Source organism: Pseudoclavibacter sp. RFBI5, assembly GCF_002931395.1.
In the GTDB taxonomy this organism is placed as follows: Bacteria; Actinomycetota; Actinomycetes; order Actinomycetales; family Microbacteriaceae; genus Pseudoclavibacter.
In genome coordinates, this window is record NZ_PSYA01000010.1 from 791,661 (window position 1) to 1,021,024 (window position 229,364).

The 229,364-nt window shown below is 68.2% G+C and carries 201 protein-coding genes, 5 tRNA genes, 1 other RNA gene and 1 pseudogene (2 of these 208 cut by a window edge); 57 read left to right on the forward strand and 151 right to left on the reverse strand.

Going from position 1 to position 229,364, the window contains the following annotated elements; translation table 11 throughout:
- The 6 genes from aceE to C5E06_RS10655 all read left to right on the forward strand — a co-directional run.
- Positions 1–1,900 carry the 3' portion of a pyruvate dehydrogenase (acetyl-transferring), homodimeric type gene (aceE, locus tag C5E06_RS10630; protein WP_104307273.1) on the forward strand. The gene continues 845 nt to the left of window position 1, outside the view, so the window shows 1,900 of its 2,745 coding nt (coding positions 846–2,745); its start codon lies off the left edge, out of view; the stop codon is at positions 1,898–1,900.
- A gap of 40 nt (positions 1,901–1,940) precedes the next feature.
- On the forward strand, positions 1,941–3,185 hold the full coding sequence (locus tag C5E06_RS10635; RefSeq protein WP_104241405.1) for a CdaR family transcriptional regulator: 1,245 nt from the start codon (positions 1,941–1,943) through the stop codon (positions 3,183–3,185).
- 78 nt (positions 3,186–3,263) lie between these two features.
- Positions 3,264–4,187, forward strand: a complete 924-nt coding sequence (locus C5E06_RS10640) for an ACP S-malonyltransferase (protein WP_104306855.1) — start codon at positions 3,264–3,266, stop codon at positions 4,185–4,187.
- A 39-nt stretch (positions 4,188–4,226) separates the two neighbouring features.
- Entirely contained in the window at positions 4,227–5,237 is a 1,011-nt protein-coding gene (locus tag C5E06_RS10645; protein WP_104241407.1) for a beta-ketoacyl-ACP synthase III, read from the forward strand.
- 89 nt (positions 5,238–5,326) lie between these two features.
- Positions 5,327–5,572, forward strand: a complete 246-nt coding sequence (locus C5E06_RS10650; RefSeq protein ID WP_068479114.1) for an acyl carrier protein — start codon at positions 5,327–5,329, stop codon at positions 5,570–5,572.
- Positions 5,573–5,662: 90 nt separating this feature from the next.
- Complete coding sequence (locus C5E06_RS10655) at positions 5,663–6,904, forward strand: beta-ketoacyl synthase (protein WP_104241408.1); 1,242 nt, start codon at positions 5,663–5,665, stop codon at positions 6,902–6,904.
- 139 nt (positions 6,905–7,043) lie between these two features.
- Here the strand turns inward: C5E06_RS10655 and C5E06_RS10660 are convergent, their stop codons facing one another.
- The 7 genes from C5E06_RS10660 to C5E06_RS10690 form a co-directional block, all read right to left on the reverse strand.
- Entirely contained in the window at positions 7,044–7,550 is a 507-nt protein-coding gene (locus C5E06_RS10660) for a DUF3145 domain-containing protein (protein WP_104306856.1), read from the reverse strand.
- A 177-nt stretch (positions 7,551–7,727) separates the two neighbouring features.
- Positions 7,728–10,277 (reverse strand): alpha-glucan family phosphorylase, encoded by a 2,550-nt coding sequence (gene glgP, locus C5E06_RS10665; RefSeq protein ID WP_104306857.1) that lies wholly within the window; start codon positions 10,275–10,277, stop codon positions 7,728–7,730.
- Positions 10,278–10,329: 52 nt separating this feature from the next.
- The gene (locus C5E06_RS10670; protein WP_104241411.1) at positions 10,330–10,800 is read right to left on the reverse strand and encodes a hypothetical protein; all 471 of its coding nucleotides are present in this window, start codon (positions 10,798–10,800) and stop codon (positions 10,330–10,332) included.
- 94 nt (positions 10,801–10,894) lie between these two features.
- A complete protein-coding gene (locus C5E06_RS10675; protein WP_104306858.1) occupies positions 10,895–12,214 on the reverse strand; it encodes a glutamate-5-semialdehyde dehydrogenase in 1,320 nt (439 codons plus the stop codon).
- Positions 12,215–12,246: 32 nt separating this feature from the next.
- Positions 12,247–13,392 carry a glutamate 5-kinase gene (gene proB, locus C5E06_RS10680; protein ID WP_104241413.1) on the reverse strand — a complete coding sequence of 382 codons (1,146 nt, stop codon included), beginning with the start codon at positions 13,390–13,392 and terminating at the stop codon, positions 12,247–12,249.
- A gap of 103 nt (positions 13,393–13,495) precedes the next feature.
- Positions 13,496–17,221, reverse strand: coding sequence for an efflux RND transporter permease subunit (locus C5E06_RS10685; protein ID WP_258067575.1), 3,726 nt, complete (start codon positions 17,219–17,221; stop codon positions 13,496–13,498).
- Between the two features lie 188 nt (positions 17,222–17,409).
- On the reverse strand, positions 17,410–18,021 hold the full coding sequence (locus C5E06_RS10690; protein WP_181059305.1) for a ScbR family autoregulator-binding transcription factor: 612 nt from the start codon (positions 18,019–18,021) through the stop codon (positions 17,410–17,412).
- Positions 18,022–18,151: 130 nt separating this feature from the next.
- Between C5E06_RS10690 and C5E06_RS10695 the strand changes: the two genes are divergently transcribed.
- A tRNA-Ile gene (locus C5E06_RS10695) sits at positions 18,152–18,226 on the forward strand.
- Positions 18,227–18,280: 54 nt separating this feature from the next.
- A complete protein-coding gene (locus tag C5E06_RS10700; protein ID WP_104298809.1) occupies positions 18,281–18,625 on the forward strand; it encodes a thiamine-binding protein in 345 nt (114 codons plus the stop codon).
- A 6-nt stretch (positions 18,626–18,631) separates the two neighbouring features.
- On the opposite strand, the gene C5E06_RS10705 is transcribed toward C5E06_RS10700, so the two are convergent.
- Complete coding sequence (locus C5E06_RS10705) at positions 18,632–18,928, reverse strand: helix-turn-helix domain-containing protein (protein WP_104306860.1); 297 nt, start codon at positions 18,926–18,928, stop codon at positions 18,632–18,634.
- A 76-nt stretch (positions 18,929–19,004) separates the two neighbouring features.
- On the opposite strand from C5E06_RS10705, the gene map reads away from it, so the two are divergent.
- Complete coding sequence (map, locus tag C5E06_RS10710) at positions 19,005–19,805, forward strand: type I methionyl aminopeptidase (RefSeq protein ID WP_104306861.1); 801 nt, start codon at positions 19,005–19,007, stop codon at positions 19,803–19,805.
- 36 nt (positions 19,806–19,841) lie between these two features.
- Here map and C5E06_RS10715 read toward each other — a convergent pair whose 3' ends face one another.
- Positions 19,842–21,095: a glycosyltransferase gene (locus tag C5E06_RS10715; protein WP_258067576.1), complete on the reverse strand. Its 1,254-nt coding sequence runs from the start codon at positions 21,093–21,095 to the stop codon at positions 19,842–19,844.
- Positions 21,096–21,214: 119 nt separating this feature from the next.
- Positions 21,215–22,318 carry a DMT family transporter gene (locus C5E06_RS10720; RefSeq protein WP_104298678.1) on the reverse strand — a complete coding sequence of 368 codons (1,104 nt, stop codon included), beginning with the start codon at positions 22,316–22,318 and terminating at the stop codon, positions 21,215–21,217.
- A 65-nt stretch (positions 22,319–22,383) separates the two neighbouring features.
- On the opposite strand from C5E06_RS10720, the gene def reads away from it, so the two are divergent.
- Both def and C5E06_RS10730 read left to right on the forward strand, forming a co-directional pair.
- A complete protein-coding gene (def, locus tag C5E06_RS10725) occupies positions 22,384–22,959 on the forward strand; it encodes a peptide deformylase (RefSeq protein ID WP_104306862.1) in 576 nt (191 codons plus the stop codon).
- Between the two features lie 41 nt (positions 22,960–23,000).
- Positions 23,001–23,279, forward strand: a complete 279-nt coding sequence (locus tag C5E06_RS10730; RefSeq protein WP_104306863.1) for a hypothetical protein — start codon at positions 23,001–23,003, stop codon at positions 23,277–23,279.
- A gap of 32 nt (positions 23,280–23,311) precedes the next feature.
- Here C5E06_RS10730 and hutI read toward each other — a convergent pair whose 3' ends face one another.
- The 18 genes and pseudogenes from hutI to C5E06_RS10815 form a co-directional block, all read right to left on the reverse strand.
- Entirely contained in the window at positions 23,312–24,469 is a 1,158-nt protein-coding gene (gene hutI / locus C5E06_RS10735; protein WP_104306864.1) for an imidazolonepropionase, read from the reverse strand.
- Positions 24,466–25,824, reverse strand: a complete 1,359-nt coding sequence (locus C5E06_RS10740) for a formimidoylglutamate deiminase (RefSeq protein ID WP_104306865.1) — start codon at positions 25,822–25,824, stop codon at positions 24,466–24,468. The genes hutI and C5E06_RS10740 overlap by 4 nt, the downstream gene beginning before the upstream one ends.
- Positions 25,825–25,891: 67 nt before the next feature.
- Positions 25,892–27,550: a urocanate hydratase gene (gene hutU, locus C5E06_RS10745; protein WP_104241428.1), complete on the reverse strand. Its 1,659-nt coding sequence runs from the start codon at positions 27,548–27,550 to the stop codon at positions 25,892–25,894.
- Between the two features lie 63 nt (positions 27,551–27,613).
- Positions 27,614–28,288 (reverse strand): IclR family transcriptional regulator, encoded by a 675-nt coding sequence (locus C5E06_RS10750; RefSeq protein ID WP_104306866.1) that lies wholly within the window; start codon positions 28,286–28,288, stop codon positions 27,614–27,616.
- Positions 28,289–28,395: 107 nt separating this feature from the next.
- Complete coding sequence (locus C5E06_RS10755) at positions 28,396–28,929, reverse strand: HutD family protein (RefSeq protein ID WP_104306867.1); 534 nt, start codon at positions 28,927–28,929, stop codon at positions 28,396–28,398.
- A gap of 38 nt (positions 28,930–28,967) precedes the next feature.
- A complete protein-coding gene (locus C5E06_RS10760; protein WP_104306868.1) occupies positions 28,968–29,570 on the reverse strand; it encodes a hypothetical protein in 603 nt (200 codons plus the stop codon).
- Positions 29,567–30,772 carry a glutathionylspermidine synthase family protein gene (locus C5E06_RS10765; protein WP_104306869.1) on the reverse strand — a complete coding sequence of 402 codons (1,206 nt, stop codon included), beginning with the start codon at positions 30,770–30,772 and terminating at the stop codon, positions 29,567–29,569. Before C5E06_RS10765 ends, C5E06_RS10760 begins: the two co-directional genes overlap by 4 nt.
- A 155-nt stretch (positions 30,773–30,927) precedes the next feature.
- Positions 30,928–32,028, reverse strand: a complete 1,101-nt coding sequence (locus C5E06_RS10770; protein ID WP_104241432.1) for a M23 family metallopeptidase — start codon at positions 32,026–32,028, stop codon at positions 30,928–30,930.
- Between the two features lie 152 nt (positions 32,029–32,180).
- The gene (locus C5E06_RS19620) at positions 32,181–32,912 is read right to left on the reverse strand and encodes a D-arabinono-1,4-lactone oxidase (protein ID WP_258064734.1); all 732 of its coding nucleotides are present in this window, start codon (positions 32,910–32,912) and stop codon (positions 32,181–32,183) included.
- Between the two features lie 84 nt (positions 32,913–32,996).
- Positions 32,997–33,437, reverse strand: a pseudogene (locus C5E06_RS19805) (FAD-binding protein); the annotation flags it as partial.
- Between the two features lie 103 nt (positions 33,438–33,540).
- Positions 33,541–33,613, reverse strand: a tRNA-Asn gene (locus tag C5E06_RS10780).
- 98 nt (positions 33,614–33,711) lie between these two features.
- Positions 33,712–34,719 carry an NAD(P)-dependent oxidoreductase gene (locus C5E06_RS10785; protein WP_181062951.1) on the reverse strand — a complete coding sequence of 336 codons (1,008 nt, stop codon included), beginning with the start codon at positions 34,717–34,719 and terminating at the stop codon, positions 33,712–33,714.
- A gap of 6 nt (positions 34,720–34,725) precedes the next feature.
- A complete protein-coding gene (locus tag C5E06_RS10790) occupies positions 34,726–35,733 on the reverse strand; it encodes an ATP-binding cassette domain-containing protein (protein WP_104298661.1) in 1,008 nt (335 codons plus the stop codon).
- A gap of 80 nt (positions 35,734–35,813) precedes the next feature.
- Positions 35,814–37,796: a DNA primase gene (gene dnaG / locus C5E06_RS10795; protein WP_104306871.1), complete on the reverse strand. Its 1,983-nt coding sequence runs from the start codon at positions 37,794–37,796 to the stop codon at positions 35,814–35,816.
- The gene (locus C5E06_RS10800; protein ID WP_258067577.1) at positions 37,787–39,085 is read right to left on the reverse strand and encodes a deoxyguanosinetriphosphate triphosphohydrolase; all 1,299 of its coding nucleotides are present in this window, start codon (positions 39,083–39,085) and stop codon (positions 37,787–37,789) included. Before C5E06_RS10800 ends, dnaG begins: the two co-directional genes overlap by 10 nt.
- Positions 39,086–39,087: 2 nt before the next feature.
- The gene (gene dusB / locus C5E06_RS10805; RefSeq protein ID WP_104241436.1) at positions 39,088–40,242 is read right to left on the reverse strand and encodes a tRNA dihydrouridine synthase DusB; all 1,155 of its coding nucleotides are present in this window, start codon (positions 40,240–40,242) and stop codon (positions 39,088–39,090) included.
- Between the two features lie 77 nt (positions 40,243–40,319).
- Entirely contained in the window at positions 40,320–40,910 is a 591-nt protein-coding gene (locus tag C5E06_RS10810) for a DUF4352 domain-containing protein (RefSeq protein ID WP_181059289.1), read from the reverse strand.
- A 28-nt stretch (positions 40,911–40,938) separates the two neighbouring features.
- Positions 40,939–42,318 carry a glycine--tRNA ligase gene (locus C5E06_RS10815; RefSeq protein ID WP_104306873.1) on the reverse strand — a complete coding sequence of 460 codons (1,380 nt, stop codon included), beginning with the start codon at positions 42,316–42,318 and terminating at the stop codon, positions 40,939–40,941.
- A 244-nt stretch (positions 42,319–42,562) separates the two neighbouring features.
- Here C5E06_RS10815 and C5E06_RS10820 point away from each other — a divergent pair, with 244 nt between their 5' ends.
- Positions 42,563–44,977, forward strand: coding sequence for a hypothetical protein (locus C5E06_RS10820; protein ID WP_104306874.1), 2,415 nt, complete (start codon positions 42,563–42,565; stop codon positions 44,975–44,977).
- Between the two features lie 27 nt (positions 44,978–45,004).
- Here C5E06_RS10820 and C5E06_RS10825 read toward each other — a convergent pair whose 3' ends face one another.
- The gene (locus tag C5E06_RS10825; protein ID WP_104241440.1) at positions 45,005–45,826 is read right to left on the reverse strand and encodes an isoprenyl transferase; all 822 of its coding nucleotides are present in this window, start codon (positions 45,824–45,826) and stop codon (positions 45,005–45,007) included.
- Entirely contained in the window at positions 45,823–46,662 is an 840-nt protein-coding gene (gene recO / locus C5E06_RS10830; protein ID WP_104241441.1) for a DNA repair protein RecO, read from the reverse strand. Before recO ends, C5E06_RS10825 begins: the two co-directional genes overlap by 4 nt.
- A gap of 84 nt (positions 46,663–46,746) precedes the next feature.
- Between recO and C5E06_RS10835 the strand changes: the two genes are divergently transcribed.
- Entirely contained in the window at positions 46,747–47,538 is a 792-nt protein-coding gene (locus tag C5E06_RS10835; RefSeq protein WP_104241442.1) for a trimeric intracellular cation channel family protein, read from the forward strand.
- A 41-nt stretch (positions 47,539–47,579) separates the two neighbouring features.
- Here C5E06_RS10835 and leuA read toward each other — a convergent pair whose 3' ends face one another.
- From leuA to hrcA, 11 genes are all read right to left on the reverse strand, one after another.
- The gene (gene leuA, locus C5E06_RS10840) at positions 47,580–49,352 is read right to left on the reverse strand and encodes a 2-isopropylmalate synthase (protein ID WP_104298654.1); all 1,773 of its coding nucleotides are present in this window, start codon (positions 49,350–49,352) and stop codon (positions 47,580–47,582) included.
- A 156-nt stretch (positions 49,353–49,508) separates the two neighbouring features.
- Entirely contained in the window at positions 49,509–50,165 is a 657-nt protein-coding gene (locus tag C5E06_RS10845) for a response regulator transcription factor (RefSeq protein ID WP_104241444.1), read from the reverse strand.
- Complete coding sequence (locus C5E06_RS10850; protein ID WP_104241445.1) at positions 50,162–51,547, reverse strand: sensor histidine kinase; 1,386 nt, start codon at positions 51,545–51,547, stop codon at positions 50,162–50,164. Before C5E06_RS10850 ends, C5E06_RS10845 begins: the two co-directional genes overlap by 4 nt.
- Entirely contained in the window at positions 51,513–52,403 is an 891-nt protein-coding gene (gene era, locus C5E06_RS10855) for a GTPase Era (RefSeq protein ID WP_104241446.1), read from the reverse strand. The genes C5E06_RS10850 and era overlap by 35 nt, the downstream gene beginning before the upstream one ends.
- Positions 52,400–53,674 (reverse strand): hemolysin family protein, encoded by a 1,275-nt coding sequence (locus tag C5E06_RS10860; RefSeq protein ID WP_104241447.1) that lies wholly within the window; start codon positions 53,672–53,674, stop codon positions 52,400–52,402. Before C5E06_RS10860 ends, era begins: the two co-directional genes overlap by 4 nt.
- Positions 53,671–54,138 carry an rRNA maturation RNase YbeY gene (gene ybeY / locus C5E06_RS10865; protein ID WP_104241448.1) on the reverse strand — a complete coding sequence of 156 codons (468 nt, stop codon included), beginning with the start codon at positions 54,136–54,138 and terminating at the stop codon, positions 53,671–53,673. Before ybeY ends, C5E06_RS10860 begins: the two co-directional genes overlap by 4 nt.
- Positions 54,135–55,088: a PhoH family protein gene (locus C5E06_RS10870; protein WP_104242093.1), complete on the reverse strand. Its 954-nt coding sequence runs from the start codon at positions 55,086–55,088 to the stop codon at positions 54,135–54,137. Before C5E06_RS10870 ends, ybeY begins: the two co-directional genes overlap by 4 nt.
- An 88-nt stretch (positions 55,089–55,176) precedes the next feature.
- Complete coding sequence (locus C5E06_RS10875; protein WP_104241449.1) at positions 55,177–55,527, reverse strand: histidine triad nucleotide-binding protein; 351 nt, start codon at positions 55,525–55,527, stop codon at positions 55,177–55,179.
- Positions 55,528–55,536: 9 nt separating this feature from the next.
- On the reverse strand, positions 55,537–56,307 hold the full coding sequence (locus C5E06_RS10880) for a 16S rRNA (uracil(1498)-N(3))-methyltransferase (RefSeq protein ID WP_104241450.1): 771 nt from the start codon (positions 56,305–56,307) through the stop codon (positions 55,537–55,539).
- Position 56,308: 1 nt separating this feature from the next.
- The gene (dnaJ, locus tag C5E06_RS10885) at positions 56,309–57,394 is read right to left on the reverse strand and encodes a molecular chaperone DnaJ (protein ID WP_104241451.1); all 1,086 of its coding nucleotides are present in this window, start codon (positions 57,392–57,394) and stop codon (positions 56,309–56,311) included.
- Between the two features lie 88 nt (positions 57,395–57,482).
- Positions 57,483–58,514: a heat-inducible transcriptional repressor HrcA gene (gene hrcA / locus C5E06_RS10890; protein ID WP_104241452.1), complete on the reverse strand. Its 1,032-nt coding sequence runs from the start codon at positions 58,512–58,514 to the stop codon at positions 57,483–57,485.
- A gap of 153 nt (positions 58,515–58,667) precedes the next feature.
- Here hrcA and C5E06_RS10895 point away from each other — a divergent pair, with 153 nt between their 5' ends.
- Positions 58,668–59,231 carry a DUF4870 domain-containing protein gene (locus C5E06_RS10895; protein WP_146081369.1) on the forward strand — a complete coding sequence of 188 codons (564 nt, stop codon included), beginning with the start codon at positions 58,668–58,670 and terminating at the stop codon, positions 59,229–59,231.
- A 6-nt stretch (positions 59,232–59,237) separates the two neighbouring features.
- Here the strand turns inward: C5E06_RS10895 and hemW are convergent, their stop codons facing one another.
- A complete protein-coding gene (hemW, locus tag C5E06_RS10900; RefSeq protein ID WP_104306876.1) occupies positions 59,238–60,449 on the reverse strand; it encodes a radical SAM family heme chaperone HemW in 1,212 nt (403 codons plus the stop codon).
- Between the two features lie 140 nt (positions 60,450–60,589).
- Between hemW and C5E06_RS10905 the strand changes: the two genes are divergently transcribed.
- Entirely contained in the window at positions 60,590–61,543 is a 954-nt protein-coding gene (locus tag C5E06_RS10905; protein WP_104298648.1) for a TIGR01777 family oxidoreductase, read from the forward strand.
- Between the two features lie 18 nt (positions 61,544–61,561).
- Here the strand turns inward: C5E06_RS10905 and C5E06_RS10910 are convergent, their stop codons facing one another.
- The 10 genes from C5E06_RS10910 to C5E06_RS10955 all read right to left on the reverse strand — a co-directional run bounded on the left by C5E06_RS10910 (position 61,562) and on the right by C5E06_RS10955 (position 71,821).
- Positions 61,562–62,023, reverse strand: a complete 462-nt coding sequence (locus C5E06_RS10910) for a hypothetical protein (RefSeq protein ID WP_258063132.1) — start codon at positions 62,021–62,023, stop codon at positions 61,562–61,564.
- Positions 62,020–62,757, reverse strand: coding sequence for a 4-hydroxy-tetrahydrodipicolinate reductase (dapB, locus tag C5E06_RS10915; RefSeq protein WP_104306877.1), 738 nt, complete (start codon positions 62,755–62,757; stop codon positions 62,020–62,022). Before dapB ends, C5E06_RS10910 begins: the two co-directional genes overlap by 4 nt.
- Positions 62,758–62,829: 72 nt before the next feature.
- Complete coding sequence (locus C5E06_RS10920) at positions 62,830–63,429, reverse strand: histidine phosphatase family protein (protein WP_104306878.1); 600 nt, start codon at positions 63,427–63,429, stop codon at positions 62,830–62,832.
- On the reverse strand, positions 63,429–64,778 hold the full coding sequence (locus tag C5E06_RS10925) for a pitrilysin family protein (RefSeq protein WP_104241458.1): 1,350 nt from the start codon (positions 64,776–64,778) through the stop codon (positions 63,429–63,431). Before C5E06_RS10925 ends, C5E06_RS10920 begins: the two co-directional genes overlap by 1 nt.
- A gap of 136 nt (positions 64,779–64,914) precedes the next feature.
- Positions 64,915–67,173, reverse strand: a complete 2,259-nt coding sequence (locus C5E06_RS10930; protein WP_104241459.1) for a polyribonucleotide nucleotidyltransferase — start codon at positions 67,171–67,173, stop codon at positions 64,915–64,917.
- Positions 67,174–67,409: 236 nt separating this feature from the next.
- Positions 67,410–68,492, reverse strand: a complete 1,083-nt coding sequence (gene ppk2, locus C5E06_RS10935) for a polyphosphate kinase 2 (RefSeq protein ID WP_104306879.1) — start codon at positions 68,490–68,492, stop codon at positions 67,410–67,412.
- Positions 68,493–68,604: 112 nt separating this feature from the next.
- On the reverse strand, positions 68,605–68,874 hold the full coding sequence (gene rpsO / locus C5E06_RS10940) for a 30S ribosomal protein S15 (RefSeq protein ID WP_104241461.1): 270 nt from the start codon (positions 68,872–68,874) through the stop codon (positions 68,605–68,607).
- Between the two features lie 110 nt (positions 68,875–68,984).
- Positions 68,985–69,359: an FKBP-type peptidyl-prolyl cis-trans isomerase gene (locus tag C5E06_RS10945; protein ID WP_068480291.1), complete on the reverse strand. Its 375-nt coding sequence runs from the start codon at positions 69,357–69,359 to the stop codon at positions 68,985–68,987.
- Positions 69,360–69,362: 3 nt separating this feature from the next.
- Complete coding sequence (locus C5E06_RS10950; protein WP_181062952.1) at positions 69,363–70,643, reverse strand: PrsW family intramembrane metalloprotease; 1,281 nt, start codon at positions 70,641–70,643, stop codon at positions 69,363–69,365.
- A complete protein-coding gene (locus C5E06_RS10955) occupies positions 70,640–71,821 on the reverse strand; it encodes a PrsW family intramembrane metalloprotease (protein ID WP_181059287.1) in 1,182 nt (393 codons plus the stop codon). Before C5E06_RS10955 ends, C5E06_RS10950 begins: the two co-directional genes overlap by 4 nt.
- 168 nt (positions 71,822–71,989) lie before the next feature.
- Here C5E06_RS10955 and C5E06_RS10960 point away from each other — a divergent pair, with 168 nt between their 5' ends.
- Entirely contained in the window at positions 71,990–72,454 is a 465-nt protein-coding gene (locus tag C5E06_RS10960) for a hypothetical protein (protein ID WP_104241464.1), read from the forward strand.
- Positions 72,455–72,589: 135 nt separating this feature from the next.
- On the opposite strand, the gene C5E06_RS10965 is transcribed toward C5E06_RS10960, so the two are convergent.
- Both C5E06_RS10965 and C5E06_RS10970 read right to left on the reverse strand, forming a co-directional pair.
- Positions 72,590–74,086 (reverse strand): aspartate ammonia-lyase, encoded by a 1,497-nt coding sequence (locus C5E06_RS10965; protein ID WP_104241465.1) that lies wholly within the window; start codon positions 74,084–74,086, stop codon positions 72,590–72,592.
- Between the two features lie 51 nt (positions 74,087–74,137).
- Positions 74,138–76,294, reverse strand: coding sequence for a DEAD/DEAH box helicase (locus tag C5E06_RS10970; RefSeq protein WP_104306882.1), 2,157 nt, complete (start codon positions 76,292–76,294; stop codon positions 74,138–74,140).
- A gap of 265 nt (positions 76,295–76,559) precedes the next feature.
- Here C5E06_RS10970 and C5E06_RS10975 point away from each other — a divergent pair, with 265 nt between their 5' ends.
- The gene (locus C5E06_RS10975; protein WP_104298641.1) at positions 76,560–77,234 is read left to right on the forward strand and encodes a maleylpyruvate isomerase family mycothiol-dependent enzyme; all 675 of its coding nucleotides are present in this window, start codon (positions 76,560–76,562) and stop codon (positions 77,232–77,234) included.
- Here the strand turns inward: C5E06_RS10975 and C5E06_RS10980 are convergent.
- The 4 genes from C5E06_RS10980 to truB are packed head-to-tail and all read right to left on the reverse strand — an operon-like array spanning position 77,222 to position 79,920.
- Complete coding sequence (locus C5E06_RS10980; protein ID WP_104306883.1) at positions 77,222–78,181, reverse strand: bifunctional riboflavin kinase/FAD synthetase; 960 nt, start codon at positions 78,179–78,181, stop codon at positions 77,222–77,224. The two genes, C5E06_RS10975 and C5E06_RS10980, sit on opposite strands and share 13 nt — an antisense overlap.
- Positions 78,165–78,614 (reverse strand): hypothetical protein, encoded by a 450-nt coding sequence (locus tag C5E06_RS10985; protein ID WP_104306884.1) that lies wholly within the window; start codon positions 78,612–78,614, stop codon positions 78,165–78,167. The genes C5E06_RS10980 and C5E06_RS10985 overlap by 17 nt, the downstream gene beginning before the upstream one ends.
- Positions 78,614–79,000 carry a hypothetical protein gene (locus tag C5E06_RS10990; protein ID WP_104241470.1) on the reverse strand — a complete coding sequence of 129 codons (387 nt, stop codon included), beginning with the start codon at positions 78,998–79,000 and terminating at the stop codon, positions 78,614–78,616. The genes C5E06_RS10985 and C5E06_RS10990 overlap by 1 nt, the downstream gene beginning before the upstream one ends.
- Complete coding sequence (gene truB / locus C5E06_RS10995; protein ID WP_104306885.1) at positions 78,997–79,920, reverse strand: tRNA pseudouridine(55) synthase TruB; 924 nt, start codon at positions 79,918–79,920, stop codon at positions 78,997–78,999. Before truB ends, C5E06_RS10990 begins: the two co-directional genes overlap by 4 nt.
- 51 nt (positions 79,921–79,971) lie before the next feature.
- Between truB and C5E06_RS11000 the strand changes: the two genes are divergently transcribed.
- Positions 79,972–81,939, forward strand: a complete 1,968-nt coding sequence (locus C5E06_RS11000) for a 2-dehydropantoate 2-reductase (RefSeq protein ID WP_104306886.1) — start codon at positions 79,972–79,974, stop codon at positions 81,937–81,939.
- 42 nt (positions 81,940–81,981) lie between these two features.
- On the opposite strand, the gene rbfA is transcribed toward C5E06_RS11000, so the two are convergent.
- The 12 genes from rbfA to C5E06_RS11060 form a co-directional block, all read right to left on the reverse strand.
- The gene (gene rbfA / locus C5E06_RS11005; RefSeq protein ID WP_104241473.1) at positions 81,982–82,416 is read right to left on the reverse strand and encodes a 30S ribosome-binding factor RbfA; all 435 of its coding nucleotides are present in this window, start codon (positions 82,414–82,416) and stop codon (positions 81,982–81,984) included.
- A 155-nt stretch (positions 82,417–82,571) separates the two neighbouring features.
- A complete protein-coding gene (gene infB, locus C5E06_RS11010; protein WP_104306887.1) occupies positions 82,572–85,445 on the reverse strand; it encodes a translation initiation factor IF-2 in 2,874 nt (957 codons plus the stop codon).
- A gap of 96 nt (positions 85,446–85,541) precedes the next feature.
- Positions 85,542–85,922: a YlxR family protein gene (locus C5E06_RS11015; protein WP_308471422.1), complete on the reverse strand. Its 381-nt coding sequence runs from the start codon at positions 85,920–85,922 to the stop codon at positions 85,542–85,544.
- Complete coding sequence (gene nusA / locus C5E06_RS11020; protein ID WP_104241476.1) at positions 85,828–86,847, reverse strand: transcription termination factor NusA; 1,020 nt, start codon at positions 86,845–86,847, stop codon at positions 85,828–85,830. The genes C5E06_RS11015 and nusA overlap by 95 nt, the downstream gene beginning before the upstream one ends.
- A gap of 109 nt (positions 86,848–86,956) precedes the next feature.
- Positions 86,957–88,735: a proline--tRNA ligase gene (locus C5E06_RS11025; protein WP_181062953.1), complete on the reverse strand. Its 1,779-nt coding sequence runs from the start codon at positions 88,733–88,735 to the stop codon at positions 86,957–86,959.
- Positions 88,736–88,819: 84 nt separating this feature from the next.
- Entirely contained in the window at positions 88,820–89,542 is a 723-nt protein-coding gene (locus C5E06_RS11030) for a tetratricopeptide repeat protein (RefSeq protein WP_146080509.1), read from the reverse strand.
- On the reverse strand, positions 89,539–90,525 hold the full coding sequence (locus C5E06_RS11035; protein ID WP_104241479.1) for a VWA domain-containing protein: 987 nt from the start codon (positions 90,523–90,525) through the stop codon (positions 89,539–89,541). Before C5E06_RS11035 ends, C5E06_RS11030 begins: the two co-directional genes overlap by 4 nt.
- The gene (locus tag C5E06_RS11040) at positions 90,522–91,517 is read right to left on the reverse strand and encodes a VWA domain-containing protein (protein ID WP_146080508.1); all 996 of its coding nucleotides are present in this window, start codon (positions 91,515–91,517) and stop codon (positions 90,522–90,524) included. The genes C5E06_RS11035 and C5E06_RS11040 overlap by 4 nt, the downstream gene beginning before the upstream one ends.
- Complete coding sequence (locus C5E06_RS11045) at positions 91,508–91,996, reverse strand: hypothetical protein (protein WP_104241481.1); 489 nt, start codon at positions 91,994–91,996, stop codon at positions 91,508–91,510. The genes C5E06_RS11040 and C5E06_RS11045 overlap by 10 nt, the downstream gene beginning before the upstream one ends.
- On the reverse strand, positions 91,983–92,879 hold the full coding sequence (locus tag C5E06_RS11050) for a DUF58 domain-containing protein (RefSeq protein ID WP_104306889.1): 897 nt from the start codon (positions 92,877–92,879) through the stop codon (positions 91,983–91,985). Before C5E06_RS11050 ends, C5E06_RS11045 begins: the two co-directional genes overlap by 14 nt.
- A gap of 2 nt (positions 92,880–92,881) precedes the next feature.
- Positions 92,882–93,886: an AAA family ATPase gene (locus C5E06_RS11055; protein ID WP_374953233.1), complete on the reverse strand. Its 1,005-nt coding sequence runs from the start codon at positions 93,884–93,886 to the stop codon at positions 92,882–92,884.
- Positions 93,887–94,009: 123 nt separating this feature from the next.
- Positions 94,010–95,347 carry an RIP metalloprotease gene (locus C5E06_RS11060; RefSeq protein WP_104241483.1) on the reverse strand — a complete coding sequence of 446 codons (1,338 nt, stop codon included), beginning with the start codon at positions 95,345–95,347 and terminating at the stop codon, positions 94,010–94,012.
- Positions 95,348–95,458: 111 nt separating this feature from the next.
- Between C5E06_RS11060 and C5E06_RS11065 the strand changes: the two genes are divergently transcribed.
- Positions 95,459–96,472, forward strand: coding sequence for an asparaginase (locus C5E06_RS11065; protein WP_104306890.1), 1,014 nt, complete (start codon positions 95,459–95,461; stop codon positions 96,470–96,472).
- Here the strand turns inward: C5E06_RS11065 and C5E06_RS11070 are convergent.
- The 16 genes from C5E06_RS11070 to prmC all read right to left on the reverse strand — a co-directional run bounded on the left by C5E06_RS11070 (position 96,438) and on the right by prmC (position 112,786).
- Positions 96,438–99,281: an FtsK/SpoIIIE domain-containing protein gene (locus C5E06_RS11070; protein WP_181062954.1), complete on the reverse strand. Its 2,844-nt coding sequence runs from the start codon at positions 99,279–99,281 to the stop codon at positions 96,438–96,440. The genes C5E06_RS11065 and C5E06_RS11070 overlap by 35 nt on opposite strands.
- A 124-nt stretch (positions 99,282–99,405) precedes the next feature.
- Complete coding sequence (locus C5E06_RS11075; RefSeq protein WP_104306892.1) at positions 99,406–100,521, reverse strand: DUF4192 family protein; 1,116 nt, start codon at positions 100,519–100,521, stop codon at positions 99,406–99,408.
- 156 nt (positions 100,522–100,677) lie between these two features.
- Positions 100,678–101,403 (reverse strand): DUF5684 domain-containing protein, encoded by a 726-nt coding sequence (locus C5E06_RS19320; protein WP_181062955.1) that lies wholly within the window; start codon positions 101,401–101,403, stop codon positions 100,678–100,680.
- A 171-nt stretch (positions 101,404–101,574) separates the two neighbouring features.
- Positions 101,575–102,390: a YaaA family protein gene (locus tag C5E06_RS11085; RefSeq protein ID WP_104306893.1), complete on the reverse strand. Its 816-nt coding sequence runs from the start codon at positions 102,388–102,390 to the stop codon at positions 101,575–101,577.
- A complete protein-coding gene (locus tag C5E06_RS11090) occupies positions 102,387–102,665 on the reverse strand; it encodes a F0F1 ATP synthase subunit epsilon (protein ID WP_104241488.1) in 279 nt (92 codons plus the stop codon). The genes C5E06_RS11085 and C5E06_RS11090 overlap by 4 nt, the downstream gene beginning before the upstream one ends.
- Before the next feature lie 2 nt (positions 102,666–102,667).
- Entirely contained in the window at positions 102,668–104,134 is a 1,467-nt protein-coding gene (gene atpD, locus C5E06_RS11095; protein WP_104241489.1) for a F0F1 ATP synthase subunit beta, read from the reverse strand.
- Between the two features lie 30 nt (positions 104,135–104,164).
- Positions 104,165–105,067 (reverse strand): F0F1 ATP synthase subunit gamma, encoded by a 903-nt coding sequence (locus C5E06_RS11100; protein WP_104241490.1) that lies wholly within the window; start codon positions 105,065–105,067, stop codon positions 104,165–104,167.
- A 38-nt stretch (positions 105,068–105,105) separates the two neighbouring features.
- Positions 105,106–106,731 carry a F0F1 ATP synthase subunit alpha gene (gene atpA / locus C5E06_RS11105; RefSeq protein ID WP_104241491.1) on the reverse strand — a complete coding sequence of 542 codons (1,626 nt, stop codon included), beginning with the start codon at positions 106,729–106,731 and terminating at the stop codon, positions 105,106–105,108.
- 52 nt (positions 106,732–106,783) lie between these two features.
- Positions 106,784–107,575, reverse strand: a complete 792-nt coding sequence (locus tag C5E06_RS11110) for a F0F1 ATP synthase subunit delta (protein WP_104306894.1) — start codon at positions 107,573–107,575, stop codon at positions 106,784–106,786.
- Positions 107,575–108,141: a F0F1 ATP synthase subunit B gene (locus C5E06_RS11115; RefSeq protein WP_104241493.1), complete on the reverse strand. Its 567-nt coding sequence runs from the start codon at positions 108,139–108,141 to the stop codon at positions 107,575–107,577. The genes C5E06_RS11110 and C5E06_RS11115 overlap by 1 nt, the downstream gene beginning before the upstream one ends.
- 12 nt (positions 108,142–108,153) lie before the next feature.
- A complete protein-coding gene (atpE, locus tag C5E06_RS11120; protein ID WP_104241494.1) occupies positions 108,154–108,384 on the reverse strand; it encodes an ATP synthase F0 subunit C in 231 nt (76 codons plus the stop codon).
- Positions 108,385–108,442: 58 nt separating this feature from the next.
- Positions 108,443–109,270 carry a F0F1 ATP synthase subunit A gene (atpB, locus tag C5E06_RS11125; protein WP_104242099.1) on the reverse strand — a complete coding sequence of 276 codons (828 nt, stop codon included), beginning with the start codon at positions 109,268–109,270 and terminating at the stop codon, positions 108,443–108,445.
- Positions 109,271–109,444: 174 nt separating this feature from the next.
- On the reverse strand, positions 109,445–109,885 hold the full coding sequence (locus tag C5E06_RS11130) for a hypothetical protein (protein ID WP_104241495.1): 441 nt from the start codon (positions 109,883–109,885) through the stop codon (positions 109,445–109,447).
- Positions 109,882–111,093 carry an MraY family glycosyltransferase gene (locus C5E06_RS11135; protein ID WP_104298628.1) on the reverse strand — a complete coding sequence of 404 codons (1,212 nt, stop codon included), beginning with the start codon at positions 111,091–111,093 and terminating at the stop codon, positions 109,882–109,884. The genes C5E06_RS11130 and C5E06_RS11135 overlap by 4 nt, the downstream gene beginning before the upstream one ends.
- Position 111,094: 1 nt before the next feature.
- Complete coding sequence (locus tag C5E06_RS11140; RefSeq protein WP_104306895.1) at positions 111,095–111,868, reverse strand: L-threonylcarbamoyladenylate synthase; 774 nt, start codon at positions 111,866–111,868, stop codon at positions 111,095–111,097.
- Positions 111,869–111,874: 6 nt separating this feature from the next.
- Entirely contained in the window at positions 111,875–112,786 is a 912-nt protein-coding gene (gene prmC, locus C5E06_RS11145) for a peptide chain release factor N(5)-glutamine methyltransferase (protein WP_181062956.1), read from the reverse strand.
- 134 nt (positions 112,787–112,920) lie between these two features.
- Here prmC and cysK point away from each other — a divergent pair, with 134 nt between their 5' ends.
- Together cysK and cysE are read left to right on the forward strand one after the other, a co-directional pair.
- Entirely contained in the window at positions 112,921–113,856 is a 936-nt protein-coding gene (cysK, locus tag C5E06_RS11150; RefSeq protein ID WP_258063133.1) for a cysteine synthase A, read from the forward strand.
- 3 nt (positions 113,857–113,859) lie between these two features.
- Positions 113,860–114,462, forward strand: a complete 603-nt coding sequence (gene cysE / locus C5E06_RS11155; RefSeq protein ID WP_104241500.1) for a serine O-acetyltransferase — start codon at positions 113,860–113,862, stop codon at positions 114,460–114,462.
- A 140-nt stretch (positions 114,463–114,602) separates the two neighbouring features.
- On the opposite strand, the gene prfA is transcribed toward cysE, so the two are convergent.
- The 9 genes from prfA to C5E06_RS11200 all read right to left on the reverse strand — a co-directional run bounded on the left by prfA (position 114,603) and on the right by C5E06_RS11200 (position 126,264).
- Positions 114,603–115,685 (reverse strand): peptide chain release factor 1, encoded by a 1,083-nt coding sequence (gene prfA, locus C5E06_RS11160; protein WP_104241501.1) that lies wholly within the window; start codon positions 115,683–115,685, stop codon positions 114,603–114,605.
- Between the two features lie 17 nt (positions 115,686–115,702).
- Positions 115,703–117,652, reverse strand: a complete 1,950-nt coding sequence (gene rho / locus C5E06_RS11165) for a transcription termination factor Rho (protein WP_104241502.1) — start codon at positions 117,650–117,652, stop codon at positions 115,703–115,705.
- 143 nt (positions 117,653–117,795) lie between these two features.
- Positions 117,796–118,746 (reverse strand): homoserine kinase, encoded by a 951-nt coding sequence (thrB, locus tag C5E06_RS11170; protein WP_104306897.1) that lies wholly within the window; start codon positions 118,744–118,746, stop codon positions 117,796–117,798.
- Positions 118,747–118,842: 96 nt separating this feature from the next.
- Positions 118,843–120,195 (reverse strand): homoserine dehydrogenase, encoded by a 1,353-nt coding sequence (locus tag C5E06_RS11175; RefSeq protein ID WP_104241504.1) that lies wholly within the window; start codon positions 120,193–120,195, stop codon positions 118,843–118,845.
- Positions 120,196–120,208: 13 nt separating this feature from the next.
- On the reverse strand, positions 120,209–121,669 hold the full coding sequence (gene lysA, locus C5E06_RS11180) for a diaminopimelate decarboxylase (RefSeq protein ID WP_104306898.1): 1,461 nt from the start codon (positions 121,667–121,669) through the stop codon (positions 120,209–120,211).
- A gap of 66 nt (positions 121,670–121,735) precedes the next feature.
- The gene (locus C5E06_RS19015; RefSeq protein ID WP_146081370.1) at positions 121,736–122,851 is read right to left on the reverse strand and encodes an LmeA family phospholipid-binding protein; all 1,116 of its coding nucleotides are present in this window, start codon (positions 122,849–122,851) and stop codon (positions 121,736–121,738) included.
- Between the two features lie 107 nt (positions 122,852–122,958).
- On the reverse strand, positions 122,959–123,744 hold the full coding sequence (locus tag C5E06_RS11190) for a DUF2993 domain-containing protein (protein WP_104306899.1): 786 nt from the start codon (positions 123,742–123,744) through the stop codon (positions 122,959–122,961).
- Positions 123,745–123,750: 6 nt separating this feature from the next.
- On the reverse strand, positions 123,751–125,415 hold the full coding sequence (gene argS, locus C5E06_RS11195; RefSeq protein ID WP_104306900.1) for an arginine--tRNA ligase: 1,665 nt from the start codon (positions 125,413–125,415) through the stop codon (positions 123,751–123,753).
- A gap of 57 nt (positions 125,416–125,472) precedes the next feature.
- Complete coding sequence (locus C5E06_RS11200; protein WP_181057844.1) at positions 125,473–126,264, reverse strand: transglutaminase family protein; 792 nt, start codon at positions 126,262–126,264, stop codon at positions 125,473–125,475.
- Positions 126,265–126,394: 130 nt separating this feature from the next.
- Between C5E06_RS11200 and C5E06_RS11205 the strand changes: the two genes are divergently transcribed.
- The 4 genes from C5E06_RS11205 (at position 126,395) to C5E06_RS11220 (ending at position 129,878) form a co-directional block, all read left to right on the forward strand.
- Positions 126,395–126,467: transfer RNA gene (locus C5E06_RS11205), tRNA-Arg, on the forward strand.
- Positions 126,468–126,666: 199 nt separating this feature from the next.
- Positions 126,667–126,954 (forward strand): zinc ribbon domain-containing protein, encoded by a 288-nt coding sequence (locus C5E06_RS19810; RefSeq protein ID WP_181057795.1) that lies wholly within the window; start codon positions 126,667–126,669, stop codon positions 126,952–126,954.
- Positions 126,955–127,032: 78 nt separating this feature from the next.
- Complete coding sequence (gene fmdA / locus C5E06_RS11215; protein ID WP_104298620.1) at positions 127,033–128,286, forward strand: formamidase; 1,254 nt, start codon at positions 127,033–127,035, stop codon at positions 128,284–128,286.
- A gap of 152 nt (positions 128,287–128,438) precedes the next feature.
- Positions 128,439–129,878, forward strand: coding sequence for an SDR family NAD(P)-dependent oxidoreductase (locus C5E06_RS11220; protein ID WP_104298803.1), 1,440 nt, complete (start codon positions 128,439–128,441; stop codon positions 129,876–129,878).
- Positions 129,879–129,899: 21 nt separating this feature from the next.
- Here C5E06_RS11220 and C5E06_RS11225 read toward each other — a convergent pair whose 3' ends face one another.
- Together C5E06_RS11225 and C5E06_RS11230 are read right to left on the reverse strand one after the other, a co-directional pair.
- Positions 129,900–130,730: a siderophore-interacting protein gene (locus C5E06_RS11225; RefSeq protein ID WP_104306901.1), complete on the reverse strand. Its 831-nt coding sequence runs from the start codon at positions 130,728–130,730 to the stop codon at positions 129,900–129,902.
- Between the two features lie 68 nt (positions 130,731–130,798).
- Complete coding sequence (locus C5E06_RS11230; RefSeq protein ID WP_181062988.1) at positions 130,799–131,101, reverse strand: DivIVA domain-containing protein; 303 nt, start codon at positions 131,099–131,101, stop codon at positions 130,799–130,801.
- Between the two features lie 222 nt (positions 131,102–131,323).
- Here C5E06_RS11230 and C5E06_RS11235 point away from each other — a divergent pair, with 222 nt between their 5' ends.
- The 3 genes from C5E06_RS11235 to C5E06_RS11245 all read left to right on the forward strand — a co-directional run bounded on the left by C5E06_RS11235 (position 131,324) and on the right by C5E06_RS11245 (position 134,816).
- A complete protein-coding gene (locus tag C5E06_RS11235; RefSeq protein WP_181062957.1) occupies positions 131,324–133,468 on the forward strand; it encodes a TPM domain-containing protein in 2,145 nt (714 codons plus the stop codon).
- Between the two features lie 89 nt (positions 133,469–133,557).
- Complete coding sequence (locus C5E06_RS11240) at positions 133,558–134,313, forward strand: PspA/IM30 family protein (protein ID WP_104298616.1); 756 nt, start codon at positions 133,558–133,560, stop codon at positions 134,311–134,313.
- A gap of 107 nt (positions 134,314–134,420) precedes the next feature.
- Positions 134,421–134,816, forward strand: coding sequence for a Fe-S oxidoreductase (locus tag C5E06_RS11245; protein ID WP_104306903.1), 396 nt, complete (start codon positions 134,421–134,423; stop codon positions 134,814–134,816).
- A 6-nt stretch (positions 134,817–134,822) separates the two neighbouring features.
- Here C5E06_RS11245 and C5E06_RS11250 read toward each other — a convergent pair whose 3' ends face one another.
- The 4 genes from C5E06_RS11250 to C5E06_RS11265 are packed head-to-tail and all read right to left on the reverse strand — an operon-like array spanning position 134,823 to position 138,608.
- A complete protein-coding gene (locus C5E06_RS11250; protein WP_104306904.1) occupies positions 134,823–136,292 on the reverse strand; it encodes an amidase in 1,470 nt (489 codons plus the stop codon).
- A gap of 47 nt (positions 136,293–136,339) precedes the next feature.
- The gene (locus C5E06_RS11255; protein ID WP_104298613.1) at positions 136,340–137,062 is read right to left on the reverse strand and encodes a uracil-DNA glycosylase; all 723 of its coding nucleotides are present in this window, start codon (positions 137,060–137,062) and stop codon (positions 136,340–136,342) included.
- Entirely contained in the window at positions 137,059–137,790 is a 732-nt protein-coding gene (locus tag C5E06_RS11260; protein WP_104306905.1) for a Type 1 glutamine amidotransferase-like domain-containing protein, read from the reverse strand. The genes C5E06_RS11255 and C5E06_RS11260 overlap by 4 nt, the downstream gene beginning before the upstream one ends.
- Positions 137,787–138,608 carry an SDR family oxidoreductase gene (locus tag C5E06_RS11265; protein ID WP_104298611.1) on the reverse strand — a complete coding sequence of 274 codons (822 nt, stop codon included), beginning with the start codon at positions 138,606–138,608 and terminating at the stop codon, positions 137,787–137,789. The genes C5E06_RS11260 and C5E06_RS11265 overlap by 4 nt, the downstream gene beginning before the upstream one ends.
- A gap of 144 nt (positions 138,609–138,752) precedes the next feature.
- Here C5E06_RS11265 and C5E06_RS11270 point away from each other — a divergent pair, with 144 nt between their 5' ends.
- Positions 138,753–140,042: a bifunctional o-acetylhomoserine/o-acetylserine sulfhydrylase gene (locus tag C5E06_RS11270; RefSeq protein ID WP_104241521.1), complete on the forward strand. Its 1,290-nt coding sequence runs from the start codon at positions 138,753–138,755 to the stop codon at positions 140,040–140,042.
- Between the two features lie 28 nt (positions 140,043–140,070).
- The gene (locus C5E06_RS11275) at positions 140,071–141,279 is read left to right on the forward strand and encodes a homoserine O-acetyltransferase (protein WP_104241522.1); all 1,209 of its coding nucleotides are present in this window, start codon (positions 140,071–140,073) and stop codon (positions 141,277–141,279) included.
- Here the strand turns inward: C5E06_RS11275 and C5E06_RS11280 are convergent.
- The 5 genes from C5E06_RS11280 to C5E06_RS11300 form a co-directional block, all read right to left on the reverse strand.
- Positions 141,172–142,557 carry a glycosyltransferase 87 family protein gene (locus tag C5E06_RS11280; protein ID WP_104241523.1) on the reverse strand — a complete coding sequence of 462 codons (1,386 nt, stop codon included), beginning with the start codon at positions 142,555–142,557 and terminating at the stop codon, positions 141,172–141,174. The two genes, C5E06_RS11275 and C5E06_RS11280, sit on opposite strands and share 108 nt — an antisense overlap.
- Before the next feature lie 20 nt (positions 142,558–142,577).
- Positions 142,578–143,513, reverse strand: a complete 936-nt coding sequence (locus C5E06_RS11285) for an ADP/ATP-dependent (S)-NAD(P)H-hydrate dehydratase (protein WP_181059277.1) — start codon at positions 143,511–143,513, stop codon at positions 142,578–142,580.
- Positions 143,514–143,581: 68 nt separating this feature from the next.
- Positions 143,582–144,625, reverse strand: coding sequence for a hemolysin family protein (locus tag C5E06_RS11290; RefSeq protein WP_104306907.1), 1,044 nt, complete (start codon positions 144,623–144,625; stop codon positions 143,582–143,584).
- Positions 144,618–145,976, reverse strand: a complete 1,359-nt coding sequence (locus C5E06_RS11295; protein ID WP_104307278.1) for a hemolysin family protein — start codon at positions 145,974–145,976, stop codon at positions 144,618–144,620. Before C5E06_RS11295 ends, C5E06_RS11290 begins: the two co-directional genes overlap by 8 nt.
- A gap of 181 nt (positions 145,977–146,157) precedes the next feature.
- A complete protein-coding gene (locus tag C5E06_RS11300) occupies positions 146,158–147,597 on the reverse strand; it encodes a GuaB1 family IMP dehydrogenase-related protein (protein WP_104306908.1) in 1,440 nt (479 codons plus the stop codon).
- A gap of 145 nt (positions 147,598–147,742) precedes the next feature.
- Between C5E06_RS11300 and C5E06_RS11305 the strand changes: the two genes are divergently transcribed.
- A complete protein-coding gene (locus C5E06_RS11305) occupies positions 147,743–151,450 on the forward strand; it encodes a multifunctional oxoglutarate decarboxylase/oxoglutarate dehydrogenase thiamine pyrophosphate-binding subunit/dihydrolipoyllysine-residue succinyltransferase subunit (protein ID WP_104241527.1) in 3,708 nt (1,235 codons plus the stop codon).
- 83 nt (positions 151,451–151,533) lie between these two features.
- Here the strand turns inward: C5E06_RS11305 and C5E06_RS11310 are convergent, their stop codons facing one another.
- From C5E06_RS11310 to C5E06_RS11320, 3 genes are read right to left on the reverse strand one after another with little or no spacing between them, the layout of a single operon-like run.
- A complete protein-coding gene (locus tag C5E06_RS11310; RefSeq protein WP_104306909.1) occupies positions 151,534–152,076 on the reverse strand; it encodes a hypothetical protein in 543 nt (180 codons plus the stop codon).
- Positions 152,077–152,107: 31 nt separating this feature from the next.
- Complete coding sequence (locus tag C5E06_RS11315) at positions 152,108–152,368, reverse strand: zf-HC2 domain-containing protein (RefSeq protein WP_104241529.1); 261 nt, start codon at positions 152,366–152,368, stop codon at positions 152,108–152,110.
- Positions 152,365–153,000, reverse strand: a complete 636-nt coding sequence (locus C5E06_RS11320; RefSeq protein ID WP_104241530.1) for a sigma-70 family RNA polymerase sigma factor — start codon at positions 152,998–153,000, stop codon at positions 152,365–152,367. The genes C5E06_RS11315 and C5E06_RS11320 overlap by 4 nt, the downstream gene beginning before the upstream one ends.
- 149 nt (positions 153,001–153,149) lie before the next feature.
- Here C5E06_RS11320 and aroA point away from each other — a divergent pair, with 149 nt between their 5' ends.
- The 3 genes from aroA to C5E06_RS11335 are packed head-to-tail and all read left to right on the forward strand — an operon-like array spanning position 153,150 to position 156,501.
- Positions 153,150–154,595 carry a 3-phosphoshikimate 1-carboxyvinyltransferase gene (gene aroA, locus C5E06_RS11325; protein ID WP_104306910.1) on the forward strand — a complete coding sequence of 482 codons (1,446 nt, stop codon included), beginning with the start codon at positions 153,150–153,152 and terminating at the stop codon, positions 154,593–154,595.
- A 2-nt stretch (positions 154,596–154,597) separates the two neighbouring features.
- Positions 154,598–155,659 carry a ribosome small subunit-dependent GTPase A gene (gene rsgA, locus C5E06_RS11330; RefSeq protein WP_104306911.1) on the forward strand — a complete coding sequence of 354 codons (1,062 nt, stop codon included), beginning with the start codon at positions 154,598–154,600 and terminating at the stop codon, positions 155,657–155,659.
- A 26-nt stretch (positions 155,660–155,685) separates the two neighbouring features.
- A complete protein-coding gene (locus tag C5E06_RS11335) occupies positions 155,686–156,501 on the forward strand; it encodes an inositol monophosphatase family protein (protein ID WP_104306912.1) in 816 nt (271 codons plus the stop codon).
- A gap of 28 nt (positions 156,502–156,529) precedes the next feature.
- On the opposite strand, the gene C5E06_RS11340 is transcribed toward C5E06_RS11335, so the two are convergent.
- Positions 156,530–158,083 carry an MFS transporter gene (locus C5E06_RS11340; RefSeq protein ID WP_104306913.1) on the reverse strand — a complete coding sequence of 518 codons (1,554 nt, stop codon included), beginning with the start codon at positions 158,081–158,083 and terminating at the stop codon, positions 156,530–156,532.
- A 159-nt stretch (positions 158,084–158,242) separates the two neighbouring features.
- Here C5E06_RS11340 and C5E06_RS11345 point away from each other — a divergent pair, with 159 nt between their 5' ends.
- From C5E06_RS11345 to C5E06_RS11355, 3 genes are all read left to right on the forward strand, one after another.
- Complete coding sequence (locus C5E06_RS11345; protein ID WP_104306914.1) at positions 158,243–158,818, forward strand: septum formation family protein; 576 nt, start codon at positions 158,243–158,245, stop codon at positions 158,816–158,818.
- A 9-nt stretch (positions 158,819–158,827) separates the two neighbouring features.
- Positions 158,828–159,271 carry a septum formation family protein gene (locus tag C5E06_RS11350; RefSeq protein WP_146081371.1) on the forward strand — a complete coding sequence of 148 codons (444 nt, stop codon included), beginning with the start codon at positions 158,828–158,830 and terminating at the stop codon, positions 159,269–159,271.
- A 150-nt stretch (positions 159,272–159,421) separates the two neighbouring features.
- Positions 159,422–160,066, forward strand: coding sequence for a DNA-3-methyladenine glycosylase I (locus C5E06_RS11355; protein ID WP_104306916.1), 645 nt, complete (start codon positions 159,422–159,424; stop codon positions 160,064–160,066).
- 82 nt (positions 160,067–160,148) lie between these two features.
- Here the strand turns inward: C5E06_RS11355 and ssrA are convergent.
- Positions 160,149–160,517, reverse strand: a transfer-messenger RNA (tmRNA) gene (ssrA, locus tag C5E06_RS11360).
- Positions 160,518–160,688: 171 nt separating this feature from the next.
- On the opposite strand from ssrA, the gene C5E06_RS11370 reads away from it, so the two are divergent.
- On the forward strand, positions 160,689–162,743 hold the full coding sequence (locus C5E06_RS11370; protein ID WP_146081372.1) for a hypothetical protein: 2,055 nt from the start codon (positions 160,689–160,691) through the stop codon (positions 162,741–162,743).
- Positions 162,744–162,835: 92 nt separating this feature from the next.
- Here C5E06_RS11370 and smpB read toward each other — a convergent pair whose 3' ends face one another.
- The 11 genes from smpB to C5E06_RS11420 all read right to left on the reverse strand — a co-directional run bounded on the left by smpB (position 162,836) and on the right by C5E06_RS11420 (position 170,927).
- A complete protein-coding gene (gene smpB, locus C5E06_RS11375; RefSeq protein WP_104241539.1) occupies positions 162,836–163,312 on the reverse strand; it encodes an SsrA-binding protein SmpB in 477 nt (158 codons plus the stop codon).
- 91 nt (positions 163,313–163,403) lie between these two features.
- Positions 163,404–164,315, reverse strand: coding sequence for a permease-like cell division protein FtsX (gene ftsX, locus C5E06_RS11380; protein WP_104241540.1), 912 nt, complete (start codon positions 164,313–164,315; stop codon positions 163,404–163,406).
- Positions 164,312–165,154, reverse strand: coding sequence for a cell division ATP-binding protein FtsE (ftsE, locus tag C5E06_RS11385; RefSeq protein WP_104241541.1), 843 nt, complete (start codon positions 165,152–165,154; stop codon positions 164,312–164,314). Before ftsE ends, ftsX begins: the two co-directional genes overlap by 4 nt.
- An 83-nt stretch (positions 165,155–165,237) precedes the next feature.
- A complete protein-coding gene (gene prfB / locus C5E06_RS11390) occupies positions 165,238–166,353 on the reverse strand; it encodes a peptide chain release factor 2 (RefSeq protein ID WP_104241542.1) in 1,116 nt (371 codons plus the stop codon).
- Positions 166,354–166,407: 54 nt separating this feature from the next.
- The gene (locus C5E06_RS11395) at positions 166,408–166,866 is read right to left on the reverse strand and encodes a hypothetical protein (protein WP_104306919.1); all 459 of its coding nucleotides are present in this window, start codon (positions 166,864–166,866) and stop codon (positions 166,408–166,410) included.
- A 5-nt stretch (positions 166,867–166,871) separates the two neighbouring features.
- A complete protein-coding gene (locus tag C5E06_RS11400; protein WP_104306920.1) occupies positions 166,872–167,330 on the reverse strand; it encodes a hypothetical protein in 459 nt (152 codons plus the stop codon).
- The gene (locus C5E06_RS11405; RefSeq protein ID WP_104306921.1) at positions 167,299–167,682 is read right to left on the reverse strand and encodes a TadE/TadG family type IV pilus assembly protein; all 384 of its coding nucleotides are present in this window, start codon (positions 167,680–167,682) and stop codon (positions 167,299–167,301) included. Before C5E06_RS11405 ends, C5E06_RS11400 begins: the two co-directional genes overlap by 32 nt.
- 22 nt (positions 167,683–167,704) lie before the next feature.
- Positions 167,705–167,881, reverse strand: a complete 177-nt coding sequence (locus C5E06_RS19330; RefSeq protein ID WP_181062958.1) for a hypothetical protein — start codon at positions 167,879–167,881, stop codon at positions 167,705–167,707.
- 21 nt (positions 167,882–167,902) lie between these two features.
- Positions 167,903–168,841, reverse strand: coding sequence for a type II secretion system F family protein (locus C5E06_RS11410; protein ID WP_104241546.1), 939 nt, complete (start codon positions 168,839–168,841; stop codon positions 167,903–167,905).
- On the reverse strand, positions 168,838–169,701 hold the full coding sequence (locus C5E06_RS11415; protein ID WP_104306922.1) for a type II secretion system F family protein: 864 nt from the start codon (positions 169,699–169,701) through the stop codon (positions 168,838–168,840). The genes C5E06_RS11410 and C5E06_RS11415 overlap by 4 nt, the downstream gene beginning before the upstream one ends.
- The gene (locus C5E06_RS11420; RefSeq protein ID WP_104306923.1) at positions 169,698–170,927 is read right to left on the reverse strand and encodes a CpaF family protein; all 1,230 of its coding nucleotides are present in this window, start codon (positions 170,925–170,927) and stop codon (positions 169,698–169,700) included. The genes C5E06_RS11415 and C5E06_RS11420 overlap by 4 nt, the downstream gene beginning before the upstream one ends.
- A gap of 123 nt (positions 170,928–171,050) precedes the next feature.
- On the opposite strand from C5E06_RS11420, the gene C5E06_RS11425 reads away from it, so the two are divergent.
- A tRNA-Leu gene (locus tag C5E06_RS11425) sits at positions 171,051–171,132 on the forward strand.
- A gap of 155 nt (positions 171,133–171,287) precedes the next feature.
- Positions 171,288–172,664 carry an aspartate aminotransferase family protein gene (locus C5E06_RS11430; RefSeq protein ID WP_104306924.1) on the forward strand — a complete coding sequence of 459 codons (1,377 nt, stop codon included), beginning with the start codon at positions 171,288–171,290 and terminating at the stop codon, positions 172,662–172,664.
- 494 nt (positions 172,665–173,158) lie between these two features.
- On the opposite strand, the gene rdgB is transcribed toward C5E06_RS11430, so the two are convergent.
- Genes rdgB through murI form a run of 3 tightly spaced genes read right to left on the reverse strand, consistent with a single transcriptional unit; the run spans position 173,159 to position 175,394 of the window.
- On the reverse strand, positions 173,159–173,782 hold the full coding sequence (gene rdgB, locus C5E06_RS11435) for an RdgB/HAM1 family non-canonical purine NTP pyrophosphatase (protein WP_104298586.1): 624 nt from the start codon (positions 173,780–173,782) through the stop codon (positions 173,159–173,161).
- Positions 173,779–174,510: a ribonuclease PH gene (gene rph, locus C5E06_RS11440; protein WP_104241552.1), complete on the reverse strand. Its 732-nt coding sequence runs from the start codon at positions 174,508–174,510 to the stop codon at positions 173,779–173,781. Before rph ends, rdgB begins: the two co-directional genes overlap by 4 nt.
- Positions 174,511–174,560: 50 nt before the next feature.
- A complete protein-coding gene (murI, locus tag C5E06_RS11445; protein WP_104306925.1) occupies positions 174,561–175,394 on the reverse strand; it encodes a glutamate racemase in 834 nt (277 codons plus the stop codon).
- Between the two features lie 91 nt (positions 175,395–175,485).
- Here murI and C5E06_RS11450 point away from each other — a divergent pair, with 91 nt between their 5' ends.
- Positions 175,486–176,826 carry a nicotinate phosphoribosyltransferase gene (locus C5E06_RS11450; RefSeq protein WP_104241554.1) on the forward strand — a complete coding sequence of 447 codons (1,341 nt, stop codon included), beginning with the start codon at positions 175,486–175,488 and terminating at the stop codon, positions 176,824–176,826.
- A 110-nt stretch (positions 176,827–176,936) separates the two neighbouring features.
- On the opposite strand, the gene C5E06_RS11455 is transcribed toward C5E06_RS11450, so the two are convergent.
- The 3 genes from C5E06_RS11455 to C5E06_RS11465 are packed head-to-tail and all read right to left on the reverse strand — an operon-like array spanning position 176,937 to position 179,872.
- Positions 176,937–177,227: a DUF3039 domain-containing protein gene (locus C5E06_RS11455; protein ID WP_104242105.1), complete on the reverse strand. Its 291-nt coding sequence runs from the start codon at positions 177,225–177,227 to the stop codon at positions 176,937–176,939.
- A 42-nt stretch (positions 177,228–177,269) separates the two neighbouring features.
- Positions 177,270–178,841: a hypothetical protein gene (locus C5E06_RS11460; RefSeq protein WP_104306926.1), complete on the reverse strand. Its 1,572-nt coding sequence runs from the start codon at positions 178,839–178,841 to the stop codon at positions 177,270–177,272.
- Positions 178,817–179,872, reverse strand: coding sequence for an ABC transporter ATP-binding protein (locus C5E06_RS11465; protein ID WP_308471423.1), 1,056 nt, complete (start codon positions 179,870–179,872; stop codon positions 178,817–178,819). Before C5E06_RS11465 ends, C5E06_RS11460 begins: the two co-directional genes overlap by 25 nt.
- A 131-nt stretch (positions 179,873–180,003) precedes the next feature.
- Here C5E06_RS11465 and C5E06_RS11470 point away from each other — a divergent pair, with 131 nt between their 5' ends.
- On the forward strand, positions 180,004–180,900 hold the full coding sequence (locus C5E06_RS11470) for a hypothetical protein (protein ID WP_104306927.1): 897 nt from the start codon (positions 180,004–180,006) through the stop codon (positions 180,898–180,900).
- A 9-nt stretch (positions 180,901–180,909) separates the two neighbouring features.
- Here C5E06_RS11470 and C5E06_RS11475 read toward each other — a convergent pair whose 3' ends face one another.
- Positions 180,910–182,226: a S1C family serine protease gene (locus tag C5E06_RS11475; RefSeq protein WP_181062959.1), complete on the reverse strand. Its 1,317-nt coding sequence runs from the start codon at positions 182,224–182,226 to the stop codon at positions 180,910–180,912.
- Between the two features lie 139 nt (positions 182,227–182,365).
- On the opposite strand from C5E06_RS11475, the gene C5E06_RS11480 reads away from it, so the two are divergent.
- Positions 182,366–183,571, forward strand: coding sequence for an aminotransferase class I/II-fold pyridoxal phosphate-dependent enzyme (locus C5E06_RS11480; RefSeq protein WP_104306929.1), 1,206 nt, complete (start codon positions 182,366–182,368; stop codon positions 183,569–183,571).
- 4 nt (positions 183,572–183,575) lie between these two features.
- Here the strand turns inward: C5E06_RS11480 and C5E06_RS11485 are convergent, their stop codons facing one another.
- The gene (locus C5E06_RS11485) at positions 183,576–184,460 is read right to left on the reverse strand and encodes a carbon-nitrogen hydrolase family protein (RefSeq protein WP_104306930.1); all 885 of its coding nucleotides are present in this window, start codon (positions 184,458–184,460) and stop codon (positions 183,576–183,578) included.
- 147 nt (positions 184,461–184,607) lie between these two features.
- On the opposite strand from C5E06_RS11485, the gene C5E06_RS11490 reads away from it, so the two are divergent.
- On the forward strand, positions 184,608–184,982 hold the full coding sequence (locus tag C5E06_RS11490) for a hypothetical protein (protein WP_104306931.1): 375 nt from the start codon (positions 184,608–184,610) through the stop codon (positions 184,980–184,982).
- Positions 184,983–185,153: 171 nt separating this feature from the next.
- On the opposite strand, the gene C5E06_RS11495 is transcribed toward C5E06_RS11490, so the two are convergent.
- Entirely contained in the window at positions 185,154–186,443 is a 1,290-nt protein-coding gene (locus C5E06_RS11495; RefSeq protein ID WP_104298578.1) for an ATP-binding protein, read from the reverse strand.
- A complete protein-coding gene (gene hisC, locus C5E06_RS11500; RefSeq protein ID WP_104306932.1) occupies positions 186,440–187,507 on the reverse strand; it encodes a histidinol-phosphate transaminase in 1,068 nt (355 codons plus the stop codon). The genes C5E06_RS11495 and hisC overlap by 4 nt, the downstream gene beginning before the upstream one ends.
- A 69-nt stretch (positions 187,508–187,576) precedes the next feature.
- On the opposite strand from hisC, the gene C5E06_RS11505 reads away from it, so the two are divergent.
- Positions 187,577–188,317: an SOS response-associated peptidase gene (locus C5E06_RS11505; protein WP_104241563.1), complete on the forward strand. Its 741-nt coding sequence runs from the start codon at positions 187,577–187,579 to the stop codon at positions 188,315–188,317.
- Positions 188,318–188,328: 11 nt separating this feature from the next.
- Here the strand turns inward: C5E06_RS11505 and C5E06_RS11510 are convergent, their stop codons facing one another.
- From C5E06_RS11510 to C5E06_RS11525, 4 genes are all read right to left on the reverse strand, one after another.
- Complete coding sequence (locus tag C5E06_RS11510) at positions 188,329–189,015, reverse strand: FadR/GntR family transcriptional regulator (RefSeq protein ID WP_104241564.1); 687 nt, start codon at positions 189,013–189,015, stop codon at positions 188,329–188,331.
- A 106-nt stretch (positions 189,016–189,121) separates the two neighbouring features.
- Positions 189,122–191,632: a glycosyl hydrolase gene (locus C5E06_RS11515; RefSeq protein WP_104306933.1), complete on the reverse strand. Its 2,511-nt coding sequence runs from the start codon at positions 191,630–191,632 to the stop codon at positions 189,122–189,124.
- A complete protein-coding gene (locus C5E06_RS11520; protein ID WP_181062960.1) occupies positions 191,629–192,945 on the reverse strand; it encodes an MFS transporter in 1,317 nt (438 codons plus the stop codon). Before C5E06_RS11520 ends, C5E06_RS11515 begins: the two co-directional genes overlap by 4 nt.
- Before the next feature lie 162 nt (positions 192,946–193,107).
- Positions 193,108–194,256 carry a mandelate racemase/muconate lactonizing enzyme family protein gene (locus C5E06_RS11525; RefSeq protein ID WP_104306935.1) on the reverse strand — a complete coding sequence of 383 codons (1,149 nt, stop codon included), beginning with the start codon at positions 194,254–194,256 and terminating at the stop codon, positions 193,108–193,110.
- A gap of 180 nt (positions 194,257–194,436) precedes the next feature.
- Here C5E06_RS11525 and C5E06_RS11530 point away from each other — a divergent pair, with 180 nt between their 5' ends.
- Positions 194,437–194,721: a hypothetical protein gene (locus tag C5E06_RS11530; RefSeq protein ID WP_104298572.1), complete on the forward strand. Its 285-nt coding sequence runs from the start codon at positions 194,437–194,439 to the stop codon at positions 194,719–194,721.
- A 7-nt stretch (positions 194,722–194,728) separates the two neighbouring features.
- Positions 194,729–198,082, forward strand: a complete 3,354-nt coding sequence (gene dnaE / locus C5E06_RS11535; RefSeq protein WP_104306936.1) for a DNA polymerase III subunit alpha — start codon at positions 194,729–194,731, stop codon at positions 198,080–198,082.
- On the opposite strand, the gene C5E06_RS11540 is transcribed toward dnaE, so the two are convergent.
- Positions 198,001–198,630, reverse strand: coding sequence for a GNAT family N-acetyltransferase (locus C5E06_RS11540; RefSeq protein ID WP_181062961.1), 630 nt, complete (start codon positions 198,628–198,630; stop codon positions 198,001–198,003). The two genes, dnaE and C5E06_RS11540, sit on opposite strands and share 82 nt — an antisense overlap.
- Before the next feature lie 111 nt (positions 198,631–198,741).
- On the opposite strand from C5E06_RS11540, the gene C5E06_RS11545 reads away from it, so the two are divergent.
- Entirely contained in the window at positions 198,742–199,521 is a 780-nt protein-coding gene (locus tag C5E06_RS11545; RefSeq protein WP_104298569.1) for a response regulator transcription factor, read from the forward strand.
- Complete coding sequence (locus tag C5E06_RS11550) at positions 199,518–201,047, forward strand: cell wall metabolism sensor histidine kinase WalK (protein ID WP_104241572.1); 1,530 nt, start codon at positions 199,518–199,520, stop codon at positions 201,045–201,047. Before C5E06_RS11545 ends, C5E06_RS11550 begins: the two co-directional genes overlap by 4 nt.
- On the opposite strand, the gene C5E06_RS11555 is transcribed toward C5E06_RS11550, so the two are convergent.
- The 6 genes from C5E06_RS11555 to C5E06_RS19020 form a co-directional block, all read right to left on the reverse strand.
- Positions 201,044–201,934 (reverse strand): DUF817 domain-containing protein, encoded by an 891-nt coding sequence (locus C5E06_RS11555; RefSeq protein WP_104241573.1) that lies wholly within the window; start codon positions 201,932–201,934, stop codon positions 201,044–201,046. The two genes, C5E06_RS11550 and C5E06_RS11555, sit on opposite strands and share 4 nt — an antisense overlap.
- A gap of 437 nt (positions 201,935–202,371) precedes the next feature.
- Positions 202,372–202,797, reverse strand: coding sequence for a hypothetical protein (locus tag C5E06_RS11560; RefSeq protein ID WP_146081373.1), 426 nt, complete (start codon positions 202,795–202,797; stop codon positions 202,372–202,374).
- Positions 202,798–203,047: 250 nt separating this feature from the next.
- On the reverse strand, positions 203,048–203,311 hold the full coding sequence (locus C5E06_RS11565; RefSeq protein WP_104241574.1) for a hypothetical protein: 264 nt from the start codon (positions 203,309–203,311) through the stop codon (positions 203,048–203,050).
- Positions 203,312–203,772: 461 nt separating this feature from the next.
- Positions 203,773–204,369, reverse strand: a complete 597-nt coding sequence (locus C5E06_RS11570) for a hypothetical protein (RefSeq protein WP_104306939.1) — start codon at positions 204,367–204,369, stop codon at positions 203,773–203,775.
- Positions 204,370–204,371: 2 nt separating this feature from the next.
- Positions 204,372–204,569 (reverse strand): hypothetical protein, encoded by a 198-nt coding sequence (locus C5E06_RS11575; protein WP_104241576.1) that lies wholly within the window; start codon positions 204,567–204,569, stop codon positions 204,372–204,374.
- A gap of 234 nt (positions 204,570–204,803) precedes the next feature.
- Entirely contained in the window at positions 204,804–205,022 is a 219-nt protein-coding gene (locus tag C5E06_RS19020; RefSeq protein WP_146081374.1) for a hypothetical protein, read from the reverse strand.
- A 560-nt stretch (positions 205,023–205,582) separates the two neighbouring features.
- Here C5E06_RS19020 and C5E06_RS19025 point away from each other — a divergent pair.
- The 3 genes from C5E06_RS19025 (at position 205,583) to C5E06_RS19815 (ending at position 208,837) form a co-directional block, all read left to right on the forward strand.
- Entirely contained in the window at positions 205,583–206,029 is a 447-nt protein-coding gene (locus C5E06_RS19025; protein ID WP_146081375.1) for a hypothetical protein, read from the forward strand.
- 246 nt (positions 206,030–206,275) lie between these two features.
- Positions 206,276–207,481, forward strand: coding sequence for a hypothetical protein (locus C5E06_RS11585; RefSeq protein WP_104306941.1), 1,206 nt, complete (start codon positions 206,276–206,278; stop codon positions 207,479–207,481).
- A gap of 219 nt (positions 207,482–207,700) precedes the next feature.
- Entirely contained in the window at positions 207,701–208,837 is a 1,137-nt protein-coding gene (locus C5E06_RS19815) for an IS1249 family transposase (RefSeq protein WP_374953241.1), read from the forward strand.
- On the opposite strand, the gene C5E06_RS11600 is transcribed toward C5E06_RS19815, so the two are convergent.
- The 3 genes from C5E06_RS11600 to C5E06_RS11610 all read right to left on the reverse strand — a co-directional run bounded on the left by C5E06_RS11600 (position 208,794) and on the right by C5E06_RS11610 (position 213,751).
- Positions 208,794–208,870, reverse strand: a tRNA-Met gene (locus C5E06_RS11600). The two genes, C5E06_RS19815 and C5E06_RS11600, sit on opposite strands and share 44 nt — an antisense overlap.
- Before the next feature lie 565 nt (positions 208,871–209,435).
- Complete coding sequence (locus C5E06_RS11605; protein ID WP_181057785.1) at positions 209,436–212,375, reverse strand: UPF0182 family protein; 2,940 nt, start codon at positions 212,373–212,375, stop codon at positions 209,436–209,438.
- Between the two features lie 158 nt (positions 212,376–212,533).
- Positions 212,534–213,751, reverse strand: a complete 1,218-nt coding sequence (locus C5E06_RS11610) for a PDZ domain-containing protein (protein ID WP_104306944.1) — start codon at positions 213,749–213,751, stop codon at positions 212,534–212,536.
- Between the two features lie 130 nt (positions 213,752–213,881).
- Between C5E06_RS11610 and C5E06_RS11615 the strand changes: the two genes are divergently transcribed.
- Entirely contained in the window at positions 213,882–215,249 is a 1,368-nt protein-coding gene (locus C5E06_RS11615; RefSeq protein ID WP_104241583.1) for a zinc-dependent metalloprotease, read from the forward strand.
- Between the two features lie 902 nt (positions 215,250–216,151).
- On the opposite strand, the gene C5E06_RS11620 is transcribed toward C5E06_RS11615, so the two are convergent.
- A complete protein-coding gene (locus C5E06_RS11620; protein WP_258063136.1) occupies positions 216,152–217,924 on the reverse strand; it encodes an ATP-dependent helicase in 1,773 nt (590 codons plus the stop codon).
- Positions 217,908–218,846, reverse strand: coding sequence for an NAD(+) diphosphatase (nudC, locus tag C5E06_RS11625; protein ID WP_258063137.1), 939 nt, complete (start codon positions 218,844–218,846; stop codon positions 217,908–217,910). Before nudC ends, C5E06_RS11620 begins: the two co-directional genes overlap by 17 nt.
- 94 nt (positions 218,847–218,940) lie before the next feature.
- On the opposite strand from nudC, the gene C5E06_RS11630 reads away from it, so the two are divergent.
- Positions 218,941–220,131, forward strand: a complete 1,191-nt coding sequence (locus C5E06_RS11630) for a phosphotransferase (protein ID WP_104298563.1) — start codon at positions 218,941–218,943, stop codon at positions 220,129–220,131.
- Here C5E06_RS11630 and C5E06_RS11635 read toward each other — a convergent pair.
- A complete protein-coding gene (locus C5E06_RS11635) occupies positions 220,106–223,408 on the reverse strand; it encodes an ATP-dependent DNA helicase (protein WP_104306945.1) in 3,303 nt (1,100 codons plus the stop codon). The two genes, C5E06_RS11630 and C5E06_RS11635, sit on opposite strands and share 26 nt — an antisense overlap.
- Positions 223,405–226,761 carry a UrvD/REP family ATP-dependent DNA helicase gene (locus C5E06_RS11640; protein WP_104306946.1) on the reverse strand — a complete coding sequence of 1,119 codons (3,357 nt, stop codon included), beginning with the start codon at positions 226,759–226,761 and terminating at the stop codon, positions 223,405–223,407. Before C5E06_RS11640 ends, C5E06_RS11635 begins: the two co-directional genes overlap by 4 nt.
- 165 nt (positions 226,762–226,926) lie before the next feature.
- Between C5E06_RS11640 and C5E06_RS11645 the strand changes: the two genes are divergently transcribed.
- Positions 226,927–227,151 carry a DUF3107 domain-containing protein gene (locus C5E06_RS11645; protein ID WP_104241588.1) on the forward strand — a complete coding sequence of 75 codons (225 nt, stop codon included), beginning with the start codon at positions 226,927–226,929 and terminating at the stop codon, positions 227,149–227,151.
- 8 nt (positions 227,152–227,159) lie between these two features.
- Positions 227,160–227,483: a hypothetical protein gene (locus C5E06_RS11650; RefSeq protein ID WP_146080979.1), complete on the forward strand. Its 324-nt coding sequence runs from the start codon at positions 227,160–227,162 to the stop codon at positions 227,481–227,483.
- A 138-nt stretch (positions 227,484–227,621) separates the two neighbouring features.
- Here the strand turns inward: C5E06_RS11650 and C5E06_RS11655 are convergent, their stop codons facing one another.
- Entirely contained in the window at positions 227,622–228,353 is a 732-nt protein-coding gene (locus C5E06_RS11655) for a ferritin-like fold-containing protein (protein ID WP_104241590.1), read from the reverse strand.
- 199 nt (positions 228,354–228,552) lie between these two features.
- Here C5E06_RS11655 and C5E06_RS11660 point away from each other — a divergent pair, with 199 nt between their 5' ends.
- Positions 228,553–229,364 carry the 5' portion of a DEAD/DEAH box helicase gene (locus tag C5E06_RS11660; RefSeq protein WP_104306948.1) on the forward strand. Its footprint extends 700 nt past the window's final position, so the window shows 812 of its 1,512 coding nt (coding positions 1–812); the start codon lies at positions 228,553–228,555; its stop codon lies beyond the right edge, outside the window.

A 229,364-nucleotide genomic window follows, 5' to 3' on the forward strand; every position in this document is an offset into this window, starting at 1 on the left:
GATCATCCAGGAGCTCGAGAGCTTCTTCCGCGGCGCCGGCTGGCACGTCATCAAGGTCGTCTGGGGTCGCGAGTGGGACTCGCTCCTCGAGCGCGACGACAAGGGCGCGCTGCGGACCCTGATGAACGAGACGCCCGATGGCGACTTCCAGACGTACAAGACCGAGTCGGGCGGATTCGTTCGCGAGAACTTCTTCGGACGCGACCCCGAGGCGCTCAAGCTCGTCGAGAACTACAGCGACGACGAGATCTGGGGCCTGAAGCGAGGCGGCCACGACTACCGCAAGGTCTACGCGGCGTACAAGGCGGCGATCGAGCACAAGGGACAGCCGACCGTCATCCTCGCGCACACCATCAAGGGCTACGGTCTCGGACCGCACTTCGAGGGCCGCAACGCGACGCACCAGATGAAGAAGCTCACGCTTCCCGACCTGAAGGCGTTCCGCGACCAGCTGCACATCCCGATCTCGGATGCAGCGCTCGAGGCCGACGTCTACCAGCCCCCGTACTACAACCCGGGTCCCGACAACGAGGCGATCCAGTACATGCAGGAGCGTCGCCGCGAGCTCGGCGGGTTCGTGCCGGAGCGTCGCTCGAAGTTCACGCAGATCGCCGTGCCGGACGACAAGACCTACGCGTCCATCAAGAAGGGCTCCGGCACGCAGGAGATCGCTTCGACGATGGCGTTCGTCCGCCTCCTCAAGGACCTCATGCGGTCCAAGGACTTCGGGTCGCGCATCGTCCCGATCATCCCGGACGAGGCCCGCACCTTCGGCGTCGACGCGTTCTTCCCGACCGCGAAGATCTACAACCCGAACGGCCAGCACTACATGTCGGTCGACCGCGAGCTGCTCCTCGCCTACCGCGAGAGCGAGCAGGGGCAGATCAACCACGTCGGCATCAACGAGGCCGGCGCCATGGGCGCGTTCACGGCAGCCGGTTCGTCGTACTCGACGCACGGCGAGGCGATGATCCCGATCTACATGTACTACTCCATGTTCGGGTTCCAGCGCACCGCCGACGCCATGTGGGCGGCGGCAGACCAGCTCACGCGCGGCTTCCTCATCGGAGCCACGGCCGGGCGCACGACGCTCGCCGGCGAAGGCCTGCAGCACATGGACGGCCACTCGCCGATCATCGCAGCCACCAACCCGGCAGTCGTCACCTACGACCCCGCCTTCGCCTACGAGCTCGCACACATCATGCAAGCGGGTATCGAGCGGATGTACGGCCCGGATTCCCAGTCGGAGAACCCGAAGCAGGACCCGAACGTCATGTACTACCTCACGGTGTACAACGAGCCGATGGCTCAGCCAGCTGAGCCGGAGAACGTGGACGTCGAGGGCATCCTCAAGGGCATCTACTACCTCAAGGGAACCGAAGCGCAGGGACCGCGCGTCCAGCTGCTCGCCTCGGGTGTCGGTGTGCCGTGGATCCTCGAAGCGCAGGAGCTCCTGGAGAAGGACTGGGGTGTTGCGGCTGAAGTCTGGTCGGTCACGTCCTGGAACGAACTCCGTCGCGACGGCCTCCGTGCCGAGGAGTACAACTGGACGCACCCGAACGAGGAGCCCAAGGTTCCCTTCGTCACGGACAAGCTCCAGGCGTCGGAAGGCCCCGTCATCGCCGTGAGCGACTTCTCGCACGCGGTTCAGGACCAGATCCGTCCGTTCGTGAAGAACGACTTCACGACGCTCGGTGCCGACGACTTCGGCATCTCCGACACGCGTCCCGCCGCACGTCGGTACTACCTGATCGACAGCCACTCCGTAGTCGTTCGTGCTCTCGAGCGCCTCGCGACGCAGGGCAAGATCGACCGTTCGGTCGTGCAGGAGGCCATCGACAAGTACGACCTCCACAACCCGAAGGCTGGCACGAGCGGCAGCGCGGGCGGAGACGCCTAACAGCGCTCCTCCCCTGCTCGCCTCCTCACAGTTCGGAATCATGCCCGCTCCACGCACGAAGGAACAGACGCTCAACTGGCTGCGATCGATCTCGGGAGAGCTCTCGACCGCAACGGTGAAGCGCTTGGAAGACACCCTTCCCTGGTTCGGTGATATGCCCCCTGGGCGACGTAGTGCCGTAGGCCTCGTCGCCCAGTCGGGCATCTCATCCTTCATCGCCTGGTTCGAAGACCCGACTGCCACCCCCTGGGTGGCGGCCGACGTGTTCGACTCGGCACCTCGAGAGCTCCTCCGCTCGGTGAGCCTGCAGCAGACGCTGCAGCTCATCCGGGTTGTCGTGGAGGTCGTTGAGGAGCGCACGAAGCTGACCGACGGCGACGTGCGTGAAGCGGTGCTGAAGTACTCGCGAGATATCGCGTTCGCCGCTGCCGACGTGTACGCACGTGCGGCCGAGGCCAGAGGCCTGTGGGATGCGCGCCTCGAGGCGCTCGTCGTCGACTCGATCCTCACCGGCGAGCACGACGACGAGCTCCCGAGCCGTATCGCCGCGCTCGGCTGGCACGGGCACGGCGAGGTCAGCGTGCTCGTCGGGACGACCCCGAGGATCCTCGAGGTCGACCAGATCCGCAGGACGGCGCGCCACAACAAGGTCGACCTCCTCGTCGGCGTGCAGGGAGGTCGGCTGGTGCTCGTCATCGGTCGAGCCCACCCCACCGGTGAAGGCGACGAAGGCGAGCAGGTGCCCTTCATGGAGATCGCCGAGCGGCTGGAGCCCAGCTTCGGCGACGGCCGCCTCGTCCTCGGCCCGCCCGTGCCGAGCGTGGTCGAGGCCTCTCGCAGCGCCCGCGCCGCGCTCGCCGGCTTCGCAGTGGCGGGTGCGTGGAGGAAGGCGCAGCGCCCCATGCTGGCCGACGAGCTCCTCCCAGAACGTGCCCTCGCGGGCGACCCGCTCGCACGGCAGACGCTCGTGGCGAGGGTCTTCAGGCCACTCGCCGATCACCAGAGCGACCTGCTGACGACGCTCTGGTGCTACCTCGACAACGGACGTTCGCTCGAGGCGACGGCCCGCGAGCTCTTCGTGCACCCCAACACGGTCCGCTACCGCCTCAAGCGCGTCAGCGAGGTCATCGGCTGGGACGCCACCGGACCGCGAGAGGCGCTCATCCTCCAGTGCGCGCTGATCCTCGGGAACATCGCCGAGCCGAAGCAGCCAGAACCCCGCCGCCAGTCGGGCGGAACCCCCGCAAGCAACGTGGCTCGACGCAGCCGCCGCACTTCGCACTAGAAAACCTCTAATGATCTTTCGAGTTCTTGGGACTGTTGCTACAGGGCTGAACGCTCAGGTGCTGTCATGATGGAATCCATGATTGTCGTCACCTGCCCAGGCCAGGGTTCCCAGACTCCAGGCTTCCTGCTCCCCTGGATCGAAGACACCAGGAACCGAGACACCCTCGAGCAGCTGTCCGCCTCGTCCGGCATCGACCTCGTGAAGCACGGCACGGAGTCTGACGCCGACACGATCCGCGACACCGCAGTCGCACAGCCCCTCATCGTCGCCGCCGGCATCCTCGCCTGGAACTCCCTCATGGAGATCCCCGGCGCGGCAGCGGCGATCGGTGGGGTCGCCGGCCACTCCGTCGGCGAGATCACGGCCGCCTACGCGGCGGGAATCTTCGACGCCGACACTGCGATGCGGTTCGTCGCGCGCCGTTCGCAGCTGATGGCACAGGACGCCGCCGCCACTCCCACCAGCATGAGCGCGGTTCTCGGCGGTGACGAGGACGTGGTTCTCGCACGCCTCGCGGAGCTCGACCTCACCCCCGCCAACTTCAACGGCGGCGGACAGATCGTCGCGGCCGGCGCACCCGAGGCACTCGCGGCGCTCCGCAGCGAGCCCGCACCAGGAACACGCGTGATCCCGCTCAAGGTCGCAGGCGCCTTCCACACCCGCTACATGGAGCAGGCGCGCACGACGCTGGCCGCGGATGCTGAGCACTTCGAGGTCCGAGACCCCGTCCGCACGATCTGGTCGAACGAGACCGGCTCGGTCGTGACCGACGGAGTGGAGTTCCGTGCGGCCCTCATCCGGCAGCTCGCGCAGCCAGTGCGCTGGGACGCCTGCATGCGCTCCTTCGCCGACGCCGGAGTCACCTCGCTCATCGAGCTCGCCCCGGCCGGCACCCTGAGCGGACTCGCGAAGCGAGCACTCAAGGGAACCCCGACCCTCGCACTCTCCACTCCCGCAGACCTCGACGTGGCACGCGAACGCATCGCGGCCGACGCCTGAGCACACCGAACTGCCAAGAGCATCCTCGAGAGGACTCGCATGACCACAGCAACACCGACCCTTGTGCAGTCGACGGGCGCGCAGTACACGCGCATCCTCGCCATGGGTGCCGCCCGCGGCGAGCGCGTCGTCCCGAACTCGGAGATCATCGAGCCGATCAACTCGTCTGACGAGTGGATCCGCCAGCGCACGGGAGTCATCACCCGCGTCCGAGCGAACGAGGAGACGAGCGCGCTCGATCTCGCCGTCGATGCCTCACGCGAGGCCATCGAACGCTCGGGCATCGACCCGAGCCGCATCGGCGCCGTCATCGTCGCGACCATCAGCAACGAGATGCAGACCCCGTCGCTCGCTGCGCGCCTCGCCGACCTCGTCGGTGCGACGCCGGCTGCTGCCTACGACCTCAACGCCGCGTGCGCCGGCTACTGCTACGCCGTCGCGCAGGCGGATGCGCTGGTTCGCACTGGAGTCGCCGAGCACGTCCTGGTCGTCGGCACCGAGAAGCTGTCGGACCTCATCGACCCCACGGACCGCACGATCTCCTTCCTGCTCGGCGACGGCGCGGGGGCTGCGATCATCGGCCCAAGCGACGCTCCCGGCATCTCCAAGTCGATCCTCGGCTCCGACGGGTCCCGCTGGGAAGCCGTCTCCATGAACGCGAGCCTGCAGGACTACCGCCAGGGCGGCTCCGAGTGGCCGACACTGCGCCAAGACGGGCCGAGCGTCTTCCGCTGGGCCGTCTGGGACATGGCGAAGGTCGCGCGCCGTGCGCTGGAAGAGGCAGGCGTCACCGCCGATCAGCTCTCCGCGTTCATCCCACACCAGGCGAACATGCGCATCGTCGACGAGTTCGCCAAGCAGCTCGCGCTGCCCGACCACGTCATCATCGCCCGCGACATCGCAACGACCGGCAACACATCGGCCGCTTCCGTGCCCCTCGCGACGCATCGCCTGCTCGAGGAGAACCCCGAGCTGTCGGGCGGACTCGCCCTCCAGATCGGCTTCGGCGCGGGCCTCGTGTACGGCGCCCAGGTCGTCGTCCTGCCCTAACGGGCCCCAGAAGTCACCGCACGCCTCCCCCACGCACCCCCGCCGACCAATACACTTGGCTCGGTCATTGACAATCAAGGAGAAACACCATGGCACTTACCAACGACGAAGTTCTCGCGGGACTCGCTGAGCTCGTAAACGACGAGACCGGAATCGCGGCTGACACGGTCACCGTTGAGAAGTCTTTCACCGACGACCTCGACATCGACTCGATCTCCATGATGACGATCGTCGTCAACGCTGAAGAGAAGTTCGACGTCAAGATCCCGGACGACGAGGTCGCAAACCTCAAGACCGTGGGCGACGCCGTCAACTTCATCGTCGCAGCGTCCTAAGGACGATCCCTCACTTCGAGTGGGCGGCTTCTGCCGCCCACTCTTAGTGACTGTCTCACCTTCGCCCCAGTTCATTCAGGAGCAGTTGTCATGACCAAGAAAATCGTCGTCACCGGCATCGGTGCGACTTCCCCGCTGGGCGGCACCGCCCGCAGCACCTGGGAAGCGCTCCTCGCCGGTGAATCAGGAGCTCGCACACTCGAGGCCGAATGGGTCGCGAAGTACGAGATCCCCATCGAATTCGCCGCGACCGCAAAGGTCCCGGCAAGCGAGGTACTCCCCCGCCATGAGGCCAAGCGCCTCGACCCCTCAAGCCAGTTCGCGCTCATCGCGGGCCGTGAGGCCTTCGCCGATGCAGGCCTCACCGTCGGCGATATCCCCGCCGAACGCCTCCTCGTCGACTGGGCAACCGGCATCGGCGGAGTCTGGACGCTCCTCGACGCCTGGGACACGCTCCGCGAGAAGGGCCCGCGCCGGGTCATGCCGCTCACCGTTCCCATGCTCATGCCGAACGGCCCAGGAGCAGCGATCGGCATGGACATCAAGGCCCGCGCCGGTGTTCGCACGGTCGTCTCAGCATGCGCATCCAGCACGGAAGCCATTGCAGACGCCTACGAGCACCTCCAGCAGGGCCTCGCCGATGTCGTCGTCGCCGGTGGCTCCGAGGCGGCAATCCACCCGCTCCCTGTCGCCTCCTTCGCGGCGATGCAGGCCCTGTCGAAGCGCAACGACGACCCATCGCACGCGTCACGTCCCTACGACGTGAGCCGAGACGGCTTCGTCCTGGGCGAGGGTGCTGCGGCGCTCGTGCTCGAGACCGAGGAGCACGCGCTCGCGCGCGGTGCGCGCATCTACGCTGAGCTCATCGGCGGGGGCGTCACGGCGGATGCACACCACATCACGGCACCGGACCCAGAGGGCACCGGGGCGGCACGAGCGATCACCGCCGCACTGGGCCAGGCCGGTGTGTCCGTCGAGGACGTCACGCACATCAACGCACACGCCACCTCGACGCCCGTCGGCGACATCGCTGAGTTCACGGCGCTGAAGTCGGTCTTCGGCGAGCACCTCGCCTCCATTCCCGTCTCCGCGACCAAGGCGTCCACAGGCCACCTGCTCGGCGGCGCGGGAGCCCTCGAGGCCATGTTCACCGTGCTTGCCCTCTCGGAGGGGACACTGCCCCCGACGATCAACCTCAACGAGCAGGACCCCGCGATCCACCTCGACGTCGTCACCGAGCCGCGTCCCTTCGACGCACCGGGCAAGGTCGCCATCTCGACCTCGTTCGGCTTCGGCGGGCACAACGCCGTCGTCGCGTTCCGCGGAGTGTAGATCCTCCCCCTCTGCCGGCCGCCTCGACGTCCGGCAGCAAGAACTGTGGCCCCTCAGGTGAGAACCTGAGGGGCCACAGTCTTGGAGTGTCGAGAACAGCTTCCGGTCCGCCTCTCAGCGGACCATCCGCTTGGCGGGCCTAGCCGACTCGGTGGTGCATCCACACGACGGGACTCTCGTCGCCGGCGATGCGGAAAGGCTCCAACTCGTCGTCCCAAGCCTGCCCAAGCGCGAGGCGCAGCTCGCGGTGGAGCTCGGAGGCGTTGCCGCCAGCGATCTCCATCGCGTACCGAACGCGATCTTCCGGAACCACGACGCCGCCAGAGGCATCCGTCTGGGCGTAGTAGATACCAAGCTCAGGCGTGTGCATCCAACGACCGCCATCGACGCCAGGACGCGCGTCCTCGGTGACTTCGAAGCGAAGGTGGGCCCAGCCGCGCAGGTGCGACGCGATGGCCGCCCCAGCGCCAGGCTCGCCTTCCCAGGCGAACTCCGCACGCAACTGCCCTGGAATGACCGGTTGGTCGATCCAGGGAAGGTTGACGGCGTGCCCGAGGGCGCGACCGACACCCCACTCGACGTGCTGGCAAAGCGCCTTAGGAGAGGAGTGCACGTAGAGCACCCCTCCTGCGTTCGGTGCAACCATGAGTTCTCCTCCATTCGTTTGGTGATTCGTCTTCCCCAACGATCACGTGATGAATGGATGCGAACTGCATCGTTTACCAGACGTCGACATTTCTGTCGTCACTTGAATTATGCCCGACGACGACGCCGAATGACAAGCCTGTCATTACTTTCGGCGCCGCCGCCCAGGAGCGATCTCCTACGCGGGGAGACGGACCAGTCCCAGCTCGGCCGAAGCCTGCAGGAACGCGTGTCTCGGCTGCACCCGGACGGTGTAGCCGAGCAGTCCAGGCTCGTCGATCGGGACGTCGACGACAAACGTCGATCCCCCCTCGTGGGCAGGCCGCATCTCGACGATCCGAGTGCTCTGCAGCTCACCCTCGGCGTCGGGAGCACCCACGACGGCTTCGACGAGGACGTCGTCAGTGCTCAGCCCGCCGAGTTCGACTCTTGCCGAGAGACGGACGCTCTCCCCCGCCTTCGGCTCGCGGTTCTCCGCGACCACGGACTCGACGCGGACGCCCGGCCAGGCCGCCCGCACGTCGCCGAGCCAAGTCGCGAACGAGCGTGTAGCGACGAGGTCGGAGGCAACGCGTGCCGAACGGCCCGCGGGCAGGTAGAGGTCGGTGACGTAGTCCCGCACCATGCGCTCGGCGGCGACCTTCGGGCCGACAACCGACACGGAACGGCGGACCTTCTCTACCCACTCGACAGGAAGGCCCCGCTCATCGCGCGCGTAGAACAGCGGCGCGATCTCGTGCTCGAGGATGTCGTAGAGCGCACCGGCCTCAAGAGCGTCACGCGTGCGCTCATCGACTCCGCTGGTGTCAGGAATCGTCCACCCGACAGCGTCGTCCGCCATCTCGTCCCACCAGCCATCTGAGATCGAGAACGTCAGGCACCCGTTCATGACGGCCTTCATGCCCGAGGTGCCGGATGCCTCCTGTGGGCGCACGGGGTTGTTCAGCCACACATCGCTGCCGGCCACGAGGTGCTTCGCGATCGTGACGTTGTAGTCGGGGAGGAACACGATGCGGTCGCGAACCCCCGCCTCATCGGCGAAGTTCACCAGCTCCTGCAAGAGCTGCTTGCCGCCCATATCGGCGGGATGCGCCTTGCCGGCGATGACGAACTGGACGGGACGATCGGGATTGTTGAGGATGCGGGCGAGCCGATCTCGGTCCTGCAGCATGAGGGTGAGGCGCTTGTAGGTCGAGACTCGACGAGCGAAGCCGATCGTGAGCCGCTCGGGATCCAGCACGTCTCGGATCCAGCCGAGTTCCGCGTCCTGTGCGCCTCGCGCCTGCCACGAGGCGCGAACCGATTCGCGGGCCCGTCTGACGAGCTCGGCCCGCAGCTCACCGCGGATGCGCCAGAGCTCCTCAGCGCCGACCGCCTCCGGGTGGTTCCACGTGCCGGACGTCGCGAGCTCGCGTCCACCGTTCATGGCTTCGATGACCCGGAGCATCGACGGGCGGGTCCAGCTCGGGATGTGGACGCCGTTGGTGATCGAGCCGATCGGGACTTCCTCTGCGGCCACACCCGGGTACAGCTTGGCGAACATGCCTCGGGACACGACTCCATGCAGCTTCGCGACGCCGTTGGCGTACTGCGCGAGGCGGAGACCGAGGTGCGCCATGTTGAAGCGGCCAGGGTCGTCTTCCGCCCCGAGCTCCATGATGCGTGCCAGCGGAACGTCAGGCACCAGGGTCAGACCGCCGGACGAGCCGAGGTAGCGCTGCACGAGATGTGCGTCGAAGCGGTCGATGCCGGCGGGAACCGGCGTGTGCGTCGTGAAGACGGTGCTCGACCGCACTGCGGCGAGCGCGGTTTCGAACGTCTCGCCGCCAGCCATCAGTTGACCGATGCGCTCGACGCCCGAGAAGCCCGCGTGCCCCTCGTTGAGGTGGAAGACGGTCGGCTGCCGGCGTCCGTTGAGTTCCGCGTACGCCTGCACGGCCCGTACTCCGCCGACGCCGAGCACCAGCTCCTGCCGGATGCGGTGCTCGGCGTCTCCACCGTAGAGCCGATCCGTGATCGCGCGGAGATCCTCAGGGTTCTCCGGCAGGTTCGTGTCGAGGAGCAGTAGCGGCACAGTGCCGACCTGGGCCTCCCAGAGTGCGATCTCGAGCGTCCGCCCGTCCGGGAAGGCAAGAGAGACGCGGGACTGGGCACCCGACGCGTCCAACACGGGATCGACGGCGAGGTCCTTCGGCGGATGCTCCGCGTAAGCCTCCTGCTGCCATCCCTCGCGAGACAAGGTCTGCGAGAAGTACCCGTAGGTGTAGAGGAGGCCGACGCCGATGATCGGCGCCCCGAGGTCGCTTGCGCTCTTGAGATGGTCGCCCGCGAGCACACCGAGACCGCCGGAGTAGACGGGGAGCGACTCCGTGATCCCGAACTCCATCGAGAAGTAGGCAACGCTCGTCGCCTCGTCCGCGGTACCCCGCGTGTGCTTGTGGAACCAGCGGTCGCTGTCGAGGTAGGCCGAGAGATCCTCGGCTTCGTGACCGAGCCGCGCGACGAACTCGGGATCTGCCGCGAGCTCGGCGACGCGGGATGCCGGAAGTGAGCGAAGCATCACGATGGGATTGCGGCCGCACGCTCGCCACAGCTGCTCGTCGATGCCGGCGAAGAGCCGTTCGGCGCTCGAGCGCCAGGACCAGCGCAGATTCTTGGCGAGAGTGCGCAGCGGCGCGAGCTCAGGAGGGAGAACAGTGGATACGGACAGCGAGTCGTAGGCCTTCACGCGCTCCAGCGTAGCGCCGAAACACGGCGCCACCGCGTCGCCGAGATGAACGTCAGCGAACGGTGGAAGTTACCGACGCGATGAGCTCCCGCGCGGCGGCCGCACGGCCCTGGAGGTCCTGCCAGATCCAGGCGGCGGAGCGCGCATCAACCGGCACGAAGCTCGTGAGCGTTCCCGTCGGATTCGAAATGCGGACCTCGTATCCGCCGACGACGCGATCCTCCTTCACCAGCAGGAACAGGAGGCTGAAGATCGTCAGGACGAAGAACCCGGCGATCGCGACGATGATCGCCCACGTCGGGATGGCACGCTCGACGCGCGACATGTTCGTGACGAACACGGTCGAGCCCTCCGTCGGGAGGGAGCCGTACGGACCCGAGATGCGATCTCGGGACACCTCGAGCTCACCGAGGAAGACTCGGTCGAGGCCCTGGGGGCGTTCCGTGCTCGGCGCCTGGGCGAAGGCGTCGTGCTGGTCGAAGTTCGACGGCTGGTTCTCGATGGGCAGTGGGGTGCTGGTCATGATCGTCCCTTCAACGTCTCCGATCAGGCTACGCGGCGAGCCTGACGGAACGCGTCATCACCTGGACTGATCTTCGCGCGGGAGGTGCCGCAGCTCAGGCGCGAATCTGGCCGTCGCCCGTGACAACCCACTTCGTCGTCGTGAGCTCTTCGAGCCCCATCGGCCCGCGAGCGTGCAGCTTCTGGGTCGAGATGCCCAGCTCGGCGCCGAGCCCGAACTGGCCGCCATCCGTGAAGCGCGTCGACGCGTTCACGATGACGGCCGCGGCGTCGACCTCAGCGGTGAAGCGCTCTGCGGCCTGCAGCGAGCTCGTGACGATCGCCTCGGTGTGGCCAGTGCTGAACTCGCGGATGTGCACAAGCGCCTGATCGAAGTCATCGACGACTCGCACTGCGATCTCGTAGTCGAGGTACTCCGTCGCCCAGTCATCGTGTGTCGCCTCGAGCACCTCGACACCCTGAGGCGCCACGGCCCTCGTGCGGCCGTCGCCATGGATGCGGACCCCGCGCTCAGCAAGCGCCGCGAGGGCGCCGGGGAGGAACGCCTCCACCGCATCCGAGTGCACCAGCAGGGTCTCTGCCGCGTTGCAGACGCCGACTCGGTGCGTCTTCGAGTTGATGAGGATCTCGAGCGCCATGTCGAGCTCGGCGGTGCTGTCGACGAAGACGTGGCAGTTGCCGACTCCCGTCTCGATGACGGGAACTCGAGACTCGCGGACGACGGTCTGGATGAGACCGGCACCGCCACGAGGGACGACGAGGTCGACGTGCCCGCGGGCTCGCATGAGTGCGCGGGCTCCGGGGCGGCCGTACTCGTCGATCGACTGCACGAGATCGGCGGGCAGCCCGTACGCATCCAGTGCCGACCGAAGCGTGCCGATGATGGCCGAATTGGAGTGCTCCGCGGCGGATCCGCCGCGGAGGAGCACAGCGTTGCCGCTCTTCAGCGCGAGCCCGGCGACGTCGACGGTGACGTTGGGACGTGCCTCGTAGATGACACCGATGACCCCCATCGGAACACGCAGCTGGCGGAGTCGGAGCCCGTTGGCCAGGGTCGATCCTCGGACGACTGCACCGACGGGGTCGGGCAGCGCCGCGACCTCGAGCAGGGAGTCGGCGATCGCTCGAATGCGGGACTCGTCCAGCGCGAGACGGTCGAGGAGACCTTCGGACATGCCCGAGACGCGCCCGCGCTCGAGGTCCTGCGCATTGCCGGCGAGGATCTCGGGCGTCGCACGCACGAGGGCCTCCGCGAGGGCGACGAGCGCCCCGTCCTTCTGCGCACGCGTCGATCGAGCCAGCACGCGCGATGCCGCCCGTGCCCGTCCGGCGAGCTCGATGATGGCGGTGCTCGCCAGCTCGTCCGCGTCGCCCTGGTCCGCCGTGTCCGCGCGCTCACCCTGCAAGATCGTCATGACAGAGCATTCTACGCCGCGAGCGGTCGCCCTCAGCCGACGCGGATCCCCTTCGGGCGCACGAGCACCAGGTCGTCGCGATGGATGACCTCGCGGTCGTACCCGGTCCCAAGCGACTCGCGCAGCGAACTCGACGACTGCCCGAGCATGTCGGGGATCTCGACGGCATCGAAGCCGCTGAGGCCTCGTGCGATGACGACGCCCTCCTTCGAGACCAGCTCGACCGGGTCGCCGGCGACGAACTCGCCCTCGACGCCCACGATTCCGGCAGCCAGCAGCGAGGCTCGCCCACCGAGCACGGCGTCGACGGCGCCGTCGTCGAGCACGATCTTGCCCTGCACCCGCGCGGCGTGGGCGATCCAGAGGCGCTTGCGCGACGATCGCTTCCCGGTCGGGGCGAACCACGTGCCGACACGCTCCCCGTCAATGGCCGCGCGCGCGTTCTCCGCCTTCGTCAACACGACGGGCATGCCCGATCCCGTGGCGATGGAGACCGACTCGAGCTTGGTGAGCATGCCACCCGTTCCGACGTCGCTGCCCCTGCCGGAGACCTCGATGCCTTCAAGATCGCTCGGGCCGAGCACCTCGGAGATGCGCCGTGTGCCCTCGCGGCTGGGCGGGCCGTCGTACAGGCCGTCGACGTCCGTGAGCAGGACAAGCGCGTCGGCCCCGACGAGCTGGGCGACCAGCGCGGCGAGCCGGTCGTTGTCGCCGAAGCGGAGCTCATCGGTCACGACCGCGTCGTTCTCGTTCACGATCGGCACGACCGCGAGCCTGAACAGGCGCTCGAGCGATCGCTGCGCGTTCTTGTAGCGGGTGCGCCGCACGGTGTCCTCTGCCGTGAGCAGGATCTGCCCGACCGTGATGGCTCGATCCGCGAACGCCTCTGCGTACCGGGCCACGAGCATCCCCTGCCCGACGGAGGCGGCAGCCTGGGCAGTCGCCACGTCGCGCGGCCTCGATGGGAGACCGAGGGGCCCGATGCCGGCGGCGACCGCGCCCGAGGTGACGAGGAGGGTCTGGAGTCCCTTGTCATGGCGATCCGCGATGACCTGCACGAGCGAGCGCAGGGCTTCGAGGTTCAGGTGCCCGTCGGCGCCCGTGAGCGATGAGGAGCCGATCTTGACCACGATGCGGTGGGCGGTCGCGAGCTGGGCACGGGCGGCTATCGGATGCATCCGTCTATTCTCTCCCGATCGTCGGAGCTTGCCGAATTCTGCCGCCGACTCGCGTCACATCGGCTCAGGGTGGCGCCGCGCTGCTGCGCGGCACCACCCTGCGTCAGCTTCCGGCGGGAGCCGCGGCGATTGCCGTCTTCTCGGCGGCCGCCTCGGCCTTGCGCTCCCTGCGAGCCGCGCGCTTGGCAGCCCGTCGATCGTTCCGGCGCTCGACGCTGGAGTAGAGGACGGGGACCAGCACCAGCGTGAGCAGCGTCGAGCTGATCAGGCCGCCGATCACGACGATGGCGAGCGGCTTGGAGATGAACACGCCACCCCCGGTCAGGCCGAGCGACATCGGCACGAGCGCGAAGATCGTCGCCGCAGCGGTCATGAGGATCGGCCGGAGGCGCAGCCTCGTCCCGTGCACGATCGCGTCGTGCACGCTCGAACCACGTTCCCTGATGTGGTTGATGAGGTCGATGAGCACGATGGCGTTCGTGACCACGATCCCGATCAGCATGAGGAGTCCGATGAGCGACGGCAGGCCGAGCGGCGTATCCGTCAGCAGGAGCAGTGCCACCGCTCCCGTGGCGGCGAACGGCACCGAGACGAGCAGGATGAGCGGCTGCATCAGGCTGCGGAAGGTCGCGACCATGATGAGGAAGACGAGCACGATGGCGAGGAGCATCGCCATGCCGAGCTGCTGGAACGACTCGTCCTGGTCGGCGGACGCACCTCCGACGACGAACGTGACACCGGCGGGAAGCTCGAGACCGTCGGTCGCCGCGTAGACGGCCTGCGTGACGGTTCCCAACTGCCCCTCGGCCGGAGTGACCGAGACCGTGACCTGGCGCGCGCCGTCGTTGCGGGTGATCGCGCCAGGGGTGGCCTCCTCGCGGACCTCTGCGATGTCTCCGAGCCGGATGGGCGTCGCCTTCGTGTCGGCGAGCCCTTCCTGCCTGGCCTGCAGCTCCTTGGCTTCGAGCGACTGAGCCGCCATGTCCTCCTGAGCCTTGACGGCCGCGTCGACACCGGCGTTGGCCTGCTCGATGCCCGATTCCGCTTGAGCGATCGCTTCGGTCAGGGCGGCGATCTGCGCGTCCCGTTCCGCCTGCGCCGCCTGCTCCGGGGTCATGCTGGAGCCGGCGTCGGGAACCGCTGGGGTCAGCGGCGCCGTCTGCAACGTCGCGAGCTGCGTCTGCAGCTCGCCGAGCTGCGCGGACACCGTGTCCCGAGCCTCGACGGCGTCGTCGACGGTCTCCTGCATCTGCTCGACCGCCTCAGCCTCCTGCTCCTCGGCCTTCGTCTCCTGTTCCTCCGTGAACGCGTCCGTCGCGTCCGTGATGGCGCGCTGCTGCTGCACCGCCGTCACGGGAAGCTGCATGAGGGCGAGCTGATCGAGGGCGACTGGCCCCTGCGTCGGCGCGATCACGATGTCGCGGTCGACGCCCTCGAGGCGCACCGTGCCCAGCGGGGTCCCGGTCAGCGCGGCGGAGACCGCCTGGCCGACGGTCGCCTGCGTGTAGCCGTAGCCTGCCGCCTTGCTGCGGTCGACGTCGACCATGACCACGTTGCCGCCCGTGCTGAGGTCGTTCGAGACCGCCGTCACGCCGGGGAGGTCCTTGACGGCATCGCCGAGCTGCGTGGCCGCCTGGCTCAGCGAGTCCGCGTCGTTGCCCTGGATGGCGAGTTGAACGTCCGATGCCAGAGCTGAGGAAGCCGCAGTGGTCACGGTCACCTCGCCGACATCGCTGAGACCGCCGAAGTCCGAGCGCAGACTGTTGGCGACCGTCTCCGCATCCTGCCCCTCTGCGGGGATCACGGTGATCGAGGTGCTCTGTCCGCCACCGCCGCCGAAGCCGCCCGCGCCTCCGGTCCCGATGGAGCTCACGAACGTCTCGACGCTCCCCTTCGTGGCGAGGACGGCCTCGAGCTTCTCGGCGCCCGCCAAGCTCTCGTCGATGGTCGTGCCCTGCGGGAGCTTCTGCTCGACGAGGACCGTCTCATCGCCCATGCTGCCGAGGAAGTCGCTGCGGAGCGCGGTTGCGCCGATGCCGGTGAGCAGCAGCAGGGCGAGCGCGGCCGCGATCGTGCGGCGTGGGTGCCGCAGGGTCGCGTCGAGGATGGGCACGAAGGCTCGCTGCAGTCCGTCGTACGGCGATCCCTCCTCACCATCGCCCCGTGCCGCGACGACACCGGGGGCGGCGGTGGGGACCGGCAGCGCTGACTTCCCGCGCTGCTCCCGCTTCTCGTTCTTCGCCTCGAGCTTCGCCGACTGACGAGCCCAACGTCCCTCGGCTGCTTCCTCCTGGCGTGCGGTCCAAGCGGCCTGGGCTGCACGCGCACGGACGAACCGCTCGCGCTTCATGGGCTTCGAGGGGCGACGCAGCATCCAGTACGCGAACACCGGGACGATCGTCAGCGCGACGACGAGGGACGCGACCAGCGCGATGGAGACCGTCACCGCGAACGGTCGGAAGAGCTGGCCGACGATGTCCCCGACGAACGCGATCGGGAGGAAGACCGCGACCGTCGTGAGCGTCGAGGCGGTGATGGCGCCAGCCACCTGACCGACGGAGCCCACGATCCCTTCGATCGTCAGGGCCCCGTCCCCCTGCCGACGCTTGATGTTCTCGATCACGACGATCGAGTCGTCCACGACTCGTCCGACCGCGATGGTGAGCGCTCCGAGGGTCAGGATGTTGAGCGAGTACTCCCCCACGTTCAGGCCCACCATCGTGATGAGCAGGGACATCGGGATCGAGATCGCCGCGACGATCGTCGACCGGAACGAGGCGAGGAACAGGAAGATGACGAGGACGGCGAAGATGAGGCCGAGCCCACCCTCGACCGAGAGGTCGTGGATCGACTGCTCGATGTACGGTGCCTGGTTCTCGATCTCCGTGAAGACGACGTTCGACGGGAGTCCAGGTGTGACCTCTGCGAGCTTCTCCGTGACGCCGTGCGCGACGGAGACCGTGCTCGCGTCGGACGCCTTCGTGACACTCAGCGTCAGGGTCTCCGCGCCGTTGACCCTGGAGATGGAGGTCGCGGGGATCTCCTTGATGTCGACATCCGCGAACTGCGAGAGCAGCACGGTCGAGTCCTCCGTCGTGAACGGGAGGGCGCGGATGGCATCCAGGGAGCTGAGCTGCGACCCGACCTGCACGGAGATCTCCCCGGTGCCGCTCGTGACGTCTCCAGCGGGGAGCACGATGCCAGCGGCAGTGAGCGTCGGCTCGATCGACGCGGTGTCGATCTTGAGCGCTTCGACGTCCGCCTGGCGGAGGCTGATCTCCACTCGCTCTTCGCGGGTGCCGGAGACTTCGACGTTCTGCACTCCATCGACCTGCGAGAGAGCGGGCAGCACGGAGTCGGTGAGCGTCTTCGAGAGCGTCGCAGTGTCTGTGTCGGAGGATGCGCCGAGCGTCAGCACGGGGAGCGCGTCGAGCGAGAACGTGTTGAGCTCTGCCGTGGAGGACTCGGGGCGGAGCGACTTCGTCGACTCGACGGCGGATCGGAGCTCGGCCTCGACCTGCGTCTTGTCAGCGTCGAAGCTCCAGGAGACGACGATCTGGGCGAACCCCTCCGACGTCGTCGACGTCACGGACTGCACTTCCGAGACTCCTCGGAGTGCGTTCTCGATGGGCTCGGTGACCTCGGTCACCATGACGTCGGGCGAGGCCCCGGTCAGTGTCGCCGTCACGAATCCCTGCGGGACCTCCACCGACGGCATGAGCTCCTGCTTGAGCTGCGCCGTCGAGATGATTCCGGCCGCCGCGATTGCAGCGGTCAGGAGTCCGATCAGAATTCGATACTTGAGACTCAGACGAGTGAGCACAGACACAGAGGGACCTTTCGACGCGACAGGGCGCCGGGTGACAACCCGACGCCCTCCCATACTGTCGACCGTGAAGATCCTCGGAATCACCCGAAAGGACTGGTTCCGGGAGTTTCATGCCCTACTAGAGACTGATCTTTGCGGGCATCGCTGTCTCCTCGCGACGAGGTCGGCGCCCCGTCTCGATCACATGTTCACGACGACGCGACGTCAGCCGTTCGGCCCGGGTTCGCGAGTGTCACGCGGTGGACCGCCCACATCTCTCGAACGCGTTCGACGATGCTCCTGCCGTCGTTCAGGTCCTGCATGAGCATCTGGATGCCGACCAGGTTCGCGAGCACCTGCCAGGCGGCCGCATCGACGTCGATGTCGTCGCGGAGCACCCCCGATTCCCGTGACGCCTGCAGCGCTTCCTTGGTCACTTCAAGCCAGGCGTCGAAGGGCCTCGGAAGCTCTTCCTCGATGAGCTCGCGCTCGCGCACCAGACGGATCGTGGCCCGCATGAGCGAATCGGACTGGAACCGCTCTGCGATCCGGATCATCAGCGACTCGAGCTCGTCGAGCGAGAGCCCGCGGTCGCGGGAGCGAGCGATCTCCGCATCCCACATCTCAGTCCAGGTCGCCGAGACGGCCTTGGCGAGGAGCGCCTTCGTCGGGAAGTGGAAGTAGACCGTTCCCTTGGTCATGCCGAGTCGGTCCGAGATATCACTGAGGACTGTGGCGGCATAGCCATTGGCCTCGAACTCGAGCGAAGCCGCTTCGAGCAGCGCCTGTCTCGTCTGCGCTCGCTGTTCAGCTCGCTTCATCATCCCCTGCTTTTCATGCATCCGAGGTCGGCTCCGACCCCGCTTCTGGGGCATCAGTCTAGACCTGCGCCCGTCGAGCCCGTCGCCCACCGCACGTGTGCGCGAATTCTGGATACAATCGACAGCGCTTGGGGCGGTAGCCAAGCTGGTTAAGGCATCCGGCTCATAACTGGACGATGCGTGGGTTCGAGTCCCACCCGCCCTACTCAGGTCTCGATTGCAGGCCACCTCGAGGCCCCCTCGTGGCACGATGGTCAGCATGATCGTTGCCTTCTCCGTCGCACCAAGCGGTACCCCGAGTCCAGACGCCCCTTCCCCGGGAGAGGGCGACGCGTCACTGCACAACGCGGTCGCAGCGGCGGTCGCCGTCGTGCGCGCCTCCGGCCTCCCGAACCGCACCGATTCGATGTTCACGACCATCGAGGGCGAGTGGGACGAGGTGTTCGCCGTCGTCAAGGCCGCAACCGAGGCCGTCGGGCAGTTCGGGAGCCGCGTCTCATTGGTCCTGAAGGCCGACATCCGCCCGGGCCACAGCGGCGAGCTCGACGGCAAGGTCGAGCGTCTGGAATCCGCGCTCGAAGCGCGTTCCGCACAGTCGAGCTAGGAGCCGTCAGCCGGCCGCGCGGATCTGCACCCCGGCGTCCGGTGCGTCGCCCTCGGCATCCGGCGCGTTGATCTGAGCCCAGACGTCGTCCAGCGAGACGCCGAGCACACCGGCTATCGCGGCGATCGTGGAGAACGCAGGCGTCGCGACTCGCCCTGACTCGATCTTCCTCAGCGTCTCGGGCGATACACCCGCGTCGAGCGCCACGCGCAGCATGGCGCGGTCGCCTCGTGATCGTCGGAGGAACCGGCCAAGGCGTTCCCCTCGTTCGATCTCCTCGGGGCTGAGCGGGAGTCTGACCATGACCCGATACTAATCCGGTATATCTTTACCGGGATACTTATTGGCGTAGTCAGCACCTCCGGAAGGACGTCCCCCGATGATCGAGATCCTCAACGAGGCTGAAGTCGAGCGCGCCGCACGAACGGGCCGACTCGTCGGCACGATCCTGCAGGACCTGAAGGCTCGCGTCCGAGTCGGCACCGACCTGCTCGAGATCGACAGCTGGGCCAAGGCGATGATCCTCGACGCAGGCGCCACCTCCTGCTACGTCGACTATGAGCCGTCCTTCGGGCGTGGCCCGTTCGGGCACTACATCTGCACCGCGGTGAACGATGCGGTCCTCCACGGCAAGCCGTACCACTACCGCCTCGCAGACGGCGACCTCCTGACGCTCGACCTCGCGATCATCACCGAGGGTATCGCCGCGGATGCCGCGATCAGCTTCATCGTCGGGCCCACCCGCGACCCTCGCGATGAAGCCCTCATCGAGACGACCGAGCGCGCACTCGAGGCCGCCATCGCCGTCGCGAGACCTGATGCCCGCATGGGCGACATCTCGCACGCGATCGGCTCGGTGCTCACGAGCGCGGGCTACGCGATCAACATGGAGTTCGGCGGGCACGGAATCGGCTCGACGATGCACCAGGACCCGCACGTCGCGAACGACGGCCGCCCCGGCCGCGGCGTTCGCCTCCGCGCAGGAATGCTGCTCGCGATCGAACCCTGGGTCATGGCCGACACTCGCACGCTCGTCACCGACGACGATGGCTGGACGCTTCGCAGCGCGACAGGATGCCGCACCGCGCACACCGAGCACACCATCGCGATCACGGCGAACGGGGCGCGCATCCTGACCCTGCCCGCGCAGCAAGAGGCCTCGGCGCCGGGAACGGCGTGAGGCAGGCGGGCGTCGAGGGAGAGCCTTCGCCCCGGGTCAGTCGAGCGAGTGGTCCTGCTCGTTGACGGAGTCGCGGGCGACGTCCTTGACCGAAGCTCCCCGGTAGAGGCGCTCGAAGAGTTCGAGCGTGCGGTCGATGTCGTGCATGCGCACGAGGTCGAGTCCGGCGCGACCCAGCTCTTCCCACTCGGAGGAGGAGAGGGAGAGCACCTTCGAGAGCTTCTCCGCGAGGTCCCGCTTGTTGTTGGGCTCGAACAGGAAGCCGTTCTCGCCGTCGTGCACCAGGTGGGGCAGCGCCATCGCGTCGGCCGCGACGACCGGCAGCCCGGAGGCCATCGCCTCCATCGTCGCGATCGACTGCAGCTCGGCGATCGACGGCATCGCGAACACGGAGGCGCGCGTGTACATGCGGCGAAGCTCCTTGTCGCTCAAGTAGCCGTGGAATCTCACCCGGTCGGCGAGCCCGAGCTGCTTCGCGAGCGACTGCAGGTTCTTCTTCTGGTCGCCGCCTCCCACGATGTCGAGGTGCACGTCGCCAGGGAGCAACGTGAGGGCACGCAGCAGCACATCGATCTTCTTCTCGCCGGTCACGCGACCGACGAAGAGGATGCGCTTCGCCTCACGCGGTGAGAAGTCGAAGGTGTAGTCGGAGGTTCGGATGCCGCACGAGATCGCGAGCACATCGGAGATGCCGCCGTTGGCCTCGAGGAAGTCCGCGGCGCGACGTGTTGGCGTCGTGATGGCCGTCGCACGTCCGAGCGTGGAACGCGCATCCTTCCACCAGATGCTCGCGGCAAGCCCGCGCAGAGCCTGCGGCAGGAGCGAATGATCGACGAGGTTCTCGATCATGAGGTGATTCGTGCCGATGATCCGGATGCCGCGCTTCTCAGCCTCGATCGCGACACCGCGGCCGATGATCACAGCCGACTGGAAGTGCACGACGTCGGGGCGCACCTCGTCGACAACACGCTGCGACTCTGCGCGGATGTGCCACGGCGGCGCGTAACGCAGCCAGTCGTGTGCCCACCAGCGGTGCGAACGGAGACGGTGGGCGGTGATGTTCTGACCGTCGTACTGCTCGGTCCACGTTCCGTGACGCCTGCTGGCGGCAGGGACCATGACGTGCACGTCGTGCCCTCGCGCGGCCATCCCGGAGGCGAGGTGCTCCGTGAACTTGGCGGCACCGTTGACGTTGGGCGTGAAGGTGTCCCCCGCGATCAGGATCTTGAGCGGCCGCTCGCCATCTGCTGCGACGGCGGTGCTGCTTGGTGAACGACCTTCATTCGGCACGGGGTGGTGACCTCGATCTCATCTGGGCTCGCGACAGGTGGTGGTTGTCGCTCGCGGAATCTCACGTCATGGTACTGGCCGAGCGCTGAGGCGGAGCCGCAGCACACGCTGAAGCTCTGCTATTGGTCGATGGTGCGGGCGGGCCCGTGCTTCGAGGCGGCGCTGCGGCCCGGCGCCTCGATTCGCTGCTCGACTCGGTCCCCATCGTCGGACGGCGTGCCCGCAGCTCGGCCCTCGGCGTCGTGGCGGCGACCCTCGAGATCGAGTGCACCGCGCCCCTCCACTGCGCTCCGGCGCACCGCCTCGACCTCATCCTCGGTCTGCCCCCGCTCGAGCACGAAGACGCCCGTCACGGCGATGGCACCAGAGACGATGAACATCACGAAGGCGTACCACGGTGCAGCGCTCGCCTCGCCAAGCACGGCGATGGCGATGGCCACGGCGATGATCGGGTCGATGACCGTGAGTCCGGCGATGACCATGTCCGGCGGTCCCGAGGCGTAGGCGTTCTGGACGAAGTAGCCGCCGACGCCCGTCGCGACGAGCAGCGCGACGAGGCAGATGAGGGTGAGCCACTCGAAGTTGTCGTGCTGGATGCGGTTGATCGTGATCTTGGCCAGCGTCGCGACGAAGCCGTAGATGATGCCGGCGCCAAGCACGTAGATGAGGGCCTTGAAGCGCTTGCGGAGCAGGAAGAACGCCGTGCCGAAGACGACCACGACGATCGCGAGGAGGACGAGCACCGTCGAGACCTGCTCATCGGAGATCGCCCCCTCCTTCGCGAAGAGCGCCGCCACGGTGACAAACGCGCCGACGCCGATGATGCACAGCGCCACCGCGAAGATCTTCACGTTCGGGAGCCGCTGGCGGATCGCACGGGCGGTCAGGAGCGTCGTCAGCAGCAGGGAGACGACCCCGAGCGGCTGCACCACGATGATCGGCGAGAAGACGAACGAAGCGAGTTGCATGACCACTGCGAGACCGAGCATCACGGTGCCGATGACCCAGGAGGGTCGGCTCAGCAGCGCCAGGAGGTGCTGCAGGTTGAGCCCGGCAGCACCGCTCGTGCCGCTCGCGGCCTCGACCTTGCTGACACCGCGGTGCTGGTACATGGCGCCCAGCGACATGAAGACCGCGCCGACGAGCGCGAGGGGAATGCCGATCATCTGGACCGGGGAGAGCCCCGGAAGCACTGCCAGATCACTGAGGGGTGCGATGGTCATGATGGGCAATCCTATTGTGCGGCGCGCGTCGTGAAGGGATGTTGCCGCGAAGATACGCTGATGGGATGACAACTCTCCCAATTCGCATCTACGGCGAGCCAGTCCTCCACGAAGCTGCCGCCCCGGTCGACGAGATCACCGATGAGATCCGCCAGCTCGTCGCGGACATGTTCGAGACCATGGATGCGGCCCCCGGTGTCGGCCTCGCGGGCCCCCAGGTCGGCGTCGGCAAGCGCCTCTTCGTCTACTCCTACGAGGAGGCGGATGGCACGATGCGCCGTGGCGTGGCCATCAACCCCGAGTTGTACGTGACGCCGGCCGAGCCCGAGTCCCTGCTCGAGCTGGACGACGAGCTCGAATCGGAGGGGTGCCTCTCGTTCCCGGGCGAGCGCTACCCCCTCCGCAGGTCCGAGCGCGCGCTGCTGCGCGCCTCCGACCTGGACGGCGAGCAGTACGAGATCGAGGCAGAGGGCTGGTTCGCGCGCATCCTGCAGCACGAGTACGACCACCTCAACGGCATCATCTACGCCGACCGCCTCGAGCATCCCTGGTACAAGGATGCGTTCAAGGTCATGCGCAAGCGCAGCTGGGGCGGACCAGGAAAGAGCTGGCTGCCAGGCGTGGACGACCTCGAGGGCTGAACCGCCCGGTCATTGTCGGTGGCTCCTGCGAGGGTTCCGACATGACCACAGCGCTTGACGACCCCATCGAGGTCGAACTCGTCGACGAGCTCCCATCCATCTTCTGGTGGGAGCGCTTCGCCTACATCGTGCATGGCCTCCCGCAGTCGTTCTACCGGCGGGTCCAGCAGCGTTGGTGGGCCGGCGAGGGCGACCCGTCGCGCCTCGACACCGAGTTCTGGCGGGTCAGCGCGAGTCGCGACGGGCACGACGCAGACGCGTGCCTCTACGACCTGCGCAGAGACCCGGACGGCTGGCGGCTGGTGCTCCGATGGGAGTGAGCCCTGTGCCCCATCGCGCGGAGCCGCGCAGCTCAGGCGAGACGGACCCCCGCCTGCCAGACCGCCTGCGTCAGCTGCATCCCCGGTCTGTAGGCCAGGTGCGTGACCGAGGGGGCGTCGAGCACCTGGAGGTCTGCACGGAAGCCAGGCATGAGCCCTCCGATCGGCAGCTCACCCTCGCGCCGACGCAGCGCGACGGCACCGCCCATCGTGGCCGACCAGACCGCCTCTTCGACGCTCAGATGCATCTGCAGCACCGCCGTGGCGACGCAGAAGGCCATGGACGTCGTGTACGAGGTTCCCGGGTTGCAGTTGCTCGCCAGCGCAACCGTCGCCCCGGCATCGATGAGGCTCCGAGCCGGCGGGAACGGCTGGCGAGTCGACAGGTCGCAGGCGGGAAGCAGCGTGGCCACGGTGCTCGACGCGGCGAGCCGGTCGATGTCCTCGTCGTCCAGGAAATTGCAGTGGTCGACGCTCGCCGCCCCCAGCTCCACCGCCAGCCTCGCCCCGGGGCCGGGACCGAGCTGATTGCCGTGGACCCGCAGTCCGAGACCGGAGTCGAGGCCGGCCTGCAGTACCGCCCTCGACTGCGCCTCGTCGAAAGCACCGCGCTCGCAGAACACATCCATCCAGGCCACGTACGGACGAACCGCCTGCAGCATGGGGCCCGTCACGAGGGCCACGTAGTCGTCTGCGTCCCAGCCGTCCGGCACGACGTGCGCACCGAGGAACGTCACATCCTGACCGAACTCCGCCGCGAGGCGCGCGGAGCGCTCCTCGGTCTCGACATCGAGGCCGTATCCCGTCTTGGTCTCGAGCCACGTGGTGCCGTTGACGTTGGCGGTGCGGATGCGCTCAGCCATGAGCGAGCGCAGCTCGTCACCGCTCGCTGCGCGCGTGCGTTCGACGGAGACCTTGATGCCGCCCGCCGTGTACGTCTCCCCCGCCATCCGCGCCGCGAACTCCGTCGACCGGTCCCCCGCGAAGGCGAGGTGGGTGTGGGAATCGACCCACCCAGGCAGCACGGCTCGGCCGCCCACGTCGAAGCTGCTGTCGGCCGCTGGCGCATCCACGTCCGCGCCGACCCACACCACCCGCTGGCCGTCGAGCACAAGCGCCGCGTCGTGCAGCACCCCGAGGTCTCCGTTGGTCGTGAGCTCGCCGATGTTCCTGAAGACCGTCGCGCTCATGTGCTGCTCCCTGCTGAGATTCCGTCGGCGCTGGATGATGGGTCCGCCGAGAGCACGGCGAGCTCGGCGGCCGCCCGCGCCATTCGCGCCGAGTCACTCTCGCGGTCATAGACGACCCGGCCCGCGACCACCGTGCGGAGCACGTCGCTCGACGTTCCCGTGAGCACGAGCTGTGCGGGGTGCGAGCCCGCGGTCCGCACGGAGGCGGCGTCGACCTCGACGAGGTCGAACGGCCCGCCAAGCGTCGCAGGCGGGGCGAAGCCGAGCGACGCGTACCCGGCCGTCGTGCCGATCTCGGTGAGCTCACCGGGCGAGAACCGTCCCCTCGTCTGCGAGCGGAGCCGTTCGCCGGTCTCGAGGCCGCGCAGTTCGAGGAGGGGGTCGACAACCGCGTTCTGGTCCGAGCCGACCGCCAGCCGGGCGCCGGCGGCGGCGAGCTCCGTGCCCGGGCCGATGCCGTCGCCGAGATCGGCTTCCGTGGTCGGGCAGAAGACCGCGTGCACGCCAGCTGCGCCGAGGAGCGCGATGTCGTGCTCGCTGAGGTGCGTCGCGTGGACGACGCTCAGGCGGCGGGTGAGCGCTCCGGCGTCGGCGAGCAGCTCGGTGGGCGTGCGCCCGTGGGCTGCCAGGCTCTGCTCGTTCTCCGCGACCTGCTCTGACAGGTGGACGTGCAGGGGAACGTCGTCCGAGAGAGCGCGGGTGATCTCTGCGATCGCGGCCGTCGGCACAGCCCGCACGGAGTGGAGGGCAGCGCCGAGCACAACCTGGGGATGATCGGCCCTGAGCCGTTCCCGGAGTGAGAACCACCGCGCGATCCACCGCGCTGCGTGGCCATCTCCGAACCGACGCTGCTGCGCTGAGAGCCCCGTTCCTATCGAGCCGGCGAGGTAGCACGTGTCGAGCAGGGTCAAGCGGATGCCAGCGGTCTCGGCGGCACGCGCGAGAGCCAGCTCCATGTCGTGGTCGGGGTAGGGCGTGCCGTCGGGCTGATGGTGGACGTAGTGGAACTCGCCAACGGCTCCCCATCCGCTCGCCACCATCTCGGTGTAGCAGGCCGTGGCGACCCGCTCCAGCGATTCGGGCGTGAGCCGGCCCGCGATGGCGTACATCTTGTCCCGCCAGGACCAGAAGTTCCCGCCGTCTGCGTGCGTTCGCCCGCGGAGCAGGCGGTGGAAGACGTGCGAGTGCGCGTTGCCGAAGGCGGGGAAGACGGTGCCGAGGACCAGGTCGCCTTCCGCGGCGGGCACCCCGAGCTGCTCTTCGACGACCTCCCCCGATTCGCAGCGGAGCCTGATAGCGCGCAGGACCTCATCGCCGCGGACGAGGGTCTCGATCCAGACCCACTCCACGCTCATGGGCGGACCTCGCTGCCGGAGGACTTCTCGGTGATGGCGACCTCGCGGAGCGCGGTGCGCCGCTCGGTCATTGGCCCTCCCACATGGGCACCCGCAGTCCGCGTTCCCTCGCGATATCGGCGGCGTGCTCGTAGCCAGCGTCCACGTGCCGCATGACGCCCGTGCCGGGGTCGTTGGTGAGCACGCGCTCGATCTTCTGCGCGGCGAGGTCGGTGCCGTCGGCCACGATGACCTGACCGGAGTGGATCGACCTACCGATCCCGACGCCGCCGCCGTGGTGGAGGGAGACCCAGGTGGCTCCCGAGGCGGTGTTGAGGAGCGCGTTCAGGAGAGGCCAGTCCGCGATCGCGTCCGAACCGTCCTTCATCGACTCGGTCTCGCGGTACGGCGAGGCGACCGAGCCGGAATCGAGGTGGTCCCGGCCGATGACGATGGGCGCGGAGAGCTCGCCGGTGGCGACCATCTCGTTGAACTTGAGCCCGGCGAGGTGCCGCTCCTGGTAGCCGAGCCAGCAGATCCTGGCCGGAAGGCCCTCGAAGTGCACCTTGTCGCTCGCGGCCGTGACCCAGCGGTGCAGTCGCTCGTCGTCGGGGAACAGCTCGAGAATCGCTCGGTCGGTCGCGGCGATGTCAGCGGGGTCGCCGGAGAGCGCCACCCATCGGAAGGGTCCGCGCCCCTCCTCGAACTGCGGGCGGATGTGCGCTGGCACGAATCCCGGGAACTCGAAGGCTCGCTCGTTCCCGCCGAGCTTCGCCTCGGCCCGGATGGAGTTGCCGTAGTCGAAGACCTCGGCACCGGCATCCTGGAACCCGACCATGGCCTCGACCTGCTTGGCCATGGAGGCGCGGGCGCGCTCCGTGAAGCCGACCGGGTCGCGCTCTGCCTCGGCCTTCCACTCCTCGACGCTCACGCCCTCTGGGAGGTAGGCGAGTGGGTCGTGCGCGCTCGTCTGGTCGGTGACCATGTCGATGGCGACGCCACGCTCGAGGAGGAGCGGGAAGATCGTCGCCGCGTTGCCGACCACGCCGACGGAGCGAGGCTCGCGGGCCTGCTTCGCGGCAAGCACGCGCTCGATCGCGTCGTCGAGGTCGTGTGTCATCTCGTCGAGGTAGCCGTGCTCCACGCGGCGCTCGAGCCGGCTCGCGTCCACGTCGACGATGAGGACCACACCCTCGTTCATCGTGACGGCCAGCGGCTGCGCACCGCCCATGCCACCCGCGCCACCCGTGAGCGTCAGGGTGCCCGCCAGCGTGCCGCCGAAGCGCTTCTCAGCGGCGGCCGCGAACGTCTCGTAGGTGCCCTGGAGGATGCCCTGCGTGCCGATGTAGATCCAGGAACCCGCCGTCATCTGGCCATACATCGTGAGGCCGGCAGCCTCGAGTCGTCGGAACTCGGGCCAGTTGGCCCAGTCCCCGACGAGGTTCGAGTTCGCGATGAGGACCCGAGGCGCCCACTCGTGGGTGCGGAAGACGCCGACCGGCTTCCCCGATTGGACGAGCAGCGTCTCGTCATCCTCCAGAGTCGTGAGGGTGCGGACAATCGCGTCGTACGCCTCCCAGTTGCGCGCCGCCTTGCCCGTGCCGCCGTAGACGACCAGGCTCTCCGGGTGCTCGGCCACTTCCGGGTCGAGGTTGTTCATGAGCATGCGCAGCGGCGCCTCGGTCTGCCAGCTCTTCGCAGTGAGCTGCGACCCGCGTGGGGCCCTGATGTTCTCGTGTGCGTTCATGTGCGTGATCCCTTGGTGACCGGAAAGAGTTGAGGACTGGGGACGAGTGCTGCCCGGGCCGGCTCAGGCAGGGCCGGGGCGCGCTGACGTGGTCGCGCTGAGTGAGCGCTCGATGCTGGCGGCCGCGCCGCTGAGGAGGGCGCCGTAGCGCTCGACTTTGCTCGGCGTGATGCGGTAGCTCGGAACCAGCACGCTGAGCGAGCCGATGACGCGCTCGTGGAGCACGATGGGGGCGGCAACCGCGGTGACGTCCTTCTCGACGCCGCTCTCGAGCGTGACGTAGCCGACGGCGGGCGTCTCACCACGAAGCACCCGTCCGGAAGCCGAGCCCTCGAGCGGAATAGTGCGTCCGACCCAGTTGGTGTGCCGCACCGACTGGGTGCCCTCATGGATGGCGATGTAGAGCGCCTGGTCCGCGTGACCGGGCACGCTGAGGTAGACCGACTCGGCGGTCGACTCGGCGATGTCGCGCATAGCCGGCGAGCAGAGCAGCACGAGGTTTTCGTTCGAGAGCGCTCGCGCCCCGAGCTGCACGATCCGGCTCCCGGCGTGGAAATCACCCGCTTCATCGCGGCTCACGAACCCCGAGGATTCGAGCGTGCGCAGCAGCCGGAGCGACGTACTGGGTGAGAGTTCCGCGAGGCGCGAGCTCTCGGCCAGGCTCAGGCTGCCGTGCTCGCAGACGATCGCGAGCAGGGAGAGCGCCCGTTCGACTGTTCGGGTCGAGGGTTCGGCCATCGTGCCTCCTTCATTGCAGGCAACCGTAGACGTGGATCGTTACGCGGATCGACCGCGCTTGTTTCCACCTAGTAAAACGGTTCTGCCATCAAATGGCAATGCAGCCGTCAGTTCCGCGCGGCTGCTCGAACGACCGCGAACAGCCCGCGCACGCCGGAGATCGACGGTCTGACGCTTCCCTCGAGCACCACCGTGTCGAAGCGGGCGAGGACAAGCGGCCCGCAGATCAGCTCGCCGTCGAGAACGACGACTGCCACGGAATCGAGTGGCAGCTCACGAGCATCTCGGACCACGGCGACATCGAGAGCGGGAATCGCATCGGAGTACATGAGATTCAGCACCTGCGAGCTGCCAGCGACGGATGCCCCGACGACGTGCTGCGTGCCGGCGAACCGCGTCTGCTCCCCCGGGCCGAGCACCACCTCTCGGCCGTCGATCTCGAGACGCACCGCGTCGATCGCGAGCTGCACACGCTGAGTTTCCGGGATGAGCGAGAACTCGGCTCGCTGCTCGATCGTCGCGATACTCAGCGACCAGCCGCCCCCGGCCGGCATGGCTCTGATGGTGCGAGTCACCCCCAGACCGTTCTGCCAGGGCGCGGGCTGGAGGTCGTCGTAGCGGATCACGTCGGCGGAGGTCATGCCCTCATTCTCCAGCCCCGCGACCGGGCCGAGAGAGGTCAGCCGCCCGTCGAGCTGCCGCTGCCGCCGCCGCCCTTCACCGTCGAGCCGAACCCGGACTTGCCCGTCGCCCCGAAACCGCTCTTCAATGGTGCCCTCGAGCCGACGGTCGCTCCCGCTGGGGCCTTCTGGGCGACGTCGGAGTGAGCGGAGGAGCCGGGGGCCGCAAACCCGCCGGAGGTGACGGGTGCCCACGAGCTCACGCGAGTGCTGTTCCAGCGGGAGGACGCGAAGAGCACCGGCCCCAGCCAGAGTGCGGAGCTGTAGTGGGTTCCGTAGCTGCTGGACGACTCGCACAGCGACTCGGCGTCCCCCTCGAGCTGCTCACCCTGCTGCTCGACGAGCTGGATCTGCTCGTTCACATCGGCGAGGCAGTCCTCCTTCGACGTGTAGGTCGGGCGTTCCGCACCATCGGGCAGCACGTAGTTCTCGCCGTCGGCGCCTTCGACGACGACCCCATCATCTGGGACGGTGCTGCAGCCCGCGAGGAACATCATGGCGGCCGCGACTCCCATCGCTCCGACGGTCTTCGGCGTCGACGGGCGGGCGATTCCGGACAGGGTCACGCCACGGCTGCGGCGCAGCTTCGGTTCGTACGTCATGGTCGCTCCTCATGGTCGGTGATGTAGTGGGGCACGAACTCGGCGAGGTCGCCCGTGATGGGCCCACTGGTCTCCCGAACGTCGATACCGGCAGGCGTCTCACCCACGATCCAGGAACCCACGATGACCGTCTTTCCGTCGATGTTCGCGAGCGTGGCCCGCTCCTGGTACACGAAGCCCTCGGCGCCGTAGTCGCCGCCGTTCTCGGCCGTCTTTCGCCCCACGAGGTCGTACATCGTGACGTTGGCGCCCTCGCGTCCGAGCCTCGGCTTCTCGACGTACGCCCTGCCACGAAGTCGATCGGGAGTCGGGTAGGCCGCGAGCAGCAGCGGATGATCCGGGAAGAGCTCCCAGAGCACGACCAGGAGCTGCTTGTTGGAGAGCATCATCTTCCAGATCGGCTCGACCCAGGCGGTTGTCGCTCGCGTGGTCGGGAAGTACTGCGCGAACTCCTCACGCACCATCCACTCCCAGGGGTACAGCTTGAAGATGCGCTCGATGCGCTCCCCGTCACCGTCGATGAAGCCGTGGGCGTCCTCATCGAACTGCACATCCTCCATGAAGATCTGCTTCACCTCGAAACCGGCGAGACGCGCGGTCTCCGCCATGTAGCCAACGGTGTCGGCGTCCTCGACGATGAGCTGCCCGTCGCCGCTATCGTGCAGCGACGCGAGATGGAGGCGCGCGCCCTGCGGGAGGAACCAGCGCTGCACTCGGAGATGCACCCACTGCTCCACGAGCAGCTCGTGCAGGAGGTTGAACTGGTCGGCGCCGTCACCCCGTGTCTCGACGAGCCACTGCCATTGCGCGGCGGCGGACTCCACGAGCGACGTGGGCGTGTCCGCGTTGAATTCGAGGAGCTTGATCGTGCCTGCAGCGTCGTACGCGAGGTCGAATCGTCCGTACACGGTGGGATCGTCCTCGTCCCAGGACTTCTCGACGAGGTCCCAGAGCTCGACCGGGATGCCGAACTCCGCGAAGCGACGATCGCGCACGATGCGCTCGCAGGCCTCCATGCAGAGCCGGAACAGCTCAGCCGTCGCCTCCTCGAACGCATCGATCTCGGTCCCTGAGAAGCCGTAGGCCGCTTCCTCCTGCCAGTACGGCCGCCCGCCCTCGGACTCCATGTCGTAGAAGGTGAAGCCGATCGAGTCGAACCTCGCTCGCCAATCGGCGCGCGGAGCACTGTACGTGCGAATCACAGCTCGTCCATCCTCGGATCTCTCCACTCACCGGCTGAACTGCCGACGAGCATCCCCCAGCAACAGTAGGGCCAGGGGGTCGAGAATACCCGGAGAAATGGCGCTGAGAGGAGCCCGCGGCCTGGCCCTTCCAGAGCCGTGGCAGAGTTCCGTGCCTACGAACCCGTCGACGGGCCAGGTGCGGCCGACTCTGACTCCGCCGGCGGCGTCGGGGCCGCCGGCTCCTGCGACTGCGACGGAGCTGGGCTCGGAGACTCGGGCTCCTGGCTCGGCGACGTGGACGGCGGCGGCGTGGACGACTCGGTCTCCGTAGGAGACGGCGCCGGCGACGTCGTGTCCTTCGGGGGCGTCGAAGGCTGGGCGGGCTGCGCGGGCGTGTCAGGGACCTGGTCAGCCGGCGGCTTCGGCGTGTCCTCGCCCGGTTCCCAGTAGTCCTTCTCTGACGGATCGTTCGTCGGCGGGTTCCACGTCGGCGCCTCGCCGAAGATGTCCACGGCAGCCCCATCCGCGTACTTGTTGAGGAACTTCTGCGGGTCGACGTGGGTTCCGTCGACGATGGTCTCGAGGTGCAGGTGCGGCCCGGTCGAGGCGCCGGTGTTGCCGAGCAGGCCCACGAGCTGTCCGGTCCTGACCTCGTCGCCGACCTTGACCGCTGGCGAACCTGCGACAAGGTGGGCGTACACGGAACGCACCTGCAGGCCGTCGATGCGGTGCTCGACGACGACGTGGGCTCCGAGGCCGCCGCTGTCGGTCGGAACGGACTCGATCACGATGCCGTTGGCGATGGTCCCGACCCGTGTGCCCTGGGGGCCGGCCATATCGAGGCCGCGGTGGTTCGAGGAGCATCCCGAGCACGGTGAGTTGCGTGGTCCGAAGCCGTCGCTGATTCGCACGAGGCTCATGTCGACGGGCCACTGGACGCCCGGTGCCACCGTGCCACCGGCGGATCCGGCACCGGTTCCCTGCACGACAGGAATGTCGCGGGTGCCGATGAGCTGCCCCGGAACGCTGCCGGAGACGGTGTAGGTGACTCCGTCGTGCTCCTTGGAGCTCACGACCGGCACCGTCGACTGGCCGTCGTCGACCGCACCCGTGACGGCAGCTGCGCCGATCGACGCGGCAGCGATGAGGCCGAGCGTCGCGGCGACGACGGGAACGGCGAGAAGCCTGGCGCGGCGGCGTTCTTTTGCTCTGCGCGCGCGCCGGCCCGGGACGTCGAGGTGGGTGTCTGACGTGGCGGTGGATGACTTCGGCAAGGAGTCTCCTGCAATTCTGCAATTGGTGCTTCACGGGCAACGTGTCCGAGTCTAAAGACCCTCGCGCGAATGCGGAAGTACTGATTCAGAGACTGGTGGCGTATCGCGCGCATTCCGGCACACTTTCGCCACAGTGCACGTTGCGATTCCCCTCAGATATCCAGAAGGCGCTCGCTGAACGGGGACACGAATTTCCGATCTGCATCCGCCTCGGAGACAAGGCGACGGAATGAGGGCAGGCGCGGATACAGTTCGTTGAATTCGTCGCGGCCGAGCGAGGTGAGCTTGCCCCAGTGGGGCCTCGCCTCGAACGGGCTGAGGCTGCGCTCGATGACGGACAGGAGCTCCAGGACGGGCGCCGCGAGCTTCTTCCACGTGAACGCCACGCAGAGCACGTCCTCACCCTGAGTCGGGCTGAGCCAGAGCTCATCCCCCGCCATCGTCCTGAGCTCGCAGACGTGCAGCAGCGGTTGCAGGCGAGCGGAATGCGCCCGGACCGCCTCGAGCGCGGCCGCCGCGTGCCGGAGCGGCACGAAGTGCTCACTCTGCAGCTCCGAGCCGACGCTCGGTGTGGAGGCGATCGGAAAGTGGGGAAGCCGATCCCACCAAGGTCCCACCGAGCCGTCCCGAGCGGTCACGCTTTCGGAGTCTGCCTCGCCCGGAAGGCGGGGCGATCCGAACAGATCATCCTCGACGTCGATGTCGTCCTCGTATTCTGGAATTCGGGACTTCACGAGCACCTCGCTGACGGCACCGTCGAAGGTCGTGAATGCGCTGACCGAATAGCCAGCCCGATGGACCTGATCAAGGTTCTCGAGATAGGTGCGCCAAGGCATTGGCCCGTAAGCGTCCTGTCGCATGCTGTAGCGCGGCTGGATATCCAAGGTGACCCGCGTGACTACCCCAAGCAGGCCGAGGTGGAGAACTGCGCCGAAGAATCCTTCGGAGCCCCGCTCGATGGTCCGGAGCGAACCGTCTGGACCGAGGATCTCGAGGGCGCGGACCGCCGTGCTGAGCGAGCCAAGGGCAGTCCCGGATCCGTGCGTCCCGGTGGCGACGGCTCCGCCGACGGAGATATGCGGAAGAGAACCGGCGTTGTGGAGCGCAGAGCCTGCCTCATCGAGCTGCGGCGCTACTCGTCCGTACGGGACTGCTGCGCTCATGACCGCCGTCCCCGCGAGCCCGTCGATGACAAGATCCGTGGGCACTTGCCGCAGGCTCACCAGCACACCACTGGTGTCCGCGACGTCGCTGAAGGAGTGTCTCGTACCGAGAGCATGCACACGACTGGCGCTCGCGATGATGCCCGCGGCCTCGCCGAACGAGGTCGGCTCCACGATCTCCCGAGCAGAGAAGCTCAGCGAGCGCGCCCAGTTCATCCGGTCCTGACTCGACCCGCCTCTGCTCATTCGCTGCACGCCCTCGTGTCGGGATGGTCTGACCCCACTAGAGGATCACGAGTTGCCCGGAAACGAAAGAACCCCAGCGCATGAAGCGCTGGGGTTCCGATTGCTCCCTGAGATGGACTCGAACCATCAACCTGCCGGTTAACAGCCGGCTGCTCTGCCAATTGAGCTATCAGGGATTGGCAACTCGAAGAGAATAGCAACACCTTCGCCCGAATGCGAAATCGAGCCGCTGGCGTGTCGCGCGCACCCCGAGTCCGCCGTCTTCGAGCCCTCCTCAGTAGCCCCGAACCGGATCCGCGATGCCCACGAACCGGCCAGTGGACACGAACGCCTCCACGTTGCGGCGCACACGCTCCTGGAGCAGCGGCTGCACCATCTCGGGCGTATCCGCCGCGTGCGGCGTGACGATGAGACGCGGCGTGGTCCACAGCGGGTGCCCGTCCGGCAGCGGCTCGGGCGAGGTGACGTCGAGACCGGCCCCAGCGATCCAGGACTCCTCGAGCGCCACCTGGAGCGCGTCAGGGTCGACCAGAGGCCCCCTGGCGATGTTCACGAGCACCGCGGTCTCCTTCATGGCACGCAGGCGCTGCTCGTTGATGAGGCCGCGCGTCTCATCGGTCGCAGCCGCGGCCACGATGACGACGTCAGCATCAGGCAGCACCTCATCGAGCCTGTCTGCGGTCACCGTGCGAGTGGAACCCTCAACCGGCAGGTCGCGAGCCCGGACGATCGTCGTCGTCACGCGGAAGGGCGTGAGCAGGTCGAGGAGCTCGAGCGCGATGCCGCCAGCACCGATGATGACGACGTGCCTGCCGTACAGCGAGGTGCCCGTCTTCTTCTCCCACGTGCGTGCGGAAAGGCGCCGAGGGAACTCGCGCAGCAGGCCGAGCGTCAGCGCAAGCGCATGCTCCGCGACGGGCTCGGCGTACGCACCCTTCGCCGAGGTGAAGAGCACCCCACGCTCGGCGTGCGGCTTCAGCTTGGCCGCGAAGTTGTCGATGCCAGCGAAGGGCAGCTGCACCCAGGTGACCTGCGGGTTCGCCTCGAGAGCGTCGATCAGCCCCTGCACCTTGGATGCGGACAGGTAGACGATCCCTCGCGTCTCCGGGCCGAGGTCCACGAGTCGTCCGCCGTTCGCGACGACCGCGTCAGCGAACGGGGCAGCATCGCCCTCGGGGAGCAGCGTCACTGCCCCGGATTCGGGGCGAGCATCCCCCTCGAGCAGGGTCGCCTCCTCAGCCAACCTCGCCGTGTGCTGAACCTGCGTGCTGCTCGCGCTCATCCGCTGCTACTCCTTCTCGGTGCCGTCTTCGTCAGTCTGAAAGCGGGCGAACTCCGCGCGCTGGGACACAAGCTGCTCGCGGGCGGTGCGCTGGGCATCCGCGCTCTGCTGCTCCACGTCGGGGTCGCCGAACAGGCCATCCGCAACGAGATCCATCGCGGCGAGCGTCTCGCGTTCGACGAGCCCTGGCAGGGGCGTCAGGGCGTACTCGCGCGCCTCCCGCATGCGCTTCAGGTAGGCGTGATGCGGGTCGGCGAGGACCTCGTCGATGGTGCCGCGCGCAAGCACGAAGCCGCGGTCGAGCACCAGCACGTTCTTCGTCAGACGCTCGATCGCGCGGAGATCATGGCTGAGCAGGATCATCGTGCAGTTACGGGCCACGTTGATGCGCTCGAGCAAGCTGAAGAGCGCCGGCCTCGCGATGATGTCGACGCCCTGCGCAGGCTCGTCGACGACAAGCACGCTCGGCTCCACGATGAGGGCCTGGGCGAACGCAACGCGCTGACGCTGGCCTCGCGACAGCTCGAACGGGAACTTGCCCAGCATGCCGAGCTCGAGGTCGACCGCGTCGATGAGCATGGCCGCAGCTCGCCCGAGACGCTTCCGGTCGAACGAGCGATCGCGCGAGAGGATGGGCTCCGCGATGTTCTCGGCCACCGTCAGGTCGTTGCGCAGCTGGTCGCCGGAGTCCTGCGCGAGGTAGCCGATGTCCAGATCGATGCGCCGGCGGTCGAGCCGCGACGGGTGGCGCAGGTCCATGCCGACGACCTCGAGCGTGCCGCCCGTGATGAACGGCCACTCCCCCTTGCCGGGGCGGCGACGGCCGGACAGGATGCGCCCCAGGGCCGACTTGCCGGACCCGGCCGTGCCCACGACGCCCAGGATCTCACCGGGCTCGAGCTCGAACGAGATGCCGCTGACGGCTTCATGCTTTCGATTCGACCCGTGCTCGATGTAGGAGATCGACAGGTCGTCGGCGACGACGGCCCGTTGATGATCTGCGCTCGTTGCCATGCCTGGTCTCCCCTTTTGTTCTCCGAACCCGCCGGAACACCCGTCGCTCGGCCTTCGAGCAACGAGCCCACCGTGCGAGCCTAGCCTTCGCGCAGCTCGCGCTTCTGATTCTCGATCGACATGAGCTGCTCGTTCAGCGACCGGAAGCGCTCCGGCTCCGCACGCCCATCCGTTCGCTGCAGCGCCCCCAGCAGCTCCGCCTTCCTCCGCAGGAGGTCGCGCTCTACCAGCGATGCGCTCAGCGACCGGACATACAGGTCGATCTGCTCGTCCTTGCTCCCCGCGGGAATCGACGCCATGGCAAGCTCAGTCACGAGCGTCGTGAACGCCTGCGGCACTTCCTCCCCGATCCGCGTGATCCACTCCATCGAGCCCAGGGAGTCTCGGGTCGCGACGATGCCATCGCGCACCGTCGAGAGCGACGCGTTCGTGAAGCCCGCCGCCATGACCTGCTGGAAGCGCTCGTCGGAGAGCCGCCTCGGATGCTGCAGCACCGCCATCAGCGTGTCGCGCTCGAGGCGAGTGACGGGATCGTTCGGCAGGTCGCTCATGCGCACCGCGCGCACTGCGCCGCCGCCGAAGTCGCTCGTGTCCGGCGGGAAGTCGTACCCCTCGCCGTCGGGGAACGGCGGCTCCTCCTCGAAGTGACCGGAGGACGGACCGCGTTGCCCGCCCGGTCGAGCGCGCTGGTCCGGCACACGAGCCGGAGCCCGAGTCGCCGCCTGCCCGCGCGGCGCGTTCTTGCTGGCGCCCCTCGCCGCGCGCACGGCCTGCTCCACCTGCACGAGGTCGATCCCGAGCATTCCCGCAAGGCGCCTCGAGTAGCCGGGCCTCATCGCAGGGTCGCGGATGCCGGCGACCACGGGAGCCGCCTGCCGGAGGGCAGCGACCCTCCCCTCGACGGTGTCGAGATCGTGCCCGAGCAGCTGCTGCGAGATGACGAACTCGTACATCGGCATGGGATGGTCGATGAGCTCGCGCACGGCAGCATCACCCCGCGCGAGACGGAGATCGCAGGGGTCGAGCCCGTCGCGCGCCACGGCGACGAAGGTCTGTGCCACGAAGCGCTGCTCCTCCGCGAACGCCCGCATCGCGGCCTTCTTGCCGGCCTCGTCTGGGTCGAAGGTGAAGATCACCTGTCCGCCGGCGGATTCATCGTCCATGATCCTGCGCAGCACTTTGATGTGGTCGACGCCGAACGAGGTTCCGCACGTGGCGACCGCCGTCTGGACACCCGCGAGATGAGCGGCCATGACGTCGGTGTACCCCTCGACCACGACAACCCGGCGCTGCTTGGCGATCTCGCGCTTCGCGACGTCGAGCCCGTAGAGGACCTGCGCCTTGTGGTAGATCGGGGACTCGGGGGTGTTGAGGTACTTGGGCCCCTTGTCGTCGTCATAGAGCCTTCGCGCCCCGAACCCCACGGTCTGACCAGAGGTGTCGCGGATGGGCCACATGACCCGGCCGCGGAAGCGGTCGTAGCTCGAGCCGCGTTCGTTGGTCGAGAGCAGCCCCGACTCCTTCAGCTCCGGCGTCGTGAAGCCGAGGCCCGCGAGGTGCTTCGACAGGGAGTCCCACCCCTGCGGCGCGTACCCGACACCGAACATGGCCGCGGCACTCGGATCGAACCCCCGCCCGCCCAGGAACTCACGAGCCGCTTCCGCCCCGGGCGCCTGCAGCTGCTCGCGGTAGTAGGTCTCGGCGGCCGTGTGCGCCTGCAGCAGCCGGAGACGCTTCGAGTGGTCGGGTGCATGGCCGCCGTCCTCGTACGTGAGGGCGTACCCGAGGCGCCCCGCGAGGCGCTCGACGGCCTCGGAGAACGTGACGTGGTCCATCTTCTGCAGGAAGGTGAAGACGTCACCGGACTCCCCGCACCCGAAGCAGTGGTAGTAGCCGAGCTGCGGCCGCACGTGGAAGCTCGGCGTGCGCTCGTCGTGGAACGGGCAGAGCCCCTTCTTCGACCCGATCCCCGCGTTCTTGAGGGTGACATGGTCGCCGACGATCTCGGAGATGTCCGTGCGAGAGCGAACCTCCTCGATATCGCTCTTGCGGATCAGTGCCATGAAGCCACCCTAGACGGCACCTCCGACGCCGCAGTGAGCCGGTCGTGCCAGACGAGAGCGCCCTTGTCGGTGAGGTTCGCGACCTGGTCGACGACGACCCGCTTGCGTTCGGTGTCGTCACCGGCCGCCCGGAAATCGGCGGCGAACGCCGCGTCGAGGTGCTGGTCGCCGGTCTGCCAGAACATGTCCGACAGCTCGACCAGGATCTTCCGCTGGTGCTCGTAGATGGGCCGACGCGCATCCAGCGACATGACGAAGCCCGCGACGATGCCCTTGAGCAGCGCGATCTCGGCGCGGATCTCGCGTGGCACGACCAGCGAGGCGCGGTACCGGATGAGCGACTCCCCCGGCTGCGCGGCCCACGTGGCTGCCGTCGCGGCCTTCGCGAAGCGGCCGATGAGCTGCGACGTCAGGTTCTTGAGCCCCGCCTGCGCGACCCTCGACCCGTCGTACTCGCGCATCCAGTAGGGCTGGGCCTGCAGGCGAGTGAACGCCTCGTCGAGTTCCTCCTCGGAGAACTTCGACCCCGACCAGTCGGCGGCCGCGTACAGGATCGCCGGGCGGTTGGCGAGGTCGTCGAGTTCGGGGAGCGAGACGAACGACTCAACGATGGCGTCTTCGAGGTCGTGCACCGAGTAGGCGATGTCGTCGCTCAGGTCCATGACCTGGGCCTCGATGCTGGTTCGCCCCTCAGGCGCGCCCTGCCGCACCCAGTCGAAGACCGGGCGGTCGTCGGCGTACACGCCGAACTTTCCCGTGCCGCGCTCCGCCCCCGCCTCCCGAGTCCACGGGTACTTGCAGCTCGCATCGAGGCTCGCCCGAGTGAGGTTGAGTCCGTAGTGCTGACCGTCGGGGCCGAACACCTTCGGCTCGAGGCGGGCGACGATGCGGAGGGTCTGGGCGTTGCCCTCGAACCCGCCGATGTCCTGCGCCCACTCGTTGAGCGCCTTCTCGCCGTTGTGCCCGAACGGCGGATGCCCGAGGTCGTGGGCCAGGCACGCCGTGTCCACGATGTCGGGATCGAGTTCGAGCGTGCCGGCGATCTCGCGTCCCACCTGCGCGACCTCCAGGGAGTGCGTCAGCCGGTTGCGTGCAGCGTCGATACCGGCCGTCGGCGAGAGCACCTGCGTCTTGGCCGCCAGCCTGCGCAGCGCGCTCGAGTGGACGAGCCGCGCCCGGTCCCTGGCGAACGTCGAACGTCGACGGTTCTCGTGGTGCTCGGGGAGGAAGCGCTCTCGATCGTGGTCGCCGTAAGGACTCCGGTCGATCGGCTCAGGGGGAAGCGTCACCCTCAGCCTCCCGAGTGGGACAGCTCGGCGGCGGAGATATTCGCCTTCTGGTCCTCGTTGAGCTCGCGAGACTCGAGCCAGCGGTCCGGCAGCGACGGCCGCTTGGGCGTTCCCGCTCGCCCGCGAGGGCCCTCGGCGTCCTGCCCAGGGTAGGCCTGGTCGCGATCGAGCTGAGCCAGAAGGCCGTCGAGCTCCTCGAGCGTCGACATGAGCGCGAGACCGGAGCGAACATCGGAGCCCACCGGGTAGCCCTTCAAGTACCACGACATGTGCTTGCGCATCTCACGGCAGGCGCGGGCCTCTTCCTGGTGGAACTCCGCGAGGAGCTCGGTGTGTCGACGGATCGCGTCGCCCACCGCCCCGAGCGTCGGCTGGATGCGCGTCGAGTCGCCGCGGAAGGCAGCAGTGAGGTCGCCGAAGAGCCAGGGGCGTCCGAGGCAGCCGCGCCCGACCACGACGCCGTCGCATCCGGTCTGCTCCATCATCCGCAACGCGTCCTCGCCCGCCCAGATATCGCCGTTGCCCAGCACCGGGATGCTCGTGACGGTCTCCTTGAGCTTGCCGATGGCATCCCAGTCAGCCTGCCCCGAGTAGAACTGCGAGGCCGTGCGCCCGTGGAGTGCGACGGCTGCGACGCCAGCACCCTCCGCGATACGGCCGGCTTCCAGGTAGGTCAGGTGATCGTCGTCGATGCCCTTGCGCATCTTGATGGTGAGCGGGATGTCACCGGAGGCCTCCGCTGCCCCCTCGACGATGGCTCGGAAGAGGGAGGTCTTCCACGGCAGCGCGGCCCCGCCTCCACGCTTCGTGACCTTGGGAACCGGGCATCCGAAGTTGAGATCGATGTGGTCCGCTCGGTCCTCGGCCACGAGCATCGTGACGGCCTCGCGGACGGTCTTGGGGTCGACCCCGTAGAGCTGGATGCTCCTGACCTCTTCCGACTCGTGGTGCTCGATGAGGCGCATGGTCACCGGCGTCCGCTCGACGAGCGCGCGCGAGGTGATCATCTCCGAGACGTAGAGGCCCGCGCCGTACTCGCGGCAGAGGCGCCGGAAGGCGGAATTCGTGATGCCCGCCATGGGCGCGAGCACAACTGGGACGTCGAGAACCAGGGGGCCGATGCGCAGCGGCTTCGAGTCGAGTGCAGTCAAGGTCATAACCGATCAATTCTCGCAGGTCGAGGCGACTTTCGCACGCCAGCCCCGACACGTTCGAACAGGAGCCCCTCGTCGCCTCAGAAGACGATCCTCAGCTCGGGAGCAGGCTCGAACTTCAGCTCCATCGGACCCGCCGCCGAGGTCGAGACATCGAAGACCAGATGGACGCGGGTGGAGGCGGATGGGAGGAGCTGCTTCTCCTCCGCGGGACCGGCAGGCAGGTCGGTGCCGTAGGCGGTGGTCTCGTGGTCTGCGATCGACGTCTGCCCCGCAGCGTCTTCGAGTTCGAAGACGTCCGGCGCGAGGGAGATCGACTCGCCGCTCCCATTGCGGAGATCGACGTCGACGACGCAGAACTGGCCGGCGGCGCTCGCGCTGCCGCCCCGCCAATCGTGCCGCGGCAGGCCGCACTGGATCTCGGTTGCCGACAGCTGCACACCACCGACGCTCACCGTGTCGCGTGGGAGCAGCTCCGAGGCCTCGCCCCGCCACTCGGCGATCGCCGCCGGTGCATCCAGGGTGGCAGCTCCCCGGTCGGTAGCTCGGGCCGAGATGAACACGTAGCTGAGCACGGCGAGCAGGACAAGCGCAGCCGCGATGGTCAGGAGCGCTGGCCGCAGCGAGCGACCCGCCCGCGTTCTCGCGGACGGGCGCTCGCTGGTTCCCACGACGTCCTGGTTCACTCGGGAGGCGCGATCAGGCTCCGAGCAGACGACCCGCGAGGTACGCCTCGAGCTGGTCCAGGGCGACTCGCTCCTGGGCCATCGAGTCGCGTTCGCGGACGGTCACGGCGTTGTCCTCGAGCGTGTCGAAGTCGACCGTCACGCAGAACGGCGTGCCGATCTCATCCTGGCGCCGGTACCGGCGGCCGATCTGGCCGGCGTCGTCGACGTCGATGTTCCAGTGCTTGCGGAGCTTGTCGCCCAGCTCACGTGCGACGGGGCTGAGGCGTTCGTCACGGCTCAGTGGCAGCACCGCGACCTTGACGGGCGCGAGGCGAGGGTCGAGCCGCAGAACGGTGCGGATGTCGACGCCGCCCTTGGCGTTCGGCGCCTCCTCCTCGACGTAGGAGTCGACGAGGAACGCCATCATGGATCGCGTCAGGCCGAAGCTCGGCTCGATCACGAATGGCGTGTAGCGCTCTCCCGAGGCCTGATCGAAGTAGTTGAGGCCGGTGCCGGACGCGGTCGAGTGCGAGGTGAGGTCGTAGTCCGTGCGGTTCGCGACCCCCATGAGCTCACCCCAGCCGGTTCCCTTGAAGCCGAACTGGTACTCGAAGTCGATCGTTCCGGCCGAGTAGTGCGCGCGCTCCTCCTTGGGAACGTCGAAGCGCCGCATGTTGTCGGGGTTCAGCCCGAGGTCCGTGAACCAGTTCCAGCAGGCCTCGACCCAGTCCTCGAACCACTTCTGCGCCTCATCCGGGTGCACGAAGAACTCGATCTCCATCTGCTCGAACTCACGCGTGCGGAAGATGAAGTTCCCTGGCGTGATCTCGTTGCGGAACGCCTTTCCGACCTGGCCGATGCCGAAGGGAGGCTTCTTCCTCGACGTGGTGAGCACGTTGTTGAAGTTCACGAAGATGCCCTGGGCGGTCTCGGGACGCATGTAGTGCAGTCCCGCCTCGTTGTCGACGGGACCGAGGTAGGTCTTCACGAGGCCGGAGAACAGCTGGGGTTCGGTCCACTGCCCCTTGGTCCCGCAGTCAGGGCAGACGATGTCGGACATGCCTTCCGGCGCGCGGTTCTTCTTCGCCTCGAACGCCTCGATGAGGTGGTCCTGGCGGTGGCGCTTGTGACAGCTCAGGCACTCGACCAGCGGGTCGGTGAAGGTCGCGACGTGGCCGGATGCCTCCCAGACCGCCTTGGGCAGGATGATCGAGGAGTCGAGTCCCACCATGTCAGCGCGGCCGCGGACGAACGTCTGCCACCACTGCTTCTTGATGTTCTCCTTGAGTTCGACGCCAAGGGGGCCGTAGTCCCAAGAGGCGCGAGTGCCTCCGTAGATCTCGCCCGCTTGGAAGACGAAGCCCCGCCGCTTCGCGAGAGCGATGACCTTGTCGAGCGTGGTTTGCGCCATTGAGAGAAACTCCTGCTGAGGTGTCGAAGGCGAACCCAGGGTCGTGTCCGCCGCAAGTCGTCAGTCTAGTCAAGCGCCAGGCTCGTGAGCGGCTCCATGCCGGAAGGCCGTCCGCGAGGGGTTCTCCACAGATCCGCTTCTGCGGCACTGCGCCTGCTCGGAGGTCTGCAACGATGTCGCGAAACATCTGAACATTCGAATGGCGTTGTCCCCCAGGACGTCGCGCATCCGAAGGGCACCCTCTGTGACTCCCACATCAACGCTGACCAGCGCTGTCGACAAGAATCTGATCACCACGAGTGCTCTGCACGCCGGAGCCTGCGCCGTCGCCGCGCTCTTCAGCGGAGCCGGTCTGAGCTCCGCGTTGGCCCTCCTTCTCAGCGACCTCGCGCCGGGGAGTCAGCCGAGCCCCTCGAACGCGGCGTCGGGATTCGAGCTGCTCTGGCAAGTCGTCCTCCTGCTCACGGCGCTCCCCTTCTCAGGCCAGCTCAGACTGGGCGTTGAGTCAGTCGGCGGCTTCTCCCTGACCGGCGACAGCGGCCTGACGCTCGGACTGTGGCCCCTCGCGTCGCTGGCGTTCGTCCTGGCAGTGAGCCTCGCGACTGCCTATGGCCTCGAGCGGCGCGGGGCGGATCGAGGCAGGCGCGGCAGACTCGGAGCAGCCGCAGTCTCAAGCGGCACGTTCGCGGTCCTCCTCCTCTGCGTCGCAGCACCCGGCCTGCGTCTCGACACGCCGGGCGCGGCTGCCACCGTCACCGCGCTGAGCCCGGCACTCGCGCCTGTGGCGTTCACGTCGATCTTCCTGAGCGGATGGCTCGGTCGTTCTCTTGCCGCACGAGGCCGTCCTGGTCGAGCACCTCAGACGCCGCTGCCCGGCTCGCGGTCACGAGAGCTGCGGCTCCTCGTGGCGGAGCTCGGCATCTACACCGCGACGCTCGCAGTGGCCGGCTCGCTCCTCGGCATCATCGCGATGATCCTCGGCGTCGCACAGTCGGAGAGCCCGTTGACGTCGGTGCCGGTGCTCCTGGCCGCGGCACCGCACCTCGCCCTCACCACCCTGATCCTCGGGCACCTGGGTGCCATCGCCGTGAGCTTCCCCTTCGGGCCGAGCACAGTCGCGTCGGTCTTCTCGCCTGAGCTCCCCTATGCGTGGCTCGCCCTCCTTCCGGTTGTCGCCGCGACGGTCGCGAGTGCCGTGCTCATCGGGGTCGGTCGGCCCGAGACACGCTTCCCGCAATGGTCGAGCCTCTGGCGCCTGCCTGCCGCAGCCCTGCTGGTCTGGACGATCCTCACGTCCATGCTCCTGCCGGTGGTGCTCACCGGATCGGCATCGGCACTCGGCTTCTCGCTCGGCGACCTCACGATCAGCGTCAGGCCCTCGTTCTGGACCCCCGCGCTCTTCGCGATCTGGGCGCTGGCAGTCGAGCTGCTCGCCTGGGCGCTGCCGCCTCGACTCAGGATCATCGCGCCGCGGCTCCATTCCCGTGCGGTCAGCCTGCTCGCGCGTCTCGACCGTGGGCGCGCGCCTGCTGCCGACGGATCGGAGACACGTCCGCCACTCATCGCCCAGCCCGCCGCATCCACCCCACCTGCGTGGACTGCTCGGCAGCTCGGGGCACCCGCGCGCCGGAGGCTGCGTCGCGCTGGCGCCGCCCTCGCCATCGCGGCGATCATCATCGCGGCAACCGCCACTGCGGTCACCGCACTCAACGGCCACCGCGGCGCGATCGCGGAAGCCCGCCGCTACGTGCAGGCCATCGCCGACGGCAACGCGAGCCTGGCCGGCGAACTCGTCGACCCCAACATCGAGAGCGCTCAGCGACAGTATGTGAGCGACGAGATGCTCGCTGCCGCGACCGAGCGGATCACCGTCCTCGACATCGTCGAGCTCGAAGCCGCCACGACACCCGCCGCGGATGGCTGGCTGACTCCGTCGACGCCCGCAGCGGTGGGTTCAGGCCGCGAGACCAAGAACGTGCAGGTCACTTACAGGCTCGGAGGGACGACGGAGACGGCCGTGCTCGTCGCTGAACGCGTTGACAATGAGTTCCTGGTGCTCGAGCACTGGCGGATCCTCACACCCCTGGTCTTCGCCTCGGCCGTCGGCACGAGTCATGCCATGGACCTCACGATCGGCGCCGTCACGGTGACCCCCGACCCCGTCGACTCTCGAACCTGGGAAGGCAGTCAGCCGGTGAGCTGGGTGCAGTTCGACGCTTACCCGGCGATCTACCCCGTCACGGGAACGATCTCCGAGTTCTACTCCACCTCGAACCAGCCGGTGCGTGTCGGCACCATCGCCGACGACCACGTCGCAACCCGCAACGTCGTCTACACGCCGACCGAGGCGTTGCAGTCCGCGGTGCAATCCGCGGTCACCGCCAAGATCGACGAGTGTGCCTCCTCGACGGCCGCGGCTCCCGTCGGATGCCCGTTCAGCACCTACGCCTCCGGCGCGAATCGAAGCGTGAACTGGAGCATCGCCACCTATCCGACCGTGACCGTCAGCGATACCTCCGACTCCTTCGAGATCGAGGGAGGTCTCGCCACGTACATCTCGGCAGGTGAGAGCGGGCGAACCACGAAAGGATCGGACACGATCTGGGAACAGGGCACCTTCACCATCGACGGGGAGAAGGTCACCGTCGAATTCCGCTGATCTCGCGGCGCGCCCGCCCCCGCCGTCTCAGCTGGCGTCGGTCGGGGCGGGGGCGTCGACGCGAGTCGGCGCATCCACGGCGCCACCGAACCTGCGCTCCCGGCCCGCGTAGCGCTCGATCGCCTCCCAGAGGTCGGTGCGAGAGAAATCCGGCCAGAGCGTGTTGAGGAAGCACATCTCCGCATAGGCAGCCTGCCAGAGCAGGAAGTTGCTCGTCCGCTGCTCACCGCTCGATCGCACGAAGAGGTCGACATCCGGCATCTCCGGGTCGTAGAGGTACTTGGCGATGGTCTGCTCCGTGACGCGCTCTGGTCGCAGCCTCCCCTCGCGAACCTCTTCGGCGATGCGCTTCACGGCGTCGGCGATCTCGAGGCGCCCTCCGTAGTTCACGCACATCGTGAGCGTCATCCGAGTGTTGTCCTTCGTCAGGCGCTCGGCAAGCTGCAGGTCCTTGATGACCGACTTCCACAGGCGCGGCTCCCGCCCAGCCCAGCGGATGCGCACCCCCCACTCGTTCAGCTGGTCGCGCTGCCGATGAAGGACATCGCGGTTGAAGCCCATGAGGAAGCGCACCTCCTCGGGTGAGCGCTTCCAGTTCTCCGTGGAGAACGCGTAGGCGCTGAGGTGCTTCACCCCGACCTGGAGGGCGCCCGCGACGACGTCGAGGAGGGCAGCTTCCCCGGCTCGGTGGCCCTCGATCCGCGGCAGACCGCGCTGGTTGGCCCAGCGGCCGTTGCCGTCCATGACAACCGCCACGTGCGAGGGGACCTCGGACGCCTCGAACGCCGGCGGATAGACACCCGTCCAGTCAACCGGCTTGAACGTCTGCGCCTGCCTGCTCCGGCTCATGCCGTCTCCTCCGTGCCGGGCTCCGCGCCCGGGTCGTTGTCTCCGTTGATTGCCCCGCCGCCCGCGCTGCTCAGAGCGACCGCGGTCGCCGGCTCCAGGCGTCCGAGCAGGCGGTCGTGTTCGAGGACCTGCATCGATCTGAGCTTCTTGTCGAGATAGTGCTGCGAGTAGGCCGAGACGATTCCACTGGCACGTGCCCTGGCCGAGACCTCGATGCCGTCGAGCATCGCCCAATCGCCGGACAGCAGCGCGCGCACCGCCTGCACCGTCGCCTCGTCCACTCGCACGATCCCCGCTGGAGTGCATCGTTGGCACACGACTCCCCCGAGCTGCACGCTGAATCGCTCGTGCGGCCCCGGGGCCCCGCACCTCGCGCAGTCATCGAGCGCGGGGGCCCAGCCGGCGAGCGAGAGCGAGCGGAGCAGGTACGAGTCGAGGATGTCCTGGGACGCCCTCGCGCCGAGGGTGAGCGCCCGCAGGGCCCCGATGACCAGCGTGTACTGCTGGGGCGACGGCTCAGCCTCCGCCACTCGCTCGGCGGCCTCCACGATGACGGACGCGGCCGAATACCTGGAGTAGTCCTCGACCAGGTCCCGCCCGTACGCGGCGAGCGTCACAGCCTGCGTGACGGTGTCCAGGTTGCGACCCGCGTAGCACTGCACGTCCACGACCATGAACGGCTCGAGCCGAGCGCCGAACTTCGACGACGTCCGACGAACCCCGCGGGCCACAGCCCGCACCTTTCCGCGTTCCTTGCCGAGCAGTGTGACGATGCGGTCGGCTTCGCCGAGGCGCTGAGTTCGAAGGACAACCGCCTCGTCACGATAGGTGGGCATCAACCCAGTATGGCCCTCCGAGCAGCGAGAGCCGGGAACCACGCGTGACTCGGCTCATCGCGGCGCTGTGGGAGCATTGAGACCATGGATTCGCCCGCCACGACGCTCCCCCTCTGGCTGGACCTCACGGCCATCGCCATCGGCGCGATCACCGCGGCCATGGTCGCGGAGCAGTTCCGCGACAAGAAGCTCGACTGGCTCGGCGTCGTCATCATCGGCATCACCGTGGGTCTCGGCGGCGGCATCATCCGCGATCTCCTCCTCGGCATCCGTCCGGTGAGCATGGAGACGGAGTGGTTCCTCTTCACAGCTGGGGCGGCGGCACTCGGCGGGATGCTCCTGCAGCGACTGCTCAGACGCATGGACGGCCTGGTCTCGGTCCTCGACGCGGCGGCGCTCGGCTTCTTCTGCGCGGTCGGCACGCTCAAGGCCATGAACTTCGACCTCCCGATCCTGCCGACGCTGCTCGTGGGAACCGTGACCGCGGCCGGCGGAGGCGTGGTCCGCGACATGCTGCTCGGGATGCCGGTCGGCATCCTCTTCGTCGGCTCCCTCTACGCCGTGGCCGCGACGGCAGGCAGCGCAGCGTTCGTGCTGGCAGACGCGTTCGGCGTCTCCCAGATCATCGGCATCGTGATCTGCGTCGCGGTGACCTTCGCCGTGCGCATGGCCAGCGTCTGGTTCGGGCTCAGTCTGCCCGAGCAGATCGCGCTGAAGATGCCGCGAATCCGGAGGTCGCCTCGGACGGGCAGGCCCGAGCGGGAGCTGCCCTTCACCGACCAGGAGATTCTCGAGGCGTCGGGCCTGCACGCCCCCGACACCCGACCGATCGACATCATCGAACAGAAACGGGCGAGCAACCCGAGCTCGGAGTGACCTCCGGCCGGGTGCCCGCCCGTTGAACGTGCCGGTTGCGCCTACGCGACCGTCGTCAGCTGAGCATCGAGCTCGGCTTCGGTCTCGCCGCGCAGCGCCCTGTTCACGCCGGACACGATGGCCTTGAGCGACGCCGTCGAGATGTCGCTGTCGATACCGACTCCCCAGAGGCGCACGCCCGCGACGTCCAGCTCGATGTAGGCCGCGGCGCGCGCGTCGCCACCCACGGACAGCGAGTGCTCGACGTAGTCGAGCAGCTCGACCTGCAGGCCCTGCTGCCCGAGCAGCTTCATGAAGGCGTCGAGCGGCCCGTTGCCCTGCGAGGCGTGCTCGGCCACTCCCGACCCGTCGCGCAGCGAGACGCTCAGGTCGACGGCTCCGTCGAGCGCTGAGCTCGTCGCCGTGCGGAACAGCTCGAAACGACCCCACTTGTGCTGCTCGCTCTCCGCGGGCAGGTACTCGTCGTTGAAGATTCGCCAGATGGCGTCGGTCGAGACCTCGCCGCCCTCTGAGTCGGTCTTGTTCTGCACGACCCCGGAGAACTCGATCTGCAGACGTCGCGGCAGGTCGAGGTTGTGGTGCTCCTTGAGCAGGTAGGCGACTCCGCCCTTGCCGGACTGGGAGTTCACGCGGATGACGGCTTCGTAGCTCCGGCCGAGGTCGCGAGGGTCGACGGGCAGGTACGGGACCTCCCACGTGAGCTCGTCGACGGACACGCCGAGCGCGTCGGCCTTCGCGGCCATGGCCTCGAAGCCCTTCTTGATCGCGTCCTGGTGCGAGCCCGAGAAGGCCGTGTAGACAAGGTCGCCACCCCAGGGGGCGCGCTCCCCGACGGGCAGCTGCGTGCAGTACTCGACCGTGCGGCGGATGCCGTCGATGTCGGAGAAGTCGATCTGCGGGTCGATGCCCTGGGTGAACATGTTCACGCCGAGCGTGACCAGGTCGACGTTGCCCGTGCGCTCGCCGTTTCCGAAGAGGCAGCCCTCGATGCGGTCGGCGCCGGCGAGGTAGCCGAGTTCGGCGGCGGCCACACCCGTGCCGCGGTCGTTGTGGGGATGCAGGGAGAGCACGACGCTCTCTCGCCGCGTCAGGTTGCGATGCATCCACTCGATCGAGTCCGCGTAGATGTTCGGTGTGGACATCTCGACGGTCGCCGGCAGGTTGATGATGACGGGACGTTCGGGGCTCGCGTCGAAGCCCTCGATGACCTGGTTGCAGATGTCGACCGCGAAGTCGAGCTCCGTGCCCGTGTAGCTCTCTGGCGAGTACTCGTAGTAGATCTTCGTGTCGGGAACGATCGCCTCGGCTTCACGGCACAGACGGACACCCTCGAGGGCGATGTCGATGATGCCCTGGCGGTCCTTGCGGAACACGACCTCGCGCTGCAGGACGCTCGTCGAGTTGTACAGGTGCACGATCGCCTGCTTCGCGCCCTTCAGCGACTCGAAGGTGCGGGTGATCAGGTGGCCACGCGCCTGCGTGAGCACCTGGATCGTCACGTCGTCCGGGATGACGTTCTCTTCGATCAGCGAGCGGACGAAGTCGAAGTCGGTCTGGCTGGCCGAGGGGAACCCGACCTCGATCTCCTTGTACCCCATGCGGACCAGGAGGTCGAAGAGCGCGCGCTTGCGCTCCGGGGACATCGGGTCGATGAGCGCCTGGTTCCCATCGCGCAGGTCGACGGCACACCAGCGCGGTGCGCGCTCGATGCGCTTGGAGGGCCAGGTACGGTCGGGCAGGTCGACGGCGATCTGCTCGTGGTGCGGGACGTAGCGGTGCGCTGGCATCGATGACGGCTGCTGCATGTTCTTCATTTTTAGCTCCGGATCACATCTTCTTGTCGTGCTAAGCCGACAGCAGACTCCGCGGCGAGGGGGCTTAGAGCGAAGCCTCGCCGCGGCAACGAAGAAGGAGGGTGCCGAACAGCATTGGCCCAGCGTAGCACCGAGGCGCGGAGTTCACCCGCGCGGTCAGTTGAGGCCGTGCTCGTAGGCGAAGACGACCAGCTGCACCCGGTCGCGCAGCCCGAGCTTCGCGAGCACCCGCGAGATGTGCGTCTTCACGGTGGCCTCGCTCAGGAACTCCTGTCGGGCGATCTCCCCGTTCGAGAGGCCGCGAGAGGCGAGCGCGAACATCTCTCGCTCGCGCTCGGTGAGCGTCGTGAACTGCTGCGGCACGGCGCGCGAAGCCGGAACGGCGGCCGAATAGCGCCTGATCAGGTCGGCGGTGGCCTGAGCGGCGAAGACCTCGGCACCTGTCGCCACGGTCCGGACCGCCGCGAGCAGGAACTCCGGATCGGCGTCCTTCAGCAGGAACCCGCTGGCGCCCGCCCCGACTGCCTTCGCGACCGCCTCGTCGAGGTCGAAGGTCGTGAGCACCAGGATGCGTGTTGACGACCCGCTCGCGACGATCTGCTTCGTCGACTCGAGGCCGTCCTGTCCCGGCATGCGCACATCCATGAGCATCACATCGGGCTTGAGCGCCTTCGCCAGCGAGACCGCCGCGACTCCGTCGCTCGCCTCCCCGATGAAGCGCATGTCCTCCTGGCTGTCGATGAGCATCCGGATTCCGCTGCGGAAGAGAGGCTGATCGTCGACGAGCGCGACGGTGATCTGGGAACTGGTCAAAATGTGTGCCTCTCGGTTGTGGAGCGAGTGCCGTCGCTGTCGAGCTCGGCCCCAGCGGCCCCCTGCGGCGAGGCTATGGGCAGCCAGGCGTGCACGCGAAACTGCGCACCAAGCCGTTCAGCCTGCACGTTACCGCCTGCGATGCCGACGCGCTCCGCCATGCCGACGAGTCCGTGCCCGCCCTCGCCTCTCGGGTGCGGGGGCTCCGCGACGGAGTTGAGGATCGTCGCCTCGAAGACCTGCCCCCAGCTCAGTCGCACGACGACGGGCCTCGCGGCATCGCCGTGCTTGAGCACGTTGGTCAACGACTCCTGCACCAAGCGGAACACAGCGCCCTGCGCCTGCGTCGTGAGGGTCCGAGGCTCGCCTCTCGTCTCCAGCTGCAGGTCGAGGCCGGCCGCGCGCATCCTGGAATACAGTGCGGGCAGTTCGTCGAGGCCAGGTTCCGGACCGGCCTCCTGGCTGTGCCGAAGCTGCCCGAGAAGGCCACGGACGTCGACGAGCGCGCTTCTGGCCGTCGAGGAGATCGTCCCGAGCGCCGCCTCCGCCGAGTCGGGGTTGCTCTTCATCGCGTACCGCGCGCCGTCGGCCTGGGCGACGACCACGGCCAGGGAGTGCGCGACCACGTCGTGCATGTCTCTCGCGATCTGCGTTCGCTCCTGTTCAGCGGCCAGCTGCTCCTGCGCTCGGATGCGCTCGAGCTCCACGATCGCCGCCCGGTTCTTGACCTCCTGGGCCCGCAGATGCGCGCGGCGGAGGAGCCCTGCCAGCCAGGCCACGACTCCAGCCCCGACGAAGAGCAGCCAGATCAACGCCGCAGCGAACAGGAACGCGTCGCGGCTGCCCTCGACGTTCGTGGCGATGGACTCCCAGGTGAAGCTCGTCGGATTCCAGTGCGGGATGAGCGCCACGATGATCGTCGGTGCCACGACGCCGTAGACGGCGGAGCTGATGACAAGGGCACGGCTGCCGTAGGCGACCGCGGCGTAGATGCTGAGGTAGATCGCGACATCCTGCGGATGCGGGCCGAACGCGAAGACCGACTTCAGCAGTGCCGCGAGCACGACGATCAGGAAGCTCGGCCATGGCGCGTAGCGCCGGATGATCATCGCGACCGTGAAGAGCACCCAGGACGGCAGGAGCAGCCAGGTCAGCGTCGTGCCGTCCCCGGCGTCGTAGTCGAGGGGCAGGCCGAACGTGAGCGCGAAGAGGAGGCCGAGGATGATGTCGGTCACCCACTGAAGCCACGTCAGGCGGTAGGTGTGCGCCTTCCACAGCCCGCCGACTGCCGCGAAGAAGGACTCCCGCGGCTGTCCACCAGCCGCGAGAGCATCGACGGACCGCGGCTCAGAAGCCGAGGCGTCCGAGCTGCTTCGGGTCACGCTGCCACTCCTTCGCCACCTTCACGCGGATGGAGACGATGACACGCCCCTCGGTGATCTGCGAGATCTCACGCTGCGCCTGCTCGCGGATGCGCTTCAGCCGCTCGCCGCCGCGCCCGATGATGATGCCCTTCTGGCTGTCGCGCTCGACGACGATGTTGACGTACAGCTCGCGCGTGACGCCGTCGTCCCGCGTCACGATCTCCTCGACCGTGACCGCGATCGAGTGCGGGAGCTCGTCGTGCACACCCTCGAGCGCCGCCTCGCGAACGAGTTCCGCCGCACGCTGCTCGAACGACTCCTCGGTCTTCATGTCGCTCGGGTACAGGGGCTCGGACTCGGGGAGCAGCCCGAGGATGATGCCCGTGAGCGTGTCCAGCTGGATGTCCTCAGCTGCTGAGACGGGGATGATGTCATCCCATTCGCGGAGCCCCTGGACGTCGACGAGGCGAGAGGCCAGGACGTCCCGGCTCACGGTCTCCGCCTTCGTCACGATGGCGATCTTGCGAGCCTTGGGGGCCTCATCCAGCTGCTCGTTGATGAAGCGATCGCCCGGGCCGACGGGCTCGTTGGCCGGCACGCAGAACCCGATGACATCCACTTCCGCGACCGTCGCGTGCACGACATCGTTGAGGCGCTCCCCCAGGAGCGTCCGCGGACGGTGCATGCCGGGGGTGTCGACGATGATGATCTGTCCGTCTTCGCGGTGGACGATGCCTCGCACGGCACGGCGAGTGGTCTGCGGCTTGTCGGAGATGATGGCGATCTTCTCGCCGACCAGCGCGTTCGTCAGAGTGGACTTGCCCACGTTCGGGCGACCGACGAAGGTCACGAATCCTGCTCGGTAGTTCGTCATGCTTCGATTCCTGACTCTTGAAGTGGTTCCAGGCGGCGCGCCAGGACAGTGAGAATGCGCTTGCGGGGTCCGACTCGCTCGGCGACGAGCTCGATGCCGTCGACCACCGCCCTGTCCCCTCGTTCGGGGATCTTGGACAGCGACTTCGCGAGCAGCCCGCCCACGGAGTCGACGTCGTCGAACTCGAGCTCGATGTCGAAGAGATCGCCGAGCTCCCCCGTCGCGAGGCGAGACGACACCCGGTATCGCCCATCGAGCAGCTTCCGCGGCTCGTCATTCGGTCGATCGTACTCGTCGCTGATCTCTCCCACGAGCTCCTCGATGAGATCCTCGAGGGTCACGAGGCCCGCTATGCCGCCGTATTCGTCGACAACCATGGCGAGGTGGGTCGCGGACGCCTGCATGCGGCGCAGCAGCAGATCGGCGCGCAGCGACTCCGGGACGAAGTCGGCGGGCCGGGCGAGCTCGACCGCGGGGCTCGCCTCCGCCTCGTCCTGCAGCGAATGCCGCACCAGGTCCTTGAGGTAGAGGATCCCGAGGATGTCGTCGCTGTCCCGGCCGATGACCGGAGCACGGGAGATGCCGGTCTCGAGGAACTGCTCGAGCGCTTCCCGCACCCCGGCGTCGCCGTCGACCGTGACCATGTCCGTTCGAGCGACCATGACTTCCCGGACGAGCCGGTCGGAGAACTCGAAGACGGAGTGGATGAGCTCCCGGTCGCCGTGCTCGAGCACCTTGAGGTCTGCTGCCTCATCGACCATGTTGAGGAGCTCCTCCTCGCTCGAGACGGAGCCGAGGCGCTGCGGACGCCCAGGGGTCACGCGATCGCCGAGCACGACGAGCAGATCTGCGACCGGCCCGATCACGAGCCGGACTCCGCGCGCGATGGGGGCCGCGAAGGCCATCACCTGCTGGGGATGCGCCCGCGCGACGCTTCGCGGACTCGTGCCGGCGATGATGAACGAGACCAGGATCATGATGGCAACGGAGACGAGGAACGCCTGCCACCTGACGTCGAAGAGATCGGTCAGGATGAGCGTCACCAGGACGGCCGACATGCTCTCGAAGAGCACGCGTGCGAACGTCAGCGCGTTGCTATGGGCACCGGGATCGGCGGCGATCGCCTCGATCGAGCGCTTCGCGCGGCTCCCCGCGGCGAGGTGCTCGAGCTCCGGCTTCGAGAGACGCGCGATGACCGCTTCCGTCGCGGCGAGCAACCCGCTCATCGCTACCATCAGCACGATGGCGGCGACGAGCAGAGCCGCGGTCATCTGGCGCGCTTCCTCTCCTGAAGGTGGAAGCCGACGAGGAGATCGCGCTGGAGCCCGAACATCTGCTTCTCCTCCTCGGGCTCGGCGTGGTCGAAGCCCAGCAGGTGCAGGACTCCGTGGGTCGTGAGCAGCAGGAGCTCGTCCATCATGCTGTGCCCGGCGGCCTTCGCCTGGTCGGTCGCGACCTGCGGGCAGAGCACGATGTCTCCGAGCAGTCCAGGAGGCGTCTGCCGATCGACGTTGCCTGGCCGAAGCTCGTCCATCGGGAAGCTGAGCACGTCGGTGGGGCCGGGTTCACCCATCCACTGCACGTGCAGCTCCTCCATGGGGCCGACCTCGACGAGCACGATCGCGAGCTCCGACTCGGCGTGCACGTGCAGCTGGTCGAGCGCGTACGCGGCGACGCGCTGCAGGGCGCCTTCGTCGACCTCGTAGCTGGCCTCGTTGTTGACCTCGATGCTCATCGGCTTGCGTTCCTGTCCTGGCGTCGGTGATCGTCCGCCTGCTTCTTCTGGTCGTACTCGGTGTAGGCGTCGACGATGCGGGCCACGAGGGTGTGCCTGACGACGTCGTCGCTCGTGAGGTGCGAGAAGTGCACCTCGTCGATGCCGCCGAGCACGTGGGTCACGAGCTTCAGTCCCGAGGCCCCCATGGGCAGGTCGAGCTGCGTGATGTCCCCCGTGACGACCATCTTCGATCCGAACCCGAGCCTCGTCAGGAACATCTTCATCTGCTCCGGCGTCGTGTTCTGCGCCTCGTCGAGCACCACGAAGGCGTCGTTGAGCGTGCGCCCGCGCATGTAGGCGAGCGGCGCGACCTCGATCGTCCCGCTCGCCATGAGCTTGACCACGACCTCCGGGTCGAGCATCTCGTTGAGCGCGTCGAAGAGCGGCCGCAGGTACGGGTCGATCTTGTCGTTGAGGGTCCCCGGCAGGTAGCCGAGGCGCTCGCCGGCTTCGACGGCCGGGCGAGTCAGGATGATCCGCGTGACCTCCTTGCGCTGCAGGGCCTGCACCGCCTTCGCCATCGCAAGGTAGGTCTTGCCCGTTCCGGCGGGCCCGATGCCGAAGACGATCGTGTTGTCGTCGATCGCATCCACGTACTGCTTCTGGCCGAGTGTCTTCGGGCGGATGACCTTGCCACGGGACTGCACGATGGACTGGCCGAGCACGTCCGTTGGGGTCTCCTCGCCACGGTCGATGAGCCGCTGGGAGCGCTCGACCTGAGCTGGCTCGAGGTCGACGCCGCTGCGCGCCATCGCAGTGATCTCGCGCAGGAGCGCCTCGGCTGCGACGACGTCGTCTCGCTCGCCGCTGAAGGTGATCTCGTTCCCGCGCGCGAGCACGCGCACGCGGGGGTGCTCGCGCTCGACGGACTTGAGCAGCCGGTCGCCGGGCCCGAGGAGCCGCACCATGGCGACGCCTTCGACCGTGGTGGTCTGCTCCACGAAATCAGTCCAGGTGCCGGGCTCCCCGGGACCTTGGGACGGTGAACTGTCTTGACTAGGCAAGGGATCCTTCCGAGAGTCCTCCGCCGAGGACGTGGGCGTGTACGTGGAAGACGGTCTGACCTGCTGCCGCCCCCGAGTTGAAGATGAGCCGGAATTCGCTGTCGGTGTGCTGATCGGCGAGCCCCTGGGCGACCGCGATGACCTCGGCGAGCAGTGCCGGGTCGCCTGCCGCGAGCTGGGCGACGTTCGCGTACTCCTGGGTCTTGGGCACCACAAGAAGGTGCACGGGCGCCTTCGGGCTGATGTCCTTGAAGGCGATGACCCGCTCGGACTCGAACACGATGTCGGCTGGGATCTCGCGGTTGATGATGCGCGTGAAGATGGACGGCTCTGAACTCGACATGAGACCAGCCTACGACTCGGCACTCGCGCGGGACCGAGAGTCCCACGTGCCGCTCAGCGCCAGGATCGCCGCGATCGCGGCGGGAGCCGCACTCGAGGTTCGAAGAACGCCAGCGCCGAGGTGCACGCGCCTGGCGCCGGCAGCCTCGAAGGCCTCGAATTCGCTCTCGTCGATGCCGCCCTCTGGCCCGACGACGAGCGTCAGCCCGGAAGCGCCTGCCGGGACCTGCTCGACGAGGGCCTGGCGCAGCGAGGTGTCGCCGAGCGGGTCGAGGACCAGCATCGGCGCGTGACCGGCGAGCGTTGCGACCTCACCCGTCGAGTGCAGCGGGGCCACATCCGGGACCCACGCGGCGAGGCTCTGCTTGCTGGCCTCCCTGGCGATGGATGCCCACCGCTCACGGCCCTTCTCGGCCTTCTGGTCCCAGCGGCTCACGCTGCGCTTCGCCTGCCATGGCACGAACGCCGCGGCTCCGAGCTCCGTCGCGACCTGCACGGCGAGGTCGTCTCGCCCGCCCTTCGCGAGTGCCTGGACAACCGTGACACGCGGAGCCGACTGCGCCACTCGCCGCGCGGCGAGGACCGTGACGAGTGCGCGGTCGCGCTCAGTCAGAGCGAGCTCGCCGTCGACGACGAAGCCGCGCCCGTCGCCGAGCTGCACACGTTCGCCCACTCGCATCCGAGCGACCGCCATGTGCTTGGCTTCCGCGCCGCGCACCTCGACGACGCCGCCGACGCGCAGCGCCTCGTCGAGGTCCTCGACGAGGTAGAGCCACGCCACGTCAGCGACCGAAACGGTCGCGGAGCTTCGAGAACATCCCCTGCTTCTCCCGCGCGAGGCGAGGGGCCTCGTGGCGATGACGGGCAGCGAACTCCTCGATCAGCTTGCGCGACCTGCCGTCGAGCTTCGCCGGGGTCACGACCTGGACGGCGATGTCGAGGTCGCCGCGATGCGTCGAGCGAAGCCGCGTGATGCCCCGACCTCGAACGGTCAGCACCTCACCCGACTGCACGCCCGCGGGGATCTGCAGGTCGACGTCGCCGTCGAGCGCACCGACCGTGGTCGAGGTACCCAGGATCGCGTCGGCCATCGACACCTCGACGACGCACTGGAGGTCATCGCCGTCTCGCGAGAAGACCTCGTGCGGGCGCACGCGGATCTCGAGGTAGAGGTCACCGTTCGCTCCCCCTGCTGGTCCGGCTTCGCCCCGACCGGGAAGGTGGATGCGCAGCCCGGAGTCCACACCGGACGGGATGTCGACCGGGATGCTCACGTTCGATCGGACGCGCCCCTGGCCGTGGCACGTGTCGCACGGGTGCTCGATGACCGTGCCGTAGCCGCGGCACTGCGCGCACGGCTGGTTCGTGACGACCATGCCGAGGATGGAGCGCACCTGTCGCTGCACGGACCCGGCCCCACCGCATGCCGAGCACGTCGTCGGCGAGGTCCCTGGCGCGCAGCAGGTGCCCTGGCAGTTCTCGCAGGCGATCGCCGTCGTGACCTCGAGGTCCCGGTGCGTGCCGAACATGACCTCGTCGAGGTCGAGTTCGACGCGCACGAGCGCGTCCTGGCCGCGTTCCGCGCGCGAGCGGGGTCCGCGGGAGCCCTGCTGGCCGAAGAAGGTCTCGAAGATGTCGCCGAAGCCACCGAAGGACTGCCCATCTGGGCCGCCCTGGTCGTACTGCCGGCGCCGCTCGGGGTCGATGAGCGTGTCGTAGGCGTGCGTGACGGACTTGAAGCGCTCCGCGGCATCTTCGGACGGGTTGACGTCCGGGTGCAGCTGGCGTGCCAGCTTGCGGTAGGCCTTCTTGATCTCGTCCTGGGACGCCTCACGGCTCACGCCGAGCACGTCGTAGTGGTCTGCCAAGAGTGGCGACTCCTTCTTTGCATCTGTGTGTGTCACGCCTGCGTTGTCAGGCGCCGGGTGCATCCGCCGAGTGATCTGGCGGTGTGGGTCAGTCGTCCGAGTGCTGCTCGTCGAGCACCCGTGACAGGTAACTCGCAACCACTCGAACGGCCTGGATATTCCTCGGGTAGTCCATTCTCGTCGGCCCGACGACGCCGAGACGCGCGTCGCTCCCGGAGCTGCGGTAGCCGCTCGTCAAGATAGCCGTCTCGCCGAGGCCCAGGTCGACGTTCTCCTGGCCGATGCTGACCGAGTAGGCCTCGGGGCTGGAGTGGAGCTCGTCGAGCAGCCGCAGGAGGACCACCTGCTCCTCGATGGCCTCGAGGACAGGCAGGATGCTCGAGGGGAAGTCACGTTCGGTCCGGGCGAGGTTCGCGGTGCCCGCCATGACGAGGCGCTCCTGGCGGTGCGCCAGGACGAGCTCGAGCAGGTTGGCGATGACGGGAGCGAAGAGCTCCGCGTCTCGCTCCCCCATGATGCCGCTGACATCCCTGAGCTCCGTGGAAGCGCGCGCGACCGTCTTCCCGACGAGGCGGCCGGCCAGCCGGTCCCGGAGCACATGCAGCTGCTCGACGCTCACCTCGGCACGCAGATGCCCGATGCGCTGCTCGACGCGGCCCGAGTCGGTGATGAGGACCGTGAGGACGCGCATGCTCGACAGCAGGACGAACTCGACGTGCTGGATGGCGGCGTTCGCGAGCGAGGGGTACTGCGCGATCGCGACGGAGTTGGTGAGCTGCGCCAGCAGTCGCACCGACCGTCCGAGCACCTCGTCGACGTCGTCGCTGCCCTCGATGAACGTCTCGATCGCCCGACGCTGCGCCCCGGAGAGCGGCCTGAACTCGGCGAGCCGGTCGACGAAGAGTCGGTAGCCCTTGTCGGTCGGGATGCGCCCGGAGGACGTGTGCGGGGCCACGATGAGCTCGGCGTCTTCGAGCTGTGCCATGTCGTTGCGGATGGTGGCCGCGGAGACGCCGAAATCGTGACGGTCTGCGATCGACTTGGAGCCCACCGGCTCACGACTCGTGACGTAGTCGGTGACGATGACGCGGAGCACCTGCATGCTTCTGTCTGAAACCACGATGCTCCTCCCTCGACGAGCTGCTGCGAGTCGGACTGGCACTCCGAACCTGAGACTGCCAATCCTACCGCTTTCCGCTCACGCCACCAGCAGGATGCCAGGCCCTCGGAGGGCACGCGCAGTAGCGTGGGCGAAACCGACGAGAGGAACCCCGTGTCAGATCAGAACGCACCGACCCCGCCGCCAGGACACCAGGATCAGCCTCGGCAGCCGCCATACGACCGGCCGGGACCCTACGGGCAGCAGCCACCGTACGGGCAGCAGGCTCCCCACGGTCAGCAGGTCCCGTACGGACAGCAGGCTCCCTACGGGCACCCGCAGGGCGGGCAGTACCAGCAGTCGGGCCCGCAGAATGGGACAGAACCGCCCCTGACCCGAGACGGCGACCGCCTCGTCGGAACCTTCGATCACCTGCTCAACATCGTCGCCCCGGCCGTCGGGCCGCTCATCCTCTGGCTCGTCACGCGGCGGAGGGGGCCTCTCGCCGACAGCGAGGGCCGCGAGGCGCTCAACTTCGGCATCACCGTTGCGATCGTCTACCTCGGCATCGGCGTCATCTCGCTGCTCTCGCTGATCGGCGGCCCGCTGGCGCTGATCGTCCCGCTCCTCTACCCGATGCTCTGGGTTGCCGTCGTCGTCTACGCCATTCTCGGCGCGGTCCAGGCGAACAAGGGTCTCCCCTACCGGTACCCGGTCACCTTCCGGTTCGTGAGCTGAGCCGGCTCAGGCGGCGATTCGGCGCACGATCGCGTCTGCCATGAGCCGCCCGCGGAGCGTCGGGACGAGCCTGCCCTTCAGCGCGGCCCTCCCGTCGACGAGCGACTCGGCGATGAGCTCGGCGACGACGCTGGAGTCGTCCAGCTCGGAGATCGCGAGGCCCTCCCGCAGACGCGAGCCGAGCATGATCCGCTCGAAGCGCTTCGTCTCCTCGTCGAGCACTTCGCGCCCCATGGCCGGGGTGATGCCCTCAGCAAGCCTCGATGCGTAGGCGCTCGGATGCTTGGCGTTCCACCAGCGCACGCCACCCACGTGGCTGTGCGCGCCTGGCCCGAATCCCCACCAGTCCGCATCTCGCCAGTAGGAGAGGTTGTGGCGAGACGCATGCTTGCCGTCGAGCGACCAGTTGCTGACCTCGTACCACTCGAACCCGGCCGCTGAGAGTCGCTCCTCTGCGAGCTCGTACATGTCGGCCTGCAGGTCGTCGTCCACAGCGGGCACCTCGCCGCGGCGGATCTGCCTGGCCAGCTTCGTGCCCTCCTCGATGATGAGCGCATACGCGCTCACGTGCAGCGGCTCCTGCGCCAGCGCCATGTCGAGCGATCGGCGCCAGTCGTCGATGGACTCGCCGGGAGTGCCGTAGATCAGGTCGAGGCTCGGCTCGAGCCCGACTCGCTTCGCTGCGGCGACCACGATAGGGATGCGTGCCGGATCGTGGGTGCGCTCGAGGACGCTGAGGACGTGCGGGACGGCGGACTGCATCCCGAAGCTGACTCGGGTCACGCCAGCAGCCCGGAGCTCGGCGAGCTCACGCTCGCCGACCGAGTCGGGGTTCGCCTCGACGGTGACCTCCGCGTCTGGGGCGAGGCCCCAGCGACTGCGCACTCCCTCGAGCATCGCCGCAAGGTCGCTGACGGGCAGGAGAGTCGGCGTTCCGCCACCGAAGAAGACGGTGGATACCTCGCGAGGGGCACCGCTCAGCACCCGCTCGGCGATCACCATCTCCTTCTCCACCTCGCCGGCATAGCTGGAACGCGAGACGCCTCCGAGTTCCTCCGCCGTGTAGGTGTTGAAGTCGCAGTAGCCGCACCGCACGCGGCAGAAGGGCACGTGGATGTAGACGCCGAAGTCTCGTGACTCGGCGCCGACCAGTGCCTGGCCGGGGAGCTCTCCGCCCGGCGGCACCGGCTCGCCGAGCGGCAGCGCGCTAGGCGCCAAGATGGCCGTTCGGCTGGGCCGTGTTCGGGGCGAGGTTCACGTGATGCACCCGCACAGCCTAGGCGCAATCAGGCGCGCGATCAGCCGAGCACGGCCCCGCGTTGCGCTCGCGCCCAACTGACACGACTACCTTCGAGGTCATGAGCACTCAGGCGACCTCCCCAAAGCACGTTCTCGTCTCCGGCGCATCCGGAATGATCGGCCACCGTCTCATCGAGGAACTGCACGCGCACGGCCACCGCGTCACGCGGCTCGTCAGGCGCGACCCGAAGGACGCCAGCGAGTTCCGGTGGAACCCCGCCCAGCGAACCCTGGACGCGAGGGTCCTCGACGGCGTGGATGCAGTCGTGAACCTCTCCGGGTCACCGCTCAGCAAGCTGCCGTGGACCTACAACGTGAAGAAGGAGATCCTTCGCTCCCGCGTCAACGCGACGCTCACGATCACCGGTGCCATGGCGGCCTCCTCCACGCCCCCGGCGCTCCTCATCAACGGTTCCGCGTCGGGCGCGTACGGCGACCGGCCGGGGCAGGTACTCGACGAGGACTCGGCACTGCCCGAGACCGACGAGTTCCTCCCGCGTGTCGTCGACCGCTGGGAGCGCGCGGCTCAGACAGCCCCGGACGGCACCAGGGTCGTCCTCGCCCGCACCGGTCTCGTCCTGGGGCGCGGCGGTGTCCTGACCGTCCTGAAGACCCTGGCGAGCGTCGGGTTGCTCTCGCAGCTGGGTGACGGCACGCAGCACTGGCCGTGGGTGAGCCTGCGCGACGAAGTGCGCGCGCTCCGCTTCCTGCTCGAGTCCGACGACGCGCAGGGGCCCTACAACCTGGTCGGCCCCACACCCGCGACCGCCGACGAGATCCAGCAGCAGCTGGCCGACGAGCTCGGGCGCCCCTACAAGCTCAAGGCGCCATCGACGCTCATCGACCTCACCCTCCAGAAGGCGGGCCGTGAGCTGTTCCTCGCCGACCAGCAGATCCGCCCGAAGCGCCTGCTCGACGCGGGCTTCACCTTCAAGGATCGCACCGCGGGTCAGGCCGTCGAGCTGGCCCTCAAGTCGCCGGAGTTCGAGCCAGAGCCTGGCGCCGGAGTCTGACGCTTCGAGCCGGGCCGCTCACGCCCTGGCGCGAGCGGCCTTCTCGAGGCGGATGCCCTCGCGCAGAGAAGCCCTGGCTCGCTTTCGGTCCCCCGAGGCCGAGTACGCAAGACCGAGGCGCATCCACGTCCTCCAGTCTTCAGGAGCGGCCTCGACCTCGGACTTCCACCTCGGAAAGTCCTCGTCGGCCGCCTCACGGACGACGCGTCCGCTCGGTCGCTTGGGCAGGTCGTCCTCCGGCAGCTCGCCGGCGTCCGCCATACGTCCGAGCAGTCGTTCCGTCTGCATCCCGAAGAGCAGCTCACGGGCCACGAAGACGACCGCGAGGACCGGGAACACGATGAGTGCGGCACCCATCACCTTGGCGACGATATCGCCCGCGAACAGTGAGACCGCCATTCCCGAGACGAAGACGATGTAGAGCAGCAGGAGCAGGGTCACGGCGGCGACGCCGAGCTTCGTGGCCAGGTTGCTCTTCACGAGCGACCCGACAGTCCGTCGAGGCCGAGCACGCCGTCGAGCCCGACTGTCGTGCCCCGCGTCTCGACCGCATGCGTGATGGCGAGCTTGATGCCATGCACGTAGGCCTCCTGCGAGATCGTCTCGTGGCGAATCGTCAGCACTTCACCCTCTCCCCCGAAGATCACCTGCTGATCCGCCACGACTCCGCGCAACCGCAGACTGTGGATGGGCACGCCCGAGACGAGTTGCCCCCGAGCGTCCTGCTCGCTGTTCGGAGCGGAGAGTGGCCGTTCCCTCGAGGTCGCGATGCGCTCCGCGGTCCGTACAGCAGTCCCTGACGGCGAATCCACCTTCTTGTCATGGTGCGCTTCGACGATCTCGATCGATTCGAAGAAGCGCCCCGCGACGCTCGCAAGCGCGGTGCCGAGCACCGAGCCCAGAGAGAAGTTCGGGACGAAGACGACCGCACGCTCCGGAGGCACGAGGCCAGAGACGCCGGCGATCCGCTGCTCGTCCCAGCCGCTCGTGCCGACGACGACGTCGATGCCATGCTCGAGGGCGAAGGGCACCGCCGCCTCCGATGCCTCGAGCCGCGAGACGTCGATGAGCACGTCGGCGCCGAGCATCTCATCGAGTGAAGAAGAACTCGTCAGCCCCGCATGGAGACGGAGCCCATCGGTCGTCTCGAGGATCCGTGCGATCAGTGTTCCCATGCGGCCAGAAGCGCCCAGCACGGCGACCTTTGTTTCCATGCCCACAAGCGTACGGCCATCGGCAGGCCGAGCAGACGACGCGGGAGGCTCTCGGCGGCAGGCCCGACGACCTCAGACGGCGATCGAGGTGCTGACTCCCGTGCGCAGTTCCGGCGTCAGGTGCGACAGGTCGTTGAAGAGCAGCAGCTCAGCCGGCTTCCTGGTCCGCACCCGGACCACCGTGAGACCGGTGTTCACCGAGTTGAGGCCGAGCCAGCGCCAGTCTGGGGCGTCGAGCACCCGGCGCACGAATTCGCCGATCACGAAGTTGTGGGTCACGAGCAGGGTGTGGCGGTCGTCGCGGCTCTTGCTGAAGAACGTGTCGTACGCGTCGTTCATCTGCGCCATGCCGGCGTCGACGACCTCGTCACCGATGCCGCCGAAGAAGCTGTCGTACGTCGACGGCGCACCGTCCTGCCCCGTGGGGATGCAGTCGAACAGCAGCGTCGACTCGAGCGCGGCGGGACCGCTCGTGTACTGGTCGATCACCGCGCTCGTCTCGACAGCGCGATCCAGCGGCGACGTGTAGGACTCGCTGAGCGGGACGCCCGCGAGTCTGCGGCCGATCAGATGAGCCTGGGCCCGACCACGCTCCGACAGCGGGCCGTCGGTGATTCCGTGCTCGGCGTTCTCCTGCTCGCCATGCCTGACGAGGTAGAGGTAGTGCGACATCAGCGGCGCTCCAGTTCGGTCCTTGCTTCCGAGGAGAGCTTACCGACCGCAGACGCGACGAGCTCCCCACTGAACATGTCGGCCGCGACGGACTGCACCTCGTCGAGCGACACGGCTTCGACCCGCGAGAGCGCCGCCTCGAGGTCGTAGAAGCGACCCGTGTGGATCTCCGCGCGCCCGAGGCGAGACATGCGAGTGTCGGCGTCCTCGATCGCGAGAGCGGAGCCGCCGGCACTCGCGCTCTTCGCGTCGGCCAGCTCCGTCGCGGTGACCCCGTCCTGGACGAGCTTCTCCGCCTCCTGGCGCAGCACCCTGACCGTCTCCAGCACGTTGTCGGGAGCGCATCCCGCGTACATGCCCGTCACCCCCACATCGGAGTGGCTGCCGCCGAACGAGTACACGGAGTAGGCGAGCCCGCGCTTCTCGCGGATCTCCTGGAAGAGGCGGGACGACATGCCACCACCGAAGATCCGATGCATGAGGCCGAATGCCTCCCTGCGCGGGTCGAGCTGCGTGATTCCCTGGCCACCGATGACCAGGGCCAGCTGCTCGAGCGGGCGCTCGATGGCCGAGAGCGGTCCTGTCGGCACCGCGGAGCCCGGCTCGAGCGTCGTGGCCCTGCGGGAGACGGGGACGGCGCGTGCGTCGAGGTCCCACCCGCCGGCCCGGAGGTTGCGCTCGAGCTGCTCGCGGACGACGTCGTGGTTGACGGCCCCCGCGATGGTCACGACGAGCTCCTCCGGACGGTAGTGCTGGCGGTACGAGCTCCACACGGCGTCGCGGTCAGCGGCCCTGATCGAGGCAGGCGTGCCGCCGATGGGCCTCGCGAGCGGATGCGCACCGAGGAGCGTCTCGTAGAACCGCTCCCAGACCACGTCGTTCGGGTCGTCGTCCGCCATCGCGAGCTCCTCGATGATGACGCCGCGCTCGATCTCGAACTCCGCGGCGTCGATCACACTCGAGGTGATCATGTCGCTCAGGACTTCGACGGCCATGGGGAGGTCGGCATCGCGGACCTTCGCGTGGTAGAGCGTGTGCTCCTTCGCGGTCTGCGCGTTCACCTCTCCACCGACGCGCTCGAAGGCCGCAGATACCTCGAAGGCGGACCGTGTCGGCGTGCCCTTGAAGAGCAGATGCTCGAGGAAGTGCGTGGAACCGTACTCATGCGGGAGCTCGTCCCGGGAGCCGACCGGCACCCACAGGCCGATGCTGGTGCTCGCCGCGCCGACGACTTCCTCGGTCAGGAGGCGCACCCCGCTCGGCAGCACCGAACGTCGGAAGAGACCGCCGTTCGACACTCGTGCTTCGATCTCGGGAAGGTCAAGTGGCAGTTCAATGGCATCGCGCATAACCAGTCAAGCCTAGAGCGTGTAGACCGTCCCGGCGTCAGCCGCGAGACAACTCCCAGCGGCTCGAGACCTCGCGAGACGCCAAAGGGCCCCGCGCACGGATGCGCGGGGCCCTTCAGAGGAGAGGTGGGCTGAGCTACTCAGCGCCTGCCTCGAGAGCGACGCCCTCTTCAGCAGCTGCCTCCTCGAGCACGGGTGCGAGCGACAGCTTGCCGCGGTCGTCGACCTTCGTGATCTCGACGAGGATCTTCTGGCCGACGCCGAGCACGTCTTCGACGTTCTCGACGCGCTTGCCACCGGCGAGCTTGCGCACCTCGGAGATGTGCAGCAGGCCGTCCTTGCCCGGGAGCAGGGAGACGAAGGCACCGAAGGATGCGATCTTGACGACCGTTCCCAGGTACTGCTCGCCGACCTCAGGGTTCGTCGGGTTCGCGATGGCGTTGACTGCTGCACGAGCGGCCTCGGCGGACGGACCGTCGACAGCGCCGATGTACACGGTGCCGTCGTCCTCGATGGAGATGTCGGCTCCGGTGTCGTCCTGGATCTGGTTGATGACCTTGCCCTTTGGCCCGATCACCTCGCCGATCTTGTCGATCGGAACGCGGACCGAGATGATGCGCGGTGCCGTGGCAGCGAGCTCGTCCGGCGTGTCGATGACGGCGTTGATGGCCTTGTCGAGGATCTGGATGCGAGCATCGCGAGCCTGCGTCAGGGCGCCATCGAGAACCGACGTCGGGATTCCGTCGAGCTTCGTGTCCAGCTGGATGGCCGTGACGAACTCCGCGGTACCGGCGACCTTGAAGTCCATGTCGCCGAGCGCGTCTTCTGCGCCGAGGATGTCGGTGAGCGCCGCGTAGCGCGTCTCGCCGTCGACCTCGTCGGACACGAGACCCATGGCGATGCCCGCGACGGGAGCGCGCAGCGGCACACCGGCGTTGAGCAGCGACAGGGTGGAGGCGCAGACGGAGCCCATCGACGTGGAGCCGTTGGAGCTGAGCGCTTCCGAGACCTGACGGATCGCGTAGGGGAACTCCTCGCGGCTCGGGAGAACCGGGACGATGGCGCGCTCGGCGAGGAAGCCGTGCCCGATCTCGCGACGCTTCGGCGAGCCGACGCGTCCGGTCTCACCCGTCGAGTAAGGCGGGAAGTTGTAGTGGTGCAGGTAGCGCTTCGACGTGATCGGCGAGAGCGAGTCGATCTGCTGCTCGAGCTTGAGCATGTTCAGCGTAGTGACGCCGAGGATCTGCGTCTCGCCGCGCTGGAAGATCGCCGATCCGTGCACGCGTGGCACGACGTCGACCTCTGCATCGAGCTGACGGATGTCGGCGACGCCGCGACCGTCCATGCGCTTGCCCTCACGGAGGATGCGTCCGCGGACGACGTCCTTCGTGACGGTCTTGTAGGCGGCCGACACCTGACCAGCGACGGAGGCGTCGAGCTCTCCGCTTTCGATCTTCGCGGCGATCTGCTCCTTGACGCTGGCCTTGAGCGCGTCGTCAGCATCCTGGCGCTCGATCTTGCCGGCGATCTGGTACACGTCGACGAGTCCGTCGTGCGCGATGGCAGTGACCGCGTCGAGGGCCTCCTGCGTGTACGGGAGGAAGACCGGGTACTCGACGACGGGCTTCGCGGCCTGGTCTGCGAGCTCCTGCTGTGCCTTCACGAGCTGCGTGAGGAACGGCTTGGAAGCCTCGAGGCCCTGTGCGACGACAGCCTCGTCGGGCTTCTGCGCGCCGGCCTGGATGAGGCCCCACGCGTGCTCGGTGGCTTCGGCCTCGACCATCATGATGGCGATGTCCTCGGTGCCGTCGGCCTTCGTGACGAGACGGCCGGCGACCGTCAGGTCGAAGACGGCGTCGGCGAGCTGCTCGAACTTGGGGAACGCGACCCACTGGCCGTCGATGAGCGCGAGGCGGACACCGGCGATGGGGCCGGAGAACGGCACACCGCTGAGCTGCGAGGACAGCGAAGCTGCGTTGATCGCGAGGGCGTCGTAGAACTCACCAGGAGCGATCGAGAGCACCGTCACGACGACCTGGACCTCGTTGCGGAGGCCCTTGACGAACGAGGGGCGCAGCGGCCGGTCGATGAGGCGGCAGACCAGGATGGCCTCCGTCGACGGGCGTCCCTCACGACGGAAGAATGATCCGGGGATCTTGCCGGCGGCGTAGCTGCGCTCTTCGACATCGATCGTGAGCGGGAAGAAGTCGAAGTTCTCCTTCGGGTTCTTCGAGATGCTCGTTGCCGACAGCAGCATCGTCTCGTCGTCGAGGTAGGCGACGGCAGAGCCCTGCGCCTGCTGGGCGAGACGCCCTGCCTCGAAGCGAATCTTGCGCTGGCCGTGCTTGCCGTTGTCGAGAACGACTTCAGAGAACTTGATTTCGGGACCTTCCAAGAGGTCTCCTCCTTCTGCGTGTGTGCACGCGAAGGGCAAGCGCGACCGGGTCTTCCCGGGCTGATCGTCAGTAGAAGACCACTGCCGAATGAGCGCCTCTAGCGCATCGACAGGAACCCACCACCGAGGACCAGCTACTCGCCGCCCCGCGTGTCTTGAATGATTGCGCTGCTGACTCTACCAGCGGAGGGCGACGAGCAGCTGGAACCCGTGCGGCGAGTGCCGCACGGGCGCCCCTACTTCTTGCGAGACGGGCGAGGGAGCTCCTTCACGAGAGGGAACTCCCCCGTCGGCTTCTCCCCCTCGTCGTAGAGCTTGCTCGGCGACCCGACGATCTTCTTGTCAGCAGCGTGCGCGATGCTCTCGTCCTTCGAGGGGTAGTCGAACTGGGAGAGGACGTAGCGCATGGCCTCGAGCCTCGCCCGCTTCTTGTCGTTCGACTTGACCACCGTCCACGGCGATTCGGCGGTGTCCGTGTAGAAGAACATCGCCTCCTTGGCTTCGCTGTACTCGTCCCACTTGTCGAGAGACGCGAGATCGGTCGGGCTCAGCTTCCACTGGCGCACCGGATCGTCGCGACGGGCCGCGAAGCGCGCGAGCTGCTCCGCCCGACCGACCGAGAACCAGAATTTGATGATGGTCGTGCCGGAGTTGACGAGCATGCGCTCGAACTCGGGAGCGGAACGCGTGAACTCGAGGTACTCGGTCGGGGTGCAGTACCCCATGACGCGCTCGACGCCCGCACGGTTGTACCAGGAGCGATCCAGCAGGACGATCTCGCCTCCAGAGGGCAGATGCTCGACGTATCGCTGGAAGTACCATTGCGTCTGCTCCTTCTCCGTCGGCTTCTCGAGCGCGACGGTGCGAGCACCGCGGGGGTTCAGGTGCTCCATGAAGCGCTTGATCGCGCCACCCTTGCCTGCCGCGTCCCGGCCCTCGAAGATGATGACGACCTTCTGCCCCGTCTCCTTGATCCAGGTCTGGAGCTTCAGGAGCTCGATCTGCAGCGCGCGCTTCTGCTTCTCGTACTCCTTGCGCGGCAGCTTGGCGTCGTAGGGGTAGCCGTGGCGCCAGGCCTCGCCAAGTGGGTCCTCGTCGCGCAGCTCGGCGAGTTCGTCCACCTCCGGGGTCATGTCCGGGATGCCCGCCCGGTTGAGGCGGTACGCGGCCTGAGAGCCTGCGCCCTGCTTCCGAGCGCGACTCGTCGAGGTGGAGTCCGATGCGCCGGCCTCCACGCGGGCGTCATTGCCCGATTCCGAGGCCTTCGTCTGACCCTTGGCGTCTGCGTGCGGCTTTGCTGGAGTTCGAGGGGCTGCCATGTCGCTCAGCCTAGCGCCGGGGCTTCCACGCCTGGGCCCCATGTGGACGACCAGGCGCCGCTGCACGCGAAAAGAGCCCCTGCCGATGGCAGGGGCTCTTCGCAGAAAGTGCTTAGCGGCGAAGGCCGAGTCGCTCGATGAGCGAACGGTAACGCGAGATGTCGACGTCGGCGAGGTAGCCGAGCAGACGACGCCGCTGACCCACAAGCAGGAGGAGACCACGACGCGAGTGGTGGTCGTGCTTGTGCTCCTTGAGGTGCTCGGTGAGCTCCTTGATTCGCGTGGTGAGGATGGCAACCTGAACTTCAGGGGAACCAGTGTCACCCGGGTGCGTTGCGTACTCTTCGATGATGGCCTTCTTGCCCTCAGCGCTTAGTGCCATTGACAGACCCCCTTCTCTTTCGTTGCGCGGCGCTCGGCACACAATGTGCGAGCTCTCTTCATCCGCGGCCGTTTCACGGCAACCGAAAGAGCATAGCAGATCGGGAGGGGTCAGCTCACGCCCAGCAGGTCGATGATGAAGACCAGCGTCTTGCCGGAGAGCGGGTGCCCTCCGCCAGCGGCGCCGTAGGCGAGGTGCGGCGGGAGGACGAGCTTGCGGCGGCCGCCGACCTGCATGCCCGGGATGCCTTCCTGCCAGCCGCGCACAAGCGCCTTCAGCGGGAAGTTGACCGACTCGCCCCGGTTCCACGAGGAGTCGAACTCCTCGCCGGACTCGAACTCGACGCCGAGGTAGTGCACGTCGACCGTCGAGGACGGCTCCGCGACTGCCCCGTCGCCCACGATGATGTCCTCGATGACCAGCTCTGCTGGTGCCTCTCCACCCGGGAAGTCGACTTCTGGCTTGGTGCGATCAGTGTTTGTCATGCTCTACATCCAAGCGCCGGAGCCTGGACGAGTCCCGGATGACGCGCCGTGCGGCTGTGTCTGCGGCTGCATCTGCGGCTGTGCGTGTACCTGTGCCTGTGCCTGGATCAGCTCGCCTCGGAGCTCCCCGAGATGCCGGAGCAGGAGCCGTTCGTCGAGCAGCTTGCTCGTGCGATTCGGGTCGAGGATGACCTGGTGCCGGACGCTCGCGAGACGCGTGGACTCGGTGATGAAGTCGCGCATGGCCTTGTCCGCGCGTTTCCCGGACCGGCGCGCCCAGGACCTCGCGCTTGATCGGCCGCGCATCGTGGAGAGCATCCTGATCTCGGCCTGCGAGTACCAGCCGACAGCGGCGTACTCGGACAGGCGCTCCACGATGATGCGGGCATCCTTCCGTCGCAGGAGGAGGATCGTCACGATCCAGGCGAGGAAGATCGGCACCATGACCAGCGCGAAGAACGCGATGAGCCCCAGGATGCCAGCAGACTGCTGCACGAGACCCGAGCCGACGTTCCAGAGCGCGTGAAGGGCCATCGCGGGGATGAGACCCAGTGCGAAGCCGCCGAGCGCCGAGCCCCAGCCACCGCGACGGGCGCCGATGCCCATTCCGATGCCGGTCAGCGAGACGCACATCGGGTGCAGCAGCGGCAGGGCAATGCCCCGGATGAAGTACTGGGCGACGAAGCCCCCGACCCCTGCTTCCTGCCACATCGAGGAGAAGTAGAGGATGTTCTCCGTGAACGCGAAGCCCGCGCCGAGCAGAGCTCCGTAGACGAGGCCGTCCGTCGGTCCGTTGAAGTGACGACGCGCGACTGCGTAGATGACGACGAGACCGAGGCCCTTCCAGATCTCCTCGCCGACGGGCGCCTCGACGGATGGGCCCCACCAGGCGGGCAGGGCTCCCGGAAGGAGGACCTCGCGGACCAGGCCCGTGAGCAGCGCGCCACCGACCGCGATGCCGCCTCCCCAGAACACGGCGCCGATGAGCAGGATGCGCGGCTCGGGCTCCCACCGGTCGATGAGCCACACGACCATCCACACGACGAAGAGCGGGACGAGCGCGGCGAGCACGCTGCCGAGGAGCACGACGTCGCTGCTGCCGAGATACGCGAGGAACAGGACGACGGCGATGATGAGCGCGGCCAGGCACATGACGACGATCGTCGTGATGCGCATCGCCAGCTCACCCTTCGTGGGGGCCTGCGGGAGGACGAACTGGGGGTCGACCTGGCGCTGACCGGCTGGTGCGCCCCAACGCCCGTCCGCGTGCATGGGTCCGGTCACGAGGTGGCCACCCTGGGTCCTGCCGCGCCAAAGGCTGCGAGCTGCGAACGGTGCTCCTTGACGCGGTCGAGCATGCGCTTCTCCACGACTCTCCGATTCGGGTCTCGCTTGTTGACCCTGGCGTGCTCGCGGGCGAAGGCGAGCCTCGACGCGTCCTGGACGAAGCCGCGCATCGCGCGGTCGGCCTCGGGGCTCACGGACTTCGCCCACGCGAACGCCTGCTCGCGCGCGCTCCAGTCCCCGATCATCGCGACCTCCGATGTCGTGAACCATCCGGCATCCGCGTACTCGCCCAGACGGTCGACGATGATGAGGCGGTCACGGTCGTGCAGCTTGACGAGGAACCAGGCCAGCAGCAGGAAGATGGGCAGCTGCACGACGAGGTAGAAGATGAGCCAGCCGAACTGATTGCTCGGGTCGACTCCGAGCAGCGGGAGGATGAGCAGGCTTCCGCCGTTCCAGAAGGCATGAGCGAGGATCGCGATGACGAGCCCGCCGAGGCCCATGAGGATCGGCCGCCGCCAGCCGCCTCTGCGGGCTCCCCAGCCGATGGCCATGCCGGTGATGCCGGTGAAGAGTGCGTGCGCGAACGGCGAGAGGATGCCGCGCACGATGAACGTCGACGCGAAGCCCGAAGCCGATTCCGCGGCCTGGGAGAAGTAGATGATGTTCTCCGTGAAGGCGAAGCCTGCGCCGATGACGGCCGCGTAGCTGAAGCCGTCGAGCGGGCTGTCGAAGTGCCTCCGCGCGAAGATCAGGATGAGGAACAGGCCGACGGCCTTGATGGACTCCTCGGAGATCGGCGACTGGATCAGCACGGAGAACTTGCTCACGGCACCCTCGGTTGCCAGGTACGAGCGGGCGACATCGAGCATCATGCCGCCGGTGACGAGAGTCCCGACGACCGAGGCCCCTGCACCCCAGAACAGTCCGAAGGCGAGCAGGATCCGCGGCTCTGGCTCCCAGCGGTCGAGCCACCAGACAGCCGTGAGGACGAGCCCGAGGGGCACGAGAGCCGGTATCGCCATCGTGAGCGCGGCGAAGCGCAGCTCGCTGAAGAGCCAGGCGACGACCCCAACGGAGAGCAGCACCGCGAAGCCCAGCAGAAGCAGCCAGGTGAGCCTGCCCCGAGTCAGCCTTCTGCGCCGCTTCGGCGCGACTGACGTGGCACTGCTCATCGATGGTCCTCCGTGCATTGGGGTGGCTGCCCGAAGCAGAGACATTCGGGCCTCGCGGCGCGCACGGGTCTCCCCGCCTCGTCGGCTCGCTGCGGTCAGCATAGCCAAGCGGACGCGGGTCAGGCGAACGACCAGTCGTCCGGGCTCAGCGCACGGTAGATTAGGAGCATGATGCGTCTCGGATTTCTTCTCGGTGCCACTGTCGGCTTCATCGCTGGGATCAGCACGAGTCGAGTGCACGCGGAAGAGGTCGCGAAAGACATCGGCGGCAGGTCGAAGGCCTTCGCGGAGCGGATGACGGTGTCCGCTGAAGACCTGCGCCGCCGCAGCGATACCCAGCTGGAGGACATGCGTCGGCGCGTCGACGAGCAGCTCGACGAGATGCGCAAGCGCGTCGACGATGGTTTCGACGACGTCAAGCGTCGGGTCGAGGAAGAAGTCGAGAAGAGCATCGAGTCACAGGTGCAGACGCTGGTGCGAGCCGGTCAGGCCCGCGAAGATGTCCTCGAGACGTTCGAGGACGACGACGCAGACGCCATGTTCTCCCCCGGTGACACGAGCTCGCCACGCCATGCTGCCGTCGAGGGCGAGTCGACGCCGGAGCAGGACCCCGAAGGCAAGCGCCCCGAGTAGCTCGCTCTCGGTCGTGCGCTGCGGCTCACGCGGCCCCGACCGACAACGCAGGGAACGAAACGGCCCCTCCGGTGCACTGCACCGGAGGGGCCGTTCTGCTGTGGTGACGCCCGCTACAGGCGGACACCGGCAGCGTTAGGAGAAGTCACGCAGATCGGCTCGGTCGAGGCTGTCCTCGAGAGCCGTGGCCTGCGCCTGCGTGATGATCGGGATGGCGCTCGTGACGGCCTGGATTCCGGAGAGCCGCTCGGGCGAGAGGATGCTCGTGACTTCCTCCCGGCTCAGGAGCCCGCGTTCGACGACCAGGTCGGCGATGGTCGACTTGGTGGTGAGGGCCTCCTTGGCGAGCTTCGACGCCTCCGAGTAGCCGATGTAGGGCGTGAGGGCCGTGACCACGCCGACGGAGCTGGAGACGCGGGACGCGAGCAGCTCCTCGTTGGCGGTGATGCCGTCGATGCAGTTCACGCGCAGGGTACGCGCGGCGCGGCGGAGCCAGGCGGAGTTCTGCATGAGCGTGTGGAGCATGACGGGCTCGAACGCGTTGAGCTGCAGCTGCCCAGCCTCGGATGCCATGGAGACCGTGACATCCGCCCCCGCGATGACGAACGCGACCTGATTGACCGCCTCGGGGATGACCGGGTTGACCTTGCCGGGCATGATCGAGGAGCCAGCCTGCCGCGCCGGAAGGTTGATCTCGCCGAGGCCAGCCTGTGGGCCGGAGGACAGCAGCCGGAGGTCGTTGCAGATCTTCGACAGCTTCATCGCGGTGCGCTTGATGACGCTCGAGAGCGACATGAACACGCCGGTGTCGCTCGTGGCCTCGATGAGGTCGTGCGCCGTCTGCAGGTCGTTGTAGCCCGTGATCTTGCGGAGCTGGCGCATGACGGCGGACGCGTAGCTCGCCTCAGCCGTGATGCCGGTCCCGATCGCCGTCGCACCGAGGTTGAGCTCGAGCAGCAGCGGCAGCACGTCGCGGAGGCGCTGGATGTCCTCGCCGATGGTCGTGGAGAAGCCGCTGAACTCCTGTCCCAGCGTCATCGGCACGGCATCCTGGAGCTGCGTGCGGCCGATCTTCAGGATGTGCTTGAACTCGCTGCCCTTCACGCGGAACGCGTTCTGCAGCAGCGTGAACTCGTCGATGAGACGCTCGGTCGCGTGGACGAGCGCGACCTTGACCGCACTCGGGTACGTGTCGTTCGTGGACTGCGATCGGTTCACGTGGTCGTTCGGGGAGAGGAACTCGTAATCTCCGAACTCGCGACCGGCGAGCTCGAGCGCGCGGTTCGCGATGACCTCGTTGACATTCATGTTGGTGCTCGTCCCGGCACCGCCCTGGATGACGCCGACCACGAATTCCTCGTGCAGCTTGCCGTCGATGATGTCCTGGCACGCGCGATCGATGAGCCACGAGCGCTCCTGGTCGAGCACGCCGATCTCGAGGTTGGCGCGCGCTGCGGCCTGCTTGACCTGCGCGTAGGCGACGATGAAGTCCGGGTACACGCTGATCTGACGTCGACTGATCGAGAAGTTCTCCAGCGCGCGGGCGGTGTTCACACCCCAGTAGGCACCTGCGGGGATCCGCATCTCGCCGAGCGAGTCGCGTTCGACACGGAATTCCTGCGTTTCTGACATGACCTGATGGTCCTCCAACTTCGTCGTCTGAGTTTCCGCGCTGACCTCAGCCTACTGCCGACGCGCTCCTCGGATCGCCGCCTCGAGAAGACTCGCGAGCGCATCGACCTGGATGCTGTCAGCCGACAGCTCGCCAGCATCGATTCCCTCGAGGGCACGCAGGGCGAGGCCCTGCTTGTTGTCGATGAGCTCGGCGATGCGCGCGTCGATGGTCTGCGCCGCGACGATGCGCCACGCGGTGACCGGCTCTTCCTGGCCGATGCGGTGCACGCGGTCGATGGCCTGGGTCTGCTCCGCGGCAGTCCAGCTGAGCTCGGCGAGCACCACGTCGGACGCCGCCTGCAGGTTCAACCCGACTCCAGCGGCCAGGAGCGAGCAGACGACGACCTGCACGCTCGGGTCGTTCTGGAAGGCGTCGATCGCGGCCTGTCGCGCTGCCGGGGTCTGGTCGCCTCGGATGGAGACCGAGGAGATCTCGTTCTCCGCGAACGTCCGCTCCGCCGCATCCATGACCTCGATGTGCTTGGCGAAGAACACGACCTTGCCCGCAGAGCGAGCGATCTGGCCGGCGTACTCAGCCGCGAGCCGGGCCTTCGCCGCGCCGATGGTGCGGAGCATCGTGAAGATGCTGGCTCCCGTCGACGAGGCCTTCGACTCCTCGACCTCCTGGCGGGCGATCATGCGAACGCGATCCAGGTCGACGGCGCCGGGCTCGAGCCCGGCAGCGGCCGCCATCCGGCGGTACCGCTCGAGCAGACGCGAGACGAGCGCCGCCTCCGCTGCGCGAATGCTCCTGCCCTCATCCGAGTCGAGCTCGACGGGCATGTCCACGACGCGCTTCGCCGGAAGATCCGCGGCCACGTCGATCTTGCGCCTGCGGACGATCCCGAGATCGATGACCGCCTGCCGTGCCGCCGCCAGGAAGCCGGGATCGCTGGGCACGAGGCCCGTCTCGTCGAGACGGTCGAGCAGCAGCTGCGAGGGCCTGTCGCCTTCGAGCCAGCCGAGGAACTGCCAGATCGCCTTGAAGTCATCGACGTCGTTGATGAGCGGCGTTCCGGTGAGCGCCATGAGCAGCGGGTCGGCGCCGGGCACGCGAGCCCTGATGCTGTTCGCGAGCTGCATGACGAGCCGCGACCGCTGCGACTGCAGGTTCTTGATGAAGTGCGCCTCGTCGAGCACCATGCCCTTGAAGCCGAGCGACGTGAGCCAGCCGAGGTGGCGGTCGAGGATCTCGTAGTTGACCACGAAGACATCGGCGAAGGCGTCGATGCCCTGACCGTCTCCGGAGATGACCGTGACCCGACGGTTCGGGGTCCAGCGCTGGACCTCTCGCGCCCAGTTCGTCTTCACGACGTTCGGGACGACGCAGAGCAGCGGGTACGCCTCGGCGACCGACGCGGAGAGCAGCGCCTGCGCCGTCTTGCCGAGCCCGGGCTCGTCCGCGAGCAGGTAGGCCCGGTGCCCGTCGGCGACGCTCGCGAGCAGCCTCGCCTGGTGATCCATGAGCTCCTGGCCTGGAGGCGAGATGCGGTCCCAGCGGGGAGCAGGAGGCAGCTCCATCGAGGCCGCGTTCCCGCCTGCGCCCGTCTCGAACGCGCGGAGGAGCGGGCCGAGGAGCTCCCAGTTGGACAGTCTCGAGTAGTGCGGAGCTGTGGAGTTGACGCTCGTGAGCACTGGCGCCAGGAACGGGTTCGATCGGGTGCGCGCCTTGACGGAGCCGGGAAGGACCTGTCGCTGCGCGATCTCCGGCGGCAGCTTCTCGGCCTGGGCCTCGGGCTCTGGCTGCTCGTCGACCACCATCTCGATGCCACCGGCGAAGAGCATCTGCTTGCGCAGCGCCTTCGCTGCTTCGCTGACCGGAGCGCCGGGCTCGAGGAGACTGATGAGCGAGGTGTCGCGCGCAGCGGTCTTGGCGAGGATCGAGGCGAGGCCGTCGAGGCGCTTGAGCGCCTCTGCACGGTCATGCTCGCTGAGCTCGCTGGTCTCCTTGGCCTTCGCGCGCTCCTCGCGCATCAGCAGCGCGATGACCTGGAACTTGGTGCGATTCGACGGCGAGACCTTGCCGCGCTGCGCCGAGGCCTCGACCTCCCGTGCCGCCTTCGCGAGCTGTGGGATGACGCCGGTGTTATCGACCGGCTTGCGGTTCCGCGGCGGCGTGTGAACGCCGGCGCGACCGCCGGCTTGGGCGCGTGTCCTACGAGACATGCCCCTCCTTATGCAACGTGGCAGGGATCGGGAAGTTGAGCCGGGCGGAGGTCGCAGCATCGGCGCCGAACGCGGCGACCGGCAGTGAGGCGGGCCTCGGCCCACTCGAGTGACGAGCTCCCGGATGTCATGCAGGTGACGAGGAGAGTTCAGATTCCCTCAGGCACCGGCGATCACAGTGTACGCCAGGCGACCCGCAGGTTTCGACTCGGGAACGACGTGTCGTTGCCCCGCACAGACTCCGCTCTGGTGCGATAATCGTCAGGTGCCTCAACGCCCCTTCCCAGATCCCGACCGGCCGTACTTCACGCCGTCGAAGCGGGTCGCAGGCGACTGGAGCGCTCACATCGCGACGACGCTCGACCGCACTGCAGCTCTCCTCGCCGGCCTGACCCCTGAGCAGTGGGACTCGCCGAGCAAGTGCGAGGGGTGGAGCGTCCGTGACGTCGCGGGGCACCTCACCTGGCGACTCGGCTCCCCCACCTCGACGCTCCTCCGCGACGCCTCCCGAGGCGTGCTGCGCAACGGGCTGCGCGTGGACTCCTACCTCGACGACGTCGCCAAGCGCGAGGGCGCGGCCCCGACCGACGAGCTCGTCGCTCGCATCCGTGCGATCGCCGCCGAGAAGGTGGTCTCGCCGAACCGCGCGGGAATCTCCGAGCTCACGGAAGCCGTCGTCCACACCTACGACATGACCGAGGCGCTTGGCCTGCGCATCCGTCTCAGCCCGCGGTCGACGAGCGCGGTCGCACTCGTCCGAACACGGGTTCCGCTGACCTCGGCGGCGTCGCTCGCCAAGCGCAACCGCCTCCGCGCCACGGACGCCCGCTGGCAGATCGGCGACAAGGGACCCGTGCTCGAGGCCACCGCCGCGCGCATCGTGCTGAGGCTCTTCGGTCGCGAGGTCACGCTCGACGAGCAGCCGAGTCAGACGACGTAGCTCCCGCCGAGCGTCTCGGCAGCTTCTTCGACGTCGAGGGCCATGCGGTCCTTCAGCGCTTCGATGCTGTCGAACTTCTCCATGCCTCGGATGCGTTCGACGAACTCGAGCTCTGCGACGAGTCCGTAGAGGTCGACGGTCTCGCCGATGAGGTGCGCCTCGACCTGCTTGCGAGGCACGCCGTCGAACGTGGGGTTGTTGCCGATGGAGATCGCGGCAGGGGCCTCGACGTCACCGCCGCGGAACCATCCCGCGTACACGCCGTCTGCGGGGATGAGCCCTTCGAGCTCCGGGGACAGGTTCGCCGTCGGGAACCCGAGCTCGCGGCCCCGTTTGGCACCGTGCACGACCTCGCCGACAAGCGAGTGATGGTGGCCGAGCACCTCGGCGGCCCCACGGACGTCACCGAGGGCGAGCAGTTCCCGAACCCAGGTCGATGAGGCACGTCGCTCGAGGTGCGAGCGCTCGTCCTCGGCCATCTCGTCGTCGGCGATGACGATCTCGAATCCGCTCGTCGCGGCCAGCTCACGCAGGAGATCGACGTCTCCTGCACCCTTGGCGCCGAAGCGGAAGTCCTTGCCCACGACGATGAGGCGCATCTGCAGGGCGCCGACGAGCAGCTCCCGCACGAACGCCTCGGGGCTCATCCCGGCGAGCTCGTCGTCGAACGGCAGCACGAGGGTCGCGCTGAGGCCCGTCTTCTCGAGGAGCTCGATCTTCTGCGAGAGCGACGTGATCGGCTCGGGCTCGACGCCGGGCTTGATGAGCGAGAGCGGATGCCGGTCGAAGGTGACCGCGACCGGCTCGATTCCGCGCGCGGAGGCCTCTTCGACGAGCCGCGAGAGCAGCCATCTGTGGCCCCGGTGGACGCCGTCGAACTTGCCGACCGTCACAGCGCTCGGCGTCGGCTCCGCTGGCAGCTCGGCCAGGTCAGTGAACAGCCGCACGTTCCCTCTTTCGTCTCGATCGTCCCGTCTCGAGCCATGCGATGCCGAGGATCGGGAGCACAAGAGGAATATACGCGTAGCCGACCCCGAAGGCCGACCAGACGGTATCGGAGGGGAACAGTTCCGGGTGGAACTCGGTGAGCGAGCCGACCACGAGCACGCCGACGAGCTCGAACACGATCGTGCACCACGCGACGAGGTTCCACGCCCGCCCGTGCCGCACGAGTGCGATGGTCGCGAGCAGGTAGACGAGGGCAGCCGCGGCTGACAGCGAGTAGGCGAGGGGCGCCTCGTCGAGCTTCGACAGCAGCTGGTAGGAGCTGCGTCCCATCGATGCGAGCGCCAGCACCGCGTAGACCACGACGAGCACACGACCGGCACCGTGGGCGCCGCGATAGGCGTTCCCCTCAGCGTTCGATCCACGCCCGCGCATCACGACGCGACTCCGATGAACGGGCTGGCGCCGATCCAGATCTGGTGCATGCGGAACACCATGACGCCGATCGTGAGCGCCGCGACGCCCAGGATGATGGTCGACCACTTCGTGCGCTCCACTAGCCCCCAGAAGACGGCGGCCGGGGGGATGATCACGGCCACGACCCAGTACATCCAGAATTCGAGCGCGTCGCCGACTGGCTCGTTGCCGGCCGCAGGCGCGATGAGCGCCATCACGAACTGCACCACGAGCAGCAGCTCCACGAGTGCGACGGCGCCGACCGTGACGTCTCCCGGCTTGCGACCGCTCGCACCGGCGATGAGGCACAGGATGCCGGCCCCCGCGCTCACGAGGCAGAGGACCCACGTGAACCACTCGATCACGAGCCGGTTCCCGTCGGCATGTTGAACTCCGTCTTGAGCACGCCGGCGGATGCCCTGGCGATGCCGATGAGGCTGCCCTCCGGGTCGATGGCCGCCAGCAGGCCGTCTCCGGTGCCGTCTGCCACCCGGAGCTTCTTGCCGTTGCGGAGGTCCGCGGCCTGCTGACCGGTCGCCTCGAGGGCCGGGAAGCGCCGGAGTGCGGCCGCCGCAGGGCTCAGCAGTCGGAGCTCGAGGTCCTGGGCGTCCGGCGCGACCGCGTCGGAGATGCTGAAGTCCCCCACGCGAGAGCGCCTGAGCGCGGTGAGATGCGCCCCCGTGCCGAGTGCGTCGCCGAGGTCCCGTGCGAGGGCGCGGATGTAGGTGCCCGATGAGCAGGCGACCCGGACGTCGAGGTCGAGCACCGGCGTCTCTCCGGCAAGCCCACTCCGCGAGGCCAGCAGCTCGAGCTCGGAGATCGTCACTGCCCGCGCGGCCAGCTTGACCTCCTCGCCGTCGCGCACCCGCTTGTACGCGCGGACCCCGTCGACCTTGATGGCACTGACGGATGACGGGATCTGACTGATCGGGCCTCGCAGGGCGGCCATGGCCGCCTCGATGCGCTCCGGCGTCACCGCGGCAACCGCACCTCCCGGTGCCGTCGTGGTGAGCTCGCCTTCGGCATCCTCGGTATTCGTCGACACGCCGAGACGAACCGTGGCGAAGTACTCTTTGTCGTCGCCGACGAAGTAGGTGAGCAGGCGTGTCGCTCCCCCGACGCCGAGGATCATGAGTCCGGATGCCATGGGATCGAGCGTGCCCGCGTGGCCGACCTTCCGCGTGCCGAGCGCCCGCCTGGTCATCGCGACGAGCGTGTGGCTGGTCGGGCCCTGCGGCTTGTCGAGGAGGAGGATGCCGTTCGGGCCAGGAGGTGGAGTCGTCATGTCCCCAACATTCTATGGTGCCCGTAGGCTCGTTCCCGGTCGTCGAGCGCGGTGACGACCGCAGGAAGCGACTGGTTCGGGACGGGCGAAGGAGAGAACGGGATGCGAGTGGCGGTCATCGGTGTCGGTGCTGTGGGCGGCACTCTGGCCCTCCTCCTGGACAGGGCGGGCCACGAGGTCGTCCTCACCTCGCGGCGGTCTCCGGTCGAGCCCGAGTCTGCCGAGCAGGCGCAGGCACGCCGTCTCGTGCTCCGGGGCGCCTTCGGGGAGCACAGCGCGACCTTCGAACAGGTCTCCGTTCTCCGCGGGGCATTCGACCTGGTGCTCGTCGCGGTCAAGGCGCAGGACACCAAGCACGCCGTCCAGCCCCACCTGTCGATGGTTGCGGCGACCACCACCGTGATCGTGCAGAACGGCCTCGACGGAGTGTCGACCCTCGAGCAGATGCTCTCCGTCGTGCCCGACGAACAGCGGTCGGGAATCGTCGTCGGGGGCCTCGCCACCTTCGCCGTCAACAGGCCGGCACCCGACGAGATCGAAGCCACCGCGACCGGAATGCTCATGCTCGGAGCGGCATCCCCCGAAGACACGCGAGAGCTGGCAGCGACCGCGCGATCGCTCGAGACCGCGGTCCACTGCGTCGTCACCGGAGACCTGCGCTCGGCGCAGTGGAGCAAGCTGCTCATCAACCAGGTCAACGCGGTCCCGGCCGTGACCGGCGCCAGCGTGCAGGAGACCGGCCTGGACGGCGATCTGTCGGCGGTCCTCGCCGCGAGCATCGGCGAGCTGCTCGCCGTGGCCGCAGCCGAGGGTGCGCACCTCGAGGCCCTCGGGCCGCTCGACGAGACGCTGGCGACGCTCGCTGCTTCAGTGCCGAAGGATGCCGAGGCCACCATCGCGCGCAACACCCGGCTCGCCGTGGAGCTCACCGCTGCGTTCGGCGCGACCCCCAACTACGCGTCGACGCTGCAGAGCATCCGACGCGGCGAGGCCACGGAGATCGACGCGCTCAACGGTGCCGTCGTCGTCCACGGGGTCGCGCAGGGCGTCCCCACCCCGGTGAACGCAGCGCTCACCTCGCTGGTCCACGGGAGAGAGCAGGGCCAACCTAGCCTCTCCCCCGCCGAGCTGCGGAGGACTGTCCTGACGTCGACGGTCAACGACTGGTTCGCCCGAGAGCAGCGCGCCCTCGCGTGGCGGGCGCCGACGACCACCCCATGGGGGGTGCTCGTGAGTGAGACCATGCTGCAGCAGACGCAGGCCGCGCGCGTCGAACCCAAATGGCTCGACTTCATGGAGCGGTGGCCGACGCCGGGCGCGATGGCAGAGGCATCCGAGGCTGAAGTGCTGCGGTTCTGGGACCGGCTCGGCTACCCTCGGCGCGCGCTCTGGCTGCTCGCCTGCGCACGTGCCATCACGGCCGAGTACGCCGGCGTGGTGCCGAGCACACGGGACGCGCTCCTCGCCCTGCCGGGGGTTGGCCCGTACACGGCTTCCGCCGTCATGTCCTTCGCCCACGGCGTTCCAGAACCGGTCGTCGACACGAACGTCCGACGAGTGCTGTCCCGCGCCTTCCTCGGCGAAGAGACCCCGTGGGGTCCGTCGGCCGTCCGAGACGCGGCGGAGATGTTGGCCGTCTCCCCGAGCGAGACGCAGGCCGCGAACCTCTGGAACGCCGCATCGATGGAACTCGGCGCCCTCGTCTGCACGGCCAAGCGCCCCAACTGCGAGGTGTGCCCGATCGTCGCCAGCTGCGCTTGGTTCGCGGCCGGGCGGCCACGCTCCAGCGCAGTCAAGAAGCGGCAGGCGAAGTTCGCTGGCTCGGACCGCGAGATGCGCGGCCTCGTCCTCAGAGAACTCAGGGCCATCCCCGGCGGCGTGGAGATCGAGTTCCTCCGCAGCCACCTCGCCCCGGGAGGGCTCGATGAAGCCCGCTTCGAACGCGCCATCTCCTCACTGCAGAACGACGGTCTGATTGTGCGCAGAGCCGAGGCGCAGATAGCGCTCGCCGGCGACTGATCGTCCAGTCGCCGGCGAGCGCCCAAGCTGCGGAGCCGGGGCTCAGGACTCCTCTGGCTCGTCCTTCTTCTCGTAGGGGTCGGCGTCGCCGGCGTAGCTCGCTGTCTTCGCCTGCTGCGCCGACGCCACATCACGCTCGTGTGCCTCGCGGAGCAACGCGGCGATGGCGTCCGCGTTCTCGGGGATCGCGTCTGGAACGAACTCCAGGCTCGGCGTCAGGCGAGAGGTGATGTTCTTGCCCACCTCCGTGCGCAGCATGCCCGTCGCGCTCCGGAGCGCCGCCGCGGTGTCGCGGCGTTCCTTCAGGTCGCCGTAGACGGTGTAGAAGATTGTTGCGTGCTGGAGGTCCCCAGTGACGCGGACGTCGGTGATCGTGACGAACCCGAGTCTCGGGTCCTTCACGCCGCGCTCGAGCGTCTTCGCGACGATGACCTTGATGCGGTCTGCGAGTCGCAGTGCCCGTGAATGATCGACCATGATGGCTACTTTCTCGTGTGCTGGTGCAGAGCGTCAAATGCGTCTGCGGTGTCGATACTGCTCAGCAGCTGAAGACGGGGCCCCGGCCAGTTGGCCAGGACCCCGCCCGCGAGTCCACGCTGAGACCAGCTCAGCGCAGCGACTCGGTCAAACAGCTAGACGCGAGGCTTCTCGACGAGCTCGGTCGTCTCGATCTCGTCACCGATCTGGATGTCGTTGTACTTGCCGAGGCCGATACCGCACTCGAAGTCCGTGCGGACCTCGGTGACGTCATCCTTGAATCGACGGAGCGAGTCGATCGCCAGGTTGTCCGCGATGACGATGCCGTCGCGGATGACGCGAGCCGTCGCGTTCCTGGTGATGGTTCCGCTGCGCACGATACATCCGGCGATGTTTCCGAACTTGGAGGAGCGGAACACCTCGCGGATCTCCGCGACACCCGACTGGACCTCTTCGAACTCGGGCTTGAGCATGCCCTTGAGCGAGTTCTCGATGTCCTCGAGTGCCCCGTAGATGACCGAGTAGAAGCGGACATCCACACCTTCACGAGCGGCGCGCTCGCGCGCCTTCGTGTCGGGGCGCACGTTGAAGCCGATGATGATGGCGTTGTCGACCGTGGCGAGGTTGACGTCGGACTCCGTGATGGCGCCGACACCGCGGTGGATGATGCGCAGCTGCACCGAGTCGTCCACATCGATCTTGAGCAGCGACTCCTCGAGTGCCTCGACGGCACCGGAGACGTCACCCTTGATGATGAGGTTGAGCGACTCGACCTTGCCCTCTTCGAGTGCACGGGTGAAGTCCTCGAGGCTGATGCGCTTGCGGGACTTCGCCAGGCTGGCGTTGCGCTCCACGGCTTCACGCTTCTCGGCGATCTGACGCGCGGTGCGGTCCTCTTCCGTGACGATGAAGGTATCGCCTGCACGAGGAACGCTCGAGAGGCCCTGCACCTGGACTGGGCGCGACGGCTCAGCTTCGGTGACGACCTGACCGTTCTCGTCGAGCATCGCCCGGACGCGACCGTAGGCCGTACCGGCCACGATCGGGTCTCCGACTCGGAGCGTTCCCGACTGGATGAGCACGGTCGCAACCGCACCGCGTCCCTTGTCGAGCTTCGCCTCGATCGCGATACCGCGCGCTTCCTTGTTGGGGTTGGCGCGCAGGTCGAGACCAGCATCTGCCGTCAGCAGGACGGCCTCGATGAGGCTGTCGATGTTGACGTTGTTGCGGGCCGAGACGTCGACGAACATCGTGTCGCCACCGAACTCCTCGGCGACGAGTCCGTACTCGGTCAGCTGTGCGCGGACCTTCGACGGGTTCGCGTCTTCCTTGTCGACCTTGTTCACTGCGACGACGATCGGCACGTTCGCGGCCTGGGCGTGGTTGAGCGCCTCGACCGTCTGCGGCATGATGCCGTCGTCAGCCGCGACCACGAGGATCGCGATGTCGGTGACCTGGGCACCACGGGCACGCATGGCCGTGAAGGCCTCGTGACCTGGCGTGTCGATGAACGTGATGGCGCGTTCGATGCCCTCATGCTCGTGCCAGACCTGGTAGGCACCGATGTGCTGCGTGATGCCGCCCGCTTCTCCGTCGACGACGTTCGCGTTGCGGATCGCGTCGAGGAGGCGCGTCTTTCCGTGGTCGACGTGACCCATGACGGTGACAACCGGCGGCCGGATCTCGAGGACGTCGTCGCCTTCGTCCTCGGCTTCCTGGTCGAGGTCGATCGAGAAGCCCTCGAGGAGCTCACGGTCTTCGTCTTCCGGGCTGACGATCTGGATGCGGTAGCCGAGTTCCTCACCGAGGACCTCGAACGTCGCCTCGTCGAGCGACTCCGTCGCCGTGGCCATCTCACCGAGGTGGAACAGCACGGTCACGAGGTCGCCGGGGCTGGCGTCGATCTTCTCAGCGAAGTCCGAGATGGAGGCGCCACGACGCAGACGGATCGGCGTGCTGCCGTCTCCGCGACGGACCTTGACGCCGCCGACGCTCGGGGCTTCCCGCATCTCGAATTCTGCGCGCTTCGTCCGCTTGGACTTGCGTGCCTTCGACTTTCCGCCACCGCGACCGAACGCACCAGCGGTCGAGCCGCGACCGCGGCCGCCACCTGGGCGACCGCCACCGCCACCTGGGCGTGGGGCGAAGCCGCCACCTGCACCGGGGGCGCCGCCTGGACGTCCACCGCCGGCGCCGCCGGCACCCGGACGGCCGCCTGGCCGACCTGCACCTGCTGGACGAGCTCCGGGGAGCACGCGGGGCTGGCCTGGGCGCGGAGCTGCCGGGCGGGGTCCGCCTGGGCTCGCCGGACGCGGTCCGCCTGCGCCACCGGGACGGGGTCCGCCGCCTGCTCCGCCACCTGGGCGCATGCCCTGGTTGGAAGCGAACGGGTTGTTGCCCGGACGCGATCGACCCATGCCCTGGCTCGACGCGAAGGGGTTGTTGCCCGGACGCGGTCCGGGACGGGGACCACGGGGACGCGGGATCGAGGGGCTTGCGCCACCATCTGCCTGCGCCGGCTTCGCATCGCCGGGGGCAGCGGGACGCTGCGCGCTCGGCTTCGCCTCACCAGCGTCAGCCGCGGGTGCGGCCGGAGCCGCAGGAGCAGGAGCAGCGGCCGGCGCGGCGGGAGCCGCCGGTGCCGGTGCGGGAGCTGGCTCAGGCTTGCGCTTGGGCCCGGGGGTCGGTGCCGACGAGCCTGCGGGAGCGGCCTTCTTGGCCGGCTCGGCGGGGGCTGCCGGTGCCGAGGGAGCGGACGGTCCTGGCTTGCTGCCCGGACGAACGCTTGACGGGGTCGCTCCGCCGGGACGCGGAGCGCCCGGCTTCGAAGCCGAGGGAGCAGCAGCCTGAGGCTGCGCGCCGCCGGCGGCGTTGGACTTCAGTGCCTCGCGAAGGCGACGGGCCACGGGGGGCTCGACGCTCGACGAAGCGCTCTTAACGAACTCGCCCATGTCCTGAAGAGTCTTGAGGGCGGTCTTGGAATCGACGCCCATCTCGCTGGCGATTTCGTGTACGCGTGGTTTTGCCACTTTTCTCCTGTCTGGGGCCCGCCCAGATAGGAGCGGACCATTAAAAAAGTCGGATGTGCCTCATCGTGAGTCACTCATGAGTTGTCCATGGTCCGATCAGCCTTTTCTCGTGGTCGGAGCAGTGCGTTCGCCCTGCTCCAATGTGCTCGCGTGCCTGCTGAGCGCCTCGGTGTCCACCTTGCCTGTCTTGAAGGCCCGCAGGAATGCGCGCCGCTCAATCGCCAGCTTGGTGCACTCCGCGGTCGGATGGATCCAGGCTCCGCGCCCGGGGAGACTCGCCGAGATATCGACTTCGAGACTTCCCTGACGAAGCACAACCCTGAGGAGCTGACTTCGTTCTGAGCGCGAACGGCATCCAACGCACGTTCGTACAGACGACATACTACCCCTCTGCGCGCGCTTCGTCTCCGTCTTCGAGGATCGAGTCGGGCTGGATATCGATTCTCGCCCCCGTGAGCTTGGCAGCGAGGCGCGCATTCTGCCCCTCCTTGCCGATCGCGAGCGACAGCTGGAAGTCGGGAACGAGGGCACGAACTGCCTTCGTGGCGCGGTCGATCACGAACGCGCTCGACACCTTGGCCGGGCTGAGGGCACTCGCCACGAACGTCGGCAGGTCCTCGGAGTAGTCGACGATGTCGATCTTCTCCTCGCCGAGCTCGTTGGTCACGGCACGGACGCGGGCACCGAGCTCGCCGATGCAGGCCCCCTTGGGGTTGATCCCCTCCTGGGTGGCGCGCACGGCGATCTTCGTGCGGTGTCCGGCCTCGCGCGCCAGCGAGACGATCTCGACGACGCCGCTCGCGATCTCGGGCACCTCGAGCGCGAACAGCTTGCGCACGAGTGACGGGTGGGTTCGAGAAACCGTGATCTGCGGCCCCTTGCTGCCGCGCTCGACCTTGGTCACGAAGACGCGGAGGCGACGCCCGTGGGAGTAGTCCTCACCGGGCACCTGCTCCTCAGGCGGCAGGATGGCCTCGACCGTTCCCAGGTCGACGTGGATCATGCGGGGGTTCGGACCCTGCTGGATCACGCCAGCGACGATGTCGCCCTCACGCCCCCGGAACTCGCCGAGGACCTTGTCGTCGCCGATGTCGCGGATGCGCTGGTTGATGACCTGCTTGGCAGCGAACGCGGCCACTCGACCGAAATCGTCGGCCGGAAGCTGCGCTTCTCCGATGATCTCGCCGTCGTCGTCCATCTCCGGCACGAAGACGTTGACCTCACCGCTCTTGCGGTCGAGGTGCACGCGGGTCGAGGCCGGCGGCACGTCCTGGCCGAGTTCCTGCGACACGTGCTTCTCGTACGCGGTCAGGATCGCCTGCTCGAGAATGCTGGCAAGCTCCTCGAATGGAATCTCACGCTCTCGCTCGAGAATCCTCAGGACAGCAAGGTCGATCTTCATGGCGCTCCCTCTATTCAGATGAAAGAACGAGTTTACCGCATGCTGGCGCACGGAGCTCCCCGTCGGGCACGCGGGATGGGGCGAGCGGAGGCCCCATCCCGCAGTGAGCTCAGTTGCCGCGCTTGGACAGCAGCAGTTCGAGCACGTCGTCCTTGGAGACCGCGTCGCGCTCGTTCGTCCGGCGGTTCCAGAGCTCGACCTGCCCGTCGACTGCGCCCTTGCCCGCGATGACGATCCACGGCACGCCGAGCAGCTCGGCGTCACCGAACTTCACGCCGGGCGAGACCTTCTTGCGATCGTCGTAGAGCACGTCGAGACCAGCGGCATCGAACGCGGCCGAGAGCTCCTCCGCCACGGCGAAGGGCTCCTCGTTGCGTCCCGTCGCGACGATCTGCACATCGAACGGGGCCACCTGCTCCGGCCAGATCAGGCCACGGTCGTCGTGGTTCGCCTCTGCGATGAGCGCGAGGTTGCGGGTCACTCCGATGCCGTATGAGCCCATCGTCACGGTCGTGAGCTTGCCTTGCTCGTTGAGCACCTTGAGCCCGAGCGCCTCCGCGTACTTGCGGCCGAGCTGGAAGACGTGCCCGATCTCGGTGCCGCGTGCCGTCGTGATGGGGCCGCTGCCGTCGGGAGCCTGGTCGCCATCGCGCACCTCGGCTGCTCCGACCCGCGCATCTGCCGTGAAGTCGCGCCCGACGACCAGCGAGTGCACGTGCTTGCCCGCGATGTTCGCGCCGGTGATCCAGGTCGATCCCTCGGCGACCGTCTCGTCGAGGAAGTAGGCGAGGCCCGTGCTCGACTCCTCGCCGAGCACCGGCCCCTGGGCAGCCCATGGGCCGATGTAGCCGCGAACGAGACCGGGGTGCTTCGCGAAGTCCTCGGCTGTCGCGGCTTCCACCTCGGCCGGCTGCAGTGCGGTCTCGAGGCGCTTGAGGTCGAGCTCTCGATCACCGGGGATGCCGACGACGACGACGTCTCGGGTGCCATCCGTGTTCAGGCGCGCGATGACGACGTTCTTGAGCGTGTCCGCGGCGGTCCAGTCGCGGCCGTCGACCTTCGGCACGGTCTCGTTCGCATGCGCGACGAGCGTCGCGATGGTCGGCGTATCCGGCGAGTCGAAGACCGTGGCAGGGCCGGCGGAGCCCGCATTGATCGGCGCAGGGGTCGGCGCCGCGTAGGCCTCGACGTTGGCCGCGTACCCGCCAGGCGAGCGCACGAAGGTGTCCTCCCCGACGGGTGTCGGGTGCAGGAACTCCTCGCTGCGCGAGCCGCCCATGGCTCCAGCGTTGGCCGCGACGATGACGTACTCGAGGCCGAGGCGGTCGAAGATGCGCTCGTAGGCATCCCGCTGCGCCTGGTAGCTCACGTCCAGCCCGGCATCATCGATGTCGAACGAGTAGGCGTCCTTCATCGTGAACTCGCGGCCGCGCAGCAGGCCGGCGCGGGGCCGTGCCTCGTCGCGGTACTTGTCCTGGATCTGGTAGATCGCGAGGGGCAGATCCTTGTAGGACGAGTAGAGATCCTTGACCGCGAGGGTGAAGGCCTCCTCGTGGGTGGGCGCCAGCACGAGCGGTGCGCCCTTCCGGTCCTCGAGACGGAAGATGCCGTCGCCGAAGTCGTCGAGGCGCCCGGTGGCCTCGTAGAAGTCCGCGGGCAGAATCCCCGGGAAGTGGACCTCCTGGGCGCCGGCGGCTTCCATCTCCTCGCGGACGATCTGCTCGATGCGCCGCTTCACCTTCAGGCCGAGCGGCAGCCACGCGAAGACGCCAGGCGCCTGACGACGGATGTAGCCGGCGCGGACGAGGAGCCTGTGGCTTGCGACCTCGGCGTCGACGGGGTCTTCGCGGAGGGTGCGGACAAAGAGCTTGGAGAGGCGAGTAGTCACCCGGCCAATGCTAGTCGTGCGCGAGGCAGTGCGCTGTCTCGTGGATCGAGGCCATGGCCACGCCGAAAGCGGCGCGGCCATGCCTCACCACGGCTTGTCGTACGACGAGTCGCCTTCGGTCTCGCCACGCTCCTGGTCGAGCTCATCCTGCCGATCCTGCTGGTTCTGCTCCAGCTTCTCCTCGAGCTCGGTCATCTCGGGCGACTGCGTCGACTCCGGGGGCTCCTCCCCCTCGTTCGGCTCCTGCGCCTCGGACTGCTCCTGCAGCTTCTGCTGGATGCGCTCGGTCGACTCGGTCGTCGGAGGCTCGAACTCGGTGGAGGCGCAGCTCGGGTCACGCGCATCCACGACGGCAAGCGCCTCCTGCCAGAGGGCGACGGCGCCGGCCTTGTCGTCTGCCGCAAGCCGCGCGTCGCCCAGGCGTTCGATCGTGATCGCGAGGTTGGCGCGGATCGGGCACTGCTGAGGCGGCTCGGCCATCGGGAGCGCTGTCTCGAGCTCGCTCCGAGCCTCATCGAGCAGCCCCAGTTGCAGCATCGAGGTGCCCGTGTTGTATGGGGCCTTCCAGCCCTCGAGGATGTTGACGAACTTCTGCTGCTGCGCCGAGTTCATGCTGCCCTCGTAGTCGCCCTCCGAGTAGAGGGATACCGTCCGATCAGCGATCACCGACATGCTGATGAGCTTCGTCGCGAACGCGGCCGCGAGGAGCGCGAACGGGATGCTGAACACGATGAAGCGTCGACGGCGCTTCACGGCTCTGGCCGCGTCCGGAACCGCAGATCGCGGTGTCCTGGTGCGTCGACTCATGCGGAACCTCCCCTTGCCCTGCTCAGTTCGATGAAGTGGCGAATGGACTCCCAGACGTCCCGAAGCAGCAGGAGGAACGCCGCTGCCGCGAGCATCCAGTAGACCTCGAACGCCGTCTCCGCGCTCCCGCCCGTCTGCGTCACCCGGCTGCTGTCGATATCGGCGGCCACGACCTCGGTACCCGGTTCGCGGATCTCGAGCGGCACCACGAGATCGTCGGCGATGGTCTGCAGAGCTGCCGGGTCGATGACCGAGAGCGCCTGCTGGCCCTGCGCATCCACGATGTAGCTCGGCTCGCCGGTGTCCAGCGTGCCTGCGGTCTCCTTCATCGGACCACCCGCCTCCGTCCCGTAGCCGAGGACCGCACCCCCGGCGAGATACCCGGCAAGCCCTCGGAAGGACTCCGGCTCGGTGTCGGCGGTCTGCTCGCCGTCGCCCAGGTAGTAGACGATGCGTGCCCGCTCGGGTTCAGCCTCAGCCGCGGCCTTGAGGACGTCCTCGACCAGCGGCTCCGCGATGGAGATGGAGCTGCCACGCGAGTACTGCGTCACCTCAGGACGAAGCGTCTGCACAAGCGAGTCGAGCGCCGTCGTATCCGCGGTGAACGGCAGTCGCTGCACGGCGGCAGCATCGAAGGTGACCACCCCGAAGCGCGCGCCCTCGTGAGCTGCCGCGAGTGCCGAGATGTCCGCCTTCGCCCCGTCGAGCCTCGGCGCGCCGTCCCAGTCCTCAGCGACCATGCTCGCCGTCGTGTCGACGACGAACAGCACGTCCACGTCGCTCTCGAGGTTCGGCGCCGAGGCGCTCCCGATGCCCGGACGGAACGCCGCGAGCACGACGAGCGCGCACGCAGCGAGCCGGAGCGCCCAGTTGATTCGCCGACGTCGGTCTGCCGCCCGGACGAGCGCGAAGACGCAGAAGCCGAGCAGCGCCATGCCGAGCAGGACCAGGACAAACGCGGGGAGGATCGGATTCCAGGTCATAGTCGGAGCCTCCAGGCGAGCACGACGTAGATGGACGCGAATACCAGCATGAGCATGAGCCACACATTCGGCCGGTCGGTGATGAGCAGCTGGGGCTGACCGACCATGAGCGAGGTCTGCTCGCTCGTGATCTGGTCGACGATGCCGGACACGCTCGCAGGATCGGTGAGCTTGAAATAGCTCCCGTCCGCCTGCAGGACCGTCGTCCGGAACTGGTCAGCGAACGCGTCCTCGAACTGGTTCGCGTCGAGCGCGTAGATCGTGATGCCACGCGCCTCGGTGTACTCCGCCGCCTCTGGGAACGAGACGAGCGGATCCCCGTTGACGGCGTTGTCCGTCGCGAAGATGATCGACCGCGACCTGCCGTCATCGGCCGCCGGATCGAACTCGCCGAAGGTCATGGCACAGGACGCGAGTCCGTCTCCCACGAGCGACGCGCCGGCCGCACTCTGCGTGCCCTGGGCAAACGAGTACTCGGCGTTGGACCCGCCCGAGGCGGACTCCATCTCATCGCGGACCTGCTGCAGCTGCGTCTCGACGAAGGCATAGTCATCGGTCAGGGGGAAGAGCTGAACCGCGGTTGCATCCCACAGCATGAGCGACATCCGCTCCCCGTCGAAGCCGGGGAGCATCTCGAGGTACCGGTCGAGGACCTCGACGTCGTACTCCACCATCGAGCCCGAGATGTCGAGGCAGAGCACGATGTCCCTGTTGAACTTCTCCGGGGACTCGACGCGCTGGTAGACCCAGCGGCCCGCTGCGACGCTCGTGACCGCCAGGAGGATCGCGAGCACGACACCGACCGCGGTCATGAGGCTCGAGTACCGAGCCACCGCGCGACGATAGGCGGGGAGCCTCGTGAGACGCCGGGAGTTCGCGACCGGGATCGCGTTGGCCTGCCCTTTCCTCCGCATCCTCCACCAGGCGAGACCCGCGACGATCGCCGCGGCGGCGATCAGGGAGAGACTCAGCCACCACATCGCTACCGCCATGTCGCGATCACCTCCCGTGCCGCCGCCACGCCGGCCTCAGCACCGCTCGGATCGTGCGCCCCGAAGACCATCGGGTAATACTGGCCGACGGTGTGGGAGACACCGCGCAGCTCCGTGCGCCTGAGGTCGGTGAGCGTCATCTTGTCTGCCGGCACGGTCGAGACAGCTGCGACGAAGCCGCGGACCAGCACGCTCAGCTCGGCGTGGGCTCGGCGGGGCGTGAGTTCCCCCGCTGCCGCCCTCGAAGCCACCTCGTCCACACGCTCCAGGTACTCCTGCTGCAGCGCGCGCACGGGAGGCCTGGCCGGCGGGAGCACTGGCGCGGCCTTGGGCGGCCGAGGACGCGTCAGGTACACGACGAGGAAGTAGTAGGCGACGATGGCCGCGAGGATCAGGAACCCGAGCACCAGCCAGAACTGGGCGTAGTCGATGACGGGGATGACGGTCCCCTCTGGCGGTTGCACATCAGCGGCGAACATTCGCCCTCGCTTTCAGGAGAGCCAGGAGAACCGGAGCGACCTGCTGCTCGCTCGCGACCTCGGCGTAGGAGACCGCGTTCGCCTCGAACGTCTGCTCCATCTCGATGGTGCGCTTCTGCTCCGCGTACTCGAATTCTCGCTCGAGCAGCCGGTCGCCGCCGAAGAGGCTCGGCATGGCCCAGTTGCCCTCGACGTCGAAGGCCAGCTCTCCGCGCCTCCCTCGGAGGTGCGGCTCGGCATCCGTGATCTGCAGCCAGACGATCTCGTGCTGCGCAGCAAGGCGACGGACGAGGGCCGCTCGCTCGTCGTCCCAGTCGAACTCGTCGGCGATGACGACGAGGAGCGCCCGATGACGAACCGTGAGGCGGACCCGCTCGAGGATGGCGTTCATATCGCTCGTGGCCGCCCCGAGGCCCACGCCGTCGTAGACCGCGTGCAGCATCCGCTCGAGGGCCGACGACGTGCTGCGGAACGGCAGCTGCCTGATGCCGTCAGAGCTGCCCGTGACGAGCCCCACCTCGTCGCCGTGCCGGATGGCGAGGTAGCCGAGGATGCCGAGGGCGGAGACGAGCACCTCGCGCTTCGGCTCGCCGCTCGCAGAGAGCGCGGCCATGTTGCGCCCGCCATCGACCGCGAAGAGCACCCGGTGCCGCCGCTCGGCGACGTAGCGCTTCACGAGCGGCTGACCGGTCCTCGCGCTCGCCTTCCAGTCGATGTCCTTGATCTCGTCACCCGGGACGTACTCCCGAAGGTCATCGAAGTCCATGCTCCGCCCACGCAGGTGCGACGAGTACTGACCATCGAGCATGTGCAGCACGCGCCGTCGCGCGTGCAGGAACATCTTCGACTTGACCTTCGAGAGGAGGGGTCGCTCGCTTGCCATGGTCACGGAGTGCGGACAGCCCCGAGCACGGCGTCGATGATCTGCTCGACGCGCACACCCGTGGCATCCGCCTCGAAGCCCAGGATGATGCGGTGGCGGAGGATGCGGTGCGCGAGCCTGCGCACGTCCTCGGGGACCACATGGTCGCGCCCCTGCAGCAGCGCGACGGCTCGCGCGCCCTTGGCGAAGTTGATCGAGGCGCGTGGCGAGGCGCCGACTTCGACGAGGCGTGCGAGCTCCGGTGCGATGTACTCGCCCGCGTGGCGCGTGACGTAGACGAGGCCGACGATGTACTCGGTGATCGCCTTGTCCACGTAGACGCGGGAGGTGAGATCCTGCAGGCGAGTGACGTCCTGCAGATCGACAGCGGCGGGCTCGCCGTGATCGAACACCCCCTCGTCGATGCGCCTCAGGATCTCGGACTCCTCTGCCGGATTCGGGTACTCGAGCACGTCCTTGAGCATGAACCGGTCGAGCTGCGCCTCTGGCAGGACGTAGGTTCCCTCTTGCTCGATCGGGTTCTGCGTCGCGATCACCAGGAACGGGTCTGGCAGCGGGTAGAGCGTGCCGCCGATGGTCGTCTGTCGCTCCTGCATGGCCTCGAGCATGGCCGACTGGGTCTTGGCGCTCGAGCGATTGATCTCGTCGAGGAGCACGAAGTTCGCGTGGACGGGCCCGAGCTGCGTCGAGAAGCGGTGCTCCGCCGCGTCGTAGATCTGGGTGCCGACGATGTCGGACGGGAGCAGATCGGGGGTGCACTGGATGCGGCTGAAGGAACCGCGCACCGACTGCGCGAGCGTCTGCGCCGCCGTCGTCTTCGCGAGGCCGGGGACGGATTCCAGCAGGACGTGTCCGCCCGACATGAGCCCGACCAGCAGCGTCTCGCGGAGCTGCGTCTGCCCGACGACCTTGTGGGCGAAGGCCCGCGAGACGGCGCCGATGGACCTGCCCGCCTCCTGGAGCTCCTGCTGGCTGAGCTTGAGCTGCTGACCGCCGACAATCGTCACGGATCCTTCTTCCTGCGGCGGGGTCTGCCTGCCGACTCTTGTGATCTCGCCTCGTGCACTTCAGTGTTTTCCAAGGGAAAGCGTAATGATCTCGCCCGGCCCCCGCGTTCAGCTCTCCGGAGGCTACTCGAACAGCCGGATCGGATTGACGATGTCAACGTAGATGAACAGCGCGCTCATCGCCATGAGGCACCCCGCGATGACCAAGGTCACAGGCAGGAGCTTGGCGGTGTCGAATGGGCCGGGGTCTGGGCGTCCGAAGAGCTTCGCGAGGCGACGACGGATCCCGTCGATGAGCGCTGCGAGCACGTGGCCGCCGTCGAGCGGCGGCAACGGAACCAGGTTGATGACGCCGAGCGCGATGTTGACGGATGCGACCAGCTGCACGATCGTCGCGACCCTGTCCACGACCGGGATGCTCGTCTCGGCGGCCACCTCGCCCGTGATGCGGCCGACTCCGACGACGCTCATGGGCCCGTTCGGGTCTCGTTCGGCGCCGCCGAATCCGGCGTTCCACATCTCGACGATGCGCTCCGGCATGGTGATGAGGAAGTTCCCGACGGCGCGCACGTTCGCCTCTGCCATCGTGAACGCGTAGAGCGGCGACTGACGAGTGCGCTCCTGCGTTGGAGTGATGCCGACGAACCCGACCTCCTCGGTCACGTAGGAGCCGTCCGCGGCTTCGACGCGCGCGCCCGTCAGCTCGTCGAGCTCGTAGACGGTGTTCACTCGGGGGGTGAGCTCGAGCTGCAGCTGCTCGCCGGCCCGCTCGACGCCCAGCGAGATCGACGCACCCGGACTCACTCGGATCGCGTCCTGCAGCACGTCCCAGCTGTCGGCAGGCACACCGTCGACGCTCGTGATCGTGTCCCCGGGCATGAGCCCGGCCTCGAACGCTGGCGCGGGCGTCTCGCAGGGCTCGCCCTCGGCCGGCGCCACCGCACCGGCGGCGACGACGCACTCGTAGACCGAGCCGACCGTGGTCGACGGCTGGTAGAGACCGAACCCCGAGCACACGATCATGAACCCGAGGATCGCGATGACGAAGTTCATGGCGGGCCCGCCGACCATGATGACGATGCGCTTCCAGACGGGCAGAGACGCGTACGTGCGCCCCTCCTCCCCGGGTTCGACTCCCTCGGCGGAAGCCAGCCTGGCGTCGTCGATCATGCTCGACATGAACCCGGTGCCACCCGTGCGCGCGGCCTCGCCGGCCCTCGCTGGCGGGTACATGCCGATCATCGCGACGTAGCCGCCGAGCGGGATCGCCTTGACTCCATACTCCGTCTCGCCGCGTCGACGGGAGAACAGCGTCGGCCCGAAGCCGATCATGTACTGCGTGACCCGCACGCCGAAGCGCTTGGCTGGCACGAGATGGCCCACTTCGTGCAACGCGATCGACGCCGCGAGGCCGATGACTGCGGCCAGCACGCCGACGATGAAGAGCAAGACAGATTCCACGGAGGTCAAGCGTAGACCTGCTGAGCCGTCCTCTTGCTGTCGATCCGCCTTGGTCGCCGGGCCGGGGGCTGCCCTCGATGCGGGCCACGCACCCCGTAGGCTTGCCCGATCATGAGCCAAGCATCAACCCTGCCGGCTGAAGCCGCCGTCGAACTCGCCATCGTCACTCGATCAGGCTTCGTGGAATCCAGGCACATCGGAGCCGCGGTGGTCACGAATGCGGATGCGACGCTCCGGGCCGAGCTCGGCGACGGGCACCAGCCTGTGTTCCCTCGATCGACCCTCAAGCTGTTCCAGGCGCAGACTGCCCTGGCGCTCGGCGCACAGCTGACGGATGAGCAGACGGCGATCGCATGCGGGAGCCACTCGGGCTCCCCGGCTCACGTCGCGCACGTGCGCGAGATCCTCCACGCCTCGGGCCTCGACGACCGCGCGCTCGCATGTCCGGCTTCCTGGCCGAGAGACCGCGCCTCGAGGGACGCCCTCGTTCGAGCGGGCGAGGCATCGGCGGCCGTGTACATGGAGTGCAGCGGCAAGCACGCCGCCATGCTGGCTGCCTGCGTGGCGCAGGGCTGGCCGGTCGAGGGCTACCTCGCCGCCGAGCATCCTCTGCAGCTCGCCATCAAGGACACGATCGAGCGGATGACCCGGGAACGCCCGAGCGCGGTGGGGATCGATGGCTGCGGCGCGCCGGTCTTCGCCGTGACCCTCGTCGGGTTGGCGTCCGCCGCGAGCCGCCTCGCCACGTCGAGCGCAGCTTCTCCGTTCCCGCTGTTCAAGGCAGCCGCGTCCGTCTGGCGTTCGGTCCTCGCGAACGGCTGGCTCATCGAGGGCCACGAACGGCCGAACTCGATCGTCGTGTCGGAGTTGGGCGTCCTGGCGAAGTCCGGCGCCGAGGGTGTGCTCCTCATGGCCGCCCCCGACGGCACGGCAGTCGCCATGAAGATGCTCGACGGCTCAAACCGCGCCAGCACGCTCGTCGGCCTGCAGCTGCTCGTGGCGGCTGGGGCGGCCGATGTGACCCGTGTGCAGCAGCTGCTGCCGCGCCTCGGCCTCGAGGTCCTGGGTGGGGGCGTGCTCGTCGGCGAGATCATGGTGGGGTCGGCGGTCCCGACGAGTCTCTAGCCGGAGGGGCACTGGGCCCGTCCAGGCGTGCCTCTTCGTCAGTCCAGCGAATGCGGGTCATGTCACCGCTGCGACCTCGGAGGACGGCGCCCCGCCGGGCATCGAGGACCGGTGGCGGCAGCGGATCACCCCGCAGCAGCGTGCGATGCTCCCCCGTGCTCAGACCTGAGAGCAGGACCGGATGCTCCGCGGCCAGTCGCGACAGCAGCCCGAACTGCGCCTGCCACTCGTCGACGACGCCGAGCACGGCCCGCCTGTTCGCGGCATCCGCGTTCGGCGCCTGCATCGGTCCGGCGCCAGGTGCGCGGTCACCCAGCCAGGCGTCGAGAGTCGTGCAGGCGAAGCCCCGTGCCTCGAGGATGCGGCGAAGGGGCTCAATACGGCGCGCAGCAACCAGCAGGTTCTCCGTGTCGGACAGCGCAAGGGCATCTCGAGGGTCTCCTGCGTGGTCGGAGTGCCCTCGAAGTGCGCGGAGGGGTCGAGTCGAACGCGCGACCTGGCAGGGAAGACCGTGCCAGTTCGCTCGCCCCGGTCCGGCATGGCTGCGGTGATCTGAGGGCTCTCCCCCTGCCATGACGTAGGCGGCGCGATCGCCGCCGACCAGACGCAGCGTCTGAGCTGCGGCAGCCACCAGCACCGAAGCATGACCCGTTGCTCTGCTCGCGGTGAACACGACGGCGGGGAACCCGGTGGCTGAGCGGCGAAGGAGCAGCGTCAATCGCTCGGCGAAGGCGGAGCGATACGGCTCGTCGACCTGCGACAGGAACAGGTCGACGTCATCGGCGAGGAGCAGCCCGTGGCGAGACGTGAGCTCGGGGCTCCAGAGCTGGTCCCAAGCCGTCTCGGGATCAACGCTGAGCACGACGACAGCCGGGGATCCGGCGCCGAGCTCGGTCCGTGCTGTCTCGGCGAGCATCGCAAGGCATCCGGTCTTGCCCGTGCGCGGCCCGCCGATGACCAGCATCGCCCCGAGCTCCGGAGAGAAGACGGCGGTCGGCTGACGTCGGAGCTCCGTGTCGTCCGCGATACCGAAAGCGAGACCCCGTCCGCTGGGTTCATCGAAGGTGCCGGACGCATCGAGGGTGCTCGGCTCCTCAAGTGCGCTGGCGGCGATCTCCGCCGGCAGGGCCGGGAGCCAGGGAGGCCGCGGGAGCGTCCCGCCGAGATGCGCCTCGCGCTCTGCGCAGGCTCGGATGCAGGCCGCGATCGTGTCCGGTGAGGATCGCTGCACCTGCACCCGTGCCACCCCGTCTCCCGCCACGAAGATCGCAACTCCAGGCGTCGATGCGGGGAGGTCGGCGGCGGCCCCGCTGCCGATGACGGCCGTGCTGTCGGCCTCGGCGATGACGCGCAGGCTGATGCGGATGCTGCAGTTCGCGAGCGTCGCGCCCCTGACCGCGGACGCTGGCTGCTGCGCGCAGAGGATGAGGTGGACGCCGAGGCTTCTCCCGCGCGCGGAGATGTCGGAGAACACCGCTTGGAGCTCGGCATCCGAGTCGACGAGCGCCTGGTACTCGTCGACGACGACGACGAGCCTGGCAAGGCTCGGCAGCTCGCCCACATGCTTCGCACCGGCAGCACGGAGAGCCCGCTCACGGAAGCGGATCTCGGCGCTCAGACTCGTTGCCGCCCGCCGCGCCTCGTGGTCGTCGAGGTCCGTGACCACGCCCACACAGTGCGGGAGGGCGGCGATCGGGTCGAAGGTCGCACCGCCCTTGAAGTCGAAGCAGAGCACCTGCACGTCACGAGTGGACCTCGTGGCCGTCATCGCGAGGACCCAGGTGACCAGCAGCTCGCTCTTGCCGGACCCGGTCGTCCCGCCGACAACGGCGTGGGGACCGGCCGCGACGAGGTCGACCTGGAACGCCACACCGTTCCGGGTGCCGATCTGCGCTGCCAGCGATGCGTGATGGGGCACCCTCCGGAGGCGAAGCGTCGAGGCTGCGGCGGCGGCATCACCGTCGGGGCCCTCGATCAGCTGGCCGGACTCGCACGGCGCTCTTCGCTGGGCGAAGGCGCGCAGCTCCTCGACGGTGACCAGCTCCGGTCGAACCGTCAGAGACTGACCGTCAGCGAGCTCCACGCTCGCCCGAGTCGGGCTCAGCATCCGGATGCGGACCTCGCGGCGCGGTGTGCGCGGACGCGGTGAGGGGCCAGAGGCACTGGCACGGGGGTCGAAGTCGGTGCCGAAGTCGAGGAGCATCCCGGGGCCGTGATCCGCCGCGAGGACAGGGCGCCAGCCCCCTCGGAGCCCTCGGATCTCGCCGTTCAATGCCTCCCCAACCTCGCCGGCGCCGATGGCGACGCGGCCGGCGGCACGCTGGAGCAGCAGCGCGCGACTGACCGCGAGCATCAGGTGCGGGTTGCCGGTGAGCCTGACCCTCTCGCTGTCGGCCAGGATGGGAGCGTCCTCGAGGACGAGGAACGGCTCGAGGCGCGCGTGCGCCTCGTCGGGCAGCTCGCGGAGCTCTCCCTGGATCTTGAACCGGGCCCGCACACACCCGAAGCCCAGGTTCAGCTGGGACTCCCGGGCAGCTGATCCACCCGAGATGAGCGCCCGAGCCCCAGGCGCGGAACGATGGAGTTCTCGGAGGTCGTGCCGAGCGAGCACCCGGGCCTCCCGCACGCAGACATCGAGTTCGCTCTCGAAGACCGCCTGAGCTCGCCCGTGCTCTGCTCGCGACTGACGTCTCGACTCCGCATAGCTGGCCACCGCCATCACTGGCCCGAGAAAAGCGAAGGCCAGCATCACGGGCGAGGACAGCAGCGCCCAGAGGACAAGCGCGACGACAACCGGTGCAAGAGCCATGAGCGCTGGAAAGACAACCGTGCGTTCACCGGGGACGATGGTCGGCAGGTGGACGACTCCGTCTGCCGGGGCGGATCGGTCGGCTGGTGCAAATCGGTCGGCTGGCGTGGTGCCGACCAGTCCGCTAGCCCTCACGCCAGGCCGCAGACCCGCCTTCGGTCTCGGTCTCGGTCTCGGTCTCGGTCTCGGTCTCGGTGAGCCAATCATGGACATCCGAGAGCCATGGTGGCAGCACGCAGCGCTCGACAAGCCAGACGACGCTCGCGCCCACCCGGTCATCAGGGCATCGACCAAGAGCACGCCGAGCAAAGGCCGCCCCGGCGCTCGCACGGCCCGAAGCCCATTCGAGCCAGGCGATCCCAGCGAGCAGACCCGGTTCATCGTCGAGGTCCACGAGTGCGCCGAGCTCGCGGAGGCAGGCGACAGCGGTGCGAACTCGTTCTCGCGAGAACGAAGGCAGCTGTGGCCCTGTGCTCTCCCCCGGCAGCAGGCTCGCCCAGATCGGCGCCAGCGACAGGAGCTCGTCTCGATCACCGAAGGCGACCGTCGTCAGCAGGAGCTCCGACGTCCGACGCCCGCGCAGCATGCAGAGCAGCCCTGCGAGCTGGGCGTCGCTCAGTCCGGAACGGCCGACCGCGGGCGTGAGCGCCGCGAGCCACCCCTTGCGCATCCCGGAGAAGTCGTCCTCGCCCTCGTGCACCTGGGCGTGCCGTTCGTCGGCCTCAGCGAACGCCCTCCTCCGTGCGGCGGGGGCTGATGCGATATCGGCGTGGATCGCCGGCTCTGCCGCCTCACGCCACGCATCCTGAGCGCCGAGCGCCCTCGGCCCGACATCACAGCAATCAGGATCATCGCAGCCGTACACGCCCCAGGCGTCCAACGCTCTGCAGAGGCAGAGGACGACCTCGATGCCAGCCCGGTCCCCGAACTCGACAAGCGCCTCTGCCAGCTCCGAGTGCGGCGGCGTCGGACCGCTGCCGAACGGGAGGTTCGGGCTGAAGACGAAGACCACGCGCTCGATGTTGCTGAGATACGCCAGGTGCCCGATCACGGCACTCGCGTACGGTGCTGCGTTGACCGCACGCGAGTTCGACAGACTGGGCAGGTCGAATCGCAGAACCACACCCCCTCGTCGGCCGCTGAGCGGGATGGCGACGAGCGATCCGATGGGCGAGTATCCCAGGAGCTTGGGGACCGCGTCGAGGATCTGCTTGGGCGTGCTGAGTCGAATCCGTTCCATAGGCAGAAGCTAGGCCCACGCCAGTCTGCCGCGATCTCCGAGACATCAGGCTGTGGAGAACGTCCCGAGTCGAGGCGCGGGGACACCGGAGTGACAAGAGCACGCCACGTGGAACCGAATCCACGTGGCGTGCTCGCTCAGACGACTGCGTGCGTATCAGTGCTGGGGCGGGTTCTGCTGTCCGTACGGCTGCTGGTTGCCCGGGTTCTGGCCGAGGGGCGGCTGCTGGGTCGGGGCCTGACCGTAGGGCTGCTGCGCGGGCGGCTGACCGTACCCCTGCTGGGTCGGAGCCTGACCATACGGCTGCTGGGCGGGCGGCTGACCGTACCCCTGCTGGGTCGGAGCCTGACCATACGGCTGCTGGGCAGGAGCCTGACCGTACCCCTGCTGAGCAGGAGCCTGACCGTATGGCTGCTGGACGGGAGCGCCCTGCTGCGGGTAGCCGACGGCACCCTGAGGCTGGCCGTAGGCCTGCGAGCCGAGGTTCATGAGTGCGGGGTTCCAGCGGGAGCTGTCGAACCCGACGATGGCGAACCAGACGATGGGCAGGAAGATGTAGAGGACGACCCACGCGCCGCCCTTGCCGAAGCCCTGTCCGATTCGGTACGCCGCGATGGCGAGCAGCACCACCAGGGCGATGTTCACACCGGGAATGAAACCGACGAGCACCCACCATCCGGGGAAGCCCGCTGCTTCGACGAAGGTCCACTGGTTGTAGAGGGGGACCCAGGCCTTCCAAGCCTCGATGCCCATCTTGGTGAACACCTTCGACATCAGCCACGAGGAGAGGGCGTAGGCGCCGAGGAGAATGACGAAGTAGAGCAGGATTCCTAGCGCGCCGATTCCTGCTGCGGTCTGATCGCCGTAGGAGAAGATTTCCATTGAGGAGTCACTTTCTGATATTCAGTCGACGTCTGCGTCGCGTGCTCGATGTGCACGCGAGTCAGCGTAGGCAGACTTGGTACAAAGTAGCGGCGTTTCGAGCCCCTTGTCGATGGGGAGACCTCCCCGGGGCCCGCAACCGCTCGCCTTTGCGAGCGAGGCGTGTCACCGTCAGAGGCCCTCGGGCACGATCAGGCGAGCGCATCCGGGCTCGGTGGGTTCAAGATCCCAACCGGCATCACGACAGAAGTCAGCCAGTTCGTGGGCATCCCGAATCGCGTCGGCTCGTTTCGCCTGCTCGGCGGCGAGGATGATGAGACCGCGCGTGAAGAGGCCCTTGCCGCGTTTGTTGAAATGGTTCAGCGAGCGAACCTCGCCGTCCGGAGTCCGGGAGACGACGTCGATGGTGACGTGTCGCTCGGCAGACTCCACCGGACCGAGCGCGGAGTAGGCCTTCGAGCGCAGATCGATCACGAGCCCCTTGTGCTCGGCGAGCGCCCGAGCTGTCGCCTGAGCCCAGCGATTCGCTGGGGCGACACCTCCGAGGCGCGACCCTGCGGACAGACGGTAGGCGGGGATGCCCTCTCCCCCGCCGACGAGCCCGAAGAGGGCCGAGTGAACGGCGACGTGGTGCGCGGCCCAGCCGAGCTGATGGTCACTCAGCGAGGAGGCGTCGAGGGCGTCGTACAGGACGCCGGTGTAGCGCAGCAGCGCCGTCATCCGGGGGCTGGAGCGCAGGCTGCGGTTGCGTTCCAGCTCCAGCGCGGCCTGCTTCTCCGAGATCTTCAACACCTTGCGGGCGGCATCCGCGTCGTGGGAGAGCTGCTGCAGCTCGCTGGCGGCGGCCTCTCGCACGTCCGAGAAGGTCGCGGCCCAGCTCAGTCCGCCTGCTTCCGGTGTCTGCACCAGATCGTCGCCGAACGCAGCGTTGCCGCCGTCCCGTTTGGTTTCGGACGGCGGCAACAGCAGCAGGAGACGTTCGGTCACTCCCCGGAGACGAGTTCAGCCTCGCCGGCGACGACCGTGACGACGTCGCTGTTCACCGAGAGGAACCCGCCCTCAGCGTTGGCGACGATCTTCGATCCGTCGGTGGTCGTGATGCGAACCTGGCCGGACCCCAGGGACGCGAGCATGGGCTCGTGGCCGGAGAGGATTCCGATCTCGCCTTCGGAGGTGCGAGCGACGACCATGGTCGCGCCGCCTTCCCAGACGAGCTTGGTTGCTTCGACGACCTTGACGGTCAGTTCGCCTTTGCCTGCCATGACTATGCGTTGTCCTTCTGCATCTGCGCCCACTTCTCCTCGACGTCGTTGATACCACCGACGTTGAAGAAGGCCTGCTCGGCGACGTGGTCGAAGTCACCCTTGGCGATGGCGTCGAACGACTCGATGGTCTCCTTGAGGGGAACCGTGGAGCCCTCGACACCGGTGAACTTCTTCGCCATGTAGGTGTTCTGCGAGAGGAACTGCTGGATGCGACGGGCGCGGGAGACGGTGATCTTGTCTTCCTCGGAGAGCTCGTCGACACCGAGGATCGCGATGATCTCCTGCAGTTCCTTGTTCTTCTGGAGGATCTGCTTGACCTCGGTCGCGACCCGGTAGTGGTCGGCGCCCAGGTAGCGCGGGTCGAGGATGCGGCTCGTCGAGGTGAGCGGGTCGATGGCCGGGTAGAGGCCCTTCGACGCGATCTCTCGCGAGAGCTCCGTCGTCGCGTCGAGGTGGGCGAACGTCGTCGCGGGAGCCGGGTCGGTGTAGTCGTCGGCAGGCACGTAGATCGCCTGCAGGGACGTGATCGAGTGGCCACGCGTCGACGTGATGCGCTCCTGGAGCACACCCATCTCGTCGGCGAGGTTCGGCTGGTAGCCGACGGCGGACGGCATGCGGCCGAGCAGCGTCGAGACCTCGGAACCCGCCTGCGTGAAGCGGAAGATGTTGTCGATGAAGAGGAGCACGTCCTGCTTCTGCACGTCACGGAAGTACTCAGCCATGGTGAGGGCCGAGAGGGCGACGCGGAGTCGCGTTCCCGGCGGCTCGTCCATCTGGCCGAACACAAGCGCGGTCTTGTCGAAGACGCCTGCTTCTTCCATCTCGTAGATGAGGTCGTTGCCCTCACGGGTGCGCTCGCCGACACCGGCGAAGACCGAGACGCCGCCGTGGTCCTGCGCGACTCGCTGGATCATCTCCTGGATGAGGACGGTCTTGCCGACGCCGGCTCCACCGAAGAGGCCGATCTTTCCACCCTGGACGTACGGGGTGAGGAGGTCGATGCTCTTGATGCCGGTCTCGAAAAGCTCGGTCTTGGACTCGAGCTGGTCGAAGGCCGGGGGCTCGCGGTGGATGGGCCAGCGCTCGGTGATCTCGTAGGGCTCTGAGAGCATCGTCTCGTTGAGCACTTCACCGGTTACGCTGAAGACCTTGCCCTTGGTGACGTCGCCGACGGGCACCGAGATCGGAGCTCCGGTGTCGCGAACTTCCTGGCCGCGGACGAGTCCGTCGGTGGGCTTGAGCGCGATGGCGCGGACGAGGTCGTCGCCCAGGTGCTGTGCGACCTCGAGCGTGAGCTTGAGCGACTGGTCGCCAAGGCTCACCTCGGTCTCGAGGGCGTGGTAGATGCCGGGGATGGCGTCATGCGGGAACTCGATGTCGACAACGGGACCCGTGACACGGGCGATCCGGCCGACACCGGCCGGAGCCGTCGTGTCTTCCCTGTCGGAGACGATGTGCGTCGTCATGTCTTGTCCTTTTCTTGCGTGTTCGCGCGGTTATGCGGTTGCGAGCGCGTCCGCGCCGCCCACGATCTCGGAAATCTGCTGCGTGATCTCTGCCTGGCGCGCGTTGTTCGCGAGCCTGGTGTAGTCGCGCACCAGGGTGTCTGCGTTGTCGGAAGCCGCGCTCATGGCGCGCTGGCGGGCAGCGTGCTCGGATGCGGCGGAGTGCAGCATGGCGTTGAAGAGGCGCGCCTGGATGTAGTCCGGAAGCAGTGCGTGAAGCACGGTCTCCGCATCCGGCTCGAACTCGTACAGCGGGAGCAGCGGGGCCTCGTCAGCTTCGGCGACGTCTTCGCTGTCGACGACCTCGAGCGGCAGGAGCCGGACGACGGTCGGCGTCTGCGTGACCATCGACTGGAACCGGTTGTAGACGTAGTGGATCTCCTCCACGCCACCCTCTTCGAACGGAATCGTGAACCGTTCGACGAGGGCTTCGCCCAGTTCCTTCGCGGTCTGGAAGACCGGAAGGTCGGTGGCACCCGTCCACTGCTTCTCGCTTGCACGCTTGCGGAAGGCGAAGTAGCCGACCGCCTTGCGCCCGACGAGGTAGTGGACAACTTCCTTGCCCTCGGCCTCGAGCGTGTTGGTGAGGCCCTCGGCCTCGCGCAGAACGCTCGAGGAGAAGGCTCCGTTGAGGCCTCGGTCGCTCGTGAAGACGACAACCGCGACGCGGCGGACCTCTTCGCGCTCGGTGACGAGGATGTGATCGATGTCCGTGTAGCTGGCGACTGCCGAGACTGCCTCGGTGATCGCCTGCGCGTACGGATTCGACTCGGCCATGCGTTTCCGCGCCTTGGTGATGCGCGAAGTGGCGATCAGCTCCATGGCGCGGGTGACCTTCTTCATCGTCTGGGCAGACTTGATCTTCTGCCGGTAGACCCGAAGTTGTGCTCCCATGCTTCTCCTGTGCTCGTCGTCGAAGTCGTCGAGGGCGCCTAGCGGCGCTTCTTGACGATCTTCTCCTGCTCGATCTCGTCAGCGGCGACCTGTTCGGCGCTAGCGACGAGCGGAGTTCCGTCGTTCTTGAGGTACGTCTTCGAGAAGCCGTCGACGCCTTCGGCCATGGCCTTCAGCGTGTCGTCCTCGAGCTTTCCGCTGTCGCGGAGGCGGGCGAGGACGTCGGTGTTGCGCTCGAGGTACTCGAGGAGCTCGTTCTCGAAGCGCAGGATCTCGTCGACCGGCACGAGATCGAGCTTGCCGTTCGTTCCAGCCCAGATCGCGACGACCTGCTGCTCGACGGGGTACGGCGAGTACTGCGGCTGCTTGAGGAGCTCAGTGAGGCGCGCTCCACGTTCGAGCTGACGGCGCGTCGTCGCGTCGAGGTCCGACGCGAACATCGCGAAGGCCTGCTGCGAGCGGTACTGCGCGAGCTCGAGCTTGAGCGTTCCCGAGACCTTCTTGATGTGCTTCTGCTGGGCGTCGCCACCGACTCGCGAGACCGAGATTCCGACGTCGACCGCTGGACGCTGGTTGGCGTTGAAGAGGTCGGACTGGAGGAAGATCTGGCCGTCCGTGATCGAGATCACGTTGGTCGGGATGTACGCCGAGACGTCGTTCGCCTTGGTCTCGATGATCGGAAGCCCGGTCATGGAGCCGGCACCCATCGCATCGGAGAGCTTGGCGCAACGCTCGAGGAGGCGGGAGTGCAGGTAGAACACGTCACCTGGGTAGGCCTCGCGTCCCGGCGGGCGACGCAGGAGGAGCGACACGGCGCGGTAGGCCTCAGCCTGCTTCGACAGGTCATCGAAGACGATCAGGACGTGCTTGCCCTCGTACATCCAGTGCTGGCCGATGGCCGAGCCCGTGTACGGGGCGAGGTACTTGAAGCCGGCGGGGTCCGAGGCGGGGGACGCCACGATCGTCGTGTACTCCATCGCGCCGGCGTCTTCCAGCGCGCCCTTGACGGAGGCGATGGTCGAGCCCTTCTGGCCGACGGCGACGTAGATGCAGCGAACCTGCTTGTTGACGTCTCCGGACTCCCAGTTGGCCTTCTGGTTGATGATCGCGTCGATCGCGATCGCCGTCTTGCCGGTCTGGCGGTCGCCGATGATGAGCTGACGCTGGCCACGGCCAACGGGGATCATCGCGTCGATGGCCTTGATGCCGGTCTCGAGCGGCTCGTGAACCGACTTGCGGTCCATGACGCCAGGCGCCTGGAGCTCCAGGGCGCGACGTCCGGACGTGGCGATCTCGCCGAGTCCGTCGATCGCGTTGCCGAGTGGGTCGACCACGCGGCCGAGGTAGCCCTCGCCGACGGGGACGGAGAGGACTTCGCCGGTGCGGCGGACTTCCATGCCTTCGACGATGCCCTGGAACTCGCCGAGGACGATGACGCCGATGCTGCTCTCGTCGAGGTTCTGTGCGAGACCGAGCGTTCCGTCTGCGAAGGTGATGAGCTCGTTGGCCATGACGCCAGGAAGACCCTCGACGTGCGCGATGCCGTCCGAGGCGTCAACCACGGTGCCGACCTCGGTCGCCGTGGCGCCTTCCGGACGGTATGAGGAAGCGAACTGCTGGAGAGCGTCGCGGATCTCATCCGGATTGATTGTGAGTTCTGACATGTTCTTCCCTTGTCGTCCGGGGCCTCGCCCCGAGAGTTTCAGTGCGTGAGGCTCAGGCGAGCTGCAGGCGGAGGTTGTTGAGTCGAGCGGCGACGCTGTCGTCGATCACGTCATCGCCAAGCTGCACGCGCAGGCCGCCGATGATCTTCGGGTCGATGATCGTCGTGACGGAGACGCGTCGGTTGAATCGACGTGTCAGACCGGCCTCGAGCTTCGCGAGCTGCTCGGGGGCGAGCGGACTTGCGACGGTGACCGTTGCGACGGAGCGACCTGCCTGGTCGGCGACCACTTCGCCTGCCCAGGTGAGGAGGCGACGAGTGCGGCGGCCGAGCGGGTTTCCCACGAGCTCTCGGAGGATCAGCAGGCTTGGCGCGCTGATCTTGCCCGCGAAGAGACGCTCGATGAGCTTCGCCTTCACGGCCGAGTCGCCGAGACGAGAGCCGAGGGTGAGCTCGAGCTCCGGGTTGGCGCTGATCGCGTCGGCGACCGTGGTGAGCTCGGCGGCGATAGCCGACTGCTCCCCTGCGGTCTGCGCCGTCGCACGGACTGCGAGTTCCTGCAGGCCGAGCGCGAACTCATGGTTGCTCGACCAGGTCTGGCTGACAGCATCCTGAAGGAGCTGCAGCGCGCGCGGGCCCAGGTGAGAGCCGAAGACCCCCACCGCGAGCTCGCGCCTGGCGCTGACGTCGGCGGCCGGGTTCGACAGTGCAACGAGGAGGTGCTGGTTGGCACCCGCAGCGTTGACCGCGGCGAACACCTGCTCAGCATCCTGCAGCTCTGCCTGGCCCCAGCCGTCGACGCTGTTCTTGAGGGCTGCCAGTGCGTGTCTGGTCGCGCTTCCCATCAGCTGTGCGTTCCTGCCTTCTGGTCGTTGTCGAGCTCGCTCAGGAACCGGTCGACGTAGGCCGTCGAGCGGTTGTCTTCGCGCAGGCTCTCCCCGACGACGCCGGAGGCGAGGTCGAGTGCAAGCGTGCCGACCTCGGCGCGGAGCGAGACGATCGCCGTCTGGCGCTCCGCCTCGATCTGAGCCTTGGCGGAGGCGGTCATGCGGTCGAGCTCAGCCTGCGTCTCGGCCTTCTTCTGGACCTTGATCTGATCTGCGTCGACTCGAGCCTGCTCGCGGATCTCCGCAGCTTCGGTTCGTGCCGCAGCGAGAAGCTTCTCGTTCTCGTCGCGCTTGGCAGCAGCCTCGGCCTGAGCGATCTCCGCCTTGCGGATGCCGCCCTCGATCTGCGCTTCGCGCTCGTCGAGCACCTTGCGGAGCGCCGGGATGGCGAACTTCCAGAAGAAGAATCCGAGCACAACGAAGACGACCGCCGACCAGACGATGTCATACGTAGCGGGAAGGAGGACGTTGCCCTCTTCCGCTGCGAGAGTCGACGTAACCGCCGACAGTGCGAAAGTGCTCATGTGCGGACCCGCTTACTGGAAGATGAAGAACGTTGCGACGCCGATGAAGGCGAGCAGCTCGGTGAAGGCGATACCGAGGAACATGGTGACCTGGAGGCGGCCAGCCATCTCGGGCTGACGTGCCATGGCCTCGACGGTCTTGCCGGCGACGATACCGATGCCGATGCCGGGGCCGATTGCAGAGAGGCCGTAGCCGACGGTAGCGATGTTGCCGGAGATCTCGGCGAGCGTGGTGGTTTCCACAGGGGTTTCCTTCCGTATGGGTGGTGAAGCAGGATGCTTCGCGTGAGTCAGGTGGGTCTTAGTGGCTCTTGGCAGCGGCCTGCTGGATGAAGACCGCGGTGAGGAGCGTGAACACGAAGGCCTGGAGGACCGCCGCGAGGATCTCGACGAGCGTCATCACGAAGCCGCCGAGGAGCGTGGGGATGCCGAACAGCATGTCGAGCGGGCCGCCTGGGCCCTGCATCGAGTAGGTGATGACGAAGAAGTTCGTCGCGCTGAACGTGAGGACGAGCAGCAGGTGGCCGACCATCATGTTGAGGAAGAGTCGCAGAGCGAGCGAGACCGGGCGCACGATGAAGATGTTGATGAACTCGATCGGCGTCAGCAGGATGTACATGGGCCACGGCACACCGCTCGGGAAGAGGGCGTTCTTGAAGAACGTGCCGGGGCCGGCTTCGCGGAAGCCCGCGTAGATGAAGGCGATGTACGAGACGACCGCCAGCACGAGCGGCATGCCGATGAGCGCGGTTCCGGCGATGTTCAGTCCGGGGATGATGCCCGTGATGTTCATCGCGAAGATGCCGAAGAACATCGCCGACAGCAGCGGCAGGTACTTGTGGCCGAGCTTCTCGCCGAGGATGCCGTCGGCGATCTGCGACTTCACGAAGCCGATGGCCATCTCGGCGAGGGACTGGCCCTTGCCCGGGATGACCTTCGGGCTGCGGAGGGCAAGCCAGAAGAGCAGCAGCAGGACGGCGATCGCGAGGAGTCGGACCAGGATGATGCGGTTCAGTTCGAACGGCGTGCCGGCGAACGCCACTGCCTCGAGGAAGAACTCGTGGTCAAGCGACGGCGGGTGGAAGATGCTGTTGTCCTCCGCGGCAGCGATGAAAACTGGCAGATTCAGGGCTGAGGCGAACAGAGCACTCTCCTGTCTCGGGGCGCAGCTGTCGTTGCTGCGCTTCGATGAGTTCGGGCGGGTGCACACACGGGAAGGACCCCTTCTCGGCGCACCTGGATCAGCCTATCAAGAAATCCCCAGGCAGGAGTGCAGTTCTGGCCTCCAGGCGGAACTTTTCTACTATTTGTCGTCGCCGGGCAGTCGAACGTCGCTGACGTTCCCCATGCGGCCGCGCACGACGCAGACGACATCGACGACCACGGTCGCGATCACGGCGACGACCAGGCACAGCCAGAGGGTGAAGAGGTGCACGATCGGCAGGTCCCTGATGAGGAACAGCGCGCCGAGGAAAACGATGAACTTGAGGATCCAGGCGCCGAGGATCGTCGCCATGAAGAAGATCTGATCGAGGTGCGAGGCGAGGATCACGGAGACGACCGTGATGCCGGTGAAGAGGAGCGTGATGGCAGCGGCGAAGAGCGCGCTCCAGAGTCCGTTGATGCCGACCGCGAGGAAGCCGATGGCGCCGCCGAGGACCGCGACGGCGATCGCGACGACGACGGACCACTTCAGGATGCTCTTGAAGATCGGCACAGAGGTGGGGGTCGTGGAGGAGTTCATGCGTCCATTCCGGATTCGGGTGCTGCTTTGAGCAGCGAGGCGTTTGCTTCAGCCAGCTCGTCGTGGGGGCTCTCTCCCGGCGCTTTCTGCGCCCGACGCTCGAGAGCCTTCCGTCGGCTGATCGGTGCCATGGTGGCGAGTGTGCAGGCGACGAAGCCGACGACGACGAAGCCGATGACGACGCCGATGGGGATCGAGATGAGATCGGCCGCGAATGCCATGAGCGCGCCAACGGACACGACCGCGGTCCAGGAGTAGAACACGACGACCGCCCATCGCTGGGAGTGGCCCATGTCGAGCAGCCTGTGGTGGAGATGCTTGCGGTCGGCCGTGAAGGGAGACTTGCCCGCCCTCATCCGCCGGAAGACGGCGAGAGAGAAGTCGAGCAGCGGGACGATCAGAACGGCGAACGGGATGATCATGGGCAGGAAGGCCGGCCAGAGCTCCGTCCGACTGATGGTCTGCGGGTCGACCTCGCCGGTCACGGCAACCGCGCTGGCAGCCATGAGGAGGCCGACGAGGAGCGCTCCCCCGTCCCCCATGAACATCTTGGAGGGGTACCAGTTCAGCACGAGGAAGCCGAGGCAGATGCCGATGACGATGGCGGAGAGCAGCGCCCCCATCGTGAAGCGGCCGGTCTGGCCCGCGAACTCGCTGAGCACGTAGCTGTAGACGAGGAAGACGCCGTTGGCGATGATCGCCACACCTGCCACGAGGCCATCGAGGCCATCGATGAAGTTCACCGCGTTCATGACGAGGACGACGGCGAGCACGGTGATGGCGATCGACATCCACTGCGAGCCGACCGTGATGCCGCCGATCGGCAGCGATGTGATGGCGACTCCCTGCCAGGCGAGGAGGATGGCTGCGAGGATCTGCCCCGCGAGCTTCGTCATCCAGTCCAGATCGATGAAGTCGTCGATGACCCCGATGAGGACGATGAGGGATGCGGCGCCGACGAGTGCCCAGATGCGCCCCGGCTGCTCGAAGACGAGGGAGAAGAAGGGGATCTGGGATGCCGCCGCCAGTGCGAGCAGCATGCCGACGAACATCGCGACACCGCCGAGGCGCGGCTTCGGGGTCGTGTGGACGTCGCGCTCGCGCACCGGCGGATACCACTCGAAGCGCATGGCGAGTCGCCAGACCACGTAGACGAGCACGAGCGTGACCAGCGCTGTGCCGACGACGAGGGCGAGATAGATCCGCACGCTAGGACTCGTGCCCCGCTGCCGGCTCTGCTCGCGAGCGGGTCTCCTCGGCAGGCTCGGCGTCCGGCGAGCTGAGCGCGACTGTCTCCCCGCTCGGGTCGCCCGCGGGTTCGACGGCGTCGACCGGCGCCAGCTTGTCGCCGAGCACCTCCTCGATGAGTGCCCGGGAGAGAGCCCCCTGCCGAACGATGCGCGCTGGCTCGCCCCGCGTGAGCGGCGTCGCATCCACGATCGTCGATGCCTCTCCCCCGGCAGGGCCGCCGTCGAGGAAGACTCCAACGGCATCCCCGAGCGCTGCCAGCGCTTCCTCTGCTGTCGTGGCCGCCGGCTCACCGTGCTTGTTCGCGCTCGAGACCGCGAGCGGCCCCGTCTCCTTCAGGAGTTCGCGAGCGAGCCTGCTGTCGGGGATGCGCAGGGCGACGGTGCCGTTCGTGTCGCCGAGGTCCCACTGCAGCGATCCACGGGCCTGCAGGATGACGGTCAACGGCCCTGGCGCGAAGCGCTCGAAGAGCTGACGGGCGAGGGGATGCACGTTCTCAGCGAGCGCGTCGAGCGTCTCGTGGTTCGCGACGAGCACCGGCGGCGGCGTCGCCCTGGTGCGCCCCTTGGCGTCGAGGAGACGCTGGACCGCTTGCGCCGAGAAGGCGTCTGCGGCTATGCCGTAGACCGTGTCGGTCGGCATGACGATGACCTCGCCGCTCGCGATGGCCGTGCGTGCCGCACGGACCGCTGCCAGGAGGTCGAGTGAGTCTGTGGTGGCGTAGATCTGTCCCATTCTTCGTCACATGATAGCCGGGCGGCCGGAGTCATCCTCGTTCGACGCGGAGCGGACGGCAGATGTGATGCGGTCACGGCCGGTGAGGTCTCTGGCGGTCGCTGCGCTGCGGAAGCCCGCGCTGCCGAAGATCTCGCGAATCTCTGCACCCTGAGTGTCCTCGTGCTCGACGACGAGGACGCCCTCTGGTCGGAGGGCACTGGCAGACCAGGTCGCGAGCTTCCGGATGAAGTCGAGGCCGTCCCGGCCCGAGTAGAGCGCCAGCTCGGGGTCGTGGTGCCAGACCTCCCTGCTCTCCGGGCGGTTCGCCGCCGGTACGTAGGGAGGGTTGGAGACCACGAGGTCGAGCGACCCCGACGGGAGCGCCGCGAACATGCGGGCGGCGTCCCCGAAGAACGTGGCCACCGCCCCCTCGCCATAGCTCGCGACGTTGGACCGCAGCCAGGGCCAGGCGGCACTGGATCGCTCGATCGCCGTCATCCTGATGCCTCCGTGGAGGCGAGCCACGCCGAGCGCGACGGCCCCGGTGCCGGAGCCGACGTCGACGCCCGTGAGCCCCGCCGGTGCCGGCCCTGCGCGGCCGAGGAGTTCGACCGCAGCCGTGACCAGCGATTCCGTCTCCGGGCGCGGGACGAACGCCCCGGGTCCCACCGCCAGCTCCATGTCGATGAACGGAGCCCGTCCGGTGACATGCTGGAGCGGTTCGCGACGCGCACGACGCGACGCCGCCTTCGTCACGGCCTGAGCGTCCCCCTCGGACACCTCGCGACCGAGAAGCGAACGCATCTGCACCTCGCCGCGGGGGACGCGCAGCACCGCTGCGAGGAGGATGTCCGTCTCGGTGCGTTCGTCCGCGATACCGGCCGCCTTCAGCTGTTCGCGAACCCGCTTCCGCAGCTCGTCCATGTGCAAGATCATGGGTAGAGTCTTCCGCACATCGACTCGCGGCGTCATCCACAGCATTCGCGAGGGAGATGATTGGGACGATTGCCGCGGGCGGACGCAGCCAGCGACTCCCACGAAGTTCACACAGCATCCCAGAAGGGCACGAAGTGACTGGAAAGATCTACAACGACATCACCGAGGTCGTCGGCCGCACCCCGCTCGTCAAGCTCGGCCGCATCAACGACACCGGCGCGAACATCCTCGCCAAGCTCGAGTTCTTCGGTCCTGGCTCCTCCGTCAAGGACCGCCTGGGCCTTGGCATCATCCGCGCAGCTGAGCAGAGTGGCGAGCTGCAGCCCGGTGGGACGATCGTCGAGGGCACGTCGGGCAACACGGGTATCGCGCTCGCCATGCTCGGCGCTTCCCGTGGCTACCGCGTCATCCTGGCGATGCCCGAGACCATGTCCATCGAGCGCCGCCAGCTCCTGAAGGCCTTCGGCGCGGAGCTCGTGCTCACGCCAGGCCCAGAGGGCATGCGCGGAGCCGTCGCACGCGCCAAGGAGATCGTCGCCGAGACGCCTGGCGCGATCCTCGCCCGACAGTTCGAGAACGAAGCCAACGTGCAGATCCACCGCGAGACGACGGCGGAGGAGATCTGGGCGGACACCGACGGCGAGGTCGACATCTTCGTCGCCGGTGTCGGCACGGGCGGCACCATCTCCGGTGTCGGGCAGGTGCTCAAGGAGCGCAAGCCCGACGTCAAGATCGTGGCCGTCGAGCCCAAGGACTCGCCGCTCCTCACGGAAGGCAAGGCCGGGCCGCACAAGATCCAGGGCCTCGGCGCGAACTTCGTTCCCGATGTGCTCGACCGTGACGTCATCGACGAGGTGCTCGACGCAACACTCGAGGACAGCATCCGCGTCTCCCGCGCACTGACCTCGACCGAGGGCATCTTCAGCGGCATCTCGAGCGGAGCGAACCTCTGGGCCGCTCTCGAGATCGGAAGGCGTCCGGAGAACGCAGGGAAGAACATCGTCGTCATCATCTGCGACACCGGCGAGCGCTACCTCTCGACGGTGCTCTTCGACGACCTGCGCGACTAGCGAGTGGCAACGGCAGCACCTCGTCGAACGCCGGCACCGCATGGTGTCGGCGTTTGGCGTCGGGTCAGGGAGGACATCGCGGCGACGCGGAAGAACGACCCGGCGGCCCGCTCGAAGCTCGAGATCGTCGTCAACTACTCGGGACTCCACGCCCTGTGGCTGCACCGCGCGGCCCACACGCTCTGGATGCGCCCTGGCACGAAACTGCTCGCGCGAACGCTGTCGCAGTTCAATCGCTTCGCGACCGGTGTCGAGATCCATCCCGGTGCCCGGATCGGCCGCAGAGTCGTGATCGACCACGGCATGGGCATCGTCATCGGCGAGACGGCGATCGTCGGGGACGATGTCCTCATCTACCACGGCGTCACGCTCGGAGGCACGTCGGGTCATCGCGTCAAGCGGCACCCCACGGTCGGAAGCCGCGTCCTGATCGGAGCCGGGGCGAAGCTCCTCGGCAACATCACGGTGGGCGACGACTCGCGAGTGGGTGCGAACGCGGTCGTCACGCGCGACGCACCGCCCAACTCCGTGCTGACGGGCGTTCCGGCGCGCATCCGCCAGCGGACCTCCGCCGAACAGGATCTGGTCGGATACTACGAGATCTAAAAGATCTCAAAGGTCTGACCCGAACCAGCGGGATGCATCGGCCTGTAGAGGTCTCAGCACTGCGGACGTCTCCGCGTTGCAGACAGAGAAACGGCGACCAGCAGATCTGCTGGTCGCCGTCTCGCGTTGCGGTGGTGCGTCTAGTCGTCGTTGCCGGAGAGCGCCGCGAGCCGGGCTTCCTCGTCGGCAGCGATGGCCGACTGGATGACCGGACCGAGGGCCCCGTTCATCACGTGGTCGAGGTTGTACGACTTGTACCCCGTCCGGTGATCCGCGATGCGGTTCTCCGGGAAGTTGTACGTGCGGATGCGCTCGGAGCGATCCATGGTGCGGATCTGGCCGGAGCGGGCTTCCGACTCAGCCGCGGCGATCTGCTCCTGCTGGTGAGCGAGCAGCCTCGCGAGCAGCACTCGCATGCCGGCGGCGCGGTTCTGGATCTGGCTCTTCTCGTTCTGCATCGACACGACGATGCCGGTCGGGATGTGCGTGATGCGCACCGCCGAGTCCGTCGTGTTCACCGACTGGCCGCCAGGGCCTGAGGAGCGGAAGACGTCGATCTTGAGGTCGTTCGGGCTGACCTCGATCTCCTCGGGCTCATCGACCTCGGGGAAGACGAGCACGCCCGTCGTCGAGGTGTGGATGCGGCCCTGCGACTCGGTCGCCGGCACCCGCTGGACGCGGTGCACGCCACCCTCGTACTTGAGGCTGGCCCACACACCGAGTGCCGGGTCGTTCGCATTGCCCTTGATGGCGACCTGGACGTCCTTGAAGCCGCCGAGGTCGCTCTCCGTCGAGGAGATGATCTCGGTCTTCCAGCCGCGCTGCTCCGCGTAGTGCGAGTACATGCGGAGGAGGTCGGCGGCGAAGAGCGCCGATTCCTCGCCGCCCTCACCGCCCTTGATCTCCATGATGACGTCGCGTCCATCGTCGGGGTCACGCGGGATGAGGAGGCGGCGGAGCTTCTCCTGCGCGACGCGCAGGTTCTCCTCCAGCACGGGAACCTCTTCCGCGAACGACTCGTCTTCCTTCGCGAGCTCTCGCGCCGCCTCGAGGTCGTCCTCGAGCTCGGCCCTCGAGGCGTCCGCCGCGAGGATCTGCGCGAGCTGCGCGTAGCGCCTGTTGACCTTCTTGGCGCGCGCCGGGTTGGCGTGCAGCTCGGGGTCGGCGAGCTGCTCCTGCAGGTCTTCGTGCTCGGCGCGAAGCTGCCGAACGGAGTCGGCCATCTCGTGTCTGGCCACGACTACGCCTTGGCTGCGCGGATGGGCTGCTTCGCGACGGAAGCGAGGAACTCTGCGTTGGTGGTCGTGCTGGCGACTCGTGCCAGGACGGCTTCGAGCGACAGGAGCGCGTTGCCTCCCGTGAGCCCACGGCGGATGCTCCAGGTCGCTTCGACTTCCTGCGGCGTGAGCAGCTGCTCCTCGCGGAGCGTCTGCGAGTGCGAGATGTCGATGGCCGGGAAGACGCGCTTGTCGGCGATGTCGCGCGAGAGGCGAAGCTCCATGTTCCCGGTTCCCGCGAACGACTCGAGGATGGTGTCCTCGGTCTTGGAGCCGGTGCCGATCATCGCCGTGGCGAGGATCGTGAGCGATCCGCCGTTCTCGACGTTCTTGGCGGAGCCGAAGAAGCGTCGAACGGGGGTGAGCGCGGATGCGTCGACGCCGCCGGGCAGGATGCGTCCGGATGCGGGTGCCGCGAGGTTGTAGGCGCGGCACAGCTGGGTGACGCCGTCGAGCAGCACGACGACGTCGTGGCCGAGCTCGACGAGGCGCTTGGCTCGCTCGATGGCGAGTTCCGCGACGGTCGTCTGGTCGTCGGCCGGGAGGTCGAAGGTGGCCGCGACGACCTCGCCCTGGATGGTGCGCTGCATGTGCGTCACCTCTTCGGGACGCTCGTCGATGAGGACGACCATAAGGTGCACGTCTGGGCTGTTCTTCGCGACGGCAGCTGCGACCTGCTCGAGGACGATCGACTTGCCCGACTTGGGCGGGGCGACGATGAGGCCGCGTGTGCCCTTGCCGATGGGCGCGAAGAGGTCCATGAGTCGAGTCGCGACGCGATCTTCGCTCGTCTCGAGACGGAGACGCTCCTGCGGGTAGAGCGCGGTCAGCGAGTCGAAGTCGGGACGCTGGCGCGGCTCCTCCGGCGACTGGCCGTTGATGGCGTCGAACCGGACGATCGCGTTGAACTTCTGGCGGCCGTGCTGGTTCTCGCCCTCGCGCGGCTGGCGGATGGCGCCGACGACGGCGTCGCCCTTGCGGAGCTGGTACTTCTTGACCTGCGCGAGCGACACGTAGACGTCGTTGGGTCCCGGGAGGTAGCCGCTGGTGCGGACGAAGGCGTAGTTGTCGAGGACGTCGAGGATGCCGGCGATGGGCAGGAGGACGTCGTCGGCTGCGATCTCCGGCTCGGTGTCCTCAGCGCCTCCGCGTCCGCGCTTGCGGTCGCGGTAGCGTCCGCCGCGGCTGCGGCGCTGCTCGTCGGTCTCGTCGTCGGACGGAGCGTCCTGGGCCTGCGGGGTCTCGGGACGGCCCTGTGCCTGCTCGCCGCCGCGTCCGCGAGAGCGTCCGCGCTGGCGGCGTCCGCCCTGCTGCTCGTCGTCCTGCACGTCGCCGCTCTGCTCTGCTGGCGCCTCATCCTGCTTGGCGGCCGGCTCAGCGTTGTCCGTGCCCTGCTCGTTGTCGGCTCCGCGACCACGGCGTCCACGACCGCGACCGCGCTTGCGCTGGCCGGCGCGGCCCTGGTCCTCGTCGCGTGCGTCGTCCTGCTCTGAGGCTTCGCCGCGGGCGGGCGGGAGGACGAGGTCGTCGAGGGACAGCTCGGGGACGCTCGGGGCCGAGGACTGCTCGGCCTCGGAGACCTCGGATGCCGGCGCCTCGGTGCGGTCGTTCGCCGTGCGGTCGTCCTCGGTGACGGCCGGTGTCTCGTCGACGACAAAGGTCGGCGCTTCGGCCTCGGGGGCGGAAGGCTCGACGGGTGCCGAGTGCTCCTCAACCGCTTCGGCCGGAGCCTCTGCGGCGACCGTCTCGGGCTCGGCGCTCGAGCGTGCGGCCTCGATGGCCTCGATGAGTGCTCCCTTCCGCAGGCTGCGTGCGCCGCGGATCTGGAGTCCGGCGGCAAGCGCCTGGAGGTCGGCGACCTTCATCGAGGTGAGCGGGGCTTCCTGCCCCGCAGTTGGTGTTGTGTCAGTCATCTGCTGTGAGTCCTTACCTCTACCGCGTTCTGCGGTGTTCAGATCGAGCGAGCGGGACTTCTCACACACTCTGAACCACATCGACAGAAATCGAGGGGGGTGCGTACTCCGCTGCTCGGAGAGTTGAAGCTGTCGCGCTGTGCCTACACCGAGAGTGTGGCCGCGTCGCCCGACAGCACCTCAACTGTAGCACCGAGGAAATCAACGGCGGGCATGATGGCGTTCCACTTCGTCTGCGTGTTGGCCTCGGCGACGGCGGCCGCCCGCAGGCGCTGCTCGGGGCTGGAGCACAGCACGAGGACGCTCGGGCCCGCACCGGAGACCACGGCGGGCAGCCCCGCGGCGCGCAGCTCGGCGACGAGGCCGCTCGTGAAGGGCATCGCGGATGCGCGGTAGCTCTGGTGGAGCCGGTCCTCCGTCGCCTCGAAGAGCAGCTCCGGGCTCTGCACGAGTGCGGCGACGAGCAGCGCCGAGCGGGAGAGGTTGAAGATCGCGTCGGCGTGGGGGACGCTCTCCGGCTGGAGGCTCCTGGCGAGCTTCGTCGACATCGTCTCCGTCGGGATGAGCACGATGGGCGAGACGCCGCGGTGCACGAGCAGCTGCTTGGAGCGGGGGCCGTTCTCGCCCACCCAGGCGATTGTGAGGCTGCCGAAGAGGCAGGGCGCGACGTTGTCGGGGTGTCCCTCGAGCTCGGTGGCGAAGCGCAGCAGCGTGTCCGCGTCGACATCGACGTCGTTCGACACGAGCGCAGCAGCCGCCATGACGCCGGAGACGATGGCGGCGCCGGATGAGCCCATGCCTCGCCCGTGCGGGATCGTGTTGACGGCGCTGATGCGCAGCCCGGGCAGCTCGTAGCCCAGTCCGTTCAGCGTGTGCTCGATGGACTGCACCACGAGGTGCGAGGCGTCGCGGGGCACGCTGTCCGCTCCCACTCCCTGGACCTCGATCTCGAGCACGCCGCTCGGCGCGCTCTCGACGACAAGCGTGTCGTACACGGCAAGCGCGAGTCCGAGGGTGTCGAAGCCCGGACCGAGATTGGCGCTCGTCGCGGGGACCTTGACTTCGACGCGACGCGCCTGTTCGACCTGCTTCATGCTGCGACTCCTAGGCAGAGGACTGTTGCGATTGGATTGATATCGATGGGCATGACGGCCGACGGGGTGCCGTCGGCGGCGTCGAGCCGCCCTGCGTTAGAGCGCGCCCTCGACACGGAGCACCCCGGAGACCCGCCGTGATGCCTCGTGCTCGGCGAGCGCCTGCGCAAGCGCTGAGAGCGCTCGCTCGGTCGCCGAGTGCGTGCCGATGACGAGCGTGGCGCCCCGCTCGGCCTCGCCGGTCGATGGTGCGCCGGAACCAGCCGTCGCATCGCCCGAGTCGGCGCTGCGCTGCTCGAGCGTCGAGACGGAGACGCCGAAGTCGCTGAAGACCTTCGCGATCTCGGCGAGCACGCCTGGACGGTCGTGCACCTCGAGGATGATCTGGTAGCGCGTGGTGATCTCGCCGACGTCGAGGACGGGCAGGTCGGCGTGCGTCGACTCGCCGAGGCCAGGGCCACCGTTGACGCGTCGACGGGCGGAGGAGACGAGGTCGCCGAGCACGGCGGACGCGGTCTCCACTCCCCCGGCGCCGGCGCCGTAGAACATGAGGTCGCCGGCTGCCTGCGCCTGCACGAAGACGGCGTTGTTGCCGCCGTGCACCGACGCGAGCGGGTGCTGCGCGTCGACGAGCGCGGGGTACACGCGCGCTGAGATGCCCTCGACTCCGTCGGCGGTCGTGACGCGCTCGCAGATCGCGAGGAGCTTCACGACGAAGCCCGCCGCCTTGGCGCGCTCGATCTGCTCGATCGTGATCTCGGTGATGCCCTCGCGGTGCACGAGCTCGACGGGGACCTCGGTGTGGAAGGCGATGGAGGCGAGGATCGCCGCCTTCTGCTGGGCGTCGTAGCCGCCGATGTCGGCCGTCGGGTCGGCTTCCGCGTAACCGAGGTCGGTGGCGATGCGCAGCGCTTCCTCGAGCGAGTCGCCGCGTGTGTGCATCCGGTCGAGGATGAAGTTGGTCGTGCCGTTCACGATGCCGAGGATGCGCTCGACCCGGTCGCCCGCGAGGCTGTCGCGCAGGGGGCGGATGATCGGGATGGCGCCGGCGACGGCGGCCTCGTAGGTGAGCTGAGCGCCGACGCGCCTTGCCTGGTCGAAGAGCTCGGGGCCATGCGCCGCGACGAGCGCCTTGTTCGCCGTCACGACGTCGGCACCCGTCGACAGCGCCAGGGAGATGAGGCCCTTCGCCGGGTCGATACCGCCCATGAGCTCGATGACGATGTCGGAGCCGAGGATGAGCCGCTCCGCGTCGTCGGTGAAGAGCTCCTTCGGCAGATCCACGTCGCGCTTCGCATCGACGTTGCGGACGGCGATACCCGTCAGCAGCAGCGGAGCGCCGACACGAGCGGCGAGCTCGTCGGCGTTCTCGATCAGGATGCGGGCGACCTGCGACCCGACGGATCCCGCGCCGAGCAGGGCGACTCGGATGGGTCGGTTCTGGTTCATCGGTTCTCCTCGGTTACGGGCGCTCATCGGTCACGGCAGCTGGGAGCCCCGCGTCTCTGGCAAGCAGATCGGCCACGGACTCCGCACGGATCAGCGTGCGCGCCTCGCCGTCGCGAACCGCGACGACGGCCGGTCGGCCGATCATGTTGTAGTTGCTCGAGAGCGACCAGCAGTATGCGCCGGTCGCTGGCACGGCGACGAGGTCGCCAGGGGCGACATCGCTCGGAAGATAGTCTGCCAGAACGACGATGTCGCCGGACTCGCAGTGTTTTCCAACGACACGAACGAGCGCTGCGTCGGCCGCGGAGGCCCGCGAAGCCAGGCGAACGCTGTACTCGGCCTCGTAGAGTGCCGCCCTGACGTTGTCGCTCATGCCGCCGTCGACGGAGACGTAGAGTCGCTCGGCACTGCCGCCCTCGTCGAGCGGGACTCGAACGGTCTTCGTCGTCCCGACCTCGTACAAGGCGGTCCCGGCGGGGCCGATGATGGTCCGCCCCGGTTCGAAGGCCATGTTCGGCACTGCGACGCCGAGCCTCGAGCAGGCCGCTGCCACGTGGGAGGCGATGTGGGAGGCCATCGTGCGGATGTCGGTGGGCGTCTCGCGCGGCAGGTAGGCGATGCCGTAGCCACCCCCGAGGTTCAGCTCCGGAACCGGTCCCCCTTCGAGGAGTCGAGCGTGGACTTCGACGAGGCGGTCGGCGGCCTCGCCGAACCCATCGGCGTCGAAGATCTGCGAGCCGATGTGCGAGTGCAGGCCGAGGAACTCCAGGGAATCGTGCTCGCGGATGCGCGCGACGAACGCATCCACCTCGTCGAGGGGGATGCCGAACTTCTGGTCCTCTCGGCTCGTGGCGAGGAACTCGTGTGTCGAGGCGTGCACACCGGAGTTGACGCGCAGCCTCACGGGCTGCCGAACGCCCGCGGCCAGGGCGGCCACCGCGACGCGGTCGAGCTCCTGGGAGCTGTCGAGCACGATCGCCCCGATACCGGCGGCGACGGCGATGCCGATCTCGCGCGTCGACTTGTTGTTGCCGTGGAAGCCGATGCGTGCGGGTGGTGCGCCCGCGGCGATCGCGAGGGCGAGCTCGCCTTCGCTGCAGACGTCGATGGCGCAGCCCGCCTCGAGCATCCAGCGGACGACGTCGGCGCTCAGGAACGCCTTGCCCGCGTAGTAGACCTTGGCGGTGACGCCGAGGGGCTCGAAGGCGTCGGCGAAGGCGGCGACGGTCTCCGCTGCACGCGCGCGGGCGTCGGCCTCGTCGACGACGTAGAGCGGCGTCGCGAACCGCTCCGCAAGCGCTCGGACGTCCATGCCCGCGATCTCGATCGCGCCGTCAACTGCTCGGGCGGCGTTCCTCGACCAGACGTGGGAGTCGAGCTCGTTGAGATCCGACGGAACATCGAGGTCGGCAGGCGCCAGTGGGCTGGCAGCCGTCTGGCGGGCGGCGTGGGGTTCGTGGAGAGCTTCAGGCACCAGAGCATGCTATCTGCTGGCCCCTCGCCGGAACAGGCGAGAGGCCCAAGCGCGCACGCGGCCGGACTACAGGCAGTCGGCCACCGCGGGCAGCTCGCTCAGCTGCGCGCCGTCGACCTTCCACGAGAACGAGATCGCGTCGCTGGAGACGGTCGCCTCGGTGACCTGCGCCTCGAGCTCCGAGTCCGCACAGGTCGGCACCTCGACCTTCTCGTTCGAGCCGAACGGGATGCTGGTCCCGAAGAGCGTCATGCTGCTGTCGCTCGTCACGAAGAGCTTGCCGTCCGTCGCCTCGTAGCCGAGCTCGGACTCGACCTTCACCTGCCACTCGCCGGTGCCGCTGATGGCCTCGATGTTGATCACGTTGTCGCCGTAGCTGATGGTCGTGTCGTAGGAGTCGGTGTTGATCTCGCTCTCCTCGCCCTGGAGCGCGGCAGGAACGCCGTCGAGGACGTCGGTCGAGACGACGAGATCGACCGTGGTCGAGTCCACGGGACCTTCGAGCGACGCGTCGATGCCCGTGAGGTCGATGCCCACGGTGATGTCGCCGTCGCCCTGCGACGTCATGGTGGCGTGCTCGATCTTGCCGGTGAGGAGCTGCGCGAGGACGCTGAAGCCATCCACCGTGACGGCGTACTCGCTCGGGGCCGCCGCCTCGCCGTAGTTGTCGATGACGATCTTCCCCGCCTGCTCCTCGAGTGCGCTCGTGACGTTCCCCCGGGCCACGGCCTCGCCCACGACGAGACCACCGGCGATCACGACGACACCGACGCCCGTCCAGAGCCACCATTGCGCGTACCAGGGCCGAGGCCTCTTGCCCTGCGGGGGCTGGCCGCCCTGCCACGGACCCGGCTGCTGACCGTGCGGCGGCTGACCGCCCGACTGCGCGTACTGCTGTGGCGCGCCGCCGTGCTGCGGCTGGCCGAACTGCAGCGGCCGCTGCTGCTGGCCGTAGCCCGGTCCTTGCGGCTGCTGCCCGTAGCCAGGCTGCTGCGAGGGATGCGGGTACCCGGAGCCCTGGCCGTACGTGGGCTGCTGTTGAGGTGCTTGGCCGTGTCCGGGCTGTTGCGGCTGGCCGGGCTGCTGTCCGTACCCGGGCTGCGATGCCTGCTGACCGTATCCGGGATGCTGGCCCTGCCCCGGCTGCTGACCGAAGCCCTGTCCGTTCGGCGGCATGCTCATCTCAGTTCTCCAGTTCTTCGGCGGCCGGCCGACGTCGCGCGGAGTGCGATCCGTCGAGCGCGTCGGGGTGGCCTCGTCGGCACGGACCCCATCGTCGCAGCTCGAAACTAGTCGCGACAGGTGGAGAACTCCCCGGAATCCGGGATCTCGGCGGAGAGTGCGATGTTCCTCGCCTCGACGCCGACCGTGAGCATCCCCTCCGCGATGCGCAGCTCGGACACGTGCAGACCGGCGGGGAGGTAGTCGGCGGTGCAGATCGGCACCGCGAACTCCGCGATGTCAGGGAGCGCCTGCGTGAGGGCCTGGCCGAACGCCGTCCCTGACACCTCGACGTCCCTCGGATCGATGATCACCTCGCCATCGACGAGGCGCAGCTGCGCGTCGACGGTGAGCGTGCCCGTGAGGCCCAGGATGGAGACCGTCGAGCGGTAGGACAGCTCGTCGTCGCCGAGCTCCAGCGACGCATCGGTTCCGGGGAGCGCGGCAACGCCCTCGAGGGTCGCCTCCGGCACGTTGAGCGTGCCCGTGAGCATCTCGGTCCGCATCCCGTCGAAGATGTGCACGCCGTACGCGTCCACGGTCGCCGCCAGGTTCAGGCCGTAGGCGGTGAGCTCATCCGCTGACACCGTGACGTGGCTCGCCCGACCGGTGGCGAGCTGCCACAGCGTCGAGAAGCCGTGCACGCGCGCGCTGACCTCGCCGTCCACCCCGGGCGGGAGCGTGTCCTGCACCTGCTGGGCGATGCGATCCTGCGCGACGAGGCGAACCCCGACGTCGAGGCCGACGAGCAGCAGCAGGGCGCCGAGCAGCCAGAGCGAGGCCTTGACCCAGCTGCGTGCACGCGACGTCCGCAGGAGCTGGATGCGCTCCTCCGGCGGACCGAGCGCGGTCACGTCCGACTACATCCGCTCGGGAGCCGAGACGCCGAGCATGGTGAGTGCCGAGCGCAGGACCGTGCTCGTGGCGTCGTTCAGCCACAGGCGGGTGCGGTGGAGGTCGGTGATCTCGTCGTCCCCACGCGGGATGACACGGCAGCTGTCGTACCAGCGGTGGTAGAGGCCAGCGAGCTCCTCCGCGAAGCGCGCGACGCGATGCGGCTCACGCAGCTCGGCGGCGGCCGCGACGACGCGCGGGAAGTCCTGCAGCGCCCCGAGGAGCGCCGACTCGGACTCGTGGTCGAGCAGCGACGGCTCGAAGACCGAGCGGTCGACGCCGGACTCGGCGGCGTTGCGTCCGACCGCGCAGGTCCGGGCGTGCGCGTACTGCACGTAGTAGACGGGGTTGTCGTTGGTGCGCTGCGCGAGGACGTCGAGGTCGATGTCGAGCGTCGAGTTGGCCGAGGAGCGCACGAGCGCGTAGCGGCCCGCGTCGACGCCGACGGCGTCGACGAGGTCGTCGAGCGTCACGATCGTGCCGGCGCGCTTCGACATGCGCACGGGCTCGCCGTCCTTCACGAGATTCACCATCTGGCCGATGAGGATCTGCAGGTTGACGCCCGGCTGGTCGCCGAACGCCGCGACCATCGCCATCATGCGCGCGACGTAGCCGTGGTGGTCGGCGCCGAGCATGATGATGCACTGGTCGAAGCCACGCTCGCGCTTGTCGAGGTAGTAGCCGATATCGCCGGCCATGTAGGTCGGGCTGCCGTTGGATCGAACGACGACGCGGTCCTTGTCGTCGCCGAACTCGGTGGTGCGCAGCCACTGCGCACCGTCCTGCTCGAAGATCTGGCCCTGCTCGCGGAGGCGCTCGATGGCCCGCGAGACCGCACCGGACTCGTGCACCGAATCCTCGTGGAAGAACACGTCGAAGTCCACGCCGAAGTCGTGCAGCTTCTGCTTGATCTCGCCGAACATCTGCTCGACGCCCTTGGAGCGGAAGACCTCCTGCTGCGCCTCCCGGTCGAGCTCGGCGATGCCGTCACCGTAGGCCGCGGCAACCTGCCCGGCGATGTCGCTGATGTAGGCACCGCCGTAGCCGTCCTCCGGAGTGCCCTCGCCGAGGTACGCCGCGAGGAGCGACCGCGCGAAGCGGTCGATCTGCGCCCCGTGGTCGTTGAAGTAGTACTCGCGCGTCACGTCGGCACCTGCCGCCGTGAGGACGCGGGCCAGGGAGTCGCCGACGGCCGCCCAGCGGACACCGCCCATGTGGATGGGGCCCGTCGGGTTGGCGGAGACGAACTCGAGGTTGAGCTTGACGCCGGCGAGCGAGTCGCCATTGCCGTAGGCCGATCCGGCGTCGACGATCACCTTGGCGAGCGCGCCCGCCGTGGCCGTGTCGAGGGTGATGTTGATGAAGCCGGGTCCCGCGACATCTGCACTCGCCACCTGGGGGTCGAGGATCAGCTGTTCGACGATGCCGGAGGCCAGCTCACGCGGGTTGGTGCCGACGCGCTTCGCGAGGCGCATCGCGATGTTCGATGCCCAGTCGCCGTGGTCGCGGTTGCGCGGCCGTTCGAGAACGATGTCCGTCTCGGGGACGGTGATGCCCTCAGCGCCCTCGAGGGGCGCGAGCGCGGCGTTGACAGCGGTGGTGAGTGCCGTGACGAGAGCTGGAGAAGTCATAGGCCTCCCATCCTAGAGGCGCTCGAGGGCCGTCGGCGGCGCTTGCTCGCGCCATCGTCAACCCAGCTGCACCCGCTCGGTCCAGTCCTCGAGGATGACCTCGCTCGAGGTCGCGTCGACGTGCAGCTTGGACAGGCGGAGGTTCGCGATCGTGTTGCTCAGGAACGCCGTGTCCGCGGCATCCCGACCGCTCGCGATGCGCTGCATGAGGCGGCGCGGCGCGAGGTGCGTCGAGTCGACGACGTACCAGGCTCCGTCGACCAGCACCTCGACGACGGCGTGGAAGTCCATGGGCACAAGCCCCGGCGCGTACACGGAGACGAGGCGCGCCGGGAGGTCGTTGGCGCGCAGGAACGCGATCGTCAGGTGAGCGAAGTCGCGGCAGACGCCCTGGCGCTTCAGGAAGGTGTCGCGCGCACCGTCGGTCGGGGCGCTCGAGCCCGGCACGTAGCTGATGTTCCTGGAGACCCAGTCGACGACCGCGTCGACGAGCTCGAAGCCCTGCTTGCCGCGGAACATCGACCGCGCGGTCGGTCCGAGGAGGTCCGACTCCGCGTAGCGGGACGGACGGCGGAACTGGATGAGGTCCAGCTCCTCCGGCTCGTTCGGCTGCGCGCGGTCGAGCACCGTCGCGGAGTAGCGCATCTCGATGTGCTTCGCGGAGGTCGTCACGCGGTGCAGCCGGCACTCGGAGCGGTCGATGGATTCGATGACGTCGAGGGGCACGCCGTCACCCGTGATCGTGAACGACTCGCTCTCGAGGTTCGCCAGCGTGTGGGCAGCGATCGAGAACACGAGGTCGGCTTCCCCGTCGAGTTCGAGGTCAATGGCAGATTCGATCTTTCGCATCACCAGCGGATTGTGTCACGCTCCCGTGGCCATCCCCCACAGCCGCGCGTGGCGGCGAGCAGTGGCGTTCGGGCACCCTCGCGCCCTGTTAGTATTGGCTCCGCGTTGCTGAAAGCTCAGTTCCGCATCCGCCTCCGTAGCTCAGTGGATAGAGCACCGGTTTCCGGTACCGAAGGTCGCAGGTTCGACTCCTGTCGGGGGCACATCTCGATGTCTGGTGACATCGCAAGGGCCCGGCGCTGCTCAGCAGCACCGGGCCCTTCCGCGTCCGCAGCGTGCGGACGCTCCTGCTCACACGCTGGGATCCGCCCGCCGACGCGCAGCACGCGTGTCCGAGAGGACATTGACACTCTCGGCGCCCCACCGCTACGGTCGGCAGTACCTCGACGAGGGGAGGCAAGGATGCCCACCTACACGTATCGGTGCGAGAGCGCGCACCGCTTCGACGAGGTGCACACCATGCACTCGGTGCCGGAGAGATCCGTGTGTCCCGAGTGCGGGCAAGACGCGAGGCGCCGCCCGGCTGCCCCGCATCTCTCCGTCGCAGGCTCTTCCGCCTACGGCCTCATCGATGCCGCCTCGAGATCCGCGCATGAGCCGGACGTCGTGACCTCGCTCCCCGGAGCTCCTCGGAGACCCGGCGGCGGCATCACTCGCAACCCACTCCACGCGAAGCTGCCGCGACACTGACGTCGCGGGGCTCGCACCGACCGAGGCTGCCGCCACGCAAGGGACGGCGAATCGGTCACCGACGAAAAGGACCGAGCCATGCCAGACGTGCTGTTTCCACTCGACTCGACGAAGAAGTTCGAGGACCAGGAGAAGATCGGCCACAACAGGTGGCATCCGGAGATTCCGCCGGTCGCGACGGTGAAGCCCGGCGACGAGTTCCGTGTCGACTGCCGGGAGTGGTTCGACGGGGCGATCGTCAACGACGACTCCGCAGAGGACATCCTGAACGCGCCGCTGCTGACGGTGCACAAGCTGAGCGGGCCGTTCCGGATCGAGGGTGCGAAACCGGGCGACCTCCTCATCGTCGACATCCTCGACGTCGGCCCGATTCCCCAGGAGAAGGGGCCGCTCGCAGGCCAGGGGTGGGGCTACACGGGGATCTTCGCGAAGGAGAACGGCGGAGGGTTCCTCACCGATCAGTTCCCGGACGCCTACAAGGCGATCTGGGATTTCAGCGGCCAGACGGCGACGTCCCGTCACGTGCCAGGGGTGTCGTTCACCGGCCTCATCCACCCGGGCCTCATGGGGACGGCTCCGTCGGCGGAACTGCTGGCGAAGTGGAACGCGCGTGAGGGAAAGCTCATCGCGACCGACCCAGGCAGGGTGCCGCCGCTCGCGCTGCCGCCGGAGCCGCAGTTCGCCGTGCTCGGCTCGCTCCCGGATTCCGAGTTCGATCGTGTCGCCGGCGAGGCCGCCAGGACGGCTCCCCCGCGCGAGAACGGCGGCAACCAGGACATCAAGAACCTCTCGAAGGGCACCCGCATCTTCTACCCCGTCTTCGTCGACGGCGCGAACCTGTCGATGGGCGACCTGCACTTCTCCCAGGGCGATGGGGAGATCACCTTCTGCGGCGCCATCGAGATGGGCGGCTTCATGGATGTGCGCGTCGACCTGATCAAGGGAGGCATGGAGACGTACGGCGTCTCGGAGAACGCCATCTTCATGCCGGGCAATGTGGAGCCCAACTACAGCGAGTGGATCGCGTTCTCCGGCACGTCGGTCACGCTCGACGGGGAGCAGCGCTACCTCGACTCCCATCTGTCCTACCAGCGGGCGTGCCTGCACGCGATCGACTACCTCACGAAGTTCGGCTACGCACCGGAGCAGGCCTACCTGCTGCTCGGCTCGGCCCCCATCGAGGGTCGCCTCTCCGGCGTCGTCGACATCCCGAACTCGTGCTCCACCGTCTATCTGCCCACGGCGATCTTCGACTTCGACGTGCGCCCGTCGGCGAACGGCCCGCACCAGATCGACCCCGGCATGGGGGCGCCGAGGGCGGTCGCCTCCTAGTCGAGGGGTGAGGCCCGCGAGGCCGGCGGGTGGGCGCGTGTGGCGCGCCTGCCCGCTGGCCTCTACAATCTCGTGTGCCTTCCGAGACCCCAGACGAGACGCCCACGGCGACGCCAGAAGAGACCGACGGCGCGGAGTTCGCGCCAGAGCGCATCGCCGAGGCCGACCTCGCGACGACCCTGCGCGTGCTCGAGCAGCTCTCCGCCTACGACCGCGAGGACCCGGACTTCATCACGGTCCGTCGGGCGACGGCGCAGTTCTTCAAGGACGTGAAGCGCGTCGGGCGCGCCGCGAAGCGCCAGCGCATCGCCGACGCCGACAAGGCCGTCGTCGCCGCGACCGCCACGGGCGCACCGGACCGCATCGACGACGAGACCCGCGGCATCCCGATCTCGACGTCGACGACCGCCCCGACGGCCGGCGAGCTGCTCAAGCCACGCGCCTGCTATATCTGCAAGCAGCCGTACACGGTGGTCGACGCCTTCTACCACCAGCTCTGCCCAGAATGCGCCGCCTTCAGCCACTCGAAGCGCGATGCGCGCGCCGACCTGACTGGCAAGCGGGCCCTGCTCACGGGCGGTCGAGCGAAGATCGGGATGTACATCGCGCTGCGGCTGCTCCGCGACGGCGCCCACACGACGATCACGACGCGCTTCCCGCGCGACGCCGTCCGCCGGTTCTCGGCCCTGCCTGACTCGCCGGAGTGGATCGACCGGCTCAAGATCGTCGGCATCGACCTCCGTGATCCCGCACAGGTCATGGGCCTCGCCGACTCCGTCACGGCCGCTGGCCCGCTGGACATCCTCATCAACAATGCCGCCCAGACGGTGCGCCGCTCCCCCGGCTCCTACGCGCCGCTCGTCGAGGCGGAGCTCGCGCCGCTGCCGGACGGGCCGCTTCCCGAGCTCGTGACCTTCGGGCACACGAACGACGCGCACCCGCTCGCCCTGGCGGAGTCGGTCGCCGCGCACCCGATCCTGTCCTCGGCGGCGGGACGCACGGCCGAGGAGCTGACCGCAGACGCCATGACTGCCGGCTCCTCGTCGCTCGAGCGGCTCGCGGCTGGCACCGCCATCGACGCGGGCGGCCTGCTCCCGGACGAGCTGCACATCAACTCGTGGACGCAGCACGTCGACGAGGTCGAGCCCCTCGAGATGCTCGAAGTGCAGCTCGCGAACATGACGGCACCGTTCCTGCTCGTGAGCAGGCTCCGTGGCGCGCTCAAGGCGTCATCGGCGCGCCGCACCTACATCGTCAACGTCTCCGCGATGGAGGGGGTCTTCGGACGCGGCTACAAGGGCCCGGGCCACCCCCACACGAACATGGCGAAGGCGGCCCTGAACATGCTCACGCGCACCAGCGCTCGGGAGATGTTCGAGAGCGACCGCATCCTCATGACCGCCGTCGACACCGGCTGGATCACGGATGAGCGGCCCCATTTCACGAAGATCCGCCTCGCCGAGGAGGGATTCCACGCCCCCCTCGACCTCGTCGACGGTGCGGCCCGCGTCTACGACCCGATCGTGCGCGGCGAGTCGGGCGAGGATCTCTTCGGAGTCTTCCTCAAGGACTACAAGCCCGGCTCCTGGTAGCGGGAGGGCGAGCTCGCCGGATCAGAAGATCTGGCCGACGGGCTCGCGCTTCTCGCTCTGGAAGGCGTCTTCCGTGCGTCCTGCGGCCCAGTAGCCAGAGAGGGAGAGCTGCGAGCGCTCGACGCCACGGGCGGAGAAGATCTTCCTGAGTCGCTTCATCTGCTCGCGCTCGCCGTGTGCGAAGACCTGCACGAGCCCATCAGGGAACGCCAGGTCCTCGACGGCTGCCGCGATCAGCTGCTGGTCGAACCCGCCATGCTCGCCTCGGTGGAGCCACTGGACGCTGACCCCCGTCGGGGCCGCGAGCTCGATGTGGTCCTCCTCCCCGGCTACCTCCACGAGGACCGCGCCCTTCGCGTCCTCGGGGAGCGCTTCGAGGGTTCGGGCGATCGCCGGGAGTGCGGACTCGTCACCGCAGATGAGATGCCAGTCGCTCTCGGGGAGCGGCGAGTAGGCACCGTGCGGTGTCGTGGCCACGATGACGTCGCCCGGCTTCGCGTCGCGAGCCCACGGGCCGGCGACACCTGCGTCGCCATGGACGACGAAGTCGACGGAGACCGTGCCGCTCGCGCGGTCGATCCCGCGAACCGTGTAGGTGCGCCGGACGGGGACCTGCTCGGTGGGAAGCGTCGCGCGGAGCTCTTGGAGATCGAACGGCAGCTCGAGCTGGCCGACGCCTCCGCCGAAGTGCAGCTTCAGGTAGGTGTCGGCGTGCTCGAGGTCGAAGTCGTCGAGGTCTGCCCCGAGGAAGTGGACCCGGACCAGCGAGCGACTGAGCCGCTCGGTGCGCTCCACACTCAGGCGGACGGTGGGTCCCCGCTTGCGGGGCTTCTGGGTATCGACGTCTGTCACGGTTATGGGCTCCTCGTTCGGGGTGAGTTAGGCCAGCCTAACAAGCCCTCCTGAGGCGCGCCTGTCGCTCAGCGCTGCGCGAGCCCCTCGGCGCCGGACTCTGTCTCGTAGCTGCCGAGCGCCTCCGCGAGCTGCTCGAGGAAGACATCCACCTCCTGGGCGGAGTAGCCGCGCTCGTAGACGCGGGACGTGAACTTGACGGCCTCGACCTCGTGGGACCTGACGAGCTGCGCCTGCTCCCGCAGGCCCCTCTCGTACGCCTCGAGCGCGGCGGCGGCTTGGTCGAGGAACTGGTCGACCTCTCGGACGTCGTAGCATCCGTCGAACTTCAGCGCGTTGAAACGCTTGGTGCGTACATCTTCACTTCGCACGTTGAACCTCCGGTGTCTCATGTGAAAACCGGACAAGGAGTGCTTGTCCGGTGCGCGACAATTCTACGGAACTCCATGTGGAATCACACATCGACGCCGGATCGTCACCAAGCGCTCACCTGCGGCAGGCGCTGTTCGCCGCCTGTTCACTCGTGGCGTCACCACGCGCACAACAATCACGTTCTTCACGGCTACACCCCGCTAGCGTTACGGAGAAGGCCGATGACCGGCCAGAAAGGGGTCTCCGTGCGTCGTGCGCTCGCTCTGCTCGGCATCGCTGCCGCAGCACTCCTCGGAACGAGTGCGCCAGCATCCGCCGAGGTCTCTCCGATCACTTCCTCCGGCTCCTCCACCGCCATAGCCCCGGCCGAGAGCCCCGGCTCGCCGCAGGGCCACATCTTCGACCCGAATGGGCTCGTCACCGGCGACACCTCCGATATCGAGCAGGCGATCTCGACACTCGAGGCCGAGACCGACTACACGATGTACTTCGCGATCGTCGATCGCTTCTCCAACCCGAGCTCTGGGTTCGACTGGGCCAGCGAGTTCGCTTCGGCCAACGACCTCGGCTCCGAGGCCGTCATCCTGTACGTCGGTGTCGACCAGCTCGACTTCGGACTCAACACCGACAGCGCGTTCCCCCTGGGCGACGGTGCCCTGCGCGACATCGAGACGCAGTCGATCGCCCCGAACCTCGACTCCGGGCAGTACGGTCAGGCCGCTATCTCGGCGGCGGACTCGATCCGCCAGGAGCTCACCGGTGCCGGCACGACCAGCGGCGGCGCGGGTGGCGGCGAACTCGTGACGGGTGCCGCCGTCGGCACGGTCTTCCTCTTCGTTGGCGGGTTCATCGTCGTGGTCGCCCTCATCATCCTCTTCGTCGTGCTCAGCGCTCGTCGCAAGAAGAAGAAGGGACAGCAGGCGACGGAGGCCGAGCAGAAGGCGCAACTCCAGCAGCTCGCGCAGCGCGCGGCCGGCGAGCTCGTCAGGGTCGACAACCTGGTGAACTCCGCCGACCAGGAGGTCAGCTTCGCCGAGGCGCAGTTCGGACCCGAGCCGGTTGCCGAGTACCGGGCAGCGGTGGCGGATGCCCGCGAGCAGCTGCGCCGTGCGTTCGGCGTCCAAGGCCAGTATCTCGACACCGAACCAGAGCCGCTGCCAGCCCAGATGCAGATGAACGAGGCCATCCTCGGTTTCGTGAACCTGGCAGAGCAGCGCGTCGCCGAACAGGCAGCGCGCTTCGAGAAGCTCCGGGACATGGAGCGCAACGCGCCAGAGCTGCTCAGGCAGGTCCGCGGCGAACTCGACCGACTCGAAGGACAGATGCAGGGTGCCGAGTCCCAGCTGACGGCGCTCCGCGCCCGCTACAGCCCGCAGGCGCTCTCCACGGTCGACGACTCGACCAGCCACGCTCGCGAGCTGCTTGCGCTCGCGCGCACCGAGACGCAGAACGCAGACAGCGGTCTCCGCGAAGGACGGACGGGGCCAGCCGCCGTCGATATCGGCGACGCGCAGCTCGCGCTCTCGCAGGTGACCTCGGTTCTGGGCTCCATCGGCGCCGCCGCCAGCGACCTCGAGAACGCGGAGCAGCTCATCCGCCAGGAGATCGGCGAGCTGGAGGCCGGTCTCGCGCGCAGCACCCAGCTCGTCCAGCAGGCGTCGCTGCAGCCGGATGTCGCCGCCGCCGCCGCTGCCGCGCAGGCCACCGCCCAGGAGGCGATCGCCAGGGCCCGCTCCGGCAGCGCCTCGGCCGCAGATCCGCTCAGGACGCTCGGAGGCCTCAGGGAGGCGGACGAGGCCCTCGACGCAGCGATCGCGTCGCTCCTCCAGGAGCACGAGCGCCTGGCGGGGCTGCGCAGACAGCTCGACGTCGCCCTCGCCCAGGCTCGCTCCGCCGTCACGGGCGGACTCCAGTTCATCGACGCACGTCGAGGTGCCGTGGAGAGCGAGCCGCGCGCGCGAATCCAGCAGGCGGAGACCGAGCTCCGCACGGCGGAGCAGCTCGCGGCCACTCAGCCTGAAGAGGCGATGCAGCGCGCCAAGAGCGCCATCAGCCTCGCCGAGCGGGCCACAGAGCAGGCGAGAAGCCAGGTGCAGATGCAGCGCAGCGGCTACGAGCAGAGCTGGGGTGTGTCCTCGGGTTCGAACTCCAACAGCAGCTTCAACTCCGGACTCCTGGGCGGTATCCTCGGCGGTCTCATCAGCAACAGCGGCTCCTCCAGCCGAAGCTCCTGGGGCGGCGGCAGCTCGTGGGGCGGCGGCTCTGGCCGCCGATCGGGCGGCGGCTCGTCGGGCTTCCGCTCATCTGGCGGCTTTCGCTCCTCGGGAGGGGGCTTCCGCTCCTCGGGCGGCGGCAGAAGGCGCTGACGCGCACCCAGCGCGGAGACAGCGCTCCACGATCACTCCGACACATCACGGCCATTCATCACGGATCACCAGCGAAAAGGAAGCACTCGATGTCCAACAAGCAGTCCATCTTCGGACGAATCAGCCAGCTCGTCCGCGCCAACATCAACTCGCTCATCGACAACGCGGAAGACCCGCAGCTCATGATCGACCAGCTCATCCGCGACTTCAGCTCGAACATCAAGGAGGCGGAGGCGGCGATCGCGCAGACCATCGGCCAGCTTCGCATGCTCGAGGACGACTACCGGGAAGACGTCCAGGCCGCGTCCGAATGGGGCAACAAGGCCCTCGCCGCCAGCCGCAAGGCCGACGAGCTGCGCGCGGCGAACGACGAGGTCGACGCGCAGAAGTTCGACAACCTCGCGAAGGTGGCCCTGTCGCGCCAGATCGAGTCCGAGACGGAAGCTCGCACGGCCGAGCCGCAGATCCGCACCCAGACGCAGGTCGTCGAGCAGCTCAAGGGCGGCCTCGACGGCATGCGCGAGAAGCTCCGCCAGCTCGGCACGAAGCGCGACCAGCTCGCGGCCCGCGCCAAGACGGCCGAGGCGCAGCAGAAGGTCAACGAGGCCCTCGGCAGCATCAACGTGATGGACCCGACCAGCGACCTGGGTCGCTTCGAGGAGAAGGTCCGCCGGCAGGAGGCGCTCGTGCGCGGCCAGCAGGAGCTGCAGACCTCGAGCCTCGACTCGCAGTTCAACCAGCTCGAGGACCTCGGCAAGCTGACCGAGGTCGAGGCCCGGCTCGCCGCGCTCAAGCAGGGCCAGCGCGCACCTGCCGCCATCGACGCGCCGGAGCAGAGCTTCTAAGCCTCCCAGCGCAAGCGTTCGCCGCTGGGACCCGTCTCACACGGTCGGGTCTCAGCGGCGTCCTCCTTTCCAGCCGCCAACGCACCAGCGAACGAAGGTCCTCACCCATGAACCTCTTGAAGAGCGTGTTCCTCGATTCGCCGCTGTCACGGCTCGGCTACTACGCGGCGACGGCCGTCGGACTCGCGGTCGGCGTGCCGCTCTCCACGGGCCGCGTCGAGAACCACGACGGGCTCATCGTCTGCAGTGGCCTGCCCAAGTGGGCGTTCCGCCGGGGCGGGACGTGCGTCGGCCGGGTCTACCTCACTCGCGACACCGTCGGCGAACGGGTGTTCCGCCACGAGCGCGTGCACGTCGAGCAGTGGAAGCGCTACGGCTTCCTGTTCCCGCCGCTCTACTGGCTCGCCGGCTTCGACCCGCTCAAGAACCGCTTCGAGATCGAGGCGGGACTCGAGGACGGCAACTACCTCCCGGCCCGCCGACGCCCCGCATCGAAGAGCTGAGCAGCCTCAGGGACGCGCCGCGCCATCCCAGGCGGGCGGGTACCTGCTCGGCCAGTCGATCTCACGCTCGAGCTGCAGCGACAGCCGAAGGAGCGTCGCCTCGTCGCCCGGCCGACCGATGGCCTGCACCCCCGCCGGCAGGCCGTTCGCGAACCCGACGGGCATGGTGATGGCCGGCAGCCCGGTGACGTTCACGTAGGACGTGTAAGGCGTGTACTGGCACTGCTGCTCGAAGTTCCGCTCCCCGTCGCCCGCATCGAACCAGCCGAGCGGCCGAGGCGTCATCGCGAGCGTCGGGGTCAGGACGACGTCGACGTCCGAGTACTGGCGGATGATCGAGCGCTCGAACGCGGCGAGCGACGCGAGCGAGGCAGCCAGCTCCGCGGCACCCTTCGTCCGTCCGACGCCGACGAGCCACCGGGTGAGGGGCTCCAGGGTCTCCAGCGCTGGCCCCTCCAGGGGGATCGTCGACGCACCGGCCTGCCACACCGTTCGGAATGCGTCGAAGTACTCGGGCGCGTCCGTCGGCGTGACCGGCACGAGCTCGTGTCCGAGTCGCGAGAGCTGCTCCTTGGCGGCCTCGAAGACCGCGGCGACGTCGTCGTCGAGCGCGATATCGTACTCCGTGGACCACGGCGACCAGCAGTTGACGCCGATCCGCAGCTTCTGAAGGGGTGCGTCCAGGGCGTCGAGGTAGGAACGCTCCCCCGCCGGTGCCGTGAGGGCGCTCCGGTCGGCCTGGCTGCCGTCCCCGCGCCGGGCGATCATCCCGTCGAGCAGGAGTGCGGCATCCGCCGTGCTCCTCGCGATGGGGCCCGAGACGGGGAGCCCCGCGAGAGAGCCGACGCCCGACCCATCCGGTACTCGGCCCCGGCTCGGCTTGAGACCGACCAGACCGCAGGCGGAAGCGGGGATGCGGATGGACCCGCCACCGTCCGACCCCGGCGCGAACGGAATGAGGCCGGCTGCGACAGCCGCCGCCGCGCCTCCCGAGGAGCCGCCGGCCCCGAGCCCGGCACCCCACGGGGTGACCGCCGGCGGGGCCACGGCGTTCTCGGTGTAGGCGGGGAGACCGAACTCGGGCGTGTTCGTCTTCCCCAGGCTGATGCCGCCGGCGGCGTCCATGGTCTCGACCAGTGGCGAGCTCTCCTCCGGCACGAACCCGGCGAAGGCACGCGAGCCGAAGGAGGTCGGCACCTCGGCGCGCAGTTCGAGGTCCTTGTCAGCGAAGGGCATCCCCCAGAGCGGAGCCTCGTGCCGGTCCCCGCGGCGAGATGCGGACGAGGGGTCCCGCTCGAGCGCTCGAGCTCGCTCCAATGCGCGGTCCGCGGTGACCGCGATGAAGGCTCCGGATGCACCCCCGTCCGCGTCCAGACGTGTCAGGTAGGCGCTCGTGAGCGCCACCGGCGAGAGCTCGCCGCTCGCGAGCAGCTGCCTCTGCCTGACGGCGCCGAGGGTGTGCAGCTCTTGACTCATGATGTGCCTCTCTGATGCTCGTGTCGGTGGCGCTCGGTCTGGCGCACCTAGAACAGGGGTGGCTGCGTGGCGCCCTGGGGCGTCTCGACGACCCGCCAGTCAACCGGATCCGCACCCTGCTGCCGCAGCAGCTCGTTGGTCCGCGAGAACGGACGGGAGCCGAAGAAGCCGCGGGAGGCGGAGAGCGGGCTCGGGTGGGCGCTCACGAGGGTCGGGGTCTCGCCGAGCAGCGGGGCGAGGGCCTGCGCGTCCTTGCCCCAGAGGATGGCAACGAGCGGACGCTGGCGGGCCACCAGGGCCTCGATCGCCAGATCCGTGACCGACTGCCAGCCGAACGCGCGGTGCGAGCCCGCCGTGCCGGCGCCGACCGTCAGGACACGGTTCAGGAGCAGGACTCCCTGCTCGCTCCACCGCGAGAGATCGCCGGTGGTGGCCGCTTCGATGCCCAGGTCGTCGTGCAGCTCCCGGTAGATGTTCGCGAGGCTTCGAGGGAGCGGCCGGACGTGGCGATCGGTCGCGAAGGACAGTCCGATGGGATGCCCGGGAGTCGGATACGGGTCCTGGCCCACGATCAGGACCCGGACGTCGTCGAGTGGGGCCTCGAATGCCCTGAGGATGTGCTCAGGAGCAGGCAGGAAGCCGCGGCCGGCATCCTCCTCCAGCTTCAGCCGCTCCGCGATCTCGTCCAGGCGGCCGGCAGCAGGCTCGAGCGCCCGAGCCCACCCCGGGTCGAGCCGATGCAGATCGCTGAGCCCGCGCAGCTCCGTCATTCCGAGGCTCGGCTGGAGGAGACCGTGACGCCGCCCTCCCCCGCGGTCAGCTGCCAGACGCTCCCGGACCCGAGGATCTCCAGCGCGCCCTCTCCGACCTTGAGGACGGTGTCCTCGTCCACGGCGAGGATGCGCTCCGCGAGTCCCGCTTCGATGCTCGCAGCGCACAGCGCGACGAGACCCCACTGGGCGGCGTGCGCCTCGATGGTCAGATCGACCAGCCCGAGGCCAGCCTCGAACGTCACCTCGTCGAGCCCCTCGCCGGATTCCTCCGGGGCGACGGGCACGCCGCCGATGCGCCACCCGCCGATGATGGCCTCGTCCGCGGCGATGGCGGCGCCGGCCGAGTAGCCGAGGTAGGAGACGCCCTCTGCCACCAGGCGGCGGATGTCGGTCGCGAGCGGCGCCAGGGCGGCGAGGTACGCGGGGGTGTGGCCCCCGCAGACCAGGATGCCGTGGGCCGTCGAGAAGCTGGCGAGATCGATCTCGTCGAGCGGTTCACCGCTCGCCGTGCTCCGGGCGAGCACGGGAGTCGCCAGGACGCCAGGGTCGACCGATCGGAGTCGGTCCGCGAACCAGTCCGCGACGGGCTCGGGGTTCTCCCCGACCGCGATGACCGCGATGACGGGCGTCGCTCCGGCGGCGCGGCTTCGAGCCTCGTCCGCGAGCTGGGCGAGCGCGAGCTCGACCCCTGAACCGTCTCCGCCGCCTACCAGGAAGATGCTCACTCGCCGGCCTCCTTCGTGGCGCCCTTCATGACGAGGGGGCCGCGGTGCAGCTGGAACTGCTCCCGCTGCGCCACCGGACGCACGACGAGCTCGTCGACGTTGACGTGACCGGGAAGCTGGAGCGCCAGCTGGATCGTCGCCGCGATGTCCTCCGCGGTGAGCGGATGATCGACGCCCTCGTAGAGCTTGTCGGCCGAGGCCCCGTCGCCCCGCATCCGCTTGAGCGTGAACTCCTCCGTGTGCACCATCCCAGGCGCGATGTCGATGACCCGGATGGGCTCACCGCCGAGCTCGAGGCGCAGCACGCCGATCATCGCCGCCTCCGCGGCCTTCGTCGCGACGTAGCCGCCACCGCCCTGGTAGATGACGCGCCCGGCCGTGGAGGTGACCGTGACGATGTCCGCGTGTGGGAACTCGTCCGTGCTGCTCGCGGCGGATGCACGCAGCAGCGGCAGGAACGCCGTGATGACGCGCTTCGTGCCGAGGACGTTGAGCTCGAACATCAGCTGCCAGTCGGCGATGCTGCTCTCCTCGACGCTCTCGGTGCCGAACGCCCCCCCGGCGACGTTGACCAGGGCCTCGACCTCTCCGAGCCGGCTCGCGGTGTCTCGGAGCTCGGCCACGAAGGCGTCATCGGTGATGTCCCCCGCCAGCACCTCCGCGCCGGTCTCGGCGGCGAGCTCCTCGAGCCGGTCGGCACGGCGCGCAGTCGCGAGCACCACTCTGCCCTCTGCGCGCAACGACCTGACCGTCGACCGGCCGATTCCGCTGCTCGCTCCCGTCACTACGACAACACGCGTTCTCTGTTCTTCAGGCATGCCTCCATCGTGGCATGCGACCGCGCGCCGCGCCTGGCACGCGTGACGATTTGTGTCCCGCTCCGTTGCCCGCGCCAGCGCCCACTGCCACACTCGGTGCCACCCGACTGTCCAGTCGGGTCGCGGCCGACACGGAGGCTACCCATGACCCAGAGCTTCGAGACCAGGCAGATCCACGCAGGCTCTGCCCCCGACCCCACGACCAACGCGGTCGTCACCCCGATCTACCAGACGACCTCCTACGTGTTCGATGACGCACAGCACGCGGCCGATCTCTTCTCCCTCTCGCGCGCCGGGAACATCTACACTCGCATCACGAACCCCACGACCGCGGTGCTCGAGGCGCGCATCGCCGACCTCGAAGGCGGCAGCGGGGCTCTCGCGCTCGCCTCCGGCCAGGCGGCTGAGACGTTCGCGATCCTGAACATCGCGGGAGCCGGCGACCACATCGTGTCCTCGACGTCCATCTACGGCGGCACGTTCAACCTCTTCAAGTACACGTTCGCGAAGCTCGGCATCGACGTCACCTTCGTCGAGGACCAGAACAACCCAGATGCCTGGCGGGCAGCGGCGAAGGACAACACGAAGCTGTTCTTCGGCGAGACGATCGGCAACCCGGCCGTCAACATCCTCGACATCGAGACGGTCGCCACGGTCGCCCACGAGGTCGGCGTGCCCCTCATCGTCGACAACACCATCGCCACCCCCTTCCTCATCCGGCCCTTCGAGCACGGGGCCGACATCGTCGTCCACTCCGCGACGAAGTTCCTCGGCGGCCACGGCGCCGTGATCGGCGGCGTCATCGTCGACGGCGGCACCTTCCCCTGGGATGAGCACAAGGACCGCTTCCCTGGCCTGTCCGAGCCCGACCCGAGCTACGACGGCCTCAGCTACACGGGTGCCCTCGGCAACGCCAACGCGTTCCACACCAAGGCCCGCGTGCAGCTGCTGCGCGACATCGGCGCATCCATCGCACCCGCTTCGTCCTGGCAGATCCTGCAGGGCGTCGAGACGCTGAGCCTCCGCATGGAACGCCACGTCTCCAACGCGACCGCGATCGCGTCGTGGCTCCAGGGCCACGCCGAGGTGCAGAACGTCAACTACGCGGGCCTCGAGACGAGCCCCTGGAATGCCCTGGCGAAGCGCTACGCACCGAACGGCGCAGGTGCCATCCTGTCGTTCGAGCTCCGCGGCGGCGTCGAAGCTGGCCGCAAGCTCGTCGAGCGCGTGCAGCTCTTCAGCCACCTCGCGAACATCGGCGACGTGCGCAGCCTCATCGTCCACCCGCCGTCGACGACGCACTCGCAGCTCACCCCAGAGCAGCTCCTCGCATCCGGCATCAACCCCGGACTCGTGCGCCTCTCGGTCGGCCTCGAGAACGTCGACGACCTCATCGCGGACCTCTCGCAGGCCCTCGACTCGCTTCGCGCCTAGGCGCGGGGTAGCCGCTAGCCTGGCGCTGATGGACTGGACAGATCACGGCATCTCGCCGCCGAGCGGCAGAATTCCGAACGACGAATTGCGGGCGGTCTCGCTGAGGCCGCCCGCCTCGGGCGCGTGGCGCGACGGCGACGACGTCGGCCACCGCCAGTTCGCCTGGCTCGGGGCGTTCAGCCCCGAGCACGGCGGCGAGCTCCCGCTCATCCGGCTCGCCTACGAGACGTGGGGCACGCTCAACGCCGACCGCTCGAACGCGATCCTCGTGCTCCACGCGCTCACCGGCGACTCGCACGTGGAGGGGCCGCTCGGGCCCGGGCATCCCACTGCAGGCTGGTGGCCGGGCATCGTCGGTCCCGGGGCCCCTCTCGACACGGACCGCTATTTCGTGATCGCCCCCAACATGCTCGGCGGCTGCCAGGGCTCGACGGGACCCGCGAGCCTCGATGCTCGCGGGAACGCGTACGGATCCTCCTTCCCGGTGCTCACGATCCGCGACCAGGTGCGAGCGCAGGCGCTGCTCGCGGACGAACTCGGCATCGCCTCGTTCGCCGCCGTCATCGGCGGCTCCATGGGCGGCATGCACGCGCTCGAGTGGGGCATCATGTACCCCGACCGCACGCAGCGGCTCGTCGTGATGAGTGCCCCTGCGGCGTCCGACGCGCAGACCATCGCGCAGAATACCCTGCAGATCGACGCCATCAGGCTCGATCCGAACTTCAACGGCGGCGACTACGCGGACGAGCCCGCTGGCTTCGGACCGCACCGCGGCCTCGCCCTCGCGCGGCGCCTCGCCATGCTCAACTACCGGTCGGGCACCGAGCTCGACGACCGCTTCGGACGCAGCTGGCAGTCCAACCTCAGCCCGGAGCAGGACGAAGGGCGCTACGCCGTCGAGTCCTACCTCGACTTCCACGGCAACCGCTTCACGCGTCGCTTCGACGCCAACAGCTACATCACGCTGCTGACGGCCATGAGCTCGCACAACGTCGGCCGCGACCGCGGAGGCCTCGATGCCGCGCTCGCGCGCGTCACCGCATCCACCATGGTCATCGGCATCTCGACGGACGTGCTCTTCCCGCCCGAGACGCAGCACCGCATCGCCGCGGGCGTGCAGAACAGCTACTCAGGCGACAGAGCCGTCACGATCAGGTCGAACTTCGGCCACGACGGGTTCCTGCTCGAGATCCACCACGTCGGCGACGCCATCCGCTCCATGCTCGCGAACGGCTGAGCTGGCGGGTGTGCGAGCCGCCGAGCTGCCGCTCGGAGCCGCGCGCACAGCTCGCCTGCTGCGCGGCCACATCGCCCAGAGCGCCCAGACGAGCAGCACGACCAGCAGCCCGTTGCGACCCGCGAGGAGCGCGACGCCGGCGGAGTGGGCATCGGTCACGAAGTTGTAGTTGCCTGGATAGATGATCTGCGTGAGCCAGGCGATGCAGAGGGCGATGCCGGCGGGCAGCGCGAAGCGCCTGACGTCGACGATGAGCCCGAACACGATGACCGGCGCGAGCCACGTGATGAACTGCGGCGAGCCGACCTTGTTGAAGACGATGAACGAGAGCACGAGCGCGAGCGACAAGGCCGGGAACAGGCGCGTGAACGGCATGCCACGACGCTTGGAGACAAGTGCGAGCAGCACCACGCCGAGCACGGCCACGCCAAGCACCGGCGTGAGCAGAGCGCTCACGAACTCCGTGCCGGGACCGTCGACCTGGAAGGTCAGGATCTCCATCGAGTAGTAGGCGTCGTAGCCAGGCACCTGCATCGACGCGAGCCACATCGGCACGGTCGCGGCGACCGCCTCGACCTGCAGCCCTCGCCCCGTCTGCTCGGTCACGAAGGAGAACACGTTCGACCCGCCACCGAGCGCGAGGGCCGGGATGAGCACGGCAGCGCACACGACGACGGCACCAGCAACGAGCCAGAGTCGGTGGCGCAGCACGATGAAGGCCGCCGCGAACACGGCAGCTGGCCAGATCTTGAGCCATGCGCCGAACGTGAGCAGGGCACCCGCGATCTCGGGACGACGCCGAAGCGCCAGCAGCGCGAGGATCGCGATCGGCACGCTCACCGCATCGATGCGGCCGAGCGCCACCGGTCCGAGCAGGGCCATGAGCACGAGCCACCACCAGGCGGCGATCTGCCGGAGCCTGGCGTCGCGAGACGAGGGGCGCCACAGCGTCAGCGCCGCGAACGCCACGGCGTTGCCGGCCGCGACCACCAGCAGCCAGCCCAGGCCGTAGTTCGCCTGCCCGCCGACCGCGTCCGCCACCAGCATCGGCAGGAGCGAGGGCAGCGGGTACACGAAGGTCGTATCGATGCCGGGCACCTGCCCCAGCTGGGCCTGGTCGACCCACCCGCGGTAGACCTGGAACACGTCTCCCATGGGGTTCGAGAGCGAGTAGAGGTTCACGAGGATCAGCACGTAATGGACGCCCGCGAAGGCAAGCCAGAGCGTCACGATCGAGAGAGGGCCCGGCCAGTGACGGGCGATCCACGACGAAGTCATGCGGGACAAGCTACCCCAGGTCAGGCGCGCAGCTTGGACGCCACGAGCGCTCCGACGAGGCGCGGCAACGCAGCGGTCGCATCGCTCGCCCTGATCGGCGCACCAGGACCGAACCTCGTGAGCTCGTCGATCGGGGCAAGCAGCGCGGAAGCGGCCTCAGCGTTTCCCGCGTTCAGCTGCGACGCCAGCCAGCCGGCTCGCGCGTGCAGCCAGACAGCCGCTGCCGCGAGGTGCTGCGGCTCCGGCTGCTCGGCCACGTCTCGCTTCGAGGCGACGGCGCTCAGCGCACCCATGGCCCCGGCCAGCACATCACCGGTCCCCGCCGTGGCGAGCCAGGCTCCCGGCGCATCCACGACGATCGTCGGACCGTCCCCCGCGATGTAGGTGCGGTGCCCCTTGAGCACGAGCGTGCAGCCGAGACGATCCGTCACGAGGCGGACAGCCTGTTCCGGCTCCTTGATGACGTCTGTGGCATGCACCTCGGTGTCCTCGAGCTTCGTGATGAGGGCGGCGAGCTCGGCCGCATGGGGCGTCAGGATGCATCGGCGCACGTGGTGGCCTCCCAGCACGCGCTTGGCGATCTGCCCGAGCGCGCCGGAATCGGCGATGACCGTCGCGTCGAGCTCCCGAGCACGATCGAGCGCTTCCCGGGCCTCGCTGGTGCGCCGCACGTCCTTCGGATCCACTCCGGACCCGACGACGAGCGCATCGAACGACGCGAGATCGGCGACGACCTCCGGACTCTGCCACAGCACCGCCTTGGTCTCCGCCTCGCCCCCGGCGTAGCGCACCATCCCGATCCCGGTCGCGAGGGCGGCCCTCGTCCCCAGGACGGCGGCGCCCGGGTAGTGCGTGGAGCCCGTCACGAACGCCGTGACACCCCGGCGGTACTTGTGGTCGTCCTCGCGCGGCGCGAAGACGCTGGCCGCGGCATCCTGAGCATCGAATTCCCTCACCCGGCCATACTGGTCGCTCTTCGACGACACGCCAAGTCGCCACCGCGCTCCGGCGAGGAGACCGGCGATCAGTGGCGAGCAGTCGCGTCCCGGATCTCGCCGACGAGCTCCTCGATGATGTCCTCGAGGAAGAGCACGCCGAGCGTGTTGCCCTCTCGATCGAGGACCCTTGCCAGGTGGCTCCCAGTGCGCCGCATCGTGGCGAGCGCGTCCTCGAGGTCGGCCTCATCGTGCATCGAGTCGAGCGAGCGGATGCGCTTGACCGGGATGGGCTGGTCGAACTCGTCCGGCTTGTCGAGGTCGAGCACGTCCTTCAGGTGCACGTAGCCGGAGAATTCACCTTCCTCGTCCAGGATGATGTAGCGCGAGTAGCCGTGCTCGGAGACCGCTCGCTGCAGCATCTCCGGTGTCGCCTCCGGCGGCAGCACCACGAGCTGCTCGCCCGGGATCGCGACCGCGGCGACCTTCTTCGCCGTGAACTCGAAGGTGTTCGAGAGCGTGCCGGCACGATCCATGAGCACTCCCTCGCGCTTCGACTGCTCGACGATGCCCGCGACCTCGTCGAAGGTGAACGCACTCGTCGTCTCGGCCTTCGGCTCGACGCCGAACATCCGCAGCGTCGTGTTCGCGATGCCGTTCAGCGCCCAGATGACCGGTGCGAACAGCCGCGAGAAGAACACGAGCGGCGGGGCGAGCAGGAGCGCCGCACGGTCAGGGACCGAGAAGGAGATGTTCTTCGGGACCATCTCGCCGAGCACGACGTGCAGGTACGAGACGACGATGAGCGCGATGACGAACGCGATCGTGGAGATCATCTCCTCGCCGAGCCCCGTCGCAGAGAGCGGGATCTCGAGCAGGTGATGCAGCGCCGGCTCGGAGACGTTGAGGATCAGCAGCGAGCAGACGGTGATGCCGAGCTGACTCGTCGCGAGCATGCCGGTCGCGTGCTCCATCGCATAGAGCGTCTGCTGGGCGGCCTTGCTTCCGCGCTCGGCGCGGGGCTCGATCTGCGATCGCTTCGCGGAGATGACCGCGAACTCCGCGCCGACGAAGAAGGCGTTCGCGGCGAGAAGCACCACGAGCCAGGCGAGTCCAGACCAGTACTCAGCCACGGTTCTCCTTCTCGGCGTGCTTCTCGGCGTGCTTGTCGGCGAGGCGCTGCATGAGCGCCTCCCTCGACTCGTAGGACTCGTTCGGCGTGAACGCGACTCGATCGACCCGGCGACCCTCCATCCGCTCGACACGGAACGTGCCGACGGGGACCTGCACCTCGTCGCCGACCGCTGGGATGCGCTCGAGCGCGTTCATCATGAAGCCGGCGACGGTCTCGAAGGGCCCGTCGTCGTCGAGCTCGATGTTCAGGCGGTCTCGTACCTCATCCGGTCGGAGCATCCCGTCGAACGTCGTGCGGCCCTTGGCGCGCACGACGTCGAGATGCGCTCGGTCGTGCTCGTCGACGAGCTCGCCGACGATCTCCTCAACGAGGTCCTCGAGGGTGACGACCCCGTTCGTGCCGCCGTACTCGTCGAGCACGACGGCGAGCTGGAATCCACCGGAGCGGAGCTCGGCGAGCAGAGCGTCGAGCCCCAGCGTCTCCGGCACGAGCAGCGCATCCGTCTTGATCGCGCCGACCGGCACGGAACGGCGGCGATCGAGCGGCAGCGAGACGGCGTTCTTCAGGTGGGCGACGCCGACGATCTCGTCGATGTCCTCACCGGTCACCGGGAATCGGGAATGGCCCGTCGACTTCGCGAGGTCGATGAGGTCCTGGACGGGGGCGTCGACCGCGATGGACTGCACACGCGGCCTGGGCGTCATGACGTCCGCCGCGATGTGGTCGGAGAATCGCAGCGTGCGGCTCAGGAGAACCGCCCGCTCCCCCTCGAGCAGTCCGACGAGCGCGGAGCGGCGGACGAGACTCGAGAGCTCCTCCGCCGTGCGGGCGCCGGAGAGCTCCTCCTTGGGCTCGATGCCGAGGGCCCGGATGAGGCCGTTGGCGCTTCCGTTGAGCACCGCGACGGCCGGGCGGAAGACGGTCGTGAACGCGACCTGCAGCGGGATGAGGAACTTCGCTGTCGCGCGAGGCACGGCGAGCGCGAAGTTCTTCGGGATCAGCTCCCCCATGACCATCGAGAGCCCCGTGGCGATCACGATCGCGAGCACGGCGCCGACGGGGCGCACGGCGTCCTCCGGCAGCCCCACGGCGCCGAGCGGGGACGAGAGCAGCGACGAGATGGCCGGCTCCATCGTGTAGCCGGTGAGGAGGGTCGTCAGCGTGATGCCGAGCTGCGCGCTCGAGAGGTGCGTCGACGTGTGCTTGAGCGCGTTGATGGTCGGGGTGAGGCGCTTCTCCCCGCGTTCCCGACGCTTCTCGAGGTCGTTGCGGTCGAGGTTGACGAGAGCGAACTCCGACCCGACGAAGACGCCGGTCCCCACCGTCAGGAGGACGCCGATGCCGAGCATGACCCACTCGTTCACGAACCCTCACCCCTCGATACGGGGATGGTTCGGGGATGCCGAGCCGGAGAGGAGGCGGCGCTCAACGCAGGCAGAGCTGCGGCGCGTGAGGGTGCGGATCGCGGAGGATGGTCATCGTCCATAGTTGCCACGAAGTATAGCGAAGACCACCCTCACGCGACCGCGACTACCAGGACACCGGGAGGGCCTTGCCCTCTTCGTAGCCGGCGGCAGACTGGATGCCGACCTTCGCGCGCTGGCGGAACTCGGGCAGCGAGTCGGCGCCCGCGTAGGTGAAGGACGAGCGAACGCCCGTCGTGATCATGTCGATCAGGTCATCGAGACCTGGACGCTTCGGGTCGAGCATGATCTTCGAGGACGAGATCCCTTCCGCGAAGAGCAGCTTGCGGGCGCGCTCGTAGGGCTCGAGGTCACCGAACCGAGCCTCGACGGCCTTGGTCGACGCCATGCCGAACGACTCCTTGAACCAGTTGCCCGACTCGTCCGTCCGCACCGTGCCAGGCGCTTCGACGGTGCCGGCGAACCACGAGCCGATCATGACGGCGGAGCCTCCCGCGGCGAGCGCGAGCGCGACGTCGCGCGGGTAGCGCACTCCCCCATCCGCCCATACGCGTGCCCCGAGCGCGTGCGCCGTCTCCGAGGTCTCCAGCACGGCCGAGAACTGCGGACGACCCACGGCCGTCATCATGCGGGTCGTGCACATCGCACCCGGTCCGACGCCGACCTTGATGATGCTCGCCCCGGCCGACACGAGGTCGTGGACTCCGCTTCCACTCACCACGTTCCCGGCGACGATGGGAACACCGAGCTCCGCGCCGCGGACCGCCTCGATGGCGCGCAGCATGCTCCCCTGGTGGCCGTGTGCCGTGTCGAGCACGAGGACGTCGGCACCGGCTTCCACGAGTGCCCGAGCACGCTCGAGCGCGTCGCGCGACACGCCGACGGCCACCGCGACACGCAGGCGTCCCTCCGAATCGAGCGCAGGGCGGTAGATCGTGCTGCGGAGGGCACCGCCCGAGGTGACCGTCGCGACCTCGCCGGCCTCGGTCCGGACGGGGGCGAAGTTCGACCCGGTCTCGGCGAACGAGTTGAAGACCGCGCGCGAGTCGCGCGCGAGCGAGACGGGGATCTCGTCGACGAAGTGGTGGCTGAGGTCGGCGAGCACGGCGTCGCTCGGGACACGCGCGAGGGTCGAGGCCTGCAGGACTCCCAGCACATCTCCGGTGGGCCCGAGCACCGAGACGCCGAAGCCGGCCACCGGCGGCACGAGTTCGAGCACGTCGCCGACCGTCGCCTCGCCCTTCGCCGTGAACGGAGTGTCCAGCACCGGATCCTGCGACTTCACCCAGCGGATGGCGGCTTGCAGCTCCTCCAGCGACATGTCCTGGGGAAGGACTCCGAGCCCGCCGCGGCGCGCTATGGCGGCTGCCATGCGGGGCCCGGTGACCGCGTTCATGTTCGAGGCGACCAGCGGAATCGTCATGCCGGTCCCGTCGTCCGGGGCGAGCGAGACGTTGAGTCTCGAACCCACGTCGGAACGACTCGGAATGAGGAACACATCGGAGTAGGTGAGCTCGTGGTGAGGGGCAGGACCAGAGAAGTGCATGGCCTCCAGATTACTTTGCGGAGCCCCCTCCTCACCCCACTTTCGCGCAGAGCGCTCGCCAAGGGCGTTAGGCTTGTCACTCGATGGGGTCGCCGCCCAGATTCGGCGCGTCCCGCATCACTAGACGAACGCGAGACGAACTCAGGTGGCGAGTCATTTGACCAGTGCGGGTACAGACGAAGCAAAGTCCGATTTCGGAGCCAATGACTGGCTCGTCGAGGAGATGTACGAAAAGTACGTCAAGGACCCGAAGAGCGTAGACGAGGCCTGGTGGCCAACGCTCGAGCAGTACGCGAAGCAGCAGGGCGCTGCTCCCGCGAAGACGGCGCCAGCGGCTCAGCCCGCCAAGGCGGCTCCGGCTCCCGCGGCTGAGGCGAAGAAGCCAGCGGCCGACGGTGAGGCTCGCAAGCAGGCGAAGACGACTGCCGCAGCCCCTCAGGAGAAGCTCATCCCAGCGGATGCACCCGCCGCTGACAAGGAGAAGGCCCCGTCGCGCGAGAACATCGTGTCGCCGCTCAAGGGCATGGCGAAGGCCATCGCCAAGAACATGGACATCTCCCTGCAGGTGCCGACGGCCACGAGCTACCGCGAGATCCCCGCGAAGCTCATGATCGACAACCGCATCGTGATCAACAACCACCTCCGGCGGACCCGCGGTGGCAAGGTCTCGTTCACGCACCTCATCGGCTGGGCGCTCGTGAAGGCGCTCATCAAGTTCCCCAGCATGAACGTCTACTACGACGAGATCGACGGCAAGCCATCCGCCATCGAGCCAGCGCACGTCAACCTCGGCATCGCGATCGACGTGCCGAAGCCGGACGGAACCCGCGCCCTGGTCGTGCCGAGCATCAAGCAGGCCGAGACCCTCAACTTCCGCGAGTTCCTGGGGGCGTACGAGGAGCTCATCAAGCGCGGACGCCAGAACAAGCTCAGCGGAGACGACTACGCGGGCACCACCATCTCGCTCACGAACCCGGGCGGCATGGGAACCCTCCAGTCCGTCCCGAGGCTCATGAAGGGGCAGGGCGCCATCATCGGTGCCGGCGCCCTCGACTACCCGGCCCCCTATCAGGGCATGGCGCAGCACGTCCTCGACGACCTCGCCATCTCGAAGCGCCTCACCATCTCGAGCACCTACGACCACCGGGTCATCCAGGGCGCCGGCTCCGGCGAGTTCCTCAAGATCGTGCACGAGCACCTCACGGGCAAGCACAACTTCTACGAGGAGATCTTCGCCTCGCTGCGCATCCCGTACAAGCCCGTCGTGTGGTCGCAGGACGTGCACGTCGACCTCGCCGCGTCCATCAACAAGACGGCGCGCGTGCAGCAGCTCATCAACATGTACCGCGTCCGCGGCCACATGATGGCGGACATCGACCCGCTGCAGTACGTGCAGCGCACGCATCCCGACCTCGAGATCGAGAATCACGGACTCACGTTCTGGGACCTCGAGCGCGAGTTCGTCGCGGACGGCTTCGGCGGCAGCCAGCGGATGCTCAAGCTCCGCGACATCCTCGGCATCCTGCGCGACTCCTACTGCCGCACGATCGGCATCGAGTACATGCACATCCAGGACCCGGAGCAGCGCGCCTGGTTCCAGGACGAGCTTGAGCACCCGTACACGAAGCCCACGCACGAAGAGCAGATGCGCATCCTCAACAAGCTCAACGAGGCTGAGGCGTTCGAGACCTTCCTGCAGACGAAGTACGTCGGCCAGAAGCGCTTCTCCCTCGAGGGATCCGAGTCGGTCATCTCGCTGCTCGACACGATCATCCAGGGCGCAGCGGAGGAGGACCTCGACGAGGTCGCCATCGGCATGGCCCACCGTGGTCGCCTCAACGTCCTCACGAACATCGCGGGGAAGACCTACGGGCAGATCTTCCGCGAGTTCGAGGGCGTGCAGTCCAGCTCCGGACGCGGCAACTCCGGCGACGTGAAGTACCACCTCGGCATCGAGGGAACCTTCACGGCGGCATCCGGCGCGACGATCCCCGTCTACCTCGCCGCCAACCCCTCGCACCTCGAGGCGGTGAACGGCGTGCTCGAAGGCATCGTGCGCGGCAAGATCGACCGCAAGTCCGACGGCCGCGACGCCGTGCTGCCGATCCTCATCCACGGTGACGCGGCGATGGCCGGCCAGGGTGTCGTCTACGAGACGATGCAGATGTCGCAGCTCCGCGCCTACCGCACGGGTGGCACGATCCACGTGAACATCAACAACCAGGTCGGCTTCACGACCACCCCGCGCGACGCCCGCTCGTCGATGTACTCGACCGACGTCGCGAAGGCCATCTCGGCTCCCGTCTTCCACGTGAACGGCGACGACCCCGAATCGGTGGCTCGCGTCGCCGAGCTCGCGTTCGCCTACCGCCAGCGCTTCAAGCGCGATGTCGTCATCGACCTCATCTCGTACCGTCGCCGTGGCCACAACGAGGGCGACGACCCGTCGATGACGCAGCCCCTCATGTACAACCTCATCGAGGCGAAGCGCTCGGTCCGCAAGCTCTACGCGGAAGCCCTCGTCGGCCGTGGCGACATCACGCAGGACGAGTTCGACGCGGCGCAGAAGGACTTCCACGACCGCCTCGAGCGCGCCTTCGCGGAGACCCACCAGGCGCAGACGCAGTCGACGCCCATCTCCGCGGCCGAGCTCTCAGCCGTCGGCTCTCGCGAGGAGAACCACCGCTCCGAGCCGGACTCGACCGCCGTCGCACGCGAGGTCGTCGAGATCATCGGCGACGCGCACGGGAACCCGCCAGAGGGCTTCTCGGTGCACACGAAGCTCAAGGCGGTGCTCTCCAAGCGGGAGCAGATGAGCCGAGACGGTGGCATCGACTGGGCATTCGGCGAGCTCCTCGCGCTCGGCTCGCTCCTCATGGAGGGCACGCCGGTGCGCATGTCGGGCCAGGACTCGCGCCGCGGCACGTTCGTGCAGCGCCACGCGCTCTTCCACGATCGCCTCAACGGCCAGAACTGGCTGCCGCTGTCGAACCTCAGCGACAACCAGGCACCGATCTCCATCTACGACTCGTTCCTCAGCGAGTACGCGGTGCTGGGCTTCGAGTACGGCTACTCGGTCGAGCGACCTGACGCGCTCGTGCTCTGGGAAGCGCAGTTCGGTGACTTCGTCAACGGCGCGCAGACCATCATCGACGAGTTCATCTCGGCGTCCGAGCAGAAGTGGAACCAGCGCTCGAGCGTCGTGCTGCTGCTCCCCCACGGCTACGAGGGCCAGGGCCCCGACCACTCGTCGGCGCGCATCGAGCGCTTCCTGACGCTCGCCGCGGAAGAGAACATGACGGTCGCGATGCCGTCCACGCCGGCTTCGCACTTCCACCTGCTGCGCCGCCAGGCGTACGCGCGTCCCCGCAAGCCACTCGTGATCTTCACGCCGAAGTCGATGCTGCGTCTCCGCAGCGCCGTCTCGCCGGTCGAGGACTTCACGAACGGCTCGTTCCGCCCCGTCCTCGATGACGAGCGGATCACGGACAAGGCGGCCGTGCGCCGCGTCGTGCTGCACGCGGGCAAGCTGCACTACGACCTGCGTGCGGAGCTCGACAAGCGCGAGGACACGAGCGTCGCGCTCGTGCGTCTCGAGCAGTTCTACCCGATGCCAGGTGAAGAGATCAACCGCCTCCTCGCCGAGTACCCGAACGCGGAGATCGTCTACGCGCAGGACGAGCCGGAGAACCAGGGAGCGTGGCCGTTCATTCGCACGCACCTCGCCCCCATGCTCGAAGGACGCACGATCCGAGCCGTCACACGACCGGAGTCCTCTGCTCCTTCCGTGGGCACCATGAAGGCTCACCAGCGCCAGCAGGCTGAGCTCATCGAGGGCGTTCTCGCCGACTAGGCTTCGCGCCTCGTCTGCACGACGAAGACGCCCGCTCCGAGCAATCGGGCGGGCGTCTTCGTCGTGTGCGTGCGCGTGTGCCGCTAACGACCGGTCAGGAGCGCCACGGCGTCGTCGAGGTACGCGGCGAGCGCGCTCGAGCTGCCGGCGCCGAGACCCGCCTGGGCGCCGGGCACGGCACCCCAGTGCAGCACGACCTCGCCGCCGACGACCTCCAGCCCAGGGTGCGCGTCGACACCCAGGCCGTCTGAGAGCTGGATCGGCGTCGCGCCGTAGTTGACGGTCTCGCCCACCTCGAAGCCCGAGCGCAGCGCGGCCAGCTGGACGCGGCGACGCTCGGCGGCGAGGGCTGACTGCTCGCTGTAGTGGTCGGGCTGCTTGGCGACGCGAATGACCGAACCGACCCGGTACAGCCCGCCCTGGTCGTCCAGCAGCAGCTCGCGCAGCCGCCAGACGCTGGAGACACGTCGCATGACGGGCCCGCGACGGATCCCGAGCACGGAACGGCGCTCGACGAGCTCGCCGAGCGTCTCACGCCTGGCAGCCCGCGCATCCAGTTCGGCTGCCGCTTCGCCGACCCGCTTCGACAGGGCGCGCCAGGCGTGATCGTTCGAGTCTGCAGTCATCTGCCGCGCGGGCGTCTCGGTGCTGCTCGGCTCAGTTCGCGACGGGCGTGCCGTGCGAGCGCTGGATGCTGCGGAGCTGGTCGAGCACGTGCATCCGCAGTTCCTCCGGAGCGCGCTCCTTGCAGGCTCGCTGCACGACCTCCATGAGCGAACGATTCACGTGCAGCTCGCTCTCGCAGTCCTTGCAGTGCTCGAGGTGCTCGCGAATGTCGCTCGCATCTGTACTCGCGAGCTCGTTGCGCAGGTACTCCTCGAGGGCGTCCTTCGCTTTCTCGCAGCCGCAATCGGTCATTTCTTGCTCCCTGTTTCCTGCTCGTCCCCGTCCAAGGGCGGAATGATGCCGTTCTCCCTCGCGTAGCCGGTGAGGCGATCGCGAAGCAGACGCCTGCCGCGGTGGAGCCGCGACATGACGGTGCCGACGGGGGTCTTCATGATGTCTGCGATCTCCTTGTAGGAGAAGCCCTCCACATCCGCGAGGAAGACCGCGAGGCGGAAGTCCTCCGGGATCGCCTGGAGGGCGTCCTTCACCGTCGAATCGGGAAGGTGGTCGATCGCCTCGGCCTCAGCCGACCGCGAAGACGTCTGCGCGGTCGCCGACTCGGCGCCGCCCAGCTGCCAGTCCTCGAGGTCCTCGAGCGCATTCGCGTACGGTTCCCGTTGCTTCTTGCGGTACGAGTTGATGAAGAGGTTCGTGAGGATTCGGTACAGCCACGCTTTGAGGTTCGTGCCCTGCTCGAAGCGAGCGAACGCGACGAAGGCCTTCACGAAGGTCTCCTGCACGAGATCCTGCGCATCCGCGGGGTTCCGAGTCATGCGCATGGCCGCCGCGTACAACTGGTCGATGTACTGCAGCGCCTGCTCCTCGAACAGCTGCCGGAGTTCGTCCTGGTCTGGGGTCGCCTGAGGCGACTTCTGCTCACTCATTACGCGTGAGTGTACTGCCGTGCGCCGCTCAGCGGCTTGACGCCTCGGCGGCGCGAGCGTTGTCGGCAAGGGCTGCCCTCCTCTTCGATGTCAGGTGGAAACGCATTTCCGGGTGGTGCGCGCGTGTGTGGCGGTATCGTTGTCAACCAATGGAGATCTTTGGCTATTCCGGACCACGCTTCGACCTGTACCGAGATGACGAGGGCAGCGAGCCGCTGACCCTCGGCGACGGTCCGTGGGAGGCTCCGACGGCGACTTCGCCGATCGACGCGCGCCTGCAGATCCCCGGGTCGAAGAGCCTCACGAATCGCGAGCTCGTGCTCTCGGCGCTTGCGGAGGGGCCATCGAAGCTCCGGCACCCGCTCTGGGCCAGAGACACGGAGCTCATGATCGACGCGCTTCGGCAGCTCGGCACCCAGATCACCGAGGTGCCCGGCGACGGGCGGTTCGGGAACGATCTCGAGATCACGCCCGATGAGCTCGAAGGCGGCGTCTCGATCGACTGCGGTCTCGCGGGCACGGTCATGCGGTTCGTTCCCCCGCTCGCATCCCTCGCGCTCGGCCCGGTGGCCTTCGACGGCGACGAGGCCGCACGCCGACGCCCGATGAAGGGCACGGTGGATGCGCTCAAGGCGCTCGGCGTGGAAGTGCGCGACGACGGCAGGGGCGGCCTGCCCTTCTCGCTGTACGGCACCGGTGAGGTCGCGGGCGGCGAGATCACGATCGACGCAGGAGCCTCCAGCCAGTTCGTTTCCGGGCTGCTCATGGCGGGCGCGCGCTTCACGGACGGACTCACGCTCATCCACTCCGGCGATCGGGTTCCGAGCCAGCCGCACATCGACATGACGCTGGCGGCGCTGCGCGAGCGCGGCGTCGACATCGACGACTCGACCCCCGGCACCTGGCGGGCCGAGCCCGGCGCCATCGACGGGCGCGAGCTGACGATCGAGCCGGACCTCTCCAACGCCGAGCCGTTCCTGATCGCCGCGCTCGTCGCTGGCGGCAGCGTCTCGATCGAGGACTGGCCGGAGTCGACCACGCAGGTCGGTTCGCACCTCCAGCATCTCCTCCCCCTGTTCGGCGCGACCATCTCGGTCGAGGACGGCGTGCTCACCTGCACGGTCGAGCGCGGCATCGCCGAGGGAGCCGAGGTGCCAGGTGTCGACCTGGATCTCTCCGAGGCCGGTGAGCTCGCCCCGAACCTGGCAGCGCTGTGCGGGCTGTGCACGACCACGAGCCGCATCACGGGGATCGCGCACCTCCGCGGTCACGAGACCGACCGCGTCGCGGCCATCGCGGCAGAGCTGCGCGGCATCGGCTGCGAGGTCACAGAGCTCGAAGACGGACTCGAGATCGTTCCAGGAGAGCGCACGGCGCACGAATGGCGAAGCTACGAGGACCACCGAATGGCCACCTCGGGTGCCATCGTCGGTCTCGCCATCGCGGGAGTCACGGTCGACGACATCCACGCGACGAACAAGACCCTGCCCCAATTCGTGCAGCTCTGGCAGGACATGCTCGACCAGGGCACGCACAGCGACCCGGATGAGGGCGAGGACGATGGCAGCGTCGACCTCGCGGCCTTCGCCATCTGACCGTGTCCCGCTCACTCGGCGACGCGTTCGACGCCTACGGCGACTGGGATGAGGAGGACATCCGTGTCCGCCCGAACCCCAAGGCGAACAAGCCCAGGTCCAAGCAGCGCCCGAAGCACAGCGATGCGGTGACGGGGCGCGTCGTCACCGTCGACCGTGGCCGCTACACGGTGCTCCTCGACGAGGGGACACCAGAGGAACGCACGGTCACCGCCGCGAAGGCGCGAGAGATCGGCCGCACGGCGATCGTGACGGGCGACCTCGTGGACCTCGTCGGCGACACGACCGGTGACACCGGCAGCCTCTCCCGCATCGTCCGCATCTGCGAGCGCAAGACGCTGCTCCGACGCAGCGCCGACGACACCGATCAGGTCGAGCGCGTCATCGTCGCGAACGCCGATCAGATGCTCATCGTCGCCTCGACGGCCCAGCCCGAGCCGCGGCCTCGACTCATCGACCGCTACCTCGTCGCTGCGCTCGACGCCGGCATCCAACCGCTCCTCGTGCTGACGAAGACCGACGTGGCGCCTGCGGATGAGCTCCGTGCGCTCGTCGAGCCCCTCGGCGTGAAGGTCTTCGAGTCTCGCCCCGGCGGTGAGCCCATCGAGGAGCTCCGCGCCGCCCTCAGCGGGCACACGACCGTGGCCGTCGGCCACTCGGGCGTCGGCAAGTCGACCCTCGTCAACGCCCTCGTCCCCGGCACCCTTCGCGAGACGGGTGTCGTGAACGCGGTCACCGGTCGTGGCAGGCACACGTCCTCCTCCACGCTCGCCGTCCGCGTCGAGGCCTCGGACGGCCGCACCGGCTGGATCATCGACACCCCGGGCGTCCGCTCCTTCGGCCTCGGACACGTGAACCGCGACAACGTGCTGCAGGGCTTCACCGAGCTCTCCGTGATCGCCGAGGAATGCCCTCGAGGCTGCACGCACCGGGCCGACGCCCCGGACTGCGCGCTCGACGACGCCGTGCGCGACGGGGAGCTCGACGAGGCGGGAATCGCCAGGCTCGACTCCTTGCGACGCCTGTTCCTCTCCCTCGATCAGGCAGCGGACACCGCCTACTGATCACCGGGCTGGCCTAGGCTGAGCTGGTGGCCACCGAACTCCTGCATCCGCTCTCCTCCGACCTTCGCCTCGCGAGAGAGCTCGCCGACATCGCCGACGCGATCTCGATGAAGCATTTCAACTCGCGCTCGCTCGGGGTGTACGAGAAAGAGGACCGCACGCCGGTGACGGATGCGGACCGCGCTGTCGAGCAGGCGCTGCGCTCGCGTCTCGCGGAGACACGTCCAAGCGACGCCATCCTGGGCGAGGAGTACGGCTCGCACGGCACCTCCCGCCGACAGTGGATCATCGATCCGATCGACGGCACGGCGAACTTCATGCGCGGCATCCCGATCTGGGCGACGCTCATCTCCCTCGTCATCGATGGCGTCCCCGAGGTGGGCGTCGTCTCGGCACCTGGCCTCAACCGCCGGTGGTGGGGCGCGACAGGCCAGGGCGCGTATCTCGATGACGACCTCAGCGACAGCGACGTCGCGACGGACCGGCGCATCCAGGTGAGCGCCGTCGACGAGCTCGAACGCGCCTCCGTCAGCTACAACAGCCTCAAGGGCTGGGACGAAGCGGGGCGTTCAGCGCAGCTGCTGGAGTTCAGCCGTGCCGTGTGGCGCACGCGCGCGGTCGGCGAGGTCTGGTCGTACATGCTGGTCGCCGAAGGCGCGATGGAGGTCGCCGGCGAGTTCGATCTCCAGCCGTACGACATGGCCGCGATCGTGCCGATCGTCGTGGAAGCCGGCGGCACGTTCACGAGCATGGATGGCGAGGAGGGGCCGTGGCATGGGAGCGCCCTCGCCACGAACGGGCTCCTGCACGAGCAGGCGCTCAAGGCGCTCGCCGCGCGCTGACCTCAGCCCGGGGCCCGGCCCGCGCGGGTCACTCCCCCGCTGGCTGGGCGCGCTGGCGTCTGCGGTGGCCGGCGAGGTCGACGATGGCGACCACGAGCGTGATGCAGGACAGCCCGATGACGACGATGAGCCCGCCCGCGACGGACGCCTTGTACGCCTCCTGGACCACGGGCGAGCTCGTGTCCGGGCCCGTTCCCGCGACCTGCAGTGCCGCGACGCCAGCGAAGAAGACGGAGCTGCCGATCGCGAGTCCCATCGCGTTCCCGAGGCGCTGACCGACCTGTGCGAACGAGCCTGCGATGCCGGCCTGCTCGACGGGAACGTGCAGCAGCATCCGCATCTGGTTCGCCCCCATGACGAGCCCCGCCCCCGCTCCGGAGATGATGAGGGCGGCGCTCACCAGGTATGGCGAGAGCTCCGGCTCCGCCAGTTGGGTGACGACGAGCACTACCGCGTACCCCACCGCGAAGAGGGCGACGCCGACAGCGACGAGCGTCGCCCCGTGGTGGAACGTCCACCTGCCCGACACCGCGGCGACCACGGCGGATGTGAGGGCGTATGGCACCGAGACTGCGCCGACCAGCACGGCCGGATGTCCGAGTCCCTGCTGGAGGAACAGCGTGACGAGCAGGAAGCCGACCGGCATGGCCGCGAAGAAGAGCGTCGTGATGAGCACCCCGTGCCGGTACGAGGGCGTGCGGAAGAGCGCGAAGTCGACGACGGGGGTCTTGCCGAGACGGAGATAGCGCCGTTCCCAGAGGATGAAGCCGACGAAGAGTGCGACCGCCGGTGCGATCAGCCACCACCGAGCGGGGTCGTCGGTGTCGCGTCCCGAGGTGAGGACGAAGGGCAGCATCGTCGTGAGCACGGCCAGGCCCAGGAGGGCGACGCCGAAGAGGTCGAGAGTCTGACCTCGGGCGACCTCCTGCTTCGAGGGCAGGAGACGCCAGGCGAAGGGGAGCACGATGAGCGCGAGCGGGACGTTCATCGCGAAGGTCCAGCGCCAGCCCGCCTCTTCCCCGAGGAGGCCGATGAGCAGCCCGCCGATGGTCGGCCCGAACGCCGTGCCGAGGCCCACGATGGCGCCGAAGATGCCGAAGGCCCTGCCTCGCTCCTGCCCCGTGAAGAGCTGCTGGATGAGTCCGAGCACCTGGGGCATGAGGATGCCGGCCGCGAATCCCTGCAGGATGCGCCCGCCGATGAGCATCTCCGTCGTGACGCTCAGCGCGCACACGAGCGAGGCGAGTCCGAAGGCGACGAGGCCGATGAGGAACAGGCGCTTGCGGTTCCAGAGGTCGCCGAGCCTGCCCGAGGGGACGAGGAGGATGCCGAACGCGAGGACGTAGCCGGCCACGATGAGCTGCACGTCGGACGAGGCCGCCCCGAGGGTGTGCTCGATCGGCCCGAGGGTCACGTTGACCTTGGCGAGGTCCAGGATCGTGAGGACCGCGACCGCCGCGCACACGGCGAAGGCCGGCCAGCGCGATGCTTCCTGCGTGGATGGCGACGACGCGGACGACGGTGAGGTCGCATCGAGCTGTTCGTCTGACCGCTGCTTGGGGGAAGTCGCTTCTCGTGGCATATGGAGCACATGCTACGCCGCTCTCCGGAACCGCACGGGCCGCTTCGCCGGTCCGAGCCTCAGTGGTGATCTTCGGGAATGCGGCAATAGACTGGTCCAGTCGCGACTCCGGGAGCGGCATGGAGCTCTGGACCACGTACACCCCCACGAGGAGCAACGATGCGAACCGCCGCCGTACGAAGCGCCGCAGGCGCGTCCCTTGGGCTCAGCGCCCTCCTCCTGCTCAGCGGATGCACGCTGGTCACGACCCTCGCGGGTGGCGGCTCGGACCCGGTGGTGACGACGTCGTCCACCACAGAGGCGACGGAGTCGTCGACGACCACGCCGACGGAGAGCGAGACCGCCACGCCAACGCCGACGGCGGTCGCAGGGACGATGACCGGCATCGAAGATCTTCAGGTGGGCGACTGCTTCGACCTCGAGTCCGGCGCCGACGACGCCGAGCTGTTCCCGAACTGCGACTCGCTGCACACCTTCGAGGCGTACCACACGGAAGACATGCAGGGTGGTGCTGACTTCCCGGGCGATGCCGCGGTGGATACGGCGCTCCAGGACATCTGTTCGGCCGCCTTCACCGGCTTCATCGGCGCCGAGCCCTTCCTGACGAGCTGGAACTACACCGGCATCGTGCCGAGCGCGGAGTCGTGGGGTGGCGGCGACCGCGAGGTCCTCTGCATCGTGACTCCCGTGGACGGCCAGCCGACGGCTGGCACTGCAGCGGGCTCAGCCAGCTAGCCTGGGAGCGTGGCTCACCGACTCCCCGCAACGCTCCTGACCGCGCTCCTCGCGGGAGCCGCGCTGACGGCCTGCACGGCTTCGCCAGATGCTCCCCGGATGGTGCCGATCACGGAGCTGTCTGCCGGTGACTGCTTCTCGTCGAATGCGGCGCAGACGGTCGCTACGATCGCTGGGTCCTGCGACACCCCGCATCTCTACCAGGTGCTGTCCATCACGCCCTCAGAGCTGGGCGAGGACTTCCCCGGCGAGGAGGCTCTGACGGCCGAGGCTGACGCACGGTGCGCCGCAGACTTCGCCGGGCTCGGCTCCGATGCCACGGCGGGGCTCACCGCCCTGCACCTCGTGCCGAGCGAGGCGAGCTGGGCCGAGGGAGACCGCGACCTCGCCTGTCTGGTCGCGAGCAGCGACGGCGAGGAGCTGACCGGCTCGCAGGTGCCAGCGGGGAGCTAGCTCCTCCGCTCGGTTGGCTGTGGACAAGCGCGGCTGGGTGTCGGAGGCTCCGGGTACCGTTCTCGACACAGCAGGTTCTCGATCAGTGCCGTTCGCGTCCGTCCCGGTTCGCGGAGATTGCAGGATTCCGCGTCCGGAGAGGAAAGACCCATGCCAGCATCCACCCAGCCGTCCGCAGTGCTCCCCTCGGCGAGTGCCTCGACAGAGCTCGTGATCGGCGAAGATGGGCTGGCCCGCCCGCCCTGGGCGAGCCAGGATCAGCTGCTGATGGACTACTACGACACGGAGTGGGGCATGCCGATCGTTGACGAGCGAGGCGTGTTCGAACGGCTCTGCCTGGAGATCTTCCAATCCGGGCTCTCGTGGCGACTCATCCTGCAGCGTCGTCCCCTTCTCCGCGCCGCGTTCAGCGGCTTCGACGTGGATGCCGTCGCCGAGTTCGGTGACGACGACCTCGAGCGGCTGATGCTCGACGCGGGTGTCATCCGCAACCGTCTGAAGATCTCGTCGATCATCAAGAACGCGCGCGCGACGATCGTCCTTCGCGAGAGCGAACCGTTGCACGAGCTGGTCTGGAGCGCGAAGCCGCAGGTGACGCCGAGGCCCACGACCGTTGCCGAGGTCCCGAGCAGCAGCGAGGAGTCGAGGTGGCTGACGAAGCAGCTCAAAGCGCGCGGCTTCAGCTTCGTCGGACCGACCAACCTCTTCGCGCTCATGGAAGCCATCGGCGTCGTGGACACGCACCTGGTCGGCAGCCACAGGCGAGGCAGCTCCGGGGTGTGGCCGGAGAGCTGAGCAGCGTCACCCGCAGAGACAACAGTGCCCCGGCTGCCGAGTCGATGACCTGGCAGTCGGGGCGTTGCTCATGACGTGGGTTTCGTGGAGATGGGGGGAATCGAACCCCCGTCCACAACTACGAAACCGCGGCTTCTCCGGGTGCAGTCTGTCTACTGTTCTACTTGGCTCCGATCATGGGGACAGACACCTTGATCGACGAGCCCAGTTCCAGTGCAAGTCCCGTGGTGCCCTGAAACACAACACCACAGCAAGTTCCCTTAATGACGCCAGCTACCGGAGCGGGAACACCCCCGGGCTGACGGACTATCGGACTCGCTTAAGCAGCGAGGGCGAAGTCGGTGCGCTTAGCGTTAGCACCTATGTTTTGCGAGGGGCGTTTACGAGATAACCCCGCATCCTCGACCCGCTTCACGCCGATTCACCAGTCATGTCGAAACCGATCATCCCCGTGAGCCGAGTCTCCTCGGCGGCGTTCCACGTCATGAGCACTGTTGAGTTGCAGCTGCCAGAAGAACTGGCAGCTCCTAAACATACGTCAAGTCGGCCGAGAAATCTACGCCCTCGGCTGCTCAGGGCAAGCCTGAAGGCGATTCCCGGGAGGACCAGTAACCTGAACCCCATGAGCGGCAATGACTTTGAAGGATTCGGGCGCCCGAATTGGCAGAAGCCCGAGAACGGCGACGAACACGCCCCGGAGTCTGGGGGCGAGTCTCAGGAGACGCATGCGGGTGAACCACCGCAGCAGGACCTGCCAGAGGTGACCGAGCAGTCCGGGAACACCGACGCGGCGTCCGGGCACGAAGGTTTCGGCGCGCACTTCGGCCGTCCCTCGGAGCCGCAGCCCGACACGCCTGCCCCGGATGCGACCGGGTACGAGGCCCCCGCGGCCCCCACCTGGTCGCAGTCCCCCGAGCAGGACGTGCCGTCTGCACCCGTGACCCCCGTCGCGGACTCCTCGCACGAAGAGACGGCACCGCCCGAGCAGAACAGCACCGAAGTCCTCGGCTTCAGCGAGGGGAACCAGACGGCGGTTCTCGGACGCGGCGACAGCAACCAGACGGAGATCCTGGACTCAGGAGCGCCTGCCGCACCGAGCTGGGACCAGTCCCCCGCCCAGGACCAGGGTGCTTGGAACGACCAGGGCGCAGCGGCTCCCGGCGCAGCGTGGGACCAGCAGGCGTCAGCTCCCGCCTGGGGGCAGTCTGCCCCAGAGGCGCAGGACGCACCGACGACGCAGACACCAGCCTGGAACGCCCCCGCCGGCCAGGACGGCCAGGGGCAGGGCCCGGGTCAGGGCGGCTTCGACGCCCCGGCGTACGGCGACCAGAACCTCCCGCCCGCCTACGGTGGCGGGAATGAGGCACCGGCCTACGGCTCCACCGCGTCGGCCGCGGCAGCGCCCGCCTTCGGCGCGGCCTACGGCGCACAGCAGCAGGCCGGCGCGTGGAACGGCACGCCGGACAACCAGACCCCAGCCCCCTACGCGCCGGGTCAAGCACCCGGCCAGGCAGTCGGCGCGCCGGCGTTCGGCGACAACGGAGGCGGCGGCTTCCAGGGCGGCGGCCCCGGTGGCCCGAACGACTTCGGCAACGGCGCTCAGCGGAAGAAGCCCTGGTTCCGGAAGCCAGCCATCCTCATTCCGGCGATCATCGGAGTCGTCGTCCTCGTGGGCGCGGCCGTGGCGATCCCCGTGACCATCCACAACAACAACGTGAACCGCGGCGACGAGCTGGCGGCGGCGTTCCAGACCGATCTCGACGCGCACTACGCCGACTGGACGACCGAGAACCTCGACCTCGCCTCGAACGTCACGATCTCCGCATCGCTCGGCGAGAACACCGACTTCTTCTCGCAGTCCGCGGCGCAGATGTCCGACTTCTCGACCCGCTGCGGAAACGTGGCGACAGCCGAGACGACCATCACCGACCTCGCGAGCTCGACCGTGCCCGCGCTCACGGTTGAAGAGGGCGCAGACGCCTCCGAGGCGTACAAGGAGGCGCAGACCGAGAGCGATGGGCTGAGTGAGCGACGCGACATCGTCGCGAACTTCGCCGACACGGCCAGTGCCGACGTCGCCGCCCTGCAGCAGTTCTGCGAGGCGTTCCCGAAGTACAACTCGATCTACAACACGTTCGGAACGCAGCTCGCGGCACTGTCCAGCACGGTCTTCACCATCCCGGACGGCCAGAACATCGACCTCGGGAACAACCTGTACTACCCGTGCAACGTGTCGACGGGCTGCCCCGACTACAGCGACCCGAACATCGGCACCAAGATCGCCGATTCCATCAAGTCGACCTACGTCGACTTCTACCGCGGGATCGCCGACCTAGCCGCGTCCGACTGCTTCCTCGACGAGCTCAGCGACGTGTGCACGAGCTACAGCACCGAATTCGGCAAGGCAGCGGATGCGGCGCAGGCGGCTTCCGACTCGTACCGCTCGGAGACGCTCAGCCTGACCGTCGGCGCAGTGCCCTTCGCGAACTCGGCACCGCTGTTCACAGCGATGTTCGACTCGTTCGACGCGGCGGATGCGGCCGTGCAGACGGCATGGTGGAGTGCTGACCCTTCCTCGAACGGGCAGAGCGATCGGGGCTGGCAGTCTCGCAGCCTGAAGACGCTCCTCTCGGCGCACGAGAGCTCGATCGCGACGCTCGTCGAGAGCGTGCGCTGACCTCCTGAAGCGCGGACAGCGATGCGGCCCCCGATCCAGTGGATCGGGGGCCGCATCGCTGTTGCCGCTTGTCGTTCGAGGACCGCCGGGGGTCACTCCCCCATGTACTTGCGGGAGGCTACGGCCCTGTCGGCCTCGCGCTTGTCCTGACGCTCGCGGAGGGCGTGGCGCTTGTCGAACTCGCGCTTGCCCTTGGCGACGGCGAGTTCGACCTTGGCCCGGCCGTTCAGGAAGTACAGCGTGAGCGGGACGAGCGTGTACCCGCCCTCCTTGGTCTTCATCGCGAGCTTGCGGATCTGCTCCTTGTGCAGCAGGAGCTTGCGCTTGCGGCGCGGGGCGTGGTTGTTCCAGGTGCCCTCGAGGTACTCGGGGATGTGCACGGCGTCGAGCCACGCCTCACCGCGGTCGATGTACGCGTATCCATCGACGAGGGAAGCGCGCCCCTGACGCAGCGACTTCACCTCGGTCCCGTTGAGCACGATGCCCGCTTCGAGGGTGTCCTCGATCAGATAGTCGTGCCTGGCTCGACGGTTCGTCGCGACAGGCTTTGTCCCTTGCTCCTTTGGCATGGCCTCTTCCTCTCTCGACGGCAGACGATGGACAGCCCGCTATCTTACGACACGGGCTGTCCATCGGTCTACTCTGCGGGTTTCGTGCGGGTCAGACCTTGAGGTACTTGTTGATCGCGATGCGCGCCGATGCCCAGGCGAGCAGCACGCTCACCACGAGCAGCACGGGGAGCGCGAGCAGCGCCTCCGGGACTCCGATGAGGGAGACGAAGGGCAGCTGGCGTCCAAGGTAGCCCTGCACGAAGAAGTGGGCGATGGCGAGCGTCGCCCCCGACGCGAGGACTGCGCCGATGAGGGCGGCCACGATTCCCTCGAGGATGAACGGCGCCTGGATGTAGCGGTTCGAGGCGCCGACGAGACGCATGATGCCGATCTCGCGTCGGCGGCTGATGGCGGAGAGGCGGATCGTGGTTGCGATGAGCAGGGCGGCCGCGACGAGCATGACGACGGCGATGCCGATGGCGGAGAGGCTCGCGACGTTGAGCAGCTCGAAGATGCTCTCGAGGTACTGCCGCTGGTCGGTGACCGCTTCGACTCCGTCGTAACCCTCGAGCTGCTGGATGATGATGTCCGCCTGGTCGGGGTCGGTCAGCGTGATGAGGAAGCTCTCGGAGAGGTACTCGGGCTCGACGAAGGAGACGATCGGGTCGCCGGCGAACTGCTGCTGGAAGTTCGCGTAGGCCTGGTCCTGGTCCTCGAAGACGTACTCGTTGATGTACGGCGTGAGGACGGCACCCTGGAGGGCCGCTTCGACGGCCTCGCGCTGCGACTCGCTGGCCTGCCCACCGGCGCAGTTGGGGGCGCTCGAGACGGAGGAGCACAGGTCGACCGAGACCTGGGCGCGGTCGTACCAGAACGACTTCATGCTGCTGATCTGCTGCTGCATGAGGATTCCGGCGCCGACGAACGTCAGGGAGACGAAGGTGACGAGCACGACGGAGATGACCATGCTCGAGTTGCGGCGCAGTCCCTGCCACATCTCGGCGAATACGCGGCCGATCATTTGACGTCTCCAGTGTTCTTCGTGGTCGGTTGGCCGGCGACGCGCGAGGCGATCGAGTCGGCGATGGATGTGGGTGCCTGAGATTCGACTGCGGCTTCGTCGTCCTGCTCCAGCTGGTTGGCGGCTGCCGTCTCGGCTTCGGTGAGGGGGACGATCCCGGGCTGATAGACGCCGTCTGACTCGTCGCGCATGATGATGCCGCCGTCGAGCTCGATGACGCGCCTGCGTTCCTCGTCGACGATGGACACGTCGTGGGTGGCCATGACGACGGTCGTGCCGTTGGCGTTGATGCGCGCGAGGAGGCGCATGATGCCGCGGCTCGTGACGGGGTCGAGGTTTCCGGTCGGCTCGTCCGCGAGGAGGATGTCCGGCTTGTTGACGACCGCGCGCGCGATCGCGACTCGCTGCTGTTCACCGCCGGAGAGCTCGTGCGGGAACCGGTTGGCCTTGTCGCCGAGGCCGACGGTCTTGAGGACGTCGGGGACCGCCTTCGCGACGTGCCCACGCGACTTGCCGAGCGCTTCGAGCGCGTAGGCGACGTTCTCGAAGACGGTCTTCCCTGCGAGGAGGCGGAAGTCCTGGAACACCATGCCGATGCTGCGCCGGTAGTACGGCACCTTGCGGTTGGAGATGCGACGCAGGTCCTGGCCGAGCACGTGCACCTGGCCTCGGCTGGGTGCGTCTTCTCGGAGGATGAGGCGGAGGACGCTGGACTTGCCGGAGCCCGAGGGGCCGACGAGGAACACGAACTCGCCGCGCAGCACCTCGAAGGTGATGTCGTCGAGTGCGGGGGCGGCGGTGCCAGGGTAGACCTTGGCGACGTTATCGAATCTGATCATGGCGCTAACAGGGTAGGCACCGGACTGGCGTCAGCCCGGCGCGACATGCAGAAGTGGTCAGACGCGATGGTCGGCGACCCGAGCTAGGCGGCGTCGGCCTCTCCGCGCTTGCGCCAGCGGATGCCGGCGGCGATGAAGGCGTCGATGTCGCCGTCGAAGACCTTGTCGGTGTTGCCGGTCTCGTGCTGGCTGCGGAGGTCCTTCACCATCTTGTAGGGGGCGAGGACGTATGACCGCATCTGGTCGCCCCAGCTCGCGGTGATGTTGCCGGCGAGCTCCTTCTTCTGTGCGTTCTCCTCCTCGCGGCGGAGCAGGAGGAGGCGCGACTGGAGCACGCGGAGCGCGGCGGCGCGGTTCTGGATCTGGCTCTTCTCGTTCTGGCAGCTCACGACGATGCCGGTCGGCAGGTGCGTGATGCGGACGGCGGAGTCGGTCGTGTTGACGGACTGGCCACCGGGGCCGGACGAGCGGAACACATCCACGCGCATGTCGTTGTCCGGGATTTCGATCGACTCGGTCTGCTCGATGAGCGGCACCACCTCGACGGCGGCGAAGCTCGTCTCTCTGCTGCCTGCGGAGTTGAAGGGGCTCATGCGCACGAGGCGATGCGTGCCGGCTTCGACCGAGAGCGTGCCGAAGGCGTACGGGCTGTCGATCTCGATGGTGGCCGACTTGATGCCCGCCTGCTCTGCGTAGCTCGTGTCGAGGACGGAGACCTTGTAGCTGTGCTGCTCCGCCCAGCGGAGGTACATGCGAAGGAGCATCTCTGCGAAGTCGGAGGCGTCGACGCCGCCGGCGCCGGCGCGGATGGTGATGACGGCCGGGCGGGGGTCGAACTCGCCGTCGAGGAGGGTCTGGACCTCGAGGTTGCCGATGACCTTGGTGATCGACTTGAGCTCGGCTCGGGCTTCCTCGGCCGTGTCCTCGTCTTCCATCTCGACGGCCATCTGCGCGAGCACTTCGAGGTCATCGAGGCGCTGCTCGATCTCGTCGAGACGCTTGAGGTCCGACTGGGCGTGGCTGAGGGCGGAGGTGACCTTCTGCGCGTTGTCCGTGTCGTTCCAGAGGTCGGGGACGGACGCTTCGGCCTCGAGCTCCACCACCTTCGCGCGGAGCTTGTCGGGGTTGAGCACGGCGCTGATGTCTCCGAAGGTGCTGCGCAGGGCAGTGATCTCCGAGGCGAGGTCAAGGTTGATCATGATCCCCCAAGACTAGCCGTCAGGGCTGGGCGGTGCTGTCCGGCGCGCATCGTGTCAGCTCAGCACGACTCTTGCGTCGCTGGAGACGGTGATCCGAATTCCTGTCGGGAGGAGCGCGTGGGCGAGGGGTGGCGACCATGCGCCGGTGATGACGACGTGCGCGGTGACACCGTCGGGTGCAGTCGCGGAGTCCAGCGTGATGCTGTCGGCGCGCGCCGCGGAGAGATCGTCGAGGGTCGCGAGGGCGCGGTCTTCCACGCGGGTCTGGCTGAGGACCGGTTGGAGTTCCCCGTCGCTGAAGACCACGTCGGCGGCGGAGAAGCTCTCGGATGCGGAGAGCGCGACGGCGTCGGCGATCGTGAGGAGGCGCTTGCGCTCGATGGACAGCGAGGTGGCCGCGACGAGCACGTAGGCGGCGGTGAGTCCGATCATGAGGAAGACGAGGATGAGCGGGAGCACGCTGCCGCGCTCCCCGCGCGTCCAGCGCAGGCCCGCTCGTGCTCGCGCGCGCATCCCGATCACGTGGACAGGCCGAAGCGCGTGACGGCGAACGAGGAGGTTGCGCTCGTGGGGACCGAGATCGGCGTCGCCGCGTCGGTGAGGCTGGATGCGAACGGCAGTGGCACGTCGATCGTGACGGTGACCGTGAGCACCGAGCCGGCGGCGGTGCAGCTGGGGTCCGGGCCGTGGCACTCCACCGTCTGCTCGACGAGCTTCGCGTCGAATCCGTGGTCGGCGGTCGCAAGTGCGATCGTGGCCTGGGCAAGGGCCTGGGTGTCGGCTGCGGCGGGGTCCGCTGCGAGCAGTCTCGCCGCGTTGCGTGCCGCAGACTCGGCGGCGATGCTCGCACCCTGGAGCGAGGACAGCGTCAGCATGAGGTAGGCGAGCGGCACGATGAGCAACGTGCCGAGCGTCAGGAATTCGAGGGAGGCTGAGCCCCGATCGTCACTCAGTCTCGAGCGTCTCGGTCGGCGCATGTCCGGTCACCTCCAGCGCGTCGGGGAGGCCGATCAGGCCGATCAGCGGCAGTGGTGCGCGCACGGTGACCGCGATGGTCGGTGATTCGTCGGTCTCGGTTGCCGTGGCCGTCACGTCCTGGGCGTAGCCGGCACCGATGGCGACCGTGATGAGGTCTGCCGCTCGGGTCTCCCCCGCTTCGAGGCCGCCTCCGAAGAGCCCGGCGTGCCTCGCGCCTTCCCCCGCGGCGTCGAGGAGCGTCGTGCGAACGTGCAGGGCGAAGCCGACCTGCAGGACGGTGAGCGTGAGGAGGAGGAGCATCGCCGACACCATGACCCATTCGGCGACTGCCGAACCGGTCTCGTCGCGCATCACACCGCGCGGGTGGGGGCGGCTAGTTGAAGTCACTGACGCGGGTGATGGCGTTCTGGAAGACGTCGACGAGGAGGTCGCCGGCGACGGTCCAGAGGAGGATCACCAAACCCGCAGACATGATCGTGATGAGGACCCAGCCGGGGACGTCTCCGCGTTCGGAGCTGGCTCGGGTTCGGAGTGCGTGCAGGAACTGCATGGTGTGCCTTTCGGGTGTCGGTCAGAAGCTCGTGCGGAGCACGAAGACGGCGGGGTAGAGGGCGAACAGGATGGTCGTGGGGAGGATGAGGAAGATGAGCGGAACGAGCATCTGCACTTCCTTCCGGCCAGCGGATTCCAGGAGGTCGCGTTTGCCGAGTTCCCGTGCGTCGCTCGCTTGCGCGCGGAGCACTTCGACGAGCGGCGCTCCACGTTCGAGTGCGGAGATCATGTGCTCGACGCAGCGGTCGAGCGGCAGGTAGCGGACGCCCCTGGTCATCTCGTGGAGCGCATCGGACAGCGAGACGCCGGTGTTGACGTGGTGGACGACTCGCGCGAACTCCTTCGCGAGCTCGCCGGTGCTCACGCTGGCGACGCGCTTCAGGCTGTCGAAGATGCCCTCACCTGCCGAGAGGCTGAGGGAGAGGAACTCGACGACGGTGGGGAACTCGCTGGCGATGCGTCGGTGACGGCGCTGCGCGGCGCGGCCGAGGGCCCGGTCGCGGAGGAAGATGCCGACACAGCCGAGGAGGAGAGGCAGGAGGATCTGGGCGAGGACCGGGATTCCGCGGGTCGCGCCGAGCAAGAGGCCGACACTCAGGCCCAGGCCAGCCGCAACGAGTCCCCAGGTGAGCTGTTCGGCTCGGAACCGTTCGAGCCTGGTCGTGGAGCCCGATTGGCGCAGCTGCGCGGTGATGCGGTCGCTGCCGCCGAGCACTTCATCGAGGAGGGCTCTGCCTCTCGCGGCGAATGGGGCGGCGAGCGTTCCGAGGATAGGGAGCGGGTCGCTCGCGGTCTTCTGCACGTCGGCTCGCGCCGCCGCCGAGATGTCCAAGAGGTGCGGGGCGAGACGCTCCGCGAGGTTCGGCTTGGAGAGGCGCGGGACGGCGGCGAGCAACGTCCAGAGGCCGATTCCGAGGCCAAGCCCGCAGAGCACGGCCCAGCCGAGTGTCTCGTTCATGCGAACCACCTGCGGTCGTCTTTGAGTTTCGCGATGCGGAGCATGAGCAGGTAGGCGGCCACGGTCACGCCCAGGCCGATGAGGATCACGATCGCGCCCTCGAGGCTGTTGAAGGCGCTCGCCGCCTCGGGCCTGGTTCCCAGCATGAGCAGGACGATCCAGGGTGCGGCCGAGCCGAGCTTGGCGGCGTTCATGACCCAGGACTGCTTGGCCTCGACCTCGTGGCGCACGGCCTGCTCTTCTCGCAGGTAGCTGCCGAGGCTCTTGAGCACCGTGGGGAGCTCCGATCCGCCGACGTCTCTGGACATGCGAAGCGTCTCGAGGATGCGGTCTGCGGTCGGGTCGGCGAGCCGCTCCTTCAGCTCGTCGAGAGCCACCCGGAAGCTGCCCGTCAGGCGGTACTGGCGGGTATAGGCGGCGAAGTCCTCCCGCAGCACCACCGGCCCCGATTCAGCCAGCCCCGCGACCCCCTCGGGCAGGGCCACCCCGGAACGGATGGACGCCACCAGGTGATCGACCACGTCCGGCCACACGAGCCGGTTCCGGTTTCGCCGCTGCACGGACCGCACCCGCACGATCGTGACCGGAGCCGCCGAGCCACCAACGAGAGCGATGAGGGCGACAGCGACCACCCCCGTGAGAGCGAGCGCCACGGCACCCAACGCGAGCCCGAGCGCGAAGGCAGCACCCGCGAACACGCCGATGGGCACCCGCTCGAACCCGGCCCGCCTGAGATCTGCCTCGAAGTCGGCAACCTTGGACAGGCGCCGGTCGCGTCGCTCGCTGCTCTGCGGCCACAGCCTCGCGCTCACGATGATGGAGACTCCCGCCCCCATCACCAGCGCCAGCAGAACGGTCACAGGGACCGCCGAAGGACACGCGCAGCATCCAAGCCGTGCGCCTCGAACTTCGCGGTTCGCGGCGGAGGGGATCCGGTCGATTCGAGTTGCGCGCGTCCACGGTTGAAGAGGGTGGCCGCCTCGATGACCTGACCGGTCACCGTTCCGGTCGGGGCGAGGATCTCCCCCACGTGTCGTGTTCCGGATGCGGTCATCTCGAGGTGCACGACGAGGTCGATGCAGCTGGCAACGGTGGGCACCACGAACGCGCTGTCGATGTTGCGTCCCGCGAGGAGCGGCAACGTGGAGAGCTTGACGAGCGCATCCCTCGCGGTGTTCGCGTGGATGCTGGAGATTCCGGGCATTCCGCTGTTGAGGGCGATCAGGAGGTCGAGGCTCTCCGCTTCCCGCACTTCGCCGACCACGAGCCAGTCGGGTCTCATGCGCAGGGCTTCCTTGATGAGGCGGCGCAACGTGATCTCACCGGTGCCCTCGAGGCTCGCCTGTCGGCATTGCAGCGCGACGACGTCGCGGGCGACGAGCTCGAGTTCGAAGGTCTCCTCGACGGTGACGATGCGTTCTTCGCTGCGCACCGAGGAGAGGAGCGCGTTGATCATGGTGGTCTTGCCGGTGTGGGTCGCGCCCGAGACGAGGATGTTGCAGCCAGCGAGGACCGCGAGCTGCAAGAACTCCGCCGCCTGCGCGGTCAGCGCCTCCCGCTCGACGAGGTGGGAGAGGTCTCGGATGCGGCGCGAGAACTTGCGGATATTCACGGACGGGTAGCGCCTGGTCACCTCGGGGACGGCCACGTGCAGCCGCTCGCCGTTCGGGAGCGAGGCATCCACGAACGGCGAGGACAGGTCGACTCGCCTGCCGCTCGACTGGAGCATCCGCTCGATGAGATCGCGCAGGTCAGTCTCCGGGACAATCGTGGACGTGAGCTCGGGCACGCCGCCGCGAGCAACGAAGACCCGGCTGGGTGCGTTGATCCAGATCTCCTCGATCTCCGGATCATCGAGGTAGGGCTGAAGCGCACCGAAGCCGGTCACCCGGGCCAGCACCTCACGCGTCGTGGCCTCCTCATCGTGGACCAACGGCAGCGACGAGCCCAGCGCTTCCTCCGCGTACCCCCGCACCTCCTCGCGCGCGATGTCGGCGGCCCGCGCGCGATCGCCCCCGAGGTCGATGCCCTCCAACAGGACACGACGACGGATTCGGTCAGTGATAGTGCTTACCGCGATGCTCACGGCGACAGCATGCCCAAGACTCGAAAACGCCGCAGGAGTTATCCACAGGCCTTGCGCGTCGCGGCTTCTCGGCGCTGGAGCACCGCCATAGACTGGCCTCAGCACACGGGTTCGCTCGTGCTTGCGGGAGTGGTGAAATTGGCAGACACGCAGGATTTAGGTTCCTGTGCTTTCGAGCGTGCGGGTTCAAGTCCCGCCTTCCGCACTGTCCTTGTTCTTGGTTCCCTGCGTTCAGCTGCCCGCCTGCGTGCGAGCGCGACTCAGGCGCTTGAAGCTCCTCCGACTCGACAGTCTGTCTGTTCCGGCGCTCCCGACCAACGGGTACGGTTCCAGTATCAGCACTGAGAAGGAGCATCGACGATGACCGAATTCAACGAAGCAGACCTGCAGCAGAAAGCCAAAGATCACCTCTGGATGCACTTCTCGCGCCAGTCCGTGATGGAAGACGGCGCCGGGGTGCCGATCATCGTCAAGGGCGACGGGCACCACATCTGGGATTCGAAGGGCAACAAGTACTTCGACGGCCTCTCCGGCCTCTTCGTCGTCAACGCGGGCCACGGCCGCCAGCGCCTCGCCGAGACCGCCGCCAAGCAGGCCGCGGAGCTCGCGTTCTTCCCCATCTGGTCGTACGCCCACCCGAACGCCATCGAACTCGCCGACCGCCTCGCCGACTACGCGCCAGGCGACCTCAACCGCGTGTTCTTCTCCACGGGCGGCGGCGAAGCCGTCGAGACCGCCTTCAAGCTCGCCAAGTACTACTGGAAGCTGCAGGGACAGCCCACCAAGCACAAGGTCATCTCCCGCTCGGTGGCCTACCACGGCACGCCGCAGGGCGCCCTCGCCATCACGGGCATCCCCGCGATGAAGGCGATGTTCGAACCGCTCACCCCCGGCGGCTTCCGCGTGCCGAACACGAACTTCTACCGCGCTCCCGAGCACGGCGACAACCTCGTCGAGTTCGGCCAGTGGGCCGCGAACCGCATCGAGGAGATGATCCTCTTCGAAGGACCAGAGACCGTCGCGGCGGTGTTCCTCGAGCCCGTCCAGAACTCCGGCGGCTGCTTCACGCCTCCCCCCGGCTACTTCCAGCGCGTGCGCGAGATCTGCACGAAGTACGACGTGCTGCTCGTCGCCGACGAGGTGATCACCGGATTCGGCCGCATCGGCGACATGTTCGCATCCACCACGTACGACATCCAGCCCGACATGATCACCTGCGCCAAGGGCATGACCAGCGGCTACTCCCCGATCGGCGCCACCATCGTGAGCGACCGCATCTACGAGCCGTTCAAGCACGGCCAGACGTCGTTCTCGCACGGCTACACCTTCGGCGGCCACCCCGTCTCCGCAGCCGTCGCCCTCGAGAACCTGAACATCTTCGAGGAAGAACGCCTGACGCAGAACGTCAAGGAGAACTCGCCGCACTTCCGCGCGGCTCTCGAGAAACTCCTCGACATCCCCATCGTCGGCGACGTCCGCGGCGACGGGTACTTCTTCGGCATCGAGCTCGTCAAGGACAAGGACACCCGAGAGACCTTCAACGACGAGGAATCCGAGCGCCTCCTGCGCGGCTTCCTCTCCAAGGCACTCTTCGACGCGGGCCTCTACTGCCGTGCCGACGACCGAGGCGACCCCGTCATCCAGCTCGCCCCGCCCCTCACCGTCGGGCAGGCAGAATTCGACGATATCGAGCAGACACTGCGCGGCGTGCTCACCGAGGCCAGCTCACTCCTCTAACGCGGTCGGCTCGGGGCTCCGCACGCGAAGTCTCGCGCCCGCTCCTCAGCCCCGGGATGGCTTTCACGCTTCCGGATGGGTTGCTTTCCATCCGGAAGCGAGGAACCCATCCCGAAGCCGTTCGCTGGGCGGAAAGACCACGGCCATCGGCGGGGAGCTCAGCGCGGATGCACGTGCGACTCCGGCACGCGGACGCGGTCGCGTGATGGACCCGGGACGCGAAAAACTCAACCTCGGGATGGCTTTCACGCTTCCGGATGGGTTGCTTTCCATCCGGAAGCGAGGAACCCATCCCGAAGCTGTTCGCTGGGCGGAAAGACCACGGCCGTCGGCGGGGAGCTCAGCGCGTGATGCACGTGCGGCTCCGGCACGCGGACGCGGTCGCGTGATGGACCCGGGACGCGAAAAACTCAACCTCGGGATGGCTTTCACGCTTCCGGATGGGTTGCTTTCCATCCGCAAGCGAGAAACCCATCCCGAAGCTGTTCGCGGGGCTACAGGCCGAGGGCCGCGCGCAGCTTCGGCGCGAGCGCGTCGAACGCGCGGCGGCGGTGGCTCGAGGCGTCCTTCTCGGCGTCCGTGAGGTCAGCGGCTGAGCCCTCGGCGCCGTCGGGCTGGAAGATGGGGTCATAGCCGAACCCGTGGTCCCCGCTCCGCTGCTCGAGGATGCGGCCGGGCCACACGCCGAGCACGGCCTCGCTCAGCTCCTCGCCCGTCGCCGAGGCAGACGCCGGCACGACCAGCGCCGCTGCCGCGACGAACTGCGCCGCGCGGTTCGGATGCGACACGTCGCTCAGCTGCCACAGCAGCAGCTCGAGGTTCTCCTTCGCGTCCTTCGCGGGCCCCGACCAGCGGGCGGAGAAGATGCCGGGCGAGCCGCCGAGCACGTCCACCGAGATGCCCGAATCGTCGGCCAGCGCCGGGAGCCCCGTGTGCTCTGCAGCGGCGCGTGCCTTGAGGAGCGCGTTGCTCTCGAAGCTGAGACCGGTCTCGCGCGGCTCGGGCCCGTCGTAGGCGACGAGCTCGATGCCGTCGAGCTGCGCGCCCAGGATGCGTCGCAGCTCGATCAGCTTGTGCGCGTTGTGGGAGGCGAGGACAACCCGGACCGGCTCGCTCATGCCTTGAGCGCCTCGTTCTGCAGCTCCGTGAGCGTCGCCGTGCCCGCGAGGGCGATATCGAGGAGACGGTCGAGCTCCTCGCGGTCGAACGGCGCGCCCTCGGCGGTGCCCTGCACCTCAATGAGCTTGCCGTCGCCCGTCGCGACGACGTTCATGTCCGTGCCGGCGCGGACATCCTCGACGTAGGCCAGGTCGAGCAGCGGAACGCCGTCGACGATGCCCACCGAGATCGCGGCAACCGAGCGCGTTAACACGTTCGCCTTCGCCGGCACGTGCTTGTTGGCCTTCGCCCACTCGATCGACTGGGCCAGCGCCACGTAGGCGCCCGTGATCGCGGCGGTGCGCGTGCCGCCGTCGGCCTGCAGCACGTCGCAGTCGATGACGATCGTGTTCTCGCCGAGCGCCGACATGTCGACGGCGGCGCGCAGCGAGCGGCCGACAAGGCGGGAGATCTCGTGCGTGCGCCCGCCGATCTTGCCCTTCACGGACTCACGGCTGTTGCGGTCGTTCGTGGCGCGCGGGAGCATCGCGTACTCGGCCGTGACCCAGCCCTTGCCCTGCCCCTTGAGCCAGCGCGGCACGCCGGGCGTGAACGAGGCGGTGCACAGCACCTTCGTCTTCCCGAACGAGATGAGGGCAGAGCCCTCGGCCTGCTCGCTCCAGCCCTTCTCGATCGTCACGGGGCGAAGCTGGTCGTGGGTGCGGCCGTCTGCGCGTGCTTCGGTCATTGGTCCCTCCAAGGGGTCGGATGCGGTGCTGGAAATCGGGGCGCGGCGCGTCAGGAGCGGCGCATCGACGGCGGCAGGTTGATGGCCTCCGTCATGAGTCGCTCCACGTGGCGCACGTCGGGGCCGAGGAAGCGACCGGCGAGGTTCACGAACGCCTCCGTGTTCTCGCCCGTCGCCCGGTAGGAGTACTGCGGGGCTCGCCCGCTGGCGTTGAGGAGGCCGTTCGAGGCGAGCACGCGGTACACGTCCTGCGCCGTCTCCACGTCGCTCGAGACGAGGCGGACGTCCGGGCCGAGCACATAGCCGAGCACGCCCTTCAGGAACGGATAGTGCGTGCATCCGAGGACGACGGTGTCGACGCCGGCCGCCTTGATGGGCGCCAGATACTCCTCGGCGTGCTGCACCAGCTCTGGGCTCGTCGTGTCGCCTCGCTCCACGTACTCCACGAACAGCGGGCAGGCCTGCGAGAAGATCTCGAGGTGGGGGGCCGCCGCGAACGCGTCGTCGTACGCACGTGACGACAGGGTCGCCTCGGTGCAGAGCACCCCGATGCGGTTGTTGTGCGTCGCGCTCACGGCAGCGCGCACGGCCGGCGCGATGACCTCCACGACCGGCACGTCGTAGCGTTCACGCGCATCCCGCAGCACCGCGGCAGACGCGGTGTTGCAGGCGATGACCAGCATCTTGACATCCTGCTCGACGAGCTCGTCGAGGACCGCGAGCGACAGACGCCTGACGTCGGCGATCGGCTTCGGGCCATACGGCGTGTGCTCGGTGTCTCCGACGTAGAGAAGCGACTCCCCCGGCAGCTGCGCCCGGATCTCCCTCGCGACCGTCAGCCCACCGACACCAGAGTCAAATACGCCGATCGGTGCCTCGCTCATGAGTGCCGAGTCTACTCCCAGGCACCAGCCGGGGGCGGATGCGCACGCAGAGCACCCTTGCGCGCCCCGCGGCTGCGCCTAGGCTGGGGCGGTGACTTCCGAACGGCCGTCTACCGGCTTCCTCACCGACCAGTACGAGTTCACGATGATCGATGCCGCGGTCAACGCCGGCACCGCCGATCGTGACAGCGTCTTCGAGCTCTTCGGGAGGCGCCTGCCGAGCGGGCGCCGCTACGGAGTCGTGGCGGGGGTCGGGCGCGCGCTCGAGCTGCTGCGCGACTTCCGCTTCGGGGACGCCGAGCTGGCGCACCTCCGCGAGCACTCGATCGTCTCCCCCAAGACCCTCGACTGGCTCGCGGACTACCGCTTCTCTGGCACCATCCGCGGCTACCGCGAGGGCGAGATCTACTTCCCCGGCTCCCCCATCCTCGAGGTTCGCTCGACCTTCGCCGAGGGCGTCATCCTCGAGACGCTCCTGCTGAGCATCTACAACTACGACTGCGCGGTCGCCTCCGCCGCCGCGCGCATGGTCTCCGTCGCCCGAGGCCGTCCGCTCGCCGAGATGGGCTCGCGCCGCACCGGTGAGCGCTCAGCGGTCGCGGCGGCCCGCGCCGCCTACATCGCCGGATTCAAGGCCACGAGCAACCTGGAGGCCGGACGCAGCTGGGGTGTGCCGACGATGGGAACCGCCGCGCACTCGTTCACCCTGCTGCACGACTCCGAGCGCGAGGCGTTCGCCTCGCAGGTCGCCACCCTCGGTGCCGGCACGACGCTGCTCGTCGACACGTACGACGTTCGCGAGGGCGTGCGCCTCGCGGTCGAGGTCGCCGGCCGAGAGCTGGGCGGCGTGCGCCTCGACTCCGGCGACCTGCCGACGCTCGTCGCGGAGGTGCGCGCGCAGCTCGACGAGCTCGGCAACACCGCGACCAGCATCACGGTCACGAACGACCTCGACGAGTTCGCCATCGCGGGACTCGGTGCGAGCCCCGTCGACTCGTTCGGCGTCGGCACGAGCGTCGTCACTGGCTCGGGCTCCGTCGCCTCCGGCATGGTCTACAAGCTCGTCGCCCGCCGCGGCGAGGACGGCGAGTGGGTGTCGGTCGCCAAGCGTTCCACGGGCAAGGTCAGCGTGGGCGGCGAGAAGTTCCCCGTCCGCCGCCGCGACGAGCACGGGATCGCCGAGGCCGAGGTCGTCGGCATCGGCGCTCCCCCCGTCTCCGACAAGAGCGACCGCTCGCTGCTCGTCGACCTCGTCGTCGACGGTGTCATCAACGAGGAGTACACGGGCCAGGCTGGCGTGCAGAGCGCCCGAGAGCACCACCGCACCGCAATCGACGAGCTGCCGATCGGCGCGCTCCGCCTCCACGCGGGCGAGGCCGCCCTCCCGACGGTCTTCGTCGAGCAGGACGGCCGCGAGACCGTCTGGGTCTGACAGCCCCACCCGGCACCTCGACGCCGGACAGCACAACGGCCGCGAACCCATCTCGGGTTCGCGGCCGTCGCGCGTGCGGGTGAGCCTCGTGCATCCGGTGGATGCGCGGCTCAGCCCTTCATCTTGTCGTACACCGCCTTGCAGTTCGGGCAGACGGGGAAGCGGTCGGGGTTGCTGTTCGGCAGCCACTTCTTGCCGCACAGTGCGCGCACCGGCTTGCCCGTCACCGCCGACTCGAGGATCTTCTCCTTGCGCACGTAGTGCGAGAACTTGTCGTGGTCGCCCGGGTCGTCGGTCTGCTCCTCGTTGAGGAGCTGCTCGAGCTCGCGATCGAGGATCGCCGTGCCGCCGCCGGTCTCGTCTGGCCCGCCGGGGCCCGTTGGGGTGCTGGAGAACGTCATGCCGATCATCTTAGAACGCAAACCGCAGGCCCCACCGGATGGCTACGCGCTCTGCGCGAACGCCATGATCTCGCTGGAGCGGCGCTCGAACTGCCTGGCGCCCGCGTTCAAACCCACGATGAGGACGATGAGCCCCACGACGACGCCCCAGCCGAGGGCGACGAAGTTCCACCAGGACTCGCCGCCGTTGAGGGCGACGAGGCCCGCGTAGACGGAAGGGCCCATGAGGAGGATCGCGATGAAGCCGGTCGTGGGGTGCCAGAACACGCCGGATCCCCAAGACCGCACGGGCTGGCTGAACGGCGAGTCGCCCGGTCGCGCCACCGGATACGGGTGCAGCACGCTGCCGATGCTCGAGAAGCCCGTCGCCGCGAAGAGCAGGCCGAGCGACAGGCCGACGAGGGCGAGGATCGTGCCCCACTCGCCCACGATGAGCCAGGTCACGAGTGCGCCGAGAACGACGACCACCGTGCCGAAGACGAGCGTCGGGAGGGCGCGACCGAAGCGGTCGGAGAGCCCGGACATGCCGCTCGTCACGTGCATCCACACCGCAGAGCCGTCGAAGGCGAGGTCGTTGTGGAGGGTCCACCCGATGAAGAACGCCAGCAGCGGCAAGGGAAGCAGCGCCAGGTACCGCGGCTCGACGCCGACGACCGCCAGCGGGATCAGGGCGAGCAGCGGGATGAGGATGATCGACACGTTGACGACGACGTACCGCGGGTCGCGCATCCAGTACGTGACCGTCCGCGCCGCCACGACAAGCGCAGGCGAGCGGCCGAAGGCGCCGAACGCGCCGAGATCGACGAGCTCGGTCTCGTCGCCGCCGAGCGCAGCGGAGGCGACTCGGCCGGCGACGACCTGCCAGAGCACGAGCAGCACGACGAGCGTGACCGCACCGATGCCGAGCTGCCCGAAGGCGAGCTGCAGGTCTCCGCCTGTCGCACTCGCCGCTGCCGCCCACGGGGCCGCGATGGGAGAGAGCGAGAGCACCTCGAGCGCGGCGCTGACGGCTTCGTGCTCACCCAGCTGCCAGTCGACGGACACCGCGACAAACACGATGGGCGACGCGAGGAGCAGGAGCACGAGGACAAGCGCTGCGCGGGCGTCGCTCACGAGCCGCCTGGCCCGCAGGTCCTCACCGACGAGGCCAGCGAGGCGCGACAGCACGACGAGCGTCGCGAGGACCAGCGCGGCGCCGACGATGGCGACGAGCAGGCCTGTCGAGTCGCCGGTCCAGAGCAGGAGCCCTGCCAGCAGGACGATCGTGATCGCGAACGACGGCACGCTGACAAACGCCGTGCCGAGCGCCAGCCAGGCCGACCGCCGGGGCGAGAAGCCCATGACGGCGAGCGAGCGCGGATCGATCGCGGCGATCGGCGTCACGAACACGCTCACGAGCCCGGTCGCGATGGTCACGAGCGAGCCAGCGATGATGGCCCCCTCGCGTTTCGCCTCGATGTCGGAGTCGAGCAGCGACAGGACCGCGAACAGGGCGAAGACGGCGGCGAGGATCGACAGCAGGAGCGTGCCGATCCATGCCCCCCGATGCTGCGAGTCGCGCCGAGCGCCGTTGCGGATCGACTGCAGCTTCAGTTGAAGGAGATGTCCAGCCAATCGAGCCCCTCCATCTGTGGCGTGCCGCGCACGAGGTCGCGGAAGCGTTCTTCGAGTGTGATGTTGCCGCGCACTTCGCTCACCGTGCCGGAAGCGAGAAGCTCGCCACGAACGATCACGGCGACGTGGTCGCAGACGCGCTGCACGAGGTCCATGCTGTGGCTCGAGAGCAGCACCGTTCCCCCGCGCTGCACGTACTCGAGCAGGATGTCGATGAGCTGCCCCGCCGACACCGGGTCGATCGTGTCGAACGGCTCGTCGAGCACCAGCAGCTCCGGCGAGTGGATGAGAGCGGCGGCGAGCGAGATCTTCTTCGTCATGCCCGCCGAGTAGTCGACGACGAGGCGGTTGGCGGCCGACTCGAGCTCGAAGGCATGCACGAGCGACTCGGTTCGCGACCGCGAGTCCGCGGGCGAGAGGCCGCGGAGGAGTCCCGAGTAGTAGAGGAGCTGTCCGCCCGTGAGCTGGTCGAAGAGACGCAGCCGGTCCGGGAGGATGCCGATGTGGGGATGCGCGGCCTTCGGGTTCTTCCACACGTCGAGGCCGAGCACCTCGACGGTGCCGCTCGTCGGCTTGAGCAGCCCCGTCGCCATCGACAGGGTCGTCGTCTTGCCGGCACCGTTCGGTCCGACGATGCCCGTGAAGGAGCCACGACGGACCTCGAAGGTGACGTCGTTGACGGCGACGTCCGCACCGAAGCGCTTCGTGAGGCCGGTGACGGACAGCACGGTGTCGCCGAGTTCACGGTCGGGTGCCTCGGTGACACGCGTGACGGGCGTCATCGTCGAGAGGCCCTCTGCCGTCGCGGCACCCAGCACCGGGTTCCTGACGGCAGCGGGAAGGCCGGACTCCTGCGCCGCGGCCTCCTCCTCTGCGAGCGATGAAGCGGTCACGCTGTCGTCGACGACGATCGCCTCGACCATGATCGCCTGGGGTCGACTCGCGTCGCCCTCCGGTACGTCTGGGCTGGCAGCACTCTCGTTCACATCGTCGGCGGCGCCATCGCCGACGTCTGAGCTCTTCGAAGACATCGCTCAACCGTACCAACGATCCGGCGTGCCACGCCGCCCCTGCGACTCCAAGCTCCCCCCAGGCGTGTCCTCATACACTGCTCGCGTCGCCATGCGCTCCGCGCTCGGCCGTGCCATCACGAGGAGGTCCAGTGTCAGATTCCAGCACTCCGCGCGTCAACGAAGGTGCAGACGCGGCGAACTATGCCCCGTTGCCGCCGCGCGACGAGCAGCAGGCTGCGGCAGCCGGAGAGCAGGACAAGATCTGGCTCGACCGGCTCATGGCCATCCAGCGCCCGATCGTGCTGCGACAGATCCGCATCCTCCGCGGAAAGTACCCGGATGCGACCCCGAGCGAGCTCATCAAGAAGATCGAGCAGCAGTACCTCAACGCGACGACCGTGAGCGGGGGCGCAGCTGGCGCCGCCGCGATGGTGCCGGGTGTCGGCACGGCGGCATCCCTCGCCGTGACGGGTGTCGAGACAGCTGGCTTCCTCGAGATGACCTCCCTGTTCGGCCAGGCGGTCGCCGAGATCCACGGGCTCCCCATCTCCGACCCCGTGCGCGCGCGGACCCTCATCCAGTCCCTCATGCTCGGCAAGGCCAGCAAGAACCTCATCCAGCAGTTCGCGGGTCAGGCCTTCGGCAAGGGCCCGGCGAAGCAGGTGTTCTGGGGCGAGATCGTGACGAAGCGGCTCCCGCGGGCGATGGTCGGCGAGCTGTCCGGGCGCATCCAGTCGATGTTCCTCAAGCGCTTCGTCGTTCGCCAGTCGGCGAGCACGGTCGGGCGGCTCGTGCCGTTCGGTATCGGCGCCGTCATCGGGGGTGCCGGCAACCGGATACTCAGCAACGAGGTCGTGCGCACGTCCCGCGAGGCGTTCGGTGTGGCCCCCGCGAGCTTCCCCATCGAGCTGCACCCGCAGTTCGCCAGCTCCAAGCCGGACGACGGCGACGACCACAAGGCGCTGACGCGCGGGCCGTTCAGCTTCTTCCGGGTGCCCCTCGCGCTCACGCGGGGCAAGGGCAAGGAGACCGACGGGGTCTCCTAGGGAGTCCGCCTAGGCCGCCGCGTCCAGGGACACCTCGACCTCGATCACCTCGCCCTGGCGGACGACGGTGAGCGTGGCCACCTCCCCCGCCTCGTAGACGCGGACGTGCGCGATGAGGTCGTTGGCGTTCGACACGGGGACCGTGCCGATGTACGTGACGATGTCTCCCCTGCTGAGGCCCGCGATCGAGGCGGCGCCGTTCTCCACGACGCTGTCGACGTAGGCGCCCACGATGCTCTGGCTGCTCGTCGCGACGGTCGCCGCGTTGCGCACCGTCGCCCCGAGCGCGCCGTGCGACGGCGTCTGCCCGGCCGCGAGCTGTGCGGCGATCTGGACGGCGTAGTTCGCGGGCAGCGCGAAGCCGAGGCCGATGCTGCCGCTCGAGGCGGCCTGCCCCTGGCCACCGGACTTGGTGCCCGCGATCGCCACGTTGATGCCGATGACCTCGCCGTTCGCGTTCAGCATGGCACCGCCAGAGTTGCCCGGGTTGATGGCGGCGTCCGTCTGGATGACGGGAAGCTGGACGATGCTCTTGCCCGGATCGGTGGTGGAGCTGAGGGGCGAATCGGTGGCGGCGTTCTCGTCGACCGTCGGCGGCACCGCGGCCGACGCGATCTCGATGCTGCGGTTGACGGCGGACACCACACCCGTCGTCGCGGTGCCGGCGAGCCCGAGCGGAGCCCCGAGCACGATCGTGGACTGGCCGACCACGATCTGGTCGGAGTCGGCGAAGGAGGCGGGTTGGAGTCCGCTGGCGTCGGTCAGCCGCAGCACGGCGACGTCGGCGAGCACGTCCAAGCCGACCCGAGTGGTCGTGAAGACGCGGCCGTCGCTGGTGGTCGCCGTGATCTGCGCATCCGAGACCGTGCCGTCGAGCGTCACGACGTGGGCGTTGGTGATGACCAGGCCGTCGCCCGAGTAGATGACGCCAGACCCCGTCTCGGTGCGGGTGGGCGTCGAGACCGTGAGCGTGACCACGCTCGGGGCGGCCCCGACGATCGCCGCGCTGGCCTCTCCCGGCAGCGGGGCGGTCGGCTCGCTCGGGGAGCCGAGCGGCTGCGTGAGACGCTGGGCGTCCTGGTTGGGCTGGTTGATCACATTCGCCGTGATGAGCGCCCCGCTCAGCCCGCCGACGACCGCCGCGACCACCGCGATGCCCGCGACGACGAGGAGGCCGGTGCGCCGGGTGATCACGGGCGCATCGTCGTGGATCGAGTGCAGATGGGCCCCAGCCCGGTGGCGACCGTGCTCCTCAACCCGCGCAGCGCTCGACTGGGTCTGCGCGCTGTTCGCGTCGGCGCCCGCAGCGGGTGATGAGTCGAGCATGAGGATCCTGACGTTCTCTCGATGCGTCGGGGCGCATCCGTGGCGCAAGTCTAGGGAGCGGACGGAGCGATCGCTCTGGTTTCGGCGGCACGTCGCGGTTCGAGATTCGATCGTGACCGGCCGATGACAGACTGGATGCATGCGCAGAGACGGACCATGGCTCCGGGCGGCCCAGGGGGCTGGCCTCCTCTCCCCGAGTGGCGAACTGCAGGGCACGGTCTTCGGCGAGATGACCGAGCTCGCCCGCACCACGGGATCGGTGAATCTGGGGCAGGGCTTCCCGGACTACGCGGGACCGCGGGAGCTGCTGGATGCGGCGATCGAGGCGATCGCGCGCGGCGAGAACCAGTACCCGCCGCCCCGGGGGACTGCAGATCTGCGCGCCGCGATCGCCGAGCACCAGCTGCGGTTCCGCGGCGTCGCGCTCGACCCCGACCGGGAAGTCCTCGTCACGGTCGGCGCCACCGAGGCACTCGCCGCGACGGTGCTCGGGCTCGTCGAGCCTGGCGAGGACATCGTGGTCCTCGAACCCCACTACGACGCGTATGGGGCGCTCGCTCGCCTCGCCGATGCCCGCCTCGTGACCGTCCCGCTCAGGTGGCCCGCGTTCCGGCCAGATCACGATGAGCTGAGGCGCGCAGTCTCCGACCGGACCCGCCTCATCATCGTCAACACGCCGCACAACCCGACGGGTGCCGTGCTCCCCCGCGAGACGCTCCAGCTCATCGTGGACCTCGCCGCGCGCCACGACGCGATCATCGTCACCGACGAGGTCTACGAGCACCTCGTCTTCGACGGGGCGCATGTCGCCATCGCCAGCCTCCCGGGGGCGGCGTCGCGCACGCTCAGCATCGGCTCAGCAGGCAAGACCTTCAGTGTGACGGGCTGGAAAGTCGGCTGGGTCACCGGGCCCGCCGCACTCATCGAGGCGGTGCTCGCGGTGAAGCAGTACCTCAGCTACGTCGGAAGCGGGCCGTTCCAGCCAGCCGTCGCTGTCGGGCTCAGGCTTTCGGAGCGTCGTTTCGACGAGGAACGCCAACGCCTCCGGGCCAAGCGCGACCTGCTCGTGACCGCGCTGCGCAGTCGCGGCCTGGAGACGGCGACTCCGGCATCCGGCTACTTCGCGATCGCCGATGCGGCGAGCATCGGGTACACGGATGCGACCGAGCTGTGCCGGCGGCTGCCGCGCGAGATCGGGGTGGTCGGCATCCCCGTCGCCGCGCTGTGCACCCCGGAGCGGCAGGGCGACTACCGCTCGCTGGTCCGCTTCGCGTTCTGTAAGAGCGACGAGGTGCTCGATGAGGGCATGCGCAGGCTCGACCGGCTAGGCGAGCTCAGCCGGTAGCGGCTCAGTCCGTCGGCGCTGCCTCGACCGGCACGACCCGGTACCTCCGGAGCTCGAGCGCCGGGTTCTGCTCGCGAACCGAGTCGAGCACCTCGAGCGACACCCAGCCGATGGAGAGCCCAGCCTCGATGCCCCCGCCCGCGATCGTCGCACCCCTGGGGTCGATGACGGCGCTGTGACCGACGCCGATGGGGGCTGGATGGTCGGCCGCGGCGAAGTAGACCGTGTTCTCGATGGCGCGGGCCGCGAGCAGGGTCGTCCAGTGATGCTCCTTCAACGGTCCGCGCACCCATTCCGCGGGGATCGCGATGAGCTCGGCCCCCGCATCCACGAGGGTCCTCGAGACCTCGGGGAACCGAAGGTCGTAGCAGGTCTGCAACCCGACCCGGACGCCGCCGACCACGAACGTCTGCGGCGCGGCCGTATCGCCGGCCACGACCCAGTCGCTCTCCTTCGCCCCGAACGCGTCGTAGAGATGCACCTTGCGGTACTGGGCGACGACCTCGCCCGTGGCGTCGACGGCGACCAGCGTGTTGGCGAAGCGCTGCGGGTCCTCCGACGTCGCCACGAGTCCCGCGACGATCGTCACGCCGTGCTCTGCCGCAAGCGAGCGCATGAGCGAGACGAAGGGCCCATCGAGGTCCTGCGCGTTCCGCACGAGCTCCGGCCCGAGCTCCGGCAGGAAGAAGCTCGCGTATTCGGGCACGACGACCAGCTGGGCCCCGCGGTCCGCCGCGAGAGCGACGTTCTCGCGCAGCAGCCGCTCGTTCTCCGCGAGATCCGAGCCCGGGGCGTACTGGGCGACGGCGACGGCGAGCGGAGACCGCTTGGCCGCGCCGCCGCGTGCACTGGCGGTCGCATCGAGGGGGGCAGTCGCGTCGAGTGGCATGACGCGAGCCTACGTCGAGCGCCGGGACGCGGGAAACTCTTCACCAAGGTGTCATCCGCGACGCACCGGCCTCAGCTTGTCTGGGCGCTCGGTCACGAGTACCTTCATTCTGCGAGCGGTGCGCTCGCAGTCACGAGGAGTCGCCCCATGCCTACCTACGCCGTGCTCTTGAAATACGAGGTCGTCTCGGCGCTCGTCATCGAAGCCGAATCCGAAGACGAAGCGGCGAAGATCGCCAACGAGTTCGAGTCGGAGGCACACGACGCCGTCGAGGACACCGACGACGTCCGCGTCTCCTCCCGCCTGTGGGGCGACGGCACCCTCGAGGTGCAGTCCGCCTCCGACGACGAAGCCGCAGAAGACCTCCTCGACGAGTGGATCGACGAGATCGAGAGCGAGCTCGAGGACTCCGACGACGACGACCTCGACGAGGTCGAAGCAGAGCTCGACCCGGCCGGCGATGACGAGGTCGACGACTTCGACATCACGTCCGACGACGACAGCGCAGCCAAGAAGGCCTAGCCTCAGCTGCACAGAAGAGGGGCCGGATGCATCGCATCCGGCCCCTCTTCTTCGCTTGAACGCGCGGTCCGCGGCCGGCCGCTGTCCAACTTCGGTGCGATATTCGGCCGATGGCGCCGGAACCGCGGCCTTCGACGCCGTTCTGCACTGATGTTGGACAGCCGAGCCCCGCTACACGCGGGCGATCGCCGAGATGTCCTCCTCGAACTCGCGCTCGACCTCACTCGACACGGTCGTTCGCGTCGAGGAGATGGCGGCGAGGAAGTCGTCCGTGGTGGGGCCGAGCGGCACCACGTCGCCGGAGTTACGCGCGGCGACGGCACGCTCGAGCGCGACCTGCGAGGCGCGGCGTGCCGCGAACTCGATGTCGGCGGGCGAGTATCCGCTCGTCTGCTCGACAAGCGCGGGGACGTCGACGGAGTCGCTCACCGACTCGGGCACGTACCGCTCCCAGATCGCGCGGCGCGCGGCGGCATCCGGCAGCCCGATGGGGATGACGTAGTCGAAGCGGCCGTGGCGAAGGAACGCCTGGTCGAGGGCGCGGATGAAGTTGGTGGCGCAGATGAGGAGTCGCCCTGGCTTCTCCCGGAAGGCTGGGATGATCTTCAGGAGCTCGTTGGTGACGCCCTGCGTGGGCGACGGCGGCTCCCCGCCTCGGTGCGACGCGATCTCCTCGACCTCGTCGATGAAGACGACGGCATGCTCGAGCGACTCGACCTGCTCGAACGTCTCGCGCAGCTCGCCGGCGAGGCCACGCGGCGACGCCGACAGGCGGGACGGGAAGACCTCGACGAACGGCCAGCCGAGACGGGAGGCGATGCCCTTCGCGAAGGTCGTCTTGCCCGTGCCCGGAGGGCCGAAGAGCACGATCGCGCGAGGCGGCACGACGCCGTACTCCTCGGCGAGGTCGGGGTCGCTGAGCGGCAGCACGAGTCGTCGCTCGAGCACGTCCTTCTCGTGCTGCATGCCGCCGATCGCGTCCCAGCGGTCGGAGGGCAGGATGCGGCCGCCGAGCTCGCGAAGGGCCACCATCTCCTGCTGCTTGACGCGGATCTCCCGTTCGAAGTAGCGCAGGTGGCGTTTGTCGGCGAACCCTGCCTTCGTGAGCGCCCCCACCTGCGTCTGCTCGTCAGGAACGAGGATCGTGAGCTTCTGTAGCCCGTGCTGCGCCATCCGCTGCTCGAGGGAGGCGAGCAGCGCCCCGCCGATTCCGCGGCGGCGCCATTCGTCGTCGGTCCCGAAGAACACGATCCAGCCCTGATCGTGGGCCGCACGCGCAACCGCGACGCCGACGATCTTCTCGCCGGCGACCGCGACGACGGCGGTGTCCTTGCGGGTCGAGGCGATGACCTCGCTGAGGCCGTACACGGGCTCCGTGCCGGAGCGGCGGTGCTGCTCCCAGAGGCGGAGCAGCGCGTCCATGTCCGTCGGCTGGAAATCGCGGATGCGCCAGGTGCTCATCGTGTCGCCTCCTGTCTGACTCCCGCGAGCGCGGCGAGTGCGCGGCGGTTGGCTTCCGGCGAGCCGATGGTGATGCGGATGCCTTCGCCGGGGAAGGCGCGGGCGAGCACGCCGGAGCGGGTGAGTGCGGCGTCGATGAGCTCGGTGTCGTCGCCGAGCCTGAGCCAGACGAAGTTCGCCTGGGATTCGCCCACGTTCCAGCCCTGGGCCCGGAGTTCCTCGGTGACGCGGGCGCGTTCGCTGACGATGTCGTCGATGCGCTCACCGAGCTCGGCTTCGGCGTCGAGGGAGGCGAGGGCGGCGGTCTGGGCGAGGGCGGAGACCGCGAAGGGCACGGAGACCTTGCGGAGGTTGGCTGCGACGTCTGCCTGGGCGACGGCGTAGCCGATGCGGAGTCCTGCGAGGCCGTAGGCCTTGGAGAAGGTGTGCAGGACGGCGACGTTGGGGAACTCCCGGTAGAGGTCGATGCCGATGGCGGTCTCCGCGTCGCGGTTGAAGTGCTCGTAGGCCTCGTCGATGACGACGAGCACGTCGCTGGGGACGCGCGTGATGAATGCACGGACCTCGGCGTGGGTGAGGGTCGCTCCCGTGGGGTTGTTGGGGTTGCAGACGAAGATGATCGCGGTGCAGTCGGTGATGGCGTCGACCATGGCGTCGAGGTCGTGGCGCTCGTCGGCGGTGAGGGGCACCTGCACCGGCGTCGCTCCTGCGCCGATCGCGATGATCGGGTACGCCTCGAAGCTGCGCCAGGCGAACATGACCTCGTCGCCTTGTCCCGCGCTGGCCTGGACGAGCTGTGTGGCCACCTCGACGGAGCCTGCTCCGAAGACGATGTTCTCGGGTTCGACGCCCTGGAGCGTCGCGACGCGCGAGGTGAGTTCCGGTGCCGCCATGGACGGGTAGAGGTGGATGCGCTCGAGCTCTTCGGCAACGGCCGCGCGCACGGAGGCGAGCGGCGGGAACGGGTTCTCGTTGGAGGAGAGCTTGACGACGTCGCTGGTGCTCGGCATGGCACCCTGCTTGTAGGCGGGGATGCTGTCGAGGGCGCTGCGCTGCTTGACCATGCACTGAGCGTACAGAGAATCCGAAGCTTGCAGCGCGCGCCGTGGGCGGCGCTGTCGTAGCGTTGGGCCATGTGCGGTCGCTATGTCACCCCAGCAGTCGAGCACGTCGAGGCGCTCTTCGATATCGAGGCCCTCGGCGCTGATCTGCCGGAGCCGTCGTTCAACACTCCCCCGACCGACCCGGTCCCCGTGGTGGTGGAGCCCGAGCCCAAGGGCGGTGGGGCCGCGGTTCGCCGCGTCGAGCGTGCGAGGTGGGGGCTGCTGCCGCCGTTCGCGAAGGATCCGAGCTTCTCGTCGAAGGCGTTCAATGCGCGCATCGAGACGGTGCTGGAGAAGCCGACGTTCCGTGGGCCGGTGAAGCAGCGGCGAGCGATCGTGCCCGCTGTCGGCTACTACGAGTGGCGCAAGAAGGCAGATGGCACGAAGTCCGGGTCGAAGACGCCGTTCTTCATCCACCCGGAGCACGACGACGAGCTCATCGCGTTCGCTGGCCTGTACTCCTGGTGGGCGGACCCCACGAAGCCCGGCGATGATCCGTCCAGGTGGCTGCTGACGACGACGATCCTGACGCGGGGGTCGACGGGTGAGCTGGCGAGCATCCACGACCGTATGCCGCTCATGCTGCCGCGCGCGCTCTGGGATGCGTGGCTCGACCAGTCGGTGGTGGGCACGCAGGGGCTGCTCGACGAGGCGAGCCAGGCGGGTGTCGAGCTGGCGTCGACGCTCGCCATGCACGAGGTCGGCCCCGAGGTGGGTCGGGTGTCGAGCACGGGGCCGCAGCTGATGGCCCCCGTCAGCACGCCGGGGTAGTCAGCGAGGAGTCAGGAGCCGGTGCCGCGGGCGGCTCGGCGAGCGGTGGACGCCGCGAGGTGGGTGCGCACTGCCGCTGCGGCAGCGACGGGGTCGGCGAGGCGGATGGCGTCGGCGACAGCCCGGTGCTCGGCGAGGACTGCGGCAGCCTCGGCTGCGTTGCGGTCCACGTCGGAGATGCGCGCGGGAGGCAGGATGATGGCGCGCGCGCCCATCCGGTCGAGGGCTGTCAGGAAGTAGCGGTTGCCGGACGCGGCCGCGATCGCACGGTGGAAGGCGAAGTCCGCGTCGACGGTCTCGCTCGGCAGGCTCGCCTTCGCGAGGGAGGCGAGGGCCGCGTCGATCTCGGCGATCTCCTGCGCTGACGGGGAGCGGGCCGCGAGCGCGGCGGCCTCGACCTCCACGGCGATTCGGAAGGCGTGGAGCTCTGCGCGCTCCGCTTCGGAGTGCGCGCCCAGCCAGTCGTCGCCCGTCGTCGCGACGGGAGGGGTGAGGGCGTAGCTTCCCGATCCCACCCGCGTGCGCACGAGGCCGCGCGACTGCAGGCGGTGCAGCGCTTCGCGGACGACGCTCCGGCTCGCCCCGAACTCCTCGACGAGGCCGCCCTCGCTCGGCAGCCGGTCGCCGGGGGCGATGCTTCCCTCGACGATGCGGTCGGCCAGGACCTTGGCGATCTCCTCGGCGCGCGTCATGCTCATGCACACATCGTGCCATCCCTCGCCCGGGCATCGCGCGGGGCGGGCGGGGGCCTCGGGGAGGAAGCTCCTTGGGGCGCAGTCTGCGACGGTGCGCGTCCGACGCGCGTCAGTCAGCGCTGAGGCGCAGGGTCGGCACCCGGAGGATGCCGGAGCGCACCCCGTCCCGCCTTCGGCTCCCATCCTGCACTCGGAACCTGACGCCGTTCGCGGCTCGCGCCGCGGGGCTCGTCCCATCGATCGCCCGCGCCGCGGCCCCTCGCACCCCGAGCGAGGAGACCGTCACCGTGATCGTGTGGCGCCCCTCGGCGAGCCGTCCGAGCTGGACGGAGTATGGCGCCCGCCAGACGCTCCCCACGGGCAGGCCGTCCACCTCGACGCTCGCAGCCGCGCCGACCGGCGGGTCAGCCGGGAGCGCGAAGGCGTTCTCCCGACGCTCGGCCCTGACCTCTGGCAGGCTGGCGTCGCCGAAGTCGAGTGCAGCGGAGGCAGGGCGCTCGAGCTCCACCGCCGTCTCGTACACCAGCTGCTCGTCGTCGTGGGCGACTTTCGGGTCGTCCTCCCACGTGTGGGGCAGCGTGACGGGCCGACGTCCGCTGGATGAGCGCACGAACCAGCCGTCCGCGAGGGGCTCCTCGTGGCCGTGGCCCAGCACCGGGCCGGTCGTCTCCGGCTCGTCGACGCCCACGGGCCCCTCTCCCTGAGTCTGTCCGACGAGCACCGCCTCGTAGGAGCCGAGGCGCACGGTGCGGCTGGCGTCGTCCGTCTCCGCCGCTCGTCTCCGCCCGGAGACGGCATCCCACACGGTGAGCGTGCTGTCGTCGCAGGCGTCCAGCACGACGTCGGCCGAACGCTCCCCGGTGTTCACCAGCAGGGAGATGCGCGAGCCGTCGAGCTGGCGGGTCGTGACCCCGACGGTGTCCGGTGCGCTCGTCGCGAGCGGCGGGACCATCCCGTGCACGGCGGCGCGTATCTCCGCCCGCCGCTCCTGGCCGCGGGACGCCGAGAGGTGGACCACGCGAACATCCGCCGACGACAGGAGCTGCGCCGCGGCGGCGGAGAGCACGCAGCCCGCCGGCACGAGCAGCACCTCGAAGCGGTCTGCGCCACCGACCTGGAGGAGCGCGTTGTCGACGAGGTCGTAGTCGAGGCCGGTGGTGCGCACCGCCGAGACGAACTCGTCGTCCACGTACCGACGCGTCTGCCGCCACAGGTCGAACGGACGCTCCCCCTCGGCGCTCGCCAGCAGCTCGGCCACCGGATGGTAGATGGCGACCTGCGCGATCCGCTCGCCCAGCTGGAGGACGGCGCTCACGCGAGCGAGCCCAGAGAACAGCTCACGCGCGACCGGCCACCACGGGTTCCTCGAGTCGAGAGCACCGGACGCGTAGAACACCGGCTGTCCGTGACCGAGCGCTCCCCCGAGCGGCCAGCCGTGGCCGACGAGGAGGTTGACGCCACTCAGCAGATGCTCGTAGGCCTCCCCCAGCAGGTCGGCCGGCCCCGCCCGGAACGACGGTGAATGCACCCAGGTCCACGTCTCCGAGGACACGGGCGACCTGCCGTAGGCGCCGGCCGCGGAGACCGCCCACGCGTTCTTCGTCCATCGCCGCCATCCCCACCCCTCTCCCTCGATGAGATCCACGTCGCGATAGCTGCTCATGAGCATGGGCGGCTCCCCGTAGCACTGCGCGCGAAAGAGCAGGCCGTGTCCGTGCGCCCAGTCTCCGAACGCCTGCACGAAGTGCTCCTCGAACAGCTCCCTGAGCGTCGTCATGACGTCGGTGCGCACCCGAGCCGTGCCGTCGCCGTCGATCTCCAGCCGCCAGAGCTCCGGGAGCAGGTCGTATCCCCGTCGAGCGAGGAACTCCCGGGGAAGCTCCGTCGTCCAATCGGACTCGTACACCTCGAAGCTGTCGCAGAACCCCGCGTGCACACGCGTGGCCCCCGCCGCGGCCAGGAGCGGCGTCGCGACCGCCTCCAGGTGCGCCTGCACGGCGACCGCCGAGTAGTGGTCGAGCACCAGCCCCTCAGCACCTCGGGGCGCGCGCTTCACGTTCTGGCCGGTGAGGCGAGAGACCGCGACCAGGAGAACTCTCGGCCCGCCGCCCAGGGCCGGGACGTGGATGCGCTCCCCGCATTCGGCGAGCACCCACTCGGCGGGCAGTTCCTGGATGGAGCCGGCGCCCACGTACGCGCTCACCAGCGCATCGCCCTCGAACGAGGGCCGGAAGACGAGCTCGGTCGCGCCGGGTGCGAGCTCGATCCGCTCCCAGTGGAGCCCCCGAGCTGCCGTCGACGCGTCGACGTGCGGCCCGCCGAACGGCCATCCCGCGCCGAGCGTGAGATCGAAGCGCAGCCCCCGCCGCCGCGCCCCTCGCGCGGCGAAGCCCACGAGCGAGAGGAACTCCGGATCGCCGAAACGCGGCCCGCCCTCGTCCACCGGGTACACGAACGCGAGCTCGACCCCGCCGATCCCAGCGGCCAGTATGGCGTCCAGGTCGGCGTCGATCGCCGCCTCGCTCACGTGCGTCGAGAACCACCACCAGCGCATGAGCGGTGCCGCGTCACCGGTCTCGCCCCGGAGCGCCTCCACGACCTCCTGCATCGTGCCGCTCATCCCCGCACCTGGAGGTGCGCGCGTTCGGCGGATGCGCTCTGCTCGGCGGCGGCCTCCGCCTCCTCCTGGTCGATGACGGTCGTGCGCTGGCGCGCGAACACCACGAAGGCGAGGACCACCGCGACGAGGCAGGAGCCCGCGAGGAACCCGAAGAGCGCCCCGGGCCCGGTCGCCAGGACGACCGGAGTGACGAGCACGAGCGCTGACGAGCCGAAGCGCGCGATGGCGATGATCGCGCCCTGCGCTGAGGAGCGCAGCAGCGTCGGGAACGACTCCTGGGTCCAGATCTTCATGATGCCCTCCCCAGCGAACACGGTGCCGATGAGCCACAGGAACATCATGATGTTCAGCGTCGACTCGGTCACGCCGAAGACGAGCGGAACGCACATGGCCGTGATCGTGCAGATCGCGCCTCCCACGAACCAGCTCATCCGCCACCGTGTCCCGACGACCCGCATGAACAGGAGGACGAGGATCGCGCCGAGGAACATGGTGATGAGCTTCACCGTCGAGTAGACCTGGACCGTGGAGTCGGCAACCTCCGTGTACATGTAGGCCCCGTACTGGCTCACCGTGTTCGAACCGAGGTTCATGAGCGTGTAGAAGACGGCGAGCACGATGAAGTACTTCGCGAAGGGCGCCCTGAGGAGCGTCTTCAGCGTGCTCCACCCGAGCGCCGCATCCGAGCGGCTCGTGGCACCCGCCTTCTCCGCCTCGCGCTGCTCGAGCCACAGCGTCGACTCCGGAACCGCGAACCTCGCGACGAGCGTCAGCAGGGTGACCACGAGGATGTGCCCGAACAGGATCTGCGCCCCGAGCTGGCCCATGCTGCCGACGATGGTCGCGAGCCCGAGCGCGACCATGCTGCCGATCTTCCAGAGGAAGTGGGTGAAGCCGATCATGCTGCTGCGCAGTCCGGACTTGGCCATCTCCGAGATCGTCGCGAGGGAGACCGGCAGGTCAGCGCCCGCGCCGAGCCCGACGAGGATCATGCCGGCGAGCAGCCCGGGGAACACCTCGACGAACACCAGCAGCGCCGAACCCGCGGCGATCATGACCATGGTCGCGATGAAGACCGCCTTGCGGCCGAGCAGATCGCCGAGGCGCCCGCCGAAGAGGGCGCCGATGGCAACCGAGAACGTGAGCGCCGAGGACAGCACCCCGATGGTCTCCGGGGTCAGGGCCAGGGTGTCCTTGAGGAGCACCAGGGCCGTCCCGCTCGAGGTCATCGCGGCGGCGTCGATATAGGACGCCATTCCCGAGATGAGTGCGATCCACCACATCTTGCGGGTGGACATTGGCTTCTTGGACATGTTCGAGGACCTCTCTGTCAGTATCGCCGACGACATCGTCGGCAAGCGCGCGGCTCAGGCCGCGCGGTCGAACTCATGGCCTCGACGACGCGCGCCGAGGAAGTGGTGGTGGTGGTGTCCGCTCAGGCGGTCAGGCGGTCAGGCGGTCAGGCGGTCAGGCGGTCAGGCGGTCAGCGTGACGCTCTCGGTCGTCCAGGCGCGGGCCTGCTCGCTGAAGGTGAAGCCGAGCCCTGGGCGGTCGGGGACGAGCATCCGCCCGTCGCGCGTCTCGAGGCGCTCCTCGAAGAGGGGGTCGAGCCAGTCGAAGTGCTCGACCCACGGCTCACGCGGGTAGCACGCGGCGAGGTGCAGGTGGATCTCCATCGCGAAGTGCGGGGCGAGGTCGAGGCCCGCCTCGTCGGCGAGGGTCATGAGGCGCAGGAAGTTCGTGATCCCGCCGATGCGGGGCGCATCCGGCTGGATGATGTCGCAGGCCCTCGTGGCGATGAGCTGCCGGTGCTCGGCCACCGACGCGAGCATCTCCCCCGTCGCGATCGGGGTGTCGAGCGCGCGTGCGAGGTCGGCGTGCCCTTCGGCGTCGTAGGCGTCGAGCGGCTCCTCGATCCACGCGAGGTCGAGCTCCTCGAAGCGCCGCCCCATGCGCAGCGCGGTCGCGCGGTCCCACTGCTGGTTCGCGTCGACCATGAGCGGCACGCTCGCGCCGATGTGCTCGCGGACGGCGCGGACTCGGCGGAGGTCCTCGGCGGTGTCCGGCAGCCCGACCTTGACCTTGATCCCGCCGATGCCCTCCGCGATCGACTGCGTCGCACGCTCGCGGACCTCGTCGAGGGACGCGTTCAGGAACCCGCCCGACGTGTTGTACGTCCGGACCGAGTCGCGGTGCGCGCCGAGCAGCTTCGAGAGGGGCAGGCCGGCCCGCTTCGCCTTGAGGTCGTAGAGCGCGATATCGAGTGCCGCGAGCGCCTGGGTCGCGACGCCGGAGCGGCCGACGGATGCTCCGGCCCAGAGCAGCTTCGAGTACAGCTTCTGGATGTCGTTCGGGTCCTCGCCGAGCGCGGCCTCGGCGACCTCGCGGGCGTGGGCGTACTGGGCGGCGCCGCCGGCGCGCTTCGAGTAGCTGAAGCCGTGGCCGGAGAAGCCCTGCGCTGTCTGGATCTCGGCGATGAGGAAGACGACCTCCGTCATGGGCTTCTGCCTCCCCGTGAAGACCTTCGCGTCGGAGATCGGAGTGGCCAGCGGGAGGCGGAGCGTGGACAGCTCGATCGAGCGGATGGAGTCTGCCGAGCGGGTGGCGTCTGGGGTGTGAGTCATAGTCCTTCGTCCTTGAGGGTGACGTTCTTCCCGAAAGCTATCAGACAGATTTGGAATCTGTCTAGCTTGAACTCCCGCACCTTCATCCTGTGACTGAGGCTTGCGGTTGCCACTGTCGGTGGTGCGATTTACGCTGGATGCACGTTCGAATACAGATTCGAAGATGCGAAGGGGGAGCCCATGCCGACCGTCATCGACGACACCATCGAGGTCGCCATCAGCGGCGACGGGCAGCCGACCTCCTTCGTGTGGCAGCGCTTCCTCTACACCGTCACCGGCCAGCCGCAGGCCTACTTCCGCAGACTCCCGCCGTGGTGGCACGGAGACTCCTCCCCCACGCGCATCGACCAGGAGCTGTGGCGCGTCACCGCCGTTCGAGACAGCCCCCGTGAGCAGCACGGGGAGCACCTGTACGACCTCTGTCGCGCCCCAGGCGGCTGGCGACTCGCCCTGAGCTGGGAGTGACGACGCGATGAGCTTCCCGCACCTGCACGTCTCGTCGGGCTTCAGCGCGCACTATGCGGTCTCGCCTCCCGAGGTGCTGGCCCAGGCCGCCGCCGAGCGAGAACTCGACACGCTCGCACTCACCGACCGCGACGGCATCTCCGGTGCGGTCAAGCACCTCCTCGCATGCCGGACCGCGAACCTTCGGGCTGTCCTCGGCAGCGAGCTCGCCGTGCACGACGAGCGAGGCGAGCCCCTCGGCCGGGTCGTCGTGCTCGCAGCCGGCGGTGACGGCGGTTCCGGGTACGCGGCGCTCTGCCGGGCCGTCTCAGCCGCCCACGAGACCACCGCGAGCGCCGCCACGCGCATCCACGAGCCGAGCATCCCCCTCGCCCGCCTGGCCGAGCTCGCCTGCACCGACGAGGGGGCGACGAGACTCACCGTCCTGCTCGGCCCGACGAGCGACGTCGGCACGGCAGCCTCAGCTGCCCAGCTGGGTCTGGCCAGAGAGCGTCTGCGTGCTTGGCGGCACGGGCTCCCGCGCGCCTCGCTCGTCGTCGAGATCGTCTGCCATCTCGCCGAGCCTGGCACCCCGGGGTCGGTCACGGCCGCGACGCGGATGCTGGGCCTCGCAACAGAGTCCGGGCTGCGGGCAGTGCTCACCAACGCCGTGCGCTACGCCTCCCCCGAGGAGGCGGCGACGGTCGACATCGCCGATGCCGTGCGGGCGAGGCGTGCGCTCGACGACATCGAGCTGGCGCCGACGGCGCAGGCCTGGCTCAAGCCGGCGAACCTCATGCGGCAGGTCGCGCGCATGGTGGCGGATGCCGGCGGGCACGCAGCCTCGGCCGCCGATGACCTCCTCGCCCAGACGAGGCTGCTCGCCGAGAGCTGCGTCATCGACCCGGAGCGAGATGCGGGTGTCGGCACCCCGCGCATGCCGGAGGTCACCCGCTTCGGCATCCACGGCGACCCATTCGAGGTGCTCAGGGCGAAGGCGGAAGCCGCGATCCCCGCGCGCTACCCGGGTGCATCCGCCGCCCACGAGCGGGAGCTGCAGGACCGCCTCGCCCACGAGCTCAGGACGGTGCGGAAGCTGGGCTTCGCCCCCTACTTCCTCACCGTCTCGCACGTCGTCGAGCTCATCAAGGAGATGGGGGTCCGCGTGCAGGCCAGGGGTTCAGGTGTCGGATCGCTGCTCAACTACCTCCTGTACACGAGCCACGTCGAGCCCGTCTCCCTCGGGCTCATCTGGGAGCGCTTCCTCTCCGATGAGCGACGCACGCTCCCCGACATCGACCTCGATGTGGAGAGCGCAGAGCGCCACCGCGTCTACCACCGCATCTTCGACGAGTTCGGCGGGCAGCGGGTCACCCTCATGTCGATGGTCAACACCTACGGGTCGAGGGGCGCAGTCCGCGACGCTGGCCTCGCCCTCGGGCTCGCCGACGGCGAAGTCGACCGCATCGCCAAGGAGCTGTGGCGCTTCTCCGCGAAGCGCTTCAGGCAGGCCCTCGCCGAGAAGCCCGAGCTGCGCGAGTTCGCGGAGGAGGTGCGTCGCTCACGGCAGCTCGAGGTGCTCGTCGAGGCGACCGAGCGGCTCGACTCCCTGCCGAGGCACATCTCCGTGCACCCGTGCGGGGTCATCCTCTCCGACGTCTCGCTCCTCGACCGCACTCCCGTGCAGATGTCGGGGATCGGCCTGCCCATGAGCCAGTTCGACAAGCACGACATGGACCCGATGGGGCTCATCAAGCTCGACATCCTCGGGGTTCGCATGCAGAGCGCCATGGCCCACGCCGTGAAGGAGCTGAAGCGCACCCGCGGTGAGGAACTCGACCTCGATGCGCTTCCCCTCGACGACGAGGCGACCTACGAGACCATCCGCTCGACGAAGACCCTCGGCATCTTCCAGGTCGAGAGCCCGGGGCAGATGGAGCTCGTCGGCAAGCTGCAGCCAGAGGTGTTCAACGACCTCGTCATCGACATCTCCCTGTTCCGCCCTGGCCCCATGCAGAACAACATGCCCCTCCACTTCCTCAGGGCCCGCCACGGGGAGGTGATGCCCGACTACATCCATCCAAGGCTCAAGCCGATCCTGCTCGAGACGAAAGGCGTCGTCGTCTTCCACGAGCAGGTCATGCGCATCTTCGACGAGCTCACGGGGTGCGGCCTCGAGCTCGCCGACGTGTACCGACGCTGGCTCGCGAAGCCCGAGCTCGTGCCGCGCATCGAGGAGCTCGTGCGCGGCAGGGCCGCAGAGCGTGGGTTCCCGCCAGAGATCATCGATCGGTCATGGAAGGTGCTCGCCGGCTTCGGCAGCTTCGGCTTCGCGAAAGCCCACGGCGCTGCGTTCGCCCTGCCCACCTTCCAGAGCGCCTGGCTCAAGACCCATCGAGCCGCGCACTTCTGGGCGGGCCTCCTCACCCACGACCCCGGCATGTGGGGCAAGGACCTCATCATCGCCGAGGCGAGGCATCTGGGCATCCCGCTCCTCCCGATCGACGTGCAGCGTTCAGGGCTCGAGTACACGGTCGAGCCGCTCCCGGATGGACGCGACGGGGTTCGCATGTCCCTCGCGGATGTGCGCGGCATGTCATCGGCGGAACGCGACAGGGTCGCCGAGCACCAGCCGTTCGACTCGCTCGCCGACTTCCGCGCTCGTGTCCGACCACGCCGGAGCACGCTCGACTCCCTCGCCAGAGTGGGGGCGCTCGACGTGTTCATCGACTACGAGCCGCGCAGGCGGCACGAGCTGCTCGCGTTCATCCGCTCGCTCACGAGCACGCCGACGCGAGTACCGGAGCACCAGCAGGCGTTCGCGTTCCCCCTGCCCATCCCGGAGCTTCGCGGGGTGACCACCATGGACCTGCACGGGAAGACGCAGACCGACCTGGAGCTGCAGGAGCTCGGCCTCGGCGTGAGCCGGCACCAGATGGAGCGCTTCTTCCCGCTCTTCCGTCAGCTCGGAGTCACTCCAGCGAGCTCGCTCATGGACCTGCCAGGCGGCACCGACGTGCTCATCGCGGGGGTGCGGCGTGCCACGAACACCCCGCCCATGCGTGGCGGGCGGCGCACGGTGTTCGTCTCCCTCGACGACAGCACCGGACTCTCGCAGATCGTGTTCTTCCACGACGCGCAGGAGCGTGCAGGCAACCGGGTGTTCCGCACGCACTACATGCTGGCGCGGGGGAAGACTCGCCGGTCGGGCGCCAAGGGCATCTCCGTGACGGGCGACATGGCGTGGGACCTCCTCGAGGTCGCACAGCTCATGTCCGCGTCCGGTGCCGCGGGAACCGCTCAGACGAGGTCGAGCGCCGTGGTCCTCGAGTCGTCCGAACGGGAGACCTCCGCCAGCCCGAGGCGCCTCGCGAGCGCGTAGGACGCCTCGTTCTCCAGGTCCATGACCGCGAGCACGCGCTTAACGCCGACATAGTCGCGCAGGTACTCGACCAGCGCATCCGCCGCCTCGGTGGCGAAGCCCTGTCCCGCGCATCCCGGGTGCATGATCCAGCCGAGCTCCGCAGAGCGGTGCTCGGGCTCGACGTCGCGCAGGTGCACCGACACGTCCCCGATGAGCTTGCCGTCGTGCTCGACGGCCAGGGCCATGAAGTCGCCCGTCTGCCAGAGACGCGTGTGCGTCGTACGGCGGCTCAGGTGCTCGGTCGCCTCCGTCAGGTCGCGCTGCTTCCAGTGCAGGTAGCGGACGACCTCGGCGTCGGACACGATCTCGTGCCAGGCCTCCGCGTCACGCACGTCGTGGGGGCGGAGCACCAGGCGCTCCGTGAACAGCTGGGGCGCGTCGAACGGACGCTCGGTGCGGGGGCCGCGGAGGAAACGGGGCCGATGGAAGAGGCCACCCTGCAAGTCCTTCTTGACGCCCGGCGCACGGCTCCCGAGGTCGGGCTGCTGGATTCGCTGGAGTGTCATGCGTCGCAGGTTACGAACTCCTCTCATGCCCCGCGTGAGAGAAGATTTGAGCTTTCTATGAGGAGCAGCGAACACCCCGCCACGACGCCGTTCCCATGACACGATGAAGGAATGCCCGATTCCGCCGCCGCTGACCCGATCATCGAGCCCGGTCGCCGTCGGGCGGTCCTCGCGCAGCTCCCCCGACTCCACCGCCCAGACGGCACCCCCATCCGCGTGCTGCTCGTCGACGACGAAGAGACCCTGACGAACCTCGTCAGCCTCGCCCTCTCCTACGAGGGGTGGCAGGTCGACGTCGCCAACAACGGCCGGGATGCGCTCGCGAAGTTCACCGCCGAGCGGCCGGACGTCGTCGTGCTCGACATCATGCTCCCGGACATCGACGGCCTCAGCATTCTCAGGAACCTCCGAGGTCAGGGACACGCCACACCGGTGCTCTTCCTCACCGCGAAGGACTCCATCGACGACCGCATCATCGGGCTCACCGCCGGCGGCGACGACTACATGACGAAGCCCTTCAGCCTCGAGGAGCTCGTCGCCAGACTGCGCGGCCTCATCCAGCGCGCCGGTGAGGCGGTCGCCGACGACGCCTCCCAGCTGCGGGTCGGCGACCTCTTCCTCGACGAGAGCAGCTACGAGGTGCGCCGCGGCAGCGACCCCGTCGCGCTCACCACCACCGAGTTCGAGCTGCTGCGCTACTTCATGCGCAACCCGAAGCGGGTCCTCAGCAGAGCCCAGATCCTCGACCGCGTCTGGAACTACGACTTCGCCGGCAAGGCGAGCATCGTCGACCTGTACGTGTCCTACCTGCGCAAGAAGATCGACGCCGGCCGCACCCCCATGATCCACACGGTGCGCGGCGTCGGCTACGTCATCAGGCCAGCAGAATGAGGCCGTGGACGCTGCGCGCGCGCATCATCGTCGGCGTCACCCTCGTCGTCGCCTTCGTGATGAGCGCGATCGGCATCATGAACGTCGTCACCCTCAACTCCGCCATCACGAGCGTCGTCAACACGCAGCTCGCCGCCTCCATGTCGGTGCTGGAGAACTCCGTCGACAAGTACCGCGTCGACGTCCCGGGCACGCATCCGCACCCCTCGAAGATGGGCGACTCGGCGGCGCCGAAGGTCAAGCCCCTCATCAACTTCGTCGGCCACGCGCCGGGCACCATCATCGCCCTCGCCCACGACGGCGAGATCATCGACTCCGCATCGTTCAGCGAGACCTCCGCGGTCGAATGCGACCAGACCATCAAGAACGAGCTCACGGCACTGGTCCAGTCGCCCGGCTTCGCGACCCAGCACTCGCTGCTCGAGACGATCAAGCTCGATGACGCCGCCGGCGACTTCCGCGTCATGATCCACGAGTGGGACGGCGACCCGAGCTACGCCCTCATCTCCGCCGTCTCCCTCGACACCGCCCGTGACGCGACCTTCAACCAGACCGTCCTCACGCTCGTGCTCTCCTCGCTCGGGATCGGCCTCATCGTCCTCCTCGTCGCGCTCGTCATGCGAGTCGCGATGCGTCCCCTGTCGCGCGTGGTCACGGCCGCCGAGAACGTCGCGCAGATGCCCCTCGCCTCTGGCGAGGTCGGCCTCCGCAGGGCCGTGAAGCTCGACGACATCGACCCTCGCACCGAGGTCGGCAAGGTGAGCGAGGCCCTCGACAAGCTCCTCGCGCACGTCGACGAGGCCTTCGCCGTGCGCACCGCGGCGGACCAGCGGATGCGTCGCTTCGTCACGGACGCGAGCCACGAGCTGCGGACGCCGCTCGCCGCGATCCAGGGGTACGCGGAGCTCACCCGGCAGGATTCGGCGTCGCTGCCCGACACCACCGAGCGGTCTCTCGCACGCATCGAGTCCGAGGCGACTCGCATGAGCTCGCTGGTCAACGACCTCCTCCTGCTCGCCCGCCTCGACGAGGGACAGGACCTGCAGTTCGACACGGTCGACCTGTCCGAGCTCGTCATCAACGCCGTCAGCGACGCGCAGGCGAGCGACGCCGACCGCCACTGGAGCGCGACCGTGCCGCCCAGCGAGGTCTCGGTGCTCGGCGACTGGGAGCGCCTCCACCAGATCGTCGTGAACCTGCTCTCGAATGCCAGCCTGCACACCCCGAAGGGCACGCACGTCAACGTCTCCGTGCGCTACGAGCTCGCGGCCGCGTCGGCGACGGGGCGCGAGGCGGTCCTCATCGTTCGCGACGACGGGCCGGGCATCCCCCAGACGCTCCGCGAGGATCTCTTCTCGCGGTTCGCCCGCGGCGACTCCGCCAGGACCCGCGCGTCCGGCAGCACTGGCCTCGGACTCGCGATCGTGAAGTCCATCGTCGAGGCGCACGGCGGACAGATCGCCGCCGAGTCCGAGGACGGCGCCGCCTTCATCGTGCGGATCCCCGCGGCCAAGGCCTGGGACTAGCCCGTAACCTCACGAGACACGGGAACTGCGCCCTCTCCGCTGCCTGGCGGCCTCGGCGGGTACGCGAGCGTGACCATCACCACGGAGATGATCATGAGCAGGAACCACGAGAGGAGCTTCGTGATCGACACGAGCTCCCAGCCGTGCTCCTGATTCGGGTACACCCACGCACCGACGAAGGTGCCGATGTTCTCGGCGAACCAGATGAACAGGGCGACGAGCAGGAACGCCACGAGCAAGGGCATCCGGAGCGTCCTCCGGAACACGCGGAAGTGCATCCACGTGCGGCCCCACAGCACGGCCACGAACACCAGGAGCACGTACCGGAAGTCGTAGGCGTAGTGGTGCGTGAAGAAGTTCACGTAGATGGCCACGGCCGCGACCACGGTGAGCCAGATGCGCGGGTACCTGGAGAACCGCAGGTCGAAGAGCCGGTAGACGCGGCACATGTACGAGCCGACCGCCGCGTACATGAAGCCCGTGTAGAGCGGCACGGGGCCGATGTGCAGCACTCCCCCAGACGCGTAGCTCCACGAGCCGACGCTCGTCTTGAACAGCTCCATTCCCGTGCCGACGACGTGGAAGGCGAGGATGACCAGCAGCTCGCGGCCGGTCTCGAGCCTGGCCACGACCATGAAGATCTGGATTGCGACGGCGGCGATGACGAGGGCATCGTTGCGTGCCAGCAGCGCATCGTCCGGATACCAGAGTCTCGCGGCGATGATCACGACGAGCATGAGCGCCCCGAAGATGCACGCCCAGGCCTGCTTGAGCCCGAAGACCAGGAACTCGACGAGGCCGGCCCTGAGGCCGCGTGCGGGGGCACGCTCGAGGAGGCGCCCCGCGACGTCGTCGATGCGCTGCTCGAGGCTCGTGAATCTGGCCACCTGGAACCGCCGCTCTCCTCCAGCGCCAACGATCGGCGCACGTCGAATGGCCGACACTAGCGGCACCTGTCCGCGAGGCCCCTGAGGCTGGCCATGACGCCCAGGAACCGTCCGCGTCGACGGGGACGGGGAGAGGGGAAAGAGATCGATCCGCAGAGACCGGGATCCCGGGCCGATCAGTGGACGCCTCTTCGCGCGGTGGCGGGGAATGCGAAAGGCCCGCTTCCTCGAAAGGAAACGGGCCTCGTGCCGCAGTTACATTTTGCTCTTTCGAGCAATCCCAACTTGTGCGGATCTGGTTGCGGGGGCAGGATTTGAACCTACGACCTCCGGGCTATGTGACGCCGCACCCGAGTTGCCCAGCATGACCGGTACTCATCCCAGGTCAGCCTGCAGTTTCGAACTGAATGAGCGGCAGTAGCGGGATCACTCAGGACCTACAAGGTTCGGAGCCTTTGCGTACTTTTGTGCGTCTTCTTGGGCTCGGAAATCCCTGCTTCAGCGTGAAGTTCTTGGGTTCGATTCCGAAGGTCCGAGAGGTTCGTCGGGTCCGTGTAGTGCCTTGCTCGCACCTTTTCGGAGTTCCCGAACTGGGCGTCGGGGACTGACCCCAGGATGGTCGACATCGGATCGTTGCGGCGCTGATTGGCACGCTGCTCGGCAGCCTCTATGAACTTCGACTCTTCACGGCCGTAGGCGAAGCTCAGCCCGTGGTCGACGCTCAGTGGGCGGTTGATCGACCCGATCTTGATCTCGAGATCGATCGGAGGCCGTTCAGGCTGCCCGCCAGCCTGCGCACGGAGCACCAACGCTTGGATCTCCCCCATTTTGAGCGACTCGTGTCTCGGTCGATGTGCGGACATAGATCGCCCCGTTCGCGAGGCTGTGCTTCGTGTCCTGCTTGTCGCTGGGCTGGAACGCCTTGTGACACGGAAACATGGTCTGCCCTGGCTCAGGAGGCAGCGCGACGACAACGAGTACTTCGCGGGTTGGATCCTCGCCAGCTGGCAACCGGAAGATCTCAGGCAAGGGGAAGTGCTCGCCGATATACGGTTGCAGCGAGCGCAGCAGCTCCTGGTCTTCGATGCCCTTGGGTATGCCCGGAGCGCTGCCCTAGTGAGCGCCGATGACCATGACGGCATGTCCGTGGAAGAAGCGTGACGCCGACTTCGGGTCGCGGTTCGCTGCACCGAGCAGGAACTCTGCTACTTTCGCCCGGCCCAATGGCTTGTTGAGGTCGACGTCGCTCTTGACTTCGAGATACCCCGTCTCTGCTTCATCGCCGAGCATCAAGATGCGCTCGAGGATCGCCATCCTCACGTCGCGGTGCAGGGGGTTCATGCTCGCGTTGAGCTCAGGAGGACCAGGCGCAGTCATGTGCTGATTCTGACAGCTAGACGAGCCCGACCGCGGCGCGCTGCAACGCAGAATCCTGCGGCGGCGGGGTGATGCTCTGAGAGAGTTGCTCTGCCGAACATCCGAGAGAAGAGAGCCCTCCCGGGCAGCAACGTGATCTGCGCCGAGAAGGCTTCGTCCACGATCGAGATGAACTACAAGTCGAGTCGCTCCGTCGGTACATCGTCCGGGTGCGCGAGCCGCTGTGTTGGTAGCTCACTCCAGTCCCCCGCGCCGCTCGGTGCAGCGAACGGGAGGCGTTCTGTCGCCTCGTCGAAGGGCAGCCGTTTTGTTGCTGCGTATGGTTCGCTGCAATCGGCAGATACGCCGCCGGCGAGCACCTTGTGACGAGAACATGCGAGAAAACCAGCCGTCCCGGCGCAGCAGAGATACTGCGCCGGGAGGGCTTTCCTGGGTATGTGTGCTCGGGGCACGGGGCGAAGCTAGCTCGCGGAGATGAAGGGCTTACCCCAGCAATCGACCAGCACCGCGACGGCACCAGCGGTGATCATGCCGGCGGCTGCAGCGGCTGCAGCGGCAGCAGGTCCGGCCGCGATCATGCCTCCCACAGCACCTGAGATGATGCCGGTCGTCATGGCCTTGCTGACGCACTGATCCCAGCTGCCTTCCCAACCCTCGACAGCGCGCTGATTGTCGGTGCGGCTACTGCTGCTTTCGGCGGATGACGCAGAAGGTTCTGGCGTGATGACGCGAACCTGGTTGTCCGACACGCGCTCAATCGTCAGGGCGTACGTACCGGCATCCGTGGTGACTTCGTTGGCAAGCGCTTGCAAGCCGCTGCTTGTCTGGAGCGTGAAGACGCCGTTCGACTCCGTGATGGAGCCGTCTGGGACGGTGATGAGCGCTGACGTCGACGACTCGTTCACGATCTCGAATCCATCCCCCTGGATGGTGTTCGTCGACTGGACCTGGGCTTGCTGCGTCGTTTGCGGACTTGCTGATGCGGCTGTCGCTCCGAAGATGGACACCGATGCGATGGCAAGACTTGCGAGGGCAGTCTTTGTGGTGGTCTTCAGCACGTCTATACCTCTTCTGTTTCCTCGATCACGTCCCTGGGCCGCAGTCGTTGCGTGACATATCGCACCAGTATTGCCAGCGGCAAAATAATGAAGACTGAGACCAGGACATTAAATGGTGGATCAAGCCGGTCGAAGATGAAGATAACGCTGACGATAAAGACAATCGCCACCAGGAGATAAGGCAACCAGCGCCGAATCATAGGCGTGCTCCAATCGTTGCGCCGTGCACCATTGCGGGCACCTGGCTTCCGTGGCTGGTCTTCTCGACGTTATCGAGGATGGAACGGCGAGGTCAAATTCGCTCTCACGCGCCACTCGGGTTCTTTCTGAGCCTGACGCGGCCTGCGATCGCCATGTTGATGAACAGGAGAAGCCCCGACGCGGTGGACTTCTCCATCACACGTCGAGGTCGGGGCAAGCTTCCGCGAGTTGAGTCAGCGCACCTCACGTGCGTGGGATCGCAACCGAAGGCTGACGAGGTTGGCGCTGCCGTCAGCGTTGCTGGCCTCGACAGTGGCCGTCACGCCCGGCAGCAATCTGTAGTTGCAGTTCGGCTGCAGCTTGCCACGACCGAGACCACGGAGGAGCCGGCGCGAGCTCGCTACGACGGCGTATTCCTCGAGCAGCGATCCGCCCTCGCGAATCGCAGCCATGACAGCCCCGACAGCGGGGTATCCCCGACGCCACAGCTGAGGCGTCTTTGCGATGCGAGCAGCGCGGAGCCATTCTCGTCGAGATCCCGCGCTGATGAAGAGCTGAGTCTCATCGCTGTGGTGCGTGCGCGGCACGCTGTGCACGCGGCCCAGGACTGCGAGCCCGATCTCGACCCGGACCGGGAGAGCCGCAGCCTCATGTGTCCCGGATGCCCCATTAGGTACAGTAGGCACAGCCAGCATCGACCCTCCGGCCGGTAGCTTCGTTCGATCAAAGACATCCGATGTGCCCGTCATGGGCACCCCTCCTCGGTGTTGGTGTGCTTGCGCAGCGATCCTTTTGTCCGGCACGCACAGCGACGCGCGCCGCCCCCGACAGGCGCTGACCATGTTCTCGTCCACGCCGAACACGTTCTGATGTCGATACCGGACCGACGCGTGTCGTTTCAGCGTGTTGAGACGAATCTGTCGCGACAGTTTGGAGAGCAAGGCTCCTCGGTTGGCGTTTCGCGATGCGCTGTTCTCTATCGGATCTTCGCGAAGACTGGTAGACACATTCCATGCGAAAGACTATTGCTATCTCCAGCGGTGCACTCTTTTTCGTCGTGCTCACTGCGTGCTCCGCAACGCCGACCGCGCCCCAACCCGCACCCACTTCCCCGGGTGACGCAGATAACGCAAGCTTGCTCTGGACAGCACCGGAAAAACTCGAAGCGATGGGAGCAGCTGAGGCAGCGGGCACGTTGGCCCAGGACGCAGCCGGTTGCTGGGGTCTGGACATTCCTGACTCCCCCGCAGGATTCTACGTGGCACAGTTTCCCTACGGAACGACGCTGGACTCTGCGGGCGATGGCATTGTCCTCTCCGACGGTCGTGACTTCTTGACTGGAGAGTTCATCAATGGCGGGGGTGGCTATCGTTCGGACCTTATCCCAGGGGATTTCCCCGGATTCCCGGAGAATTGCAGCCCAGAAGAAGTTGTCTTCATCGGTCAGATTGACGACTGATCTCAACTTCGCTCTTGAGGGCCCGCTTTCACGCCGATATCTTCCTGAGTATCAGCCGCACGTGCGGCTGATACTCGATTCGTTGACCGGGGGTTGACATTGGCTATTCATCGAAAAACATGGGTATCAAAGAGCATCTTGGCGGCCACGGGGGTAGCGACGTTGCTACTCGCAGGGCTGCCCTCGTTGCCAGCAAGCGCCGCGCCATCAGAAGCAGCGGATGAGAAGAACGTCGACATTGAGCCGATGGACACGACGAATCTCAAACTCGTTGAGGGCCTGGACACGCAGGGGGAATGCCTTTTCCGTTCGGAAGTTTATCTGGCAGGCGGCATCGGCTACAAGGACAGCTCGCTCCCCTATGACGAGTACGAGGCGAAGGACGCCGCGTTCCTGACGTTGCGTGCGCAAACTCTCCGTGCGCATCCCGATGACTTCATGGATCTGTACACGGAGCCTAACGGCGAGGGGCGCTTCGCTGGTGTTGTTGTTGCGACGGAGCGCTGGGCCGAGTCTCCGGATAACACACTCGCCGTGCTTGCCAAGGGTGATCCCAAGATCCAGGAAACCCTCGACACATTGAGCGCCGAAGGTGTTCCTGTTCGTGTGGAGGCCAAGGCTGCGCCCAGCATGAACCAAGTCTGCACGATCCAAGATTCGTTCACCGACGTCCGTTCTGTGAGCGGCGAAACGGTCAACGTGGCCCTCATACCCGATCCCCTTGCCGGGCAGCTGCAGATCCTGGCGGGCGAAGACGACGCCGAGATCATCGGCCGCCACGCATCGCAGTTTGGGAAACTCGTCCGCATCGATATCGAGGGCCTCGGCGTCGAAGGAGCCGGTCGGTACAACGACTACCCCTCGTTCAATGGAGGCAACCGAACCAGCGGCTGCTCGAACGCGTTCCGGATCAACCAAACGGGATCTGTGACAGCAGACCACTGCCCACACGGCACGTATACGCACAACGGCTATTACATGGGAACGACGACGAGTTCACTTGTGTCGGCAAAGATCGACGCGATGGTGATCAAGGACAGCTCGTACTCGCAGCGCGTCTGGGTCGGCGGTACAAACACCAGCAACTCACTTCCCGCTTACGGCGTTTATCCCGCCAGTTCGCTCTCCACTGGTGCTCAGGTGCTTGTTTCTGGCCAGAAATCTGGCCAGGGCACCATCTCCTACCAGGGCATCCCATCAGCAGGCTGCTTGTACTACGACTCGGAGTGGTACTGCCAGATCCAGCGCTTCTGGGCGCAGCCCGCGAACTTCATCAAGGGGGATAGCGGAGGACCTGTGGCCGCCTACGACCCCGCGAATGGTCGGCTCATACCTCTCGGCATCGTCGCTGCCGTTCCGGAAGGCCCTGACCTCATGAAAGTCGCGCACAGTGCGTACGTGACGAAGCTCGAATCTGCGACGTTCTTGTGGGGTGGCGCGAGCATCGGCTAGGACCTGACATTTCTGCACTTCGCACACGAAAAGAACCCCTCCCGAGACGCCGCGGCATGCTGTGACTCGGGAGGGGTTCTTGGTGGATATCTGAGCGGGGACAAGAAAAGAAGAAGCCCCGACATGCGGGTTATAGGACAGAACGTGTGTATGGGATCTTGATCTAGGCCCGCCGTTGCAGGCGTGTCGAGGGGTGGTCTTAGTCCGAGACCCTTAGTCGTGGGAAACGACGCCAACTCGACGACTTGTTTGGTATGCGGGCAACGGCTCGTGAAGAACGGGAAGACTCCCGCGGGGACGCAGCGGTGGCGGTGCTTGAACTGCGGGTCGTCATCGGTCAGGAAGCGCGCTGACCTCGCTCGCCGCAACGAGCTTCGGGAGTTCCTGCAGTGGCTGCTCGGGAAGCACTCCCAAAACGAGCTCGGCGGGCCGAGCGCCGCCCGGCAACTGCGACGCCGGACCGCGTGGTGCTGGGAGATCGAGCCAACACTCGGCCCGGTCGAGACGACGCATCCGGTGGTGCTCGTTGATGGAATTTATGTCGGTTCGTGGTGTCTGCTGATCGCGGTCACCGAGGACTTGCAGGTGCTGGCATGGCAGTGGTGCGCCCGCGAGTCGGCGGCCGCTTGGACGGCGCTCTTGACGCGGATCCCCGCTCCTCTGGTGGTGGTCTGCGACGGCGGGGCCGGGTTCGCGTCGGCGGTTCGCGTCGGCTGGCCGGACACGAAGATCCAGCGCTGCATCTTTCACGTGCAGATGAATGTCCGTCGTCACCTCACGCTGCGCCCGAGAACCCATGCCGGCCGCGACTTGCTGAAGCTCTCCAGAGCGCTCTCCTGGGTCGTCGACGCGGACACCGCCGTCGCTTGGCAGCTGGGTTTGCAGGCCTGGTGGCAGCAGCACGGGCAACTCACGAAGCAACGCTCCACCGACGGGTGGAGCAAATGGTGGACCCACGACCGACTCCGCAAAGCGTGGCTGCTGCTGAGCCGCCTCTCCGGCAACGGGCATCTGTTCACGTTCGTGTCCCACGGGAACGCGCGCACCACGAGCCCGCTCGAGGGCGGCATCAACAACGGCATCCGCACCACGTTGCGCAACCACCGCGGGATGAGCGAGGCCCACATGAAACGCGCCGCGGAATGGTTCCTCTACACGCGCGAGCTCATCCACACGTTTTGTCCTATAAGCCTCAGTGGACGCCTCTTCGCGCGGTGGCGGGGAATGCGAAAGGCCCGCTTCCTCGAAAGGAAGCGGGCCTTGTGCCGCAGTTACATTTTGCTCTTTCGAGCAATCCCAACTTGTGCGGATCTGGTTGCGGGGGCAGGATTTGAACCTACGACCTCCGGGTTATGAGCCCGGCGAGCTACCGAACTGCTCCACCCCGCGGCACAAGAGGAAACATTACCAGCGGTCCTAGCGTCGTGCAACTCAGGCCCCCACTTCCCCGGAAAACCCGGCGTGTCGGAGGCATGAGGCACCTGCCGCAGGCTCCTCCGCGGGCCCGCATCAGGGCCAAATCTCCTCGATTTCGCGCGAATTCCCGCTGCGGAGTCCGCCATGAGACGCATCCCGGGCGCGTCGCGCCTCGAGCGAGGACCACGCGCTCGCGACGCAGCCCAACCCCGCATCCCAACCCGCCGCCGCCGCCCCGCGTCGTCTGCCCCACCACCGGGCAGAGAGTTGTGGCCTGGGGTCGTCAGCGGCCGCCTGAACAGCTCTTGCCCACAACTCCAGCCTCGGGACGCCGGGGAGCGCGGGCACGCAGGCACGCGGGCACGCAGGCACGCAGGCACGCAGGCACGCGGGCACGCGGGCACGCGGGCACGTGAGCACGCGGGAGCACCAGCACGCGGGAGCGGGAGCGTGCGCAGGCGCGGACGTCCGGGCACGCAGACGCCGACGGGCGCCACCCTCGAAAGGGTGACGCCCGTCGGCGTGTGCAGCTCGGCGCCTACGTGGTCGGCGTCGGCTCCGGGGAATCGCTCGGCGTCACCGACGTGCCGGACACCTGGCTGTCCGCATCACGGGCACGGTTCAGCGCCTCGGTGAGCCGCTGGTCGGCCTCGGCGGCCGCAACGAGGTCGTTGTTCGCGTACGCGGCCGTCCGATCCTCAAGGGCCTTCTCGGCGTCCGCCAGCGCGGTCGAGAGCTGCTCCTGAGGAGTTCCCGTGCCGCCGCCCGAGGGCGGAGTCGTCGCGGTCGGTGCAGGCGTCGCGGTCGTGTCGTCAGGGACCGAGTCGACAGGCAGGTCGTCGGTAACCTCGACGCCGCCGTCACCTGCATCAGCACCGGCGTCGCCGCCGAAGAGCTCATCGAGCGCCTCGTCGAGCGTCGGCTGGAACGCGATCTTGTCGCCGAATGCGACGAGCACGCGCCTCAGCAGCGGGTAGCTGGTCTCACCGGTCGACTCGACGTAGACAGGCTGCACGTACAGGAACCCTTCGCCGACCGGCACCGTGAGGAGGTTTCCTCGCAGCACCTGCGTCTGACCGCCTCGCTCAAGCAGGTTCAGCTGGTTGGCGACCGTCTCGTTCGAGTTGAAGATGTTCTGCACCTGGCCAGGGCCATTGACGTTGTCGTTCTCGACTCGCAGCAGAGTTATCTTCCCGTACGTATCCGCGACGGTTCCGTCCGTGGATCCCGCGTTGGAGTTGGCGGCGAGATACCCCCTCAGCACGTTCCTCGACTGCGCGTTCGCGTTTGTCAACGGGATGTAGGTGGAGTAGATCGAGAACGCCGACTCCTGACCCGGGAGCTGCATCGTCAGGTAGTACGGAGGCTGTGACGCTTCTCCCCCGGTGGGGTTCTGCGGCAGCTGCCAGGCGTTCGTCTGGTTGTAGAACGTGCTCGCGTCGGTCACGTGGTACCTGGCGAACATCTCGCGCTGCACCTTGAACATGTCCGTGGGGTACCGGATGTGGCTCAGCAGCTCACCCGACATCTCCGACACGTTCTTGAGCGTCGACGGGAAGACCTTCTGCCACGTCTGCAGGATCGGGTCGGTCTCGTCGAACGCGTAGAGCGTGACGCTTCCGTCGTACGCGTCCACGGTCGCTTTCACCGAGTTGCGCATGTAGTTGATGACCTCTGGCGGCAGCGACGACGCTGGGGTGTCCGCGTCCTCGAGCAGGTTCTGCAGGCCGGCGAGCTCGGAGTATGGGTACTTGTTGCTCGTCGTGTAGCCGTCAACGATCCAGGTGAGGCGTCCGTCCACGACCGAGGGGTACGGATCGGAGTCGATCGTCAGGTACGGGGCAGCGGCCTGCACGCGCTCGGCAGGGTCGCGGTCGTAGAGGATCTGCGACTCGTCGTTGACGTACTCGGAGAGCAGGATCTGCTCGGACTGGAACTTGATCGCGTACACGAGGCGGTTGAAGAAGTTCCCGAGGTCGGGGCCGCCCTCACCGGTGAACGTGTTGTACGTCTGCGTTGCGCCGTCGGCGCCGGAGACGTGGTCGAACTCGGCGGGCTGGGAGCCTTCCGGGGCGCCGACGATGGAGTACTCGGGCGAGGACTGCCCGAAGTACACGCGCGGCTCGAAATCGCCGAGCGCGCCTTCGCTGGGCATGCCGCCCTCGATGAAGAGGGGCTGACCGTCGGGTCCACGCTGGTTGCCGTACGCCGTGACGAGGCCGTAGCCGTGCGTGTAGACGATGGTGTTGTTGACCCAGGACTGCGCGTCAGCGCCAAGACCGGCGATGTTGATGTCGCGGACGGAGCCGACGGCGTCCTGAACCTGGCCGTCGATCTCGTAGCGGTCGACGTGGAGGCGGTCAGGGAACTGGTAGTACGCACGCTCCTGCTCGAACTGCGCGAAGGTCGGCGAGACGAGCGATGGGTCGAGGATGCGGATATTCGCCGTGGTGTCGGCGTCGTTCCGGAGCTGCCCCTGGCTGACCGTCGTCTCTGCGGCGTAGTTGATCTCCTCGATCTGGTCGAGCCCATAGGCGCTTCGGGTCGCATCGATGTTGTTCTGGATATACGGGGTCTCGAGTGCCTGCTCGCTCGGTCCGACCTGGAACTGCTGGACGATCCACGGGTAGACCATGCCGACCACGAGGCCGACGATGACGAGCAGGGCCGTGCCGACGAGCGGCAGACGCCAGCGACCGATGGCCGCGGCGATGAAGAAGAGGACGGCCACGACGATCGCGGCTCCGGCCAGGATGCCCTGACCGGGGATGGTCGCGTTCGCCTCGGTGTAGAGCACACCCGTCCAGCGACCGGAGAGCGTGTTGAGCGCGGCGTATCGGTCGAGCCAGAAGCTGACCGCCTGCACGAGCATGTAGAGACCCGCGAGGATCGCGATGTGCGTGCGGGCGCTCTTGGAGATGACGACCTCGCGACCGGTCACGCGGATTCCGCCGTACAGGTACAGCGTTGCCGCGGTCAGGATCAGCGAGAGGAGCACGACGGCGCTCACGAACGCGACGACGCCTCGGAAGAACGGCAGCTGGAAGATGTAGAACGAGACGTCCAGGTTGAAGACCGGGTCGGTCTCGCCGAACGGAGTGGAGTTCATCCACATCAGCACGGTCTGCCAGGAGGCGATGAGCGCGACGCCGGCGAAGAGGCCGAAGATAGCGGGGACGAAGATCATCGCACCGCGACGGATCGGCTCGATGACCTGCTGGTAGCGGTCGAGCTGCTCGTTGAGCTTGGCGTAGACCGGACGCGCACGGTAGGCGATCTGCAGGTTGGCGTAGAGGGGAACGCCCATGCCGACGAGTCCGATGGCGAACATGATCGCCCCGGCACCCCACTCGGTGAGGAGGACCTCGAGGACGCCGAGCTGGTCGTACCAGAGCACGTCCGCGTATCGGCCAGCGAACCAGAAGAAGACGACGAGGAGCGCCACGACGATCAGCAGTGTGATCGTGAGCGGTCCCATCCGACGTCGGCTGGCGGGTTTCGGACTCTGGGGCTGTTGAGCTGCAGTGCTTGTCACGTCGTACCTGTCATTGCCTGGAGGGGCCGTTTGTTTTCCGAGAAAGGGGAACTAGAGGAGTTTATCTGGCAACTGCCTGGCAAAACTGAGACTGGCGTGGGTCATGAGCCGAGAACCGATTCGCAGGTGCGCAGCGCGCCGGTGTCTCCGCCGTCCCCAACCGTCTGGATGACCTGCTCCGCCTCGTTCAGCGAGGACACGGCGTAGACCGGGATGTCACCGGGGATGCCCCCGTCCAGGACGTCCTTGCAGTTGTCCGCTGGCGCGAGGAAGAGGTCGGCGCCGACCTCCACGGCGGCGTAGAGCTTCTGCGTGATGCCGCCGATGCTGCCGACCGTGCCATCGGGCGACATCGTGCCGGTGCCCGCGATGTGCAGGCCCTGTGTGAGGTCGCCGTCGACGAGCTTGTCGGACACGGCGAGCGCGAAGATGAGCCCCGCGCTCGGTCCGCCGACGTTGCCGAGTTCGATGTCGACATCGATCGGGAACTCGTGCTGGGTGGCGACCGTGACTCCGAGCAGCGGCCGCTCCTCCCCCTCGACGAGTCCCGGGCGTGGCGTGATCGAGAACGTCTTGCTCTCGCCGGCCCGATCCACGACGACGTCGACCGGTCCGAGACTGTCGAGGTCGCCCCCGGATGCCTCGGCCACGGCCGCTGGCAGGCCCTCCGTCGAGTCGACCGGGATCCCACTGACGGATTTGACGATGTCCCCGGGCTCGAGCATGCCCGCCGCAGCCCCGTCCTCCCCGACCGAGACGACCGCCAGCGCAGTTCCGACGTCGTACCCCTCGTTGATGAGCGCTGCGGCGATCGCATCGGCCTCAGAACCCTGCATGAGCGCGGCGTTCTGCGCATCGCGCTGCTCGCCGGTCTCCGCGTCGGCGTAGTACGCCTCGACGGGGAGGACGTCGTTGGATGGCGTGACAAGAGCGATGAAGACCTCGAACCAGTTGGGCAGGTTCTCCGGCCGGCCCCCGACATTCACGGTCATGACGTCGAGCTGCCCGTCAGACGGCTCGAACGTGTCGGCCCCGCCGATCGTGATGACCTCGACCTGCGTCGTGTCCTCCTGCGAGGCCTGCACCGTGCCGAGCGCGTCGAAGACGGGGCCGGGAGAGCGCACGACGTACGGCGCCGGACTGAAGCCGAGGGCGACGAGCAGGAGCATCCCGATGGAGAGGAAGACGAGTCCGACGCGCGCCCGCCTCGAGCCCTCCTCGCTGCGGCGGCGGTTCGCCTCGTGCGCCCTGGCAAACGCCTCTGACTGCTCGCGAACTCGGGCATCCCCCTCTAAGGAGGGTTCGGAGAAGAAGGTCACTGCGCTCGTTTCGATGTCCTGCGGCTATTGTTCGCCCGTGGCGCAAGGCACTCGGCGCATACGCAGTCACGGCGACCCTTCCTTGGAGGGGCCACGAGCTAGCGTAGATCCAAGCGCTGGGAGGTGCGGAATGAGTGATGCACAGGGACCGATTCCCGACGACGGATCCGAAGACGAGCTGCGCAAGCTGCTCCGCGAGCTGCTGAGCGGGCAGGGAGGCTTCGACCCCGCCAAGCTGGCGGGAGTCGCTGGGCTCCCGAACGACCCTGCCGCGGTGCAGGCGCTGCTGGCGCAGCTGCAGGCGGCCGTCGCGAACCCGGGCAACGGACTGGACTGGCAGGTCGCACGCGACCAGGCCCGTCGGGTCGCGCAGCCCAAGAACCGCGAGATCAGCTCCGAGGAGGCCGCCCGATTCGACCAGGCCTTCCGCGTCGCGCAGCTGTGGCTGAGCGAGGCGACCCAGCTCGGGGAGCTCAGCGAGTCGCCAGCGACGCTCACCCGACTCGAGTGGATCACCGGCTCCATCCAGTTCTGGACCTCGCTCTCCGAGCCCGTCGCGACGAGCATCGCCGACGCCCTCATGAACGTGCTCACCGAGCAGACCCCGCCGGAGATGGCGCAGCTGCTCGGCCAGTCGTCCTCGATGATGCGCGGCATCGGCGGCGCGATGTTCGCCGTGCAGCTCGGCCAGGTCGTCGGCAACCTCGCTGAGGAGGTCGTCGCCGGAGGCGACATCGGCGTGCCGGTGCTCGACCACAGCCGTCCCTCGCTCCTGCCGCAGAACATCGACGACTTCGCCGAGGGTCTCGACGTCGACCGCGAGCAGATCGAGCTCTACCTCGCCGTCCGCGAGACAGCCCACGCGAGGCTCTTCCAGCACGCCAAGTGGCTGCGCCTGCACCTCATCTCCTCGATCACGGAGTTCGCGAGAGGGGTGAGCATCGACGTCTCCCGTATGGAGGAGCTCGCGCAGACGCTCGACCCGAGCGACCCGGACGGGATCAGGGCTGCGCTCTCCGAGGGCGCCTTCATCCCGCCCCGCACGGAGCAGCAGGAGGCGGCACTCGCCCGCCTCGAGACCATGCTCGCCCTCATCGAGGGCTGGGTCGACGTCGTCACGGAAGACGCGACAGCGCGGCTGCCGAAGTCGGTCGCACTCGCGGAGACCGTGCGGCGCCGTCGCGCCGTCGGCGGCCCCGCCGAGCGCGCCTTCGCCTCGCTCGTCGGGCTCGAGCTCCGTCCACGCCGCCTCCGCGAGGCCGCCGCCATGTGGCGCGCAGTCTCGGAAGCGCACGGAGCGGCCGCCCGTGACGAGCTCTGGGCCCACTTCGACGCTCTCCCGACGAGCGAGGACATCGACCACCCCGAGGCACTCGTCACGAGGCTCGGATTCGGCGAGCTCCCCGCCGACGAGTACGACGAGGCGCTGACGAAGTTCCTCGACGACCCCTCGGCGTTCGGCGACGCACCGGAGGGTGGCGACACGCCAACGAGTTGATCTCGCGCCTCCGGCAGACCGCAACCACCGGTCATGGCTGCGGTCCCGGTCCTGGCTCGGCCTCGGCCTCGTCCGACGTGGGCTGTGGAGAACTCCTGCGGGGCTTCGAGCGTTCCAGCAGGATCTCTGCATGGAACTGCGATTGCCACCTGGCGTGCCCCTCGTGTGGCGCTCCCCCACCGAGCTGCAACTGGGCGGCGTGAACGCTCGTGCGGTCATCCGCGAGCCGAGCGCGGCCACCGAGCGGCTCATCGAGTCGCTGCGGAGCGGCGGCACGCTCGCGCAGTTCCACGAGCGGGGCGCACGACTCGGACTGAACGGCGACGAGATCGAGGCGTTGCTCGGGCGCGTGCGGGCGCTCCTCGAACCGGTACCCGTCTCGCCGCGCCGGAGGTCCGGGGCAGCCGCACCTCGCGGCAAGGCGCGACCACCCGTCATCCTCGTGCGCGGCACGATCGCCGGCGACGACCTCGCCGGGCACGTCGCGGCGCTCGGCTGCACGGTGCGAAGCGCGCGCGGCGACTACCAGCCCCCGAGACCCGCCGAGATCGGCCTCGTCGTCGACTGCGGAGACTACGTCCTCCCGCCTCGGCGGTACACGCCGCTCATGGCCTGGGATGTGCCGCACCTCGCCGTCGTCGCGGGCGACCTCGACGCGAGCATCGGTCCATTCGTCGTGCCCGGCCGCACCCCCTGCCAACGCTGCGAGGACCTGAACCGACTGGACGCCGATCGCGCCTGGGCTGCCATCGCCACCCAGCTCGCGCTCACGACGCGCGCCCAGCTCCCGCGCCTCACGAGGGAGGTCGTTCGCAGCCTGGTCGTCGACGCGGTGTCGTCGTGGCTTCGCGACGGAACCGCCTCGCGCTATTGCGGTCCGGAGGTCCTGACGATCGACTCGCTCACCGGCGAGGTCCGCCGAACGCCCCGTTCGTTCCACGACGAATGCGGGTGCCGAGCTCTGCCAGGAAGCGAGAAGCCGGCCGCTCCGCGTCGCGCCGACCGCCGTACTGCGCGTGCGTCAGACGCAGACGCTTCCGCGCGCGCGTGACGGCGACGTACAGGAGCCTGCGCTCCTCGTCGAGTTCATCCTGCGTCTCCGCGTACCAGATCGGCAGCAGCCCCTCGCTGACGCCGACGATGGTCACGCTGTCCCATTCGAGGCCCTTCGCGGCGTGGATGCTCGAGAGGGTCACCGCTCGCAGCTCCGGCTCGTACTGCATCTTCGCGCGCTGCTGCAGCTCCGCCGAGAACTCGGCGAGCTTCGTGCCGTGCGGCTGGGCGTCGGCGAGGCGGAGCAGCGCATCCCAGGAGTTCCAGCGGTCGCGCAGGGCGCCGGAATCGGCGGGAGGCTCGTGGGTCCAGCCAAGATCGCGGAGCACGTCGCTCACTGCCTGGAACAACGGCCCCGTGGTCTCCTGCATGACGGCGGCACGTAGGGCGCTGAGCGCCTGGCGCACCTCGGGCTGGTCGAAGAAGCGCCGCTGGCCGATGGCCGAGTAGGCGATGCCCGAGTCCTGGAGAGCGCGCTCGATGGCCGCGGCCTGCACGTTCGTCCGGTACAGCACGGCGATGCTCTCGATGGGGATGCCGCCTCGCAGATCCTCGCCGATCCGGTGGACGACACCGCGAGCCTCGTCGTCGTCGTCGTGGAACTGCAGCACCTCGGGCAGGGGCTCGCGCCTGGGCGTCTCGGCCGCCGGCTCGAGCGTGAGCGCGTACGGCACATGCCTGGCGACCTCGTTCGCGACGCCGATGATGGCGGACGAGGAGCGGTAGTTGTCCTCGAGGCGCACGACCCGCGCATCCGGATACCGCTCAGGGAACCCCGTCAGGAAGGAACTCGAGGCGCCGGCGAACGAGTAGATCGTCTGGGCCGCGTCGCCGACGACGCACAGCTCACGACGCGCACCCAGCCACAGCTGCAGCAGCCGCTGCTGCAGCGGCGAGACGTCCTGGTACTCGTCCACGACGAAGAACCGGTACTGCTCGCGCACACGCTGCGTGACCCACGGTTCGAGCTCGAGCATGCCGACGGTGGCCAGCAGCACATCCTCGAAGTCCATCTGCCGACGCTCGTCCTTGATGTCCTCGTAGGCCTGCAGCAGGCCGAGAGCCGCGTCGTCGCTGACCCCCTTCGGCAGCGATCGCGACGACCGCAGCTGGATGGCGTACTCCTCGAGGGACAGCTCACGCACCTTGCGCCACTCGATCTCGGTCGCCATGTCGCGCACGCCGGCAGGATCGAGCCGCAGGCCGATGCGCTCCGCGGACTCGGCGATGAGCCTGCCCTTGCCCTTGACGATGGCCGGGGCGGGGCCGCCGACCGTGTGCGGCCAGAAGAAGCCGAGCTGGCTGAGCGCCGCCGCGTGGAAGGTGCGTGCCGCAACGCCGGATGCTCCCAGATCTCGGAGTCGCCCACGCAGCTCCCCCGCCGCCTTCGCCGTGAAGGTCAGGGCGAGCACCCGCGAGGGGTCGTACACCCCGGCGCGGATGCCGTACGCGATGCGGTGCGTGATCGTCCGCGTCTTGCCCGTCCCGGCACCTGCCAGGATGCAGACGGGGCCGACAAGAGCGAGCGCCGCCTCCCGCTGGGCATCGTTGAGCGACGCCAGCAGGCTCACATCCGCCGTCGACGACTGCGCGAGGCTGTCCGCGTCAGTCGAGGTGACCACTGAGCCAGGCGTCGATGATCGCGCGGGCGATTGAGGTGGGACCGGGCAGGCGATCTTCGATGGCCCTGACCTCGTCCCGGGTGAACCACCCCAGCTCGACGATCTCGTCGTTGTCGGGCTCGACGGTGGCCGGATCCTGGTCCGGGTGGAGCTTCGCCGTGAAGCCCACCATGATGCTCGCGGGGAACGGCCAGGGCTGCGAGCCCAAGTACCTCGGCTCGACGACGTGCGCCCGCGCCTCCTCGTAGATCTCCCGCGCGACCGCGGCCTCGAACGACTCCCCCGGTTCGACGAAGCCCGCCAGGAGGGAGAAGCGGCGTGGGTTCCACCTCACGTTCGCGCCGAGCAGGATCCGATCGTCACGATCGAGCACCGCGGCGATGATGGCGGCATCCGTGCGGGGGAAGCTCACGTGCTTCTCGCCCTCGGCCTGCCTGACCCAACCGGCGAGGCCGGCGCTCGTGGCCGAGCCCGTGCGTGGCGAGAAGGCGTGCGAGTCGTGCCAGTTCGTGATGGCGAGAGCCTCGGTGAACAGTCCGCAGTGCACCGCCCCGAGATGAGCGGCGGTCTCCATGAGCCCGGCCCACAGTCGGGCATCCGGTTCGATCGCCGCCGCGAGTGCGTCGTCGACGCTGACCGAGACGACCGAGGTGCCGCGCGGCAGGTCTTCGTCGTCGGCGAGCGTCCTGCCCAGGTACACGGCGTCGGCGACAACCGGCGCGAGGAGCGTCGCGCGCTCGCTGGTCGCGGACAGCAGCTCGAGCTTGGGGCCGTCACCCGCCGACCGCATGAGCGCCTTGCCGCCGTTCAGGACGAGCACACGGGTGGCGCCGTCGGCGAAGAGCGACTGCACGAGACCGGGTTCGCTGCGGCGCTCGTGGTCGCGATCGGTCTGCTGCTGGGCAAGAGGGAGACGAGACATGAAGTGATTCATAGGCGGATTCATCCTAGGTCGCCTCGAGGCCGTGCGGGCGTGGCACTCACTCAGGCTTCGCCGTGCCTCCTAACCTGGAGCCATGGCTGAGCTCTCGCTGGAACTCGCGGCACTTGCAGTGGCCGCTGTACCCGACCTCGATGTGGCTGCGGCCCTCGAGCACACGTTCGGGGCGCACGGTGACTTCGACGCCGCCCTGCTGACCCTCGCCGACGGCGAGACCGTCATCGCGCGCCGCCCGACCTCGTCGGCTGCGGCACAGGAGCAGCTCGCCGACGTCCGTGCGCTCGCCGTGCTGACGCCTGGGATGCGCAGCAGGCTCCCCTTCCAGGTCTCGGAAGTCCTCGGTCACCTCGCCGAGAAGCGCGAGCGCGTCGCGGTCTACACGTACCTTCGAGGCATTCCGGCCGACCGCGAGCCCCTCGAGCCCGGGACGCTGTTCCTCGTGAGCCTCGGGCGCGCCATCGCGTCCGTCCATTCCCTCCCCAAGGGGCCAGTCGAGGCTGCAGGGATGCCGACGCTCACCGCCTCGGAGGCCAGGCAGGCCGCCGCCCAGACGATCGCGCGAGCGAAGGAGACCGGGCGTCTGCCCGTCACCCTCGATCGCCGCTGGAGCGCGGCCATCGACGACGATTCGCTCTGGCAGTTCCAGCCGACGGTCATCCACGGGGCGCTCGGCCTGTCCTCGATCATCACCGACGGCAACCAGGTGAGGGGGGTGCTCGGCTGGAGCGACCTCCGCGTCGGTGACCCCGCTCGAGACCTGCACTGGATCTCGTCGCTGGACGGGGCGATCGCGAGGGGCATCCTCGACGAGTACACGGACGAGGCGCCGGGAACGGTGGACCGGCAGCTGCGGCAGCGGGCCCTCCTCTACGCGGAGCTGGAGCTCGCTCGCTGGCTGCTGCACGGGGTCGAGGCCGGTGACGCGGACATCATCTCGGACGCCGAGGGGATGCTCGACTCGCTCGTCGACCGCATCCACCGGGCCCCCGCGCAGCCGCTGGTGCACGAGACGCTGCCCGTGCTCGACATCGCCGAGGTGCAGGAGCTGCTCAAGGAAGCCGCCGGAAGGCGTCCGGCTCATCAGCCCGACGCGCACGACACCGGGAGCGGCGTGCTCCCCGGTCTGGTGCACGAGTCGCCGTCCGGTGCCCCCTCGGGCGTGCATCCGGATGACAGTCCGGACGTCGACGTGGATCACGCCGCCGAGGATGACCTCGACGACGACACCCCGCCGAACGACTTCATGCGGACGGACTCGCTGCGCTGAGGGCTGCCTCGGCTTCCGCCAGCAGCCGTTCGAGCTCTGCTCGCCCGGTGACCTCAGGGACTCGGATCTCCTCGCCCTCTCGGACGTAGACGAGCACGGCGTCGATGCGCTCGGGCGGCACCCCCGTGTGCTCGGAGTAGGCCAGCGTGTAGAGCGCGAGCTGCAGCTGGCGCTCCCAGCGTGCGCTGTCGCCGCTCGGAACCCTGCCCGTCTTCCAGTCGACGACCTCGATGCGTCCCTCGTGTTCGAAGACCGCGTCGATCTTGCAGACGACGGTCCGATCGCCGAGTCGGAACTCGATCGTCTGCTCCACGAGGACGGGGGTCCGGTGCGGCCATGGGGTCTCGAGGAACGCCTCCTGCAGGCGCTCGAGCTCAGCGAAGTCGGCGTTCGAGGCGTCGGCGAGGCTGTTCAGCGCGCCGTCTTCCGTGCCGAAGATCTCCGCCATGCCGAGGAGGTCTCCTCCCGCGTTGGGGGCGGCGTAGTGGGCCTCGACCCAGGCGTGGAACATGGTGCCGATGCGGGTCTGCCTGAAGGGCTTCTGCGGCATCGGCCGGCGCAGCTGAGCCGCGATCTCCGCGGGGTCGGTGACGAGGTCCTTGAACTTCGACGCGGCGAAGCGCGCAGGGAGCTCGACGCTCATCACGGTGCTGCGCTCGGCGCGTTCGCGGAGCAGCAGCTCGATGCGCCTCGCGAGCGCTCCGCCTGGTGCGGCCTGGGTGTCCCGGGCGTGGGCGACGGCCTGTGCGAGCTCGGTCACCCGCTCGTGACGCTCCGGGCTGAAGGGGGCATGGGGCCAGGCGACGCTGTCGGCGGCGAGTGATGCCGGCGCCTCGTCGAGGGTGTTCTCCGGTGGGGTGTCGATGATGCCGGCTTCAGCCAGCTCGTCGACGAACACCGAGACCTTGCGGGCGGTCTTGTGGATGGCGCTCCAGTACGAGCCGGCGATGAGCAGCTCGTGCCGGGCGCGGGTGTAGGCGACGTAGGCGAGTCGGCGTTCCTCGTCGTCGTTGCGCTCCTTGATGCGCTCCTTGAGGTCGACCATCAGGTCGGCGAGTTCCTTCTGCGTCTCAGCGTCTCGCCACGGGAGCTCCGGACGGTCGTGCGCGTCGAGGAGGAGCTCGTAGGGGATGACGCCGCGTCGGATCCAGCCGAGCCCGTCTATCGAGGTGCTCGGCATCTCTCCCTCCACGCTGCGGGGAACCGCGACGAAGTCCCATTCGAGCCCCTTGGAGCCGTGGATGCTCAGCAGCTGGACCACGCCGGGCTCGGCCTGCTCCTGCACCGGCGCGAGCGAGTCGTCGCCTGCGGCGATCTCCACCCAGTCGAGGAACGCGCCGAGGTCGGCATCCGGTTCGGCGGAGGAGAATGCAGCCGCCGCTTCGGCGAAGGCGTCGAGGTTGCCGACTCTTGCGATGTTGCCGGGGTTCGCGGTGACCTCGAGATCGAGGCCCATGAGCGCGATCGTGGCGTCGACGAAGCTCGTGATGGGGAGTCCTGAGTTCCGGCGGAGCTCGGCGATCAGCTCGCTGACGGCAGGGATGCGCTGTCGGGCGCCGGGGCTGAGACCGGCCAGCCAGGTGTCGGGCTCGGTTCGGCGATCTTCCGAGGCGATCCGGGACGCGAGGAAGTCGAGGGCCTCCTGCAGGGGCACCTCGTCGTCGCCCGTCGCGAGGTCGCGTTTGCTTGCCCGCACCTCGTCAGCCAGAGACGCCATGGTGACGTCGCGGTTGGCGAGGCTGCGCGAGACGTCGTGGATCGCCTGGACGTCGGCGAGGCCGAACTGGAATCTCGCGCCGACGAGCAGGCGGATGAGCTCGTTGCCTGCGGTTGAGTCGTGCGCGACGCGCATGGCGCAGCGGAGGTCGACGACCTCCGGGGCCGAGAGCAGCCCGCCGAGACCGATGACCCGGTTGGGCACGCCCGCGCGCGTCAGCGCTGCGGAGAAGAGCGGGAGGAGCTTCCGCGCGCGCAGGAGCACGGCGCCGGACGGCGGTCTGGCGTCGCCGTGGGTGTCGCCGTCGACGACGATCCGCTCTCGCATCCAGGTCGCGACGGCGGCCGCCTCGTCGTCGAGCGTCTCGGGGAAGGCAAGCGAGACCCGCCCCTCGCCTGCCCCTGGCCGGGTGCCGAGCTGCGTGACACCGGGGTCGTTGGCCTCCGGCAGCCGTGCGGCGACCTGGTTCGCCGAGTCGAGGATCCTGGCGTCGTTGCGCCAGGAGATCGAGAGCTGGAACGTGGGTTCCTCATCGGGCGGCACGATACGAGACCTGAAGTCGCCATGGAATCGACGCATGTTGCCCGGGCTGGCTCCACGCCAGCCGTAGATGGACTGCTTGGGGTCGCCGACGGCGAGCACGGGGTGGTCGCCGAAGATCGTGCCGAGCAGACGCGTCTGGCCGACGCTCGTGTCCTGGTACTCGTCGAGGATGACGAAGCGGTGCCTGGCCCGCAGCTCCTCGACGACGGCCGGCGTGCTCGAGCAGATCTCTGCCGCGAAGGTGACCTGGTCGGAGAACTCGATGAGCCCCCGCTTGCGCTTCTCGAGCTGGTAGCGCTCAGCCAGCCCGACGAAGATCGGCAGCTCATCCAGGGTCGCCACGGCGTCGACCACCGGCTTCAACGGCGTGTTCGCCGTGCCCCGACCGGGGAGCTCGGCAACCCTCCGGAATTCCTCGACGAAGGACTCGCAGGCCGCGGCAGAGAGCTGGTTGTCGCGCATCGCACGTGCGACGCCGAGAGCGAGGGTCGTGATGGCTCCGAGCTGCAGGTCGAGCGAGCTGAGCCTGGTGTCGTCGCTTGCCAGCACGACACTGCGCATGAGCGCGAAGGCGGTCATCTCGTCGACGATGCGGGCATCCGGCTCCTGCCCGATGAGCAGCGCGTTCTCGGAGAACACCCGGTTGGCGAACGAGTTGTAGGTCGAGACCTCCGGGGACGCGAACTCGTCTCCTCCGACGAGCCCCTCGCTGCGGAGCCGGGCGAGGGCGAGCTGCACGCGTTCGCGGAGTTCTCCTGCGGCCTTCCGAGTGAACGTGAGGCCGAGGATCTCGGTGGGATGCACGCCCTGCGCAGCGACGAGCCAGACGATGCGCTGCACCATGGTCTGCGTCTTGCCGCTTCCGGCACCTGCCATGACGAGGCTCGGAACCGGGGGCGCCTCGATGACGAGACGCTGCTCGGGCGTCGGCTCGAGCATGCGGGACGGATCGTTGTCGGCGAGCGCCAACGCGATGTCGCCGTGCGTGACGGCTCCCATGGGCCAGGTGTGCGTCATTCGGTGACCTCCGATGCGGCGTGCAGCGCGCACGCTCGTCCGCCACCGAACGAGCCGAGGCAGTGCGACTCGAGGTGGGCCTGGTAGTGGGCGTCTGCGAGCTCATCCGAGCTGGAGCCGGACCCGAGGGGCTCCGGGATGCCGATCATGCCGAGGGCGACCGAGCGGACTCGTTCGAAGAACTCGGCAGTGGCCTCGTCGTCGAACGGCTGCTGCGTGCGTTCGCTCCACTCGAGCTTCTTCGTGGGCTTCGCCAGGAAGACGAGCTTGGCCTCGTGCACCGGTGCCGCCGGAATCTGCGTTCCACGGTCGCTGCGCGGAGGGAGTTCGACGGCTTGGACAGGACGCTCGACGGGGTCGCTCACGGCGCCCGAGGTGAGCGCGATCTGGTACGCGGCGAGCTGCGCGTTGGACGACATGGAGTCGTTCGACGGCATGGATCTGCCGGTCTTGAAGTCGACGACGTCGACCGAGCCAGCCGCCGTGCTCTCGATGCGGTCGATCTTGCCGCGCAGGGTGATCTTGGCGGTGTCCTCGCCTTCGACCCGGACTTCGACGGAGAAGGCTCGCTCGGCGCCGAGGAGCGTCCCTCCCCCGAGCGAGACCCGGTGCAGGTAGGCGGAGAGGTTCCGCACGAGCTCGTCGACCTTGGCTCGAACCGCGGTCTCCTGCCAGGGGGCGTCGAAATCGCTCGACCGCAGCCTCGCCTGCGCGAATGCTGTGCGCGCTTCGAGGTCTGGGAACTCGAATTCGGCCGCAGCGTGCACGATGTTGCCGACGTTCATGCTCTCGCTTGTGCTCCCACCCCCGTGGGAGCTGACGAACCAGTTGACGCCGCAGTCCTCGAAGCTCTCGATATTGGATGGAGAGACGGGGATGTTCGCCTCTGGGTCGCTCGGGTCGTGCAGTGGCTTGCCCGTGGTGGACCCCGCGAGGCCGTACCACTCGGAGGGCGCCGCGCCGGGCACCCCCTCCTGCGCGAGCGTTGCGAGGCCAGCGGCCGCTGACCGGTCGACGCCTTCCAGCATCGCTGTGCGACGCAGCTCCCCCACGATCGCGCGGAGCGTCAGCGCGCCCTCGGCGGCGGTCTCGGCTGCCGCGGGGATTACTGGCCAGGTGCGGGGTGTGAGCAGGAAGAACGGGGAGGGCGCGCTGTCCTCGCTCTCCTCGGCCGTCAGGAGGAGCCACTCGGAGGACCTGGAGACGGCCTGCGCGAACATCCGTCGCTCGTCGTGCAGCACCTCGAGTCGACGGTCGACGAGGTCGCGGGTCGTGTCGATGCCCCGTTCGAGCTCCGCGAGCTGTCCGGCGCCGAGGAGTGAATCGCGAAGACGGAGGTTGGGCCAGACGCCGTCGGAGAGGCCTGCGACGACGACGACCCTGAACTCCCGCCCGAGCACAGCTGCCGGCGTGGTGACGGTCACCGTGCCACCGTGCGTGCGGCTCGCCAGCGAGTCCGCCGTGACCTCGCTTCCCGTCCACTGCTCGAGGAAGTCGCGGATGCTGGCGTCAGGCTGCCGCTCCACGAATCTCTTGCCGACGTCGAAGAGCGTGACGAGTGCATCGAGGTGCGCGCTGAGCTGCTCGGCGCGGGGCCCGGAGCCGAGCGCCAGCTCGCGCCAGGGCTTGGCGAGGCCGAGACGCTCCCACACGGCGAAGAGCACCTCGTCGGCTGCGATGCTGCGCTGCTGCCCGTTCGCGGCCGCGATCTCACCTGACACCGCGCGCAGGAGGGCCCCCAGCTGCTGGAGGGCGCGCGTGGCGCTTCGGCCGGTTGCAGAACCGCCAGTCGCGAGTAGGCGCTCGAACGTCGCGGAGGCGGGGGCATCCGGGTCGGTCAGGAGGCGCAGCCCTGCGACGCGGGATACGGCTTCGACGAGGAGGTCGTCGGCCGGCCGGTTCCCACCGGCGGCGATCTCGTCGAGGCGCAGTGCGCGCCGGACCCGCCGCAGCTGCACGGGGTCGATCGCGAAGACCGGCGAGGCGGCGAGCTCCGAGATCGCCTCCGCAGTGAGCTCCTGAGCACCGCTGGCGATGGCGGCGAGTCGGACGACAGCCTGCACGGCGCGGTCGCTTGCCGCAGGGAGCGCCTGAGAGGAACTCGTGGGCACCTCGAGCTTCGCGAGCTGACGACGAAGCGACTCGATGCTCCCGCCTCGACGCGTGATGACGGCCATCTCGTCCCACGGCACGCCGTGCAGCAGGTGCAGTTCACGGAGGTAGTCGGCGATGCCCCGGCACTCGGCAGCGGACGATGGGGCCGAGAGACGAGCCACCGCCGGAGGGGCGGACTCCGGCGGCCCGCCGACTCGGGGTGTCTCGGCTGCCCGGTGCCGCAGCTCCCGCTGCACGCCGATGCCCTCGGTGACCCCCCGCACGAATGCACGGAGCTCGGCGCCGCCACGGTGGGCCGTGCCGAGTACGAGCCTCAGCGGCTCTTCGAGCGAGCCGCGTGTCTCTCCCCGCCAGTCGGCAGCCAGTTCGGGACGCGAACCGCGGAACCCTCCCGTGGTGATGTCGGGGTCGCCGAAGGCGACGACGCGCACCCCGCGCAGCGCAAAGGCGGCAAGCAGCCGCCTTCCCGACTCGGTGAACTCCTGGACGTCGTCGACGAGGAGCAGCTTGAGCTCGGAGAAGGCGTCGAGCCGCTCAGCCGCGTGGACGATGCTGACGGCCTCGAGCACGATGCCAGGCGTGTCGAACGCATTCGGCTTCGCCTGCGCGATGCTCTCGCGGAATTGGCGGGCCAAGGCCGATGCTCCCGACCACACGGGTCTCAGGTGCGCGAGTTCCTCGAGTCGCTCGGGGGTCACGTCGTACTCGGACATCGCCGCCAGGAGGTCGCGGACCTCTGCTCGGAAGCCGCGGAGGCCGATGGTCTCGACGCTGACGGGCGGCGCCCACTCGATGGGTGCCGCGTGCAGCTGCTCGTGGCCGGTCGCGGAACGCGCCTCGAGATCGCTCTGGATGAGCTCCGCGAGGATCGTGTCCTCATCGGCCCCCGTGAAGAGCTGCGGCGCCTGCAGGCCCTGCCTGGCGCGGTCCGCGCGCACGATCTCGAACGCGACGGACTCGGGCGTGCGCGCCATCGCCCCGGGAGTGCTGACCGAGAGCCGTTCGCCGATGACCTCCCGGAGCCGCGCGGCACTGCGGCGATCTGGCGTCAGCGCGAGCACCTCGGCGGTGGAGAGCCCGTCCGAGAGAACTCGCTTCGCGAGCAGTTCGACGAGGGTCGTCGTCTTGCCGGAGCCCGGCGCGCCGACGACGCTGACATGCGAGCGCATCGAGGCCTCGAGCACAGCCCGCTGTGCGGCGTCGAGGGGCACGGCGTCGAATGCGGCGCTTGAAGTCATGCAGTCACGGTATCTCGGGCCACCGACATCGACGGTTGCGCACGGGATGTCACGGCGCGATGGGCGCGCTGTTGCGCCCACGGCGAAAGGCGCCGTCAATGTGCGCGCGCCAGGCAGGCTGCCGGTAGCCTTGCCAGACACCCGTTCGCATTCGAAAGGCGCCAAGTGGAAGTTCGCATCGGCATCAAGCACGCCCCACGAGAGCTCTCGTTCGAGACCGACCTCACCAAGGATGACTTCGAGCGCATCATCGAAGAGGCAGTCGCGAAGGACGCAGCGATCGTGAAGCTGCACGACTCGAAGTCACGCTCGTACCTCGTCTCCACCCAGAGCATCCTCTACGTGGAGCTCTCGGGCGACCAGGCCCGTCGCGTCGGCTTCATCGCCTAGCCTCGGCCATGGAACTCATGTTCGCGGGCCTCGCGGGGATCCTCCTCGGCATCGCCGTGCAGTTCGCGGCACCGCACCGATCGACGCGCGGCCCCGTGCTGCTCCCGGCGCTCGGCGGCATCGTCGCCCTCGTCGTCTGGCAGGCGCTGACGTGGCTCCAGGCCTCCGCCCCGTGGCTCGCCTACGACGGCGGCTGGATCTGGGTCATCACCCTCGCGGTCGCGGCGATCGCCACGGTGTCCGTCGGGTGGTCGCTCAGCAGCCGTCGCCAGCATGACGACGACGATCTCCTGCACCGGCTGAGCCACCTCGGCCGCGCGCAGAGCGCCTAGCCACGCGAGCGCACTCGGCTCGAACACCCCGAAGGCCCCCGCCACTCGGAACGCTCATCGGAGCGGTCGAGGACGGGGGCCTTCGTCGTGGGCTGCGGGCGCGGCGATACCGCCGCGCGCTTCCTGGATCGCGAGCTCCTAGGCCGCGAGCCCGAGCGTGTTCATGCGGCGCGAGTGGCCGGCGTAGAGCACCGAGGCCAGCTTCTCGAGCTGCGCTTCCCCGTCTGGGATCAAGGCGTCTCCGCTCGAGCCGAGGGGAACGTCGAGCGCGAGCCGGATCGCGAGCACCGTGTCTCCGACGATGCGCCGTCCCCACATCGCCAGGCGGTCGCCGAGACCGTCCTCGAAGTGGATCGCTGCGTCGATGACGGGAACCAGCTGGTCGCGCTCCTCGTCGGTGAGGAACACCGGCGCAAGCGCCGCCCGGTAGCTCTCGCCGCCGTACTCGGCGACCTCTCCGAAGAAGTCGCGGAAGAAGCCGGACGAGAGATGGCAGCTGAGGAGCCGCTGCGCCCAGTCGTGGCCGAGGACACGCTCTGGATAGCCGGCGAAGTGCGTGGCCGCATCGCCGATGCGCGCGATCGCGTCGGGAGCCGCGGCGGCTTCCGCCCCGCCCAGCAGGGCCCTGTGGCGTTCGAGCGCCGCGTTCGCCGCAGCGCCGATGTGCTGCTTGTTGGCAAGGGCGGGGGCTTCATTCACGATGGCAGAAAGCTCTTGGAAGAGGAGCAGCTCGAGGTAGGCCGCGCGAGCCACGAGCACGTCGGCGGGAACCAGCAGGTCGCCGAGCGACGTCGCTGGCCTCGGCGCGGATGCTGGGGCTGCGTCGTCCTGGGATCGGTCTCCGCCGCGCCTTCCGAATACTGGCTTCACACGCTCATCCTATGTGCCAGAGAAGTTCCCTTCGTCGCAGGTCCGTGCAGACCGTTTCCGGGCGAACAACGGATGCGCGGGCGTGCTGAGGACCGAATTCAAGGTATTCGCTAGACTGTGGCGATGCCGCGACCGCGGCCGTTCGGCGCCCTTCGACTTCCCGGGCGCATCCCACAATTGCAGACAGGGCGTTTCACTCGTGAAGTTCTCCGACCTTTCCATCGATGCCGACATCGTCTCGGCGCTCGAGGGACACGGCATCACCGAGCCGTTCCCCATTCAGGAGCAGACGATTCCTCTCGCGCTCAGCGGGCAGGACATCATCGGCCAGGCCAAGACGGGCACTGGCAAGACCTTCGGCTTCGGCCTCCCGCTCATCCAGCGACTCGGCCTCGACCCGGCTCACGGCGTCCAGGCGCTTGTCGTCGTGCCAACGCGCGAACTCGCCGTCCAGGTCTACGAAGACCTGCAGATCGCCGTCACCGGGCGCAGCACCACCGTCGTCCCGATCTACGGCGGCAAGGCCTACGAGGGCCAGATCGAGCAGCTCAAGGCCGGCGCTCAGATCGTCGTCGGCACGCCTGGCCGCCTCCTCGACCTCGCGCAGCAGCGCATGCTCAACCTCTCCAACGTGCGTGAGATGGTGCTCGACGAGGCCGACAAGATGCTCGACCTCGGCTTCCTCTCCGACATCGAGCGCCTCTTCGCGCAGACGCCGGCGACCCGCCACACCATGCTCTTCTCGGCGACGATGCCCGGCCCGATCGTCGCGCTGGCCCGTCGCTTCATGACGAAGCCGATCCACATCCGCGCGACTGACCCGGATGAGGGCATCACGCAGGCGAACATCGAGCACGTCATCTACCGCGCTCACCCGCTCGACAAGGACGAGATGATCGCCCGCATCCTGCAGGCCGAGGGTCGCGGCAAGACCGTCATCTTCACGCGCACCAAGCGCGCAGCTGCGAAGCTCATGGAGGAGCTCACCGACCGTGGGTTCAAGGCGGCAGC

What these genes read in the sequence shown, in the direction of transcription:
- C5E06_RS11110 (WP_104306894.1), bottom strand. Translation starts at nt 107,575, where the DNA reads ATGGGAAGCGCGACCAGACACGCACTGGCAGCCCTCAAGAACAGCGTC.
- C5E06_RS11090 (WP_104241488.1), bottom strand. Translation starts at nt 102,665, where the DNA reads ATGGCAGGCAAAGGCGAACTGACCGTCAAGGTCGTCGAAGCAACCAAG.
- C5E06_RS10790 (WP_104298661.1), bottom strand. Translation starts at nt 35,733, where the DNA reads ATGGCAACGAGCGCAGATCATCAACGGGCCGTCGTCGCCGACGACCTG.
- C5E06_RS10870 (WP_104242093.1), bottom strand. Translation starts at nt 55,088, where the DNA reads ATGGTGCGGCTCCTCGGGCCCGGCGACCGGCTGCTCAAGTCCGTCGAG.
- prfA (WP_104241501.1), bottom strand. Translation starts at nt 115,685, where the DNA reads ATGGCCGACTCCGTTCGGCAGCTTCGCGCCGAGCACGAAGACCTGCAG.
- ftsX (WP_104241540.1), bottom strand. Translation starts at nt 164,315, where the DNA reads ATGATCGGCCGCGTATTCGCCGAGATGTGGCAGGGACTGCGCCGCAAC.
- C5E06_RS10700 (WP_104298809.1), top strand. Translation starts at nt 18,281, where the DNA reads ATGATCGTTGCCTTCTCCGTCGCACCAAGCGGTACCCCGAGTCCAGAC.
- map (WP_104306861.1), top strand. Translation starts at nt 19,005, where the DNA reads ATGATCGAGATCCTCAACGAGGCTGAAGTCGAGCGCGCCGCACGAACG.
- thrB (WP_104306897.1), bottom strand. Translation starts at nt 118,746, where the DNA reads ATGAAGCAGGTCGAACAGGCGCGTCGCGTCGAAGTCAAGGTCCCCGCG.
- C5E06_RS11585 (WP_104306941.1), top strand. Translation starts at nt 206,276, where the DNA reads ATGGACACGACGAATCTCAAACTCGTTGAGGGCCTGGACACGCAGGGG.
- C5E06_RS11510 (WP_104241564.1), bottom strand. Translation starts at nt 189,015, where the DNA reads ATGAGCATGACGCGCGCCGAGGAGATCGCCAAGGTCCTGGCCGACCGC.
- C5E06_RS11395 (WP_104306919.1), bottom strand. Translation starts at nt 166,866, where the DNA reads ATGCGCGCGCGAGCACGAGCGGGCCTGCGCTGGACGCGCGGGGAGCGC.
- truB (WP_104306885.1), bottom strand. Translation starts at nt 79,920, where the DNA reads ATGACGACTCCACCTCCTGGCCCGAACGGCATCCTCCTCCTCGACAAG.
- C5E06_RS11070 (WP_181062954.1), bottom strand. Translation starts at nt 99,281, where the DNA reads ATGGCTCTTGCACCGGTTGTCGTCGCGCTTGTCCTCTGGGCGCTGCTG.
- rho (WP_104241502.1), bottom strand. Translation starts at nt 117,652, where the DNA reads ATGACTGACACAACACCAACTGCGGGGCAGGAAGCCCCGCTCACCTCG.
- C5E06_RS11295 (WP_104307278.1), bottom strand. Translation starts at nt 145,976, where the DNA reads ATGCTCGGCATCGGCGTCCTCCTGACGGTGGGGACCGGCGTCTTCGTC.
- C5E06_RS11200 (WP_181057844.1), bottom strand. Translation starts at nt 126,264, where the DNA reads ATGCGAAAGATCGAATCTGCCATTGACCTCGAACTCGACGGGGAAGCC.
- C5E06_RS11465 (WP_308471423.1), bottom strand. Translation starts at nt 179,872, where the DNA reads ATGTCTTCGAAGAGCTCAGACGTCGGCGATGGCGCCGCCGACGATGTG.
- C5E06_RS11250 (WP_104306904.1), bottom strand. Translation starts at nt 136,292, where the DNA reads ATGAGTCAAGAGCTGCACACCCTCGGCGCCGTCAGGCAGAGGCAGCTG.
- atpA (WP_104241491.1), bottom strand. Translation starts at nt 106,731, where the DNA reads ATGTCAGAACTCACAATCAATCCGGATGAGATCCGCGACGCTCTCCAG.
- prmC (WP_181062956.1), bottom strand. Translation starts at nt 112,786, where the DNA reads ATGATCTTGCACATGGACGAGCTGCGGAAGCGGGTTCGCGAACAGCTG.
- dusB (WP_104241436.1), bottom strand. Translation starts at nt 40,242, where the DNA reads ATGACCTTGACTGCACTCGACTCGAAGCCGCTGCGCATCGGCCCCCTG.
- C5E06_RS11030 (WP_146080509.1), bottom strand. Translation starts at nt 89,542, where the DNA reads ATGAGTCGACGCACCAGGACACCGCGATCTGCGGTTCCGGACGCGGCC.
- C5E06_RS10920 (WP_104306878.1), bottom strand. Translation starts at nt 63,429, where the DNA reads ATGTCGCACTACCTCTACCTCGTCAGGCATGGCGAGCAGGAGAACGCC.
- C5E06_RS10825 (WP_104241440.1), bottom strand. Translation starts at nt 45,826, where the DNA reads ATGAGCCGGAGCAGGCAGGCGCAGACGTTCAAGCCGGTTGACTGGACG.
- C5E06_RS11045 (WP_104241481.1), bottom strand. Translation starts at nt 91,996, where the DNA reads ATGTTCGCCGCTGATGTGCAACCGCCAGAGGGGACCGTCATCCCCGTC.
- C5E06_RS11235 (WP_181062957.1), top strand. Translation starts at nt 131,324, where the DNA reads ATGACCGGCCAGAAAGGGGTCTCCGTGCGTCGTGCGCTCGCTCTGCTC.
- C5E06_RS11255 (WP_104298613.1), bottom strand. Translation starts at nt 137,062, where the DNA reads ATGACGGAGCTGCGCGGGCTCAGCGATCTGCATCGGCTCGACCCGGGG.
- C5E06_RS11540 (WP_181062961.1), bottom strand. Translation starts at nt 198,630, where the DNA reads ATGACACTCCAGCGAATCCAGCAGCCCGACCTCGGGAGCCGTGCGCCG.
- C5E06_RS11115 (WP_104241493.1), bottom strand. Translation starts at nt 108,141, where the DNA reads ATGAGCACTTTCGCACTGTCGGCGGTTACGTCGACTCTCGCAGCGGAA.
- C5E06_RS11240 (WP_104298616.1), top strand. Translation starts at nt 133,558, where the DNA reads ATGTCCAACAAGCAGTCCATCTTCGGACGAATCAGCCAGCTCGTCCGC.
- C5E06_RS11640 (WP_104306946.1), bottom strand. Translation starts at nt 226,761, where the DNA reads ATGACTTCAAGCGCCGCATTCGACGCCGTGCCCCTCGACGCCGCACAG.
- C5E06_RS10660 (WP_104306856.1), bottom strand. Translation starts at nt 7,550, where the DNA reads ATGGTTGCACCGAACGCAGGAGGGGTGCTCTACGTGCACTCCTCTCCT.
- nusA (WP_104241476.1), bottom strand. Translation starts at nt 86,847, where the DNA reads ATGAAGATCGACCTTGCTGTCCTGAGGATTCTCGAGCGAGAGCGTGAG.
- C5E06_RS10945 (WP_068480291.1), bottom strand. Translation starts at nt 69,359, where the DNA reads ATGACAAACACTGATCGCACCAAGCCAGAAGTCGACTTCCCGGGTGGA.
- C5E06_RS19320 (WP_181062955.1), bottom strand. Translation starts at nt 101,403, where the DNA reads ATGGAAATCTTCTCCTACGGCGATCAGACCGCAGCAGGAATCGGCGCG.
- dnaE (WP_104306936.1), top strand. Translation starts at nt 194,729, where the DNA reads ATGAGCTTCCCGCACCTGCACGTCTCGTCGGGCTTCAGCGCGCACTAT.
- rbfA (WP_104241473.1), bottom strand. Translation starts at nt 82,416, where the DNA reads ATGGTCGATCATTCACGGGCACTGCGACTCGCAGACCGCATCAAGGTC.
- C5E06_RS11560 (WP_146081373.1), bottom strand. Translation starts at nt 202,797, where the DNA reads ATGTCCGCACATCGACCGAGACACGAGTCGCTCAAAATGGGGGAGATC.
- C5E06_RS10705 (WP_104306860.1), bottom strand. Translation starts at nt 18,928, where the DNA reads ATGGTCAGACTCCCGCTCAGCCCCGAGGAGATCGAACGAGGGGAACGC.
- C5E06_RS11340 (WP_104306913.1), bottom strand. Translation starts at nt 158,083, where the DNA reads ATGCCACGAGAAGCGACTTCCCCCAAGCAGCGGTCAGACGAACAGCTC.
- ftsE (WP_104241541.1), bottom strand. Translation starts at nt 165,154, where the DNA reads ATGATCAGATTCGATAACGTCGCCAAGGTCTACCCTGGCACCGCCGCC.
- C5E06_RS10815 (WP_104306873.1), bottom strand. Translation starts at nt 42,318, where the DNA reads ATGGCGCAAACCACGCTCGACAAGGTCATCGCTCTCGCGAAGCGGCGG.
- C5E06_RS11015 (WP_308471422.1), bottom strand. Translation starts at nt 85,922, where the DNA reads ATGCGCGCCTCGCTGCCAAGCTCACGGGGGCGAGAATCGATATCCAGC.
- C5E06_RS11370 (WP_146081372.1), top strand. Translation starts at nt 160,689, where the DNA reads ATGAGCGGCAATGACTTTGAAGGATTCGGGCGCCCGAATTGGCAGAAG.
- rph (WP_104241552.1), bottom strand. Translation starts at nt 174,510, where the DNA reads ATGACCGAAGCACGCGCAGACGGCCGCACCCACGACCAGCTTCGCCCC.
- C5E06_RS19015 (WP_146081370.1), bottom strand. Translation starts at nt 122,851, where the DNA reads ATGAGCATGCCGCCGAACGGACAGGGCTTCGGTCAGCAGCCGGGGCAG.
- C5E06_RS10905 (WP_104298648.1), top strand. Translation starts at nt 60,590, where the DNA reads ATGAGCACTCAGGCGACCTCCCCAAAGCACGTTCTCGTCTCCGGCGCA.
- C5E06_RS11615 (WP_104241583.1), top strand. Translation starts at nt 213,882, where the DNA reads ATGAGTGATGCACAGGGACCGATTCCCGACGACGGATCCGAAGACGAG.
- argS (WP_104306900.1), bottom strand. Translation starts at nt 125,415, where the DNA reads ATGACTTCTCCAGCTCTCGTCACGGCACTCACCACCGCTGTCAACGCC.
- leuA (WP_104298654.1), bottom strand. Translation starts at nt 49,352, where the DNA reads ATGAAGAACATGCAGCAGCCGTCATCGATGCCAGCGCACCGCTACGTC.
- C5E06_RS10760 (WP_104306868.1), bottom strand. Translation starts at nt 29,570, where the DNA reads ATGACGTACGAACCGAAGCTGCGCCGCAGCCGTGGCGTGACCCTGTCC.
- C5E06_RS11270 (WP_104241521.1), top strand. Translation starts at nt 138,753, where the DNA reads ATGACCCAGAGCTTCGAGACCAGGCAGATCCACGCAGGCTCTGCCCCC.
- C5E06_RS10670 (WP_104241411.1), bottom strand. Translation starts at nt 10,800, where the DNA reads ATGACCAGCACCCCACTGCCCATCGAGAACCAGCCGTCGAACTTCGAC.
- rdgB (WP_104298586.1), bottom strand. Translation starts at nt 173,782, where the DNA reads ATGAGCGAGCCGGTCCGGGTTGTCCTCGCCTCCCACAACGCGCACAAG.
- C5E06_RS11515 (WP_104306933.1), bottom strand. Translation starts at nt 191,632, where the DNA reads ATGAGCGGCACGATGCAGGAGGTCGTGGAGGCGCTCCGGGGCGAGACC.
- ppk2 (WP_104306879.1), bottom strand. Translation starts at nt 68,492, where the DNA reads ATGGCAGCCCCTCGAACTCCAGCAAAGCCGCACGCAGACGCCAAGGGT.
- C5E06_RS11130 (WP_104241495.1), bottom strand. Translation starts at nt 109,885, where the DNA reads ATGAACTCCTCCACGACCCCCACCTCTGTGCCGATCTTCAAGAGCATC.
- C5E06_RS10740 (WP_104306865.1), bottom strand. Translation starts at nt 25,824, where the DNA reads ATGAGCGTGGAGTGGGTCTGGATCGAGACCCTCGTCCGCGGCGATGAG.
- C5E06_RS11530 (WP_104298572.1), top strand. Translation starts at nt 194,437, where the DNA reads ATGCCGACCGTCATCGACGACACCATCGAGGTCGCCATCAGCGGCGAC.
- C5E06_RS10645 (WP_104241407.1), top strand. Translation starts at nt 4,227, where the DNA reads ATGACCACAGCAACACCGACCCTTGTGCAGTCGACGGGCGCGCAGTAC.
- C5E06_RS10650 (WP_068479114.1), top strand. Translation starts at nt 5,327, where the DNA reads ATGGCACTTACCAACGACGAAGTTCTCGCGGGACTCGCTGAGCTCGTA.
- C5E06_RS11400 (WP_104306920.1), bottom strand. Translation starts at nt 167,330, where the DNA reads ATGCGCCGACCGAGACGCTCGAGACTGAGTGACGATCGGGGCTCAGCC.
- C5E06_RS11505 (WP_104241563.1), top strand. Translation starts at nt 187,577, where the DNA reads ATGTGCGGTCGCTATGTCACCCCAGCAGTCGAGCACGTCGAGGCGCTC.
- C5E06_RS10655 (WP_104241408.1), top strand. Translation starts at nt 5,663, where the DNA reads ATGACCAAGAAAATCGTCGTCACCGGCATCGGTGCGACTTCCCCGCTG.
- C5E06_RS11280 (WP_104241523.1), bottom strand. Translation starts at nt 142,557, where the DNA reads ATGACTTCGTCGTGGATCGCCCGTCACTGGCCGGGCCCTCTCTCGATC.
- C5E06_RS19020 (WP_146081374.1), bottom strand. Translation starts at nt 205,022, where the DNA reads ATGGCTGCGATTCGCGAGGGCGGATCGCTGCTCGAGGAATACGCCGTC.
- C5E06_RS10730 (WP_104306863.1), top strand. Translation starts at nt 23,001, where the DNA reads ATGACCACAGCGCTTGACGACCCCATCGAGGTCGAACTCGTCGACGAG.
- C5E06_RS19810 (WP_181057795.1), top strand. Translation starts at nt 126,667, where the DNA reads ATGCCCACCTACACGTATCGGTGCGAGAGCGCGCACCGCTTCGACGAG.
- C5E06_RS10635 (WP_104241405.1), top strand. Translation starts at nt 1,941, where the DNA reads ATGCCCGCTCCACGCACGAAGGAACAGACGCTCAACTGGCTGCGATCG.
- prfB (WP_104241542.1), bottom strand. Translation starts at nt 166,353, where the DNA reads ATGATCAACCTTGACCTCGCCTCGGAGATCACTGCCCTGCGCAGCACC.
- C5E06_RS10640 (WP_104306855.1), top strand. Translation starts at nt 3,264, where the DNA reads ATGATTGTCGTCACCTGCCCAGGCCAGGGTTCCCAGACTCCAGGCTTC.
- C5E06_RS10955 (WP_181059287.1), bottom strand. Translation starts at nt 71,821, where the DNA reads ATGAGCAGTGCCACGTCAGTCGCGCCGAAGCGGCGCAGAAGGCTGACT.
- C5E06_RS10925 (WP_104241458.1), bottom strand. Translation starts at nt 64,778, where the DNA reads ATGCGCGATGCCATTGAACTGCCACTTGACCTTCCCGAGATCGAAGCA.
- hisC (WP_104306932.1), bottom strand. Translation starts at nt 187,507, where the DNA reads ATGGTCAAGCAGCGCAGCGCCCTCGACAGCATCCCCGCCTACAAGCAG.
- C5E06_RS10750 (WP_104306866.1), bottom strand. Translation starts at nt 28,288, where the DNA reads ATGGCCGAACCCTCGACCCGAACAGTCGAACGGGCGCTCTCCCTGCTC.
- C5E06_RS10875 (WP_104241449.1), bottom strand. Translation starts at nt 55,527, where the DNA reads ATGTCGAGTTCAGAGCCGTCCATCTTCACGCGCATCATCAACCGCGAG.
- C5E06_RS11485 (WP_104306930.1), bottom strand. Translation starts at nt 184,460, where the DNA reads ATGCCACTCGACGCGACTGCCCCCCTCGATGCGACCGCCAGTGCACGC.
- C5E06_RS11480 (WP_104306929.1), top strand. Translation starts at nt 182,366, where the DNA reads ATGCGCAGAGACGGACCATGGCTCCGGGCGGCCCAGGGGGCTGGCCTC.
- C5E06_RS19330 (WP_181062958.1), bottom strand. Translation starts at nt 167,881, where the DNA reads ATGCAGTTCCTGCACGCACTCCGAACCCGAGCCAGCTCCGAACGCGGA.
- C5E06_RS10690 (WP_181059305.1), bottom strand. Translation starts at nt 18,021, where the DNA reads ATGAAGCGAGCTGAACAGCGAGCGCAGACGAGACAGGCGCTGCTCGAA.
- era (WP_104241446.1), bottom strand. Translation starts at nt 52,403, where the DNA reads ATGACGAACTACCGAGCAGGATTCGTGACCTTCGTCGGTCGCCCGAAC.
- C5E06_RS11265 (WP_104298611.1), bottom strand. Translation starts at nt 138,608, where the DNA reads ATGCCTGAAGAACAGAGAACGCGTGTTGTCGTAGTGACGGGAGCGAGC.
- C5E06_RS11310 (WP_104306909.1), bottom strand. Translation starts at nt 152,076, where the DNA reads ATGACTGCAGACTCGAACGATCACGCCTGGCGCGCCCTGTCGAAGCGG.
- def (WP_104306862.1), top strand. Translation starts at nt 22,384, where the DNA reads ATGACAACTCTCCCAATTCGCATCTACGGCGAGCCAGTCCTCCACGAA.
- C5E06_RS10755 (WP_104306867.1), bottom strand. Translation starts at nt 28,929, where the DNA reads ATGACCTCCGCCGACGTGATCCGCTACGACGACCTCCAGCCCGCGCCC.
- C5E06_RS11575 (WP_104241576.1), bottom strand. Translation starts at nt 204,569, where the DNA reads ATGATTCGGCGCTGGTTGCCTTATCTCCTGGTGGCGATTGTCTTTATC.
- murI (WP_104306925.1), bottom strand. Translation starts at nt 175,394, where the DNA reads ATGAGCGAGGCACCGATCGGCGTATTTGACTCTGGTGTCGGTGGGCTG.
- C5E06_RS11520 (WP_181062960.1), bottom strand. Translation starts at nt 192,945, where the DNA reads ATGTCCAAGAAGCCAATGTCCACCCGCAAGATGTGGTGGATCGCACTC.
- C5E06_RS10985 (WP_104306884.1), bottom strand. Translation starts at nt 78,614, where the DNA reads ATGCGCGGGCGTGGATCGAACGCTGAGGGGAACGCCTATCGCGGCGCC.
- C5E06_RS11475 (WP_181062959.1), bottom strand. Translation starts at nt 182,226, where the DNA reads ATGCTCGACTCATCACCCGCTGCGGGCGCCGACGCGAACAGCGCGCAG.
- fmdA (WP_104298620.1), top strand. Translation starts at nt 127,033, where the DNA reads ATGCCAGACGTGCTGTTTCCACTCGACTCGACGAAGAAGTTCGAGGAC.
- C5E06_RS11490 (WP_104306931.1), top strand. Translation starts at nt 184,608, where the DNA reads ATGCCTACCTACGCCGTGCTCTTGAAATACGAGGTCGTCTCGGCGCTC.
- C5E06_RS11545 (WP_104298569.1), top strand. Translation starts at nt 198,742, where the DNA reads ATGCCCGATTCCGCCGCCGCTGACCCGATCATCGAGCCCGGTCGCCGT.
- hutI (WP_104306864.1), bottom strand. Translation starts at nt 24,469, where the DNA reads ATGAGCGCGACGGTCTTCAGGAACATCGGCGAGCTCACGACCAACGGA.
- C5E06_RS11065 (WP_104306890.1), top strand. Translation starts at nt 95,459, where the DNA reads ATGAGCCAAGCATCAACCCTGCCGGCTGAAGCCGCCGTCGAACTCGCC.
- C5E06_RS11650 (WP_146080979.1), top strand. Translation starts at nt 227,160, where the DNA reads ATGGAACTCATGTTCGCGGGCCTCGCGGGGATCCTCCTCGGCATCGCC.
- C5E06_RS11075 (WP_104306892.1), bottom strand. Translation starts at nt 100,521, where the DNA reads ATGGAACGGATTCGACTCAGCACGCCCAAGCAGATCCTCGACGCGGTC.
- C5E06_RS11245 (WP_104306903.1), top strand. Translation starts at nt 134,421, where the DNA reads ATGAACCTCTTGAAGAGCGTGTTCCTCGATTCGCCGCTGTCACGGCTC.
- C5E06_RS11630 (WP_104298563.1), top strand. Translation starts at nt 218,941, where the DNA reads ATGGCTGAGCTCTCGCTGGAACTCGCGGCACTTGCAGTGGCCGCTGTA.
- C5E06_RS10960 (WP_104241464.1), top strand. Translation starts at nt 71,990, where the DNA reads ATGATGCGTCTCGGATTTCTTCTCGGTGCCACTGTCGGCTTCATCGCT.
- C5E06_RS11035 (WP_104241479.1), bottom strand. Translation starts at nt 90,525, where the DNA reads ATGACCTGGAATCCGATCCTCCCCGCGTTTGTCCTGGTCCTGCTCGGC.
- C5E06_RS11495 (WP_104298578.1), bottom strand. Translation starts at nt 186,443, where the DNA reads ATGAGCACCTGGCGCATCCGCGATTTCCAGCCGACGGACATGGACGCG.
- C5E06_RS19025 (WP_146081375.1), top strand. Translation starts at nt 205,583, where the DNA reads ATGCGAAAGACTATTGCTATCTCCAGCGGTGCACTCTTTTTCGTCGTG.
- C5E06_RS10965 (WP_104241465.1), bottom strand. Translation starts at nt 74,086, where the DNA reads ATGTCAGAAACGCAGGAATTCCGTGTCGAACGCGACTCGCTCGGCGAG.
- proB (WP_104241413.1), bottom strand. Translation starts at nt 13,392, where the DNA reads ATGCATCCGATAGCCGCCCGTGCCCAGCTCGCGACCGCCCACCGCATC.
- C5E06_RS11050 (WP_104306889.1), bottom strand. Translation starts at nt 92,879, where the DNA reads ATGGCAAGCGAGCGACCCCTCCTCTCGAAGGTCAAGTCGAAGATGTTC.
- C5E06_RS11605 (WP_181057785.1), bottom strand. Translation starts at nt 212,375, where the DNA reads ATGGGACCGCTCACGATCACACTGCTGATCGTCGTGGCGCTCCTCGTC.
- C5E06_RS11140 (WP_104306895.1), bottom strand. Translation starts at nt 111,868, where the DNA reads ATGGGACAGATCTACGCCACCACAGACTCACTCGACCTCCTGGCAGCG.
- C5E06_RS11320 (WP_104241530.1), bottom strand. Translation starts at nt 153,000, where the DNA reads ATGAGTGAGCAGAAGTCGCCTCAGGCGACCCCAGACCAGGACGAACTC.
- ybeY (WP_104241448.1), bottom strand. Translation starts at nt 54,138, where the DNA reads ATGAGCATCGAGGTCAACAACGAGGCCAGCTACGAGGTCGACGAAGGC.
- C5E06_RS10970 (WP_104306882.1), bottom strand. Translation starts at nt 76,294, where the DNA reads ATGTCTCGTAGGACACGCGCCCAAGCCGGCGGTCGCGCCGGCGTTCAC.
- C5E06_RS11455 (WP_104242105.1), bottom strand. Translation starts at nt 177,227, where the DNA reads ATGACGTTCTCCAGCACCCCAACGGGCCCCGGCGGGCCAGACGAGACC.
- C5E06_RS10835 (WP_104241442.1), top strand. Translation starts at nt 46,747, where the DNA reads ATGGATTCGCCCGCCACGACGCTCCCCCTCTGGCTGGACCTCACGGCC.
- atpD (WP_104241489.1), bottom strand. Translation starts at nt 104,134, where the DNA reads ATGACGACGCACATCGTCTCCGACAGGGAAGACACGACGGCTCCGGCC.
- C5E06_RS11355 (WP_104306916.1), top strand. Translation starts at nt 159,422, where the DNA reads ATGCCAGCATCCACCCAGCCGTCCGCAGTGCTCCCCTCGGCGAGTGCC.
- C5E06_RS11315 (WP_104241529.1), bottom strand. Translation starts at nt 152,368, where the DNA reads ATGACCGATTGCGGCTGCGAGAAAGCGAAGGACGCCCTCGAGGAGTAC.
- C5E06_RS11525 (WP_104306935.1), bottom strand. Translation starts at nt 194,256, where the DNA reads ATGACTCACACCCCAGACGCCACCCGCTCGGCAGACTCCATCCGCTCG.
- C5E06_RS11550 (WP_104241572.1), top strand. Translation starts at nt 199,518, where the DNA reads ATGAGGCCGTGGACGCTGCGCGCGCGCATCATCGTCGGCGTCACCCTC.
- C5E06_RS11635 (WP_104306945.1), bottom strand. Translation starts at nt 223,408, where the DNA reads ATGACGCACACCTGGCCCATGGGAGCCGTCACGCACGGCGACATCGCG.
- smpB (WP_104241539.1), bottom strand. Translation starts at nt 163,312, where the DNA reads ATGCCAAAGGAGCAAGGGACAAAGCCTGTCGCGACGAACCGTCGAGCC.
- dapB (WP_104306877.1), bottom strand. Translation starts at nt 62,757, where the DNA reads ATGGAAACAAAGGTCGCCGTGCTGGGCGCTTCTGGCCGCATGGGAACA.
- C5E06_RS11040 (WP_146080508.1), bottom strand. Translation starts at nt 91,517, where the DNA reads ATGGCGGTAGCGATGTGGTGGCTGAGTCTCTCCCTGATCGCCGCCGCG.
- C5E06_RS11275 (WP_104241522.1), top strand. Translation starts at nt 140,071, where the DNA reads ATGGACTGGACAGATCACGGCATCTCGCCGCCGAGCGGCAGAATTCCG.
- C5E06_RS10720 (WP_104298678.1), bottom strand. Translation starts at nt 22,318, where the DNA reads ATGACCATCGCACCCCTCAGTGATCTGGCAGTGCTTCCGGGGCTCTCC.
- C5E06_RS11410 (WP_104241546.1), bottom strand. Translation starts at nt 168,841, where the DNA reads ATGAACGAGACACTCGGCTGGGCCGTGCTCTGCGGGCTTGGCCTCGGA.
- C5E06_RS11300 (WP_104306908.1), bottom strand. Translation starts at nt 147,597, where the DNA reads ATGCACTTCTCTGGTCCTGCCCCTCACCACGAGCTCACCTACTCCGAT.
- C5E06_RS10860 (WP_104241447.1), bottom strand. Translation starts at nt 53,674, where the DNA reads ATGACCGCGGCTCTGCTCGTCGCCGCCATCGTGCTGATGGTAGCGATG.
- C5E06_RS11100 (WP_104241490.1), bottom strand. Translation starts at nt 105,067, where the DNA reads ATGGGAGCACAACTTCGGGTCTACCGGCAGAAGATCAAGTCTGCCCAG.
- C5E06_RS11345 (WP_104306914.1), top strand. Translation starts at nt 158,243, where the DNA reads ATGCGAACCGCCGCCGTACGAAGCGCCGCAGGCGCGTCCCTTGGGCTC.
- C5E06_RS11565 (WP_104241574.1), bottom strand. Translation starts at nt 203,311, where the DNA reads ATGACTGCGCCTGGTCCTCCTGAGCTCAACGCGAGCATGAACCCCCTG.
- C5E06_RS10675 (WP_104306858.1), bottom strand. Translation starts at nt 12,214, where the DNA reads ATGACGATCTTGCAGGGTGAGCGCGCGGACACGGCGGACCAGGGCGAC.
- nudC (WP_258063137.1), bottom strand. Translation starts at nt 218,846, where the DNA reads ATGTCTCGTCTCCCTCTTGCCCAGCAGCAGACCGATCGCGACCACGAG.
- hutU (WP_104241428.1), bottom strand. Translation starts at nt 27,550, where the DNA reads ATGAACGCACACGAGAACATCAGGGCCCCACGCGGGTCGCAGCTCACT.
- C5E06_RS11175 (WP_104241504.1), bottom strand. Translation starts at nt 120,195, where the DNA reads ATGAACCAGAACCGACCCATCCGAGTCGCCCTGCTCGGCGCGGGATCC.
- C5E06_RS11405 (WP_104306921.1), bottom strand. Translation starts at nt 167,682, where the DNA reads ATGCGCGACGAGACCGGTTCGGCAGTCGCCGAATGGGTCATGGTGTCG.
- C5E06_RS11430 (WP_104306924.1), top strand. Translation starts at nt 171,288, where the DNA reads ATGACCGAATTCAACGAAGCAGACCTGCAGCAGAAAGCCAAAGATCAC.
- aroA (WP_104306910.1), top strand. Translation starts at nt 153,150, where the DNA reads ATGGAGATCTTTGGCTATTCCGGACCACGCTTCGACCTGTACCGAGAT.
- dnaG (WP_104306871.1), bottom strand. Translation starts at nt 37,796, where the DNA reads ATGGCACTGATCCGCAAGAGCGATATCGAGGAGGTTCGCTCTCGCACG.
- C5E06_RS10785 (WP_181062951.1), bottom strand. Translation starts at nt 34,719, where the DNA reads ATGAGCGCGAGCAGCACGCAGGTTCAGCACACGGCGAGGTTGGCTGAG.
- rpsO (WP_104241461.1), bottom strand. Translation starts at nt 68,874, where the DNA reads ATGGCACTAAGCGCTGAGGGCAAGAAGGCCATCATCGAAGAGTACGCA.
- recO (WP_104241441.1), bottom strand. Translation starts at nt 46,662, where the DNA reads ATGCCCACCTATCGTGACGAGGCGGTTGTCCTTCGAACTCAGCGCCTC.